226 protein-coding genes, 2 tRNA genes and 1 pseudogene are annotated in these 219,575 nt (G+C 70.7%); 106 read left to right on the forward strand and 123 right to left on the reverse strand.

What is annotated here, in order from left to right:
• Positions 1–122: 122 nt before the first annotated feature.
• Entirely contained in the window at positions 123–986 is an 864-nt protein-coding gene (nth, locus tag OG885_RS20915) for an endonuclease III (protein ID WP_405733833.1), read from the reverse strand.
• Positions 987–1,322: 336 nt separating this feature from the next.
• Between nth and OG885_RS20920 the strand changes: the two genes are divergently transcribed.
• Together OG885_RS20920 and OG885_RS20925 are read left to right on the forward strand one after the other, a co-directional pair.
• Positions 1,323–1,997, forward strand: coding sequence for a Crp/Fnr family transcriptional regulator (locus OG885_RS20920; RefSeq protein ID WP_266824125.1), 675 nt, complete (start codon positions 1,323–1,325; stop codon positions 1,995–1,997).
• A 35-nt stretch (positions 1,998–2,032) separates the two neighbouring features.
• The gene (locus OG885_RS20925) at positions 2,033–2,860 is read left to right on the forward strand and encodes a nucleotidyltransferase domain-containing protein (protein ID WP_405733836.1); all 828 of its coding nucleotides are present in this window, start codon (positions 2,033–2,035) and stop codon (positions 2,858–2,860) included.
• On the opposite strand, the gene OG885_RS20930 is transcribed toward OG885_RS20925, so the two are convergent.
• The 4 genes from OG885_RS20930 to OG885_RS20945 all read right to left on the reverse strand — a co-directional run bounded on the left by OG885_RS20930 (position 2,857) and on the right by OG885_RS20945 (position 5,337).
• Positions 2,857–3,687 (reverse strand): MBL fold metallo-hydrolase, encoded by an 831-nt coding sequence (locus tag OG885_RS20930; RefSeq protein ID WP_405733839.1) that lies wholly within the window; start codon positions 3,685–3,687, stop codon positions 2,857–2,859. The genes OG885_RS20925 and OG885_RS20930 overlap by 4 nt on opposite strands.
• A gap of 72 nt (positions 3,688–3,759) precedes the next feature.
• Positions 3,760–4,629 (reverse strand): NUDIX hydrolase, encoded by an 870-nt coding sequence (locus OG885_RS20935; protein WP_405733842.1) that lies wholly within the window; start codon positions 4,627–4,629, stop codon positions 3,760–3,762.
• An 85-nt stretch (positions 4,630–4,714) separates the two neighbouring features.
• On the reverse strand, positions 4,715–5,182 hold the full coding sequence (locus OG885_RS20940) for a RidA family protein (RefSeq protein ID WP_399952373.1): 468 nt from the start codon (positions 5,180–5,182) through the stop codon (positions 4,715–4,717).
• Entirely contained in the window at positions 5,179–5,337 is a 159-nt protein-coding gene (locus OG885_RS20945) for a DUF4177 domain-containing protein (RefSeq protein ID WP_003967454.1), read from the reverse strand. Before OG885_RS20945 ends, OG885_RS20940 begins: the two co-directional genes overlap by 4 nt.
• 118 nt (positions 5,338–5,455) lie before the next feature.
• Between OG885_RS20945 and OG885_RS20950 the strand changes: the two genes are divergently transcribed.
• Both OG885_RS20950 and OG885_RS20955 read left to right on the forward strand, forming a co-directional pair.
• Positions 5,456–6,433 carry an ArsA family ATPase gene (locus OG885_RS20950; protein WP_405733845.1) on the forward strand — a complete coding sequence of 326 codons (978 nt, stop codon included), beginning with the start codon at positions 5,456–5,458 and terminating at the stop codon, positions 6,431–6,433.
• Complete coding sequence (locus OG885_RS20955) at positions 6,430–7,704, forward strand: ArsA family ATPase (RefSeq protein ID WP_405733848.1); 1,275 nt, start codon at positions 6,430–6,432, stop codon at positions 7,702–7,704. Before OG885_RS20950 ends, OG885_RS20955 begins: the two co-directional genes overlap by 4 nt.
• A 156-nt stretch (positions 7,705–7,860) precedes the next feature.
• Here the strand turns inward: OG885_RS20955 and wblA are convergent, their stop codons facing one another.
• Positions 7,861–8,199 (reverse strand): transcriptional regulator WblA, encoded by a 339-nt coding sequence (gene wblA, locus OG885_RS20960; RefSeq protein WP_362943536.1) that lies wholly within the window; start codon positions 8,197–8,199, stop codon positions 7,861–7,863.
• 474 nt (positions 8,200–8,673) lie between these two features.
• On the opposite strand from wblA, the gene OG885_RS20965 reads away from it, so the two are divergent.
• Positions 8,674–10,950 (forward strand): transglycosylase domain-containing protein, encoded by a 2,277-nt coding sequence (locus tag OG885_RS20965; RefSeq protein WP_405733851.1) that lies wholly within the window; start codon positions 8,674–8,676, stop codon positions 10,948–10,950.
• A gap of 282 nt (positions 10,951–11,232) precedes the next feature.
• On the opposite strand, the gene OG885_RS20970 is transcribed toward OG885_RS20965, so the two are convergent.
• The gene (locus OG885_RS20970) at positions 11,233–11,700 is read right to left on the reverse strand and encodes a GatB/YqeY domain-containing protein (RefSeq protein WP_405733854.1); all 468 of its coding nucleotides are present in this window, start codon (positions 11,698–11,700) and stop codon (positions 11,233–11,235) included.
• Positions 11,701–11,800: 100 nt separating this feature from the next.
• Here OG885_RS20970 and OG885_RS20975 point away from each other — a divergent pair, with 100 nt between their 5' ends.
• The 3 genes from OG885_RS20975 (at position 11,801) to OG885_RS20985 (ending at position 13,871) form a co-directional block, all read left to right on the forward strand.
• Positions 11,801–12,727, forward strand: a complete 927-nt coding sequence (locus OG885_RS20975) for a metallophosphoesterase (RefSeq protein ID WP_405733857.1) — start codon at positions 11,801–11,803, stop codon at positions 12,725–12,727.
• A 233-nt stretch (positions 12,728–12,960) separates the two neighbouring features.
• A complete protein-coding gene (locus OG885_RS20980; RefSeq protein WP_405733859.1) occupies positions 12,961–13,755 on the forward strand; it encodes a Pr6Pr family membrane protein in 795 nt (264 codons plus the stop codon).
• Positions 13,756–13,797: 42 nt separating this feature from the next.
• Positions 13,798–13,871: transfer RNA gene (locus tag OG885_RS20985), tRNA-Pro, on the forward strand.
• A gap of 170 nt (positions 13,872–14,041) precedes the next feature.
• On the opposite strand, the gene OG885_RS20990 is transcribed toward OG885_RS20985, so the two are convergent.
• Positions 14,042–14,911, reverse strand: a complete 870-nt coding sequence (locus tag OG885_RS20990; protein ID WP_405733861.1) for a hypothetical protein — start codon at positions 14,909–14,911, stop codon at positions 14,042–14,044.
• 169 nt (positions 14,912–15,080) lie between these two features.
• On the opposite strand from OG885_RS20990, the gene OG885_RS20995 reads away from it, so the two are divergent.
• Complete coding sequence (locus OG885_RS20995; protein WP_405733863.1) at positions 15,081–16,745, forward strand: PE-PGRS family protein; 1,665 nt, start codon at positions 15,081–15,083, stop codon at positions 16,743–16,745.
• On the opposite strand, the gene OG885_RS21000 is transcribed toward OG885_RS20995, so the two are convergent.
• Entirely contained in the window at positions 16,675–17,517 is an 843-nt protein-coding gene (locus OG885_RS21000) for a PE-PGRS family protein (protein WP_405733865.1), read from the reverse strand. The two genes, OG885_RS20995 and OG885_RS21000, sit on opposite strands and share 71 nt — an antisense overlap.
• 325 nt (positions 17,518–17,842) lie before the next feature.
• Between OG885_RS21000 and OG885_RS21005 the strand changes: the two genes are divergently transcribed.
• On the forward strand, positions 17,843–19,087 hold the full coding sequence (locus OG885_RS21005; protein ID WP_405724815.1) for an IS256 family transposase: 1,245 nt from the start codon (positions 17,843–17,845) through the stop codon (positions 19,085–19,087).
• A gap of 958 nt (positions 19,088–20,045) precedes the next feature.
• Here the strand turns inward: OG885_RS21005 and OG885_RS21010 are convergent.
• Both OG885_RS21010 and OG885_RS21015 read right to left on the reverse strand, forming a co-directional pair.
• A complete protein-coding gene (locus tag OG885_RS21010) occupies positions 20,046–20,999 on the reverse strand; it encodes a DMT family transporter (RefSeq protein ID WP_405733867.1) in 954 nt (317 codons plus the stop codon).
• Positions 20,996–21,610: a TetR/AcrR family transcriptional regulator gene (locus tag OG885_RS21015; RefSeq protein ID WP_405733869.1), complete on the reverse strand. Its 615-nt coding sequence runs from the start codon at positions 21,608–21,610 to the stop codon at positions 20,996–20,998. The genes OG885_RS21010 and OG885_RS21015 overlap by 4 nt, the downstream gene beginning before the upstream one ends.
• 139 nt (positions 21,611–21,749) lie before the next feature.
• On the opposite strand from OG885_RS21015, the gene OG885_RS21020 reads away from it, so the two are divergent.
• The 3 genes from OG885_RS21020 to OG885_RS21030 all read left to right on the forward strand — a co-directional run bounded on the left by OG885_RS21020 (position 21,750) and on the right by OG885_RS21030 (position 23,922).
• Positions 21,750–22,724, forward strand: coding sequence for a formylglycine-generating enzyme family protein (locus OG885_RS21020; RefSeq protein WP_405733871.1), 975 nt, complete (start codon positions 21,750–21,752; stop codon positions 22,722–22,724).
• Positions 22,725–22,846: 122 nt separating this feature from the next.
• Entirely contained in the window at positions 22,847–23,158 is a 312-nt protein-coding gene (locus tag OG885_RS21025) for a zinc-ribbon domain-containing protein (protein WP_405733873.1), read from the forward strand.
• 92 nt (positions 23,159–23,250) lie between these two features.
• Entirely contained in the window at positions 23,251–23,922 is a 672-nt protein-coding gene (locus tag OG885_RS21030) for an O-methyltransferase (protein ID WP_405733875.1), read from the forward strand.
• Here OG885_RS21030 and OG885_RS21035 read toward each other — a convergent pair.
• Positions 23,912–24,712 carry an NAD(P)H-dependent oxidoreductase gene (locus OG885_RS21035; RefSeq protein WP_405733877.1) on the reverse strand — a complete coding sequence of 267 codons (801 nt, stop codon included), beginning with the start codon at positions 24,710–24,712 and terminating at the stop codon, positions 23,912–23,914. The two genes, OG885_RS21030 and OG885_RS21035, sit on opposite strands and share 11 nt — an antisense overlap.
• Positions 24,713–24,837: 125 nt before the next feature.
• Between OG885_RS21035 and OG885_RS21040 the strand changes: the two genes are divergently transcribed.
• Positions 24,838–25,671, forward strand: coding sequence for a helix-turn-helix domain-containing protein (locus tag OG885_RS21040; RefSeq protein WP_405733879.1), 834 nt, complete (start codon positions 24,838–24,840; stop codon positions 25,669–25,671).
• A 53-nt stretch (positions 25,672–25,724) separates the two neighbouring features.
• On the opposite strand, the gene OG885_RS21045 is transcribed toward OG885_RS21040, so the two are convergent.
• Both OG885_RS21045 and OG885_RS21050 read right to left on the reverse strand, forming a co-directional pair.
• Positions 25,725–26,435, reverse strand: a complete 711-nt coding sequence (locus tag OG885_RS21045; protein ID WP_405733881.1) for a TIGR03943 family putative permease subunit — start codon at positions 26,433–26,435, stop codon at positions 25,725–25,727.
• Positions 26,432–27,457 carry a permease gene (locus tag OG885_RS21050; protein ID WP_405733883.1) on the reverse strand — a complete coding sequence of 342 codons (1,026 nt, stop codon included), beginning with the start codon at positions 27,455–27,457 and terminating at the stop codon, positions 26,432–26,434. Before OG885_RS21050 ends, OG885_RS21045 begins: the two co-directional genes overlap by 4 nt.
• A 230-nt stretch (positions 27,458–27,687) precedes the next feature.
• On the opposite strand from OG885_RS21050, the gene OG885_RS21055 reads away from it, so the two are divergent.
• On the forward strand, positions 27,688–29,586 hold the full coding sequence (locus OG885_RS21055; RefSeq protein ID WP_405733885.1) for an NAD-binding protein: 1,899 nt from the start codon (positions 27,688–27,690) through the stop codon (positions 29,584–29,586).
• A 414-nt stretch (positions 29,587–30,000) separates the two neighbouring features.
• On the opposite strand, the gene OG885_RS21060 is transcribed toward OG885_RS21055, so the two are convergent.
• Complete coding sequence (locus OG885_RS21060) at positions 30,001–31,860, reverse strand: prolyl oligopeptidase family serine peptidase (protein ID WP_405733887.1); 1,860 nt, start codon at positions 31,858–31,860, stop codon at positions 30,001–30,003.
• Positions 31,861–32,030: 170 nt separating this feature from the next.
• Between OG885_RS21060 and OG885_RS21065 the strand changes: the two genes are divergently transcribed.
• Positions 32,031–32,816 carry an SURF1 family protein gene (locus OG885_RS21065; protein ID WP_405733888.1) on the forward strand — a complete coding sequence of 262 codons (786 nt, stop codon included), beginning with the start codon at positions 32,031–32,033 and terminating at the stop codon, positions 32,814–32,816.
• A gap of 54 nt (positions 32,817–32,870) precedes the next feature.
• Here the strand turns inward: OG885_RS21065 and OG885_RS21070 are convergent, their stop codons facing one another.
• The 4 genes from OG885_RS21070 to OG885_RS21085 form a co-directional block, all read right to left on the reverse strand.
• Positions 32,871–34,028, reverse strand: coding sequence for a hypothetical protein (locus OG885_RS21070; RefSeq protein WP_405733890.1), 1,158 nt, complete (start codon positions 34,026–34,028; stop codon positions 32,871–32,873).
• A complete protein-coding gene (locus tag OG885_RS21075; protein ID WP_079309383.1) occupies positions 34,025–34,600 on the reverse strand; it encodes a SigE family RNA polymerase sigma factor in 576 nt (191 codons plus the stop codon). The genes OG885_RS21070 and OG885_RS21075 overlap by 4 nt, the downstream gene beginning before the upstream one ends.
• 478 nt (positions 34,601–35,078) lie before the next feature.
• Complete coding sequence (locus OG885_RS21080; RefSeq protein WP_399952442.1) at positions 35,079–36,149, reverse strand: aspartate-semialdehyde dehydrogenase; 1,071 nt, start codon at positions 36,147–36,149, stop codon at positions 35,079–35,081.
• Positions 36,149–37,426, reverse strand: coding sequence for an aspartate kinase (locus tag OG885_RS21085; protein WP_405733892.1), 1,278 nt, complete (start codon positions 37,424–37,426; stop codon positions 36,149–36,151). Before OG885_RS21085 ends, OG885_RS21080 begins: the two co-directional genes overlap by 1 nt.
• Positions 37,427–37,703: 277 nt before the next feature.
• On the opposite strand from OG885_RS21085, the gene OG885_RS21090 reads away from it, so the two are divergent.
• From OG885_RS21090 to OG885_RS21105, 4 genes are read left to right on the forward strand one after another with little or no spacing between them, the layout of a single operon-like run.
• Complete coding sequence (locus OG885_RS21090) at positions 37,704–38,432, forward strand: tRNA-dependent cyclodipeptide synthase (protein WP_405733894.1); 729 nt, start codon at positions 37,704–37,706, stop codon at positions 38,430–38,432.
• Positions 38,422–39,609: a cytochrome P450 gene (locus tag OG885_RS21095; RefSeq protein WP_405733896.1), complete on the forward strand. Its 1,188-nt coding sequence runs from the start codon at positions 38,422–38,424 to the stop codon at positions 39,607–39,609. Before OG885_RS21090 ends, OG885_RS21095 begins: the two co-directional genes overlap by 11 nt.
• Before the next feature lie 60 nt (positions 39,610–39,669).
• Complete coding sequence (locus OG885_RS21100; protein ID WP_405733898.1) at positions 39,670–40,356, forward strand: response regulator transcription factor; 687 nt, start codon at positions 39,670–39,672, stop codon at positions 40,354–40,356.
• Positions 40,353–41,708, forward strand: a complete 1,356-nt coding sequence (locus OG885_RS21105; protein WP_405733900.1) for a sensor histidine kinase — start codon at positions 40,353–40,355, stop codon at positions 41,706–41,708. The genes OG885_RS21100 and OG885_RS21105 overlap by 4 nt, the downstream gene beginning before the upstream one ends.
• On the opposite strand, the gene OG885_RS21110 is transcribed toward OG885_RS21105, so the two are convergent.
• Positions 41,674–42,183, reverse strand: coding sequence for an SgcJ/EcaC family oxidoreductase (locus OG885_RS21110; protein ID WP_405733902.1), 510 nt, complete (start codon positions 42,181–42,183; stop codon positions 41,674–41,676). The two genes, OG885_RS21105 and OG885_RS21110, sit on opposite strands and share 35 nt — an antisense overlap.
• A 166-nt stretch (positions 42,184–42,349) precedes the next feature.
• Positions 42,350–44,542 carry an FxSxx-COOH system tetratricopeptide repeat protein gene (fxsT, locus tag OG885_RS21115; protein WP_405733904.1) on the reverse strand — a complete coding sequence of 731 codons (2,193 nt, stop codon included), beginning with the start codon at positions 44,540–44,542 and terminating at the stop codon, positions 42,350–42,352.
• A 100-nt stretch (positions 44,543–44,642) separates the two neighbouring features.
• Here fxsT (OG885_RS21115) and OG885_RS21120 point away from each other — a divergent pair, with 100 nt between their 5' ends.
• On the forward strand, positions 44,643–45,374 hold the full coding sequence (locus OG885_RS21120; RefSeq protein WP_405733906.1) for a sulfite exporter TauE/SafE family protein: 732 nt from the start codon (positions 44,643–44,645) through the stop codon (positions 45,372–45,374).
• Here OG885_RS21120 and OG885_RS21125 read toward each other — a convergent pair whose 3' ends face one another.
• The 4 genes from OG885_RS21125 to OG885_RS21140 all read right to left on the reverse strand — a co-directional run bounded on the left by OG885_RS21125 (position 45,375) and on the right by OG885_RS21140 (position 48,255).
• Complete coding sequence (locus OG885_RS21125; protein WP_405733908.1) at positions 45,375–45,953, reverse strand: Uma2 family endonuclease; 579 nt, start codon at positions 45,951–45,953, stop codon at positions 45,375–45,377.
• 50 nt (positions 45,954–46,003) lie between these two features.
• A complete protein-coding gene (locus OG885_RS21130; protein ID WP_405733910.1) occupies positions 46,004–47,017 on the reverse strand; it encodes a hypothetical protein in 1,014 nt (337 codons plus the stop codon).
• A 243-nt stretch (positions 47,018–47,260) separates the two neighbouring features.
• A complete protein-coding gene (locus OG885_RS21135) occupies positions 47,261–47,443 on the reverse strand; it encodes a DUF397 domain-containing protein (RefSeq protein WP_405733912.1) in 183 nt (60 codons plus the stop codon).
• Positions 47,440–48,255: a helix-turn-helix domain-containing protein gene (locus tag OG885_RS21140; RefSeq protein ID WP_405733914.1), complete on the reverse strand. Its 816-nt coding sequence runs from the start codon at positions 48,253–48,255 to the stop codon at positions 47,440–47,442. Before OG885_RS21140 ends, OG885_RS21135 begins: the two co-directional genes overlap by 4 nt.
• Before the next feature lie 78 nt (positions 48,256–48,333).
• Here OG885_RS21140 and OG885_RS21145 point away from each other — a divergent pair, with 78 nt between their 5' ends.
• Positions 48,334–48,744, forward strand: coding sequence for a hypothetical protein (locus OG885_RS21145; protein ID WP_405733916.1), 411 nt, complete (start codon positions 48,334–48,336; stop codon positions 48,742–48,744).
• 79 nt (positions 48,745–48,823) lie between these two features.
• On the opposite strand, the gene OG885_RS21150 is transcribed toward OG885_RS21145, so the two are convergent.
• The 3 genes from OG885_RS21150 to OG885_RS21160 form a co-directional block, all read right to left on the reverse strand.
• Positions 48,824–49,486: a DUF5063 domain-containing protein gene (locus OG885_RS21150; protein WP_405733918.1), complete on the reverse strand. Its 663-nt coding sequence runs from the start codon at positions 49,484–49,486 to the stop codon at positions 48,824–48,826.
• Positions 49,479–50,078: a recombination mediator RecR gene (gene recR, locus OG885_RS21155; RefSeq protein WP_329336605.1), complete on the reverse strand. Its 600-nt coding sequence runs from the start codon at positions 50,076–50,078 to the stop codon at positions 49,479–49,481. The genes OG885_RS21150 and recR overlap by 8 nt, the downstream gene beginning before the upstream one ends.
• Before the next feature lie 99 nt (positions 50,079–50,177).
• On the reverse strand, positions 50,178–50,519 hold the full coding sequence (locus tag OG885_RS21160; RefSeq protein ID WP_399952472.1) for a YbaB/EbfC family nucleoid-associated protein: 342 nt from the start codon (positions 50,517–50,519) through the stop codon (positions 50,178–50,180).
• 286 nt (positions 50,520–50,805) lie between these two features.
• Here OG885_RS21160 and OG885_RS21165 point away from each other — a divergent pair, with 286 nt between their 5' ends.
• Complete coding sequence (locus tag OG885_RS21165; protein WP_405733921.1) at positions 50,806–51,555, forward strand: SLATT domain-containing protein; 750 nt, start codon at positions 50,806–50,808, stop codon at positions 51,553–51,555.
• A 31-nt stretch (positions 51,556–51,586) separates the two neighbouring features.
• Here OG885_RS21165 and OG885_RS21170 read toward each other — a convergent pair whose 3' ends face one another.
• The 3 genes from OG885_RS21170 to OG885_RS21180 form a co-directional block, all read right to left on the reverse strand.
• Positions 51,587–51,892: a hypothetical protein gene (locus OG885_RS21170; RefSeq protein ID WP_405733923.1), complete on the reverse strand. Its 306-nt coding sequence runs from the start codon at positions 51,890–51,892 to the stop codon at positions 51,587–51,589.
• Positions 51,893–52,016: 124 nt separating this feature from the next.
• On the reverse strand, positions 52,017–53,972 hold the full coding sequence (locus tag OG885_RS21175) for a protein kinase domain-containing protein (protein ID WP_405733925.1): 1,956 nt from the start codon (positions 53,970–53,972) through the stop codon (positions 52,017–52,019).
• Between the two features lie 152 nt (positions 53,973–54,124).
• The gene (locus tag OG885_RS21180; protein WP_405733927.1) at positions 54,125–54,919 is read right to left on the reverse strand and encodes a hypothetical protein; all 795 of its coding nucleotides are present in this window, start codon (positions 54,917–54,919) and stop codon (positions 54,125–54,127) included.
• A 179-nt stretch (positions 54,920–55,098) separates the two neighbouring features.
• Here OG885_RS21180 and OG885_RS21185 point away from each other — a divergent pair, with 179 nt between their 5' ends.
• The 3 genes from OG885_RS21185 (at position 55,099) to OG885_RS21195 (ending at position 58,043) form a co-directional block, all read left to right on the forward strand.
• The gene (locus OG885_RS21185) at positions 55,099–56,454 is read left to right on the forward strand and encodes an aspartate aminotransferase family protein (protein WP_405733929.1); all 1,356 of its coding nucleotides are present in this window, start codon (positions 55,099–55,101) and stop codon (positions 56,452–56,454) included.
• Between the two features lie 122 nt (positions 56,455–56,576).
• A complete protein-coding gene (locus OG885_RS21190; RefSeq protein ID WP_399952484.1) occupies positions 56,577–57,281 on the forward strand; it encodes a GntR family transcriptional regulator in 705 nt (234 codons plus the stop codon).
• Between the two features lie 111 nt (positions 57,282–57,392).
• Positions 57,393–58,043 (forward strand): hypothetical protein, encoded by a 651-nt coding sequence (locus OG885_RS21195; protein WP_405733931.1) that lies wholly within the window; start codon positions 57,393–57,395, stop codon positions 58,041–58,043.
• Between the two features lie 6 nt (positions 58,044–58,049).
• Here OG885_RS21195 and OG885_RS21200 read toward each other — a convergent pair whose 3' ends face one another.
• A complete protein-coding gene (locus OG885_RS21200; protein ID WP_405733933.1) occupies positions 58,050–58,340 on the reverse strand; it encodes a hypothetical protein in 291 nt (96 codons plus the stop codon).
• Between the two features lie 182 nt (positions 58,341–58,522).
• Between OG885_RS21200 and OG885_RS21205 the strand changes: the two genes are divergently transcribed.
• Together OG885_RS21205 and OG885_RS21210 are read left to right on the forward strand one after the other, a co-directional pair.
• Positions 58,523–59,449, forward strand: coding sequence for an NAD(P)H-binding protein (locus OG885_RS21205; RefSeq protein ID WP_405733935.1), 927 nt, complete (start codon positions 58,523–58,525; stop codon positions 59,447–59,449).
• A gap of 127 nt (positions 59,450–59,576) precedes the next feature.
• Entirely contained in the window at positions 59,577–59,888 is a 312-nt protein-coding gene (locus OG885_RS21210; RefSeq protein WP_405733937.1) for an SCO4225 family membrane protein, read from the forward strand.
• A 9-nt stretch (positions 59,889–59,897) separates the two neighbouring features.
• On the opposite strand, the gene OG885_RS21215 is transcribed toward OG885_RS21210, so the two are convergent.
• From OG885_RS21215 to OG885_RS21235, 5 genes are all read right to left on the reverse strand, one after another.
• A complete protein-coding gene (locus OG885_RS21215) occupies positions 59,898–60,896 on the reverse strand; it encodes a peptidoglycan-binding protein (RefSeq protein ID WP_405733939.1) in 999 nt (332 codons plus the stop codon).
• Position 60,897: 1 nt separating this feature from the next.
• On the reverse strand, positions 60,898–61,068 hold the full coding sequence (locus OG885_RS21220) for a hypothetical protein (RefSeq protein ID WP_405733941.1): 171 nt from the start codon (positions 61,066–61,068) through the stop codon (positions 60,898–60,900).
• Between the two features lie 29 nt (positions 61,069–61,097).
• On the reverse strand, positions 61,098–61,967 hold the full coding sequence (locus OG885_RS21225; protein ID WP_405733943.1) for a helix-turn-helix domain-containing protein: 870 nt from the start codon (positions 61,965–61,967) through the stop codon (positions 61,098–61,100).
• An 81-nt stretch (positions 61,968–62,048) separates the two neighbouring features.
• Positions 62,049–63,845 (reverse strand): bifunctional metallophosphatase/5'-nucleotidase, encoded by a 1,797-nt coding sequence (locus OG885_RS21230; protein WP_405733945.1) that lies wholly within the window; start codon positions 63,843–63,845, stop codon positions 62,049–62,051.
• 152 nt (positions 63,846–63,997) lie between these two features.
• Positions 63,998–65,281, reverse strand: coding sequence for an adenylosuccinate synthase (locus OG885_RS21235; protein WP_399952506.1), 1,284 nt, complete (start codon positions 65,279–65,281; stop codon positions 63,998–64,000).
• 219 nt (positions 65,282–65,500) lie between these two features.
• Between OG885_RS21235 and OG885_RS21240 the strand changes: the two genes are divergently transcribed.
• Positions 65,501–66,358: a diacylglycerol kinase gene (locus OG885_RS21240; protein WP_405733948.1), complete on the forward strand. Its 858-nt coding sequence runs from the start codon at positions 65,501–65,503 to the stop codon at positions 66,356–66,358.
• Between the two features lie 445 nt (positions 66,359–66,803).
• Here the strand turns inward: OG885_RS21240 and OG885_RS21245 are convergent, their stop codons facing one another.
• The gene (locus OG885_RS21245; protein ID WP_405733950.1) at positions 66,804–67,343 is read right to left on the reverse strand and encodes a hemerythrin domain-containing protein; all 540 of its coding nucleotides are present in this window, start codon (positions 67,341–67,343) and stop codon (positions 66,804–66,806) included.
• Between OG885_RS21245 and OG885_RS21250 the strand changes: the two genes are divergently transcribed.
• The gene (locus OG885_RS21250; RefSeq protein ID WP_405733952.1) at positions 67,342–67,677 is read left to right on the forward strand and encodes a DUF6086 family protein; all 336 of its coding nucleotides are present in this window, start codon (positions 67,342–67,344) and stop codon (positions 67,675–67,677) included. The two genes, OG885_RS21245 and OG885_RS21250, sit on opposite strands and share 2 nt — an antisense overlap.
• A gap of 120 nt (positions 67,678–67,797) precedes the next feature.
• A complete protein-coding gene (locus OG885_RS21255; protein WP_405733954.1) occupies positions 67,798–69,306 on the forward strand; it encodes an APC family permease in 1,509 nt (502 codons plus the stop codon).
• Between the two features lie 4 nt (positions 69,307–69,310).
• Here OG885_RS21255 and OG885_RS21260 read toward each other — a convergent pair whose 3' ends face one another.
• Complete coding sequence (locus tag OG885_RS21260) at positions 69,311–69,802, reverse strand: GbsR/MarR family transcriptional regulator (RefSeq protein WP_405733956.1); 492 nt, start codon at positions 69,800–69,802, stop codon at positions 69,311–69,313.
• Between the two features lie 74 nt (positions 69,803–69,876).
• Here OG885_RS21260 and OG885_RS21265 point away from each other — a divergent pair, with 74 nt between their 5' ends.
• The 4 genes from OG885_RS21265 (at position 69,877) to OG885_RS21280 (ending at position 73,235) form a co-directional block, all read left to right on the forward strand.
• Positions 69,877–70,767 carry an ATP-binding cassette domain-containing protein gene (locus OG885_RS21265; protein ID WP_405733958.1) on the forward strand — a complete coding sequence of 297 codons (891 nt, stop codon included), beginning with the start codon at positions 69,877–69,879 and terminating at the stop codon, positions 70,765–70,767.
• Positions 70,767–72,335 carry an ABC transporter permease gene (locus OG885_RS21270; RefSeq protein WP_405733960.1) on the forward strand — a complete coding sequence of 523 codons (1,569 nt, stop codon included), beginning with the start codon at positions 70,767–70,769 and terminating at the stop codon, positions 72,333–72,335. Before OG885_RS21265 ends, OG885_RS21270 begins: the two co-directional genes overlap by 1 nt.
• 40 nt (positions 72,336–72,375) lie before the next feature.
• On the forward strand, positions 72,376–72,594 hold the full coding sequence (locus OG885_RS21275; protein ID WP_405733962.1) for a hypothetical protein: 219 nt from the start codon (positions 72,376–72,378) through the stop codon (positions 72,592–72,594).
• Between the two features lie 101 nt (positions 72,595–72,695).
• Entirely contained in the window at positions 72,696–73,235 is a 540-nt protein-coding gene (locus OG885_RS21280) for a hypothetical protein (protein ID WP_194078413.1), read from the forward strand.
• 19 nt (positions 73,236–73,254) lie between these two features.
• Here the strand turns inward: OG885_RS21280 and OG885_RS21285 are convergent, their stop codons facing one another.
• Complete coding sequence (locus OG885_RS21285; RefSeq protein WP_405733964.1) at positions 73,255–74,460, reverse strand: cytochrome P450; 1,206 nt, start codon at positions 74,458–74,460, stop codon at positions 73,255–73,257.
• A gap of 42 nt (positions 74,461–74,502) precedes the next feature.
• A complete protein-coding gene (locus tag OG885_RS21290; RefSeq protein ID WP_405733966.1) occupies positions 74,503–75,495 on the reverse strand; it encodes an aldo/keto reductase in 993 nt (330 codons plus the stop codon).
• Positions 75,496–75,603: 108 nt separating this feature from the next.
• On the opposite strand from OG885_RS21290, the gene OG885_RS21295 reads away from it, so the two are divergent.
• Positions 75,604–76,194, forward strand: a complete 591-nt coding sequence (locus OG885_RS21295) for a TetR family transcriptional regulator (protein WP_405733968.1) — start codon at positions 75,604–75,606, stop codon at positions 76,192–76,194.
• A gap of 3 nt (positions 76,195–76,197) precedes the next feature.
• On the opposite strand, the gene OG885_RS21300 is transcribed toward OG885_RS21295, so the two are convergent.
• The 3 genes from OG885_RS21300 to OG885_RS21310 are packed head-to-tail and all read right to left on the reverse strand — an operon-like array spanning position 76,198 to position 77,665.
• A complete protein-coding gene (locus tag OG885_RS21300; protein WP_405733970.1) occupies positions 76,198–76,635 on the reverse strand; it encodes a VOC family protein in 438 nt (145 codons plus the stop codon).
• A complete protein-coding gene (locus tag OG885_RS21305) occupies positions 76,614–76,814 on the reverse strand; it encodes a DUF397 domain-containing protein (RefSeq protein WP_405733972.1) in 201 nt (66 codons plus the stop codon). Before OG885_RS21305 ends, OG885_RS21300 begins: the two co-directional genes overlap by 22 nt.
• Positions 76,811–77,665: a helix-turn-helix domain-containing protein gene (locus OG885_RS21310; protein ID WP_405733974.1), complete on the reverse strand. Its 855-nt coding sequence runs from the start codon at positions 77,663–77,665 to the stop codon at positions 76,811–76,813. The genes OG885_RS21305 and OG885_RS21310 overlap by 4 nt, the downstream gene beginning before the upstream one ends.
• Positions 77,666–77,851: 186 nt before the next feature.
• On the opposite strand from OG885_RS21310, the gene OG885_RS21315 reads away from it, so the two are divergent.
• The 4 genes from OG885_RS21315 (at position 77,852) to OG885_RS21330 (ending at position 79,637) form a co-directional block, all read left to right on the forward strand.
• The gene (locus tag OG885_RS21315; RefSeq protein ID WP_405733976.1) at positions 77,852–78,265 is read left to right on the forward strand and encodes an ATP-binding protein; all 414 of its coding nucleotides are present in this window, start codon (positions 77,852–77,854) and stop codon (positions 78,263–78,265) included.
• Positions 78,266–78,355: 90 nt separating this feature from the next.
• On the forward strand, positions 78,356–78,820 hold the full coding sequence (locus OG885_RS21320; protein WP_405733978.1) for an SRPBCC domain-containing protein: 465 nt from the start codon (positions 78,356–78,358) through the stop codon (positions 78,818–78,820).
• The gene (locus OG885_RS21325; RefSeq protein WP_405733980.1) at positions 78,817–79,155 is read left to right on the forward strand and encodes an ArsR/SmtB family transcription factor; all 339 of its coding nucleotides are present in this window, start codon (positions 78,817–78,819) and stop codon (positions 79,153–79,155) included. The genes OG885_RS21320 and OG885_RS21325 overlap by 4 nt, the downstream gene beginning before the upstream one ends.
• Before the next feature lie 41 nt (positions 79,156–79,196).
• Positions 79,197–79,637, forward strand: a complete 441-nt coding sequence (locus tag OG885_RS21330) for an SRPBCC domain-containing protein (RefSeq protein ID WP_405733982.1) — start codon at positions 79,197–79,199, stop codon at positions 79,635–79,637.
• Positions 79,638–79,641: 4 nt separating this feature from the next.
• On the opposite strand, the gene OG885_RS21335 is transcribed toward OG885_RS21330, so the two are convergent.
• The 8 genes from OG885_RS21335 to OG885_RS21370 all read right to left on the reverse strand — a co-directional run bounded on the left by OG885_RS21335 (position 79,642) and on the right by OG885_RS21370 (position 88,011).
• Positions 79,642–80,214 (reverse strand): dihydrofolate reductase family protein, encoded by a 573-nt coding sequence (locus OG885_RS21335; protein WP_405733984.1) that lies wholly within the window; start codon positions 80,212–80,214, stop codon positions 79,642–79,644.
• Positions 80,215–80,340: 126 nt separating this feature from the next.
• Positions 80,341–81,006 (reverse strand): response regulator, encoded by a 666-nt coding sequence (locus OG885_RS21340; RefSeq protein ID WP_399952558.1) that lies wholly within the window; start codon positions 81,004–81,006, stop codon positions 80,341–80,343.
• A complete protein-coding gene (locus OG885_RS21345; protein ID WP_405733986.1) occupies positions 81,003–82,352 on the reverse strand; it encodes a sensor histidine kinase in 1,350 nt (449 codons plus the stop codon). The genes OG885_RS21340 and OG885_RS21345 overlap by 4 nt, the downstream gene beginning before the upstream one ends.
• Positions 82,353–82,544: 192 nt before the next feature.
• Entirely contained in the window at positions 82,545–83,237 is a 693-nt protein-coding gene (locus tag OG885_RS21350) for a response regulator (RefSeq protein ID WP_405733988.1), read from the reverse strand.
• On the reverse strand, positions 83,234–84,637 hold the full coding sequence (locus tag OG885_RS21355; protein ID WP_405733990.1) for a sensor histidine kinase: 1,404 nt from the start codon (positions 84,635–84,637) through the stop codon (positions 83,234–83,236). The genes OG885_RS21350 and OG885_RS21355 overlap by 4 nt, the downstream gene beginning before the upstream one ends.
• On the reverse strand, positions 84,630–85,823 hold the full coding sequence (locus OG885_RS21360) for an acyltransferase (protein ID WP_405733992.1): 1,194 nt from the start codon (positions 85,821–85,823) through the stop codon (positions 84,630–84,632). The genes OG885_RS21355 and OG885_RS21360 overlap by 8 nt, the downstream gene beginning before the upstream one ends.
• On the reverse strand, positions 85,816–86,892 hold the full coding sequence (locus OG885_RS21365) for an alpha/beta hydrolase (protein WP_405733994.1): 1,077 nt from the start codon (positions 86,890–86,892) through the stop codon (positions 85,816–85,818). The genes OG885_RS21360 and OG885_RS21365 overlap by 8 nt, the downstream gene beginning before the upstream one ends.
• 198 nt (positions 86,893–87,090) lie before the next feature.
• Positions 87,091–88,011 (reverse strand): alpha/beta hydrolase, encoded by a 921-nt coding sequence (locus OG885_RS21370; RefSeq protein ID WP_405733996.1) that lies wholly within the window; start codon positions 88,009–88,011, stop codon positions 87,091–87,093.
• A gap of 221 nt (positions 88,012–88,232) precedes the next feature.
• Here OG885_RS21370 and OG885_RS21375 point away from each other — a divergent pair, with 221 nt between their 5' ends.
• Positions 88,233–88,847, forward strand: coding sequence for a TetR/AcrR family transcriptional regulator (locus tag OG885_RS21375; protein WP_405733998.1), 615 nt, complete (start codon positions 88,233–88,235; stop codon positions 88,845–88,847).
• Here OG885_RS21375 and kynU read toward each other — a convergent pair.
• From kynU to OG885_RS21430, 11 genes are all read right to left on the reverse strand, one after another.
• Positions 88,844–90,043 carry a kynureninase gene (gene kynU / locus OG885_RS21380; RefSeq protein ID WP_405734000.1) on the reverse strand — a complete coding sequence of 400 codons (1,200 nt, stop codon included), beginning with the start codon at positions 90,041–90,043 and terminating at the stop codon, positions 88,844–88,846. The two genes, OG885_RS21375 and kynU, sit on opposite strands and share 4 nt — an antisense overlap.
• On the reverse strand, positions 90,036–90,875 hold the full coding sequence (locus OG885_RS21385) for a tryptophan 2,3-dioxygenase family protein (RefSeq protein ID WP_405734002.1): 840 nt from the start codon (positions 90,873–90,875) through the stop codon (positions 90,036–90,038). The genes kynU and OG885_RS21385 overlap by 8 nt, the downstream gene beginning before the upstream one ends.
• Before the next feature lie 158 nt (positions 90,876–91,033).
• Positions 91,034–91,447: a DUF3151 domain-containing protein gene (locus OG885_RS21390; RefSeq protein ID WP_405734004.1), complete on the reverse strand. Its 414-nt coding sequence runs from the start codon at positions 91,445–91,447 to the stop codon at positions 91,034–91,036.
• A 12-nt stretch (positions 91,448–91,459) separates the two neighbouring features.
• Entirely contained in the window at positions 91,460–92,908 is a 1,449-nt protein-coding gene (locus OG885_RS21395) for an MFS transporter (protein WP_405734006.1), read from the reverse strand.
• Positions 92,909–92,974: 66 nt separating this feature from the next.
• On the reverse strand, positions 92,975–93,997 hold the full coding sequence (gene fbaA, locus OG885_RS21400) for a class II fructose-bisphosphate aldolase (protein WP_405734008.1): 1,023 nt from the start codon (positions 93,995–93,997) through the stop codon (positions 92,975–92,977).
• 167 nt (positions 93,998–94,164) lie between these two features.
• Positions 94,165–94,713: an orotate phosphoribosyltransferase gene (pyrE, locus tag OG885_RS21405; RefSeq protein ID WP_405734010.1), complete on the reverse strand. Its 549-nt coding sequence runs from the start codon at positions 94,711–94,713 to the stop codon at positions 94,165–94,167.
• A gap of 10 nt (positions 94,714–94,723) precedes the next feature.
• Positions 94,724–95,512, reverse strand: coding sequence for an aldose 1-epimerase (locus tag OG885_RS21410; RefSeq protein ID WP_405734012.1), 789 nt, complete (start codon positions 95,510–95,512; stop codon positions 94,724–94,726).
• Between the two features lie 57 nt (positions 95,513–95,569).
• Positions 95,570–96,409 (reverse strand): SRPBCC domain-containing protein, encoded by an 840-nt coding sequence (locus OG885_RS21415; protein ID WP_405734014.1) that lies wholly within the window; start codon positions 96,407–96,409, stop codon positions 95,570–95,572.
• Between the two features lie 93 nt (positions 96,410–96,502).
• Positions 96,503–98,146 (reverse strand): polyamine aminopropyltransferase, encoded by a 1,644-nt coding sequence (locus tag OG885_RS21420; protein WP_405734016.1) that lies wholly within the window; start codon positions 98,144–98,146, stop codon positions 96,503–96,505.
• Positions 98,147–98,253: 107 nt separating this feature from the next.
• Positions 98,254–98,772: a DUF2617 family protein gene (locus OG885_RS21425; protein ID WP_405734018.1), complete on the reverse strand. Its 519-nt coding sequence runs from the start codon at positions 98,770–98,772 to the stop codon at positions 98,254–98,256.
• 632 nt (positions 98,773–99,404) lie between these two features.
• Entirely contained in the window at positions 99,405–99,593 is a 189-nt protein-coding gene (locus OG885_RS21430) for a hypothetical protein (protein ID WP_405734020.1), read from the reverse strand.
• Positions 99,594–99,850: 257 nt separating this feature from the next.
• On the opposite strand from OG885_RS21430, the gene OG885_RS21435 reads away from it, so the two are divergent.
• Positions 99,851–101,041 carry a pyridoxal phosphate-dependent aminotransferase gene (locus OG885_RS21435; protein ID WP_405734022.1) on the forward strand — a complete coding sequence of 397 codons (1,191 nt, stop codon included), beginning with the start codon at positions 99,851–99,853 and terminating at the stop codon, positions 101,039–101,041.
• A 71-nt stretch (positions 101,042–101,112) separates the two neighbouring features.
• A complete protein-coding gene (locus OG885_RS21440) occupies positions 101,113–102,303 on the forward strand; it encodes a hypothetical protein (protein ID WP_405734024.1) in 1,191 nt (396 codons plus the stop codon).
• Positions 102,304–102,317: 14 nt separating this feature from the next.
• Here the strand turns inward: OG885_RS21440 and OG885_RS21445 are convergent, their stop codons facing one another.
• On the reverse strand, positions 102,318–102,857 hold the full coding sequence (locus tag OG885_RS21445) for a YbjN domain-containing protein (RefSeq protein WP_399952610.1): 540 nt from the start codon (positions 102,855–102,857) through the stop codon (positions 102,318–102,320).
• 126 nt (positions 102,858–102,983) lie between these two features.
• Positions 102,984–105,581, reverse strand: coding sequence for an ATP-dependent chaperone ClpB (gene clpB, locus OG885_RS21450; RefSeq protein ID WP_405734026.1), 2,598 nt, complete (start codon positions 105,579–105,581; stop codon positions 102,984–102,986).
• 160 nt (positions 105,582–105,741) lie between these two features.
• Here clpB and OG885_RS21455 point away from each other — a divergent pair, with 160 nt between their 5' ends.
• Positions 105,742–106,155 (forward strand): pyridoxamine 5'-phosphate oxidase family protein, encoded by a 414-nt coding sequence (locus OG885_RS21455; protein WP_405734028.1) that lies wholly within the window; start codon positions 105,742–105,744, stop codon positions 106,153–106,155.
• 174 nt (positions 106,156–106,329) lie between these two features.
• Here OG885_RS21455 and OG885_RS21460 read toward each other — a convergent pair whose 3' ends face one another.
• The gene (locus OG885_RS21460) at positions 106,330–106,665 is read right to left on the reverse strand and encodes a hypothetical protein (protein ID WP_329336666.1); all 336 of its coding nucleotides are present in this window, start codon (positions 106,663–106,665) and stop codon (positions 106,330–106,332) included.
• An 8-nt stretch (positions 106,666–106,673) separates the two neighbouring features.
• Positions 106,674–106,895, reverse strand: coding sequence for a hypothetical protein (locus OG885_RS21465; RefSeq protein WP_405734030.1), 222 nt, complete (start codon positions 106,893–106,895; stop codon positions 106,674–106,676).
• Positions 106,896–107,010: 115 nt separating this feature from the next.
• On the opposite strand from OG885_RS21465, the gene OG885_RS21470 reads away from it, so the two are divergent.
• The gene (locus tag OG885_RS21470; RefSeq protein WP_399953759.1) at positions 107,011–108,018 is read left to right on the forward strand and encodes a helix-turn-helix transcriptional regulator; all 1,008 of its coding nucleotides are present in this window, start codon (positions 107,011–107,013) and stop codon (positions 108,016–108,018) included.
• On the forward strand, positions 108,015–108,992 hold the full coding sequence (locus OG885_RS21475) for a helix-turn-helix transcriptional regulator (RefSeq protein ID WP_405734032.1): 978 nt from the start codon (positions 108,015–108,017) through the stop codon (positions 108,990–108,992). Before OG885_RS21470 ends, OG885_RS21475 begins: the two co-directional genes overlap by 4 nt.
• On the opposite strand, the gene OG885_RS21480 is transcribed toward OG885_RS21475, so the two are convergent.
• Positions 108,955–109,995: a LuxR C-terminal-related transcriptional regulator gene (locus OG885_RS21480; protein WP_405734034.1), complete on the reverse strand. Its 1,041-nt coding sequence runs from the start codon at positions 109,993–109,995 to the stop codon at positions 108,955–108,957. The two genes, OG885_RS21475 and OG885_RS21480, sit on opposite strands and share 38 nt — an antisense overlap.
• Before the next feature lie 305 nt (positions 109,996–110,300).
• On the opposite strand from OG885_RS21480, the gene OG885_RS21485 reads away from it, so the two are divergent.
• The 3 genes from OG885_RS21485 to OG885_RS21495 are packed head-to-tail and all read left to right on the forward strand — an operon-like array spanning position 110,301 to position 113,618.
• Positions 110,301–111,845 (forward strand): circularly permuted type 2 ATP-grasp protein, encoded by a 1,545-nt coding sequence (locus OG885_RS21485; protein ID WP_405734036.1) that lies wholly within the window; start codon positions 110,301–110,303, stop codon positions 111,843–111,845.
• Positions 111,842–112,774, forward strand: a complete 933-nt coding sequence (locus OG885_RS21490; protein ID WP_399952626.1) for an alpha-E domain-containing protein — start codon at positions 111,842–111,844, stop codon at positions 112,772–112,774. The genes OG885_RS21485 and OG885_RS21490 overlap by 4 nt, the downstream gene beginning before the upstream one ends.
• Before the next feature lies 1 nt (position 112,775).
• Positions 112,776–113,618: a transglutaminase domain-containing protein gene (locus OG885_RS21495; RefSeq protein ID WP_405734038.1), complete on the forward strand. Its 843-nt coding sequence runs from the start codon at positions 112,776–112,778 to the stop codon at positions 113,616–113,618.
• Between the two features lie 46 nt (positions 113,619–113,664).
• Here OG885_RS21495 and OG885_RS21500 read toward each other — a convergent pair whose 3' ends face one another.
• Positions 113,665–115,026 (reverse strand): hypothetical protein, encoded by a 1,362-nt coding sequence (locus OG885_RS21500; RefSeq protein WP_405734040.1) that lies wholly within the window; start codon positions 115,024–115,026, stop codon positions 113,665–113,667.
• Positions 115,027–115,243: 217 nt separating this feature from the next.
• On the opposite strand from OG885_RS21500, the gene OG885_RS21505 reads away from it, so the two are divergent.
• Positions 115,244–115,792 (forward strand): hypothetical protein, encoded by a 549-nt coding sequence (locus OG885_RS21505; RefSeq protein ID WP_405734042.1) that lies wholly within the window; start codon positions 115,244–115,246, stop codon positions 115,790–115,792.
• On the opposite strand, the gene OG885_RS21510 is transcribed toward OG885_RS21505, so the two are convergent.
• Positions 115,779–116,885 carry a sugar ABC transporter substrate-binding protein gene (locus tag OG885_RS21510; RefSeq protein WP_405742807.1) on the reverse strand — a complete coding sequence of 369 codons (1,107 nt, stop codon included), beginning with the start codon at positions 116,883–116,885 and terminating at the stop codon, positions 115,779–115,781. The genes OG885_RS21505 and OG885_RS21510 overlap by 14 nt on opposite strands.
• Positions 116,886–117,181: 296 nt before the next feature.
• Here OG885_RS21510 and OG885_RS21515 point away from each other — a divergent pair, with 296 nt between their 5' ends.
• Together OG885_RS21515 and OG885_RS21520 are read left to right on the forward strand one after the other, a co-directional pair.
• Positions 117,182–118,888 (forward strand): PA14 domain-containing protein, encoded by a 1,707-nt coding sequence (locus tag OG885_RS21515; protein ID WP_405734044.1) that lies wholly within the window; start codon positions 117,182–117,184, stop codon positions 118,886–118,888.
• On the forward strand, positions 118,885–120,822 hold the full coding sequence (locus OG885_RS21520) for a PA14 domain-containing protein (protein WP_405734046.1): 1,938 nt from the start codon (positions 118,885–118,887) through the stop codon (positions 120,820–120,822). Before OG885_RS21515 ends, OG885_RS21520 begins: the two co-directional genes overlap by 4 nt.
• A 93-nt stretch (positions 120,823–120,915) precedes the next feature.
• On the opposite strand, the gene OG885_RS21525 is transcribed toward OG885_RS21520, so the two are convergent.
• From OG885_RS21525 to OG885_RS21545, 5 genes are all read right to left on the reverse strand, one after another.
• Entirely contained in the window at positions 120,916–121,362 is a 447-nt protein-coding gene (locus OG885_RS21525; RefSeq protein ID WP_079306105.1) for a heat shock protein transcriptional repressor HspR, read from the reverse strand.
• Between the two features lie 5 nt (positions 121,363–121,367).
• Positions 121,368–122,549, reverse strand: coding sequence for a molecular chaperone DnaJ (gene dnaJ / locus OG885_RS21530; RefSeq protein ID WP_405734048.1), 1,182 nt, complete (start codon positions 122,547–122,549; stop codon positions 121,368–121,370).
• Between the two features lie 36 nt (positions 122,550–122,585).
• Entirely contained in the window at positions 122,586–123,236 is a 651-nt protein-coding gene (gene grpE, locus OG885_RS21535; RefSeq protein WP_399952646.1) for a nucleotide exchange factor GrpE, read from the reverse strand.
• Positions 123,233–125,074, reverse strand: a complete 1,842-nt coding sequence (gene dnaK / locus OG885_RS21540; RefSeq protein ID WP_405734051.1) for a molecular chaperone DnaK — start codon at positions 125,072–125,074, stop codon at positions 123,233–123,235. The genes grpE and dnaK overlap by 4 nt, the downstream gene beginning before the upstream one ends.
• Before the next feature lie 94 nt (positions 125,075–125,168).
• Positions 125,169–126,185: an MraY family glycosyltransferase gene (locus tag OG885_RS21545; RefSeq protein WP_405734053.1), complete on the reverse strand. Its 1,017-nt coding sequence runs from the start codon at positions 126,183–126,185 to the stop codon at positions 125,169–125,171.
• Between the two features lie 201 nt (positions 126,186–126,386).
• Here OG885_RS21545 and OG885_RS21550 point away from each other — a divergent pair, with 201 nt between their 5' ends.
• Entirely contained in the window at positions 126,387–128,669 is a 2,283-nt protein-coding gene (locus OG885_RS21550) for a (Fe-S)-binding protein (protein WP_405734055.1), read from the forward strand.
• On the opposite strand, the gene OG885_RS21555 is transcribed toward OG885_RS21550, so the two are convergent.
• From OG885_RS21555 to OG885_RS21565, 3 genes are read right to left on the reverse strand one after another with little or no spacing between them, the layout of a single operon-like run.
• On the reverse strand, positions 128,662–129,477 hold the full coding sequence (locus tag OG885_RS21555) for a DUF817 domain-containing protein (RefSeq protein ID WP_405734057.1): 816 nt from the start codon (positions 129,475–129,477) through the stop codon (positions 128,662–128,664). The genes OG885_RS21550 and OG885_RS21555 overlap by 8 nt on opposite strands.
• A 50-nt stretch (positions 129,478–129,527) precedes the next feature.
• Positions 129,528–130,043, reverse strand: coding sequence for a GNAT family N-acetyltransferase (locus OG885_RS21560; RefSeq protein WP_405734059.1), 516 nt, complete (start codon positions 130,041–130,043; stop codon positions 129,528–129,530).
• A 5-nt stretch (positions 130,044–130,048) separates the two neighbouring features.
• Positions 130,049–131,059, reverse strand: coding sequence for an aminoglycoside phosphotransferase family protein (locus tag OG885_RS21565; protein WP_405734061.1), 1,011 nt, complete (start codon positions 131,057–131,059; stop codon positions 130,049–130,051).
• A gap of 94 nt (positions 131,060–131,153) precedes the next feature.
• On the opposite strand from OG885_RS21565, the gene OG885_RS21570 reads away from it, so the two are divergent.
• The 7 genes from OG885_RS21570 (at position 131,154) to OG885_RS21600 (ending at position 138,839) form a co-directional block, all read left to right on the forward strand.
• Positions 131,154–131,354: a hypothetical protein gene (locus tag OG885_RS21570; protein ID WP_405734063.1), complete on the forward strand. Its 201-nt coding sequence runs from the start codon at positions 131,154–131,156 to the stop codon at positions 131,352–131,354.
• 127 nt (positions 131,355–131,481) lie between these two features.
• On the forward strand, positions 131,482–132,777 hold the full coding sequence (locus tag OG885_RS21575) for an FG-GAP repeat domain-containing protein (RefSeq protein WP_405734065.1): 1,296 nt from the start codon (positions 131,482–131,484) through the stop codon (positions 132,775–132,777).
• A 203-nt stretch (positions 132,778–132,980) separates the two neighbouring features.
• Positions 132,981–134,435 (forward strand): FG-GAP and VCBS repeat-containing protein, encoded by a 1,455-nt coding sequence (locus OG885_RS21580; protein ID WP_405734067.1) that lies wholly within the window; start codon positions 132,981–132,983, stop codon positions 134,433–134,435.
• A gap of 73 nt (positions 134,436–134,508) precedes the next feature.
• Positions 134,509–135,873, forward strand: a complete 1,365-nt coding sequence (locus OG885_RS21585; RefSeq protein ID WP_405734072.1) for an FG-GAP and VCBS repeat-containing protein — start codon at positions 134,509–134,511, stop codon at positions 135,871–135,873.
• A gap of 30 nt (positions 135,874–135,903) precedes the next feature.
• Complete coding sequence (locus OG885_RS21590) at positions 135,904–137,355, forward strand: FG-GAP-like repeat-containing protein (RefSeq protein ID WP_405734074.1); 1,452 nt, start codon at positions 135,904–135,906, stop codon at positions 137,353–137,355.
• Between the two features lie 61 nt (positions 137,356–137,416).
• Entirely contained in the window at positions 137,417–138,424 is a 1,008-nt protein-coding gene (locus OG885_RS21595) for a Yip1 family protein (protein ID WP_405734076.1), read from the forward strand.
• A gap of 193 nt (positions 138,425–138,617) precedes the next feature.
• Positions 138,618–138,839, forward strand: coding sequence for a hypothetical protein (locus OG885_RS21600; RefSeq protein WP_405734078.1), 222 nt, complete (start codon positions 138,618–138,620; stop codon positions 138,837–138,839).
• A 356-nt stretch (positions 138,840–139,195) separates the two neighbouring features.
• Here OG885_RS21600 and OG885_RS21605 read toward each other — a convergent pair whose 3' ends face one another.
• Entirely contained in the window at positions 139,196–139,717 is a 522-nt protein-coding gene (locus OG885_RS21605) for a phosphoribosyltransferase (protein ID WP_405734080.1), read from the reverse strand.
• Positions 139,714–140,289: a dCTP deaminase gene (gene dcd, locus OG885_RS21610; protein ID WP_037735257.1), complete on the reverse strand. Its 576-nt coding sequence runs from the start codon at positions 140,287–140,289 to the stop codon at positions 139,714–139,716. The genes OG885_RS21605 and dcd overlap by 4 nt, the downstream gene beginning before the upstream one ends.
• Positions 140,290–140,804: 515 nt before the next feature.
• Between dcd and OG885_RS21615 the strand changes: the two genes are divergently transcribed.
• A tRNA-Gly gene (locus OG885_RS21615) sits at positions 140,805–140,878 on the forward strand.
• Between the two features lie 333 nt (positions 140,879–141,211).
• On the opposite strand, the gene OG885_RS21620 is transcribed toward OG885_RS21615, so the two are convergent.
• Both OG885_RS21620 and OG885_RS21625 read right to left on the reverse strand, forming a co-directional pair.
• Positions 141,212–141,397, reverse strand: a complete 186-nt coding sequence (locus tag OG885_RS21620) for a hypothetical protein (protein ID WP_405734082.1) — start codon at positions 141,395–141,397, stop codon at positions 141,212–141,214.
• Positions 141,357–141,656, reverse strand: coding sequence for a hypothetical protein (locus tag OG885_RS21625; protein WP_405734084.1), 300 nt, complete (start codon positions 141,654–141,656; stop codon positions 141,357–141,359). The genes OG885_RS21620 and OG885_RS21625 overlap by 41 nt, the downstream gene beginning before the upstream one ends.
• A 59-nt stretch (positions 141,657–141,715) precedes the next feature.
• Between OG885_RS21625 and OG885_RS21630 the strand changes: the two genes are divergently transcribed.
• Positions 141,716–142,450, forward strand: coding sequence for an IclR family transcriptional regulator C-terminal domain-containing protein (locus OG885_RS21630; RefSeq protein WP_405734086.1), 735 nt, complete (start codon positions 141,716–141,718; stop codon positions 142,448–142,450).
• 304 nt (positions 142,451–142,754) lie between these two features.
• On the opposite strand, the gene OG885_RS21635 is transcribed toward OG885_RS21630, so the two are convergent.
• The 3 genes from OG885_RS21635 to OG885_RS21645 are packed head-to-tail and all read right to left on the reverse strand — an operon-like array spanning position 142,755 to position 144,111.
• Positions 142,755–143,198: a PIN domain-containing protein gene (locus tag OG885_RS21635; RefSeq protein ID WP_405734088.1), complete on the reverse strand. Its 444-nt coding sequence runs from the start codon at positions 143,196–143,198 to the stop codon at positions 142,755–142,757.
• Positions 143,195–143,455, reverse strand: a complete 261-nt coding sequence (locus OG885_RS21640) for a CopG family transcriptional regulator (RefSeq protein WP_405734090.1) — start codon at positions 143,453–143,455, stop codon at positions 143,195–143,197. Before OG885_RS21640 ends, OG885_RS21635 begins: the two co-directional genes overlap by 4 nt.
• Before the next feature lie 14 nt (positions 143,456–143,469).
• A complete protein-coding gene (locus OG885_RS21645) occupies positions 143,470–144,111 on the reverse strand; it encodes a hypothetical protein (RefSeq protein WP_405734092.1) in 642 nt (213 codons plus the stop codon).
• 291 nt (positions 144,112–144,402) lie between these two features.
• On the opposite strand from OG885_RS21645, the gene OG885_RS21650 reads away from it, so the two are divergent.
• From OG885_RS21650 to OG885_RS21685, 8 genes are all read left to right on the forward strand, one after another.
• The gene (locus OG885_RS21650; RefSeq protein WP_405734094.1) at positions 144,403–145,569 is read left to right on the forward strand and encodes a sensor histidine kinase; all 1,167 of its coding nucleotides are present in this window, start codon (positions 144,403–144,405) and stop codon (positions 145,567–145,569) included.
• On the forward strand, positions 145,566–146,231 hold the full coding sequence (locus tag OG885_RS21655; protein WP_405734096.1) for a response regulator: 666 nt from the start codon (positions 145,566–145,568) through the stop codon (positions 146,229–146,231). The genes OG885_RS21650 and OG885_RS21655 overlap by 4 nt, the downstream gene beginning before the upstream one ends.
• Positions 146,232–146,355: 124 nt before the next feature.
• Positions 146,356–146,799: a DUF5990 family protein gene (locus OG885_RS21660; protein WP_405734098.1), complete on the forward strand. Its 444-nt coding sequence runs from the start codon at positions 146,356–146,358 to the stop codon at positions 146,797–146,799.
• A gap of 426 nt (positions 146,800–147,225) precedes the next feature.
• On the forward strand, positions 147,226–147,429 hold the full coding sequence (locus OG885_RS21665) for a cold-shock protein (protein WP_093912074.1): 204 nt from the start codon (positions 147,226–147,228) through the stop codon (positions 147,427–147,429).
• A gap of 260 nt (positions 147,430–147,689) precedes the next feature.
• On the forward strand, positions 147,690–149,192 hold the full coding sequence (locus OG885_RS21670; protein WP_405734100.1) for a DEAD/DEAH box helicase: 1,503 nt from the start codon (positions 147,690–147,692) through the stop codon (positions 149,190–149,192).
• A 49-nt stretch (positions 149,193–149,241) separates the two neighbouring features.
• A complete protein-coding gene (locus tag OG885_RS21675; protein WP_405734102.1) occupies positions 149,242–149,589 on the forward strand; it encodes a hypothetical protein in 348 nt (115 codons plus the stop codon).
• A 46-nt stretch (positions 149,590–149,635) separates the two neighbouring features.
• A complete protein-coding gene (locus tag OG885_RS21680) occupies positions 149,636–149,947 on the forward strand; it encodes an SCO5918 family protein (RefSeq protein WP_405734104.1) in 312 nt (103 codons plus the stop codon).
• 565 nt (positions 149,948–150,512) lie between these two features.
• Positions 150,513–150,866, forward strand: coding sequence for a MerR family transcriptional regulator (locus OG885_RS21685; protein WP_405734106.1), 354 nt, complete (start codon positions 150,513–150,515; stop codon positions 150,864–150,866).
• A gap of 248 nt (positions 150,867–151,114) precedes the next feature.
• Here the strand turns inward: OG885_RS21685 and OG885_RS21690 are convergent, their stop codons facing one another.
• The 3 genes from OG885_RS21690 to OG885_RS21700 all read right to left on the reverse strand — a co-directional run bounded on the left by OG885_RS21690 (position 151,115) and on the right by OG885_RS21700 (position 152,499).
• A complete protein-coding gene (locus OG885_RS21690; RefSeq protein ID WP_405734108.1) occupies positions 151,115–151,519 on the reverse strand; it encodes an STAS domain-containing protein in 405 nt (134 codons plus the stop codon).
• A gap of 192 nt (positions 151,520–151,711) precedes the next feature.
• Positions 151,712–151,921: a hypothetical protein gene (locus OG885_RS21695; protein WP_405734110.1), complete on the reverse strand. Its 210-nt coding sequence runs from the start codon at positions 151,919–151,921 to the stop codon at positions 151,712–151,714.
• 5 nt (positions 151,922–151,926) lie between these two features.
• The gene (locus OG885_RS21700) at positions 151,927–152,499 is read right to left on the reverse strand and encodes a DUF5994 family protein (protein ID WP_405734112.1); all 573 of its coding nucleotides are present in this window, start codon (positions 152,497–152,499) and stop codon (positions 151,927–151,929) included.
• A 306-nt stretch (positions 152,500–152,805) separates the two neighbouring features.
• Here OG885_RS21700 and OG885_RS21705 point away from each other — a divergent pair, with 306 nt between their 5' ends.
• From OG885_RS21705 to OG885_RS21715, 3 genes are read left to right on the forward strand one after another with little or no spacing between them, the layout of a single operon-like run.
• Positions 152,806–153,162 carry a PRC-barrel domain-containing protein gene (locus OG885_RS21705; RefSeq protein WP_405734114.1) on the forward strand — a complete coding sequence of 119 codons (357 nt, stop codon included), beginning with the start codon at positions 152,806–152,808 and terminating at the stop codon, positions 153,160–153,162.
• A gap of 52 nt (positions 153,163–153,214) precedes the next feature.
• Positions 153,215–153,385, forward strand: coding sequence for a hypothetical protein (locus tag OG885_RS21710; protein ID WP_405734116.1), 171 nt, complete (start codon positions 153,215–153,217; stop codon positions 153,383–153,385).
• A 24-nt stretch (positions 153,386–153,409) separates the two neighbouring features.
• On the forward strand, positions 153,410–155,158 hold the full coding sequence (locus tag OG885_RS21715) for a SpoIIE family protein phosphatase (protein WP_405734118.1): 1,749 nt from the start codon (positions 153,410–153,412) through the stop codon (positions 155,156–155,158).
• A gap of 31 nt (positions 155,159–155,189) precedes the next feature.
• On the opposite strand, the gene OG885_RS21720 is transcribed toward OG885_RS21715, so the two are convergent.
• The 3 genes from OG885_RS21720 to OG885_RS21730 form a co-directional block, all read right to left on the reverse strand.
• A complete protein-coding gene (locus OG885_RS21720; protein ID WP_405734120.1) occupies positions 155,190–155,870 on the reverse strand; it encodes a hypothetical protein in 681 nt (226 codons plus the stop codon).
• Positions 155,867–156,223 carry an STAS domain-containing protein gene (locus OG885_RS21725; protein ID WP_405734121.1) on the reverse strand — a complete coding sequence of 119 codons (357 nt, stop codon included), beginning with the start codon at positions 156,221–156,223 and terminating at the stop codon, positions 155,867–155,869. The genes OG885_RS21720 and OG885_RS21725 overlap by 4 nt, the downstream gene beginning before the upstream one ends.
• 572 nt (positions 156,224–156,795) lie before the next feature.
• A complete protein-coding gene (locus tag OG885_RS21730) occupies positions 156,796–157,278 on the reverse strand; it encodes a DUF5994 family protein (protein WP_405734122.1) in 483 nt (160 codons plus the stop codon).
• Between the two features lie 169 nt (positions 157,279–157,447).
• Between OG885_RS21730 and OG885_RS21735 the strand changes: the two genes are divergently transcribed.
• The 5 genes from OG885_RS21735 (at position 157,448) to OG885_RS21755 (ending at position 160,252) form a co-directional block, all read left to right on the forward strand.
• Positions 157,448–157,699, forward strand: a complete 252-nt coding sequence (locus tag OG885_RS21735) for a hypothetical protein (protein WP_405734123.1) — start codon at positions 157,448–157,450, stop codon at positions 157,697–157,699.
• Positions 157,700–157,859: 160 nt separating this feature from the next.
• On the forward strand, positions 157,860–158,411 hold the full coding sequence (locus OG885_RS21740) for a DUF5994 family protein (RefSeq protein WP_405734125.1): 552 nt from the start codon (positions 157,860–157,862) through the stop codon (positions 158,409–158,411).
• Between the two features lie 5 nt (positions 158,412–158,416).
• A complete protein-coding gene (locus tag OG885_RS21745; protein ID WP_405734127.1) occupies positions 158,417–158,566 on the forward strand; it encodes a hypothetical protein in 150 nt (49 codons plus the stop codon).
• A gap of 181 nt (positions 158,567–158,747) precedes the next feature.
• The gene (locus OG885_RS21750) at positions 158,748–159,488 is read left to right on the forward strand and encodes an ANTAR domain-containing protein (RefSeq protein WP_405734129.1); all 741 of its coding nucleotides are present in this window, start codon (positions 158,748–158,750) and stop codon (positions 159,486–159,488) included.
• On the forward strand, positions 159,485–160,252 hold the full coding sequence (locus tag OG885_RS21755; protein ID WP_405734130.1) for a GAF domain-containing protein: 768 nt from the start codon (positions 159,485–159,487) through the stop codon (positions 160,250–160,252). Before OG885_RS21750 ends, OG885_RS21755 begins: the two co-directional genes overlap by 4 nt.
• Positions 160,253–160,306: 54 nt before the next feature.
• Here OG885_RS21755 and OG885_RS21760 read toward each other — a convergent pair whose 3' ends face one another.
• A complete protein-coding gene (locus tag OG885_RS21760) occupies positions 160,307–160,723 on the reverse strand; it encodes a DUF5994 family protein (protein WP_405734132.1) in 417 nt (138 codons plus the stop codon).
• A 41-nt stretch (positions 160,724–160,764) separates the two neighbouring features.
• Positions 160,765–161,751: an acyl-CoA desaturase gene (locus tag OG885_RS21765; RefSeq protein ID WP_405734134.1), complete on the reverse strand. Its 987-nt coding sequence runs from the start codon at positions 161,749–161,751 to the stop codon at positions 160,765–160,767.
• Between the two features lie 295 nt (positions 161,752–162,046).
• Here OG885_RS21765 and OG885_RS21770 point away from each other — a divergent pair, with 295 nt between their 5' ends.
• The 3 genes and pseudogenes from OG885_RS21770 to OG885_RS21780 all read left to right on the forward strand — a co-directional run bounded on the left by OG885_RS21770 (position 162,047) and on the right by OG885_RS21780 (position 163,635).
• Positions 162,047–162,400 carry a hypothetical protein gene (locus OG885_RS21770; protein ID WP_405734136.1) on the forward strand — a complete coding sequence of 118 codons (354 nt, stop codon included), beginning with the start codon at positions 162,047–162,049 and terminating at the stop codon, positions 162,398–162,400.
• 463 nt (positions 162,401–162,863) lie between these two features.
• Positions 162,864–163,133: pseudogene (locus OG885_RS21775) on the forward strand (DUF5994 family protein); the annotation flags it as partial.
• A gap of 85 nt (positions 163,134–163,218) precedes the next feature.
• Positions 163,219–163,635, forward strand: a complete 417-nt coding sequence (locus OG885_RS21780; RefSeq protein WP_405734138.1) for an ATP-binding protein — start codon at positions 163,219–163,221, stop codon at positions 163,633–163,635.
• Positions 163,636–163,658: 23 nt separating this feature from the next.
• Here the strand turns inward: OG885_RS21780 and OG885_RS21785 are convergent, their stop codons facing one another.
• The 5 genes from OG885_RS21785 to OG885_RS21805 all read right to left on the reverse strand — a co-directional run bounded on the left by OG885_RS21785 (position 163,659) and on the right by OG885_RS21805 (position 168,184).
• The gene (locus tag OG885_RS21785) at positions 163,659–164,720 is read right to left on the reverse strand and encodes a fatty acid desaturase family protein (RefSeq protein ID WP_405734140.1); all 1,062 of its coding nucleotides are present in this window, start codon (positions 164,718–164,720) and stop codon (positions 163,659–163,661) included.
• Positions 164,721–164,741: 21 nt separating this feature from the next.
• A complete protein-coding gene (locus OG885_RS21790; protein ID WP_405734142.1) occupies positions 164,742–165,869 on the reverse strand; it encodes a ferredoxin reductase in 1,128 nt (375 codons plus the stop codon).
• A 146-nt stretch (positions 165,870–166,015) separates the two neighbouring features.
• On the reverse strand, positions 166,016–166,411 hold the full coding sequence (locus OG885_RS21795) for a DUF5994 family protein (RefSeq protein WP_405734144.1): 396 nt from the start codon (positions 166,409–166,411) through the stop codon (positions 166,016–166,018).
• Positions 166,412–166,653: 242 nt separating this feature from the next.
• Positions 166,654–167,247, reverse strand: coding sequence for a hypothetical protein (locus tag OG885_RS21800; RefSeq protein ID WP_405734146.1), 594 nt, complete (start codon positions 167,245–167,247; stop codon positions 166,654–166,656).
• A 163-nt stretch (positions 167,248–167,410) separates the two neighbouring features.
• Positions 167,411–168,184, reverse strand: coding sequence for a DUF4232 domain-containing protein (locus tag OG885_RS21805; RefSeq protein WP_405734148.1), 774 nt, complete (start codon positions 168,182–168,184; stop codon positions 167,411–167,413).
• Between the two features lie 435 nt (positions 168,185–168,619).
• Between OG885_RS21805 and OG885_RS21810 the strand changes: the two genes are divergently transcribed.
• A complete protein-coding gene (locus OG885_RS21810; protein WP_405734150.1) occupies positions 168,620–169,384 on the forward strand; it encodes a polysaccharide deacetylase family protein in 765 nt (254 codons plus the stop codon).
• Between the two features lie 167 nt (positions 169,385–169,551).
• Positions 169,552–170,553: an NAD-dependent epimerase/dehydratase family protein gene (locus OG885_RS21815; protein WP_405734152.1), complete on the forward strand. Its 1,002-nt coding sequence runs from the start codon at positions 169,552–169,554 to the stop codon at positions 170,551–170,553.
• Between the two features lie 19 nt (positions 170,554–170,572).
• On the opposite strand, the gene OG885_RS21820 is transcribed toward OG885_RS21815, so the two are convergent.
• Positions 170,573–171,688 carry a sensor histidine kinase gene (locus tag OG885_RS21820; RefSeq protein WP_405734154.1) on the reverse strand — a complete coding sequence of 372 codons (1,116 nt, stop codon included), beginning with the start codon at positions 171,686–171,688 and terminating at the stop codon, positions 170,573–170,575.
• 2 nt (positions 171,689–171,690) lie between these two features.
• Positions 171,691–172,398, reverse strand: a complete 708-nt coding sequence (locus tag OG885_RS21825) for a response regulator transcription factor (protein ID WP_405734156.1) — start codon at positions 172,396–172,398, stop codon at positions 171,691–171,693.
• 123 nt (positions 172,399–172,521) lie between these two features.
• Between OG885_RS21825 and OG885_RS21830 the strand changes: the two genes are divergently transcribed.
• From OG885_RS21830 to OG885_RS21840, 3 genes are read left to right on the forward strand one after another with little or no spacing between them, the layout of a single operon-like run.
• Positions 172,522–173,214, forward strand: a complete 693-nt coding sequence (locus OG885_RS21830) for a glycosyltransferase family 2 protein (RefSeq protein ID WP_405734158.1) — start codon at positions 172,522–172,524, stop codon at positions 173,212–173,214.
• On the forward strand, positions 173,211–173,900 hold the full coding sequence (locus OG885_RS21835) for a DUF2064 domain-containing protein (RefSeq protein ID WP_405734160.1): 690 nt from the start codon (positions 173,211–173,213) through the stop codon (positions 173,898–173,900). Before OG885_RS21830 ends, OG885_RS21835 begins: the two co-directional genes overlap by 4 nt.
• On the forward strand, positions 173,897–174,631 hold the full coding sequence (locus tag OG885_RS21840) for a class I SAM-dependent methyltransferase (RefSeq protein ID WP_405734162.1): 735 nt from the start codon (positions 173,897–173,899) through the stop codon (positions 174,629–174,631). The genes OG885_RS21835 and OG885_RS21840 overlap by 4 nt, the downstream gene beginning before the upstream one ends.
• A gap of 316 nt (positions 174,632–174,947) precedes the next feature.
• Here OG885_RS21840 and OG885_RS21845 read toward each other — a convergent pair whose 3' ends face one another.
• Entirely contained in the window at positions 174,948–176,186 is a 1,239-nt protein-coding gene (locus tag OG885_RS21845) for a molybdopterin-dependent oxidoreductase (RefSeq protein ID WP_405734164.1), read from the reverse strand.
• Positions 176,187–176,300: 114 nt separating this feature from the next.
• On the opposite strand from OG885_RS21845, the gene OG885_RS21850 reads away from it, so the two are divergent.
• Positions 176,301–177,623, forward strand: coding sequence for a hypothetical protein (locus OG885_RS21850; RefSeq protein WP_405734166.1), 1,323 nt, complete (start codon positions 176,301–176,303; stop codon positions 177,621–177,623).
• 12 nt (positions 177,624–177,635) lie between these two features.
• Here the strand turns inward: OG885_RS21850 and OG885_RS21855 are convergent, their stop codons facing one another.
• From OG885_RS21855 to OG885_RS21865, 3 genes are all read right to left on the reverse strand, one after another.
• The gene (locus tag OG885_RS21855) at positions 177,636–178,940 is read right to left on the reverse strand and encodes a DUF3500 domain-containing protein (RefSeq protein WP_405734168.1); all 1,305 of its coding nucleotides are present in this window, start codon (positions 178,938–178,940) and stop codon (positions 177,636–177,638) included.
• 67 nt (positions 178,941–179,007) lie between these two features.
• Positions 179,008–179,202: a DUF397 domain-containing protein gene (locus OG885_RS21860; RefSeq protein WP_405734170.1), complete on the reverse strand. Its 195-nt coding sequence runs from the start codon at positions 179,200–179,202 to the stop codon at positions 179,008–179,010.
• The gene (locus OG885_RS21865; RefSeq protein ID WP_405734172.1) at positions 179,162–180,013 is read right to left on the reverse strand and encodes a helix-turn-helix transcriptional regulator; all 852 of its coding nucleotides are present in this window, start codon (positions 180,011–180,013) and stop codon (positions 179,162–179,164) included. The genes OG885_RS21860 and OG885_RS21865 overlap by 41 nt, the downstream gene beginning before the upstream one ends.
• 195 nt (positions 180,014–180,208) lie before the next feature.
• Here OG885_RS21865 and OG885_RS21870 point away from each other — a divergent pair, with 195 nt between their 5' ends.
• The 3 genes from OG885_RS21870 to OG885_RS21880 all read left to right on the forward strand — a co-directional run bounded on the left by OG885_RS21870 (position 180,209) and on the right by OG885_RS21880 (position 183,880).
• Positions 180,209–181,045: a Hint domain-containing protein gene (locus tag OG885_RS21870; RefSeq protein ID WP_405734174.1), complete on the forward strand. Its 837-nt coding sequence runs from the start codon at positions 180,209–180,211 to the stop codon at positions 181,043–181,045.
• Between the two features lie 192 nt (positions 181,046–181,237).
• A complete protein-coding gene (locus OG885_RS21875) occupies positions 181,238–181,780 on the forward strand; it encodes a hypothetical protein (RefSeq protein ID WP_405734176.1) in 543 nt (180 codons plus the stop codon).
• A gap of 162 nt (positions 181,781–181,942) precedes the next feature.
• Positions 181,943–183,880 carry a glycoside hydrolase family 97 catalytic domain-containing protein gene (locus OG885_RS21880; RefSeq protein WP_405734178.1) on the forward strand — a complete coding sequence of 646 codons (1,938 nt, stop codon included), beginning with the start codon at positions 181,943–181,945 and terminating at the stop codon, positions 183,878–183,880.
• A gap of 75 nt (positions 183,881–183,955) precedes the next feature.
• On the opposite strand, the gene OG885_RS21885 is transcribed toward OG885_RS21880, so the two are convergent.
• Positions 183,956–184,717: an inositol monophosphatase family protein gene (locus tag OG885_RS21885; protein WP_405742808.1), complete on the reverse strand. Its 762-nt coding sequence runs from the start codon at positions 184,715–184,717 to the stop codon at positions 183,956–183,958.
• Positions 184,718–184,826: 109 nt separating this feature from the next.
• Positions 184,827–185,492, reverse strand: coding sequence for a ScbR family autoregulator-binding transcription factor (locus tag OG885_RS21890; RefSeq protein ID WP_405734180.1), 666 nt, complete (start codon positions 185,490–185,492; stop codon positions 184,827–184,829).
• 128 nt (positions 185,493–185,620) lie between these two features.
• Here OG885_RS21890 and OG885_RS21895 point away from each other — a divergent pair, with 128 nt between their 5' ends.
• Complete coding sequence (locus OG885_RS21895; protein ID WP_405734182.1) at positions 185,621–186,694, forward strand: ScbA/BarX family gamma-butyrolactone biosynthesis protein; 1,074 nt, start codon at positions 185,621–185,623, stop codon at positions 186,692–186,694.
• Here OG885_RS21895 and OG885_RS21900 read toward each other — a convergent pair.
• A complete protein-coding gene (locus tag OG885_RS21900) occupies positions 186,664–187,209 on the reverse strand; it encodes a TetR family transcriptional regulator (RefSeq protein ID WP_405734184.1) in 546 nt (181 codons plus the stop codon). The genes OG885_RS21895 and OG885_RS21900 overlap by 31 nt on opposite strands.
• A gap of 91 nt (positions 187,210–187,300) precedes the next feature.
• Here OG885_RS21900 and OG885_RS21905 point away from each other — a divergent pair, with 91 nt between their 5' ends.
• Positions 187,301–188,428 (forward strand): acyl-CoA dehydrogenase family protein, encoded by a 1,128-nt coding sequence (locus OG885_RS21905; RefSeq protein WP_405734186.1) that lies wholly within the window; start codon positions 187,301–187,303, stop codon positions 188,426–188,428.
• On the opposite strand, the gene OG885_RS21910 is transcribed toward OG885_RS21905, so the two are convergent.
• The 7 genes from OG885_RS21910 to OG885_RS21940 form a co-directional block, all read right to left on the reverse strand.
• A complete protein-coding gene (locus tag OG885_RS21910) occupies positions 188,359–188,844 on the reverse strand; it encodes a MerR family transcriptional regulator (protein ID WP_405734188.1) in 486 nt (161 codons plus the stop codon). The two genes, OG885_RS21905 and OG885_RS21910, sit on opposite strands and share 70 nt — an antisense overlap.
• Before the next feature lie 32 nt (positions 188,845–188,876).
• Positions 188,877–189,080: an acyl-CoA carboxylase subunit epsilon gene (locus tag OG885_RS21915; protein ID WP_405734190.1), complete on the reverse strand. Its 204-nt coding sequence runs from the start codon at positions 189,078–189,080 to the stop codon at positions 188,877–188,879.
• Positions 189,077–190,669, reverse strand: a complete 1,593-nt coding sequence (locus OG885_RS21920) for an acyl-CoA carboxylase subunit beta (protein ID WP_405734192.1) — start codon at positions 190,667–190,669, stop codon at positions 189,077–189,079. The genes OG885_RS21915 and OG885_RS21920 overlap by 4 nt, the downstream gene beginning before the upstream one ends.
• A 146-nt stretch (positions 190,670–190,815) precedes the next feature.
• On the reverse strand, positions 190,816–192,246 hold the full coding sequence (locus OG885_RS21925) for an MFS transporter (RefSeq protein WP_405734194.1): 1,431 nt from the start codon (positions 192,244–192,246) through the stop codon (positions 190,816–190,818).
• A gap of 591 nt (positions 192,247–192,837) precedes the next feature.
• Positions 192,838–193,068 carry a 4-oxalocrotonate tautomerase family protein gene (locus OG885_RS21930; RefSeq protein WP_405734196.1) on the reverse strand — a complete coding sequence of 77 codons (231 nt, stop codon included), beginning with the start codon at positions 193,066–193,068 and terminating at the stop codon, positions 192,838–192,840.
• Between the two features lie 64 nt (positions 193,069–193,132).
• Positions 193,133–193,921, reverse strand: coding sequence for an SDR family NAD(P)-dependent oxidoreductase (locus OG885_RS21935; RefSeq protein ID WP_405734198.1), 789 nt, complete (start codon positions 193,919–193,921; stop codon positions 193,133–193,135).
• Between the two features lie 241 nt (positions 193,922–194,162).
• Entirely contained in the window at positions 194,163–194,765 is a 603-nt protein-coding gene (locus OG885_RS21940) for a TetR/AcrR family transcriptional regulator (protein ID WP_399952833.1), read from the reverse strand.
• A gap of 203 nt (positions 194,766–194,968) precedes the next feature.
• Here OG885_RS21940 and OG885_RS21945 point away from each other — a divergent pair, with 203 nt between their 5' ends.
• The 5 genes from OG885_RS21945 to OG885_RS21965 all read left to right on the forward strand — a co-directional run bounded on the left by OG885_RS21945 (position 194,969) and on the right by OG885_RS21965 (position 198,944).
• Entirely contained in the window at positions 194,969–195,766 is a 798-nt protein-coding gene (locus tag OG885_RS21945) for an AfsA-related hotdog domain-containing protein (RefSeq protein ID WP_405734201.1), read from the forward strand.
• A gap of 107 nt (positions 195,767–195,873) precedes the next feature.
• Positions 195,874–196,503 (forward strand): hypothetical protein, encoded by a 630-nt coding sequence (locus tag OG885_RS21950; RefSeq protein WP_405734203.1) that lies wholly within the window; start codon positions 195,874–195,876, stop codon positions 196,501–196,503.
• A 104-nt stretch (positions 196,504–196,607) separates the two neighbouring features.
• On the forward strand, positions 196,608–197,516 hold the full coding sequence (locus OG885_RS21955) for a hypothetical protein (RefSeq protein ID WP_405734205.1): 909 nt from the start codon (positions 196,608–196,610) through the stop codon (positions 197,514–197,516).
• 53 nt (positions 197,517–197,569) lie between these two features.
• Positions 197,570–198,664, forward strand: a complete 1,095-nt coding sequence (locus tag OG885_RS21960) for a 3-oxoacyl-ACP synthase III family protein (RefSeq protein WP_405734207.1) — start codon at positions 197,570–197,572, stop codon at positions 198,662–198,664.
• Positions 198,665–198,749: 85 nt separating this feature from the next.
• Complete coding sequence (locus tag OG885_RS21965) at positions 198,750–198,944, forward strand: hypothetical protein (protein ID WP_405734209.1); 195 nt, start codon at positions 198,750–198,752, stop codon at positions 198,942–198,944.
• A 71-nt stretch (positions 198,945–199,015) separates the two neighbouring features.
• Here OG885_RS21965 and OG885_RS21970 read toward each other — a convergent pair whose 3' ends face one another.
• Positions 199,016–199,822 carry an HAD family hydrolase gene (locus tag OG885_RS21970; RefSeq protein WP_405734211.1) on the reverse strand — a complete coding sequence of 269 codons (807 nt, stop codon included), beginning with the start codon at positions 199,820–199,822 and terminating at the stop codon, positions 199,016–199,018.
• 249 nt (positions 199,823–200,071) lie between these two features.
• On the opposite strand from OG885_RS21970, the gene OG885_RS21975 reads away from it, so the two are divergent.
• Positions 200,072–200,287, forward strand: coding sequence for a type II toxin-antitoxin system VapB family antitoxin (locus OG885_RS21975; protein WP_405734213.1), 216 nt, complete (start codon positions 200,072–200,074; stop codon positions 200,285–200,287).
• Positions 200,284–200,706, forward strand: coding sequence for a PIN domain nuclease (locus OG885_RS21980; RefSeq protein ID WP_405734215.1), 423 nt, complete (start codon positions 200,284–200,286; stop codon positions 200,704–200,706). Before OG885_RS21975 ends, OG885_RS21980 begins: the two co-directional genes overlap by 4 nt.
• Positions 200,707–200,730: 24 nt before the next feature.
• Here the strand turns inward: OG885_RS21980 and OG885_RS21985 are convergent, their stop codons facing one another.
• Both OG885_RS21985 and OG885_RS21990 read right to left on the reverse strand, forming a co-directional pair.
• Complete coding sequence (locus OG885_RS21985; RefSeq protein ID WP_405734217.1) at positions 200,731–201,738, reverse strand: phosphotransferase family protein; 1,008 nt, start codon at positions 201,736–201,738, stop codon at positions 200,731–200,733.
• Positions 201,739–201,882: 144 nt separating this feature from the next.
• Positions 201,883–202,923 (reverse strand): saccharopine dehydrogenase NADP-binding domain-containing protein, encoded by a 1,041-nt coding sequence (locus OG885_RS21990; RefSeq protein WP_405734219.1) that lies wholly within the window; start codon positions 202,921–202,923, stop codon positions 201,883–201,885.
• Positions 202,924–203,028: 105 nt separating this feature from the next.
• Here OG885_RS21990 and OG885_RS21995 point away from each other — a divergent pair, with 105 nt between their 5' ends.
• The 5 genes from OG885_RS21995 (at position 203,029) to fxsT (OG885_RS22015) (ending at position 210,314) form a co-directional block, all read left to right on the forward strand.
• Complete coding sequence (locus OG885_RS21995) at positions 203,029–204,012, forward strand: helix-turn-helix domain-containing protein (RefSeq protein WP_405734221.1); 984 nt, start codon at positions 203,029–203,031, stop codon at positions 204,010–204,012.
• Positions 204,009–204,380 (forward strand): antibiotic biosynthesis monooxygenase family protein, encoded by a 372-nt coding sequence (locus tag OG885_RS22000; protein ID WP_405734223.1) that lies wholly within the window; start codon positions 204,009–204,011, stop codon positions 204,378–204,380. Before OG885_RS21995 ends, OG885_RS22000 begins: the two co-directional genes overlap by 4 nt.
• A gap of 263 nt (positions 204,381–204,643) precedes the next feature.
• Complete coding sequence (locus OG885_RS22005; protein WP_405742810.1) at positions 204,644–206,197, forward strand: carbohydrate-binding protein; 1,554 nt, start codon at positions 204,644–204,646, stop codon at positions 206,195–206,197.
• A gap of 68 nt (positions 206,198–206,265) precedes the next feature.
• Entirely contained in the window at positions 206,266–206,877 is a 612-nt protein-coding gene (locus OG885_RS22010; protein ID WP_405734225.1) for a TIR domain-containing protein, read from the forward strand.
• Positions 206,878–206,882: 5 nt separating this feature from the next.
• Positions 206,883–210,314 carry an FxSxx-COOH system tetratricopeptide repeat protein gene (gene fxsT, locus OG885_RS22015; protein ID WP_405734227.1) on the forward strand — a complete coding sequence of 1,144 codons (3,432 nt, stop codon included), beginning with the start codon at positions 206,883–206,885 and terminating at the stop codon, positions 210,312–210,314.
• Between the two features lie 23 nt (positions 210,315–210,337).
• Here fxsT (OG885_RS22015) and OG885_RS22020 read toward each other — a convergent pair whose 3' ends face one another.
• The 3 genes from OG885_RS22020 to OG885_RS22030 form a co-directional block, all read right to left on the reverse strand.
• The gene (locus OG885_RS22020) at positions 210,338–211,513 is read right to left on the reverse strand and encodes an NAD(P)/FAD-dependent oxidoreductase (protein ID WP_405734229.1); all 1,176 of its coding nucleotides are present in this window, start codon (positions 211,511–211,513) and stop codon (positions 210,338–210,340) included.
• A 111-nt stretch (positions 211,514–211,624) separates the two neighbouring features.
• The gene (locus tag OG885_RS22025) at positions 211,625–212,578 is read right to left on the reverse strand and encodes an RNA polymerase sigma-70 factor (RefSeq protein WP_405734231.1); all 954 of its coding nucleotides are present in this window, start codon (positions 212,576–212,578) and stop codon (positions 211,625–211,627) included.
• A gap of 60 nt (positions 212,579–212,638) precedes the next feature.
• Complete coding sequence (locus OG885_RS22030) at positions 212,639–213,766, reverse strand: sugar ABC transporter substrate-binding protein (protein ID WP_405734233.1); 1,128 nt, start codon at positions 213,764–213,766, stop codon at positions 212,639–212,641.
• 226 nt (positions 213,767–213,992) lie between these two features.
• Here OG885_RS22030 and OG885_RS22035 point away from each other — a divergent pair, with 226 nt between their 5' ends.
• On the forward strand, positions 213,993–215,192 hold the full coding sequence (locus OG885_RS22035; protein WP_405734235.1) for a sensor histidine kinase: 1,200 nt from the start codon (positions 213,993–213,995) through the stop codon (positions 215,190–215,192).
• A gap of 22 nt (positions 215,193–215,214) precedes the next feature.
• Here the strand turns inward: OG885_RS22035 and OG885_RS22040 are convergent, their stop codons facing one another.
• A complete protein-coding gene (locus OG885_RS22040) occupies positions 215,215–216,933 on the reverse strand; it encodes a lysyl oxidase family protein (RefSeq protein ID WP_405734237.1) in 1,719 nt (572 codons plus the stop codon).
• 229 nt (positions 216,934–217,162) lie between these two features.
• On the opposite strand from OG885_RS22040, the gene OG885_RS22045 reads away from it, so the two are divergent.
• Positions 217,163–217,585 carry a luciferase family protein gene (locus tag OG885_RS22045; protein WP_405734239.1) on the forward strand — a complete coding sequence of 141 codons (423 nt, stop codon included), beginning with the start codon at positions 217,163–217,165 and terminating at the stop codon, positions 217,583–217,585.
• Here the strand turns inward: OG885_RS22045 and OG885_RS22050 are convergent.
• Together OG885_RS22050 and OG885_RS22055 are read right to left on the reverse strand one after the other, a co-directional pair.
• On the reverse strand, positions 217,518–218,579 hold the full coding sequence (locus OG885_RS22050; RefSeq protein ID WP_405734241.1) for an NAD-dependent epimerase/dehydratase family protein: 1,062 nt from the start codon (positions 218,577–218,579) through the stop codon (positions 217,518–217,520). The genes OG885_RS22045 and OG885_RS22050 overlap by 68 nt on opposite strands.
• Before the next feature lie 18 nt (positions 218,580–218,597).
• Entirely contained in the window at positions 218,598–219,440 is an 843-nt protein-coding gene (locus OG885_RS22055; protein ID WP_405734243.1) for a hypothetical protein, read from the reverse strand.
• Between the last annotated feature and the right edge of the window lie 135 nt (positions 219,441–219,575).

Below are 219,575 nucleotides of genomic sequence, written 5' to 3' on the forward strand. Positions count from 1 at the left end.
GGATCGGCCCTGAGGTCGTCCCTGGGGCCGGCCCCGGGATCGACCCCGAGACTCGCTCCGGGATCGCCCCTGAGGCTGCCACTGGCATCCGCCCCGCGTGCGGGTGCCCGGTCGGCGGCCCGTCATCCGGCCCCCAGCGGCGGTGCCGCCTTGCCGCCCGCGTCCAGGTAGGACTGGGGCGGGTTGAGGCGCTGGCCCGGGAAGCCGCCCTTCTCGTACTTGAGGAGCTTCTTCGCCTTCTCCGGGTCGGTCTCGCCCTCGCCGAACGCCGGGCAGAGCGGGGCGATGGGGCAGGCGCCGCAGGCGGGTTTGCGGGCGTGGCAGATACGGCGGCCGTGCCAGATCACATGGTGGGACAGGTCCGTCCAGTCACTCTTCGGGAACAGCGCGCCGATCGCGGCCTCGATCTTGTCGGGGTCGGTCTCGTCCGTCCATTGCCAGCGTCGCACCAGCCGTTGAAAGTGCGTGTCCACAGTGATGCCGGGTCGTCCGAAAGCGTTGCCGAGCACCACGAACGCGGTCTTGCGGCCCACGCCTGGCAGCTTGACCAGTTCCTCCAGCTTGCCGGGCACCTCGCCGCCGAACTGCTCCACCAGGGCCTTCGACAGCCCTATGACCGACTTGGTCTTGGCCCGGAAGAAGCCGGTCGGCCGCAGGATCTCCTCGACCTCCTCGGGATTGGCGGCGGCCAGATCCTCGGGGGTGGGGTACTTGGCGAAGAGCGCGGGGGTCGTCTGATTGACCCTCAGGTCGGTGGTCTGGGCGGACAGGACCGTGGCGACGACGAGCTGGAAGGGGTTGGTGAAGTCCAGTTCGGGGTGGGCGTACGGATAGACCTCGGCGAGTTCGCGGTTGATACGGCGGGCCCGGCGGACGAGGGCGGTGGCCGACTCGTTCGACTTCGCGGACGGCTTCACGGCGACCTTCTTCGCCGGAACGGCCTTCTTCGCGGCTACCTTCTTGACCGCAACCTTCTTCACCACCACAGACGCCTTCTTTGTCGCTTTTGCCGCTTTCTTTCCGCCACCGGAGTTCTGTTCGCCCACAGCGGAATCCCGACGTACAACCACCCGTCCAGCCCCCTTGGCCTGTGCTCTCACCGGCGATTTGGACACCCGGCCAGCCTAAAGCCCGGCACCGACAATCGCCCCGGACCCAGAAGATCGGCCCCCGATTGGACCCCTGCCGCTTACCTCAGGACATGTGTGCGGCATCCTTGTGACAGATCACACTGTTTGGACCGTCCGGCAAAATGGGGAGCACGGTCCCCTGGTACCAAGGGGGAGAAAGATCCCCTGAGCAGGTCGACAAGGAGAGAACTCGTGGACGACGTCCTCCGGCGCAACCCGCTCTTCGCGGCACTCGACGACGAGCAGTCCGCGGAGCTGCGCGCCTCCATGAGTGAGGTGACGCTCGCCCGTGGCGACTCCCTCTTCCACGAGGGCGACCCCGGCGACCGGCTCTATGTCGTCACCGAAGGCAAGGTCAAGCTCCACCGCACCTCCCCCGACGGCCGCGAGAACATGCTCGCCGTCGTGGGTCCCGGTGAGCTGATCGGCGAACTGTCGTTGTTCGACCCGGGCCCGCGCACGGCCACCGCCACGGCGCTGACCGAGGTCAAGCTGCTCGGCCTCGGCCACGGCGACCTCCAGCCCTGGCTGAACGTCCGCCCCGAGGTCGCCACGGCGCTGCTGCGCGCCGTCGCCCGCCGCCTGCGCAAGACCAACGACCAGATGTCCGACCTGGTCTTCTCGGACGTCCCCGGTCGTGTCGCCCGCGCGCTCCTGGACCTCTCCCGCCGCTTCGGCGTCCAGTCCGAGGAGGGCATCCACGTCGTCCACGACCTCACGCAGGAGGAGCTGGCCCAGCTGGTCGGCGCGTCCCGCGAGACGGTCAACAAGGCCCTCGCCGACTTCGCCCAGCGCGGGTGGCTGCGCCTGGAGGCGCGTGCGGTGATCCTGCTGGACGTGGAGCGGCTGGCCAAGCGTTCACGGTGACCGTTCCGTGGGCTCCGTCCTGATGTAGTTGGCCCATGTCTGAAAAGGTGCCCTCCAGAGGTCTCGACCCACAGGGCTACATCGCGCGCGAGGGCTCCCTCGCGCGCGTGCCGCACGACTTCCGCCCCGTGGTCGCCGCCGCGCGTGATCGTGTCCTCGACCTCTTCGGCGGCCGGCTGCACAGCGCCTACCTGTACGGCTCGATCCCGCGCGGCACCGCGCGCGTGGGGCGCAGCGACCTCGATCTGCTGATCGCCCTGCGCGAGGAGCCCGCACCGGCCGACCGGGACGCCGTACGGGCACTGGGCGAGGCCCTCGACAAGGAGCACCCGGCGATCGACGGCGTCGGAACGCTGCTGTACAGCCGGGCGCGGCTGCTGAGCGAGCTGGAGACCTACGACCTGGGCTGGTTCGTGGCCTGTCTGTGCACCCCGCTGCTCGGCGACGACCTCGCCGAGTTCCTGCCGCGCTACCGGCCCGACTCCCTGCTCGCCCGTGAGACCAACGGGGATCTCGCCCTGCTGCTGCCGCGCTGGCGCGCCCGCATCGAGGCCGCCGACGACAGCGAAACGTCCCTGCGGCCTCTCGTGCGCTTCATGTCCCGCCATCTCGTCCGCACCGGCTTCACCCTCGTCATGCCCCGCTGGAACGGCTGGACCAGCGATCTGCGGGAGATGGCGGAGGTGTTCGGCGCGTACTACCCGGAGCGGGCCGAGCAGCTGCGGGCGGCGGCGGTGCGGGGCCACGAGCCCACGGGTGACCGCGCGGTGCTCGCCTCGTACGTCGACGATCTCGGGCCCTGGCTGGCGGAGGAATACGCGCGCGTGCACGGCGTGAAGGCGCCCCGCCCCGACGGGCCCTAGATGAGCCCGTGTTCGTCCAGGTAGTCCATCTGCGCCCGCACCGACAGCTCGGCGGCCGGCCACAGGGAGCGGTCCACGTCGGCGTAGACGTGGGCGACGACCTGCGACGGCGTCAGGTAGCCGTCCTCGACCGCCGTCTCCACCTGGGCGAGCCGGTGGGCGCGGTGGGCGAGATAGAACTCCACCGCCCCCTGGGCGTCCTCCAGGACGGGACCGTGGCCCGGCAGGACCGTGTGGACGCCATCGTCGACCGCGAGGGACCTCAGGCGGCGCAGGGAGTCCAGATAGTCGCCCAGGCGGCCGTCGGGGTGCGCCACGACCGTCGTACCGCGGCCCAGGATGGTGTCGCCCGTCAGGACGGCCTGATCGGCCGGGAGATGGAAGCACAGGGAGTCGGAGGTGTGGCCGGGGGTGGGTACGACCCTCAGCTCCAGGCCGCCGACGGTGACGACGTCCCCGGCCGCCAGCCCCTCGTCGCCCAGCCGCAGCGCCGGGTCCAGCGCACGCACGCGCGTGCCGGTCAGCTCGGCGAAACGGGCGGCGCCCTCGGCGTGGTCCGGGTGACCGTGCGTCAGCAGGGTGAGCGCGACGCGCCGGCCGGCCTTCTCGGCGACGTCGACGACATGGCGCAGGTGGCTCTCGTCCAGCGGTCCGGGGTCGACCACGACGGCCAGTTCGGAGTCGGGCTCGGCGAGGATCCAGGTGTTCGTGCCGTCCAGCGTCATCGCGGACGCGTTGGGCGCGAGGACGTTCACGGCACGCGGGGTGGCGGGACCGGAGAGGGCCCCGCCGCGTGGCTGGCCGGGAAGGGCTGCTGCGTCCGTCATGCGAGCGCTCCTTGGGGCGGCGTCGACCGTACCGTCATGCGAGGGCTCCGTCTGACGGTGTGGACCGGATCGTCATGCCGAGGCTCCACCGGTCGGGATGTGCTTCGTGAACTCCGCGTGCCCCGGCCAGGACAGCACAATCTCCTCGCCGTCCAGCCTGGCCCGCGCCAGGACCGGCGTCAGGTCGCGGTCGGGCGCCGCCGCGAGCGCCTCGGCGGCGCCGGGGTAGGCGATCAGCTGGCGCAGGGTGGCGATCGTGGGCGGCATCATCAGCAGCTCGCCCTTGTCGTACGAGGCCGCCGCGTCCGCCGGACGGATCCACACCGTGCGGTCCGCCTCCGTGGACGCATTGCGCGTGCGCTGGCCGGCCGGGAGCGCGGCGACGAAGAACCAGGTGTCGAAGCGACGGGACTCGAACTCCGGGGTGATCCAGCGCGTCCACGCCCCGAGCAGGTCCGAGCGCAGGACCAGGCCGCGGCGCTCCAGGAACTCGGCGAAGGACAGGTCCCGCGCCACCAGGGCCGCACGGTCGCTCTCCCAGTCCGCGCCGGTCGTGTCCCCGACCACCGAGTCGGCGGTGGGGCCGGCGAGCAGGACGCCCGCCTCCTCGTACGTCTCGCGGACGGCCGCGCAGACGATCGCCTGGGCCTCCGTCTCGGTCACCGCGAGCCTGCGGGCCCACCACGCGCGCGTGGGGCCCGACCAGCGGATCCCGTGGTCGTCGTCGCGCGGGTCGACGCCGCCGCCCGGATACGCGTACGCGCCTCCGGCGAAGGCCATGGAGGCGCGTCTGCGCAGCATGTGCACGGCGGGGCCGGTGTCGGTGTCCTTCAGGAGCATGACCGTGGCCGCGCGCTTGGGGACGACCGGGGTGAGGGTGCCCTCCGCGAGCGCGCGGATGCGTTCCGGCCAGTCCTGCGGAAACCACTGCCCATTCGCCATGGGCGGAGGCTATCCCGTGGTGCGCGAATGTTCGAGAGGGGCCCTCAGGTGCGGCGATGCCGCTCCAGGGGCCCCAGGAGCCGCTCTACGCCTCCGTGAGCTCCACCTGGACCTCGACCTCCACCGGGGCGTCCAGCGGCAGCACCGCCACGCCCACGGCGCTGCGCGCGTGCACGCCCTTGTCGCCGAGGACCTCGCCGAGCAGCTCGCTCGCGCCGTTGATCACGCCGGGCTGGCCGGTGAAGTCCGCGGCCGAGGCCACGAACCCGACGACCTTCACCACGCGCGCGATCCGGTCCAGGTCACCGGCGACCGACTTGACGGCCGCCAGCGCGTTCAGCGCGCAGACGCGGGCCAGCTCCTTGGCCTCCTCGGCGGTGACCTCCGCGCCGACCTTGCCGGTGACGGGGAGCTTGCCCTCCACCATGGGGAGCTGGCCGGAGGTGTACACGTACACGCCCGAGCGCACGGCCGGCTGGTACGCGGCCAGCGGCGGCACGACCTCGGGCAGCGTCAGACCGAGTTCGGCGAGCTTCGCCTCGACCGCGCTCACGCCTTCTCCCGCTTGAGGTAGGCCACCAGCTGCTCGGGGTTGTTCGGCCCGGGCACGACCTGGACGAGCTCCCAGCCGTCCTCGCCCCAGGTGTCCAGAATCTGCTTCGTGGCGTGTACGAGCAGCGGCACAGTCGCGTATTCCCACTTGGTCATGTGGCCGACTTTAGCCGCTGCCCGCACCCGGCCCCGCGGCCGTGGGCCCCACAGGCTCCGGCCGCCTTATCCACAGCCTGCTGCTTGACGCGCACGCCGAGTGGTTACGCTCGAAGACGTGAGCAGGCTCCAGGTCGTCAGCGGCAAGGGCGGAACCGGTAAGACCACGGTGGCCGCAGCCCTCGCGCTGGCCCTGGCCACCGAGGGGAAGCGCACGCTTCTCGTGGAGGTCGAGGGCCGGCAGGGCATCGCACAGCTCTTCGAAACGGAGGCGTTGCCCTACGAGGAGAGAAAGATCGCGGTCGCACGGGGCGGCGGGGAGGTGTACGCCCTCGCCATCGATCCCGAACTGGCCCTTCTGGACTACCTCCAGATGTTCTACAAACTCGGCGGCGCCGGCCGCGCCCTGAAGAAGCTCGGCGCCATCGACTTCGCGACCACCGTCGCGCCCGGCCTCAGGGACGTGCTCCTGACCGGCAAGGCGTGCGAGGCGGTGCGGCGCAAGGAGAAGTCCGGGCGGTTCGCCTACGACTACGTCGTGATGGACGCGCCGCCCACCGGGCGCATCACGCGCTTTTTGAACGTGAACGACGAGGTAGCGGGCCTCGCCAAGATAGGGCCGATACACAATCAGGCGCAGGCCGTGATGCGGGTGCTGAAGTCGCCGGAGACGGCCGTGCACCTGGTGACGCTCCTTGAGGAGATGCCGGTCCAGGAGACCGCGGACGGCATCGCCGAGCTGCGGGCGGCAAAGCTGCCGGTGGGCCGGGTCATCGTGAACATGGTGCGCCCGGAGGTGTTGGACGCGGCCGAACTGGAACTCGTACGCGGCACGGCTCGTTCCTCCTTCGCGCAGTCGCTGTCCGCCGCGGGGCTCGGCGGGGCGCGGCGCGGCGGGCATGCCGAGCGGCTGGTGGACCCGCTCCTGGCCCAGGCCGAGGAGTACGCCGAGCGGTACACGCTGGAGCACGAACAGCGCGCGGTCCTCGGCGCACTGGACCTCCCGCTGCACGAACTGCCGCTGTTCGCCGAGGGCATGGACCTGGCGGGGTTGTACCAACTGGCCACGGAACTGCGGAAGCAGGGGATGTCATGAGCCCGGACGCCGAGCGGCAGCACCGCCTCTCCCCCGCGCGCGTGCTCGATCTCGACCCCCTGCTGGACGACCCGGCGACCCGCATCGTGGTGTGCTGCGGCTCGGGCGGGGTCGGCAAGACCACGACCGCCGCGGCGCTGGGACTGCGGGCCGCCGAGCGGGGCCGGAAGGTGGTCGTGCTGACCATCGACCCGGCCCGCCGGCTCGCCCAGTCCATGGGCATCGACTCGCTGGACAACACCCCGCGGCGCGTGAAGGGCGTCGAGGGCGACGGCGAACTGCACGCGATGATGCTGGACATGAAGCGCACCTTCGACGAGATCGTCGAGGCGCACGCGGACCCCGAGCGGGCCTCCGCGATTCTCGGCAATCCCTTCTACCAGTCGCTCTCGGCGGGCTTCGCGGGCACGCAGGAGTACATGGCGATGGAGAAGCTGGGGCAGCTGCGGGCGAAGGACGAGTGGGACCTGATCGTCGTCGACACCCCGCCGTCCCGGTCCGCGCTGGACTTCCTGGACGCGCCCAAGCGGCTCGGATCCTTCCTCGACGGCAAGCTGATCCGGGTCCTGCTGGCGCCCGCTAAGGTCGGCGGGCGGGCCGGGATGAAGTTCCTGAACGTCGGGATGTCGATGATGACGGGCGCCCTCGGCAAGCTGCTAGGCGGCCAACTGCTGAAGGACGTCCAGACGTTCGTGGCCGCCATGGACTCCATGTTCGGCGGGTTTCGCACGCGCGCGGACGCGACGTACAAACTGCTCCAGGCGCCCGGCACGGCGTTTTTGGTGGTGGCCGCCCCGGAGCGGGACGCGCTGCGGGAGGCCGCCTACTTCGTGGAGCGCCTCGCGGCCGAGGACATGCCCCTGGCGGGGCTGGTGCTCAACCGGGTCCACGGCAGCGGAGCCGCCCGGCTGTCGGCCGAGCGGGCACTCGCCGCCGCGGAAAATCTTGAAGAGTCCCGCATTGTGGATCAGGAGGCCGGGAAAGCTGGAGTTCGTAACTCTCCCGACACAGACGGCAGTTCAGGTTCCCCCACCTCGGACCAGACCGTCGGACAACTCACCGCGGGCCTGCTCCGGCTGCATGCCGAGCGGATGCGGCTGCTCTCCCGCGAGCAGCGCACGCGCGACCGCTTCACCGCACTCCACCCCGAGGTGGCGGTGGCGGAGGTGGCCGCGCTGCCCGGCGACGTCCACGACCTCGCGGGGCTGCGGGACATCGGGGCACGGCTCGCGGCCGGTCGGCCGGAGCTGCCCGAGAGCACGGAGGAATGACCCGAGGGTGCCCTTGCGGGCCCAGACCCTGACGGGGCCCGACGGGTTGCCGAAGGGCCCGATGAGCGGCCCGGAGGTCCTATGGAGGCCCGAGGGCTCGATGGAGTCCTGGGGACCCGATAGGCGGCCCGAGGGCCCGATGGACGGCCCGGGGGCTCAGCCCACCGCCGCGTAGTTCTCGTACACCTCGTCGTCGTCGAGGGGCAGGATGCCGGCCCCTCGTTCGTACTCCGTGCGCGCGGTCTCAAGGAGCCGGCGCCAGGAAGTGACCGTTGGCCGCCTGCGCAGCAGTGCGCGGCGCTCCCGCTCCGTCATGCCTCCCCACACGCCGAACTCGACGCGGTTGTCGAGCGCATCGGCCAGGCACTCGGTCCGCACCGGGCATCCGGTGCACACCGCCTTGGCCCTGTTCTGCGCTGCTCCTTGAACGAACAGTTCATCCGGATCGGTAGTGCGGCAGGCCGCCTGCGCACTCCAGTCGGTTACCCAGCCCATACCGGCGCCGTCCTCTCCCGAATCGAGGCTCCCCCACGGCGGCAGCGGCATATTCACCGCCGCCAGTTGAGGACGTTACGGAAGGTGGGCACAGCGCAACACCCCCTTCGGGCCCAATCTTGAATGGCCCGAACGGACTATGCGTAAGCGGCAGATCACCCGGGGGAGTGAGCCCGCGACATGCGTGATCATCCCGGCAAAGCGGGACAGTTCTGTTGAGTCACAACGGGCACCAGGTGACACACAAGGCGGATTCGGACACGCCCCCACCAGAAAGTCGGGGAACCTCCGGAACGATTCGGGGTCGCCGGACGTATTGATACGTGGCCGCACTGCTGTGACAGTTGAGAGCAGCTTAGGCCAAGGCCTGCGCGCGTGTCCGGCGAATGAGAAGGTAGGCCCTCTCTTTGCCATGCGCTCGAAACGGCCTGCCGTCTTCGTCGAACGCTCATGAGTACGGATTAGGCTGCCCCCATGTCGAAGAAGCGCTCCGGTGGCGGTCTCTCCCCCACCCAGCAGGCCGCGAAGTTCCTCGGTGTCAGCGTGCTCGCGGGTGCGGTGCTGGCCGGCATCGCCCTGCCCGCCTTCGGCGCGCTCGGACTCGCGGCCAAGGGATCGGTGGAGAGCTTCGACGAGCTCCCGGCCAACCTGAAGACCCCGCCGCTGAGCCAGCGCACCACGATCCTCGACGCCAAGGGCGGCACCATCGCCACGGTCTACTCGCGGGACCGCACGGTGGTCGAGCTCAAGGACATCTCGCCGTACATGCAGAACGCCATCGTCGCGATCGAGGACTCGCGCTTCTACAAGCACGGCGCGGTGGACCTGAAGGGCGTGCTGCGCGCCCTCAACAAGAACGTGCAGAGCAGCGGGGTCGCCGAGGGCGCCTCGACGCTCACCCAGCAGTACGTGAAGAACGTCTTCGTGGAAGAGGCGGGCGACGACCCGACGAAGGTCGCCCAGGCCACCCAGCAGACCATCGGCCGCAAGATCAAGGAGCTGAAGTACGCGATCCAGGTCGAGGAGGAACTCGGCAAGAAGAAGATCCTCGAGAACTACCTGAACATCACGTTCTTCGGCCAGCAGGCGTACGGCGTCGAGGCCGCCGCCCAGCGCTACTTCTCCACGTCCGCCAAGGACCTCACCCTCGCCCAGTCGGCGCTGCTCGCCGGCATCGTCCAGTCGCCGAGCCGGTACGACCCGGTCAACGACGAGGCGGAGGCCACCAAGCGGCGCAATGTCGTGCTGCAGCGCATGGCCGAGGTCGGTGACATCTCGGCGGCGGAGGCCAAGAAGGCGCAGAACGAGAAGCTGGGCCTGAAGGTCAGCAAGCCGAGGAACGGCTGCATCACCGCGGTCGACGACGCCGGGTTCTTCTGTGACTACGTGCGCAACGTCTTCCTCACCGACCCGGTCTTCGGCAAGACCAAGGAGGCCCGGGCCAAGACCTGGAACCAGGGCGGCCTGACCATCCGTACGACGCTCGACCCGCAGGCCCAGGACTCCGTCAAGCAGTCGCTCAAGGACCACGTCTACGAGAGCGACAAGGTGGCCGCCGCGGCGACCCTCGTCGAGCCCGGCACCGGCAAGATCGTGGCGATGGGGCAGTCGAAGCCGTACGGCACCAACGCCAAGCAGCACCAGACCGTGATCAACTACTCGGTCGGCTACGGCATGGGCGGCTCCAACTTCGGCTTCCCGACCGGTTCGACGTTCAAGCCGTTCGTCGCGGCGGCCGCGCTGGAGGAGGGCCGGCCGGCCGACCAGGAGTACTCGTCGCCGTACCAGATGGAGTACCCGAGCCCCGTGCAGACCTGCGACAGCAAGCCGTGGGTCAACACGAGGGGCGAGAAGCTGGAGAACGAGTCGGAGTCGGAGAAGGGCCCCTACCGTCTGCGCAAGGCGATGGAGCTGTCGGTCAACACCTACTTCGTGCAGATGATCTCCGACATCGGCCTGTGTCCCGTGGTCAACATGACCAACAAGCTCCAGGTCGTCCAGGGCAACGGCGACAAGCTGCCCGAGGTGCCCGCCATCGCGCTGGGTTCCAAGGGCATCTCCCCGCTGACGATGGCGACCGCGTACGCCGCCTTCGCCGCCCGCGGCATGTACTGCACGCCGGTCGCCATCGAGTCGATCACGCAGAAGGTCGGCCAGGAGAAGAAGTCCCTGGAGGTGCCCAAGTCGACCTGCTCGCGCGCCATGTCCGAGACGACCGCGGACACCGTCAACCAGCTCCTCAAGGGCGTGGTCGACTCCGGCACCGGCAAGACGGCGGGCCTCTCCGACCGAGACAACGCCGGTAAGACGGGTACGACGGACTCCCGCAAGAACGCCTGGTTCGTCGGCTACACGCCGAACCTCTCGGGCGCCGTCTGGGTGGGCAGCGCCTCCCAGAAGGTCGAGATGAAGAACATCTACATCGGCGGCGAGTACAACTCCCTCGTCTACGGCGGCCAGGTCCCGGGCCCGATCTGGAAGGACGCCATGACCGGCGCCCTCGCCGGCAAGGACGCCCCGAAGTTCAACTTCGTCGACATCCCGGAGGACAACCCGGGCCGCGGTGACGGCGACGGGAACGGAAACGGGAACGGCGATGGCAACGGGGACGGGGACAACGGCGACGGCAACGGCAACACCGGCGGCCAGGGCGACGGCGGTACCGACGGCGGGTCGTTCCCGACGCCCACCTTCTCCATTCCGGAGAACCTGTTCCAGGGCAACAACGGCAATGGCGGGGGCCGCGGGTAGCGGCTAGCGGGTAGTTCCTGTCCGGCGGAGCGAGCGGGCCAGGACACCGGAGGCTGCGGCTTCTGGGGTCCTGGCCTTTTGCTGTCCGGCTCTGCTGGCGTGCTGGCGCGTTGGCGTGCCGGCGCGTTGGCGCGTTGGCGCGTTGGCGCGTTGGCATGAACTGCCGTTGGTGCAGGCCTTGTTGAGGCTTGCTTCTCAGGCGGTGCTTGCTGTGCTTGGCCGCAGTTGGCCGTGGTTGGGCTGTACTCGGGCCGCACTCGGCCCTTGCCTGGGCTGTGTTGCTCAGCCGGCGAGCAGCTTCTTCACCACGGCGGCGACTCGGCCGCCCTCGGCGAGGCCGGCGACCTTCGGGTTCACGATCTTCATGACGGCACCCATGGCCCGCGGCCCCTCGGCGCCCGCCGCCTTCGCCTCCTCGACGGCCTGGGCGACGATGTCGTTCAGCTCGTCGTCGGACAGCTGCTTGGGCAGGTACTCGGAGAGCACCTCGCCCTCCGCCTTCTCCCGCTCGGCGCTCTCGGCCCGACCACCCTGGGCGAACGCGTCCGCCGCCTCGCGGCGCTTCTTCGCCTCCTTGGTGATCACCTTGAGGACCTCGTCGTCGGAGAGCTCACGCTTCTCCTTGCCCGCGACCTCCTCCTTGGTGATCGCGGCGAGGGTCAGCCGGAGCGTCGAGGAGCGGAGCTCGTCGCGCCCCTTGATCGCGGCGTTGAGGTCTGCCTGCAGCTTCGACTTGAGCGTGGTGGTCATGGGTTTGATTGTCGCAGGTGTACGACGAGAGGCGCCCGTGCATTTACGGGACCCCGGCCGACTGGTCAAGTGCGCGCCCGCCATCTGACACGATGGAGGCATGCGCGCGCGATACGGAGTTCCTTTGGGAATGGCGGCGGTTGGCGCCGCCGGACTGCTGTACTCGGCGGGCTTCGAAGCCCGCTCCTTCCGCCTGCGACGGGTGACGGTCCCCGTCCTGCCCGCCGGCATGCGGCCCCTGCGCGTGCTCCAGGTCTCCGACATCCACATGGTCGGCGGCCAGCGCAAGAAGCAGCGCTGGCTGCGCTCGCTGGCCGGGCTGCGTCCGGACTTCGTGATCAACACGGGCGACAACCTGTCGGACCCGGAGGGCGTGCCCGAGGTCCTGGACGCGCTGGGTCCGCTGATGGAGTTCCCGGGGGCGTACGTCTTCGGCTCCAACGACTACTACGGCCCGAAGCCCCGTAACCCCGCCCGCTACCTCCTGGAGAAGGTGAGTGGCCGGCACGGTCTGAACGGCAACCCGCCCGCGGTCGGCGTGGTCCACAACCCGTGGGAGGACCTGCGGGACGGCTTCGACGCGGCGGGCTGGCTCAACCTCACGAACACGCGCGGCACGCTGAAGGTCGAGGGTGTGTCGGTGGAGCTGACGGGACTGGACGACCCGCACATCAAGCGGGACCGGTACGCGGAGGTGGCGGGCGGCCCGTCGTCCTCGGTGGACTTCTCGATGGGCGTGGTGCACGCGCCGTATCTGCGCGTCCTTGACGCGTACGCGGCCGACGCCTACCCGTTGATCCTGGCCGGCCACACGCACGGCGGCCAGCTGTGCATCCCCTTCTACGGCGCCCTGGTCACCAACTGCGACCTCGACACGGACCGGGTGAAGGGCCTGTCGACGCACACGGCGGAGGACAGGACGTCGTACCTGCACGTCTCGGCGGGCTGCGGCACGAACCGCTACACGCCGGTACGGTTCGCGTGCCCGCCGGAGGCGACGCTGTTGACGTTGGTGGGGCGGGAGTAGGGCGGGGTTGTTGCGGGTGGGGTAGCTGGGCGGGCCGGGGGCTGCACGGGCGGGGTGACTGGGCAGGCCGAGCGAGGGACTGCACGGCATGGGCAGGGAGAGCACGGGCGCGGGGACTGGGCGGACGCGGAGACTGGGCGGACGCGGAGTCTGGACGGTCAGGGAAGCTGAGCGGTTAACCCGCACGGCCCGCCCGTATCGCCCCTTTTGTCACCCCTGCTTAGCGTGAGGGCATGACCGCCCCGATACCCAGGGACATCCCGGATCTTCCCGCGATCCCAGGCATGCCCGCGCTGCTGCCCTCCCCCGTCCCCGCCACGGCGGTGGTGGCCCCCGTACGCCGCCCGCTGACCGCCGCGTACCGCCTGCTGGTCGCTCTGACGGCCGCCGCGGCGGTGACGATCGACCTGCTCCTGGGCAGCCCGCCCCGAGTCCTGAGCTACTTCACGATCCAGAGCGCCGTGCTGCTGGCGTTGGTCTCCACGGCGTCGGCCCGCAGGGCCTGGACCGCCCGCCGCCCGCTGCCTGCCGCGCTGACCGGCGCGACGCTGTTGTACGTCCTGCTCACGGGCCTGGTGTACCACCTGCTCCTGGCGGAGACGACTACGCCGTTCTCCATGACGGACACGGCGGCGCCGACGGGCTGGGCGAAGATCACGAACGTGGTCCTGCACACGGCCCTGCCGATCGCGGCGACCCTGGACTGGCTGCTCCTGACGGCCCCCGGCCGCCTACGCCTACGCAACGCGGCGACCTGGCTGGTGTTCCCCCTCGCCTACCTGGCCTTCTCCTTCACCCGAGGCGAGCTGCTCCTGCCCGGAACGCCGGCCCACTACCTCTACCCGTTCCTGGACGTCGACCTCCACGGCTACAAGACCGTCCTCGGCAACGCCCTCCTCCTCGGCCTCTCCTTCTACGCCCTCGCCGTCCTCCTCGTGGCCCTCGACCACATCCGCCCGAACCCCCTCCGCCACCGCACCCACCACCGCGCGAAAACCGGATTTCGTCTCCAGCCACCAGTGGGCTAAAGTAAACGACGTCGCCGCGACAAGCAGGACCTGCAGCGACATCGGGGTGTAGCGCAGCTTGGCAGCGCGCTTCGTTCGGGACGAAGAGGTCGTGGGTTCAAATCCCGCCACCCCGACAGTGAAGTACCAGGTCAGGGGCCTGATCCGCTCAGCGGGTCGGGCCCCTGAGTTGTTTCTGGGCATCTTTTGGGAGCCGTTTGGGAGCCAACCCCGGAATCCGACTCCCAAGGGAGCGCTGGTGACGCTCCTCAGAGGCCCGACGCCTTCGAGCGCAGTCGACTCAGGTTCAAGCGGCCGGCTCCTGCCCCCGGCCGACTTCGTCCGGTGGATCGAGAAGCCTGAAGTCGCAGTCGCCCGGACGACGCCCCAAGCGCTGGACCATCAGAGCTCCGAGAAGTGCGACCCCAGGGCCGCCAACCGGCCCCGCGTCCGTACCGACATAGAAGATGCCGTTCTCATCGGGTTCCCGACCGCCGCGATCGGCACCGACGGCCAGCGCGATGGAGAAGCCGAGGAGGTCGACGCGCAGACCCGCGGGCAGATCGCCGCGGAGGAACACCAGCGGATGAGCCATCCCCTCACCGTCGTACCCGGCGGCGACAACTGCGCCCAGCCCGTCGGGCAGGGGATACATGTCCTCGGGAATGTACTCCACGACGCCCTTGAGGTGGTCGGCGGTGAACTGCTTCAGGTTCTCCCACACCTCGTCGTTGCTCCGCCATCCGTCCTTCGGTGCCCAGTTTCCGGCCTCATACAGAGGCAGAACGTCAGCCGGCACCTCTGGCGGGTCCCCTTGCCCCCAGTCCGAGGCGTCGTCTGGTTCCTTCACAACCACGCCTTGCCCACCTGTATCCGGCCAGAGAGTCAGGAGAGAGGCAGGCCGGTGAATGTAACGGCCGAGCAGCGACCTGATGGCGACCGCCGTCTCCTGCTCGCTCAGGCCGGGCCGCAACAGCACGCAGAGCCGCCCCGAGACGACGGTCAGTGCAGCCTGCATGCCTTGCTGTCCCAGGTCGATCGCGACTGACCGTGCGTTCATCGTGTCCATCAAAACGGACAGCTCCAGCGCCCAGGCCTCATGTGCGCGCATCGTCCCGGGCGCCCAGTCCTGGTCACGACCCTTCTCGGGCACGAGCCCCAGCGCTCGGTTCTGCATGGTGCTCCTTTCCCCTACTCGACTTGGAGCACCCAGTTTTCGCCCGTTTCCAGACTGTGCGCACGTAAAATCATGAAATGCCATTCCGTGCGCGTTCCATCTGCCAGGCTGGTCAGCGTCAGCTCGTCACAAACCGGGGATGAAATCTTCTCATACGGGTTGTGGTGAGGTGAGCACAGACGGTACGACGATCGCCATGCACCGATGGTCTCCGTTAAATGACCGCCAGCTCGCGCTCCTCACCCGCATCAAGGACGGAGCCGACCCCGTCACGTCGGACAGCCCAGAGTTCGCTCTCACCGCCCGCGCGCTCAAGGAGCGGCGTCTGATCACCATGCCCAAGCAGGATGGGAAGTGGCAGGCGGAGATCACTGACGCGGGGCGCTTCTACCTGGAACACGGCCATCACCCGGACCGGCCGGAACCGACGCCGCGCAAACAGCGGTCGGCGGGTTCCGAGCAACCGACACGGCCTGCCCCTCCTCCGCAGAATAAAGACACAGCTCCGTCCACGACGCAGCCGGCGCCGCAACGCACCGCCAAGTCCCCACAGGCGTCGCCGGCGGAAATCGGAGCCGCCTTGATCGCGGAGGTACAGCAGGCTGGGCGGTTCCTTCGGATCCCGAACCCCAGCGACCAGGAGCGAGCCCGCTACCGCAGGGCGTTCGACGCCGCGCGGCAGTGTGCGCCAGACGGGTATCACCTGAAGTACAGCGGGCGGGCAAAGGGGGACTTCTTCCTCGGTCTGCTCAGGGTGACCGGCGAGGACGAGACCGAGTGGAACCGGATCCGGCTGGCGCGCAGCCGTGTGATCACCGATGTCGAGGACGTGATCGCCGCGGTCACGGCGGACCACAGCGCCTTCGAGATCTCGGAGGAGGTCCTCCCCCGGGTACTCTCGCTGCTCCGGCTCCTCGCTGAGCAAGCCCTCGCACGGCACGGCGAGATCGCAGTGTCCAAGAAGCGCAGGCAGCCGAGGCCGCTGCTCACCGTCCACGGCAGGACGTACGAGGTCAGTTTCCGCGAACGGCAGAAGCCGGTCCGGTACGTCCCCAAGCAGCCGGGCCGCCGTACGTACGACTGGCAGCGTGTCACCCCGGCCCAGAAGTTCGAGCCATCCGGCGAACTGGAGCTGCTGGTCAGCCAGCAATCGGGCTACAGCTACGGCTGGAAGAAGGAATGGGCTGACACGGCCAAGAAGCCATTGGAGGAGCAGATCAGTTCAGTCTTCCGGGCGTTGAAGGCGCGCGCGGAGGAGCAGGAGCGGGCTCGGCTGGAACGTGAGGTCGAGCAGCAGCGCCTGCGAGAGGAGCGGGAGCGGCAGGAGGCCGAGCGCCGGCGCCTGGAAGCGGAGCGGGAGGAGCGCGAGCGGCGGGAGTGGGAAGCCGCCGTTAGCGTGGCTTCGATCAAGGCGGTTCACGCGGTACGGGCCGAGCGCTTCGGCACGGCTCTTGAGCAGTGGCAGGCCGCAGGGGAGATCCGGACGTTCTGTGCCGCTCTAGACGAAGCCGCCGCGGCGGCGGAAGACGCCCTCGAAGCCGAGAGACTGCGCGAGTGGTCGGCTTGGGGGAAGACAGAGGCCGACCGGCTCGACCCCACCACGAATGGCAAGGGCCTGGCTTCTCTCAACTTCCATGCGGAGCCGACGAGAGATCAACTACGGCCGTTCCTCGACGGCTGGCACCCACACCGGCCGGAGAAGGAGAAGATGCCCGCTACTCAGCCAGCACCGCCCAAAACGGAGCCAGACCCGTGGCGCGGTCTCATCGACGCACGTCAGGATCAAGGCTGGAGATATGGACGCCAAGGTCGCGCTCAATGGTGGAGGCGATGACGCCGTGGCCGCGATCGCGTAGGGCCTTGACCGCCTTCTCGACCAGCTCCCCGAGCCGTATGACCTCGGCGCGCAGGGCAACCAACTCGTCGTAGCGGTCTGCCTTGTCTTCGCCGCACCACGCCCGGACGGTCCGTAGGACGGCTCCATCCGCGTCCAACTTGCGATCGTCCCGGCGGCCGTAGGAGTACCAGGAGGACTGGGTGCGCTCCTGCTCGATGTCCTGCTGCTTGCGATCCACCTCAGGGAGGATCTCTTCTGCGAGGCGGCCGGCCACCTGACGGGCGACGCGTTCGGTAACCGGCCATCCGGCCAAGCACGAGCCGTCGCTCTTCTCGTAGACCATCGGGTCGGCACGTAGTTCAGCGGTGTCCATGCCGATGACCGGTGCCGCGTCGTCAAGGCGGCCCAGCTCCAGGACTCCTGCATCCGCAACGCCCCTGCGCAGACGCAGCCTGTTCTTCGGCCGGACGAACCCGAGGATCATGCGCGCGGCCTCGAACTCTATGCTCCCCCGCACATGGCGTGACGCCTCGGCCAGTGCCAACTCTCCCCCGTCGTCCGCGCGGAACACGTCGACGTCCGCCCACAGTGTTACGAGAGAGTTCGGATTGACCCACTCCTGCAGACCCGCGTCGTCACCGTCGAGGAACCGCACATGGACCCAGCCGGACCTGCCGGAGCCGCCCACTCGAACGATCTCCACCCGGCGAACCGCGCCACCCAGCTCCTTCGGCCTGGCACGGTATGCCCAGTGCTCACCCATCTCCATGTGCCTATTGAGTCAGGTCAGTTGGCGCCATGACGCGGCATTCGCCGCAATCAACTCAAAGAAATGACTGCGCCAGACTGAACCTGTCCCGCCAGGCGTCGGAAGACGTCTGTGCCCGGTGGCTGGTCACTCTGGTTGCGCGGCTTACACCCCGAGGCTGTAGGACGGATGGCGTCCCATGAAGTGGTGTAGCCGGGCCCGGTCCCGGAACGCGCGGGTGTCTGCCCGGGGCGTGCATCCGTTGACCGTGCATGCTCCCTGAACAAGGGCAGGCCATCGCGCAAGTCTCCCTGGTGAACGGGCAGTTCAACCGGAGGAGCACGCGATGGCCTTGTCCCAGTCTGAGCTGATGCGGCTGCTGGAGTCACTACGTCGGGCAGAGGGAGTTGAAGCAATCAGGGTGGTGTGCGAGCGCATCCTGCAGGAGCTCATCGAGGCCGAGGCCACCGACGCGATCGGTGCCGCCCCTCACGAGCACACCGACAAGCGCACGACCTGGCGCAACGGACACCGCGACCGCCTGCTGACCACCCAGGCCGGCGACCTCGATCTGAAGATCCCGAAGGTGCGGACCGGCTCGTTCTTCCCGTCGCTGCTGGAACGCAGGCGGCGCATCGACCGGGCGCTGTTCGCCGTGGTGATGGAGGCATACGTGCACGGGGTCTCCACCCGCAGCGTGGATGACCTGGTCAAAGCACTCGGTGCGGACAGCGGGATCTCCAAGTCCGAGGTCTCGCGGATCTGCGGTGAGCTGGATGAGGAGCTGACCGCGTTCAAGGAACGGCCGCTGGATCACACCGTCTTCCCCTACGTCTTCCTGGACGCGACCTATTGCAAGGCCAGGGTGAATCACCGGATCGCCTCGCAGGCCGTGGTCATCGCCACCGGGATCTCGGCCACCGGGCACCGAGAGATCCTCGGTGTGATGGTCGGCGACAGCGAGTCGAAGCCGTTCTGGACGAAGTTCCTGCGCTCGCTTCGGGCCCGCGGCCTGGAGAACGTCCAGCTGGTCATCTCCGACAGCCACAGCGGCCTGGTGGCCGCGATCCGCACCGTCTTCCTCGGCGCGGCCTGGCAACGCTGCCGCGTCCACTTCGTCCGCGACGTCTTCGCCGTGATCGAAAAGGGTTCCGGGGAGATGGTCGCGGCCACCATCCGCACTATCTTCGCGCAGACCACAGCCTCGGCCGTCCGCACCCAGCTGGACGTGGTCGCTGACATGCTCGGACGACAGTTCCCGCAGGTCAAGAAGATGCTGCTGGATGCCGCACCGGACATCACGGCGTTCGCGGACTTCCCGCCGGCGCACTGGAAGAAGATCTGGTCGACCAACCCGCTGGAGCGGCTGAACCGGGAGATCAAACGGCGGGCCGACGTCGTCCAGGTCTTTCCCAACCCCGCCGCCCTGGACCGGCTCGCCGCGGCAGTCCTGGCCGAACTCCACGATGAATGGCAGGTCTTCGACCGCCGCTACCTCTCCGAAGCCTCCATGGCCGAACTCTTCACCACCCAGCCCACCTCACCCGAGCCGCAGATCACCCCGCAACCGGAATCGAAACAGCTGCCGTGACTACACCACCCCGCGGGACGTGACCTGCATCCAGGCCAGCCTCCGCGAGGAGTCCCAGCGGCAGGGACACACGGCCGTCGTCATCGATCTGCAGTTCTGCTGGTTCGCGTATCACAATCGCAGTCTGCCAGTCTCCAGGTAGGACTGGGCTGCCCTGACCGGTCCGGCGATCAGCCGCCCAGGAGCATCACCCTCTGTGACACGTAGATCCGTAAGCCTGCTCGCCTAGTCGGCCTCCGCGGACACGGCGCGAAACGCGGACTCAGCGGCCGTTGGCTGAGGTCCCGCTGGGAGCCATCTGGGAGCCAACCCGCTCCCCAAACCCCTTCAGGACCACCTGAGACCACCGCACCCCAACGCCCTGACCAGGCAAAACAGCAAACCAGCCGGTGATGATCACACCCGAACCTCATTCGGGACGAAGAGGTCGTGGGTTCAAATCCCGCCACCCCGACAGCCAAAACAGCACGTGAGGCACCTAGGAACGTTCCTAGGTGCCTCACCTGTTTTCATGTGCGTGACTACCGCTCCGGGGCCGAGCGGCTTGCCGACGACCGTGGAGACGACGAAGCGGAGTTCCTCCAGATGTCACCGGCGGTGAGCCGATCTCATTCCTGATCTTCGAATCGGTTACCGCTATGTGCGGTACGGCCTTCGTGGGCTGACCTTGTGTGCGGTCTCCACCTTCGTAGGTAGCGTGTCGCGCCTACCTTCGGCGTCGGATGTACCAACCGGCCACCAGCGCGATGAGGATGGCAACTACGAAGGCCCACACGGTCGTTGCGCCGTGATAGGTGCGGTAGGCAACCAGAGCGAGCATGTTCAGGCGGATACCCCGGGCGGGTGGCTTCAGGCGACCCGCGTCGACCGCCCACTGCCGAATGCGAGTCGAGGACGCCGCGTGTCTGCGTTCGTCAGGCGGCCGAAGAACGCGAGGTCAGAGGGCCCGGGCCTTGGTTCACAGGGTGTCCAGTGTCGGTGTCGGTGTTGGGTTTGGGGTTTGTTGGGGTGCTGGGTCCGTGGTGGTCAGTACCGCCAGACATGCCACGACCAGGGCTATGCCGGTCCAGGCCAGGGCGGGGAGGTGTTCGTTCAGGAGTAGGACGGCCAGTAGTGCCGCTACCGCCGGTTCCAGGAGGGACAGGGTGGTTGCGGTGCTTGCGGGGATGTGGGTCAGGCCGTGGCCGAAGAGGACGTAGCCGAGGAACATGGGGATCAGGGCCATGTAGGTGCCTACGGCTGCGTTGGGCCAGGAGGTGAGGAGGGGGGCGCCTGTGGTGAGGAGGATCGGGAGGAGTAGGACGCCGCCTGTTCCGAATATCGTGCCCATGGCCGCTGGTGAGGTTATGCCCTTGTTGATCAGGCGGTGGGCCGTCCAGGAGTAGAGGGCGTAGGTGCCGCCCGCTATCAGGCCCAGGCATACGCCCAGCACCGCTCCGGTGGCGGATTCCGTGCCCTGGGATGCGGATGTTGTCTTGGCCGCGCAGAGGAGTGCCGTTCCTGTCAGGCCCAGTGCTGCGCCTGCCATCCAGCGCGGGGTCAGGCGGTGGCCGTCCGCGGTGCGTTCTATCAGGGCCGAGGCGAGGGGGGCCGAGCCGATGGACACCACCGTTCCCGTTGCTACGCCGGCCAGGTGCATGGAGCTGTAGAACGCCAAGGGGTAGGCGGCCACAGCCAGTGCGCCCAGGAGGACGATGCCGGTCTGGGTTCGTAGGCGCTGTCTCTCTCTGCGGATGCTGGTGGCCGCTATCAAAGCTTGCAGTAGTCCGCCTGCTCCCATGGCCACCGCTCCGATCGCCAGCGGGCCCACCTCCGGCGCGAACGTTGCCGCCGTGCCCGTCGTTCCCCACAGCAGCGATGCCAGTAGGACGCACACCGTGCCGGTGAGGTGGTGGCTGCTGGGGGAGCTCACAGGCGGTCCAGCATTTCCGCGGCCATCTCGCGTGCGTGCTGGAGGCGGGTGTCCGCGCCTTCCAGGCCTGCCCTCGCCATCGCTCCCTCCAGCAGGAACGACAGGTGTTCCGCCGTCGCGCGGGTCTGCTCCGGTGCGTGGTCGGGGAGCAGTTCTGTCAGGTGGGTGAACAGGAGTGCTTCAACCTCCTCCTTGTGGCGGCGTACCACCGCCCGGCCCTCGTCGTCCGCGGGCAGCTCCGCCGCGGCGTTCAGCAGGCCGCAGCCTCTGAAGCCGTGCTCGTAGGCGAAGTTGGCGTGGTCCGCGTACGCGTCGAAGACGGCCAGTACGCCGGCCCTCGCGTCCGGGGCTGCCGCCAGGCGGCGGGTGTAGAGGTCCAGCCACTCCTCGTGCCGTGCGTCCAGGTAGGCCCTGACCAGGTCGGCCTTGGAGGAGAAGTTGTTGTAGAGGCTCATCTTCGCCACGCCCGCCTCGGCGGTGATCGCGTCGATGCCCGTCGCCGACACGCCGTCCGCGTAGAAGCGTCGCGCGGCTGCCGCGAGCAGCCGTTCCCTTGCGGCGCCCCGGCGTCTGCGGGGCTTCGGTGTCGCCGTGGTCTCGGGGTCGGTCATGACAGCCCTTCCATTAATTAGGTAGGTCAGTCTACCTAATTAATGGCCTGGTGCTGACCTGGTCGGCCTCTCAGACAGTCCCTGTACGTTCAGCAGCGCCGACCGGGCCCAAAACTGGCCCTCTAGGAGCGGAAACCTTATGAGCGAACCCCAGACAAGTGGGCACTGCTGTATGCCCTCGGTCGCCGGGCAGTCGGTCAGTGGCGTGGGGCGGGTGCGGCCCCAGAGGCAGCACGCCGAGCCGGCAGACCCGGCAGGCGTCCTACTGCCCGGCGGTGAGTTCCTCATGGGCGCCGAGGACCCCGACGGCGTCCCGGGGGACGGGGAGGGGCCGGTTCGGACGGTGCGGGTCGCGTCGTTTCGTATCGATGCGCACGCCGTCAGCAACGCGCGGTTCGCCGCCTTCGTCGCCGACACCGGCTACCGCACCGACGCCGAGCGCCTCGGGTGGTCGTACGTCTTCGCCGGGTTTCTGCCTGCCGCTTTGCGGCGTGGGGCGGCTCGGCCTGAGGCGACTCCCTGGTGGTGTGCGGTGGGTGGGGCCAGTTGGCGGGAGCCCGAGGGGGCCGGCAGTGGGGTGGCGGGACGGGAGAACCATCCCGTGGTCCATGTGTCCTGGTACGACGCCGCCGCCTACGCCGCCTGGGCCGGGAAGCGGCTGCCCACCGAGGCCGAGTGGGAGTACGCGGCCCGGGGCGGGCTGGAGCAGCGGCGTTATCCGTGGGGGGACGAGCTCGATGCGGAGGGCGAACACCCGTACCGGTGCAACATCTGGCGCGGGGTCTTCCCGACCAGGAACACCGCCGCCGACGGCTATCGGGGGACCGCGCCCGTCGACGCCTTCGCGCCCAACGCGTTCGGGCTGTACAACATGTCCGGCAACGTGTGGGAATGGTGCGCCGACTGGTGGGCCGTCGGACATCAGGGCGGGCCCGACCGTCCCCTCGTCGACCCTCAAGGGCCCCCCGACGGCACCCGCAAGGTCATCCGCGGCGGCTCCCACCTGTGCCATGCCTCCTACTGCAACCGCTACCGCGTCGCCGCCCGCACCGCCAACACCCCGGACAGTTCCAGCGGGCACACCGGGTTCCGGTGCGTCGCGCCCGCCCCTTGAGCCAGGGGCCTACTCGCGGTCGTTGCCCTGATGTCCCGCCGAGCCGGCCCGGGTCAATCACGCGAGCCGTAGCCTTGGGCCGCAGGAATCGACCCGATGAGCCCGCTAAGGACGTCCACCCAATGATCATCTTCGGCACCAAGGGATACCTCTACCAGCTCGCGATACTCACGCTGGTCTGCGGCGGCTGCGGCAACCCCGCCGCCCACACCCTCAGGAAGCGCGTCACGAAGTTCACGCTGTTCTTCGTGCCGCTGTTCCCGATCTCGACCAAGTACGCGACGCAGTGCACCTTCTGCGGTACGGAGGTGAAGATCGGCAAGGAGCAGGCCGAGCAGCTCCAGGCGCAGGCGGCGGGCGCCCAGGCCGGACAGGGACAGGGGCAGGGATACGGCCAGGGGTACGGGCAGCCTCAGCAGCCGTATCAGTCCTGAGGAACTCGGTGGTGCGGCGGCTCGCCTCCGAGTAAGTTCCCTAAAGGAACTCACCCGTAAGGAACTCACCCGCATCGAGAGGGAGCCGCCCCGTGTCGCAGCAGCACACCTGGACCGCCGTCGACGACTACTTCAACGAGTTGCTCGTGGCGGAGGACCACGCCCTGCTCGCCGCCGTGGAGGACAGTGCCGCGGCCGGACTCCCGGGGCATCAAGTCGCCGCCAACCAGGGCAAGTTGCTGAACCTGATCGCGCGTGTCCAAGGGGCGCGTTCCGTGCTGGAGATCGGCACTCTCGGCGGTTACAGCACCATCTGGCTGGCCCGTGCTCTGCCCGAGGGCGGGCGGCTGGTGACGCTGGAGGCCGATGAGCGGTGCGCCGAGGTGGCCCGGGCCAATGTGGCGCGGGCCGGGCTCGGGGACGTCGTCGAGCTGCGGCTCGGCAAGGCGCTGGACACGCTGCCCGTGCTGGTGGAGGAGGGCGCGGGGCCCTTCGACCTCGTCTTCGTCGACGCCGACAAGCCCTCCAACCCGGACTATCTGCGGTGGGCGCTCAAGCTCACCCGGCCCGGCAGTGTCATCGTCGGCGACAACGTCGTCCGGGACGGTGCCGTCACCGACCCCGACAGCGACGACCCCCGCGTCCAGGGTGTCCGCCGGTTCACCGAACTCATCGCCGAGGAGCCCCGGTTGACGGCCACGACCGTGCAGACCGTCGGGTCCAAGGGGTACGACGGTTTCACGCTCGCCCTCGTCACCGGCTGAGCCCGGGGGTGGGGACGGGGCGCGTGTGCAGGTCCAGGCCTTCCGTGCCCGGGCGCTCCCGTCCCGGCAGCAGCCTCATGTCGTGGTCGTAGTCGCCGCCCGTGAGGGAACGGAAGGGGACCGGGGTCTCCGTGAACAGGGCGTCCAGGCGGCGTGCGTACGCCTCGCGGGCCGGGGCGTAGCGCTCGGCGGGCATGCGGTCCGTGTCGTACACCGCGAAGGGTTCGAGCGGGGTCATGCCGGTGAACCAGAACAGGCCGTGCTGGAGCGGGTGGAGTACGTCGGTGAGGCGGCCGTGGATGCCCCGGTCCGAGAACGCCGTCTCGCGGGCGCCCAGCGTCACCGAGAGCAGGGCCCGGCGGCCGGCCAGCGCGCTGCCGTTGTCGTCGTACGGCGGCGGGACCTCCGGGCCGTAGCCGAAACCGCTGGTGAACACCCGGTCGATCCAGCCCTTCAGGATCGCCGGGGTGGAGAACCACCACATCGGGAACTGCAGGATCAGCGCGTCCGACCAGCGGATCTTCTCCTGTTCCGCGGCGATGTCCGGCGCCAGGCGGCCGCTCAGAGTGGCCTCTTCGGAGTCGCGCATCACATGCAGACGGCGGTCCTCCTGGGACACGTGGTCCGGGAAGTCGTCGGCGTCGACCGTCGGCTTCCACTTCATCGCGTACAGGTCGCAGAGCCGTACCTCGTGGCCCGCCGCGCGCAGGTGCTCGACGGCGAAGGTGGTCAACGCCGCGTTCAGGGAGCGGGGTTCGGGGTGGGCGCTGACGATCAGGATCCTCTTCATGCCGCAACGGTCTCCCGGCGGCCGACGCGTAGCCAGAACCCTCCTCGACCGGTGGAACGCCAGTCCTGGTACTGCGAGGGCCACTCACCGCCGATGGCTCCACGCCGCCCCGCATACTGGAAGTCATGGACGACGGGATCTACGACAGCCGACGTGCCCTCGGTGGATTTCTGCGCGCCCGTCGTGGGCGCGTCGCCCCGGAGACGGTCGGGCCCGCCGGAGTGAGCAAGCGGCGTCGGGTGCAGGGGCTGCGGCGCGAGGAACTGGCCCAGCTCGCCGGGATCAGCGTGGACTACTACGTCCGTCTCGAACAGGGGCGGGCCACCCAGCCGTCCGTCGAGGTGCTCGACGCCCTGGCCCGTGCGCTCGGCCTCGACGCGGCGGAGCGGCGGCATCTGGACACCCTGGCCGCCGCGCGGCCCGACCCCGTGCCGAGGACCCGGATCGGGCCCGGGCTGCGGCGGGCGATCGACGCGATGCAGGGGCTGCCCGTCTTCGCCACCGACCACCGGCTCGACGTGGTCGCCTGGAACCGGCTCGGTGCCACGCTGATGGGCGGCCTGGACGTGCCCGGCCGCCGCGACGCCAACAACGCCCGGTTCGTCTTCCTCGACCCCGCCGCCCGGGATCTGCACCCCGACTGGGCGGACCGGGCCGCCGAGGCCGTGGGGCAGCTGCGGGTCGCGGTCGGGCGTCATCCCGACGACCGTGAGCTGACCGGTCTCATCGCCGAACTGGCCGACGCCAGCCCGGAGTTCCGGCGGATCTGGGACTCCGGTGAGGTCACCATGTGCGCGGCGGGACGCAAACGGCTCCGCCATCCCGTCGTCGGGCTGCTGGAGCTGGACTTCGAGACCCTGCACGTGCCGGCGGGGCCCGGGGAGTCCGGGCTGGTCCTGCATGTGTTCAGCGCGGCGGAGGACAGCCCGGAGGCCGCCGCCCTGCGGAAACTGGCCTAGGACGCTGGCCTGGCCGGGTCGTCGGCGCCCCGCCGGAACGGGAACCGGCCCGGTCAGTTGTTCCAGGTCTCGTCGTACGGGTCCTTGGGCGTCGCCACCGGGCGGGCCGAGGTGACCTTCAGATACGGGATGGGGCCGTTGTTGACCGGGTCCGTGGTGCGCTCGGGGGTGTAGCCGCCGGTGACCTCCAGCCAGGCGTCCGGTCGCAGCACCGGCGGTATCTTCCCGGTCAGTGCGATCTTGACCGGCTGGGCGTCCGCGGCACAGCAGTTGAGGGCCATGCGGACGAGGTAGGGGCGGCCGGACTTGTCCAGGGCGACGAAGCCGGTGACCTTGATCTCGCGTCCGCGCAGCTCACGGCCGTGGCCGTAGACCGCGCGGCCCGCGTAGTCGGCGACACCGAGGCGCAGCGGGCCGGTGGCGGGCAGGTCCTCGTAGCCGTACGCCTGCTGGAGGGCCGTGCCCGTGCGCATGGCGCTGTAGGAGCCGAGGGCGGGCGGGGCGACGAGGACCAGGGCGAGGAGCGGGAGGATCAGGAGCCAGGAGACCCGGGGCTCGGGGTGGTGGTGGTCGTCGTCGTGAGTGGTGGTCCGGCGTTCGTACCAGAGCGTCGCCAGCGCCGCCGCGATCAGGACCGCGCCGGAGAGCAGGAGCAGCGGGCGCAGGCCCGCCTTGACGTAGCGCAGGTAGAGATCGGTGGAGCCCGCGTGCAGCAGGGTCGCGCCGAGCAGGAACATGACCGCCGACTGTGCGTGCCGGTTCACAGCAGCACCGCCCCCGTCAGCACCGCCACCAGGACGGCCAGGGCGAAGGTGGCGGGCGCGAAGCGGAGCGCGAAGCCGCGGCCGAAGGTGCCCGCCTGCATCGCGAACAGCTTGAGGTCGATCATCGGGCCGACCGTCAGGAACGCCAGCCGCGCGGTCAGCGAGAACTGCGACAGCGACGCCGCCACGAACGCGTCCGCCTCCGAGCAGATCGACAGCAGGACGGCGAGGACGGCGAGGGCCAGCACGGACACCACCGGGTTGCCGGCCGCCGTACGCAGCCACTGCTCCGGTACGACCGCCTTCAGCGTCGCCGCCGCCATCGCACCGACGACGAGGAACCCCCCGGCGTGCGTCACGTCGTGCCGTACCGAACCCCAGAACGCCGCGCCTCTGCCTTGACCGTCGTAGGAGGCACGGGTCGGTGGGCGCAGCCAGTCCGCGCGGCCCAGGCGCAGCCACAGCCAGCCCATCGCGCAGGCCGTCAGCAGGCCCGCGACCAGGCGGGCCAGCACCATCTCCGGGTTCCGCGGGAAGGCGACGGCGGTCGCCGTCAGCACGATCGGGTTGATCGCCGGGGCGGAGAGCAGGAAGGCCAGCGCGGCGGCCGGGGTGACGCCCCGTCGTACCAGCGCCCCGGCCACCGGCACCGACGCGCACTCGCAGCCCGGCAGCACCGCCCCCGCCACCCCGGCGACCGGCACCGCCAGCGCCGGGTTCTTCGGCAGCGCGCGGGCGAAGAACGCCGGCGGCACGAACACCGCGATCGCCGCCGACAGCAGCACGCCGAGCACGAGGAACGGCAGCGCCTGCACGGTGACCGCCACGAACACCGTCATCCAGCTCTGCATCACGGGGGCGGCCAGCGCGCCACGGATCGGGCCCTGGAGCAGCAGGACCAGGAGCAGGAGCATGGTGAGGAGGAGGGGGGAGTTCAGGTGACGGGCCTGTTCATCGCCCTGGGGCGGCGGGGGTGGCGTCGGTTCCGCCGCCGTGGACGGGGCTTCTTCGGTGATCGCCACGGGTGAGGTACCTCCGGTGGTGCGCGCGGGCGCGGGTTTCACGTGGTTTCCCTCCCTTTCAGTACGGCGGTCCCGGCACGGGTGTTCAGCGCGTTCCGATCACTTCTGGAACCACCCGTCTCATTGAGGCAGTCTTTTCCCTCGTGGCGAGCCTTCCGCAGCAGAGTCAGCAAGGTCAGCAGGGTCAACAGAGTCGGCAGGGTGATCGGCAGGGTGACACGGCCGCGCACATGGTGGTGTGCGGGGACGACGGGCTCGCCCACCGGCTGGCCGCCGAGTTGCGGGGTGTGTACGGGGAACAGGTCACCCTCGTTGTCCCGGCGGCCGAGCGGACCGTACGGCCGCCCGTGGTCGGGCGGGCCCGGGCCGCCTCGGCGGCGCTGCTCGACCGGGTGGTGAACGCCGCCGCCGGGCGGACCGGCGGAAGTGAACCCGTCGGTGGCGAACGGCTGGTGGAGGCCGCGGAGGCGACCGAGGCCGTGCTCGCCGACGCGGGCGTGGAGCGGGCCGCCGCGCTGGCGCTCGTGTACGACGACGACGAGACCAACATCCGTGCCGCGCTGACCGCCCGCCGGCTCAACCCGCGGCTGCGGCTCGTACTGCGGTTGTACAACCGGCGGTTGGGCCAGCACATCGAGGAACTCCTCGATCAGGCCGCGACCTTGGCCGCGGGTGACGACAGCGGCGGTGGCTTCGATGCCTCCACGACCGTATTGTCCGACGCCGATACCGCCGCGCCGGCGCTGGTGGCCTCCGCTGTCGCCGGGACCAGCAAGGTCGTACAGACGGACGGGTTGTTGCTGCGGGCGGTGGAGCGGGTGCCGGGGCAGGGGGGTGGGGCGGGGCTTGCCACGTTGGCGCTCCTGTCCGGGACCGGTAATGGTGTCGGAGGCGGTGGCGGTAGCGGTGTCGCCGGGGAGCAGGGGCCCGAGTTGCTGCCGGACGCGGTGGCGGTGCGGGACGCGGTGGGGCGCGGGACGGTGGTGCTGGAGCAGGTGTCGTACGCGGGGCCGTCGCTGCCCGCGGGGCGGGGTGGGGTGGTGCCGCCGTTCGCCTCGTTGTTCTCGCGGCGGTTGCGGTGGTCGCTGGCCGGGCTGGTCGGGTGTGTCGCGGCGCTCGCCGTCGCGCTGTCCGTGGTGACGGGTGAGCATCCGCTGTTCGCGACGTACGAGACGCTGCTCGATCTCTTCGCCATCAACGATCCCGCGCTCGGGGCGCCGATCGGGCGGCAGATCCTGCAACTCCTCGCCGGGCTGGTGGGGTTGCTGCTGCTGCCGGTGCTGCTGGCCGCGGTGCTGGAGGCGCTCGGGACCTTCCGGTCCGCGTCGGCGCTGCGGAAACCTCCTCGGGGGCTGGGTGGGCATGTGGTGCTCCTCGGGCTCGGGAAGATCGGTACGCGGGTGTTGACCCGGTTGCGGGAGCTGGACATTCCTGTGGTGTGTGTCGAGGCGGGGGCCGAGGCGCGGGGATTGGCCACGGCTCGGCGGTTGCGGGTGCCGGTGGTGCTGGGTGATGTGACGCAGGAGGGGGTGCTGGAGGCCGCGAAGATCCATCGGGCGCATGCGTTGCTGGCGGTGACCAGTTCCGATACGACGAATCTCGAGGCCGCGTTGTACGCGCGGTCCGTGCGGCCCGATCTGCGGGTGGTGTTGCGGCTGTACGACGACGACTTCGCGACGGCGGTGTACCGGACGTTGCGGGCGGCGCATCCGCGGGCGTCGACGCGGAGTCGGAGTGTTTCTCATCTGGCCGCGCCCGCGTTCGCCGGGGCGATGATGGGGCGGCAGATTCTGGGGGCGATTCCGGTGGAGCGGCGGGTGTTGCTGTTCGCGGCGCTGGAGGTGGGTGGGCATCCGCAGTTGGAGGGGCGGACTGTGGGGGAGGCGTTTCGGGCGGGGGCGTGGCGGGTGTTGGCGTTGGACACGGCTCCCTCCGGTGCCGGTTCCGGGTCGTCGGAGCCGGCTGTGGAGGGGGCGTACGAGGAGGCGGCGGTGGCTTCGGGGCTGGTGTGGGATCTGCCGGACACGTATGTGCTGAAGGCTGCGGATCGGGTGGTGTTGGCGGCTACGCGGAGGGGGTTGGCGGAGTTGCTGGGCCGGCGGGGGGAGCGGGAGCGGGCGGGGGCGTAGGGGGGTGCGGGCTGCTGGGGGTTGGGCTGGGCGTGTTCAAGGTGCGGCCCGCTGAGGCTGGGCGGGGGGCGTGGTCAAGGTGCGGTCTGCTGGGGCTGGGCGGGGGTGGGTTTTCGCTTGCCCGCGCTGGCGGGGTGCCGCTGCGCCCACCCGTGCCGCCCCAGCGGCACGACTGCCCGCAGCTACGGCGGATGCCCGCAGCTGGGTAGGCAGACTGGCTGGTGCGGCTGCGGGTGGGCGCCGCCCCCGCCGCGCGACTGCCCGCGGCTACCGCGGATACCCGCAGCTCGGGCGGACCGCGGACGCCCGCAGCTGGGTAGGCAGACTGGCTGGTGCGGCTGCTCGGGTGGGTGCCGCCCCTGCCGCGGGACTGCCCGCAGCTACGGCGGAGCGGCGGATGGGCTGTGGCCGTGGCTATGCGGAAGCCTTGTTGCCCAAGTGGCGTTCCGCGAAGTCCAGTTCCAGCCTCACCTGCTTGATGCGCTCGTCCACGACCAGCGAACCGTGGCCCGCGTCGTAGCGGTAGACCTCGTGGGTTGCGCCTCTTGTCTCCAGGCGCTTCACGTAGTTGTCGATCTGGCGGATCGGGCAGCGGGGGTCGTTGACGCCGGCTGAGATGTAGACCGGGGACTTGACCTGGTCGACGTAGGTGAGGGGGGACGAGGCCTCGAAGCGGTCCGGGACTTCCTCCGGGGTGCCGCCGAGGAGCGTGCGGTCCATGGCCTTCAGGGCTTCCATCTCGTCGTGGTACGCCGTGACGTAGTCGGCGACCGGGACCGCGGCGATGCCGAGGGTCCAGGCGTCGGGCTGGGTGCCGAGGCCGAGGAGGGTGAGGTAGCCGCCCCAGGAACCGCCGGTGAGGATGAGACGGGTCGGGTCGGCGAGGCCGGACGTCACCGCCCATTCCCTGACCGCCGCGATGTCCTCCAGCTCGATGAGACCCACCCGGTGCTTGAGGGCGTCCGTCCAGGCGCGGCCGTAGCCGGTCGAGCCGCGGTAGTTGACGCGGACCACCGCGTAGCCGTGGTCCACCCAGGCCGCCGGGCCCGCCGCGAAGGCGTCGCTGTCGTGCCAGGTCGGGCCGCCGTGGATGTCGAAGACCGTGGGCAGGGGGCCGGTCGCGCCGGCCGGCTTCTGGACCAGGGCGTGGATGCGGCCGCCGGGGCCCTCCACCCACACGTCCTCCACCGGTACCGACCCCGGGGACTTCATGCCGGGCGGGTCGAGGACGACCGCACCGGAGGTGGAGCGGACCGTCGAGGGCTCGGCCGCCGAGGACCAGAGGTACTCCACGCTGCCGTCGGGGCGGGCCGTGGCCCCGGAGACCGAACCCGCCGGGGTGGGGATCCTCACCAGGTCGCGGCTCGCCAGGTCGTAGCGGAACAGCTCGCTGCGGGCCTCGAAGCTGTGGGCGATGAGCAGACCCGTGCCGTCCGGGAACCACTCGGCGCTGACGTCACCCGGCAGGTCGAGCGCCAGGTCCGTCTCCTCCCCCGACGCCACGTCCCACACCAGCGGCTCCCAACGCCCCCGGCGCTGATGCCCGATGAGCAGGCGGCTGTCCCCGTCGACCGGCGCGAAGCCGAGGACCTCCAGGCCGAGTTCCTCGGTGCCGCCCTTGGTGTCGTCCAGTTCGGCGACCGGCGTGCCGTCGAGGCGGACCACGCGCAGCGCGGAGTGCATCGCGTCGCCGTGCTCGGTGTGCTCCAGGGCGATCAGCGAGCCGTCGTGGGAGAGGTCGCCGACGCCCGCGGACTCGCGGTGCCGGTAGATCTCCACCGGCGGCTCGGCCGGTGACGCGCCGGTGCGGGCGACGTAGATCGTCGTACCGTCCTCGTCGGTCGAGCGGCCCACCACCGCCGTACGGCCGTCGCGGCCGAGAGCCAGGCCCGCGGGGTAGGAGGCGTCCAGGCCGGGTGCGGCCGGTTCGTCCGGGCCGCCCGTGAAGGGCTGGCGGCGCCAGACGCCGAACTCGTCGCCGTCCTTGTCGTCGAACCACCAGATCCACGCGCCGTCCGGGGTGAGCACGCCGTCCGTCGTGCCGTTCGGCCGGTCGGTGACCTGGCGCTGGGCGCCGGTGGCGCGGTCCCAGGCGTACAGCTCGTACGTCCCCGTCGCGTTCGACACGAACAGGGAGCGGTCCGGGGCGTCCTCCGCCCAGTCCGGCAGGGAGACCCGGGGCGCCCGGAACCGCTTCTCCCACTCCGGCATCGTCTGCTGCCGGTCGCTCTGCTCGTTCTGCTCGGGCGCCGCGGACCCGTTGCTCTCAGTCATGGGCCCATACTGCCCGCCCGCACAGACAAATCACTGGCGGGGTCCTCAGCCTGTGGATAACTTCGCGGTCATGCACCGCTCCGGGCCCGCGCCCGCCGACTCGTCCGAACGGTACTGACGGTGCCGACCCCGCGGGTGGGTGCTTGTGGGCTGACCCGTACCGTTGGGGTGTGTACCGGTTTCTGCTGACGCCCCGTTGGTGGGGGATCAACGTCTTCGTGCTGCTCGCCATCCCCTTCTGTGTGTTCATGGGGTCCTGGCAGCTGAGCCGCTTCGAGGAGCGGATGCAGAGCCACGACCAGGCGACCGCGCAGGCCGCGTCCAACAAGCGGGAGGCCGCGGCCCCGCTGGCCGAGCTGCTGCCCGTGGACCAGGAGACGTCCGGGCGGCAGGCCACCGTGAGCGGGCGGTACGGCACGCAGTTGCTGGTGCCGGGACGGGAGCTGGACGGCAAGCGTGGGTTCTATGTGCTGACGCTGCTGCGCACCGACGGGGGCAAGGCGCTGCCGGTGGTGCGGGGCTGGCTGCCCGGGAACGCCGATCCGGCGAAGGCACCGGCCGCGCCGAAGGGCGAGGTCACCGTCACGGGGGCCTTGCAGGCGTCCGAGCAGCCCGGGGAGAACGGCGTCAGCGCCCAGGGCGGGCTGCCCGCGGGGCAGACCTCGGCGATCAGTGCGGCCTCGCTGGTGAACCTGGTGTCGTACGACCTGTACGACGCGTGGGTCACCCTCGACAAGGCCGATCCGGGGATGAAGGCGGTGCCCGCGAGCGCACCGGCCGACAGCGGGCTGAACCTGAAGGCGTTCCAGAACCTGGGGTACACCGGCGAGTGGTTCGTGTTCGCCGGGTTCGTCGTCTTCATGTGGTTCCGGTTGCTGCGGCGCGAGGTGGAGTTCCTCCGGGACGCGGAGCTGGGTCTTGTGCCCGAGGAGAGCGAGCAGCGAGCGGCTGTTTGACGCCGGTCGGCAGCGCACAGCCCTCCGAACAGCGTCAAAAGCCCCTCGGGCGTCCTACGACGCCGCCAGCACGCCCGTCCAGTAGATCGTCCCCGCACACGCGTTGCTCACCGTCGTGGTGGCCGACGCGACGCCGCCCTCGGCGGAGTTGGTGACCGTGACGCTGCCGTCGGCCGTGCCGCCGTCCTCCGTGACGAGCTGGGTGGTCGTGCCCGTGTCGCCGCCGGTGGAGGTGCCCTCCGTGGTGGTGCCCGTGTCGCCGCTCGGGGTCGGGTCGGGCGACGGGTCGGGGTCGCCGCTGTCGACGGGGCAGGTCTCCGAGGGGACCCAGGCGAACTGGACGTCGTAGGAGGCGCCGGGCTGGAGGACCAGGGAGGCGAGTTCCGTGGACGGGTCGGGGAGTGAGGCCGCGGCGTCGCCGGCGACGTGCCGGACCTGGCCGATCTTCGCCGAGTCCGCTGCTCCCGCCACGACGAAACTGATCGAGCCGGGGCCCGCGACCGTGCAGGCGGCGGTGGAGGTGTTGGTGTAGCGGAAGGTGCCGTAGACCGCCCCGGCGGTGTCGGCGGCACCGGAGGTGCCCGTGGCCGAACCGAGGTCCGTGGCCGTACAGACGGGGACGCCGACCGTACTGGTCGCGGACGGGTCGGTGGCGCCCGCGGAGCCGCCGCCGGCGGTGGAGCCCTTGCCCTCCGCGTCGCCCTTGTGGTCGCCCTTGTCCTTGTCCTCGACCTTGTCGGAGCTGCCCCCGGAGGTGGACTCGCCGCCGTCGGGACCCTTGCCCTGGCTCGCGCCGCCCTGGGCCTGCGAGGAGAGGCCGGCGTTCAGCGGGTCGGCGTTGGAGCCGGTGGCGCCGGAGACATGCAGCAGGGCCGGGACGGCGGTGCCGATGAAGAGCGCCGCGGCGGCCATGCCCACCAGGGCCTGCCGCTTGCGGGCCCGGCGGGCCGGTACCGCGTGCCGCAGGTGGTCCAGGGTGCCGTCGCGCGGCTCGATCTCCTGGACCGCCTGGTGCAGCATGCGGCGCAGTGCCAGCTCGTCCGAGTCGAGCCCGCTGCCGGGGCTCTGGTCGTCGAGGCCGTGGTTCACAGTTCCGTTCCCAGCGTGTGATTGCTTCGGGGTGTCCTGCCCGTCCCCGCCCGGCTCGTGCCAGTCGAAGGGCTGGTGCAGGTGGCGCCGCCCGTCCCGGCCCGCGTCCTGGTCCCCGCTCATGCCGGTGCCTCCATGGCGACGCGGAGCGCGGCGATGCCACGGGAGCCGTACGCCTTCACCGAGCCCAGGGATATCCCGAGCGTCTCGGCGACCTGCGCCTCGGTCATGTCCGCGAAGTAGCGCAGGACGAGGACCTCGCGCTGGCGGCGCTGGAGCCCCTTCATCGCCTTGATGAGGGAGTCTCGCTCCAGCTGGTCGTACGCCCCCTCCTCGGCGCTCGCCATGTCCGGCATCGGCTTGGACAGCAGCTTCAGTCCGAGGATGCGGCGGCGCAGGGCTGAGCGGGAGAGGTTGACGACGGTCTGGCGCAGATACGCGAGCGTCTTGTCGCGGTCACGGACGCGCTTGCGCGCGGAGTGGACGCGGATGAAGGCCTCCTGGACGACGTCCTCGCAGGAGGCGGTGTCGTCGAGGAGGAGGGCGGCGAGACGCAGCAGGGAGCTGTAGTGCGCCCGGTAGGTCTCGGTGAGGTGGTCGACGGTCGTACCGGCCGCCGTCACATCCTCGGCGCCGTCGCGCTGGTTCGGTATGCGGGCGGGCCGCGCTGCGGGCATGGGCGCGATCACCGGCATGCCGCCGGGCGCGCCGGGCATGCGGGGTCGTAGGGCCGCGGGGCGGGGCCGAAGGGCCGTACCGCCACGTGCCGCGCTGAAGTCGAGTACCTCTGCCACGCCTGTTGGACACCGTGACCCCCGTGAGGGTTGTACGTGCCTCGCGTCACTTTTGCGTCGGCCGGTGCGACGCCCTGGGATCCAGCCCCCCGTCTTGTGTCAGGCAGCACTACTGACCGTGCGTCAAGCGCCCTCATGCCTACCCGCTCTTCCCCTATGTCCTGAATGGTTCGGGGCGTCCCCACGCCCCTTGCAGCATCCCCGCGCCCCCGGAAGGGCGTGCGCCCTCTGAAGGGCGTTCGCAAAGACGCTCCCCGCCCTTCGCGCGGTTGCGGAGAGCGGGGAGGAAAATCTTCGGACGACAACGACGTCCACAGCAAGTGGTCCGGACCATCGACCGGCTCACACTTGGTTCACAGATCTTACAAACCCGTCGAGCTCAGCCGCTCTTGAATTCGCCCGCGACCAGCTCGGCGATCTGCGCGGTGTTCAGCGCCGCCCCCTTGCGGAGGTTGTCGCCGCACACGAAGAGTTCGAGGGCGGTCGGGTCGTCAAGGGCCCGGCGCACCCGCCCCACCCAGGTGGGGTCGGTGCCGACGACGTCGGCGGGCGTCGGGAACTCTCCGGCCGCCGGGTTGTCGAACAGCACCACACCCGGCGCGGTGGCGATGATCTCGCGCGCCTTGGCGACGGTGACCTCGCCCTCGAAGCGGGCGTGGACGGTCAGCGAGTGCGTGGTGACCACCGGGACCCGGACACAGGTGACGGCGACGGGCAGTTCGGGCAGGCCGAGGATCTTGCGGGTCTCGTCCCGCACCTTCATCTCCTCCGACGACCAGCCGTCCTCCCGCAGGGACCCGGCCCACGGCACGACGTTCAGCGCGACGGGCTCCGGGAACGGCCCGGTGTTGTCGCCGACGGCCCGCCGTACGTCCCCGGGGTGCGTCCCCAGTTCCGTACCGGCGACCAGCGCGAGCTGCTGGCGCAGCGTCTCGACCCCGGCCCGGCCGGCCCCGCTCACCGCCTGGTACGAGGACACGACCAGCTCGCGCAGCCCGAACTCGGCGTGCAGCGCGCCCAGGGCGACGATCATCGACAGCGTCGTGCAGTTGGGGTTGGCGATGATGCCGCGCGGCCGCACCCGGGCGGTGTGCGGGTTGACCTCGGGGACGACGAGGGGCACCTCCGGGTCCATCCGGAAGGCGCCCGAGTTGTCCACGACGATCGCACCGCGCGCCGCGGCGACCGGCGCCCACTGCGCGGAGACCTCGTCGGGTACGTCGAACATGGCGACGTCGACCCCGTCGAAGGCCTCCTCGGTCAGAGCCACCACCTCGACCTCCTCGCCGCGCACGGCCAGCTTGCGGCCGGCCGAGCGCGGGGAGGCGATCAGGCGGATCTCGCCCCAGATGTCCGCGTGCTGGGACAGGATCTGGAGCATGACGGTGCCGACTGCTCCGGTCGCCCCCACGACCGCGAGCGTCGGCCGCGCCGATCCTGTCCCGGCCATCAGCGTCCCGTGCCTCCGTAGACGACGGCCTCGTCGCTGTCGGAGTCGAGCCCGAAGGCGCTGTGCACGGCGCGGACGGCCTCGTTGACGTCGTCGGCGCGGGTGACGACCGAGATACGGATCTCGGAGGTCGAGATCAGCTCGATGTTCACGCCCGCCTCGGACAGCGCCTCGAAGAAGGTCGCGGTCACACCGGGGTTGGTCTTCATACCGGCGCCGACCAGGGAGATCTTGCCGATCTGGTCGTCGTAGCGCAGCGACTCGAAGCCGATGCCGTCCTTGTGCTTCTCCAGGGCGTCGATGGCCTTGCGGCCCTCGGCCTTGGGGAGCGTGAAGGAGATGTCCGTCAGACCGGTGGAGGCGGCGGACACGTTCTGCACGATCATGTCGATGTTGATCTCGGCGTCGGAGATCGCCCGGAAGATCGTGGCGGCCTCGCCCGGCTTGTCCGGCACGCCGACGACCGTCACCTTGGCCTCGGAGGTGTCGTGCGCGACACCGGAGATGATGGCCTGCTCCACCGGCTTGTCCCCTTGCTTGATCGGCTCACTGCTGACCCACGTGCCCTGAAGTCCGCTGAAGCTGGACCGGACGTGGATCGGGATGTTGTAACGGCGGGCGTACTCCACACAGCGGTGGAGCAGCACCTTGGAACCGGAGGCCGCGAGCTCCAGCATGTCCTCGAAGGCGATCCAGTCGATCTTCTTCGCCTTCTTCACCACGCGCGGGTCGGCGGTGAACACGCCGTCCACGTCGGTGTAGATCTCGCAGACCTCGGCGTCGAGGGCGGCGGCGAGGGCGACGGCGGTGGTGTCGGAGCCACCACGACCCAGGGTCGTGATGTCCTTCTTGTCCTGGCTGACGCCCTGGAAGCCCGCGACGATGGCGATGTTGCCCCGGTCGAGGGACTCCCGGATGCGGCCGGGCGTGACGTCGATGATCCGCGCTTTGTTGTGGACCGAGTCGGTGATGACACCTGCCTGACTACCGGTGAACGACTGGGCCTCGTGGCCCAGGTTCTTGATCGCCATGGCCAGCAGGGCCATGGAGATACGCTCTCCGGCGGTCAGCAGCATGTCGAACTCACGCCCGGCAGGCATCGGGGATACCTGCTCGGCGAGATCGATCAGCTCGTCCGTCGTGTCGCCCATCGCGGAAACGACGACGACCACCTGGTGGCCGTTCTTCTTCGCTTCCACGATCCGCTTGGCGACGCGCTTGATGCCCTCGGCATCGGCTACGGAGGAGCCTCCGTACTTCTGCACGACAAGGCCCACGTGCGCTCCTCGCTCAGTCAGTCTCTATCCGCACATACGCATATGTACTGCGGTCGGCTCAGTCTATCGAGCGTCCGAAATCGACCTTCGTGAAACCACATGGTGAGACCCGGACGCCCAGCACGACCCTGCCCATCCCCACGATGAACACTCGGCAAAGTGGGCCAGGTCACCCGTTGACGCTCTCCGTAGTCGAACGCTAACTTCGCGTCGTCGTCGCCACACCAGGAGCACTCGGCTCCCCCGGGACTAGCGACGCGCGAAGGACTTCCTTCCCTTGACGACTGCGACCGTCTCAGAGATCCAGCACGTCACTCCCGCCGACCTCTTCGAGGTCCGCCCGTTCACCCCGCACTGCGAGGTCATCCGGGCGGCCGGCGACCACGCCGTGATCGGGGTCTCCCCCGGCAACAGCTACTTCTCCGCCCGCCGGGTCCTGGACCTGGCCCGCTGGGCACTGGCCCACTTCGAGCGGGCGGACCTCGTCCACACCGACCTGCATGTGGCCGAGATGTACGAGGCCTCCGGCTATCCGGCCGACGACGCGCGCCGCAAGGCGGTGAAGAACCTGCGCGGGGTGCGCGCGAAGGTTCAGGCCGCGGTAGGGGCGGTGGACCCCGGCGGAACCCGCCTGCGCGCCCACGCCATGTCGGACCTGCGTTCCGTCCCCGCCTACCGCGACCTGCACGCCCACCTCACCGCCCGCCTCACCACCGACGACGAGTTCCGCACGACCTGCGAACAGCTGGTCGGCACCTTCCTCGCCGGCAAGGTGACGGACGTGACCGAGGCCCAACGCCGGGTCTGCATGGCGTACGTCTGCGCCGAGGCCCCGCTCTTCCTGGACACCCCGGCGATCCTGGGCGTCCCGTCCTCCCTGAACTGCTACCACCAGCTCCTGCCGATGGCCGAGCTGCTGTACGCCCCCGGCGCCGGCCTGCGCGCCTCGCGCAACCAGGGCCACGCGATCGTGACGCCCGCCGAGGAGGTGCGCGTTGTCCGCTGACACCCTCATCGACTTCCCGTTCTCCTGGCGCGGCGACCGACTCCCGGCCGAGGTCGAGGAGTTGCGGTTCAGCTCCCCCGTACGCCGGGTCCGCACGATCGCGGGCGACGAGGCCTGGCTCGTCTCCTCCCACGCCCTGTGCACGCAGGTCCTCGAAGACCCCCGCTTCAGCCTCAAGGACACCTCGGCGCCGGGCGTGCCCCGGCAGTACGCGCTGACGATCCCGCCCGAGGTCGTCAACAACATGGGGAACATCACGGGCGCCGGGCTGCGCAAGGCCGTACTGAAGGCCCTGAATCCGAAGTCGCCGGGGCTGGTGGACTGGATGCGGGGGTACGCCGGTGAGCTCGTCGACGGTCTCGTCCGCGAGGGCGCTCCGGTGGATCTGCGGGGCGGGTTCGCCGACCCGTACTCGGCCGGCATGCACTGCCGCATCCTCGGCATCCCGCGGGCGGACGCGCCGCGGCTGATGCGGAGCCTGGACCTCGCGTTCATGAACTCGGCGTGCCCGGTGGCCGGGGCCCGGCTCAACTGGGACCGGGACATCGCGTACATGACCGAGCGGCTGGACGACCCGGTGACGAACGGCCTGATGGCCGAGCTGGCCGCCCTGCGCACCGACCCCGACTACGCCCATCTCACCGACGAGATGCTCGCGACGGTCGGCGTGACGATGTTCGGCGCGGGGGTCGTCTCCACCGCCGGGTTCCTGACCATGGCCCTGGTCTCGCTGCTCCAGCACCGGGAGCTGCGGGCCGAGCTGGTCGCCGACCCCGGGCGCATCCCGGCGGCGGTGGAGGAACTGCTGCGGATCAACCTGTCGATCGGGGACGGACTGCCGCGGCTGGCGCTGGAGGACGTACGACTGGGGGACGTCCAGGTCAGGGCGGGCGAGCTGGTCCTCGTCCTCGTCGAGGGCGCGAACTTCGACCCGGCCGCCTTCCCCGACCCGCACCTCGTCGACCTCACCCGCCCCAACAGCGCCGCGCATCTGTCCTTCGGCGGCGGCCGGCACTACTGCCCGGCGACCGCCCTCGCCCGACGGCACGCCGAGATCGCCCTGGAGGTGCTGCTGGAGCGGATGCCGAGATTCCGCCTCGCGGTGCCGATCGAGCAGCTGGTGTGGCGCACCGGCTTCATGAAGCGCCTCCCGGAGCGCCTCCCGGTCATGTGGTGACCACGCCCTGAGGGCCTCGGTGACCGGCCGTCTTTAAACTTCAAGCACTATGGTTCGCCTGTGCGCGTACTGCTGGTGGAAGACGATGAACCGGTCGCCGAGTCCCTGCGGCGAGGACTGCTGCGTTACGGCTTCGAGGTGGCCTGGGTCACCACGGGCGGCGCCGCCCTGAAGCACGACGAGCCCTATGACGTCGTACTCCTCGATCTCGGTCTGCCCGACACCGACGGCCTCGACGTGTGCAAGGCGCTGCGCGAGCGCGGCAATGTGCCGATCATCGTGATCAGCGCGCGCAGCGACGAGACGGACCGGGTGGTCGGCCTTGAGCTCGGCGCGGACGACTACGTCTCCAAGCCGTTCGGGGTACGGGAGGTCATCGCGCGGATAAGGGCGGTGATGCGGCGGGCTCAGCCGAAGTCGGACGTGGCGGCGGCCGGTCCCGACCGCTACGGCGACCGCCTCACCGTCGACCGCAAGGCGGCCCGCGTACGCCTGGACGGCGAGGAGGTGGCCCTCGCTCCCAAGGAGTACGACCTGCTGGCCTTCCTCACCGAGGAGCCGGGCGCGCTGATGTCGCGCGAGCAGATCATGGAAGCGGTCTGGGACGCGAACTGGTTCGGCCCGACGAAGACCCTCGACGTCCATGTGGCGGCGCTGCGGCGGAAGTTGGCGGGCGCGATCACCATCGAGGCGGTCCGGGGCGTCGGCTTCCGCCTGGAGATCACCCAAGGTGACGCGGCGTCATGAACCGCCAGCTCATCCGGAGTTACATCCTCCTCGTCGCCGTCGCGATCCTGCTGTTCACGGTTCCGGTGGCGTTCACGCTCACGAGCCAACTGCGGGGCGATACCAAGCAGTCCGTCCTGCGCGAGGCGAACACGATGGCGCTGCTGCTGGGCAACGGCGACCGCACCTCGTGCGAGGCACTCGACGAGGTGGCCCAGGCCTACGACAAGAAGACCCCCGGCACCGTCGAGGTGACGCCGACCAGCGACTGCGTCCCCGACCTGCCCGCGCCGTCCTCGGACACGGCACTGGACCGGGCCGTCCACGAGAACGAGGAGACGACCGACTGGGGTTCCGACTTCGTCTGGGGCAAGCATCTGACGGTCACCGTCCCGGCCGAAGGCGACGCCGCCGTACGGATCGTCTACTCGACCTCGGACATGACGACCAGGCTGTGGCAGATCTGGGGATTCCGGGCCGGGCTTGCGGTGCTGGTGCTGGCCGCCGCGGCCGCGATCGGCGCGTACGCCGCCCGCAGGATCACCGCTCCACTCCGTGAACTCAACGCCATGGCCAGCAAGTTCAGCGACGGCGACCTCACCGCGCGCTCGCCGGTGACCGGCCCGCCGGAGACCCAGACGCTGGCCCGCACCCTGAACCAGGGCGCGGAACGCCTGGACACCCTGGTCGCCTCACAACGCATCTTCGTGGCGGACGCGTCCCATCAACTCCGCACTCCCCTCACGGCCTTGCGCCTCTCCCTGGACAACATCGCCGACGGCGTGGACGACGAGTTCGTACGGGAGGACGTGGAGCAGGCGACGGCGGAGGTGGTCCGGATGAGCCGCCTGGTGAACGGACTGCTGGTGCTGGCGCGGGCGGAGGCGAAGGTGACGGCCGCGGAGCCGCTCTCGCTGCGGGACATCATCGAGGAACGGCTGGCGGTGTGGAGGCCGGCCGCCGACGAGCGCGGAGTCACCATCGCGCTTGGGGGGAGTAGTGCCGACGGCCGGCCGTCTGTGCTGGCCAGCCCCGGTCATCTGGACCAGGTGCTGGACAACGTGCTCTCGAACGCCCTGGAGGTGTCGCCGGACGGCCGCACGATCACGGTCTCCTATGAAGTTCGGGGCGACGAGGTGCTGCTGTCCGTCTTGGACCAGGGTCCGGGCATGTCCGACGCGGAGAAGTCCCGCGCCTTCGACCGGTTCTGGCGTGGCCAGGGTCTGACCGGGCGCTCCGGGTCCGGGCTCGGGCTCGCCGTCGTCAAACAGCTGGTGACCGACGACGGCGGGACCGTGACCCTGGGGGATGCGCCCGGGGGTGGGCTGGTGGTGCGGATCAGCCTTCGGGCATCGCCGAGGAGTGGTGGTTGACGATCTTCCACTCACCGCTCCGCTTCTCGTACTCGTAGGTGTAGCGGGCCTCGACGACGCGCTTGGCGCCGGTGTCGGGGTCGGTGAGCGTGAACTCGTAGACGCCGGCGTCGAGGGCGGAGTTCTTGTCGAGGACGTTGATGTGCGTCTCGATCTTCTTGCCGACGGGCTTGTTCTCGAGGAAGTGCTCGAAGTAGTCGACGATGCCGGCGCGGTCGGTACGGACCTTGTTGGAGACGGTCGGCAGCAGTACCGCGTCCTTGGCGTACCGGTCGGCGACGGTCTCGGCGTCGCCGGTGCGCAGGGCGGCGTTCCAGTCGTCGAAGAGGGCGGCGATCTCGGCCTTGGCAGGCTTGTTGCCCTGCTTCGCCTTCTCCGGCCCGGCGACACCGACGCCGGCGGCGAAGGTGCCGACGGCGACGAGGGCACCGGCGGTGACGATGGCTGCACGCTTGGTTATCGGGCGAGGGGTCATCTCATCTCCAGTGCGGGCGAGTTGCTTCGGGGTTGCTTCCTCCGCTCTGTCTGCGGTTTCTGTGGAGGAAGTGACTCCAGACTCGCGTGGCGCTGGTTAGGGGTGGTGCAGGCGTCGTACAAGGGACGTTTAGCGATACCCCAACTCACGGGGCGTCACCGCATGGTCACTTGAGCTGTCGGAGGGCTTCTCGGATGTCACGGGTGAGCCGGTGCTCGCTGCCGTGTACGCGTTCGGCGACGTCCAGCGCGTCCTGGAGCAGGCGGGTGGCTCCCGCCCGGTCACCGGTCACACCCAACGCGACGGCCAGACCATGGCGGATGGCGAGGGTGCGTGGATGGTCGCCGCCCATGACGCGGTTCGCCGCCTCCAGCGCCGCCGTCAGCACGGGTACCGCCTCGTCCGCCCGCCCCACCCACAGATAGAGGTCACCCAGGTCGTGGAGGCCGTTGACCGTTCCCTGATGCTCCGGGCCGACCTGTTCCATCAGCGCGACGACCGCCTCTTCCATCAGCGGCACCGCCTGGTCCGTTTCGCCGGCGGCCTGGTACGCCTGGGCCAGCGTGCATTTCAGATGCGCGGTGCTCGGATGGTCCCGGCCCAGATGCCGCTCACGGTCGTGCAGCGCGCGCCGCAGCAGCCGGATGGCCCGTGCGGGTCTGCCGGCTTGGTAATAGGCGCTTCCCAGAGAGGCCCGCGCCCAGTGGGTGTCGTTGTGATCCGGGCCCAACAACCCCTCGGTGTCGGCCAATACCCGCTTCATCAGCGGGAGCGACCGATCCGTCCGGCCTGCCCGTTGCAGGGCGTTGGCCAGGCTCAGCCTGCTTCTGAGCAGCCTGGGATCGGCGGCGTCGAGATACCGCTCCGCCGCCGCCACCGCTTCCTCGACGCACGGCAGTCCGCGTTCCTCGTCCCCCAGCGACAGATAGGCGTGACCGAGCGAGTTCGATACCGCCCATACCAGTTCCGGCCATTCCTCCGCCTCGGCCGGGAACTGCGCGATGAGGTCCCGGCACCGGGTCAGCAGCCGGATCGCGGTGCGGTCCACTCCCTGGAAGAGAACGAACGCGCCCGCCTCGTGGAGCAGGCGGACCAGTGGCCCCGGCGGCTCCCCCGGCGGTAGCCGCCGCTCCAGCGCCTCGATGTGCGGCAGCAGTGCCCACCACACGGGCCAGACGCCGGACTGTTCCACGTCCTGGGGCAGCGCCCGGTCCAGACAGTCGATCGCCGTACGCCGGGCCGCGGCGATGTCCTCGGCACGCCGGTGCGGATCGTTCTCGTCGGCGGTGCGGCTGACGTCCTGGACGAGCCGGTGCACCGACAGCAGGCCCTCCCCGGGGATCCTGATCATGCTGTGTCTGACCAGTCCGCCCACGGCACGCAGCAGAGCGGGCGGCTCCGCGAGTCCGGCGAGCAGGGCGCGTGGAATGTCGTCGGAGGCGTACCAGGCCAGTACGCGCAGTACGTCGCCTGTCAGCGGCTGGTCCCGCGTGAGCCGGTCGAGGGTGACCCGCCAGGTCCTGCCGATCGCGCGCTGCCCCTCGGCGTAGAGGGTCGCCGGGTAGCGGGCCAGGAGCTCCAGATACTCGCGCGACGAGGTTCCCGACTCCGCGCAGTACGCCGCCGCCTGGTCGACGGCCAGGGGCAAGTGGCCCAGTTCGGCGCATACTTCGGCCGCACCGTCCGTGTCACGCGGGCCTTGTTCGGTGAGGACCCGGATGAACAGGTCCTCCGCCTCCTCCGGCCGCAGGACATCGAGGCGTACGGCCCGGGCCGCGGTGTGCCAGCCTGTCGCCAGCCGGGTGGTGATCAGGAACCGTCCGCCGGGCACCCGGGCCAGCAGGGGCTGGATGTCCTTCGGGTCGGTCACGTCGTCCAGGACGATCAGCCAGCCGTCATGGGACCCCAACCAGCTGAGGGCGCGCTCGCGCAGCGTTTCCTGCTGGAGGACACCGGCGAGCGGGGGCCGCAGGGCGGCGCCGAGAGCGGCCAGGCCCGCGTTGACATCCGCCTCGCTCTCGGCCGTGATCCACCAGACCGGCTCGTACCGGTCCCGTCGCGTCGCCGCCCAGTGCGCGGCGAGGGAGGACTTGCCGACTCCGCCGAGCCCGTGCAGGGCCTGAACGACTGCGTCCCCCGGATCGCTGAATGCGGCGTTCAGCAGCGCGAGTTCGCCTTCCCTGCCGACGAAGTCCCTGACCAGGGGAGGGAGATGGACCAGACCCGGTGGGCACTCCGGCGGGTCGAGAGCGTGGGGCGGCAGGTGGACGACATGGTCCCCCGTCGACACGCTGCCGATGTGCCCGCCGGCCGCGACCGACCGGTATCCCGACGCCGACGCTCCCGTCTGTTCGGTCATGCGGGAATCATGACGGACCGAGGCGTTGATCGTCGCGGTTCTGCGGGAGACGCTGTGAGGCGATCACCGCATTCGATCATCCGAAAAAGAGGGGGCGACCATGTCGAACGGCTGGAGCACCGACCTGCTTCTGGCCGGCATCGTCCTGCTCGGCTCCTCCGTCCAGTGGCTCACCGGCATGGGCTTCGCCCTGGTCGCCGTACCCGCTCTGATCCTGCTGCTCGGGCCGGCGCAGGGGGTGGTGCTGGCCAACTGTGCCTCGGGGGTGATCTGTGTCGTGGGGCTGATGGACGGCTGGCGGCGGGTGCGGCTCGCGGCGATGGTGCCGTTGTGCGTGGCGGCGGCCTGCACGGTGCCTGCGGGTGCCTGGATGACCCACCAACTCCCGGAGCCCGTCCTGTTGTTGGTCATGGGAGGGCTGGTGACCACCGCCGTCCTGCTGGTCATGCGCGGCGCCCGCCTCCCCGCGCTGCGTGGCACGAAAGGGGCCGTGGCCGCCGGGGCGGTCGGCGGGTTCATGAACTCCGCGGCGGGGGTGGGCGGCCCGCCGATATCCCTGTACGCCCTCAACGCGGGGTGGACAGTACGGGAGTTCGTGCCGAACGCGATGTTCTACGGCGTCGTCGTCAACGCCTTCTCCGTGGCGGCGAACGGAGTGCCGGAGTTGAGCGGGCCGAGGTGGGTCGCGGTGGTCGCGGCGATGGGGGCGGGCGGGGTCATCGGCAGGGGCCTCGCCTCCCGCGTTCCGGAGAAGCGGGCCCGCTTGCTCGTGCTGCTGCTGGCACTGACGGGCGGGGTCACGGCGCTGGGCAAGGGGTTGTGGGGGCTGTGATCAGTCGGCGAACTCCTTGAGGGGCTCGGTGTCGAGGGTGATGTCGACGGGTTCCGGCAGCTTGACCCTGGCCCCGAACGGCAGCTTCTCCTGGTGGCGGTACCGGCCCTTCTCGGGCTGATTGAAGACGACGACCGAGCAGTCGTCGCGGTCGATGAGGAGGTATACGGGGATGCCTGCGGCGGCGTAGCCATCGGGTTTGTCGATGCGGTCGCGCTGGTTCGTGTCGGAGTCGTACGAAGTGATCTCGACCGCCATGATCACCCCCGCGCCATCAGACCACTCTCCATGTCCCTTGAGGCTTCGCCTCGGCACCAGGATCGCGTCCGCTCGGGCGCGCCCCTTCCGGTACGACTCTGTCTTGACGCCCCGCTCGGGATAGAGCCGGAGGTCAGGACGCAGCTGCATGCACTGCTCCAGAAGCCACATGTAAATCTCACTGTGGTTGCCATCCGGCACGCCCTTGACCTGGACCTTTCCCTGGATGAACTCCAGCCGCACGGTCTCCGGGGCATGGCGTTCCAGCTCCTCGAACTCCTCGACGGACATCTGCGGCTGCTGCTCGGTCCTGGGGGTCATGGCGTCGCCTCCTCGACTCCATGGTGCCCTGACCGGCGCCTCCCGCACGCTCACCGCAACCCCGCCGCGCGGCGAAGGGCCTCAACCCGCTCCGTGACGTCGATGACCTCGTCGGCGCCCGGCAGACCGCCGCCGTCGCGCGGGGCGGGGAGGAACGTGTCGGGGACGGGGTCCTGGAACACGTACACCGGCCCCTCCGCCTCGACCTCCGCCAGGCATTCACCGCACAGGCCGTTCACGATCTCAGTCGTGCGCTCGTCGGCGTCGCAGAGGCCGCAGGCCATGAGTACACGGGTCACACGGGCGCGGCGGGCGGCTTTCTGCCGGATCTTCGCCTTCTTCGGGGGCATCTTGGTCTCCAGTCGTTTGCGGGCGAATCCGCCCGGGTTGCTGACGTCGGGCGGGAGCCCGTCGGTCAGGGCCTTGGTGATGTCCTGGGGCGTGGCGCCGTGGTCCAGCCACTGAGCGACGAGGTGTTCGAGGTTCCGGCAGTCCTGGTCGGAGAGCGGCATGCGGGGGTCGACGGCCTGTACTTCGGCGAGGGTCTGGTAGGCCACGCTGGGCTCTTCGACAGGCTGCTTTGCGGGCTGCTCGGCGGGGTCGTCCGTCGCCGACGGTTCTTCCTCTACGCGGGCCAGTCCCGGCAGGTGGTCTTCTGTTACGTCCTTGCCGTCCCGGTCCCGCGCGAAATCCGCCCACCACTCCGGTGACCTGGGGGTTCGTGACCAGTACGTGCGCGTCACCCACCGCATCGAGTTGTCCTCGACGGTGATGTGCTCCTTGATCCAGCGCAGGTGGCCAGCGAGGCCGATGCGGCCCATCGCGGTGCGGATCGCTTGCTGGCCGTACATCGGGTGTTCCGCCGCGATCGCCTTGTAGCCCATCGCGTGGCCCTCTTCGAGATGGTCGACGAAGACGGCGATCTCGCGGTCGCGGGGGCTCAGATGTGCGAAGTCCGGGTCGGCGTACGGGTCTTCGTCACCGGCGGGGCGTTTGCCGTAACCCGTTTTGGCCATCGGGTGCGACGGGGAGGGCAGGGCGGGGCTAGGCTGGGCGTAAGCCACGATCGAGTCCTGTTCGATCCGTAGGTCAGGCCCCGGAGCCGGTGTTGGCGCACCGACCGGGGCCGAATTATTTGCTCGTTCGCCGCGAACCTAGAGCGGTTTTACTTTTCGGCGCAAGCTGATCACGGAACGTCACCCTTTCGGGTTACGGCGCCCTAACTCCCGTTCAGACTTGGTGGGTTGGGTTGGATTTCAACCAAACCAAAGACCCAAAAACCATGGGAAGGGCTCGGGGCCCGAGGCTCAAACCCCGGGCTGAACTGCGGAGATGAATGCCGACCAGGCGGGGGCGGGGATGTGGAGCTCGGGGCTGAAGGGGAGCTTGGAGTCTCGGATGTGGATTGCGGTGGCGAACGCGACTTCGACGCAATCGCCGCCCTCGTTGTCGCTGTAGCTCGACTTGAACCACTTCAGCTGGTCACTCACGGCTCATCCACCATCCGCTCGACGTAACGGGCTGACTCAGCGGGGCTGAGGGCCTGCGCGCGGATCATGCTAAGCCGCTCGGCAACGCGGCTGACAACATCTGGGTCAGCCGACAGTTCGCTGGCGAAAGGCCCCTCCGTGAAGGCGTACCGCTCGTGATCGCGGGTCTCCAACAACACCATGGGCCCCATGAGCGCGTCACTGAAGGCACGCTCGAACGGGAGAACCTGCAACGTGACGTTCCTCAGGCACAACACCTCCAGCAGACGGCGCAGTTGCTCGTCGTCCACCTGAGGGCTGCGCAGGACCGCCTCGTAGAGGACGAAGCTCACGGCCACCGGCGGTTTCCGCTTCGTAAGGATGGTCTGCCGCTCCATCCGGGCCGCGATCCGTTCCTCCACCGTCTCCTCGTCCAAGGGCGGAAGGCGATTCTCGATCAGGGCACGGGCGTAGGCGCTCGTCTGCAACAGGCCGGGGATCACCGCGATCTCGTACGACCAGCGACTGATCGCCTCTCGCTCCCGCTCCATGAAGTCCTGCGCCCGCGTAGGGAACTTCTCCCGGTTCAGGAACTCCTTCCCCGCGCTCAGCATCCCCTCCGCGTCGCACATCTCGTCGGCCACATCGAGCACCCGGGCGGTCGGCATCCGTACGCCCTGCTCCATGGCGGCGATTGTGTCCGGGGAGTAGTTGGAGGCGGCGGCCAGCTCGTCCCGGCTCACGCCGGCCTTCGTGCGCCAGCGCTTCATCTGGTTGCCGCTGTAACGCCAAGCGACCGGAACATCGGACTTGTTGCTGTTCTGGCCCGGCACTACGCCCACCCCCGGCTGGTACATCCCATCGTGTAAGACCCGTGTCACTACCGAGCGTAGCCTCGCCGACGCCACCGTGTGACCATGACGAACGCAATCGACGCCCTTGAGTGGATCCCCGCCTCCGGTCATCAGCTCCGTCTCACCGGGGTCCACTTCGACGCCGTACGGATCGAGGGGGTGCGTGGGGAGCGGGTCGCCGCGAGACTCATCGAGGCCACCGACGGTGATGCCGGGCCGGTCGTGTGCGAAGCGCTCGGGTTCCGGTGGATGTACTTCCTGCTCGCGCCCGGCGAAGTACGCGAGCACAGCTGGCCGTTGGGGGTGCAGCGGCTCGGCGGGAGAGGTTCGCGGACGGTCACGTACATCGGGATTCCGGCGCTGGACGGAAACACGTGGCCGCTCAGGTGGTACAGCGAGCCGACGGCTACGGCACCGTTCGTGGAGACGGTGCCCTTGCGGGCGGTGCTGGAGGATGCGGGGCTGTAGATCACGGCGCCCCCGTCCCCGTAAACGCGTGTGGGGCGCAGCGTACTCGCCGCGCCCCACAACGTACGGAAAAAGCCGGTTACTTCGCCGGCCGTACCCCCAGCGGCTCCCCGATCTCCTCCACCATCACCTTCCCGGCCTCGAACTCCAGCGTCTCGTCGCCCATCGCCGCCTGGTCGGTGTCGAGGCCGTCCAGTTCCTCCAGGGGCTGGTTCAGGCGGACGTGGGCCAGGACCGAGTGGAGGGCGCGGAGGGTCGCGGACGCCGTCGTGCCCCAGTTGGAGAAGTAGGAGAACTGCCACCACCACAGCGCCTCGGAGGTGCGGCCCGCGCGGTAGTGGGCCATGCCGTGGCGGAGGTCGGTGATGACGTCCGTGAGGTCGTCGGAGATCCTGGCCGGGACCGGGGACTTGCGCGGCTCGTAGGGGTCGAAGACCTCCGAGTACACGTCGATCGGGTCCAGGAGGCGGGCCAGATTCTCGCGGAGTTCGTCCACGTCGGCGTCCGGGCCTGTGTCGGGCTCGTAGCGCTCGTCCGGCACGATGTCCTCGTGCGCGCCCAGACGGCCGCCCGCCAGCAGGAGCTGGGAGACCTCCAGGAGGAGGAAGGGGACGGCCGAGTCGGGCTCGTCGCCCTTCGCCACCTCGGCCACCGCCACCAGGAAGCTCTCGATCTGGTCGGCGATCTGGACGGCGAAGTCGTCGGGGTTGTGCGCGGTCGCGTGCAGTGTGGCGTCAGACATCTAGGAGTCGTCTCCCCTCGAAGGCGCGGCCGAGGGTCACCTCGTCCGCGTATTCCAGGTCGCCACCCACCGGGAGGCCGCTGGCCAGGCGGGTGACCTTGAGGCCCATGGGCTTGATCATGCGGGCGAGGTAGGTGGCAGTTGCCTCGCCCTCCAGGTTGGGGTCCGTGGCCAGGATCAGTTCCGTGACCGTCCCGTCGGCCAACCTGGCGAGAAGTTCTCGTATACGCAGGTCGTCCGGTCCGACCCCCTCGATCGGGCTGATCGCGCCGCCGAGGACGTGGTACTTGCCCCGGAACTCCCGGGTGCGCTCGATCGCCACCACGTCCTTCGGCTCCTCCACCACACAGATGACGGTGGGGTCGCGGCGGGGGTCACGGCAGATGCCGCACAGCTCCTCCTGTGCCACGTTGCCGCAGGTCGCGCAGAAGCGGACCTTCGCCTTGACCTCCATCAGAGCCTGCGCGAGGCGCCGTACGTCCGTCGGTTCCGCCTGGAGGATGTGGAAGGCGATCCGCTGCGCGCTCTTGGGACCGACGCCGGGCAGCCGCCCCAGTTCGTCGATGAGGTCCTGGACCACGCCTTCGTACAACGGACTGCCGTCCTTCCTGGGGTTCCTTACACGTACGTACCGTAGTTGGCGGACCGCCTTCTTCGAAAGGCAGGCCCGACCTGGAGGTGCGGGCCCGTCCTAGAACGGCAGGCCGGGGATGCCGCCGCCGCCCAGGCCCTGCGCCAGCGGGCCCAGTTTCTGCTGCTGGAGCGTCTGCGCGTTCTCGTTGGCCGCCTGTACGGCCGCCACGATCAGGTCGGCGAGGGTCTCGGTGTCGTCCGGGTCCACGGCCTTCGGGTCGATCTTCAGGGCGCGCAGCTCACCGGAGCCGGTGACCGTCGCCTTCACCAGGCCGCCGCCGGACTGGCCGTCGACCTCGGTCCGCGCCAGTTCCTCCTGTGCGTTCGCCAGGTCCTGCTGCATCTTCTGGGCCTGCTGGAGCAGCTGCTGCATATTGGGCTGGCCACCACCGGGGATCACGATCAGCTCCCGCTCTTAGGTCTGTGTCTGGTGCTCGTCTGGTGCTCGTCTTGTCCTCTGCAATGAGCCTACGTGCTCCGCGCAGCCATCGCCCCAGCACTCTTTCGAGTGAGATGACGTCGAGTCCTATACCTGATCAAGCCCCACTTCCGGGCGGAAAAGAGGTGAAAGCTATCCCTTCGCCACCCATTGGGAGGTAGGAAAGGTCCGGCACGTCGGCATCATGCGTCACACGTGCATTACGCAGCGTGATCGATCGTGGTCGTGGTCGTGGAGGGAGTGCCGGGTGGGTCAGCCGGAGATGCAGCCCGAGGGTCCGCCTCAGGACGGGCGGGGCGAGGGAGCGGCCGGACTGCGGCCGGGCGATCTGACGGGACGCTCCTTCCCGCTCGGCGACTGGGGGGAGCCCGCGCTGCGGCTGGACGAGCTGTACCGGTGGGTGGAGCGCGGGGCGCTCGACACCGCCGCCTGGTATCTCATCGACCGGGTGTGGAAGCGGCGCGGGGCGCGGGCGCTGCGTGCGGGCGCCGCGGCCGGGGCGGTGGCCGGGGCGGCGCTGCCGCTCCTCGACCTCACCGGGGTCGTCGGCGGGGGCGCGCCCTGGGGGTATCTGGCGCTGCTGCTTGCCGGCGCGTGCATGGCCGTCGACCGGTTCTTCGGGGTGACGTCCGGGTGGATAAGGGATGTGGCCACCGCGCAGGCCGTGCAGCGGCGGCTTCAGGTGTTGCAGTTCGACTGGGCCGCCGAGAGTGTGCGGGAGGTGCTCGGTCCCGCGGAGGGCACGGCCGGGGAGGCGGCGGAGCGGTGTCTGGGGGTGCTGCGGCGGTTCTCGGAGGATGTGACCGAGCTGGTCCGGGTGGAGACGGCGGACTGGATGGTGGAGTTCCGGACCGGGCCCGCGCCGCTCGGGATCCAGTCGGCGGTGGCGTCCGTGCCGCGGCAGGACGGGGGTGGGGGGCAGGGGCGGTTCCCGTTGCCGCCGGCGAACGGGGCTCGGCCGAACATGCCTCGGCAGCGTCCGCCTGAGCCCAGGTGACCGGGCGCCTCTTCGCCGCGCCCCCAGGGGGTCACCCGCACAACTCCTCCTGCCGCTCGCACGGAAGGTGGCCGTACTCGCGGATCACGTCCTGACTGGTGGCCTCGTCGAGGTAGGCGAAGAAGGCGGCGGCGAGCGAACCCGGCCGCGGGGCGCGGTGCGTGTAGGCGTACTCGACGCCCCGGTAGGGGTAGCGGTCGGCCTTGACGGACGGAGCGACGCCGTCGAGCGGCACCGTGCGCACCCCCTCGTGGCCCGCCGCGACGGTGAGTTCGCTGTATCCGACGGCCGATCCGCTTGCGGCGCGGCACCCGGCGTTCGTACCAGACCATGACACCGGAGGCGGCGATGCCGAGGACGGCGGCCCCGACGGCGACGAGGTTCTCTGCGCTCAGCCATTCCACCGACGGGACCGTACGAGTGTGCGGCCTCAACTTCCTTACGGCGACGCCGACTTCGGGCTACTGCTTGGTGTACGTCAGCTTCTCCCCGTTGCTCGTGTTCACCCGCTCCAGGGTGCCGTCGGAGCGCAGGATGATCTCGGTGGCCGCGCCCGGGGTGCAGGAGGAGGCGGGCTGTCCGACGGACACCGTGGACGGGCCGATCTCCAACGGGCCGTCGCTGCCGGGGGATTCGGTGAGGGCGGCCTGGAAGACGCAGTGGTAGTCGGGGCCGTCGGCGACGAGGGAGAGGACGGTGTCGCCCACCTCGCCGTCCTGGATGGTGAGTTGGCGGGTGTGCTGTCCCTCGGCGTTGTCGATCGTCGCGGTCCACGTCCCGAGGTAGCCGGCGGGGACCGTGCCGTCGGCCGGGGCCGAGGTGGAGGCCGACGGGGACGGCGAGGGCGAGGGGGCGTCGGTGGTCGGGCCGGGGGTGGTGGGCGCGGTCGCCGTGGGCGTACCTCTGTCGCCTCCGCCCTTGTCGTCCGCGTCACCGGCGTTGCTCATCAGCGCGTAGACCGAACCGCCGGCGCCGAGCGCGACGACCAGCGCGACGGCGACGAGCGCGATCGTGGAGCGGCCGTTGCGGCGCGAGGGGTCGGGCTGGGGGTGCGGTTGCGGCGGGTAGGGGGCGACGCCGGGGCCGTAGGGCGGGGTCGCCCCCGGACCGTACGGCGGGGTCGCGCCGGGGGCGCCGGGGGCACCGGGTGCGCCGCTGTACGGGTTGTACGGCGCCGGGGCTCCCGGCGTCCAGGGCTGCTGCGGGTGGCCGTAGGCGGGAGTGGCCGCGGGCGTCTGAGGGTGATGCTGGGGATACCCGTAGGCGGGGTGGGCGGGCGGTGGGGTCTGCGCATGGCCCGCATGGCCCGCGTAGCCCGCGGGGGCGGCCGGAGTGGGTGGAGTGGGCACAGGCGCCACCTCCCCCTGCTGCCCGACCACCGTCGGCAGATGGTTCAGCGGCGCCCCCGGCTGACGCGGCGAGGGCGGCGCGGAGGCGTCCTCGGCGGCGGCCGGAGCGTGCTCGGGAGGCACCTCACCGGTCGCCCCCTCCCCGCTCTCCGGATCCTCCGTGTCCAGCAACTGCACCGCATGCCGACCGAGTTGGGCCACCAGGGCGCTCGGCAGCCACGGGTCGCGGGAGCGTCCGCCGGACACCGTGTCCTCGGCGCCGGTGCGGTCGAGGACCTGGTCCAGGGTGGGCCGGGCGGCCGGGTCCTTCCGCAGACAGTCCCGGACGAGATCGGCGAGGCCCTCCGGCACCCCCTCCAGGTCGGGTTCCTCCTGGGCGATCCGGAACATCAGGGCGTGCACTCCGCTGCCCCCGGCGCCGAAGGGAAGCGTGCCGGTGGCGGCGTACGCGAGCACGGAGCCGAGGCAGAAGACGTCGCACGCGGGCGTGATCCGGTCGCCCCGCACCTGCTCGGGCGCCATGAAGCCGGGCGAGCCGACCAGGGCGCCGGTCCTGGTCAGGCCGCCGTCGGTCACCGTCTCCAGGGCCCGCGCGATGCCGAAGTCGATGACCCGGGGCCCGTCGATGGTCACCAGCACGTTGGAGGGCTTCAGGTCCCGGTGGATGATCCCGGCCGCGTGGATGTCCTTCAGCGCGTGGGCGAGCCCGGCGGCGAGGATCTTCACCGACCGCTCGGGCAGCGCGCCATGATCATGACCGACGACCTGCTGGAGACTGGGCCCGGCGACGTACCCGGTGGCGAGCCAGGGCACGGCGGCCTCGGTGTCGGCGTCGAGGACGGGCGCGGTCCAGTGGCCGCCGACCTGCCGGGCGGCCTGCACCTCCTGCCGGAACCGGCCCCGGAACTCCTCCTGCTGGGCCAGCTCCTCGCGCACCAGCTTCACGGCGACGGTCCGCCCCCGGTCCGACCGGGCGAGGTACACCTGTCCCATGCCCCCGGCCCCGAGCCGCGCCAGCAGCCGATACGCCCCGATCCGGTGCGGATCCCCGGCCCCCAGCTTCTCCATCGCAGGCCCTCCCCGACGTCCCCCGTTGTGCGCCTGTGCAACAGCCCCACGATAGTGCGGGGGCAGGGGGAGATGAGCGGGCCGGGTTCGACGGTTCCGTAACGGCGCGGTCCGCTTCTGTGACGGGCGGGGCGACCGGCTCGGGCCCGCCGTCAATAGACGTCTCGCGTGGTCCAGTCGACGAGCAGGTCCATATCCACGGTGAACGGCATCTGCAACACCTCACCCGCCGTGCCGGTGAACAGGCCCCAACCGGGCTCCTGCACGATCTCCCAGGTGAGCACCACTTCGATCGCCGAGTACGGCGGAACCGGTACCGCCACGGTGTGCTTCCGGGACAGCTCCGCCCGCGCCGTCACCGAGTAGGACCGCCTGACCTCGTCGCTCAGCGTCCTGCCGAGGGAGGCGAACCCGGCGAAGTTCAGCCCTCCCTGCGTGCCCTGGACCGTGACGTTGTGGTGATCGACCGTGACCGTACGCGCCACGGTCCAGGCGAACTCGTGGGAGCCCGTGACCGTTGCGGCGCTGCCGTTGCGCATGACGTGGCTCTCGGTGCGGGCTGGGTACTTCACGCGTCGCAGCTTCGAAAGCCGCGTCAGCCGGAACTGGCCGGGAGTGCGTGCGGCGGCCGTGGTGGACGAGTTCTGCCGCGCGTTCATCGCCGAGAAGAGGAGGGCCTGCCCCTGACTGGGCGTCATGTTCTCCCGGATGTTCCAGGCCTCCCGGCACCAGCCGCAGGTGAAGGTGTTGGGCTGCGAGTACGTGACGTGGGCACCGCCGGGAGCGAGCCGCATCCGCTCGAAGGTGTTCAGACCGCTGCCGCCGGCGCTGAGGTTCAGCGTGTCGTTGAGCAGGTTGTAGGCGCCGTTCAGAATCGCGGCGCCGCAGTACGGACAGCAGCCGCTGTTCATGTAGCGGCGCATTTCGTCGGTGATCTTTCGCAACATGGCCCGCCCCCCGATGCCACCCACGTCCGGGGGCCGCCACGTGAGGCGCGCCCCTCTCCGAGAGTAGGGACGAACCGCCCCGCCCGCTCCCCTCACGCGACAACCTGTCGCGGAAACCCCCCGTCCACAGACAGGACGCCGATACCGCTTCCGCATCGCGGACATTTACGCTCACGGGCATGACCCCTCAGCCCAACCCCGAGGTCGGCGCCGCCGTGAAGGCCGCGGACCGTGCTCATGTGTTCCACTCCTGGTCCGCGCAGGAGCTCATCGACCCGCTCGCCGTCGCCGGCGCGGAGGGGTCGTACTTCTGGGACTACGACGGCAAGCGGTACCTGGACTTCACCAGTGGCCTCGTCTACACGAACATCGGCTACCAGCATCCGAAGGTCGTCGCCGCGATCCAGGAGCAGGCCGCGACCCTGTCCACGTTCGCGCCCGCGTTCGCGATCGAGGCCCGCTCGGAGGCGGCCCGGCTGATCGCCGAGCGGACGCCCGGCGACCTGGACAAGATCTTCTTCACCAACGGCGGGGCCGACGCCGTGGAGCACGCGGTGCGGATGGCCCGGCTGCACACCGGGCGCCCCAAGGTGCTCTCCGCGTACCGGTCGTACCACGGTGGTACCCAGCAGGCGATCAACCTCACCGGTGACCCGCGCCGCTGGGCCTCCGACAGTGGCTCCGCCGGTGTCGTGCACTTCTGGGCGCCGTACCTCTACCGCTCCCGTTTCTACGCGGAGACCGAGGAGCAGGAGTGTGCCCGGGCGCTGGAGCACCTGGAGACCACGATCGCCTTCGAGGGGCCGGCGACCGTCGCCGCGATCATCCTGGAGACCATCCCCGGCACGGCCGGGATCATGGTGCCGCCGCCCGGCTATCTCGCCGGGGTGCGCGAGATCTGCGACAAGTACGGGATCGTCTTCGTCCTCGACGAGGTCATGGCCGGGTTCGGGCGGACCGGTGAGTGGTTCGCGGCGGATCTGTTCGACGTCGTGCCCGACCTGATGACCTTCGCCAAGGGTGTGAACAGCGGGTACGTCCCGCTCGGCGGTGTCGCCATCTCCGGCGCCATCGCGGAGACCTTCGGGAAGCGGCCGTACCCCGGTGGTCTGACGTACTCCGGGCATCCGCTGGCCTGTGCCGCCGCCGTCGCGACGATCAACGTCATGGCGGAGGAGGGTGTCGTCGAGAACGCCAAGAGCCTGGGGGCGACCGTCGTCGAGCCCGCCCTGCGCGAGCTCGCCGAGCGGCACCCCTCGGTCGGCGAGGTGCGCGGCGTCGGCATGTTCTGGGCGCTGGACCTGGTGAAGAACAAGGAGACCCGCGAGCCGCTGGTGGCGTACAACGCGGCCGGGGAGGCCAACGCCCCGATGGCCGCGTTCGGCGCCGCCGCGAAGAAGCACGGCATCTGGCCGTTCATCAACATGAACCGCACCCATGTGGTGCCGCCGTGCAACGTGTCCGAGTCCGAGCTCAAGGAAGGCCTGTCCGCACTGGACGCGGCGCTCTCCGTGGCGGACGAGTACACGGAGTAGCCGCGGGGGGCGCCCTGAGGGTCGCTGCGCGGGTAACCACGGGAAACCCGAACGCGTAAGGTGGCGTGCTCGTAGACATGTACGTGCACGCCACCCGAACGCCCCCAGGGAGAGGCCCGACCATGCCCGGCAGCAGCGGCAACGGCGCCGTGACCCGCAACACCCTGCGGCAGCAGATCGCCGACGCGCTTCGCGACGAGGTGCTGGGCGGCCGGCTCCAGCCGGGGCAGGAGTTCACGGTCAAGGAGATCGCCGAGCAGTACGGGGTGTCCGCCACCCCGGTGCGCGAGGCGCTCGTCGATCTCGCCGCTCAAGGACTGCTGGAGGCCGACCAGCATCGCGGCTTCCGGGTCCACGAGTACTCGGTCGAGGACTACCGCGGCATCATCGAGGCCCGCAGCCTCGTCATCGACGGCATGTTCCAGGCCCTGGACCGCGGTCACAAGGGCTTTGTGAACGACCCCGACGGCACCCGCGTCCTCGCCGTCCTCACCGGGGTGCGGCGCCGCGGCGAGGAGGCGCAGCGGGCGGCCGCGGCCGGTGACCTCACCGTGCTGATCGGCTATGACCTGCGGTTCTGGCGCGAGTTGAGCTCGGTCTTCGGCAACCCCTACCTCGCCGACTTCCTGCACCGGCTGCGCGTGCAGTCCTGGGTGTGCGCGGTGCAGCATCTGCGCCGGCTGACCGATCTGCGCGGACAGCTGTGGGCCGACCACACCGAGCTGGTCGACGCCCTGGTCCGCCGTGACACCGCCGCCGCCCGGGAGATCGTCGGCGCGTACAACGCGCAGTCCCTCGCCGTCATCGAGCGCCTGGCCGGGGAATGAACGATGCGCACCGGCTTTGGGTATGGGACGTTCACGACTACTCTTCCCTGACCGCTTCGCTACACGGAGCTATGACCGCCGTGCCGCACCGAGCTATCCGAGGAGCCCTCTTTGGCCTGTGACCTGTGGCTGGTACCGCTCGTCGACGTGTTGTGCCACACGCCCGACAACCCGTTCGCCGAGGAACTCGCGCAGTACAACAAGGTGCTGGCCGAGTCCGGCCTGCCGCCGGTGCCGGTGTACCAGTACATGCCGGGCCTGTCCGGCGAGGTCGCCCCGGTGGCCGGCTTCGACTACGACGCCCTGCACTTCCTGCGCCGCGCGTATCTGCTCCAGGTCTGCGGCCTGCCCGTCACGCCGGTCGACGAACTGGGCGGGGACTACGAGCAGTTGCTGGAGATGTTCGAGACGACCGCCCAGCAGTCCCACCTGGTCTGGCACTACGACCACGCGGGCGCGTACGTCCCCGTCGACTTCCCGCACCCGCTGGCCAACGACGAACTCCTCGCGGGCGGCGGCCCCTTGGGTTCCGCGCAGACCCTGCTGCGGGAGCTTCAGCTGGTCGCCCCGTCGATCGGCATAGACCCCGCCAACCCCCCGGCGGCGCCCCAGCCGCCCCGGGGCCCCACGGAGTTGGAGGAGCCGGCGGTCCCCGCGCCGTACGACCCCAGCCCCTTCTCCCGTGAACGGCACGTCTGGCTGGGCCTGCACGCGGCGGCGACCCGGAGCCTGGCACAGGGCTCGATGATCATCTTCAGCTGACGGGAGCTACCGCAGCTGGGACAACCCCTTCTGCAGGTCGTCGGCGTTCATGACCGGAGTCATGGTCAGTTCGGCGTCGAGGTCCATGAAGAAGGGCTCCCCGATCTGTGGCATCTGAGAGCTGTCCTGCATGTCGAAGACCAGGTAACAGGTGCGGACACCGTGGTCGAGCGTGAAGTAGGCGGCCTCGGGCTTGATGTTCCCCATGGCCTCCTGCATGAGCTGGGGCATCTTGCCGCTGCGGATGACCTCGTTGGCCTTCTCGGTGTTCATGGACGCCTTGAGCAGGACGCGCATCGCACTCACCTTCTTCCGTCGGCGGACACGCGCATGTTTACAGCGTAGATGCGTACGCCCCATATGTCCCGTCCCCGCGGGGCCCCTACTCCTCCGGGAGACCCGGGGAAGCCTCCCGGGGTGCGACGCGCGCCGGGCGGTCCGGGAGCACGCTGAAGCCGTACCCGAAGGGAGATACGGCGATGATCCTGGTGACCGGTGCGACAGGACACGTGGGCGGCGAGCTCGTACGACGGCTGGCGGCGTCCGGCGAGCCCGTACGGGCCATGACACGGCGCCCGCGCGAGGCCCGCTTCCCGGCCGGCGTGGAGCCGGTGTACGGCGACGCCGCCGACCCGGCGAGCCTGGCGGCGGCGTTCGCGGGCGCCTCCGCGGCCTTCCTGATGTCGGCCCAGCCGGTGGCCACGGCCCCCGCCCCCACCCACGACCTGGCCCTGGCGGAAGCGGCGCGAGAGGCGGGCGTACGACGCCTGGTGAAGCTGTCGGTGCTGGACGGAGGCGGTACGGGCAGCAACGGAGACGTCGACGGGGGCGGCGACAGCGACGGCGCCGGGGGCGGGGGCGGGGGCACCGACAGCGATCCGATCGTCCGCTGGCACGCGGCGGCGGAGGCGGCGATCGTCGACCGGTTCCCGGCCTGGACGCTCCTGCGCCCCGGCCGCTTCATGTCCAACGCCCTGCAATGGGCGCCCCAGCTCCGCGCCGGCGACGAGGTGGCGATCCCCTTCGCCGACCGCCCGGCGGCGAGCATCGACCCCGCGGACCTGGCGGAGATCGCGGCCCTGGCCCTGACGACCGACGAACACGCGGGCCTGACCTACGAGTTGAGCGGCCCGGAGTCCCTGACCCCGACCGAGGAACTCGCACTCCTCGGCCACGCTCTCTCCCGCCACCTGCGCGTCCGCCCCGTCCCGACCGAGGCGGCCCGCGCGGCCATGGAGCGCTACGGCTTCCCGCCCGACGTCGTCGACGCGATCCTCCACCACACCCTCGACGACGACCGCGGCACGGAGGTCCTCCCGACGGTGGCGAAGGTACTGGGACGACCGGCGCGGACGTTCACGCAGTGGGCGAGGGCGCACGCGGAGGCGTTCCGACCGGGGCGATAGGTAGCCGGATCGACGAACGTGAGTACGGCTACTCAGGCGGCGGTCGGGCCCCGGGCGGCATCGTGGAGATCACCCAGTGAGCACCTGAGAACACCAGAGACACGGACGATCTCCCGGAGGCACTCCCATGAACGGCATCCGCCCCCTCATCCAGGCCCTGCGCACCCCGGTGGCCCTCGGCTACCTGCTGATCGTGGCCGGCGTGGCGGTCTGGGCCGGCGCGGACGCCCTCCTCGTCGACCACGCCGACGCGAGCCTCGCCGCGATCTGGGCGTTCCTGGTCACCGCCCCGACATCCCTGCTGTTCGTGATGCTCCCCGGCCCGCTCGCGTGGACCGGGATCGTGATCGGCGCGGTGGCGCAGGCGGCGGTGCTCGGGGCCGCGTACCGCGGACTGAGCGGCAGGTTCACGCGCCACGCCGGCCCGCGTGGCGCGTGAACCGCACCCTCAGAACGTGCCCGCGTTCAACGCCGTCTGGAGGTGGCGGGTCGTGTCCGCGCCCCACTGGCCGTCGACGCCCGAACCGACCTTCTTCTGGAGGGCCTTGATCGTGTTGGGGCCGATCACGCCGTCCGGTGTCACCTTCAGATAGGACTGGAGCGCCTTCTTGGTGAGCGGGCCGAAGGAGGCGTCGACGGAGAGCTTGGCGCCGTGCTTGTTGAGGGCGCGCTGGAGGGCCGCGGTGGTGGCGGGGCCGAACTCGCCGTCCACCTTCAGCTTTCCGGCGGCCGGCGGACGCGGGGTCGGCTGGGTGGGCTTGGTGCCGCCCTTGAGCGCGGACTTCATGACGGCGGCGGACCGGGGCCCGTACTCGCCGTCGACCGTCAGGCCGTACTTCTTCTGGAAGGCCCGTACCGCGGTGTCGGTGGCCGAGCCGAAGTCGCCGTCCACGACGAGGCCCGACTTCATGACGGTGTTCAGGTTGCTCTGGAGCGTCTTGACCGCCGCGCCCTTGGAGCCCTTGCGCAGGATGCCGTCGGTCGACGGCAGCGGGCTGGCGTCGCCGTAGCTGGGCCGGCCGTAGCCCACCACACAGGCGGAGTTGCGGCTGCGGCGCTGGCACTTGTCGCTGGTGTTGCCCTCGATGGTGGTGATGGTGCCGTTGGAGTGCACCGCCTCCACGACACCGACATGGTCGATGCGGCTGATGCTGCGGCTGCCGTCCCAGTCGAAGAAGACGATGTCCCCGGGGCGGATGCCACCCAGGCCGTAGTGCCAACGGCCGCGCGACTGGAAGTTGTTGGCGTGCGCGACGGTGTACGCGAACTTGCCGCCGACCGCGCTGAGGTTGTCCGAGTGGGCGGCGGCGTAGCTGACCGTCATGTCGCACCACGCGTCGTCGAAGCCGTACCAGTCGGTGACCTTGTTGCTGTTGGAGCCGGGCGGGTACTCCCCGGTGCCGATGAGTGCGCGCATCTGCGCGAGCATCCCCGCTACGGAACCCATCTCAGACCTCCGTGTTCTCGGGGAAGACGGAGATGTCCCCCTTGACGACCTTCTTCGGGTCCTGGCTCACCCCGGACTGGTCCGGGTCGACATCGAACACCCCGGCACCGCCGCGCGGTTCGACGGGCTTCTGGTCGGCGGCCGCGGCCGCCACCGCTTCCTTCTCAGCCATGCGTTCCCCCATGGTTGTGGTTCTGGGACTCACATCTGAGTCTGCTGAGCCACGAGGGACGTGTCGTTGGCGGTACGCGCACTGTTTGTTGGCAGGGAGCGCACCCGGAAAGCCGACGGCGCCACGCCGTACGCGGTGCGGAACGCCCGGCTGAAATCGGCGGGTTGGGCGAACCCCCAGCGGGCCGCGATGAGATGCACCGGCACATGGGCGAGGCGCGCGTCGGCCAGGTCGCGGCGGCAGCGCGCCAGCCGCTGCGCCTTGATCCAGGCGGCCACGGTCAGGCCCTCACGCTGGAAGAGCCGGTGCAGATAGCGGGTCGAGATGTGGTGCGCGGCGGCCACGTCGTCGGGAGTGAGGCGGCCGTCGCCCAGGTGTTCCAGGATGTAGGCCTGGATTCGCGGGAGGTGGGGTGCCGGACGGACCTGCGAGGGCTTCAAGTCCAGTAGCGCACCCGCGAGTTCGAGTACCGCCTGACCCAGCCGCCGTTCCTCCGCGGGCCGGTACGGGGTGGTGTCCCGGGCCAGTCCCGTCAGTAACCCGGCGACCAGCCCGCCCAGCCCTTCCCGGCCGCTGAACGTACGCGCCACACACCGCGCCGGGTCGCCGGGGACGACGGGCAGATGGGCGGTGACGACCGTGTTCCGGGGCGCGGTGAACGCCAGCCGGAACGGCCGTCCCCCGTCCAGCAGCACCAGCTCCCCGCACCCGGTCCGTGCCGTCCGGCCCTCCTGGTCCAGGACGAGCTCCCCGGCCAGGAGCAGCGCCAGATGGTACGGGCCTCCGCCGCCCCCGGCCAGCGACCGGGCCGGGCAGCGCACGGCGGACACCCGCACCCCGCCCAGCTCCCGCACGCTCCCCGGTCTGCCCAGCTCGCCGATCCAGCCTTCCGTATCCATCGGTCCCCCCGAAGCGAATGAGTACGTCTGGTACCAGGGTTACCAAGTCCTCATAAACGTCCGGTGGACGTTGTGTCCCCGTCAGAACACAGGCGTGCCGTCCTGGGTCAGCTTCCAGTTCGTCGCCGCGAAGTCGGCCGGGTCCAGCGTCCCCTTCGCCGTCACGTAGTCGATCATCAGCTGGCGGATCTCGTTGGTGGAGCTGTACGCGATGTCGGCGGTCGCGATGTGCGGGTATCCCGAACCGCCGTTGGCCCGGTAGTTGTTGACGGCGACGACGAAGACCTGGTCGTCGGCGACGGCCGTACCGCCGTAGGTCAGGTTCTTGATCCTCGACCCCTCCGCCGCCGCGATGTCGATCTCGTAGGAGACGCCCGCGGCGGTGTCGTACATGTAGTCCCAGAAGCTGTTGGCGTTGGTGAGCGTGGCGGTGTCCACGGCCGTGCCCGCCGGGACCTGGTGGTAGTACTTCGCCGCGTACTCCAGGTAGTCCCTGAGCTGGGCGCCGGTGAGCTTCTTGCCGTACAGGGTGTTGTCGTAGATGTAGAGCCCGGCGATGTCCTTGATGGTGACGCTGCCGGCCGGGATGTCGGCGGTACGGGAGAAGGGCGCGGCGACGGAGATGAGCGGCAGCGCGGCGTCGGACGCCGACAGGCCCGCCTTGACCGTGTCCAGCTGCACCTGGTGGATGAAGTCCATGATCGGGACGTCCTTCCAGCAGGAGTCCGCGGCGGACAGGTCCTGGGTGCACGTCCCCACGGCCGTGTTGACGTACTTGACCACCAGCTCGTGGTCGGCCTCAAGGAGCTTCCTGATCTCCGGGTCCTCGTCGACGCCCTTCGGGTCGAGGGTCTGCGCGGTCTTCTTGGTGACCTTCCAACGCCCGTGCTCCAGCTCGACCTCGAAGTCGAAGACGCTGAGCCGGTAGCCCCAGCAGTACGGTTCGGAGAGGAGCACCTCCTCGCCCGTCTCCGCGTTCTTCACGGTGTACGACGGGACCTCGACGTGGGTGTGGCCGACGAGGATCGCGTCGATGCCGGGGACCTGCTCGGCGACGAGGTTGGAGGCGTTCTCGACGTACGGGAGCGCGTCACCGTACGACGTCGACCCGTCGAGCCCGGAGTGGTCGGTCAGGAAGACCACGTCACAGCCCAGCGCCCGCAGCCGCGGCACGTACTTCTTCGCCTGCTCGACCAGCCCCGGGAAGACCATCCTCCCGCTCACGTTGTCCTTGTCCCACAGGGCGATGCCGGGGTTGGTGAGTCCGAGGATGCCGACCTTGATGTCCGGCGCGCCCGGCACACGGATCCGCTTCACGGTGTACGGCGGGAAGGCGGGCCTCAGCGTCTTGGCGTCCAGCGCGTTGGCGCCGAGGAGCGGGAAGCGGCACTGCTCCTCGAACTTCCGCAGCACCTCGATGCCGTAGTTGAACTCGTGGTTGCCGAGGGCGGCGGCGTCGTAGCGCATGTGGTTCATGGCGACGGCCATCGGGTGCTTCGGCGCGCCCTTGTCGGTGATGGGCCGCACGCGCGCGAAGTAGTAGGCCAGCGAGGTGCCTTGGATGATGTCACCGGCGTCGACCAGCAGGACCCGGTGCTCGCCCTTGGCCGCGCGCTGCTGCTTGATGAGCGTGGCGACCCGGGCGACCCCGACGGAGTTGCCCTTGGCATCGCTGTAGGCGGCGTCCTTGTAGTAGTCCCAGTCGAAGACATGGCTGTGCAGGTCGGTGGTGCCGAGGACGGAGAACGACCAGGTGCGGGGCGGGTGTTCGGCGGCCTGCGCCTCGCCGGTGGCGAGTGTTCCGGCGACCGCGACGGCCGCTCCGGTGACGGCCGACTTCTGCACGAACTCACGGCGGTTCATGGGCGGGACGGGCATGGAGGACTCCTGGGACGGGAGAGGGAGGAGGGCACAACTACCCGCGTAGATAGTTGCCTTCCGCCACTTCCCGACGGAACCAGGAACACCCCAGAAACAAGCCATGGGCCGGTCAAGGAGTTCCATGACCGGCCCATGGGCGTTGATACGACCTACAGGAACGAGTTGATCTCGATCGTCTCGTCCCGGCCCGGGCCCACGCCGATCGCGGAGATCGGGGCGCCGGACATCTCCTCCAGCGCCTTGACGTAGTTCTGCGCGTTCTTCGGCAGGTCGGAGAAGGACTTCGCCTTGGTGATGTCCTCGGACCAGCCCGGCAGGGTCTCGTAGATCGGCTTCGCGTGGTGGAAGTCGGTCTGGGAGTACGGGAGCTCCTCGACGCGCTTGCCGTCGATCTCGTAGGCCACGCAGACCGGGATCTGCTCCCAGCCGGTGAGGACGTCGAGCTTGGTGAGGAAGAAGTCCGTGAGGCCGTTCACGCGGGTCGCGTAGCGGGCGATCACCGCGTCGAACCAGCCGCAGCGCCGGTCACGACCCGTGGTCACACCACGCTCGCCACCGATCCTGCGCAGCGCCTCGCCGTCCTCGTCGAACAGCTCGGTCGGGAACGGACCCGAGCCGACACGGGTCGTGTACGCCTTCAGGATGCCGATGACCCGGCTGATCTTCGTGGGTCCGACACCGGCACCGGTGCAGGCGCCGCCCGCGGTGGGGTTGCTGGACGTCACGAAGGGGTACGTGCCGTGGTCGATGTCGAGGAGCGTGCCCTGGCCGCCCTCGAAGAGGACGACCTTGTCGGCCTCCAGCGCCTGGTTCAGGACCAGGACCGTGTCCGCGACGTACGGCTTCAGCCGGTCCGCGTAGGACAGCAGCTCCTCGACGACCTGGCCGACCTCGATGGCACGCCGGTTGAAGACCTTGGTCAGCAGCTGGTTCTTGCCGTCGAGCGCCGCCTCGACCTTCTGGGTGAGGATCGACTCGTCGTACAGGTCCTGGATCCGGATCCCGACGCGGTTGATCTTGTCGGCGTACGTCGGACCGATGCCGCGCCCGGTCGTGCCGATCTTCCGCTTCCCGAGGAAGCGTTCCGTCACCTTGTCGACGGTCACGTTGTACGACGTGATGAGGTGGGCATTACCGCTGATCAGGAGCTTGGACGTGTCGACGCCTCGCTCGTTCAGCCCGTTCAGCTCGGAGAACAGGACCGACGGGTCGACGACGACACCGTTGCCGATGACCGGAGTGCAATCCGGGGACAGGATTCCGGAAGGGAGCAGGTGCAGGGCATACTTCTGGTCGCCCACGACTACCGTGTGGCCGGCGTTGTTGCCGCCCTGGTAGCGCACCACATAGTCAACGGATCCGCCTAGCAGGTCCGTCGCCTTTCCCTTGCCTTCGTCACCCCACTGAGCACCGAGCAGCACAAGTGCGGGCACGCGCGTACACCCCTTCCGGGCGGGGCATGTCCAAGGCCAGGGGCGTACGCGGCACGGCCTTGTGCCTCGTACACCGGCGACCTTCTTCGGCCACCGTCGGCCGTGGTCGGCCGCGAACCCGTCGGACCCGGATGCCCCGGAATAGACGAAGCCCCTGGCGCAATAGCGCAAGGGGCTCTTGCACAAAGATGCTACCCGAGGAAGCGAGGCAGGACCGAGGTGGCGACTTCAGCGACTTCCGATCAGCTGCTGGTGGTCATCGATCCGGTCGCCCGGAGGACCGACGGCGAGTCCGTCCGCATCGCGAAAGACGTGCTCAGCGCGGGTGCGACCACCAAGGTCTGTATGCCGGAGGGCCCCGAGGAGTTCGCCCGCGCACTGGCCCGCAGGGGCTCCAGACGCCCCGTGGTGGTCGGTGACGACCGGGCGCTGATGCGCGCGGTGTCCCTGTTGCACCGGCAGCGGGAGCTGGCCGGATGTGCGCTGTCCTTCGTGCCGGTGGGTGGCTCACTCTCGGTGGCCCGCTCACTCGGCGTGCCGACGGGTGCGGTGGCCGCCGCGCGGACGGTCCTGGACGGGGTGGAACGCCGCCTGGACCTGCTCGTCGACGACAGCGACGGGGTGGTGCTGGGCGCGCTGCGCATCCCTGCGCTGTACGCGCCGGCGTCGCCGGAGGAGGTGGCGCAGGTGTCGTCGATGGGCACCCGCCCCTGGCTGCGGACCTGCCAGTCCCTCGTCCGCACCCTGGTCCCGGCCCGCCCCACCCGCGACCCCGCGCCGCCCGCGCCCGGCCCCTCCCGGCTCCGGGTGGAGGTGGACGGGGTGACGCTGGTCGACCTGGGCCAGCCCGTCGAGGCGGTGTCGGTGACACCGGGCGACGCGGGCCTCGCCGAGGTCGAGGTACGCCCGGCGTCGGTGGGCGCGGAGGCCTCCCCACTCCGGGCCAGCGGCCGCACGGTGACGGTCACCGGCACAGACTTCCGCTACCGCGCCGACGCGGGCGTGGCGGGCCCGGTACGACGCCGGACCTGGACGGTGTGGGAGGGAGCACTGGGGTTGACGCTGCCGGGCCGATGACGGGCCCGATCCATCGGGAGGGCCGGTGCGGTGCCGGGGGGACGGCGCGCGTTGCGAGGCGTCCGGCGGGGGCGGCATGGCGTTGCGAAGCGTCCGGCGGGGGCGGCATGGCGTTGCGAGGTGTCTGAGGGCGAGGTCGGCACGCGGGACTCGCAGCGCGGGTCCATCAGGCGTCCGGCAGGAAGCGGCCGGGGTTCATCCCGCGGGGCGGGTTGGCATCGAGCCGGAGACTTCCGCCACCGCACCGACGCGGGCGTGGCCGGTCCGAACCCGATTCATCGGGCGTCCGGTGCGGGGAGGGCAGCGTGCGTTTCGAGGCGTTCGGCGGGAGGCGGGCCCCTGATCATCCCGCGGGCGGGTTCACCCGGCGTCCAGCCCGAGGCGGGCGGCGGTCGCCCCGCGGCGCCCGTCCATCAAGCGCCTCCCCCCTCAAGCGCCTCCCCCCTCAAGCGCCCCCTCCATCAAGCCCCGGCATGCCATGTGCCTTCCGCCAAGCCTCCATCGACGTGTTCCACTCCTCCCCCGACAGGGCCGTCAGTGATGCCGGGAACAGGCCGTCCTCCTCCTTGGTGATGTGGTGGTGCAGTTCCTGGACGGTTGTCGTCAGGGTGCGTACGTCGGCCGGGTCGGTGAGGTCCAGGGTCGGGAGCAGCGCGGCCAGCTCGCGGTGCTCGGTGACGAGGGCGTCGATGTAGTCGGCGTACTCCGGGTCGGCCCGCATCACCGCGAACAGGCCGTTCTCCTCGCCCCGCCAGTGGCTGTCCAGCTCGGTGGCCATCGTGTCGACCAGTTCCCGCGCCCGCCCGCTCTCCCCGCGCTCCAGCGCCCGCAGGGCGTCCCCGGCGGCGTCGGTGACCCGTTCGTGCTCGGCGATGAACTCCTTGATCAACGGGATCTCGCGGCACCCGCAGTAGTGGCACATGGGGTTGTTGTTACCGTGCCGGTCCGTCGACCACACCCGAGACAGCGGAGACACCGCAGCCATGAGCCAGTACTTCGACCTCGGCGCCGAGACCCTGTGGAACCCCTCCAACGGGGCCGCCCGCCTCTTCCTGCGCCATGTGCGGCTCTACGAGGAGGAGCTGGGCGTTCCCTCGGGGTTCGGGCCGATGGAGAACGACGAGTGCACGATCGACCGGGACGCCTTCGCGGCGTACGTGAGTGCCCTCCTCGACCTGCACAGCCGCACCCGGCACACCGTCGTCGACGCCCTCTCGGCGGGGTTCGTCGCCACGGTGCTGGTGCTCGCAGGCCGCGCCCGCATCGCCGTGGAGCTGAACGAACAGGCGGTGGCCATGAGCCGCGCCATGCCCCACTGACGGCCACCAAGATCTCCACCCAAAGGTCTGGTGACAAATATTTAACCGGTACGACCCCTTGAGCGACCCCTCCGCCGTACAGCATGCTCCTGCATCAGGGCACGGCGGAAAGGATCGCTCATGGCACTGCAGGAGGACGTCACCCCCGAGGCGGCGACAGGGGGCGACGGCACCGTCCATCGGCTCAAACCCAACGCCGTAGGCCTGCTGGGCGTGGTCTTCATGGCCGTCGCGACCGCCGCCCCGATCACCGCGATGACCGGCAACGTGCCCTTCATGGTGTCCGCCGGCAACGGCATCGGCGCCCCCGCGAGCTACCTCGTCGCAATGGTCGTACTGGCAATCTTTTCCGTCGGCTTCACATCGATGGCGAAGCACATCACCTCCACCGGCGCCTTCTACGGCTTCATCTCCTACGGCCTCGGACGCACCGTGGGCCTCGCCTCCGGGCTGCTCGCCACGTTCGCGTACGTCGTCTTCGAGCCGGCCCTGATCGGCATCTTCTCGACCTTCGCGACCGAGACGCTGAAGGACCAGACGGGCGCCGACGTCCCCTGGTGGGCGTTCGCCGTGCTGATGCTGGCGATCAACGCGACCGGCACCTGGTTCGGCATCTCGGTCGCCGAGAAGCTGCTGGTGGTGCTGCTGGCCACCGAGGTCACGATCCTCGCCGCGATGGCGATCTCCGTCGCGCTGCACGGCGGCGGCCCGGACGGCTTCGGCCTCGACCCGGTCAACCCGGTCAACGCCTTCCAGGGCACCTCCGCCGGGCTCGGTCTCTTCTTCGCCTTCTGGTCCTGGGTCGGCTTCGAGTCGACGGCGATGTACGGCGAGGAGTCCCGCAATCCGAAGAAGATCATCCCCAAGGCGACGATGATCTCGGTGCTCGGCGTCGGCGTCTTCTACGTCCTCGTCTCCTGGATGGCTATCTCGGGCACGGGTGAGGCGAACGCCGTGAAGGTCGCCACCGCCAACCCCCTCCAGCTCTTCTTCGGCCCCACCGAGCGGTACGTCGGCCACTGGGCGGTCGTCGTCATGCAGTGGCTGATGATCTCCGGCTCGCTGGCCTGCGGCATGGCCTTCCACAACTGCGCCGCCCGCTACATGTACGCGCTGGGCCGCGAGGGCGTCCTGCCGTCCCTGAAGAACACCGTCGGCCGCACCCACGCCCGGCACGGCTCCCCGCACATCGCGGGCCTGGTCCAGACGATCGTCACCGCCCTGCTCCTGCTGGCGTTCGCGGCGGCGGGCAAGGACCCCTACACCGGTACGTACGTCCTGCTCGCGATCCTCGGCACCATGGCGATCCTGGTCGTGCAGGCAGTCTGCTCCTTCGCGGTGCTGGTCTACTTCCGCCGCCATCACCCCGAGAGCCGGCACTGGTTCCGCACCCTCACCGCCCCGCTCGTCGGCGGTGTCGCGATGCTCGCCGTGGTGGCGCTGCTGGTCTCCAACATGGGCGCGGCGGCCGGTACGGAGTCCGGCTCACTGGTGCTGAAGGCGACCCCGTGGCTGGTGGCGCTGGTGGCGGCGACGGGGCTCGGGTACGCGCAGTATCTGAAGCGCCGGGACCCGGCCCGGTACCAGCTCCTCGGCCGGACGGTCCTGGAGGAGACGCGGGAGAGGTGACCGGCTACCGGTCGCCGAAGAGCCGGGCGCGGTGGGCCCGCCACCGTTCCATCATCTGGGCCACGTCCTTCTCGATGAACTCGAAGAACGCGAGGGTCTCGGCCAGTCTGTGCCCCGCCGGAGTCTCGGCGCCCAGGCTGGCCACGCCCTCGCGCAGCGCGTCCTCCCAGCGCTTGATGATCGCCTCGCGGTTGGTGAGCGCCTGGTACCACTGGTCGGAGTGGACCCGGTACCGCTCCCGCCGCGAGCCGGGCTCCCGCTCGCGCGACAGCATGTGCACCTGCGACAGATAGCGCACGGCTCCGGACACGGCCGCCGGGCTGATCTGAAGCTGCTCGCTCAGCTGGGCCGAGGTGAGGGCCCCGCTGTCGGAGGCGAGCAGCGCGGCGAACACCCGGGCCGGCATCCGCGCCAGCCCCGCCTCGACGAGCTGCGCCGCGAAGCGCTCCACGAACCGAGAGACCGCCTCCGGGTCCCGCCCCACCGCGTCCATCATGGTCACCACCCTATCCGGGCTTCATACGCTTCCTTAACTTCACAAATTTCTGAAAGAAGCGTACGTTCAAAATCATGACGAAGGCAATCAGCGTCTCGGGGCTCCACAAGGCGTTCGGCAGGACGCACGCACTCGACGGACTCGACCTGGACGTCGAGGTCGGCGAGGTGCACGGCTTCCTCGGCCCGAACGGCGCCGGCAAGTCCACCACCATCCGCGTCCTGCTCGGCCTCCTGCGCGCCGACTCCGGCGCCGCCCAGGTCCTGGGCCGCGACCCCTGGGCGGACGCGGTCGAGCTGCACCGCCGGATCGCCTACGTCCCCGGCGACGTGACGCTGTGGCGCAACCTGTCCGGCGGCGAGGTCATCGACCTCATGGGGCGCCTCCGCGGCGGCCTAGACACCAAGCGGCGCGCCGACCTGATCGACCGCTTCGAACTCGACCCCACCAAGAAGGGCCGCACCTACTCCAAGGGCAACCGCCAGAAGGTCGCCCTGGTGGCGGCCTTCGCCTCGGACGTGGACCTGCTGATCCTCGACGAGCCGACCTCGGGCCTCGACCCCCTCATGGAGGAGGTCTTCCAGCGCTGCGTCGAGGAAGAGCGCGACCGGGGCCGTACGGTCCTTCTCTCCTCCCACATCCTCAGCGAGGTCGAGGAGTTGTGCGACCGCGTCAGCATCATCCGCAACGGCCGTACGGTCGAGACCGGCTCCCTCGCCGACCTGCGCCATCTGACCCGCACCAGCGTCGCGGCCGAACTGGCCGGCGCCCCCAACGGGTTGGCGTCGCTCCCCGGCGTCCACGACCTCGACATCCAGGGCAACCGGGTCCGCCTCCAGGTCGACACCGACAAACTCGACGCCGTACTGCGGCAGTTGAGCGAGTCCGGCGTGCGCTCGCTGACCTCGACACCGCCCACCCTGGAGGAGCTGTTCCTGCGCCACTACCAGGAGGCGGCGTCGTGATGACCTCCCTCGCGGGCACGGGCGTGCTCCTCCGCTTCTCCCTGCGCCGCGACCGGCTGCTGATCCCCGCCTGGGTCGCGGTGAACACGCTGATGGTCCTCTCCATGCCGAGCAGCATCGAGTCGCTGTACGGCACGGCCGCCGAACGCGCCGACCTGGTCCACCAGGTGGAGACCAACGCGTCCTTCCGGGCCCTGATCGGCCCGGTCTTCGACACGTCGACCGGCGCGCTGACGGCCTGGCGCGTGGGGGTCTACGCGGGCCTGCTGGCGGCCGTCATGAGCCTCCTGATCGTCGTACGGCACACCCGGGACGAGGAGGAGAGCGGGCGGCAGGAGCTGGTGGCGTCCGGCATGGTGGGCCGGCGGGCGGCGCTGACGGCGGCGCTGCTGACGGCGGGCGTCGCGAACACGGTCCTCGCGCTGCTGGTGACGGCGGGCCTGGCCGGTCAGGGAGCGGTGGGCGCCCTGGCGCTCGGCCTCGGGGTGGCCGCGGTCGGCATGCTCTTCGCCACGATGGCGGCGATCGTCGCCCAGCTCACCGAGAGCGCGCGGCTGGCACGGGGCCTGACGTCGGGGGTGCTCGGCGTGGCGTTCGTGCTGCGCGCGGCCGGCGACTCGGCGTCGGACGACGGCAGTTCGGCACTGACCTGGCTCTCCCCGCTGGGCTGGCTGGAGAACCTGCGCCCGTACGCGGACGAACGCTGGTGGGTGCTCCTGCTGTTCACCGCGGCGATCGGCGGACAGGCCTTGGTGGCCTACGCGTTGGCGGGCCGCCGGGATGTCGGAATGAGCTTCTTCCCGACCCGCCCGGGCCCCGCCACCGGCCGGCTGTCCACCGCGGGCGCCCTGGCCTGGCGACTGCAACGCGGGAGCGTCTACGGCTGGAGCCTCGCCTTCTTCGTCGTGGGCGTGGTCTACGGCGGTCTGACGGACGGCGTGGCGGACCTGGTCGGCGACAACGAGAACGCGCGCGAGATCTTCGAGCGGATGGGCGGCCAGTCCGGCCTGGAGGACGCGTTCCTGGCGTCGATGATCGGGATGATGGGCCTGATCGCGGCGCTGTACATCGTGGGCGGCGTGCTGCGCCTGCACGGCGAGGAGACCTCGGGCCGCGCGGAGCCGGTCCTGGCGAACGCGGTGAGCCGACTGGGCTGGGCCGCCGGTCATCTGGTCGTCGCCTTCGGCGGGGCGGTGCTGCTCATGCTGCTGACGGGACTCGGCTTCGCCGTGGGCTACGGCAAGGAGGTGGGCCCGATCCTGGGCGCGTGCCTGGTCCAGGTGCCCGCGGTGTGGGTGATCGGCGGCCTGGCGGTCGCCCTGTACGGGCTACTGCCGAGGGCGGCGATGGCGGCCTGGGGTGTCGCCGGTGTCGTCCTGCTCATCGGCTGGGTGGGCCCGGCGCTTGACACACCGCAGGCGGTACTGGACCTGTCCCCCTTCGGCCATCTGCCCAAGTTGCCGGGCGGGGAGATGAGTTGGGGGCCGGTGGTGCTGTTGACGGGCATCGCGGTGGCGCTGCTCGCGGCCGGCCTGGCGGGGTTGCGGCGCCGGGACCTGACCACCTGACACGGAACCTCCGCGCGGCCTGCGCGCGTCCGTCCTGAACATGGGACAACGCGCACAGGCCGCGGCAGGCTGCCTGACCGCCGCCACCGGGGCCGGCCTGGGGCTGGCGGTGTGGGCCGTCGACGTACGGCCCCGACTCTGGCGCTTCGAACAGAGCCCGGACTGGAGCGTGCTCTACGCCGAGCTGCCGCTCGCGATCCTCGGCGGAACCGCCGCCGCGCTGGTGGTCTGGGCCCTGGCCCGACGGATCGGACGGTGACGGCGACTCCGTGCACGCTGCAACCATCTGGCGTCCGAACGAGTCTTCCCCCTTGCTGCTCGTCGCGGACGCGGGAGCCGCGTCGTACGAAGGGATGCCAGATGGCACGACAGAGGGCGGAGCGCGGTACCCCGGAGGGCGAGAGACAGCGGCGGATGCGCCGGGCCGCCGTGTCCGGCGGTGTCACGGCCGTCTGCCTCGGTGGCGGGGCCATCGCCCTCGACGGGTTCTCAGGCGCCGCCCCTTGGTGGCTCGTCGCACCGCTGACCGTCCTGTGCGGCGTCTTCGCCGGCTGGGCGGGGGCGAGGACGGGCCGTGAGAACGCCCTCCGCGCCGAGACGCTCGCGCCAGGCGAGAAACTGCTCAGCACCTACACCGTGCGGCCGCCCTTCACACCCGGGCGAGCCCCCACCCCCTACGAGAACCCGCCCTTCCAGCTGCTGCTGACCTCCCGGCACCTGCAGCTCTGGGAGCACGCCAACCTCCTGTGGGCGTACCCCTGGCCAGAGCTGCGCCTGACCGCCGACGGGCCCCGTCTGAAGATCTACCACCAGGGCCAGGAGGCCGGCTTCATGCTCCTCGAACCCCCGGGCTCGGTCCACGAGGTCCTGCTCGCGGGCCGTCGCCTCGGGGCGTCGTGAGAGAGGCCGGCCCCCTGGGCTACTCCACCTCCACCCGGAGCCCTTCCAGCCCCCTGATGACGAAGTTCGGCTTCCGCTCGGGCTCGGCGGCCAGGGTGAGGGTCGGGGCCTTCTCCAGCAGGGCCGTCATCGAGGCGGCCAGTTCGATACGGGCCAGCGGGGCGCCGATGCAGTAGTGGATGCCGGCGCTGAAGGAGATGTGCGGGTTGTCCGGGCGAGTGAGGTCGAGGCGCTCGGGGTCCTGGAACACCGCCGGGTCGTGGTTGGCGGAGCCGAAGAGCATGGCGATCTCCGCACCCCTGGGGATCGTCGTGCCGTCGATCTCGATGTCGTCCAGCACCCAGCGCTCGAAGAGCTGGAGCGGGGTGTCGTAGCGCATCAACTCCTCGATCGCGGACGGGATCAGGGAGTGGTCCGCGCGGAGGGCCGCGAGCTGGTCCGGGTTGCGGAACAACGCGTACCAGCCGTTGACGGTGGCGTTGACCGTCGCCTCGTGCCCGGCGTTCAGCAGCAGCACGCAGGTCGAGATCATCTCCTGCTCGGTGAGCCGGTCGCCCTCGTCATGGGCCGCGATGAGACCGGAGATGAGGTCGTCGCCGGGTTCGTCGCGTCGTACGGCGATGAGCCCGCGCAGATACTCCGAGAACTCGACGGAGGCGCGGACCGCCTTCGCCGCCACGTCCTCCGGAGGGTTCAGCTCGTACATCCCGCAGATGTCCGCCGACCAGGGCCGCAGCGGGCCGCGGTCGGCCTCCGGGATGCCCAGCATCTCGGCGATGACCGCGACGGGCAGCGGTTCGGCGACGTCGCCGAGCAGATCGCCGCCGCCCTTCCGCACCAGCCCGTCCACCAGTTCCCCGGCGAGCCGGGCCACGTACGGCTTCAGGCGCTCCACCGTCCGGGGCGTGAACGCCTTCGACACCAGCCGCCGGATGCGGGTGTGGTCCGGCGGCTCCAGGTCGAGCATGCCGTGGTCGTTGAGGGTGTGGAACGGCTCGTGCTCGGCGGGCGGCGGGGTGCGGCCGAAGTCCTCGTGCGAGAACCGGTGTTGATACGTCCGCCCCAGCCGCCGGTCCCGCAGCAGTGCCGACACGTCGGCGTGCTGCGGGACCAGCCACTGGTTGGTGGGCTCGTAGTACTGGACGCGGCCCTTGGCGCGCAGGTCGGCATAGGCGGGGTACGGGTCGGCCAGAAATGCCGGGTCCCACGGGTCGAAGGCTGCCATGAACGGACGCTAGCCCGACCCTCCCCCTCCTGACCAGGGGTGTCAGACCCAGACCGGGACGTGTTCCGCGGCGTAGCGGGCACCGAAACCGCCGTGGGGGAGGATCTCGGCGATCGCTTCGAGGTCGGCGCCGGTCAGCGTGAGGTCCGCCGCGGCCGCGTTCTCCTCGATGCGCCGCACGCTGCGGGTGCCCGGGATCGGCACGATGTGCTCGCCGCGGGTGAGGAGCCAGGCGAGTGCCAGCTGGGAGACGGTGGCGTCCTTGGCCGCGGCGAGGGCGGCGAGGCGCTCGACGGCTGTCACGTTCTTCTCGAAGTTGCCGGGCTGCCAGCGCGGGTCGCCGCGGCGCATGTCGGTCGTGTCGTACTCACCGGCGGGCTTGGCCGTGCCGGTGATGAAGCCGCGGCCCAGCGGGGAGTACGGGACGAAACCGATGCCGAGTTCGTCGAGGACCGGGAAGAGCCGCTCGACGTCCCGCTCGAAGAGGCTGTACTCGGTCTGGAGCACCGACACCGGCTGTACGGCGTGGGCGCGGCGGATGGTCTGCGGACCTGCCTCGCTGAGCCCGAAGTACTTCACCTTGCCCGCGTCGATCAGCTCCTTGACCGTCCCGGCGACCTCCTCGATCGGCACGTCCGGGTCGACGCGGTGCTGGTAGAAGACGTCGATGTGATCCACGCCGAGGTAGCGCAGGCTGTTGTCGGCGACCTTGCGGATGTTGTCGGGGCGGCTGTTGAGCCCGAAGCCCTTGGACATGTCCGACAGGTCCGAGAGATCGAAGCCGAACTTCGTGGCCAGCACGACCTCGTCCCGGAAGCCCTTGACCGCCTTGCCGACCAGGATCTCGTTGGAGCCCGTGCCCCAGCCGTAGAGCTCGGCGGTGTCGATGAAGGTGACGCCCAGCTCGTGGGCGCGCTGGATCGCGGCGACGCCTTCCTGCTCGTCGCCGGGCCCGTAGGCCATGGTCAGACCCATCGAGCCGTAGCCGAGCGCCGAGACGGTGAGGCCCTGGCCGCCGAGTGTCCTCTGCTGCATGACGTACTCCTGCCCATCAAGTCAAACCAAAATGTTTGCTTTGATCGACTGTACGCCCGGAGGGTGGCCCTCGCCAAACAGAACGTTTTGGCTGGGTAACCTCGACGCATGACCTCTTCGACGACCCCGGACTCGACCCGCGACCGCATCGTCACCGCGGCGCGGGCCGAGTTCGCCCGGTACGGGATCGCCGGCGCCCGCATCACCCGTATCGCCAAGGCCGCGAAGACCAGCACGGAACGCCTCTACGCGTACTTCCGCAGCAAGGAAGAGCTCTACGGCTTCGTCGCCGGACGGGAACTGGCCGCGGTCTCCGAAGCGACCCGCTTGGACCCGACCAACCTCCCCGAATACGCCGGCCGCGTGCACGACTACTTCATCCAGCACCCCGACCGCTACCGGCTCGTGAGCTGGGGCCGCCTGGAACTCGCCGGTGACACCGCAGACGACCCCGCGATGAGGGAGACCATCCGCCGCAAGACCGAGCAGATCCGCAAGGCACAGGAGGCCGGCCAACTGGACCCCTCCTGGGAGCCCATCGACATCCTCGTCTTCCTCAACCAGATCGCCTCGGCCTGGGCGGGCCAGCTCGACCTGGTGGACGCGGTCGCGGACCAGGTCCGCGACCGGTCCCTGACGGCACGCCGGGCCGCGGTGGTGCGGGCGGTGGAACGGCTGTTCCCGGCGACGGGGTCGTAGCGGTCAGGGGCGGCCGAAGTCGGGCAGCGTGACCGTCCCGTCCTCCGCGAGGGGGAAGCCAGGGTTGTGGGCGATCTCCCAGGCGTGTCCGTCGGGGTCGGTGAAGGCGGCGGAGTAGAAGCCGATCTCGTTGAGGTTGGCGAGCTTGGTGACGGTGCCGCCGGCGGCTTGCGCGGCGGTGAGGAGTTCGTCGACCTCGGCGTCGCTGCGGACGTTGTGCGCGAGGACGATGCCGCCGAAGGCGGGCGGTTCCTTGTCCGCCTCCAGACCGCAGTCGGCGGCGAGCTTGTCCCGGCCCCAGAGGACCAGCCCGAGACCGCCGGCCTGGAAGAATACGGTCTCCTGAACCTCCTGGCCCTGCCAGCCGAGCGCTTCGTAGAAGGCTTTGCTGCGGGCCAGGTCGGAGACGCCGAGGGTGATCAGGGTGACTCGCTGTTCCATGGGGGGACTTCTTCCTTCAGGTGGTTGATGAGAGCCGTGAAGGAGGGGAGGGGGAAGGAGAGGGTGGCTCGGGTGGGGGTTTTTGAGTCGCGGAGCAGTACGCGGGTGGGGGTGGTGGCTATCTCGACGCAGGCGTCCCCCGCGCCTCCGCCGGAGTAGCTGGACTTTCGCCAGTTCACGACAGCTCCTTCGCCAGGCGGTAGATGAAGTCACGCGACGCAACGGGGTCCAGCGCCGCTGTCTGCACTCTACGGAAGAGGGTTCTGAGGTGCTCCAGCTGTGGCTGCGCATCGATGTGCCTCGCGCCGGTAGGAGCATCACGTAGGGCTGTGTCCAACTGGCGCACCGGGCCGCCGATGTACAGCATTGAGGCTCCCGCGCCCGCGAAGCCTTCTCGCTCCACAGGGATGACACGCACTACCGCTTGACCTGCGTCGATCTTGTCGAGGATGAAGCGGAGTTGCGCGAGTGATGCCCGGCGGTCAGACACATGCACGCGCAGAGCGAACTCGTGGACGATCGTCTCGTACGGAACCGGAGTATCTCGCTCGATCACAGCTTTGCGTTTCATCCGGTGCTCAACCCGGAGTGCCACATCATCCTCGGAGTGGCCCGGGTTCGTGTAGGCGAACACCGAGCGGGCGTAGTCGGCCGTCTGAAGCAGGCCCGGAACGTAGTACGTCACCACTTCGCGCAGGTACGCCGCGTGGTACTCGATCTCTGCCGTGTCCAGGAACACTGGATCGAGGACCCCCCGGTACTGCTCCCACCAACCCCGGGTCCGGTCGACCGCGATTGCCACGAGCGCTTCGATCAACGCCTCGTCCGTGCAGCCGTAGACGGCAGCAAGGCGACGCACTCGCTCCTCACTCGCACCAGCAAGGCCCGCCTCCACCACACTCATCTGGGCCGAAGTCGAATTCAGCAGCTCGGCGACCTCGCGAGCCTTCAGTCCAGCAGCCTCCCGTAGACGACGCAGCTCGGCACCGAGTCGCACCTGACGTGCCGTGGGTTGACTCCTCGGCGCCATTCGCTCTCCTCAACTGCCGTGCCGTCTTGCCACGTTCGGGTGTCAGATTACGACATCCGCTTGCGCCAGCAAAAATTTATGCAATACCGTCAGTGATGCAAAGCACACCGTGCGGAAGTGCACCGCGACCACCCTGCGGCACCGCCACCGCACCCAACTCCCCACCCCCTGAACGGAGTTATCCGCATGCCCGAAACCACCGCCGACCCCTGGGAGTACTCCCTCTACATCCCCAACGACCCCAGAGCCGTCACCGTAAGTCGCCGCACCCTCCGCCTCATCCTGACCATGCACGGCCTCATCACCCTCGTCGACGCCGCGGAGCTGCTCGCCGCCGAGCTGGTCTCCAACGCCGTTCTCCACACGGACGGCCCCGCCGCCCTCCGCCTCCGCTGGCGGGACGGCGTCCTGCGCATCGGGGCCTGGGACGCCGACCCCGAACCCCCGGACCCTCCCCAGAAGTTGACCGGCGACCTGGACGCCGAATCCAGCCGCAGCCTCGCCCTCGTCGCCGCCACCTCCGACCTCTGGGGCTGGCAGCCGCTGTCCAGATTCGGCAACCGCGGCAAGTACGTGTGGTGCGAGCTGGCGACGGCGTAAGCGCGACACGCAACCGATGGTTGCACGTAATCACCTCCCGGGCTTACAGTGATACGCAACCAAAGGTTGCGAAAGGGCCGGGTGGGAGACATGGAGTACGGCAGCATCGAGCGGGAGATCCACATCGACGCCACGCCCGAGGTGGTCTACGAGGTCGTCAGCAGACCCGAGCATCTGAGGGAGTGGTGGCCGGACGAGGCCGAGCTCAAGCCCGTGCCCGGAGCCATCGGCGTCATCTCGTTCGGGGACAGGAACGCGCCGGACGCCAAGGTCGAATCCCTCACCGTCGTGGACGCCGATCCGCCCCGGCGGTTCTCCTTCCGGTGGGTGTACGACGAGGGCGAGGCCGCGACACCGACCAACTCCCTGCTGGTGACCTTCGAACTGACCGCGTCCGGCTCCGGCACGCTGCTGCGCTTCAGCGAAGCCGGCTTCCGGGAACGGGGCTGGGAGGCGGCCGTGCTCGAGAACGCCTACCGCGAGCACGCCACCGGCTGGGACCACTTCCTGCCGCGCCTCGTCACCTACGTGAACCGGCTGGTGTCCACGCCGTGAGCGTCACCGTCGACGACGAGCTGTGGTCCGCCGTCGGAGACCCGACCCGGCGCCGGATGGTCGACCTGATGCTGGCCGACGGCTTCGGCACGGCGACCTCGCTGAGCGAGCGGCTGCCGGTCACACGCCAGGCGGTCGCCAAACACCTCGGCGTACTCCACCGGGTCGGGCTCGTCCACGCCACCCCGTCCGGACGCGAGCGCCGATACGAGGTGGATGAGGAGCAACTCGCCCGTGCCACAGCCCAATTGGCCTCGGTCGGGGCGAGCTGGGACGCGCGGCTGCACCGCATCAAGCGCATCGCCGAGGCGATCCAGCGCGACCGGGAGCACTGACCCCGGCCATCAGGAACACCACATCAGAGAGAGGTATCGAGATGCCCGACATCCTGCACAGGATCGGAATCACCTCATCCCCCGACGCCGTCTACACGGCCCTGACCACCGTCGAGGGGCTCGCGAACTGGTGGACGCAGGACACGGAGGGCGACCCCGGAGTCGGGGGAGTCATCCGGTTCCGTTTCGTACCCGGCGGGTTCGACATGAAGGTCCTGGAGACTCAGCCCACCGAGCGCTTGCTCTGGGAGGTCGTCGACGGCCCCGAGGAATGGATCGGCACCCAAATCCGCTTCGACCTCAAGCAGGAGGACGACTTCACCATCGTGCTGTTCCGGCACGAGGGCTGGAAGGAGCCGGTGGAGTTCATGTACCACTGCAGTACCAAGTGGGCGACCTACCTGATGAGCCTGAAGAAGCTGATCGAGACCGGCAAGGGCGAGCCCTCGCCGCACGACGTCCAGATCAGCAACTGGCACTAGCGACTCAGCGGACCACGTCGAAGACGTTCTTCTGCAGGCCGTTCGCATACGCCTCGTGCTCGACCAGCTTCAGCTGCTGCTTGTCCTTGTCCGTGGTGGAGAAGAGACGCTTGCCGGCGCCGAGGAGGACCGGGAAGACCAGGAGGTGGTAGCGGTCGATGAGGTCGGCGTCCGCGAGGGACCGGTTCAGGGTGGCGCTGCCGTGGATGATGATCGGGCCGCCCTCGGTCTTCTTCAGCTCGGCGACCTCGTCGAGGGAGCGCAGGATCGTCGTGTCGCCCCAGTTCGAGACGAGGTCGTCCTCGGTGAGGGTCGTCGAGACCACGTACTTCGGCATCACCTTGTAGTCGGCGAACTCCTCCATGCCGGGCCACACCGGGCTGAACGCCTCGTAGCTGGTCCGGCCCAGCATCATCGCACTCGCCTCCTTCTGCTCGCGGCCCTTGATCTCGAACGCCTCGGGGAGGAACTCGATGTCCTTGAAGGTCCAGCCGGAGTTCCGGTAACCGGGCTCGCCGCCCGGGGCCTCCACTACGCCGTCGAGCGAGATGAAGGCGGTGCTGATGAGGGTGCGCATGTCGGTTCCTCCGTCGTCTGTCTGTGAGTTTGTTTGTGTGGTGTTCAGCTGTGATCTACGACCGCTGATCATGGAGAAACTCATCGGCTGACGCCCACCCTATTTTTTCCGGACCCCCTACGCCCCCTATCCCGGCGTCACCAAGCGCGCCTCGTACGCGAACACCGCCGCCTGCGTCCGGTCCCGCAGCCCCAGCTTCACCAGCACCCGGCTGACATGCGTCTTGATCGTCGACTCCGCCACCACCAGCCTCCCCGCGATCTCCGCGTTCGACAGGCCCTGCGCGATCAGGACCAGGACCTCCGTCTCGCGTTCGGTCAGATCGCCGTAGGCCGCGTGGGCGGAGGGCATCAGCCGGGGGGCGTCGGAGAGCTTCGAGAACTCCGTGATCAGGCGTTTGGTCACGGAGGGCGCCAGCAGGGCCTCCCCCGAGGCCACCACCCGCACCCCGTCGGCCAGTTGGCGGGCCGAGGCGTCCTTCAGGAGGAAGCCCGAGGCTCCTGCCTTCAGGGCCTGGTAGACGTATTCGTCGAGGTCGAACGTGGTCAGGACGAGGACCTTCGCCGCACCGTCCGCCGCCACGATCTCGCGCGTCGCCTCGATGCCGTTCAGCTCCGGCATCCGGATGTCCATCAGGACCACGTCCGGGCCCAGTTCACGGACCTTCGCCACCGCCTCACGGCCGTTGACGGCCTCGCCGACGACCTCGATGTCCGGCATCGCGTTGAGGAGCACCGAGAAGCCCTCGCGCACCATCATCTGGTCGTCCGCGATCAGTACGCGGATGGTCATGCGTCACCCTCGCTCGTACTCGTACTCGTACTCGGCACCGGCAGGTACACCGCCACCTCGTAACCCCCCTCGTCCGTCGCGCCCGCCGTCATCTCGCCGTTCAGCATCGAGACGCGCTCCCGCATCCCCGTGATCCCATGGCCGGCGCCGGGCGACGGCTTCAGCAGGGCCCCGGCGGGTGGCGCGCCGTTGACTATCCGCAGGCCCAGGCCGCCGAGGACGTAACCGATCTCCACCTGCGCGGTCGCGCCCGGCGCATGCCGCAGCGTGTTGCTCAGCGCCTCCTGGACTATGCGGTACGCCGACAGCTCCACCCCCTGCGGCAGCTCTCGCACCGCCCCGGTCACCGTCTTCTGTACGGACAGACCCGTGTCCCGCACATTGGCCAACAGTCCGTCGAGGTCGGCGAGCGTGGGCTGCGGGGCGTCCGGGGCCTCGTAGTCCTCGGCGCGCACCACGCCCAGCACCCGGCGCAGTTCGGTGAGCGCCGCCACCGCGTTCTCGCGGATCGTCGCGAAGGCGCGCTCCAGCTCCGGCGGCGGGTTCTCCACCCGGTAGGGGGCCGCCTCGGCCTGGATGGCGACGACCGACATGTGGTGCGCCACCACGTCGTGCAGCTCGCGGGCGATCGTCGAACGCTCCTCCAGCAGGGTGCGCTTGGAGCGCTCGTGCGCCGTGACGGTCTGCTGGGCGGTCACCTCCTGGCGGGCCTCGCGGCGGGTGTGCCACACGGCGACGACCAGCAGGACCAGCGCGGAGAGGACCAGCATGGGGGCCGTGTCGTCGCCGTAGTAGTAGACCGGGCCGAGGATCACGTCCGCCACGAAGCCGTACGCCGCGGTGACGGCCCACATGTACGCCGCCGTACGCGGCTTGGTGCGTATCGCCACGACCGTCAGCACCGTGAGGTGACAGGCGAAGCTGGCCGGCAGCCAGGGGTAGCCGTCCATGTAGCTGCCGAAGACCTGGCTGACCGGGGTGGCCGCCATCGACAGCCAGAACGCCGCGGTCGGCCGGAGCATGGTCAGCAGGATCGGAAGCACGGCGAGTGGAGCGAGCAACGGGGCCACGCTGGTGTCGACCGTCGCCAAGAGCAGCGTGATCAGGGCTGCCGCGGAGATCACGGCATGGGGTGTCCAGGCCGCGTACCCGCCCAGGGAGCCGGGCAGCCGCCGGGTCAGCGGGCCGTCGACCCGCATCCGGGGCAGCGGGCGGTAGGCGAAGGCGTCATGGAAGAGGTCCTGCCGGAGCCCGCGCAGGGCGCTCGCGGCCAGCCGGTACTCCGGGCTGCGCGGCTTGGCCCCGTCCCCCGCCGGCGGTGTCTGCATGTGGGTCGTCTCGGTCACATACAGAACCGTAGGCCGAGGCCCGGGTCGCGGTCGTCACCAGTGAGAGGGGTCCTTCGGCATCCGTCTCAGGTACTACGGGTCCTGCGCGGACCTACGGGTCCTGCGCGGACCACGGGCCCACAGGCCCATGGGGCCACCGTCCTCGACGGTCCACCCGGTTCAACAGCCGGACGTTCAACAGCCGGACATTCAATAGCCGGACGGCCGCACCAGCCCCGACTCGTACGCGAACACCGCCGCCTGCGTGCGGTCCCGCAGCCCCAGCTTCACCAGGATGCGGCCCACATGCGTCTTCACCGTCTGCTCCGCCACCACCAGCCGCTGCGCGATCTCCGCGTTCGACAGGCCCTGCGCGATCAGCGCGAGCACCTCCGTCTCCCGCTCGGTCAGATCGCCGACCCGATCCTTCAGGGGCGCCCGGGGGCGATGGTCGAGGCGGGAGAACTCGGTGATCAGGCGCCGGGTGATGCCGGGCGCGAGCAGCGCGTCGCCGGCCGCCACCACCCGTACCGCCTCGGCGAGCTGGTCGGCGGACGCGTCCTTCAGCAGAAAGCCGGAGGCGCCCGCACGCAGCGCCTCGTACACGTACTCGTCGAGATCGAAGGTCGTCAGCACCAGCACTCTGATCTGCGGCGTCGCCTCGGTGATACGGCGGGTGGCCTCGATCCCGCCGAGCTCCGGCATCCGGATGTCCATCAGCACGACGTCCGGGGCGAGCTCGGCGACCTTCGCCACCGCGTCCAGACCGTCGACGGCCTGCCCCACCACGTCGATGTCCGGCTGGGTGTTGAGCAGCACGGTGAAGCCCTGCCGGACCATCTGCTGGTCGTCGGCGATCAGTACACGGATGGGGCTGACAGGGCTGATGGGGCTGCTCGTCATACGGAGCCGTCCTTGGAGTCGGGGGCGGTGTGGGGGGCGGTGCCAGGGGCTGGGGCTTCGGCCCACGGGGGTGAGGTCGGCAGGTACGCGGCCACCTCGAAGCCGCCGTCGGGCGCCGGCCCGGCGCGCAGGGTGCCGCCGAGCATCGCCGCCCGCTCGCGCATGCCGAGCAGACCGTGCCCGGCGCCACGGGAGAACGGGGCGGCGCGGGTGGACGGCGAGTTGGTGATCCGCACGTCCACGCCGTGCCGATGGTGGACGAGCCGGACCGTGGCCGTAGCGCCGGGCGCGTGGCGCAGGACGTTGCTCAGCGCCTCCTGCACGATCCGGTACGCCGACAGCTCCACGCCCGGCGGCCGCGGCAGCCGCTCGCCGACCACGTCGACCCGGACGGTCAGTCCGGCCGCCCGGGTGTTCTCCACCAGCGCGTCGAGCCGGTCGAGGGTGGGCTGCGGGGTGTGCGGGGCGGTTCCGGTGCCGCTGTCGCCGCCAGGGCCGTCGGCCGGGTCCGCGGTGTCGGGGTGCTCCGAGCGCAACACCCCCAGCACGCGGCGCAGTTCGGTCAGCGCCTCCAGCGCGTTCTCCCGGATGCCCTCCAGGTTCTCCTTGAGCTCGTCGGACGGGTTCTCGACCAGGTGCGGGGCGACCTGGGCCTGTATGGAGATCACGGACATGTGGTGGGCCACCACGTCGTGCAGCTCGCGGGCGATACGACTGCGCTCCTCCAGCAGCGTGCGCCGGGCCCGCTCCTCCGCGGTGAGCGAGGTCTGCTCGACGAGCTGCGCCTTGGCCTCCCGACGGCCGCGCAGGGCGGCGCCGAGCAGTACGACGATCCCGGAGAGGACGACCGCGATCACGCCGGTGGGCGTGTAGTCCGGGCCGCCCCACAGCCCTTGCAGGACATAGGTGACGAGCGCGGTCAGCGCCAGCGCCTCCACGGCGGCCCGGGTACGGACGCGCAGGGAGAGCAGCAGGAGCACGAGCAGATGGGCGACGATCCCGGCCGCCGTCCAGGGCCAGGTGAAGCCCCCCGCCGGGCCGCCGAGCTTGCCGTGCACGGCCAGGGCTCCCACCATGGTGGCCGCCATGGACAGCCACCACCCCGCGACCGGCCGCCACATCGCGAGGACCACCGCGCCGCCCTGGGCGAGTCCGATGAGGAACGCCCAGGAGGACCGCAGCGATCCTTGGTCCCCGAGCTGGGCGACGGCGCCGAGCGTGACGCCGAACGCGGCCAGGCACAGCAGCCCGTGCGGCAGCCAGCGCATCCAGACCGACGGCGGCAGCGGATCCACGCGGACCGTGCCCAGGTCGTCGCGCAGTGCGCGCAGCCAGCGCAGCGCCCAGCCCCTGGCCACGTGCTGGATCCCCGTTTCCGTCACGCGCCCCACCCTAGACACCGTGCACCTCCACGGACCTCGTCCTTTCGGTCGGCCGATGCCTGCGCACGACCCGCGGGGCCCCGCCTCGGCGACCGCCCTGCTCGTAGGAGCGGAACGCCGTCCAGCAGACGGCGAGGGCCAGGGCGAACACCGGCAGCCAGGCCAGGCGGGCCGCGACCCAGCCGAGGCCGTCGGGGACGGTGTGCAGGCCCGGGAGGCGCCCCGCGAGGAGGCCGGTGGCCGTGGTCGCCATCAGTGCCGTCTGATGCCAGAGGAAGACCGTCATCGCGGAGAGGTTCACCAGGGCGACCGCCGCCCAGGCCGCGGGGCGACGCATCGCCCCGCGCAGCCGGTCGCGCAGCAGCAGCGCCAGACCGCACTGGGCCAGACCGAAGGTGACCGCGGCCAGCGTCGGCGGGTTCAGGTTGGACACCGCGGCGCCGGGGACACCGACCATCGACGCCGGATAGCCGGCCCACGCGACGAGTGCCGCCGTCGCCACCGCACCGCCCGCCACCAGGACCCAGCCCGCCCGGCGCCGCTCCAGCTCACCGCGCGTCCAGGCCGCGCCGAGCGTGTACGGCACCAGCCAGCCCGCGGCCACGTTGACCCAGCCCAGCCAGGCCGGGCCGCCGAGGCCGAAGCGGATCAGGTCGACATGGAGGACGACGGCGAGCGGCCACAACGGGCTCAGCCGGGTCAGCAGCGGCGTCGCCGCCGTCAGCGCGGCGAACACCACGAGAAACCACATGGGCGACAGCGCCAGTTTGACGAGGGTGTGGACCGTGCCGAACTCCGCGCCCGTCAGGAGCAGTCCGGCCGCCGCCACCGTCCACAGGGTGAGGACGGCCGCGACCGGTTTGAACAGCCGGGACAGCCGGGCGGTCAGCCATGCGCCGTACGTCGTCCCGCGGGCCCGCGCGGAGGTGTAGCTCCGGGTCGCCACATGACCGCCCACCAGGAAGAACACGGCGAGGGTCTGGAACGCCCAGGAGATCGGGGCGAGCCACGGCATGTGTTGCAACGGGCTCGCGGTGTGCAGGGCACCGCCGTCCGCCACGAGGGCGGTCACCAGCCAGTGGCCCAGGACCACACCGAGGATGGCGAAGGCCCGCAGGGCGTCCACCGCCCTGTCCCGGTCGACGGGCGTCGCCGCGTCCAGACGGGCGGCGCCCTCGCCTATGTACTTCCGGAGTTCACGCATGGGTGACCTCCGAGGTCCTGCCCAGGACGATCCGGGCCAGGTTCGTCAGGGAGACCGAGCCGGGGTCGAAGTAGTCGCTGTGGCCGCCGTCGCCCGCCGCGAAGCGGTTCGCGCCGAAGGACGGGGACATGGGGTCGGTGCCGAAGCCGACAGTCGTGCCGAACAGGTCCGTCTTGATGTGCGGTACCTCCGCCACCCAGTCGTCGCTGCCGCGGCCGACCCAGACGCGGGCGCGGGCATGCAGGGCCGCGGCGGTGTCCTCGCCGGTACCAGGGCTGCCGAGCAGCACGAGGTCGGTCGCGTCCAGGTGGGACGCGGCGCGGGCGCAGACGACCGAGCCGTAGGAGTGGCAGAGGAGGGAGACGGTCGGGGTCGGGCCGACGATTCCTCGGAGTTGGCGTATGAACTGCCTTAGGTGGGGGGCGGCTTGGTCGGCTCTGCCGGTGGTCGTGACCGTCGTGCTGATGGTGTCCGGGGTCTTGTAGCCGAGCCAGGTGATGACCGCTGTGCGGGGCTCTGTGTGGTGCAGCTCGCCGCGGAGGGCGGTCGCGTCGGCGCGGAAGCGGGCGTAGGTGTCGAGGGAGGTGTCGGAGCCGGGGACCAGGACGGCGATGTGCTCGGCGTGGGCCAAGTCGCCGAAGACCTCGGTGGCTTGGCCTTCGCCTCGGCCGTCGAAGTGGAGGAGGTGGTGGGTGGGGGTGGCCAGGGCTCGGTCGGCCGTGGCTCGGTGGGTGTCGCCGTGGGCGGCGGCCATGCGGGAGGCTTCGGCGGCGTTTTCTCTGTTCGCCGCGTAGGCCTTGTCCAGGGTGGACACCGTCAGGTGGGGCAGCGTGGCTGGAGCCGGAGCCGGTATCTCCGGGCGGGCCGCGGCGGAGAGGGGAAGTACTACGGCGGCCGTGATGAGGGTGGCGAGGGTCGCTCGGCGCCGTGTGTGGGTGCGGCGGGGTGGGGATGCGGGTGGGGGCGTTTCGCTTGCCCGCGCTTGCGGGGTGCCTCCCCCAGAGGGGGGACCCCCAGCGCCCACCCGTGCCGCCCCAGCGGCACGACTGCCCGCAGGCTGCGCTGACATACGGTTGATCGAAAACCCCATGTCCGTCTCCCCCTCCCAGTCCGCCCGTCCATCGGGCCTCTCTGAGTGGGAAATTACGGATCCGGACACCTCGTCCGCGTCCCGCCGGGGAGCTCACATCCGCCGTAGCTCTCAGGTATTACGGGTATGAAAGGGGCCCGACCTCAAAGCCCCCTCACCACACCCCCCAACAACCCCTCACCACGCCAACTGCGCAATCTCCTCCGCCACCACCGCACACGCATCCGCCGCCGGATCGATCAGCGGGAAGTGGCCGACCTCCTCCAGCAACGTCACCCCCACCACCTCCCCCGCCTTCGCCGCCGCGTCCGCGTACGCGTCGGCGACCGCCTGCGGCACCACGTCGTCCGTACGCCCCTGCACCAGCGTCGTCGCGATCCCCGTCGGCAGCAGCAGCGCCGGGTCGGCATACGGCTGCCGTGTCGCGAAGTGCTCGTCGCCGCCCAGGAGTTGCAGCGAGGCACCCCCGCACACGCCCAGCTTCTCCGCCGTCGTGAAGTCGGCGATGGGGGCCAGCGCCACCACGCCCCGCAGGGGTGGGGGCCGGTCCACGCGCCAGCCGGAATCAGCCGGCAGCACGTGCCGCGCCGCGGCCCACAGCGCCAGGTGCCCGCCCGCGGAGTGCCCGGTGACCACCGTGCGGCGCGGGTCGGCCTGCGGAAGAGCCGCTCGTACCAGCGCGGGCAACGCGTCCATCGCCGCCGCCACGTCGTCGAACGTGTCCGGCCAGCGCCCGGCGACCGGTCCGGACGCGTTCCGCCCCCCGGAGGCGTCCTGGCCCCCGGACGCGTCCTGCCCCGGCAACAACGCCCCCCGCCGGTACTCCACGTTGGCCACCGCGAACCCCCGCCGTGCCAGATAGTCGGCGAACGGCGTGATGTGCCGTCGGTCGTACGGCGCCCGCCACGCGCCACCGTGCAACACGACCACCAGCGGAGCGAGCACGCCCGCCGGGATCTCACCCTTCGGAGCGTAGAAGTCGATCACCTGGTCGGGGTGGTCGCCGTACGCGGAACTGACGTCGGGGTCGACGGGCGGGTGGGAGAACGCCGACTCCTCCTCGGCGGCGGCCCGGGCTGCTGCGGAGTCGTCGGGCATGCTCCAACCTCTCAGCGATAAAACGCATTTGGACGAGAATTCGACTGTAGGCGGGGACGGTATCAGGCCCGTGACGTGCGCGGACACACGCATGTCACGCTCGGTGAGGGTTAAACGGTTCTGCTGTTTCGTTACGCTGAGCCCGTCGAAGCCCGCGTCAAAGCCCGCGTCGAAGCCCGTCCCGTACGACAGCCCCCACAACCGTCCCCATGGAGGCCGATATGTCCGCCGAACCCGGCACCGTACGTCCCGGAGGGCGTACCGCCCGTGTCCGCGCGGCCGTGCTCCAGGCGGCCGGTGACGTCCTCGCCGAGCACGGGTTCGCGCATCTCGACCTGGCCGACGTGGCCCGCCGAGCCGAGGTCGGCAAGACCACCGTCTACCGGCGCTGGGGCTCGGTGACCGGTCTGGTCGCCGACCTCCTCGCCGACATGGCCGAGCAGTCGCTGCCGCGCGAGGAGACCGGCACCGTGCTGGGCGACCTCCGCGCCAACGCCCGTCTCGTACAGCGAACCCTCGCCGACCCCCGCCAAGGCGCCCTGTTCCGCGCGGTGATCGCCGCCGCGACCTGCGACGAACGCACGGCACAGGCCCTACGACGGTTCTACGACATCCGGGTCGCCGAGTGGGCGCCCTGTGTCCAGCAGGGGGTCGAGCGTGGGGAGTTGCCGCCGGGGACGGACGCCGAGGACGTCGTACGAGCCGTGTCCGCACCGCTCTACTACGCGCTGCTGACCACCGGAACGGCCCCGACCCCCGCCGCCGCCGAACGCGCGGCACAAGCCGCTCACGCCGCCGCGACAGCAGGGGTCTACACGGGCCGCAAAGAGGACTAAGTCCTGCTCAGCACATCCCCCAACACCCGTGCCGCCCGCTCCACTTCACCGAAGCCGACGTACAACGGCGTGAATCCGAACCGCAGCACGTCCGGGTGCCGGAAGTCGCCGACCACGCCCCGCGCGATCAGCTCCTTCATGACCTCCCCGGCGTCGTCGCACCGCAACGCGACCTGGCTGCCGCGCTCCGCGTGGGCCACCGGCGTCACCGACTCCACGCGTCCCACGGGCGCATACGCGGCCACGCACTCCAGGAAGAAGTCGGTCAGGGCAAGGGACTTGGCCCGTACCGCCTCGATGGAGACGCCCTCCCAGACCTCAAGTGCCGCCTCCAGGGCCAGCATCGAGAGAATGTCCGGCGTACCGACCCGGCCGCGCACCGCGCCCGCCGCCGGTTCGTACGCGGGCCGCATACCGAAGGGCTCCGCGTGCGAGTTCCAACCGGGCAGCGGGGAGTCGAAGCGGTCCTGGAGGCCGTGCCGGACGTACAGGTACGCCGGTGAACCCGGGCCGCCGTTCAGGTACTTGTAGGTGCAGCCGACCGCCAGGTCGACCCCGTGCTCGTCCAGCCCGACCGGCAGCGCGCCCGCGCTGTGGCACAGGTCCCAGACCGCCACCGCCCCCGCCTCTCGCACGGCGGCGGTCAGCGACGGCAGGTCGTGCAGCCGGCCCGTGCGGTAGTCGACGTGGTTCAGCAGCACGGCCGCCGTACGCTCGCCCAGCACCCCGGGCACCTCGGCCGGTGTCACCGGGATCAGCGTGCACCCGGTCATCCGCGCCGCCGACTCGGCGATGTAGCCGTCCGTGGGGAAGGTCGTGGCATCGACGACGATCTCGTCCCGGCCGGAACCAGGCCCGCCCGCGATCCGCACCGCCGCCACAAGCGCCTTGAAAACATTGACACTTGTGGAGTCGCCGACCACGATCTGCCCGGCCGCCGCCCCCACCAGCGGAGCGATCCGGTCACCGATCCGCTCGGGCGCCGTCCACCAGCCGCTCTCGTCCCAGGACCGGATCCGCAGCTCGCCCCACTGGCGCCGTACGACGTCCTCCACGCGCCCCGGGACGGCGGCCGGGAGCGCGCCCAGCGAGTTGCCGTCCAGGTACACGACCTCGTCGAGCACGAACTTCCCGCGCACGTCCGCCAGTTCATCACCGGCGTCGAGCTTCTCCGCCCGCATCGCGAACTCAGACATACGACCGCGCCGTCCACAGCTCGGGGAACACGTTCTTCTGCGCCCGCTTCTCCAGCCACGCCACCCCGGCGGAGCCGCCCGTGCCCGTCTTGGCGCCCATCGCGCGCCGGGTGGCCACCAGATGGTCGTTGCGCCAGCGCCACACCAGCTCGGCGACGTCCGTCAACGCCTCGCCCAGTCGGGCGAGTTCAGCGTTGCCGTCACCGGCGTAGAGGGCGGTCCAGACGGACTCGACCTCCGCCGACGGCTCGTACCGCAGCGACACGTCACGCGTCAGCACGGCGGCCGGGATCGCGTGCCCGCGGCGCGCCAGCAGCCGCAGCACCTCGTCGTACAGGCTCGGCTCGTGCAGCGCCTTCTCCAGCTCGGCGTGCACCCGCGGGGCGCCCCGGTGCGGCACGAGCATGGACGCCGACTTCTCGCCGAGCAGGAACTCCATCCGCCGGTACATCGCCGACTGGAAGCCGGAGCCCTCGCCGAGCGCGGCCCGGTAGGAGTTGAACTGGGCCGGGGTGAGCTGGCCGAGCGGCCGCCAGGAGGCGTTCAGCGCCTCCAGCTCCCGTACGGAACGCTTCAGCGCGTCGACCGCGACGGGCACGTCGTCGGAGCGCAGCGCCCGGGCCGCGGTCTCCCACTCATGGACGATGACCGTGAACCACAGCTCCATCACCTGGGTCGTGACCAGGAAGACCATCTCTCCGGGATCGTCGGAGAGGGTGTGCTGGAGGTGGGTGAGCACGTCCGCCTTGACGTAGTCCTCGTACGGCGTCGTGCCTTCGAAGTCGAGATGCGGGGTCTCGGGCTCCTGCGTTTCATGAGCCTCGTGGGACATCGCTGTCTCCTGTTGTGTACTCCGGGTAGCGGTCCGCCCCTGCCGTTACCGACACGGGGGCCCCGGTCCCCAAACGAATCCTCAGCCGTCACCCCCGAGGTGCGCAAGGCCCGACCGGATCACAGATCACAGCCGGGCCCGCACCGAAACAGAAGGCTCTAGCCCAGCGTCTGCGCCGCCGTCGGCGAGGAGTCCTTCAGGAACTGCGAGCAGCGCTCGTACTCCTCCTGCTCCCCGATGGCACCCGCGGCGCGGGCGAGGGCGTGCAGGGCGCGCAGGAAGCCGCGGTTCGGCTCGTGCTCCCAGGGGACCGGGCCGTGGCCCTTCCAGCCGCTGCGGCGCAGCGCGTCCAGACCGCGGTGGTAGCCCGTACGGGCGTAGGCGTACGACTCCACGACGCTGCCCCGCTCGAACGCCTCGTCGGCCAGCTGGGCCCAGGCCAGCGAGGAGGTGGGGTACTTCGCGGCGACGTCCGCGGGGGCCGTGCCGTTCGCCAGGAGCTCGCGGGGCTCCGGGTCGTCGGGGAGGTGGGTCGGGGGCGGGCCCCCGAGGAGGTTCTCGTGAATCGACATGGGTCCAGTCTCCTACGCCAGCTTCCCCCGCGTCCGCTGCCCCTCCAGCGGCGGAGCCGTGACGGAACCGTGGTGCAGGCACTCCGGCCGGGTGCAGTCCGGCGGCAGCCGCCGGACCGTCGTGAACGCCACCGCCGCCCCCACGATCAGCACCCCCGCGCACACCACCATCGCCCGCCCGAACGCGTCGTCGAAGGCGGCCGGGGTGCGGTACGCCTCCTCGCCCATCCCGGCGATTAGCGGGAGCGCGGCGACCGCGATGAGGCCGGCCGCGCGGGCCGCCGCGTTGTTGATGCCGCTGGCCAGGCCCGCCCGGGCCACGTCCACGGAGGCGAGGACGGTCGCGGTGAGCGGGGCGACCAGGGTGACCATGCCGAGGCCGAGGACGAGGAGGGCGGGGAGGACGTCGGCGAAGTAGTTCGCGTCCGGCCCGACCCGGAGCATGAGCAGCATGCCGAGCGCGCACAGCAGCGGTCCGACCGTGAGCGGGATGCGCGGACCGATCCGGTCGGCCAGCTCACCCGACCTGGCCGAGAACAGCAGCATCATCGCCGTCGTCGGCAGCAGGGCCGTACCGGCGCCGAGGGCCGAGTAACCGGCGACGACCTGGAGCTGGAGCGCGGCCAGGAAGAAGAAGCCGCCGAAGGCCGCGTAGACGCAGAGGGTGACCAGGTTGACGGCGGTGAACTGCCTCGACGCGAAGATCCCGAGCGGCATCATCGGGTCGGGGCGCCGCTTCTCGACGTACACGAAGGCGACACCGGCGACCACGCCGAGCACCGCCGTGATCCAGTCCTCCTCGATCAGCGCGTACGTCACCAGCGCCAGCGCGAGCGCCCCCAGCAGGGCGCCCAGCACGTCGAAGCCGGCGTGCTTGCGGCCGTCGCCGGACTCGGGGACATGCCGTAGGGCGATGGGGGCGCACAGCAGCGCGACCGGGACGTTCAGCAGGAACACCCAGCGCCAGCCGGGCCCGTCCACCAGCCAGCCGCCCAGGAACGGCCCCACGGCCGCCCCGATGCCGCCGAAGCCGGACCACAGACCGACCGCCCGCCCCCGGTCGTCGGGATGGAAGGAGGCCTGGATGAGGGCCAGGGAGCCGGGCGTGAGGAGCGCGCCACCCACGCCTTGCAGCGCCCGCGCCCCGATGAGCACCCCGGCGTTCGGCGCGAGCCCGCACAGCAGGGAAGCCGCGGCGAACCACACCACACCCACGACGAAGACCTTGCGCCGCCCGTACCGGTCCCCCAGCGAGCCGCCGAGCAGGATCAGCCCGGCCAGCGTCAGCATGTACGCGTTGATCGTCCACTGGAGTGCGGCGAGGTCGGCGTCGAGATCCTCGCCGATACGGGGAAGCGCCACGTTGACGACGGTCGAGTCCAGCATCGCCATGCTGGAGCCGAGCACGGTGGTGAGCAGGATCCACTTGCCCTGCGATGAGGCCAGCCGGACATCGGGCATGAGCCCAGTAAACAGTGAGCCCGGCGCCGAAGCACCGGGCTCACTGCACGAGACGTACTACGGGGGTTACTTGATCTTCGTACCCGTCGAACGAAGGTCGGCGCAGGCCTGCGTCACGCGCGCGGCCATGCTGCCCTCGGCGAGCTTGCCCCAGGTGCGCGGGTCGTAGGTCTTCTTGTTGCCGACCTCGCCGTCGATCTTCAGGACGCCGTCGTAGTTCTGGAACATGTGGGCCGCCACCGGACGCGTGAACGCGTACTGGGTGTCGGTGTCGATGTTCATCTTGACGACGCCGTTGTCCAGCGCGGTCGCGATCTCCTCGGCGGTGGAGCCGGAGCCGCCGTGGAAGACGAAGTCGAACGGAGAGGTCTTGCCGTACTTGGCGCCGACACCCTCGTTGAGGTCCTTCAGCAGCTCGGGACGCAGGACGACGTTGCCCGGCTTGTAGACGCCGTGCACGTTGCCGAAGGACGCGGCGAGCAGGTAGCGGCCCTTCTCACCGAGGCCGAGGGCCTCAGCCGTACGAAGCGCGTCATCGACGGTCGTGTACAGGGAGTCGTTGATCTCGTGCGAGACACCGTCCTCCTCGCCGCCGGTCGGGGTGATCTCGACCTCAAGGATGATCTTCGCCGCGGCGGTGCGGGCCAGCAGCTCCTGCGCGATCGCCAGGTTGTCGGCGAGGGTCTCGGCCGAGCCGTCCCACATGTGCGACTGGAAGAGCGGGTTCTCACCGCGGGCGACGCGCTCCTCGGAGACCGCGATCAGCGGACGTACGTACCCGTCGAGCTTGTCCTTCGGGCAGTGGTCCGTGTGCAGCGCGACGGTGATGTCGTACTTCTTGGCGACGATGTGCGCGAACTCGGCCAGGGCTACGGCGCCGGTGACCATGTCCTTGTTGTGCTGACCGCCCAGGAACTCGGCGCCACCGGTCGAGATCTGGATGATGCCGTCACTCTCGGCCTCGGCGAAGCCGCGCAGTGCCGCGTGCAGGGTCTGCGTCGAGGTGACGTTGATGGCCGGGTAGGCGAACTTGCCTGCCTTCGCCCGGTCGAGCATCTCGTTGTAGACCTCGGGGGTTGCGATGGGCATCTGTCCGCTCCTTGGAGTGTGCGGGTTGGCGTACTACGTGCTTACGGCCCTGACCTAGACCTTGGTGTGGGGGTTGCGACGTCATCGTCGGGCCCCATCTTTCCAGACGAACCGGGATGCTCGGAGCGGCCGTAAGTCCCGGTTGCCGGACCTTTCCAGTGCCCTTTTCAGTCCAGGCCCAACTCGTCCTTGGAGAAGGCGAAGCGGTACGGCACCCCGGCGCCCTGTTCGATCTTCTCGGCGGCGCCCGTGGCCCGGTCGACGATCGTGGCGACGGCCACGACCTCGGCGCCCGCCTCCCGCACGGCCTCCACGGCGGTCAGTGGAGAACCGCCGGTGGTGGAGGTGTCCTCCACGACGATGACGCGCCGGCCCGCGATATCCGGGCCCTCGACGCGGCGCTGGAGACCGTGCGCCTTGGCGGCCTTGCGGACGACGAAGGCGTCGAGCTTCTGCCCGCGCGCGGCGGCGGCGTGCAGCATCGCGGCGGCGACCGGGTCGGCGCCCATCGTCAGCCCGCCCACCGCGTCGAACTCCAGGTCGGCGGTCAGGTCGAGCAGCACCTGCCCGACCAGCGGGGCCGCCTCCCCGTCCAGGGTGACGCGTCGCAGGTCGACGTAGTAGTCCGCCTCCAGACCCGACGACAGGGTCACCTTGCCGTGCACCACGGCCTTGTCCTTGATCTGCTGCAGCAGCGTGCCGCGTACGTCCGTCATGCCGCCCAGCTTAGAGGCGCCGCCAGCTCCAGGTGGTGGCGGCTTCGAGCGGCTCCAGGGGCGTGACCAGGCGCGGCAGCGTGTTCAGGCCGTTGGGCGGCCCGGTCTGCGGCTCCACGCACACGGCCTCGGCCTGCTCGTCGTAGACCACGACCCACTCCTCGCGGGAGGCCACCTTCAGCTCCAGCTGCCCCGGCCAGGTCAGGGTCACGTCGACGCCGCCGGGCATGCCGAAGCAGTCGTCCCAGGGTCCGGGCTTCGGGTCGATACGCCGCCCGGTCGGCAGGTGGTCGTCCCCGCGCTCCTCCTGCCACCCGGCCTCGAAGGCCACCCGCACGTCCTCGCCGCCGAGGTTGCGGTGGAACCACGGGTGCCAGCCGATCTGGGCGGGGAAGGAGGTGTCGTACGTCTCCACGGACATGGTCAGCGTGACGGAGTCGGGCGTCAGGGCGACGGCCTGGGTGACCCGGCCGGAATAGGGCCACGGCTCGACCAGGTCGTACGTGATGACGGCCTCGTCGGCCGAGGTGCGCGCGACGCGCCAGGCGCCGTCGCGGGTGGTGCCGTGGATGGCGTGCGGCGGGGAGTTCAGCGGCAGCTGGTGCAGGGTGGCGCCGTTGCGGAACTGGCCGTCCCTGGTCCGCCCGCACCAGGGCACCATCGGGAAGCAGCCGAATCGGTCGCCCTGCCGCAGCAGTTCGACCCCGTCGACGCGCAGCCCGCCGATCCGTCCGCCGTTGCCCGGCAGTACGGTCACCTCCGCGTCACCCGCGGTCAGCGTGATGGGTTCGTTACTCACGGGACGACCCTACTGGGGCGATCAAGAGGGCGATCGCGCCACCACCCCGGCGGCCCGTCAGTGCCGCTTGCGCAGCACCCGCCCCACCACGATCGCCGACGCCAGCACCACGGCCGCGGCGGGCGCGGCCCATCGCAGCGCCGGGTTCGGGGCGATGGTCTGCGGTGCGGGGACGGGCGCGTACCGGCCGCGCGGCGGTGCGTGATCCACCTCCTCCGCGCTCCGCCCGATCATCGTCCGCCGCGCGTGCGCGGCTTCGGCGGGGAGGTCGCGGGGGGTGGTGAAGTCCTGGTCGGGGGTGGGGACTTGGGAGGGGGCGGGGGGCTCGGGAGTCTCAGGGGCCTCGGGCTCGTCCGACTCTTCGGGGGGCTCGGGTGCTTCCGGTACCTCGGGCACCACGGGTGCCTCAGGCACTTCGGACGCCTCAGCGGCCTCAGTTGCCTCGGTGCTCTCACCGGCCTCGGAAGCCGGCCCCCGTGCCGCGTTCCCCAGGTTCTCCGCGAAACGGTTCAGCAACCGGCTCACGGCCGAGGTCACCGCGTCCTCGGGCAGCTCCGTGATCCGCCCGTCCGCCGACGCGGTCCCCGTGAAGGTGAGGGTGGTTCCGCCCTCGGCCTCCGTCGGCCGCAGCACCAGCGTGAGCGTCACCGCACCGCTGCCGCGCGCCTCCACGGCGTCGCCCTCGATGCCGTACGTCCCGTCGTCCCGTACGGAGATCCGGGCGGACCCCCGATAGGTGATGGTGTGACCCCCGACGCGTACCTTCAGCCGCCCGGTGACGGGCTCGGCGCCGGCGTCCTGTTGGAGCCCGGGAACGGCCCGGGCGACCCGTAGGGGATCGGCCAGTGCCTCCCTGAGCCGCTCGGCCGGAACCGGAACGAACACCTCATGCTCCATGGTCCGCGAGCCTACCCAGAGGACCGCCGAGTGCACCCCCGTTGGTCGAAAGTGACCGCGCGTCGAGCGGACACCCACTCCTCGGCGGGCCCGTCAGTAGCGCGGATGCACCAATGTCGACACCGTCGGCCCGGCCCCCGGCGCGCGCATCCGCTCCGCCGCCCTTCCGTCGGCGTCCAGGTCCTGCTGGGTCAGGGTCTTCAGGGGCGGCTCATGGGGGTCGAGGCGCAGGGGTGGGCGGTGGTTCGGGGCGGCGAGGACGAAGCCCCAGTCGCGGGGGGCGCGGCTGGCGGCCGTGGTGCGGTCGGGGCCTGCCGCGAAGCCCTCGTCACGGCCGCCGACGCGGTAGGGGGCGGTGTGGAGGCCCGCCGCGCGGATGGTCGCCTCGACCGTCCAGAAGACGCGGGGACGGGAGGAGACCGGGCCGGCGTGCACCACGAGGCGTCCGTCGGGGGCGAGGGCGCGGTGGGCGAGGCCGTAGAACTCCTGGGAGTAGAGCTTGGTGCTGGCGGTGATGCCCGGGTCGGGCAGATCGGCGATCACCACGTCGTACGCCGCCGGGCGCACCCCGCGCAGCCAGCCGAAGGCGTCGCCGGTGGTGACATGGACGCGCGGGTCGGCGTAGGCGTGGCCGTTGAGGGCGGCGAGGGCGGGGTCCGTGCGGGCCAGCCGGACCACTCCGGCGTCGAGTTCGACGACGTCGACCCGGCGTACGTCGGGGTGGCGCAGCACCTCGCGGGCCGCGAGTCCGTCGCCGCCGCCGAGGATGAGCACGCGGGTGTGCGGGCCGTTCATCGCGGGGTGGACGAGCGCCTCGTGGTAGTGGCGTTCGTCGCGGCCGCTGACGCGGAGGCGGCCGTCGAGGAAGAGGTCGAGGGGGCGGCCGTCAGTGCCGCCGGTGAGGACGACCTCCTGGACGTCGGTCTGGAGGGCCACGCGGACGTCGTCGCCGTAGACGGCGTGGCGCGCGGCGCGTTCGAAGTCGTCGACGAGGACGGCGGCCGCGGCGAGGATGCCGAGCACGGCGAGGTTGGCGATCACCAGCAGCCAGCGGGCCCGGCGGGTGAGGTCGCGGCGGAACAGGCCGAGGACGAGGGCGCCGCCGACGATCGCGTTGACGGTGCCGGTGATCAGGGCGCCGGTCAGCTGGCCGAGCAGGGGGAGGAGCAGGAACGGGAAGGCGAGGCCGCCGACGAGGCCGCCGACGTAGTCCGCCGCGAAGAGGTCGGCGACCGCGCCGCCCGCGTCCTGGCGGCGGATGCGCTGGATCAGCTCCATCAGCAGGGGGACCTCGGCGCCGATGAGGAGGCCGATCGCGAGGGAGAACGCGACGAGGAGGCAGCGCGGTCCGTGGGCCCACAGGCCGCCCCAGTCGCCGGTCCAGGCGAAGACGGCGTACAGCGCCATCGCACTGCACCCGCCGACGAGGGCGAGCGCGGCCTCGATCGCGCCGAAGCCGGCCGCGGCGTGCCGGCGCAGCCGCTTGGCGAGGAGTGAGCCGACGCCCATCGCGAAGACCATCACGGACAGCACGACGGAGGCCTGGGTGACGGAGTCGCCGATCAAGTACGAGGCGAGGGCGACCAGTTCGAGTTCGTACACCAGTCCGCACGCGGCGCAGACGAAGACACCCGCCAGGACGAGGAACCGCCCGACCGCGGGCCGCACGGGAAGCCGCACGGGACCCGCCCAGGGCGGCGGGGCGCCGGGCGGGGCGGGCGCGTGCGGTTCGATCACGTTGCGACGGTACGTCACTGAAACGGCACGCTTCGTCACCCACACGTGTGGAACTCACGCGCAGCGGGCCGACGGGGGTTTGCGCGGCCGACGGGGCGACTCAACCGCTAGAGCGCGGCGGGGACCTTGACGCCGACCCGGGTCCGGGTGGCGACCAACTGGCCGTCCTGCGGGTACGCGTGCCAGGTGCGCCAGAGGACCTGCCCCTCGTGGTGCTGGGCGAGGAGGGCCGTGAACGCGTGCGGGCTGCCGGGGAAGACGCCCGCGAGGCCGTGCGGATGGTCGGAGACCAGGGCCAGCAACTCCTGGGCGCGGCCCGCGAACTGGCCCGGGGAGAGGAACTCCACGCGGGCCGCGAACTCGTACTCCCAGTCGCCGACCCGCTTGGCGACGCCGAGCGGCAGGGGTGTGCTGCTGCCCGAGATGCACGCCACCGTCTCCGAACAGATGCCCCGCTCCTCCTCCAGGAGCACTTGGTGGGACGCGCCGAGGAGTCTCAACTGGAGCTTTGTCCCGGTCAGTTCCAGGTCGAGCGTGGCCAGCGCCGGAAGCGGCTCGCGTCCCAGGGCCCAGGCGAGGTCGGCCGCGCGCGTGTCGGTGTAGGAGGTGTTCAGGGTCGTGAGCATGGATCGGCTCCGCAAGCACGCAAAGAAAGGGCGGTGTGGGGGGGGCGCCGGCGCACCCGGGTCGACACCGGCGGGGATTCGGCCCGGTCGGCCCGGTCGGGATGTCACAGCTGAAGTGTCCGGAGGACGGCCGAGGGCCCGCGTTGGTGATTTAGAGGGAATCATGAACTGTGGCGCCGCCACAGCGTTTTTACCCAACTTCGTGGCGTTTCCATCCCTCAGAGGGCCCCACAGTTCAACTGTTCAACTACGGCGCACGCCGGGCCCGCCAGGGCGTACGCCGGGGCATCCGCGCCCCGGGCGCGAAAAGCCGGGCCCCAGTGCCTCCTGGGCCCGGCTCGTCCGGACGCGACAGGAGCTCAGCTGCCCCGTGTCAGCTGCCTCCCCCGCATCCGCCCCCACCCCCGCCTCCGCAGGACGACCCGCCGCCACACGACGAGCCGCCGCTGTCCCCGCCTCCGCCTCCGTCCGCCCAGCTGTTGCCGCTGGTGTCACCGCCGCCACCGGCGCTCCCGAAGCTGTACGAGCGTCGGCCACCCTTTCGGTTCCGGCGGACCGCCCATCTGATCAACCACAGGATCAGAGCCCAGTACAGGGCCACCAGGATGATGACGAGAGCCGTGATCACGGCGTCACCCCCCTTCCGTCCCCCCGAGGTCCCGGCCGCTCAGCTGCCGCCGCCGCAACCACCGCCGCCCCCGCAGGACGACCCGCCGCCACACGACGAGCCACCCCCACAGGACGAGGAGGAGGAACCACAGGAGGAGGACGAGGACGAGCCGCACGACGAACCGCCGCTGCTCGACCCCCCGTCGGCCCACCAGCTGCTGCCGGCGCTGCCGCCGCGCCGACCCGCCCGCACCCCGTGCGAGCTCCCACTGGTCGCCCTCGCGATGATCAGGACGACGAACCCGATGAGCACCACTGCCAGGATGATGCCGAGAACCATGGCGCCACCCTCCTTCCATGTCACCCGAGACGACCCCCCGTGGGCGCCTCGGGTCCTGCGTGCGAGGGAGATGCCCCGGCGTCTCATCAGCCAAAGCAGAGTTGAGGAAGTCCAGAGCTTGGGCGCAGGATGACCGGCATGACCTCCACCGCACGCCCGCACCTCAACCGCCGGCTCGCCGAGTTCGGGACGACGATCTTCGCCGAGATGTCCGCGCTCGCCGTGCAGACCGGCTCGATCAACCTCGGCCAGGGTTTCCCCGACACGGACGGCCCCGAGGAGATCCGGGAGGCGGCCGTGCGGGCGCTGCGTGACGGGCGCGGCAACCAGTACCCGCCGGGTCCCGGCGTCCCGGAGCTGCGCACCGCGATCGCCGCGCACCAGCAGCGGCGGTACGAACTGTCGTACGACCCCGATACGGAGGTCCTGGTGACGGCGGGCGCCACGGAGGCGATCGCCGCCGCGCTGCTGGCGCTGTTGGAGCCCGGCGACGAGGTCATCGCCTTCGAGCCGTACTACGACTCCTACGCGGCCTGCATCGCCATGGCGGGCGGCACCCGCGTCCCGGTCACCCTGCGCCCGGACGGCGACAGCTTCCGCCTCGACCTCGACGAGCTGCGCGCGGCCGTGACGGACAAGACCCGGCTGCTGCTGATCAACACACCGCACAACCCCACCGGCACGGTCCTCACCCGCGAGGAGCTCACCGCGATCGCCGAGCTGGCGGTCGAGCGGGACCTCCTGGTCGTCACCGACGAGGTGTACGAACACCTGGTCTTCGACGACGCCGAGCACATCCCGCTCGCGACCTTCCCCGGCATGCGCGACCGTACGGTCACGATCGGCTCGGCCGGCAAGACCTTCTCCTTCACCGGCTGGAAGGTCGGCTGGGTGACCGGCTCGCCTTCGCTGGTCAGCGCGGTGCGGTCGGCGAAGCAGTTCCTGACGTACGTCGCCTCCGGCCCCTTCCAGTACGCCGTCGCCGAGGCGCTCGCGCTGCCGGACAGCTACTTCGAGGCGTTCCGCGCGGACATGCGCGCCAAGCGCGACCTGCTGGCGGCGGGACTGACGGAGGCCGGCTTCGGGGTGTTCCGCACCTCCGGCACCTACTTCATCACCACCGACATCCGCCCCCTCGGAGAGACCGACGGTTTCGCCTTCTGCCGCGCGCTGCCGGAACGGGCCGGTGTCGTCGCCATCCCCAATGCGGTCTTCTACGACCACCGGGAGGCGGGCGCCCCGTTCGTGCGGTTCGCGTTCTGCAAGCAGACGGGGGTGCTGGAGGAGGCCGCGAAGCGGCTGAAGGCGCTGGCGGGCTGACACCGGCCCGGCGAGCAGACACTGGGCGCATGATGCTCGCTTATGCCTGACTTCTTATGCAATGTGCTGATGTGACCCATGCCAGCACGCTCGCGCCGCCCACCGTCACACAGCCCGGCACCGCCGAACGCACCAGGTCGCGCCACCCCCTCGCGGTGGCGCTCGGCCTGTTCGCCCTCGCGCGGCTCACCGGTCTGGCCGTGCTCGCCGCGACCGCCTGGGCCACCGGCCACCATCCGCTCACCCTGCTCGGCCGATCGTGGGACTCCCGCTGGTATCTGGACATCGCCGCGCACGGCTACGGCCACACCCTCCACCTGCGCCCCGGCGTCGTCTACAGCGACCTCGCCTTCTTCCCGCTCTACCCGGCGCTGGTGCGCGCCGTGACCGAGGCCAGCCCGCTGGGCGGCGCCGCGGCGGGCCTGCTGGTCTCCTGGACGGCGGCCGCGGCGGCGGCCTGCGGCATCTACGCGATCGGCGCCCGGCTGCACGGCCGGGCGGTGGGCACCGCCCTCGTACTCCTGTGGGCCCTGCTGCCGCATTCGGTCGTGCTGTCGATGGCGTACACGGAACCCGTGCTGACCGCGTTCGCCGCCTGGTCGCTGTACGCCGTGCTCAGCCGCCGCTGGCTGTGGGCGGGCACCCTGGCCGCGCTCGCCGGGCTCTCCCGGCCGAACGGGTTCGCGGTGGCGGCGGCGGTGCTGGCGACGGCGGCGTACGAGATCTTCCAGACCGTCCGGCGGCGCGGAAAAGTTACCCACAGCCTGTGGACGGGCGCGGCGCTCGCCCCGCTCGGCTGGCCGGCCTACGTCCTCTGGGTCGGCCACCGCAGGGGCGACCTGCTCGGCGGCTACTTCGCGGTGCAGCGCGGCTGGGGCTCCACCTTCGACTTCGGCCGCGGCTCGCTGCGCTTCGCCCGCCACGTCGTCCTCCAGGGCGACCGGCTGGTCTTCCCGATGACCCTGCTGATCGTCGCCGCGGCGGCCCTTCTGTACGCCCTGCTCCTCCTGGACCGCCCCCCGCTCCCCCTCGCCCTCTACACCGCCGTACTCCTGCTCATCGCCCTCGGCGGCTCCGGCTTCTTCGAGTCCAAGCCCCGCTTCCTGCTCCCCGCGTTCCCGCTGCTGCTCCCGCTCGCCCGGGCCCTGGTCCGCACGGCGAGAGCCCGGCCCTGGCACGCGGTCGCGGTGACCGGTGCCCTGGCCGGGCTCTCGTTCGCCTACGGGGCGTATCTGGTCGTACTGGCGGATACGCCGCTGTAGCGGATCTTCAGGTCCTACTCGTCGCCGTCGGCGTCACCCTCGGGCTGCTCGGCGTCGTTGATCTCCTGCTCCAGGCCCAGCTGCTCCACGAGCCACTTGTCGAACTCGATCGCGGCCCGCACCCAGCTGACCGTCGACGACACGAAGTGCTCCAGGCTCACACCGGTGCCGATCAGCATCTGCGCCTCACCGATGAGGCGGACGGTGCCGTCGTCGTGCGTGTGCGTGTAGACCTTGGGCCACAGGGTGCGCCGGTTCCAGTCGTCGATGGACTCGAGCAGCTGCGGCTTCTCGTCGATCTTGTGGGGCCGGTCGTAGAACGTCCGGACGGAGAAGACCTGCTGGTCCCCCTCACCCCGGAACATGAAATACGTACGGAACTGCTCCCACGGCGCCGCGAGGTCACCCTCTTCGTCAACGACGTACTTCAGCTCCATCTGCTCCAGGAGCTGCTTCACGAGGTCCTGATCCGGGACGACGGGGCCCGCCGGTCCTTGGGGCTGCGGCTCGGGCTGGCCCCCGAAGTTCGGAATCGAGGACGGGTCGATGCTCACCGTGTTTTTCCCTTCGTACGGATTCCGCCATCCTCCCCCATGCGGGGAGGGGCGTGGCAACCCCCGGCGGGGCCTGTCAGCCGTGGGCTGACTTGATCCGGTCGCCGGGGGTCCGGGTACCCCCGGTCAGAGCGTCTTGCCCGTGGTCGGGCCGACGATCAGGCCGTTTTCGAAGGTGTCGACGCGGACCGTGTCGCCGTCCTTGATCTCGCCGGCCAGGATCTCCTTGGCGAGGCGGTCGCCGATGGCGGTCTGGACCAGGCGGCGCAGGGGGCGGGCGCCGTAGGCCGGGTCGTTGCCCTCGTCGGCGAGCCAGGTCAGGGCCTCGTCGGTGATCTCCAGGGTGAGGCGGCGTTCGGCCAGACGGGCCGCCAGCCGGTCGATCTGGAGACGGGCGATACGGCTCAGCTCGTCCTTGGACAGGGCCGAGAAGACGACCAGGTCGTCGAGGCGGTTGAGGAACTCCGGCTTGAAGGCGGTGCGGACCACCTCCAGGACCTGTTCCTTCTTCTCCTGCTCGGTGGTGATCGGGTCGACCAGGAACTGGCTGCCCAGGTTGGAGGTCAGGACGAGGATCGTGTTGCGGAAGTCGACCGTGCGGCCCTGGCCGTCGGTGAGGCGTCCGTCGTCCAGGACCTGGAGCAGGATGTCGAAGACCTCGGGGTGGGCCTTCTCGACCTCGTCCAGCAGCACCACGCTGTAGGGGCGGCGCCGGACCGCCTCCGTGAGCTGGCCGCCCTCCTCGTAGCCGACGTAGCCGGGGGGCGCGCCCACGAGGCGGGCGACGCTGTGCTTCTCGCCGTACTCCGACATGTCGATGCGGATCATGGCGCGTTCGTCGTCGAAGAGGAAGTCGGCCAGGGCCTTGGCCAGTTCGGTCTTGCCGACGCCCGTGGGGCCGAGGAAGAGGAAGGAGCCGGTGGGGCGGTCGGGGTCGGCGATGCCGGCGCGGGTGCGGCGTACGGCGTCGGAGACCGCCTGGACCGCCTCCGCCTGGCCGATGAGGCGGCGGCCCAACTCCTCCTCCATGCGCAGGAGTTTCTGGGTCTCGCCCTCCAGGAGACGGCCGGCCGGGATGCCGGTCCAGGCGGCGACGACGTCGGCGATGTCGTCGGAGCCGACCTCCTCCTTGACCATGGTGTCCTTCGCGGCCTCCTCCTCGGCCTGCGAGGCTTCCGCCAAGTCCCGTTCCAGCGTGGGGATCTCGCCGTACAGCAGCTTGCTGGCGGTGTCGAAGTCGCCGTCGCGCTGGGCGCGTTCGGCCTGGCCGCGCAACTCGTCCAGCTTCTCCTTGAGTTCGCCTACGCGGTTGAGGGACTGCTTCTCCTTCTCCCAGCGGGCGGTCAGCCCGCGCAGCTCCTCCTCCTTGTCGGCGAGGTCGCGGCGCAGCTTATCCAGGCGTTCGCGGGAGGCCGGGTCGGTCTCCTTCTCCAGGGCCAGCTCCTCCATCTTCAACCGGTCGACGGAGCGCTGGAGTTCGTCGATCTCGACGGGGGAGGAGTCGATCTCCATGCGGAGCCGGGAGGCGGACTCGTCGACGAGGTCGATGGCCTTGTCGGGGAGGAAGCGGGAGGTGATGTAGCGGTCGGAGAGGGTCGCGGCGGCGACCAGCGCGCTGTCGGCGATCTGGACCTTGTGGTGGGCCTCGTAGCGCCCCTTGAGTCCGCGCAGGATGGCGATGGTGTCCTCGACGGTCGGCTCGGCGACCAGCACCTGCTGGAAGCGGCGTTCCAGCGCCGGGTCCTTCTCGATCCGCTCGCGGTACTCGTCGAGGGTGGTGGCGCCGACCATGCGCAGCTCACCGCGGGCGAGCATCGGCTTGAGCATGTTGCCCGCGTCCATGGCAGAGTCACCGCCGGCGCCGGCGCCCACGACGGTGTGCAGCTCGTCGATGAAGGTGATGATCTGGCCGTCGGAGTCCTTGATCTCGGCGAGGACGGTCTTGAGCCGCTCCTCGAACTCGCCGCGGTACTTCGCGCCGGCGACCATGGCGCCGAGGTCGAGGGCGACGAGGCGCTTGTTCTTCAGCGACTCGGGCACGTCCCCCTTCACGATCCGCTGGGCGAGCCCCTCGACGACGGCGGTCTTGCCGACGCCGGGCTCGCCGATGAGGACGGGGTTGTTCTTGGTGCGGCGGGACAGCACCTGCACCACCCGGCGGATCTCCTGGTCCCGTCCGATGACGGGGTCGAGCTTCCCCTCGCGGGCGGCGGCCGTGAAGTCGGTGCCGAACTTCTCGAGGGCCTTGTAGGAACCCTCGGGATCGGGCGTGGTCACCCTTCTCCCTCCCCTCGCCTTCTGGAAGGCGTCCTGCAACTTCCTGGCGTCGGCCCCCTGGGAGGAGAGTACGTCCCCGGCCTGGCCGCCCTTGGCGGCGGTGCCGATGAGGAGGTGCTCCGTGGAGAGGTACTCGTCGCCGAGGTCCTTGGCGCGGGCGGCGGCGTCGCTGACGACGGCGAGCAGCTCGCGGTTGGGCTGCGGGGGCGCGACGGTGGAGCCGGTCACGCTGGGCAGACCGGCGAGGATCTTCTCGGCTCCGGCGCGCACGGCGGCGAGGTCGGCCTCGACGGCGGCCAGCAGATCGACGATGTTCTCGTTGTCCTGCCCCTGGAGCAGGGCGAGCAGCAGATGGGCGGGGGTGAGGTCGGCGTGCCCCTCGGCGGCGGCGCGCTTCTCGGCCGCGTTGATCGCGTCCCGGCTCCGGTTGGTCAGCTCGGCGTCCACGTTCTCGTGCTCCTCCTCGATGTCGATGACCCGGGTGTTGGTGACTCTCCTTGGACTGACTCAGTCAACGTACACAAAGTTGAGTCTATTCCACTCAAGGTGCGGTCCGGGAGGGGGTCGGGGACCGGGTTCCCCTCCTGTCGGGGTTAAGTTCCGGGACATGGCGACGTACACCCTGGACCCCGGCGCACCGGACCCGCTCTATCTCAGCTTCTGGCGGGAGCGGCACCTGTGCACCCTGACGACCCTGCGCCCGGACGGCAGCCCGCATGTGGTGCCGGTCGGAGTGACCTACGACCCGGAGGCCCGGCTGGCCCGGGTGATCACGAACAAGGCGAGTGCGAAGGCCGGGCACGTCCGGGCGGCGGGGACGGACGGCGCCCTGGTCGCGGTGTGCCAGGTGGCGGGGCGGCGGTGGGCCACGCTGGAGGGGCGGGCGTACGTCCGCACGGAGCCGGAGCGGGTGGCGGAGGCTGAGCGGCGGTACGCGGAGCGCTATGAGCGGGTGCCGTCGCCGAATCCGTCCCGCGTGGTGATCGAGATCGAGCTGACGCGGGCACTCGGGCGCGGTTGAGCGGCCGCATGTTTCTGCCGTGACTGATGATTTTCAGCCACGGCCGGAGGGTGCGGGAAAGGGCGGATACCCGGAAATGTCCCCGAAAACACAGCGGCGTCACCGTGTTCAGGTCACGGTGACGCCGCTGCGGGGGGAAGCACCTGAGCGATCTGTTACGACGGGGGAATCGCGTCAGGCACTGCGGGGGGTGGCTGAGATGGTCCGTTGGGTGGGGGTTTCGGAATCCACCAGCCGATGGTCTCGTTGGTCGAGGTTCACAAAGATCATTCCGTACCGGATGGCACACCGCACAGGCTGCGGCGCCCCCCGAGGCCGCCGCAGACACCGGTACGCCCGCACGTCCTCGTCGTCGTCGCGGGTGACGACGACCGGCTCGCCGAAGACGGTCACCATCAACGAGTCACCGGAGTGGGGGATCGCGGTGACCAGGTCGATGAAGTGCCATCCGGAGCGATAGGCCGTGGCCATTTCACGACGGAAGGAGCGGTCGTCGGGTGGCGTGGTCATGATTTCGCCTACCAGCCCACGTCCTGCGCGCCGTTGGCGTTCGCCACGACGATCCAACCGACGTCCGGGGAGGAGGCACGGATGTCCCAACCGACGTCACCCGGCGAACTCGCCGCCGCGCTGTTGTCGGCACTCCAGCCGACGTCGCCGAGAGGACCGGCCGCACCCAGGGCCAGCGTCAGAGCAACGACGGCACCGGCAAGCACCGAGCGAAGCATTCTCTTATTCATGGTCGGCTTCGTCCTCACTTGATGGCTTCCTCTCCCCCGCGAAACAAGACGATGGCTCATTCAGGCACGTCAATGCCACACAAGAGATGCATCATGTTCCTGCACGTTCAGGACCCTGGGGGGTGGAGATTTGCCAATAAACCGCACAAAACCGACACATCCTCACGGCATCACTGACCTATGCCCCGAAGGATCGCGCCTCTACGCAAGCGCACTCAGCTCCGGACGCATCTCCCGCGGGGAGGTGGAACCGGCGCCTTGCTTGCTCGAATTCGCGCTGCTCCATCCCGACCCGGACGATCCCGGTTGGCTGCGTCCCGTGCCGCCCTCCGTCGTGCTCGCGCAGCAACTCCAGCCGCTCGAGCGCGAGATCCAGGACCGCCGGCGGCTCACCCTCGACCTCACCGACACCTTCCAGCCGTTCCTCGCGATCAGCGCCCAGAAGCCCGCGACCACTCATGCCATCACGGTCCTGGAGGGTATCGACCGCATCCACTCCGCGCTCGACGTGGCGATAGCCGAGGCCCGCACCGAGGTCCTGACGGTCCAGCCGGGCGGCAGTCGGCCGGAACACATCCTGAGCCAGGCGCTCAAGCGCAGCAAGCCGCTGATCGAGCGCGGCATCGCCATGCGCACCCTGTACCAGCACACGGTCCGGCACAGCCAGAGCACCTTCGCGTACATGGACAAGATGGCCGGCGCCAAGGTCGAGATACGCACCCTCGAAGAACTCATCGAGCGGCTCATCATCTGCGACTCGACGGTCGCGTTCATCCCCGCCCAGGACGACCGGCAGGTCGCCCTGGAACTGCGCCACCCCGGCCTGGTCCAGTACCTCATCAAGGTCTTCGAGCAGCTGTGGCAGCGGGCGACACCACTCATGGAGGAAGTCCCGTACGAGGCGACCCCCGAGGGCATCTCCGGAGTGCAGCGCACCATCGCCAAGCTGCTCATCGACGGCCATGTCGACGAGGCCATCGCCCGCCGGCTCGGCATGAACGTCCGCACCTGCCGGGCCCACATCGCCAAGCTGGCGGCGGCCCTCGGCAGCGGCAGCCGCGCCCAGCTCGGCTTTCTCATCGCCGAGTCCGGGATCCTCAAACAGGAGGAGACGGAGCAGTGAGTGCGGCGCCGCATCCGGCGCACGTCGCGGGAACCCTGTGCGCCGCCGGAACCGAGGTGTACGAGCAGGCGCTGCGCGAGGGGTACGTACGCGGCGCCGACGCCGAGCGGGCCCCCTGTCTGCTGGAGTTCGGGCTGCTGCACGCCGCCGCGACGGACCCGGACCGGCTGGAGCCGGTCGCCCCGGCCGTCGCCCTCCACCGGCTGCTGCGCAGCTCCGAGGAGCGGATCGCGGACGAGCGCCGACGTGAGGAACAGCTGGCGGAGCTCTTCGAACCGCTGATGCGGATCGACGGGCCCCGGACCGCGACCGATCCGTCGGCGGTCAGCATCCTCACCGGCTTCGCCCAGATCAACCAGGCCATCTCCGACGCCATGGCCGAGGCCTCGGTGGAGCTGCTCGCCATCCAGCCCTACAACGGCAACACGGCCGCGACCCGGCTGGCCGCCGCCCTGGACCGGGACCAGGCGCTGCTCGACCGCGGTGGCCGTATCCGGGCCCTCTACCAGCACACCCTGCGCCACTCCCCCGCCGTCATCGCCCGCTACGAGCGGCTGCGCGGGGACGCCGAGGCCCGTTCGCTCGACGAGGTCACCGACCGGCTCATCATCGTGGACCGTACCGTCGCGTTCATCCCGGCCAGCACGGACCGGACGCTCGCCCTGGAGATCCGCGTCCCCGCCATGGTCGACTACTTCGCCACCACGTTCGACCGCCTCTGGCGCCTGGCCACCCCCATGCACCCCCGGGCGGTCCAGCAGCCCACCCTCAACGGCGTCACCCCGCGCCAGCGCGCCATCGCCGCGCTCCTCATCGAGGGCCACACCGACGCCGTCATCGCCGAGCGCCTCGGCCTCAACATCCGCACCGCCCGTGAGCACATCGCCAAGCTCGCCGCGACCCTCGGCAGTGAGAGCCGGGCTCAGCTCGGGTATCTCATCGGACGGTCCGGGATTCTTGATCAGGGATCGTGAGGGCGGCGGGACCGGCGACGGTACGGGCCGAGTTGTCCAGGCCCACCTGCGCGATACGGACGCCGAGTTGGGTGCGGCTGGCGGCGCCCAGGGTCTCCGACAGCCGCGCGATGTGCGCCCGGCAGGTGCGGACGCTTATGCCCAGCCGTTCCGCGATCACCGCGTCCTGATGGCCCTCCGCCAGCAGCGTCGCGATGGACTGCTCGCGGTGCGAGATGCCCTCGATGCCGGTGTCGGGGAGGGGAGCGGTCAACGGGATCGCCAGGCGCCACAGGCGCTCGAAGACCGTGGCCAGGAAGCCCACCAGCGCCGGGTGACGCAGTTCGAGCGCCAGGGTGCGGTCCGCGTTGGCCGGGATGAACGCCACCGTGCGGTCGAAGAGGATGAGGCGGTCGATGACCTCGTCCAGGGTGCGGGCCTCCACCGCCTCGCCCATCAGCTCCAGGTAGTTCAGCAGACCCTGGCCGTGGCGGGCCACGTGCGTGTACAGGTCGCGCATACGGACGCCCCGGCCGCGTAGCGCCAGCGCCCGGTGCAGACCCTCCGTCAGTTCGTGCTCGGGCCGGATGCCGCCCGGCTGGACCGTCAGCACCTCCGTGGTGCACGCCTGGGTCGCCTCGTCCATCGCCGCCTGGATGCGGGACAGACCGTCCAGGACCCGCAGCGCCGTCCCCTCCGCGCCGCCCGCGCCCAACTGCGGGCCAAGACCCGCGTACCACTCGAACGCCGCCACCGCCGAGCCCATCCGCCGCTGGCTCGCGCTCACCTCGTCGTAGACGCCGCGCAGGAGCCGGGTCATGACCTCCTGCGGGGACGTCGGGACCAGCCAGTCCATGTCGTCCGGGTCGGGGTGCAGAAGCGCCAGCTCCAGCAGGCACGGCACCGGCTCCGCGTCCACGCGCGGTACCCGGCCCCGCCGTACGGCCCGGGAATACACGCGATCCCCGGCCTCGCACAGTCGGTCAGCACCGTGGGGATGCTCCTCCGTCCCGTGCCCGGCCATCGCCCAGCCCACCCCCGCATCCAGCCTCTTGTGCCCGGCATGCGCGCGCTCGTGACACGGACACACCCCTACGGGTCCGCAACTATGCGCGGAGCAGACCTGCTCCGCAACACGGCTCGGCCCGGTGTGACCGAGGGAAACCACTGATTTACCCCACTATCGTCGTGCCTCCGCCCGCCGCCTTGCAACAAGCTGATGGTCCCCCTCCGTACCCGCCGCGTACCCACCGGAATCCGTTTCTCCGCGTGAACCGCCCGAAATCCACCGGTGATCACCGCGTTACGCAGCGCATCTAACGTCCCCTCATGGCGGACATATTTGACGCGTACGCGTTGGCCGACGCGTGGGACGAGATGTTTGTGCGGCCGGGTGAGGTCAGGACCGCCTATGAGCCGGTCCTGTCGGCACTTCAGCCGATCGAGCCCAGTGAACTGCGCTTCCGGGCCGACCAGATGGCCCGGGCGTTCACCGACCGGGGCGTGACCTACGCCTTCGCGGGCGAGGAGCGGCCGTGGCCGCTGGACCTCGTACCGAGGATCCTCGACGCGCTGGAGTGGGATCTCGTCCAGCGCGGCGTGGGACAGCGTGTACGGGCCCTGGAGGCCTATCTCGCCGACGCCTACGGGCACTGCCGGGCCTTCGAGGACGGGGTCGTGCCCTGGCGGCTGCTGCTCAACTCCCCGCACTTCCATCGCGTCGCCCACGGGGTCGAACCACCGGGCGGCGTCCGCATCCACGTCGCCGGCATCGACCTCGTACGGGACGAGGCCGGGGACTTCCGGGTCCTGGAGGACAACGTCCGCGTCCCCAGCGGCGTCTCGTACGTCATCGAGAACCGGCGGGCCATGACCCGGATCTTCCCCTCCCTCTTCGCCGAGCAGCACGTGCTCCCGGTCGACGGCTACGCGCAGAAGCTGCTCGCCGCGCTGCGCAGAGCCGCGCCGGACGGCACCGAGGACCCACGGGTCGTCGTCCTCACCCCCGGACCCAGCAACGCCGCCTACTTCGAACACGCGCTGCTGGCCCGGCTGATGGGCGTACAGCTCGTCGAGGGGCACGACCTGGTGTGCCGGGCCAACCGGGTGTGGATGCGGACCACGCGCGGCGAGATGCCGGTCCATGTCGTATACCGGCGGCTCGACGACGACTTCCTCGACCCGCTGCACTTCCGGCCCGACTCGGTCATCGGCTGCCCGGGCATCATGAGCGCCGCGACGGCCGGAAACGTCACCCTCGCCAACGCCGTCGGCAACGGCATCGCCGACGACAAGCTGCTCTACACCTACGTCCCCGACCTCATCCGCTACTACCTCTCCGAGGAACCGATCCTCCCCAACGTGGAGTCCTTCCGGCCCGACGAACCCGGGCAGCTCGACGCCGTCCTCGACCAGATCGACCAGCTCGTCATCAAGCCGGTGGACGGGGCCGGCGGCCAGGGCATCGTCATCGGGCCGAAAGCCGACGCCAGAACGCTGGAGCGGACCAGACGGGCCGTCGCCGCCGACCCCCGCGGCTTCATCGCCCAGCGGCCCGTCGCCCTGTCCACCTCGCCCACCCTCGCCGGTGAGCGGATGGCACCGCGCCACATCGACCTCAGACCCTTCGCCGTCAACGACGGCAACGAGGTCTGGGTCCTGCCCGGCGGCCTCACCCGCGTCGCCCTCCAGGAGGGCAACCTCATCGTCAACTCCAGCCAGGGCGGCGGCTCCAAGGACACCTGGGTGCTCGCCGAGGGACCGGCCGAGGAGCCGGGGGCACCGGCCCCGGACACCCTGCCCGCCGTGGCACCCCGCCAGCTCGGTCCCGACGGCAACCCCGCCTTCGTGGAGGAAGGGGCGCAGCAGCAGTGAGCGACGTGATCCTCTCCCGGATAGCCGAGGCGCTGACCTGGACCGGCCGCTATGTCGAGCGGGCGGACGCCACCGGGCGCATCCTCGACGCCTACCTCCACCGCACGCTGGAGGACCCCTGGCGCGACGAGGACGCGGCCTGCCGGTCGCTGTACGCGATCCTCGGCGTCGACGCGGGCCCCGAGCGCGTCGACATGCAACAGGTCCTCGACCAGCTCGCCTTCGACTCCCGCTCCACCTGCTCCATCGAGGGCGCGCTCGGGGCTGCCCGGCTCAACGCGCGCAGCGCCCGAGAGGCCGTCTCCTCCGAGATGTGGGAGTGCCTCAACTCCACCTGGCACGCCCTCGCCGACCAGCGCCGCGCGGCCCGCCGTACCGGCCCCTACGCCTATCTGGAGCTCGTACGGGCCCGTGCCGCGCTGTTCTTCGGGCTCGCCGACTCCACCATGAGCCGGGACGACAGCTGGCGTTTCGTGGTGCTCGGACGGAGCCTGGAGCGGGTGGACATGACCGTACGGCTGCTTTCGGTACGGGTGTTGGACGCCGCGCACGCGCCGGACTGGACGACGCTGCTGAGCGCGTCCGGCGCCGACGAGGCGTACGCGCGCGTGCACAGCGGTTTCGGCGACAGTGCGCGGGTGGCCGAATTCCTGCTCCTGGACCGGGATTTCCCGCGCTCGGCGCTGCACGCGCTGACCACGGCGGAGGAATGCCTCAGCGCGCTCGGCCGCCCCCGCCAGGACCCCGCGCGCCGCCCCATCGGCCGACTGCGCACCCGCCTCGAATACCTCGACTCGCCCGCCCTGACCGATCAACTTCCGGCTCTGCTCGGGGACTTGCAGCAGGCCTGCATGGCCTCGGCGGAGGCGGTGGCGGAGCGGTTCTTCCCCTACCAGGGGCCCGTGATCTGGGCCCAGGAAGGAGCCTGACGTGGCCCGTCGTCTCCGTATCAAGCACGTCACGCGGGTGTCGTACGCCCAGCCCGCGGCCTCCTCCCACAACGAGGTCCGCATGACCCCGCTGACCCTGCCCGGCCAGACCACCCTGGACGCCCGGGTGACCGTCAGCCCGGCGACCGCGACCTGGTCGTACTGGGACTACTGGGGCACCCAGGTCACCGGTTTCGACCTCCTCGACCCGCACGCCGACCTCACCATCACCGCCTCCAGCCTGGTCGAGACGGCCCCGCCGGAGCCGCTGCCCGAGCCACCGGACTGGACGGAACTGGCGGAACGTACGACGAGTTCACGCCTGTTGGAGTTCGCGGGCCCGACCGCCCGTACGACCGTCCCCGCGAAGCTCCTCAAGAAGGCGCGCAAGGCGGCCGCCGGCCTGGACCCGCACGCGACGGCCGCCGCGGTCTCCGCCCTGGTCGCCGACCGGGTCGCCTATCTCCCCGGCGCCACCGGGGTGAACACCTCGGCCACCGAGGCCTGGGAGCAGGGCGCGGGCGTCTGCCAGGACATCGCCCACCTCACCATCGCCCTGCTGCGGGGCCTGGGCCTGCCGACCCGGTACGTCTCCGGCTACCTCCACCCCGAGCGGGAGGCGGAGCTGCACCGGCCGGTCGCGGGGCAGAGCCACGCCTGGGTCGAGTACTGGGCGGGCGACTGGTGCGGCTACGACCCGACGAACCGGACGCGCGCCGACGAGTCCCACGTGGTCGTGGGACGGGGCCGGGACTACGACGACGTCACCCCGCACAAGGGCATCTACCGAGGCGTACCCGGCGGACCGCCGGAGGTGACGGTGGAGTTCACGCGGGTGGTGTGAGGCCCCTGGGGGACGGGCTCCAGCCTCTCCGGCTCCGGCCCCTCCACTACGCCGGCGCGAACGCGAAGAACCCGTCCTCCGTGGCCAGATACCCGTACCCGCTCGCCGCGTCCACCGCCGGAATGCTTCCCTCCGGCAAATCCTTCGCCAGCACCTTCCGGGTCTGGGTGTCCACGGCGAGCGTCTTGTGCGTGCTCACCCCGTCGAAGGTCTCGCCGTACAGCACCTCGCCGTTGCCGGAGAAGCGGACCGGGTCCAGCGCGGTCTCGCCGTCCTCCTGGGCCCACAGCCGGGTGCCGTCGGCGGTCTTCCACACGCTCGTGCCCTCGAAGCCGGTCTCGAACTCGCCCTTGTCCTCGGCCGCCAGCTCGCCGTCGGCGGACCAGACGACGTACTCGGGGCCCTCGTAGGAGGCGGTGAGGGCGCCGCTCGCCAGGTCGTACCAGGCGTAGACCTGGGTGGTGGGGCTCAGGCCGACGCTCTTCTTCCAGGCGACGAGAGCCTTGCCGTCGCTGACGCGGACGATCCGGATCGTACGGTCCTCCGGCCGGCCCTCGTCGTCCAGGGCGACGCCCTTCGGGACCTCCGCGTCGGCCGACGACCAGACCCGCTTGCCGGTGGCGAGGTCGTTGAGCGTGACGTCGGAGGGGTCGTAGTCGTACTTCCCGGCGGCCTCGAAGCCCGGGTAGTAGCCGTCCGCCACCACCGGGGCGTAGGTCTGGTCGCCGCTCGCGACACCCGTCTCCGGGTCGAAGTCGCACTCGGCGTCGTCGTCGCCGTTGCAGGGGACCGTCCGGACGGCACCGGCGCCGATCGGGGCCAGGCGCACGACGCCGTCCTCGGCCGAGACCACGTAACCGCCGACCACGTGCCCGAAGGCGTAGCCGGACGTCTCGCCCAGCTTCGCGCCGGCGGTGGAGTAGAACGTCGCCGAGGTGGTCGTCTCCTCCTGGGTCAGGCCGTCGGACTCCTTCGTGGCGGACGTGCCGACGGCGACCGCCGGTACGCCGTCCTTCCAGGTGACGCCCTCGACCGACTCGGCGGTCACGGCGAGCGTCCCGCGCACCGCGCCCGTCCTGGCGTCACGGAACTCCAGCGTCAGCTTCTCCGGCTCGTCGGAGGCGTACAGCACGGTGTTGACGTCGGCGGGCTCGCCGTCCACCGAGGCGTCGGTGAGATAGGCGCCGCTCGCGTCCCGGGCGAACAGCAGGACCCCGCCGAGGTCGAGGACGCCGGGCGCGGTGCCGTCGGTGTCGAGGCTCCAGGCGGCCCGGGCGCCGTATCCGGGGAGCGCGGCGCCCTGATACGCCGGGCCCTTCTCGGCCGGCTTCGCGGCCCCGGTGGGGGTACCGCCCGCCGCCTTGGGGTCGTCGTCACCACCCCCGCCACAGCCCGTCAGCAGAGCCATGGACACAGCCGTGGTCAGCAGGTACGTCCGTGCCCTCGTGCGATTCCGCGCCACCATGCGGTTCCCCCGTGCGATTCCCTGTGATCGAGACATGACAGCGGGCGATCCTAGACCAGTTCTTGATCTTGCGTTGACCCGGACCGGCCTCCGGGCGGGTCACGGGCCACATGACCCCAGAACGTTCACTTCTTCCCGTCGGCGGCGCACAATCGCCCCTATGCCGACAGCGCGCCCGCTCCGCCTCCTGGCACTGCCTCTGACCGCCCTGCTCCTCACCGCCGGCTGCGGTGGCGACGGCGACGAGCCCGGTACCGGCGCGGCCCAGCGGCCCCACAAGGACGGGCACCTCACCTTCACCCTGCTGTCCCTGCGCTGCGGGATCACGGGGGTGACGGGGTCCCACGCGGACGCTCCGCCGGAGGGACAGTTCTGCGCCGCACGGCTGAGGGTCGAGAACATCGACCCGAACTACCACACCTACGAGTCGGCCCGGCAGCGCGTCGCGGGCGTCACCGGCGACCGGGCCAGGCCCGACTCCTTCGCGATGGCGGTGCGCCGCCAGTCGGAGACGGTACGGCTGGGCGGGCACACCCTCATGGAGGTCGAGCTCTGGTACGACGTCCCGAAGGACGCGAAGGTCACCGGTCTGAAGGTGTCCGGCGACAACGACCCGACCAGCTTCACCAGCACCAAGCCCGTCGGGCGGGCGCCGGACGGGGTGTTCCTCCCCATGGCGCCCGCCCGACCGAGCGTCAGTTCAACTTGATCGCGGCGCAGGCCGAGGCGATCTTGGCGGTGCAGATCTGCTTGACGGTGTAGATGCCGTCGGCGACGACCGTGCGCTTGATGTTGGACTGCGTCAGCGCGGACACCGACACCAGCTGGGCCGGGATCTCCTTGTCCGTGGGGCTGTCGACGCGGTCCTGGGTGAGCGAGTCGAACAGGATGTCCTTGCCCTGGACCTTCGCCACGGCCATCTCGGCGGCGGCCTCGGCCTCCAGCGGGTAGGACTTGTAGACGCTCATGTACTGCTCGCCGGTGACGATGCGCTGCACGGCGTCCAGTTCGGCGTCCTGACCGGTGATGGGCGGCAGGTCGGTCATGCCGGCCTCCTCCATCGCCTCGATGGCGGCGCCGGCCATGGCGTCGTTGGCGGAGTAGACGGCGGCGATGTTGTCCTTGCCGATCGAGGCGATCGCGGCGGCCATGTCCTTCTTCGCGGTGGCCGGCTTCCAGCCGTCGACGTCGTACTTCGCGGAGATCGTCACCTTGCCGTTGAGCTCGGAGAGCGCGCCCGCCTTGAACTGCCCGGCGTTCGGGTCGGAGGGCGAGCCGTTGAGCATCACGATCTTGTCGGAGGTGTCGAGGCCCGAGCCCAGCGACTCGATGAGCGTGCGGCCCTGTACCTCGCCGACGAGTTCGTTGTCGAAGGAGACGTACGCGTCGATGGGGCCCTCGGCGAGCCGGTCGTAGGCGATGACCGGGATACCGGCGGCCTTGGCCTTCTTCACCGTCGGGGCGATGGCGTGCGAGTCCACGGCGTCCAGCAGGATGACGTCGACCTTGTCGTCGATCATCTTCTGCATCTGGGTCGCCTGCTTCTTGGCGTCCGCCTCGCCGTTGGCGTAGACGGTCTGGCCCAACTTCTTCGTGAGCTCCGAGACTTTCTTCTGGATGATCGGATAGTCGAAGTTCTCGTAGCGCGTGTTGGTCGTCTCCGGCATCAGCACGCCCACGGTGACGTCGTTGCCCTTGGTCGGACTCGCGTCCGCGCTGTCCCCCGACACCCCCAGGGCCCCGCAGGCGGTCAGCGACAGGGCCATCGAGGACGCGGCCGTGCAAAGGGCGATACGACGCATTGCGGTGCTCACTTCTGGTGCCTTCCGGACGCGGGCGCAGCATTGCGACCCAGATGACTGAAAAGCCAACGCGGCGACGCCCCCCAGCGTCAAGCAGAACCACTTAACGAGTGCGCAACGCCACTCTCCGTCTGTCTTGTGAAGACATCGCGCAACCGCCCCCAAACACCCTTTACGGACCCTCCATTCAAGCGGAGCCCCGGCGGAGGCAAAGATCCGTACAACCAACTCCATTCCTCGCGAGTCGTGATCACGACGGCTGCAGTCGGCCGTTCCCCATCCGTGCAGAGGATCGAATGAACCCAGCCAGACGTACGACGATCACGTCCGCCGCCGTGCTCGCCGTCACCGGCGGTCTGCTCACCACAGCCACCGCCCCCGCGTCCGCCGCCACGACCTGCGCGTCCCCGGTCTTCAAACGGCAGTTCTTCGCGAACACGACGTTTTCCGGCACCGCGAAGAAAACGGACTGCGACAGCGCGATCGACCAGAGCTGGACCGGCGCCCCCGTCTCCGGCCTGCCGTCCAACAACTTCGGCGTCCGCTGGTCCGTCACAAGGGACTTCGGCTCCGGCGGGCCCTTCGCCCTCGCCGCCTCCGGGCTCGACGGGATACGGGTCTACGTCGACGGCGTCCGCAAGATCGACCTGTGGAAGAACACCTCCACGACCGTGTCGAAGACCGTGAACGTCACCGTCCCGTCCGGCAAGCACACCCTGCGCGTCGACTACGTCAACTGGACCGGCGGCGCCAAGGTCAAGTTCACGTACACCCCGCGGACATCGGCGACCGTCGACACGGTCAAGCCCCTTGCTCCGACCGGCACTTCGGTGGCGTACGACGCGGCGACCGGCAAGGCGAGGCTGAGCTGGTCCGGCAACAAGGAGATGGACCTCGCGGGCTACCGCGTCTACCGCCGCCTGAAGGGCGCCTCCTTCGGCAGCGCCCCGCTCGCGACGACGACCTCGACGACACACACGGACGCCACCCTGCCGGTGACCGGTGCGGCGTACTACTACGAGGTCCGCGCCTACGACAAGGCGGGCAACGAGTCGACGGGGACGGCGGACCAGCTCGTCACCACCGCCGACCGCACCGCCCCCGCCGCGCCCACCGGACTCGACACCGAGTCCGGGCAGAAGGGCCTGCGGGTCAGCTGGAGCGCGGTCGACGGCGCGGCGTCCTACCGGGTGTACCGGTCGACGTCCGCGGCCGGGACGTACACCCGCGTCGGCAGCACCACCGAGGTCTCCTACCTGGACACCTCAGCCGCGGAGGAGAGCACCTACTACTACCGGGTGACCTCCCTCGACGCCGCCGGCAACGAGTCCGCGCGGTCCGCCGCCGTCAGCGACACCCGCCTGGACCTGAACCCGCCGTCCGCCGTCACCGGGCTGACGGCCACGCCGACCGAGTACGGCTTCGCGCTCAGCTGGGACGCCAACCCGACGCCCGATCTGCATCGTTATGTCGTCTACGCCGGTTCCCTCATCGGCGACGAGGAGGAGCAGGTCTGCTCCGTCCACGAGGTGGAGTGGCTGTCGGCCGACACCACGTCGTACGACTACGCGACCCTTCCGGACGGCGAGGAGCGCTGCATGTTCATCGACTCCGTCGACGACAACTGGAACTCCCACTTCGACTGGACCCGTTCGCCGAACATCGTGACGGCGACCGAGCGTGACACGACGCCGACCACGGCTACACCGGAAGGCTCGCCGCTCCACCTCGACGCCTCCCCGGCGGAGGGCGACGAGGGCAACCTGCTGGAGTGGAGCGGGCTCGGCGAGAGCGCTCCGGAGGCGGCGGGCGGCTACCGCATCTACCGCTGGAACCCGGCCACCTCGGCCTACGAGAAGATCGCCGAAGCCGACCCTGGTGCCTTCCAGTTCTTCGACACCGGCCTCGCGCGCGGCACCACGTCGTACTACTGGGTCACCGCCGTAGCCGCGGACGGCACGGAGTCCCTGCCCGCCGGCGACTGGGCGGTGACCGCCCCGTGAGCCGCACCGCACACTTCGCCGCGACCGCCGCGGTCCTCGCCACGGCGAGCACCCTGCTCACCGTGGCGCCCGCCTCCGCCGCGACCACCTGCAACTCCCCGGTCTTCAAGCGGCAGTTCTTCGCGAACACGACGTTTTCCGGGACCCCGAAGAAAACGGACTGCGACAGCGCGATCGACCAGAGCTGGACCGGTGCCCCCGTCTCCGGCCTGCCGTCGAACAACTTCGGTGTCCGCTGGTCGGTGACGAGGGACTTCGGCTCCGGCGGGCCCTTCGCCCTCGCCGCCTCCGGGCTCGACGGGATACGGGTCTACGTCGACGGCGTCCGCAAGATCGACCTGTGGAAGAACACCTCCACCACGGTCTCCAAGTCCGTCAACCTCACCATCCCCTCCGGCAAACACACCCTCCGCGTCGACTACGTCAACTGGACCGGCAGCGCGAAGGTCAAGTTCGCCTACACGCCCCGCACCTCCGCCACGGTCGACAAGGTCAAACCCCTTGTCCCGACCGGCACTTCGGTCGCGTACGACTCCGCGACCGGCAAGGCCAAGCTGAGCTGGGCGAAGAACAAGGAGATGGACCTCGCCGGGTACAAGGTCTACCGGCGGCTCAAGGGCACGGCCTTCGGCGGCAGCCCGCTCGCGACGACCACCGCCACCTCGTACACCGACATCCCGCCGGCGACCGGAGCGACGTACTACTACGAGGTCCGCGCGTACGACAAGGCGGGCAACGTCTCCACCGGCACCGCCGATCAGCCGGTCGGCACCCCCGACCGCACCGCCCCCGACGCGCCCACCGGGCTGTACGCGAAGGTGGGCCCGGGTGCGGTGACGCTCGCCTGGGACACGAACGGTGTCACGGACACGTACCGCGTGTACCGGGCGACCGCGCCCCAGGGGCCGTTCACGCGGATCGCCGACGGGCTCGACAGCGCCTGGTACCGGGACACCGGGGCCGATCTGACCGGGCGGCTGTACTACCGCGTCACCGCGGTGGACCCGGTCGGCAACGAGTCCGCGCCGTCCGTCGTCGCCGACACCGGCGAGCCGGACACGACCCCGCCCGCCCAGGTCACCGACGTGACGGTGGAGGGCACCACGGCGGGCAACGCGGTGCGCTGGCAGACCTCGTCCGACGACCGTCACGTCAACCACTACGAGGTGTGGGCGGCGCCCGAGGGCGCGTCCGACCCCGACGGACCGGAGACCGTCTTCGGCCTCTCGTTCAACGACCAGCGGGCGGCGGCCGGAGTCCCGCTCACCTACCGCGTCCAGGCCGTCGACGACTACGGCAACCTCGCCCCCGTCTCCGCCCCGGTCACCGCGACCCGCCCGGCCCCCGGCGCCGTGGCGGTCCCGACCGGCGTCGAGGGCACGCCCCTCGACAGCGCCACCGAGCTCACCTGGGTCTCGGTGCCCGACGCCACCGGCTACCGGGTCTACCGGCGCACCGACCGGAACGCCGCCTGGACCCGGCTCGGGGACCGTCCCACCACCGCGCTGCGTTACTCCGACAGCGAGGCACCGGGCGTCTCCGCCTACTACTACGTGGCCGCCCTCGACGCCGAGGGCCGCGAGTCGGCACCGTCCGAGTCCGTCCAGGTATGGCGCGAGACCCCGGCCACGCCGACGGCTCCCGTCGCGCCGACGATCACGCTGTCCGCCCCGTACAAGGAGTGCACGACCAACGACTGCGCGCCCCACGGCGGCACCGGCGTCCCGCTCACGGTGACGCTGAAGCACGATCGGCTGCTGTCCGGGTACACGTACCGCTTCTACGGGCCGTCCAACAGCGGGTACTTGACCACCGACGGTTCGACGATCACCTGGACGCCGTCCGGGCCGGGCCTCTACACCTTCGAGGTGCGCGCGATCGACTACTACGGCCGCAGCGGCCCGTTCACCAGCGTGCGCTTCATGGTCGGGTGAGGAGCACCCTCCAGGCGTCGGACGACCGGCACAGAAGCGGGCCCGGAGAATTTCTCCGGGCCCGCTTTCACACGCCTGTGCGTCCGGTCGTGTCTAGTCCTTGGCCTTCTTCGGCCGCCACACCACCAGCGCGCTGGTCTGCTGCACCTCCTGGTACGGCACCAGGTCGCGTCGGTACGACGCGTGCACCGCGGCCTCCCGCTGGCGCATCGTGGCGGCGGCGCCCTCCAGCGCCGCCTCCATCTCCGCGACACGGGACTGCAGGGCCGCGACCTGGTTCTCCAGCTCGATGATGCGCTTGATGCCGGCCAGGTTGATGCCCTCGTCCTGCGACAACTGCTGCACGGTGCGCAGCAGTTCGATGTCGCGGGCCGAGTAGCGGCGGCCCCGGCCCGCGGTGCGGTCCGGGGAGACCAGGCCGAGGCGGTCGTACTGGCGAAGGGTCTGCGGGTGCAGGCCGGAGAGCTGGGCCGCCACCGAGATGACGTAGACCGGGGTTTCCTCGGTCAGTTCGTACGGGTTGCGTCGACGGCCGTCCATCTCTGTCATGCTCCCTTCGCGGCCTGGAACAGCTCCGCCCGCGGATCCTCGTCCGCGGTCGCCTCGCGATACGCCTCCAGCGCTTCACGAGCCTTCCCCGTCACGTCCTTGGGGACACTCACCTCGACGGTGACCAGAAGGTCGCCGCGGGTGCCGTCCTTGCGGACCGCGCCCTTGCCGCGGGCGCGCATGGTGCGGCCGTTGGGCGTGCCGGGCGGGAGCTTGAGGGTGACGGGCGGGCCGCCCAGGGTGGGGACCCGGACCTCGCCGCCGAGGGCCGCCTCCGCGAACGTCACCGGGACGGTGACCGTGAGGTTGTCCTCCTTGCGGCCGAAGACCGGGTGCGCGTCCACGTGGACGGTGACGTACAGGTCGCCCGCGGGGCCGCCCCGTTCACCCGGCGCTCCCTTGCCGCGCAGGCGGATGCGCTGGTTGTCCGTCACCCCGGCGGGGATGCGGACCTGCATGGTGCGCGAGGACTTGGCGCGACCGCTGCCCTTGCAGTCCATGCAGGGGTGCTCGGCGATCAGACCGCGGCCCTTGCAGTCGGGGCAGGGGTCGGTGAGCGAGAAGCCGCCGCCCGAACCCCGCGCCACCTGGCCGGTGCCGACGCAGGTCGGGCACACACGCGGTGTGCCGTTCTTGTCGCCGGTGCCCGAACAGGCCTTGCAGGGGGACTGCGAGGACATCCGCAGCGGGACCGTGGCCCCCTCGATGGCTTCGGTGAAGCTCAGCGTGACCTCGGTGTCGATGTCCTGCCCGCGCCGCGGCTGCACCCGGGTGCCCCCGGTGCCGCCGCGGTTGAACAGGCCGCCGAACACGTCGCCGATCCCGCCGCCGAAGCCGCCTGAACCCTGGCCGCCGCCCTGGGCGCCGCCTCCGAAGAGGTCGCCCAGGTCGAAGTTGAAGGAGCCGCCGCCCGCGCCCGGCCCCGGCCTGAAGCCGCCGTTGCCGAAGAGGGCGCGAGCCTCGTCGTACTCCTTGCGCTTCTTGGGGTCACCGAGGATGTCGTTCGCCTCGGAGATCTCCTTGAAGCGCTCCTCCGCCTTGACGTTGCCCTTGTTGGCGTCCGGGTGGAACTCGCGGGCGAGTTTCCGGTACGCCTTCTTGATCTCGGCCTCGGTGGCGTCCTTGGGGACGCCGAGGACCTTGTAGTAGTCCTTCTCGATGAAGTCCTTGGTGCTCATCCCCGACGCCCCTCCTCTCGATCAGTCCAGGTGACTTCAGCCCTCTTCAGAGCTGTTGTCCTTCTCCTCGGTCTCGGCGTCTTCGGCCTTGACCGTCTGCGCGCCCGGCTGCGGTTCGGCGACGGCCACCCGCGCGGGGCGGATGGTGCGCTCGCCGATGCGATACCCCGGCTGGAGGATCGCCACGCAGGTCGTCTCGGTGACGTCCGGCGCGTAACTGTGCATCAGGGCCTCGTGGATCGTCGGGTCGAAGGGCTCGCCCTCCTTGCCGAACTGCTGCAGACCCATCTTCGCCGCGACGGTCTCCAGCGACTCACCGACGGACTTGAAGCCGCCGACGAACTCGCCGTGGTCCCGGGCGCGGCCGATGTCGTCGAGCACGGGCAGGAGTTCGGTCAGGAGGTTCGCGACGGCGATCTCCTTGACCGTGATCCGGTCCCGCTCCACGCGGCGGCGGTAGTTCTGGAACTCGGCCTGGAGCCGCTGGAGGTCCGTGGTGCGCTCTTCGAGCGCCTTGCGGGACTGGTCCAGCTGGGCGGTCAGACCGGCGATCTGTGCGGTTGCGTCCCCGGCCGGGGCCGCCCCCTCGCCGTTCGACGAGGGTGCGGCCTTCGACTCGGCGTCGTCAGGGGTGGCGCCGGAGGGGACGTCGGGCTTCTCCTCGAAGCCCGGGGTCTCCTCCGTCACGCGGCACCGTCCTTACGGTCCTCGTCGACGATCTCGGCGTCGACGACGTCGTCGTCGGCCTTCGGGGCCTCGGCACCGGCCTCGCCGCCCGCGGCCTGCGCGGCGCCCGCGTCCGCGTACATGGCCTGGCCGACCTTCTGCGAGACCGCGGCGACCTTCTCGGTGGCGGTGCGGATCTCGGCGGTGTCCTCGCCCTTGAGCGCGGCCTTCAGCTCCTCGACGGCGGCCTCGACCTCGGTCTTGACCTCGCCGGGGACCTTGTCCTCGTTGTCCTTGAGGAACTTCTCCGTCTGGTAGACGAGCTGCTCGCCCTGGTTGCGGGTCTCGGCGGCCTCGCGGCGGGCGTGGTCCTCCTCCGCGTACTTCTCGGCCTCCTGGCGCATCCGGTCGACCTCGTCCTTCGGCAGCGAGGAGCCGCCGGTGACGGTCATCTTCTGCTCCTTGCCCGTGCCGAGGTCCTTCGCGGTCACGTGCATGATGCCGTTGGCGTCGATGTCGAAGGCGACCTCGATCTGCGGGACACCGCGCGGGGCCGGCGGCAGACCGGTCAGCTCGAACATCCCGAGCTTCTTGTTGTACGCCGCGATCTCGCGCTCGCCCTGGTAGACCTGGATCTGCACCGACGGCTGGTTGTCCTCGGCCGTCGTGAAGATCTCCGAACGCTTCGTCGGGATCGTCGTGTTGCGCTCGATCAGCTTGGTCATGATGCCGCCCTTGGTCTCGATGCCGAGGGACAGCGGGGTCACGTCAAGGAGCAGGACGTCCTTGACCTCACCCTTGAGGACACCGGCCTGGAGGGCGGCGCCGATGGCGACGACCTCGTCCGGGTTGACGCCCTTGTTGGCCTCGTTGCCACCGGTCAGCTCCTTGACGAGCTCGGCGACGGCGGGCATACGGGTGGAGCCACCGACCAGGACGACGTGGTCGATCTCGTTGATCGAGATGCCGGCGTCCTTGATGACGTTGTGGAACGGCGTCTTGCAGCGCTCCAGGAGGTCCGCGGTCAGCTGCTGGAACTGGGCGCGGGTGAGCTTCTCGTCGAGGTGCAGGGGGCCCTCGGCGGAGGCGGTGATGTAGGGCAGGTTGATCGAGGTCTCGGTGGACGAGGACAGCTCGATCTTCGCCTTCTCGGCGGCCTCGCGCAGACGCTGGAGCGCCATCTTGTCCTTGGCGAGGTCCACGCCGTGACCGGACTTGAACTGCTGCACCAGGTAGTCGACGACGCGCTGGTCCCAGTCGTCACCACCGAGGTGGTTGTCACCGTTGGTGGCCTTCACCTCGACGACGCCGTCGCCGATCTCCAGGAGGGACACGTCGAAGGTGCCGCCACCGAGGTCGAAGACGAGGATCGTCTGGTCGTCCTTGTCGAGGCCGTACGCGAGCGCGGCCGCGGTGGGCTCGTTGACGATACGGAGGACGTTGAGACCGGCGATCTCACCGGCTTCCTTCGTCGCCTGGCGCTCGGAGTCGTTGAAGTACGCCGGGACGGTGATGACCGCGTCGGTCACCTTCTCGCCCAGGTACGCCTCGGCGTCCCGCTTCAGCTTCTGGAGGATGAACGCCGAGATCTGCTGCGGGTTGAAGGGCTTCCCGTCCAGCTCGATCTTCCAGTCGGTGCCCATGTGGCGCTTCACGGAACGGATGGTCCGGTCCACGTTGGTGACCGCCTGGCGCTTGGCGACCTCGCCGACCAGCACCTCGCCGTTCTTCGCGAAGGCGACGACGGACGGCGTGGTCCTGGCACCCTCGGCGTTGGTGATGACGGTGGGCTCGCCGCCTTCGAGAACGCTGACGACGGAGTTAGTCGTGCCCAGGTCGATGCCGACCGCACGTGCCATGGTTGATTCCTCCAGCTGACTTGAGTGGAACGGACTCAAGTGTGCATGACGCACGCGTTTGGTGCAACAGACCTGAGTCTGTGACGCTCAACTCTTATCCGTTCCTTACACGCAAGGGCCCTCTGACCTGCGGCGATGCCTGCGCCGGTACCGGTCGAGAAGCGCCGGAGGACTTCACCCGCAGCAGCGCGAGGACGACGACCAGGGCGCCCGCGGCCACCCACAGCGACCCCGTCGCCCCGACCCACCCGAGGTGCTCCAGCACTCCGACGAGCACCCCCGCGAAGGCCCCGAGGCCGAGCAGCACGACCGTCCCCTGCGGGGTGAGCCCCAGCCTGCGCAGCCGGTGCGCGAGATGGTCCGGGCCGCGCCGGCCGGCCAGCCGGCGGGCGACGACGACCAGAAGGACGTCGGCGACGGCCACCGCGTTGAGCGCGAACAGCACGCCCGCGCTGGAGGCCGCCTCGTGCCCGGTGCGCGCCACCACGCCGGCCGCGGCGAGCACGAACCCGGCGAACAGCGCCCCGCCCGAGCCGAGCCCCACGCGCGCGGGAGGCCAGTTGTGCATCAGGAACCCGGTCAGCGCGGCGGCCAGCACGCTCAGCAGCACCGCGAGGCCGTCCATCACCTCGGCCGCCGCACAGGCCCCCACCCCGAAGGCGGCGACGACCCCGACGGTCCCGGCCAGTCCGTCGGCGTGGTCGAGTGCCCGGAACCCCAGCGCCACACACGCGATCCAGCCCACGGCGAGCATCCCGCCGACGACGCCGGTCTCCTCGTAGGGCACCACACAGGCCGCCGCCACGGCCGTACCCACGAAGAGCACGCGCGGGCGGACCCGCCACAGATCGGCGACGAGGCCGAGGGCGGCGACGGCGGCGGCCGCGACGAGCAGTTCGCCGCCGCCCGGGGGCGCGATGCCGGTCCGCTCCCCGGTGACGACGACCGCGCAGGTCGTGAGCACCACCGCGACACCCCCGGACAGCGGCACCTTGCGCTGCTGCCGGCGCCGGTCGGTCAGACCCAGGCGCAGGGCGGGGGCGCGCAGCAGCGCGGTGAGTACCGCGGTCAGCAGCAGGGCGGTGGTGGCGGCAGCGATCCCATAGAGCACGAGTCTTAAAGTAGTCACGAATGTACCAATTTGGTACGAATAACACGTTCAGACTTTCCACCGGCTCTTAAGGCAACCCTCAGCGACACAGATCACCGCAGTGCTGGCTACAGTGCGAACGAGGATGCGGGTACCCTCAAGAGAACTGCATAAGTTACCGCTTAGTAATCTCGCCCCGCCCAGGCCCGAGGAGCCCCCGACATGCAACTCGCAGCGATCATCGTGTCGCTGGTCCTGACCGTGGTCGGCGCCGCACTCTTCGCACGCGTCATCGCGCAGTTCGTCCGCTTCTTCATGCTCGGACAGCCACTGCCGGCCGGTGCCCGGACCGACAACCCGTACCAGCGCAGCGTGACCCTGGTGAAGGAGTTCCTGGGCCACACCCGGATGAACCGCTGGGGCGTCGTGGGCGTCGCCCACTGGTTCGTGGCGATCGGCTTCCTGACCCTGATCCCGGTGCTCGGCCAGGCCCTCGGCCAGCTCTTCCAGGCCGACTTCCAGCTGCCGGTCATCGGCGGCTGGCTGCCCTGGGAGATGTACGTCGAGTTCATCACCGTGATGACGGGCCTCGGCATCGCCACGCTCATCGTCATCCGGCTGCTGAACCTGCCCTCGCGCCCGGGCCGCAAGTCCCGTTTCGCGGGCTCCAAGGCCTGGCAGGCGTACTTCGTCGAGTACGTCATCCTGACCATCGGCGCCGTGATCTACGTGCTGCGCGGCCTGGAGGGCTCGCTGCACCACGTCGACCACTACGAGGCCGCGTACTTCGCCTCGTACCCCCTGGTCGCCGCCCTGCGCGACCTCGACGTCTCCACGCTGCAGAACCTGACCTACCTGTTCGCGGGCATCAAGGTCAGCGTCTCCTTCATCTGGATGATCGTCGTCTCGGTCAACGCCAACATGAGCGTCGCCTGGCACCGCTTCCTCGCCTTCCCGAACATCTGGTTCAAGCGCGAGGGCGACGGCGGTACCGCGCTCGGCGCGCTCCAGCCGATGACGTCGGGCGGCAAGCCGATCGACTTCACCGACCCCGGTGACGACGACGTCTTCGGCGTCTCCCAGGTCGAGCAGTTCTCCTGGAAGGGCCTGCTGGACTTCTCCACCTGCACCGAGTGCGGCCGCTGCCAGTCGCAGTGCCCCGCCTGGAACACCGGCAAGCCGCTCTCCCCCAAGCTCCTCGTCATGGCGCTGCGCGACCACTCGCACGCCAAGGCGCCCTACCTGCTCGCGGGTGGCGGCAAGACCATGGAGGGCGAGGAGAAGGCGTCGGAGGAGCAGCTGGCCGGTGTGCCGGCGGCGGCTCTGGCGGAGGCCGAGCGCCCGCTGATCGGCACCCTCGAAGAGAACGGCGTCATCGACCCGGACGTCCTGTGGTCCTGCACCACCTGCGGCGCCTGCGTCGAGCAGTGCCCGGTCGACATCGAGCACGTCGACCACATCGTCGACATGCGCCGCTACCAGGTGATGATCGAGTCCGCGTTCCCGTCCGAGGCGGGCACGATGCTCAAGAACCTGGAGAAGAAGGGCAACCCCTGGGGCCTGGCCAAGAAGCAGCGCCTGGAGTGGACGAAGGAAGTCGACTTCGAGGTGCCGGTCGTCGGCAAGGACATCGAGGACCTCTCCGAGGTCGAGTACCTGTACTGGGTCGGCTGCGCCGGCGCCCTGGAGGACCGCGCCAAGAAGACCACCAAGGCCTTCGCGGAACTCCTGCACATGGCGGGCGTCAAGTTCGCCATCATGGGCGGCGACGAGAAGTGCACCGGCGACTCCGCCCGCCGTCTCGGCAACGAGCCCCTGTTCCAGGAGCTCGGCATGGAGAACGTGGCCGCGCTGAACATGGCGTTCGGTGAGTCCCTCAACGAGGAGGGAGAGGTGGACGAGAGCACCAAGAAGCCGAAGTCCTCGAAGAAGATCGTCGCCACCTGCCCGCACTGCCTCAACACCATCGGCAACGAGTACCCGCAGCTCGGCGGCGACTACGAGGTCATCCACCACACCCAGCTGCTCCAGCACCTGGTGGACGAGGGCAAGCTGGTCCCGGTCACCCCGGTCGAGGGCATCATCACCTACCACGACCCCTGCTACCTGGGCCGGCACAACAAGATCTACACGCCGCCGCGCGAGATCATCGCGAACGTCCCGGGCCTCAGGAACGAGGAGATGCACCGCCACAAGGAGCGCGGCTTCTGCTGTGGCGCCGGTGGCGCGCGGATGTGGATGGAGGAGCGGATCGGCAAGCGCATCAACAACGAGCGCGTCGACGAGGCTCTGTCGTTGAACCCCGACATCGTCTCCACCGCCTGCCCGTTCTGCCTGGTCATGCTCACCGACTCGGTGAACGGCAAGAAGAACGAGGGCAAGGCCAAGGAGTCCATCACCGTCGTCGACGTGGCCCAGCTGCTGCTGGAGTCGGTCAAGACCCCGGTGGACCCCGAGGACGCCGCGGAGACCGAGAGCGAGCCGGAGCCCGAGCCGGTCAAGTAGCAGTAGTCGTATTCGATACGGCCGTACGACGCCCCCTGTCCGAGGTTTCGGCAGGGGGCGTCGCCGTCTGCGCACGCGTCCCGCAGATGACGAAGGTGACGCTGATCAGCAGCGCCCAGGACACCCACTTGCCGATCGCGACCGGCTGCCAGCCGTCCAGCTGGTCGGGGTAGGTCCAGGCGCCGAGATACGTCGCCATGTTCTCGGCCACCCAGAGGAAGAAGCCGATCAGCGTGAAGGACAGCGCGAGCGGCATCCGGTGGCGGTGGGCGCCGATCGTGTAGTGCACCCAGGTGCCGGCGGTCACCGCGAGCAGCAACGCGGCGAGGGGCCAGCGCAGGTCGGGGATCCAGTGGTGGCTCAGGAAGTTGGCGTAGAGCAGGACGGCGAGCGCGGCGGTGGCGCGGGGCCGGTAGCCGGTCAGGGACAGCCGCATCAGCCGCCAGGAACGGCAGACGTAGCTGCCGACCGCCGCGTACATGAAACCGCCGTACAACGGCACTCCGGCGAGCTTGGCCAGGCCCGGCTCGGGATAGCTCCACGAGCCGACGTGCACCTTCACCACCTCGAAGGCGAGCCCCAGCACATGGCAGAACGCGACCACGGCCACCTCCCGCCGTGTCTCCCACCCCAGCAGGAAGCCCACGCCGGTCAGCAGGACGCCGTACGCCAGCAGCAGGTCGTAGCGGGCCACCGGCAGCGGCGGGAGCAGTGTGGAGGCCGCCATACCACCGAGCAGGGCGACGGCGAAGGCACAGCAGCGGGCCTGGAGCCAGGTGAAGCGGGCGAGTTGGCGGAGGAGACGCATGGTGCTGTAGATCGCCGGCGGGGCGCGGACGGTTGCAGCGGTGCCGCGTTCTACATGGGCAGCGAGTGCAGACGTGCGGGGCCCGGCGGCCATACGGCGCCGTCGGCGAGCGGTGTCCACATCGTGCGCAGCGGATGGTCCACGACGACTCCGCCCGGCTGCTCCACCCGCATCCCGTCCGCCGACTCCCGCCAGCCGAGGCGCCGGTAGAGCGGCACCCGGTCCGGCCGACAGAACAGGAGCCCGAACTCCACGCCGGTGCCCCGGGCGTGGGCCACGGCGGCGTCCACGACCAGCCGCGCCAGCCCGTGTCCCCGCAGGTCCGGCGCGACGACGACGCCACCGAGACCCGCCACCGGGAACCGGCGCTGGCCGACCGACACCGTGGCGTCCACCAGCCCGGCGTGCGCCACGAGCCGCCCCTGATGCCGGACGCCGAAGTGGACGTCCTTGTCCCGGGACCGCACGCCGAACGCGGCGACCTCGAAGGGGTCGTCGAGGCCGCCGGTGATCTCGTCGAGGTCGGCCTTGCTGTACTGAGGGAGCCGGATGACCGCGTATGCCATGAAGATCATCGTCGCGCATCGGGCGTGGGGGTGGAGCACAGCCCCCTCAGCCACTCCGCGCACGCCGCCTCCCCCGCCGGAAGGCTCGCGCCCGGGAAGAGGCGGGTCCAGGCACGGGTCGGGGCGAGGGCGCCCAGGCGGGTCGCGAGGGTCAGGGCGCGGCGCAGTTCCGGCAGCGTACGGCCGTCTTCCGTCCAGGGTTCCAGGTAGGCGTCGCGCAGCCCGGGGAGGGCCTCGGGGCCGTACCGTTCGCGGACTCGGCGGGCCGGGACGGTGAAGCTGCAGAAGGGGTGGGAGATATGGGCGTCGCCCCAGTCGAAGAAGGTGAAGCGGCCGGGGGCGGGGCGGAAGAGCTGGCCGTCGTGCAGGTCGCAGTGGTCGAGGGAGTCGGGGACGCCGGTGGCGGCGAGTTCCGCGCACCAGTCGAGGAGGCGGGGGCGCAGGGCGTGCAGACGGGCCCGGTCCGCCGGGTCCAGCGCGGTGTTCCGCGCCAGGGCGGTGTCGAAGATGCCGGGGAGAGCGGCGGCGCGCGCGTCCGGTACGCCGAGCCGGTCCATCTCGGCGACGTACGGGATCAGCGCCCGCTGCATCCGCGCGTACTGCCGCAGCGCCCCCTCCCACGCCCGGACGTCGGCGTCGCCGCGCTCCAGCACATCCCGGAAGAGATCACCGCCGTGGGGCAGCAGCGCCCAGCCGCGCCCGGCGTCGACGGCGAGCGGCTCCAGTACGTGCTCGGGCACCCAGCCGGCCAGCGCGGCGGTGAGCGCGCCCTCGAAGGCGCTGCCGGGCGGATTGGCCTTGAACCAGACGTCGGCGCCGTCCCGCACCGCGATGCGCACGAGGACCGACCACGGCCGCAGCCGCACACCCCACCGCCCCGCCGGCCGCAGCCCGCGCGCCGCGAGCCGCGCCTGCGCCCAGCCGAGCGCTGTTTCCCGCCACTCCTCCTGTTCCCAGGGGGTCACGGTGTCCTGGTAGCTCCCACGGTCCACGACCGTCGACGTCTCGTGCCGCACCGGCCCATCCGAACATCCCCGGCGCCCCTTCCACCAGCGGTTTCCGTACGAGAAGATCACCGGGACCGTAGGCATGCGTGAGGTGGGGGAAAACATGGGGCTCGTCGTGCTGCTGGGCATCCTGGCGTTGGTGATCTTCGGGTGCGTGTGTGTGGTGTGGGCCGCGCGCGGCGGGCCGCGATGGGTGCGGGGCGTGGCCTGGGTGACGACCGGGCTGGGTGAGGTCGTGGTGGCCCTGGCGAAGAGCAGCAAGGGGAAGAGCCGCTCCAACTCCAGTAGTGACGATGGCGACTGAGTGACGACGGCGACTGGAGTGACGATGGCGACTGAGTGACGATGGCGACTGAGCCGACCCCTTAACCCCACCGTCGAACACGTGCATCATTGCGAGGTCGTTGTCGATGATGCTGACGAGGTGAGCGGTGCGCGTGCGAGGAGCCGGGACGGGGACGGCCGTGCTGTGCGGTGTGCTGCTGCTCGCCTCCTGCGGACCCCACCAGAACGCCGGCAGCGGGGACGGCCCGAGCGGCGCCCCCGTGCGGGCCAACAGCGCGCCCGCACTGCTGCCGGTGCCACGCGGTGACGGCAGCAAGGTCGCGGACGACTTCAACGGCGACGGCCACCGCGACCTCGTCCTGAACGACCTCGTCAAGGCGGAGAGCCACACCGACGACCCCGGCATCGGCATCGTCTACGGCAGTGCGCGCGGACTCCGGGCGGGGGCGCGGCAGTTGGTGAGCGCGAAGAAGCAGGCGGTGGCCACCAAGGGCCAACTCCCCGCCGTCTTCGACGCGGAGGCCAGCTGCGACCTCGACAAGGACGGGTTCACCGACCTCGTCGTCTCCACCGACCCGCCCTTCGACGGGCAGGGGCAGCCCCCGGTCCCGTTGCAGGTGCTGTTCGGCTCGCCCTCCGGGCTGACCGGCAGGGCCGTCAAGCTCGCCGTCCCCGCAAAGGCCCGCGCGGGCAACGACTGGGCGGACCAGCCGGTGTGCGGGGACTTCGACGGGGACGACGCCGAGGATCTCGTCCTGCACGCCTCCGGCGGCCAACTCACCTACCTGCGAGGCCCGTTCAGCAGAAAGGGTGCCCCGCGCAAGGCCGGTGCGCCGATCCAGTCGCCGGGGCAGGTACCGGTCGGCCCCGCCGCCGACGTGAACCTCGACGGATACGACGACCTGGTCGTCCGTACCGCCGAGGGCACCGCCACCTCCGCCGTCGTCCTCGGCGGCCCCACCGGCCCGACCCGCACCGGCGCCACCCTGCCCACCGGAGTCGACGTGGCCCTCGGCCGCTTCGGCAAGGGCAGGGCGTGGGACGCGGCGGTCGGCGCGATGGGCGGCACCGCCCTGCGCTACGACCTGCCCACCGCCGTCCGCGGCACCCTCGCCTCCCCCGGCTCGATGCTCGCCGCCGCCGACTTCGACGGGGACGGACTGAGCGAACTCGTCTCCAGCGGCTCGCGGGTGAAGGTCTTCAGGGGCGCTGCGAAGGGGCTGTCCGCGGCGGCCATGGTCACCGTCGAGCCGAAAGCCGTCGGCACCACCCGGGTCGTCGGCATCGGCGACTTCGACGGCGACGGGCGGGCGGACCTCGCGCTGCGCACCTACCGGGGCGAGACGAAGGACAGCGTCACCGTGTACTCCGGGGCGAAGAAGGGGCTGGTGGCGGCGGAGCCGACGGTCACCTTCTCGACGGCGGCGTTCCTCGCCTCCTGACCGCGAGCACCAGACGCCTCACCTCGCACAAACATTTACCGAACTCACGTACAACCCTTGCCCACCGGCAGAGGTCTCCTGATCGCCGACCGTGCTGTGCACCCGAGATGAGCCGAGAAGAGCTCCCGGAGAACACGTGCGGTCCGCCCCCATCGACTGTGGGCGCCCGCCAGGCGCCCCCCGCATGCCGCAGGAGAACCCGCATGCACCAGCGTCATCTGCGACTCGCCCTCGCGACGGCCACGGCCGTCGCGCTGACAGGCGGTCTGCTGACGTTCTCGGCCGTGACCGCGACGGCCGCCGACTCCACCACCGTCCCGCAGGCCGACTTCAACAACGACGGCATCGGGGACACCGCCTTCTCGGCCGACGGCGCCTACGTCGGCGGCAAGAAGAACGCCGGTCAGCTCGTCGTCCTCTACGGCACCCGCTCCGGGGTGTCGTCCGCGCAGCGCTCCGTCATCAGCCAGAACACCACCGGCACCCCGGGCACGGCGGAGACGGGCGACGGCTTCGGCGTCGACAGTGCCTACGCCGACTTCAACGGCGACGGCTACGACGACCTCGCCGTCGGCTCCCCGGGCGAGGACGTCGGCGACGACACCGACGGCGGCAGCCTGGCCGTCCTGTGGGGCTCGGCGTCCGGCATCACCGGCAAGGGCGTCACCATCCCCGACCCGGCGCCCGGCAAGCACGACCGCTGGGGCAAGACGCTCGCCGCCGGCGACTTCGACGGCGACGGCAAGGCCGACCTGGCCGTCGGCAGCACCGGCGCCGCGGTCTACGTCTTCAAGGACGGCATCTCCGGCGACGGCACCGCGGGCGGCCAGTACACCGTCACACCCCCGATCGCGAGCCACACCGGGGCCGGCGCGCTGCACCTGACCGCGGGTGACGTGACCGGCGACGGCCGCACGGACCTCGTCGTCGACGGCTACGAGACCACGTCCGAGCGAGGCTGGAACCGCAACTACTACTTCCCCGGAGTCTCCGGCGGCCTGTCCGACGGCCGCGTCAAGGAACTCAAGTCGGGCATCGTCAGCGGGATCGGCGACATCAACCACGACGGCTACGGCGACATCGTGACCGGCGCCTCCTGGAACGGCGAACCGAACTCCGCCACCGGCGGCAAGATCTGGATCACCTACGGCACGGCCGACGGCCCCGGCACCGTCAAGGGCATCACCCAGGACACCGGCAGCGTCCCCGGCACCTCCGAGAAGGACGACTACTTCGGCTGGGACCTCGACCTCGGCGACATCAACGGCGACGGCTTCCAGGACCTCGTCATCGGCGCCCCCGGTGAGAACATCGGCGCCATCACCGACGCCGGCATGGTCACCGTCCTCTACGGCACGGCCTCCGGCCTCAACACCGCCTCCGGCGCCCAGTCCTTCGCCCAGTCCACCGCGGGCGTCCCCGGCGAGGACGAGACGAACGACGCGTTCGGCGCCGACGCCAAGCTCGACGACGTCAACGGCGACGGCAAGGCGGACCTGCTCGTGGGGTCGTACGAGAACGACGGCAACGGCGCGGTCCTTTACCTCCCCTCCAACGGCACGAAGCTCACCACGGCCGGCTCCCGCACCGTCTCCCCGAGCGCGGTCGGCGTCTCCACGACGGGCGTCCCGGCGTTCGGCGCCAACTTCGCGGACTGACGTCCACCGACTGACGTCCACCGGGAGAGCCCACCTCCCTCGTACCTCCGCTGACCCTCACAGGGAGCACCCCATGCGCAGAAGCACCGCGTCCGCCCTGACCGCCACCCTCCTCGCCACCGGCCTCACCCCGCTGTTCCTCGCCGCCCCGGCCTCCGCCGCCGTCGCCAAGCACTACGACGACTTCAACGGCGACGGCTACCGCGACCTGGCGTACAGCCACTACTACAGCGGCATCTCCGGCGACGACGGCTGGACCGGCGGCGCCGTCAACATCGTCTACGGCAAGGCGAGCGGCCTCGACACCTCGCACACCCAGGTCGTCCACCAGGACAGCCCCGGCATCCCCGGCACCGGCGAGGAGGACGACTACTTCGGCGGGTCGCTCACCAGCGCCGACCTCAACAAGGACGGCTACGCCGACCTGATCGTCGGCAACGACAGCGAGCACGTGGGCAGCGCGGAGTACCGCGGGACGGTCACCATCGTCTGGGGCTCCCGCACCGGCCTGTCCGGCGGTACCAGCCTCGCCCCGAGGTCGGGCGCGAGCGGCTCCCAGTCCCACTTCGGCAGCGCGCTCGCCGGCGGCGACTTCAACGGCGACGGCTCGCCCGACCTCGCGGTGATCGGCGGCGAGGAGACATGGCTGTACCGGGGCCCGTTCACCAAGTCCGGCACGACGGGCAGCGTCAGCAAGATCGACAAGGTGGACCAGGGCTGGTACTCCAACGGCCTCGCCGCCGGCAGGGTCAACGGTGACGGCAAGACCGACCTGGTCGTCCTCGGCACGCAGTTCATCAACAACAAGCCCACCAGCCGCATCTGGTACCTCAAGGGCGCCTCGTCCGGCCTGACCTCGGGCGCCTCCAAGACGTACGCCAGCGAGCCGTGGGGCGCCGCGATCGGCGACTTCGACAAGAACGGGTACGGCGACATCGCGGTCGGCCTGCCCGACAACAACGACGGCAAGGGCATCGTCAGCGTCTGGCGCGGCACGTCCTCGGGGCCGAGCGGCTCGATGACGTACAACCAGGCCTCCTCCGGCGTCTCCGGCAGCCCCGAGGCGGGCGACAACTTCGGCTACTCCGTCTCGGCCGGCGACACCAACGGCGACGGCTACGCGGACCTCGCGGTCGGTGTGCCCTTCGAGGACGTGGACGGCAAGGAGGACCAGGGCGGCGTCACCGTCTTCCGCGGCGGCTCGGGCGGCCTGACCGGCACCCGCTCCACCTGGATCCCGCAGACGGTCATCGGCCCGGCCGACTCCTACGCCTCCTTCGGTGCCCCGGTCCGGCTGCGCGACCTGAACCGCGACGGCAAGGCCGACCTGACGGTGGGCGCCAACGGCGACGCCCTGTTCATGCCCGGCACCGGCACCACGCCGAGCGCGACGGGCTCCTTCCACCTGCCGGAGTTCGGCGGCGGCTTCCTCGACTGACGCACCTCCCCCTCTTACTGGAGCACCTCTATGCGCCCCCTCAGAACCGCGCTCGCGACGGCCACCGCCGCCGCCCTCACCGGCGGTCTGCTCACCCTCACGGCCGCCACGACCGCGTCCGGGGCCCCCTCCGGCCTCGCCGGCGACTTCAACGGCGACGGCTACCGCGACGTGGCCGTCGCCGCGCCCATCGCCAAGGTGAGCGGCAAGACCGGCGCGGGCTACGTCGCCGTCGTCTACGGCACCAAGAGCGGCCTCGACACCAGCAAGCGCCAGATCATCAGCCAGGCCACGGACGGCATCCCGGGCACCCCGGAGGCATCCGACTACTTCGGCGACCGCCTCACCTCGGGCGACTTCGACGGGGACGGCTACACGGACCTCGTCGTCGGCGTGCACGGCGAGCGGATCGGCTCCACCGACTCCTTCGGCGCGCTGACCGTGCTGTGGGGCGGCGCGACCGGCATCAAGTCCGGCACCGACATCTCCTCCCCGCTGCCGGAGTACCGCAACGAACTGGGCTGGGTCCTCGCGGCCGGCGACTTCGACGGCGACGGCCACACCGACCTCGCGGCCGGCAACAACTCCACGCCGGCCCTGAACATCTTCAAGGGCCCCATCTCCCGCACCGGCAAGGCGAGTTCGCTGGTCGGGATCGACACCGTCGACCAGACCACGATCTACCCCGACGGCCTGATCGCGGGCGAGGTCAACGGCGACGGGAAGACGGACCTGCTGGTCATGGGCCAGGAGGAGACCAGCACCGGCGACTACCGCACCCGCAGCGTCCTCTACACCGGCGACGCCACCACCACCGTCAAGGCCGGCAAGAAGCTCGCGGGCGGCTACGCGGGCGTCATCGCCGACGTCGACAAGGACGGCTACGGCGACCTCGTCACCGGCAACTTCATGGAGAAGTCCACGTCCGAGCCGAACGGCGGCCTGGGCGGCGCGGTGACGGTGACATACGGCGCGGCCACCGGCGTCTCGTCCCGCACCCCGGTGAAGTTCACCCAGGACTCGGCGGGCGTGCCGGGCACGGCCGAGAAGAACGACTTCTTCGGCTGGAGCCTCTCCGCCGGGGACGTGAACGGCGACGGTTACGCCGACATCGCGGTCGGCGCCGAGCAGGAGAGCATCGGCTCGGCGAAGAACGCGGGCACGGTCACCCTCCTGCGCGGCTCGTCCACGGGCCTGACCGGCACCGGTTCGAAGTCCTTCTCCCAGAACACCACGAACGTCCCCGGCACGGCCGAGTCCTACGACCACTTCGGCTCCGCGGTCCAGCTCACGGACATCGACAACAACGGCCGCACCGAACTGGTCGCCTCCGCCTCCGGCGAGAACAGCAGCGACGGCGCGGTCTGGTTCCTCAAGTCCACGACGTCCGGCATCACCGCCACGGGTTCGAAGTCCTTCAGCGGCCCGACCCTGGGCGGCCCGACGGGCGACGCGTACTTCGGCGACGTCCTGGAGGGCTGACGTCCTGGAGGGCTGAGGCGACAGGAACCTCGCGGTACCCCTCGGGGATCCCCCGTAAGGGATGTCACAGCTCGGCAGCAAAGCCGGGTCCGAACCCTCGGGCCCGGCACGTCACTCTCCGGGAGCAGGTACGTTCGAAGGCGTGGCTGGATTCAGGATCGGACGCGGCCGGGACAACGGCGCTCCTCATACGCGACCGCAACAACCTCCGTACGGGCAGCAGGCCCCGCAGGGACCGTCGTACGGCGGCTACCCCGCGCCGCCGCAGCCGTACCCAGGGCAGCAGCAGGGGTACGGCGGCGGTCACCAGGGCGGTGGCTACGACGAGCCGGAGTACTTCGGCGACGGCGGCTACGGCCACCAGGGCGGCCAAGGAGGGCATGGGGGCCAGGGCGGCCAGGGCCACGACCCGTACGCGGCGAACAACCCCGGTCACACCCAGGCCTTCTCCGTCGGGGAGGACCCGTACAACCAGGGCGGTACGTACCGCGCCGGCTCCACGCCCCCGCCCCCCGCGGGCCCCGTCGGCCCCCGCCTGCACTGGAAGGCGCTGCTGAGGGGCATCCTCACGGCCCCCAACCAGACCTTCCTCCAGATGCGCGACTACACGATGTGGGGCCCCGCCCTCATCGTGACCTTCCTCTACGGCCTCCTGGCCGTCTTCGGCTTCGACGGCGCCCGCGAGGAGGCGATCAACGCCACCCTCTCCAACGCGGTCCCGATCGTCCTGACGACCGCGGTCGCGATGGTCCTGTCGTCCTTCGTCCTGGGCGTGGTCACCCACACCCTGGCCCGCCAGCTCGGCGGCGACGGCGCCTGGCAGCCCACGGTCGGCCTCTCCATGCTGATCATGTCCCTGACGGACGCGCCCCGCCTGGTCTTCGCCATGTTCTTCGGCGGCGACGCGACCTTCGTCCAGGCCCTCGGCTGGGCCACCTGGGTGGCGGCCGGTGCCCTGCTGACCCTGATGGTCTCCAAGTCCCACGACCTGCCGTGGCCGAAGGCGCTCGGCGCGTCCGCGATCCAGCTGATCGCCCTGCTGTCGATCGTGAAGCTGGGGACGTTCTAGGGGTCCAGGCGGGCCATCACCGCATCGAAGACCTCGGTGTACGCCGGGCGGTCTGCGGGCGGTGGCGGCCGGTGGACGATTTTTGTCCTACCGGCTCACAAAGCAGCAGGTCAGCGGCGTGGCACGGCGGTTCTCGTCGTGATCTGTGCCGATGGCCACAGCGAGCGGGGTGCGCGGAGGCGCATACTGAGCCATGACAAAGCCTGCGGCATCGAAGCGTCATCTGCCTACCAGCCCCTTCCGGGCCCCGGTCACACCGGCCACCAAGCACTTCGCCGAGGGCGACCGGGTCAGCCACGACATGTACGGTCTCGGGCGGGTGATCGGCGTCGAGGACGGCATCGCGGCGCTCGTGGACTTCGGCGCAACCCAGATGCGGATCCTGAGCCCGTACACCAAGATGACCAAGCTGTAGGACTGCTGTGCCCGGTCGCGGCACACCGGGCCCCGTCCGGGGCCTGTAACGAAAGGCAGACTTCCCATCGACGCAACGTCGCTGTTCTCCGCCGTGGAAGGGCAACCCCGCCGTTCGACGGCACCCTCGCCGCCTCCGACGACGAGCCCCTTCCAGGCACCGGACTTCGGAGCGGACGAGCTCTCCTGGTCCGAGCCCGAGGACACACAGGAGCCCGCCCCGGTTCCGACTTCGGTCCCGGCCAGGCGTAAGGCACGGCCCAGGGCCGCGTAGCGGCTGTCGTGCAGACCATGATCCGCAGCAGGAGAGCCCCTTGACTGATCGTCAAGGGGCTCTCCTGCTGCGGATCGGACCGCTCAGACCGCTTCCTTGTTCTCCTTGGGCGCCTCGCCCGCCTTCGCCACCGGAGGCAGCACGCTCCACGGGAAGTTGATCCAGTCGTCGGTCCGCTTCCACACGTACTCGCACTTCACCAGCGACTGCGACTTCTCGTAGATCACGGCGCTGCGCACCTCGGCGACGGCGTCGAGGCAGAAGTCACGGACCAGCTTGAGCGTCTTGCCGGTGTCGGCGACGTCGTCGGTGATCAGGACCTTCTTGTCGGAGAAGTCGATCGTGTTGGGGACGGGGGCCAGCATGACCGGCATCTCCAGCGTCGTCCCCACCCCCGTGTAGAACTCGACGTTGACCAGATGGATGTTCTTGCAGCCGAGGGCGTACGCCAGCCCGCCCGCGACGAACACCCCGCCCCGGGCGATGGAGAGCACGATGTCCGGCTCGTACCCGTCGTCGGCGATGGTCTGCGCGAGCTCACGGACGGCGGTGCCGAACGCCTCGTAGGTCAGGTTCTCCCGCACGCCCGCGCCGCCCTCGCTCATACCTGGGTCCGGTGGAAGTTGAGGAAGGAACGGGAGGCGGTGGGCCCGCGCTGCCCCTGGTACCGGGAGCCGTACCGCTCGCTGCCGTACGGGAACTCGGCCGGCGAGGACAGCCGGAACATGCACAGCTGGCCGATCTTCATGCCGGGCCACAGCTTGATGGGGAGGGTGGCGAGGTTCGACAGCTCAAGGGTGACGTGACCGCTGAACCCCGGGTCGATGAACCCGGCGGTGGAGTGCGTGACGAGCCCGAGCCGCCCGAGCGACGACTTGCCCTCAAGCCGCGAGGCGAGGTCGTCAGGGAGGGTGATGACCTCGTACGTGCTGGCGAGCACGAACTCCCCGGGGTGGAGGATGAACGGCTCGTCCCCCTCCGGCTCCACCAGCCGCGTCAGATCGGCCTGCTCCACGGAGGGGTCGATGTGCGGGTACCGGTGGTTCTCGAACACCCGGAAGAAGCGGTCCAGCCGCACGTCGACGCTCGACGGCTGCACCATGGATTCGTCATAGGGATCGATCCGCACGCGCCCGGCATCGATCTCGGCCCGGATGTCCTTGTCTGAGAGAAGCACGTCCCGAGGATACGCAAGGCGCGCGGACCGATTCGCATCGGAGGCCGCGCGCCGCTGTGACTGCGTACTGCCGCTTCTACTGCCGCTGCTTCTCCAGGGCCACCGGTACGACGCTACGGAGCCGAGCACACCGTGGGCATCGGACCAGCCGGCCGGGGCCGAGCCGCTCGGCCTGCTGCATCGGGAACGAAGCGGTGCTGAACACGTGCCCATCGGCACAGCGGACGACGGTGCTTTCCATCAAGTCCTGTAGTCCCTTCCCCAAGAGCCCCGTCCGACTGCTGCTCGCCGGACGACAAATGCCACATTACGGGATGGAAGGAACGACTCTCCAGGCGGCACTCCGGCCACTCCCGGACCCTCTCCCACCCCTCCACCGTACGCCCCAACTCCGGCCCCCCGCAGCCCTGTCACCGCCCTGAAACGCACTCAGACCCCACGGGCTTCAGCGCCGGGGGTCTGACATGAGGTACAGTGACGAGGCATTACGACACCGGTCTCAACCGGCGTCTTACGCGGGTGTAGTTTAATGGTAGAACATCAGCTTCCCAAGCTGAGAGCGCGAGTTCGATTCTCGTCACCCGCTCCATTTGAAACCCCGGGCCAGCCGCCTGGGGTTTGTGTTTTGCCATCGACTATCCGGCGTTTTTCACCAGGCGTGAAACCAAAGGTTCAATCTCGGTAGGCCACCGCGGCCTCGCTGCCGGACTGATCACGTCGTGGACAACGCGCGGAAGCTCCGCGTCGAAGTGCAGTGGCGATGGTCGGCGTTGATGACGTCGATGTCGTGCTGCGCCACATAGCGGCCGAGATGCTGTCGCGGTCCCGCCGTTTTCGCCTGGACATCCATGACCGCACAGGTGCTGGTCGCCGCAGGCGCCCCCGGCAGGACCCGTGCGTCGTGCCGGGGGCGCTCTCGGTCTCAGGAGCGCGCAGCGGCCTCCACGCCTACCGCTCCTGCGCGTCCTGCCGGGCGCCCGCGTCGTGCGAGGGGCACGAGGGTGATCGCGGCGGCGCCGAGGACGGCGGTCACGGCGAACGTGGTGAAGCCGAGGCCGGTGGCACGTTCACCGGGCGCGTAGATCCGGGCGGTGGCGGCGTACACCATCACCTGGGCACCAGATCGCGGAGACCTTCACCGGACCGAACTTGTCGGCGGTGCGGCCCGCGATGAGCATGCCGACGATGCCACCGGCGTTGATCACCATGAGGAAGGTGATGGAGGAGGAGAGCGAGTAGCCGGAGGCCCGCGTCAGCTCGGGCAGCCAGGTGGAGACGCCGTAGACCAGCAGGACACACCGCGAAGAGCCTCGCCGACGCGGTGCTGCCGAGGCTGCGGGAGGAGGCGGCCGGACTGTCGGCAGCACAGACCGCCGCCCCTGGACCGTCCGGCACGAGCGATGACCCGCGGCAGCGGGCAGCGGACGTGGCGCGCGACGCCAAGCACGAGCTCGGCTCCGGATTTCTGCAGTCCCTGGCCCGCGGCCTGGCCGTCTTGCGTGCGCTGGAGGACGCACGCGACGCGGGCCTGCCGGTCACCGCCATCGCCCAGTCGACCGGGCTGCCGCGGACCACGGTCCACCGCTGCCTGCTCACGCTGCTGAACGAGGGCTACGCGGCCCGCGCCGGCCACCTCTTCCGCCCTCTCCCCCGCGTCCTGGAACTCGGCTACGCCAGCCTCTCCGCCCTGACCTTCTCCGACATCGTCCAGCCGCACCTGCGTGACCTCGTCACCCGCGTCAAGGAGTCCGCGTCGGTGACGGTCCTGGACGGCACGGACATCCTGTACGTGGCGCGCGTGCCGATCGCCCGCGTCATGAGCGTCGACATCACCGTCGGCACCCGCTTCCCGGCGTACGCCACCGCCATGGGGCGGGTCCTGCTCGCAGGGCTCCCCGAGCGCGAGCGGGAGCATCTGCTGGCCGCCGACGGCCACGCGCTGATCGACCAGGAGCTGGAGGAGGGCCTGCGCTCGGTGGCCGTCCCCCTCCGGAACGCTCACGGCCGCGTCATCGCCGCCCTGAACGTGGCCCAGCACTCGGGCGAGGCCCCCCTCACCGAGACCGGCGACGCGCTACTCCCCGCCCTGCGGCGGACCGCCGCCGCCATCGAGGCCGACCTGGCCACCGCGGCGCGCTTTCACACCCTGCGCGTGCCGTAGCGCGACCGGCGACGATCCTTCGACGACCAGGAGAACTGGACCGAGCGGGCCGTCCCGATCCCCGGCGAACTCACCGACGACCTCTGCGCCCGCGCAGCCTGCCGATGTACGGCGGCGACACCTCTTCCGGACGCCGCCCTGGCGCAGCTCCGAGCAGCGGTGCACACGACGACCGCCTGCGCGGCGCTGACCCCAAGCCGTCGACCGCATGCCGCTGCTCTTGTCCTCGTCACCGCACGGCGCCGCGCCCACAACGTGCCCTTCAGAGCCTGTCCTCAGTGACAGCGACCGGCGCTTTCCTGATTCAGAGTGGCAGATCGTCGGGCAGCACCCGGAATGCCTTGTGGCGACCGAGCGGCCGTACGGCTCGGAAGTCACGTCGGTCGAGGGTGAGGATCGCGTCGGTGTCGTAGTCCGCGGCCAGCGCCACGTTCACCGCGTCGGCGAGGTCGAGATCCAGAGTGCCGTAGCGGACGCGGACGGACTGGGCTGCGCCCAGGTGGTCCTCCGTGATCTCGGGCAGGACGACCCGGCCCCGGCTCATCCAGCGGCGGAGGTCGTCGACCGCGCTGACGGCGGCCTCTCGCCCGAGCTCGCGCGTGGCCACGTGGTCGAGTTCCGCCAGCAGGAGGGGGGACATGACCAGGAGCCCGGCGGACATGATCGCCTCGTTGGCCGCTCCGTGCTCCGGGTGCGTCGAGTCGAGAGCGGCCAGGAGGCCGGATGTGTCCGCGATGACGATGATCACGCTGCAGTTCCGGGGTCCGTCTCGCGCCGGACCGCGTCGGCGACCGTGTCACGAACCTCGGCCTTGGACCGGGTGCGTCCCGGCCCCTCGAACGTCCGCGAGAACAGCGGTTCGTCCCACACGCGGTTGGCCATGGCGGCGAGATGGATGCCCTGGCGGATGATCTCGGCCTCGCTTATGCCGCGGCGCTTGGCCGCCTCCTTGATGATCGCCAGGTCATCGGGGTCAGCGTAGACGTTCGTGCGCTTCATGGACATGTACCAAGGGTAGGTCATGTACCAACATGATGTATGCCCGTTACCCGGTTCGGGTCAGTGGTGTGCTCCACGTCTGGGACCGTGCGCCACAGTGCGGCGGAGAGCCAGATCAGGATGCCGCCGACCAGGACGTGCAGCGCGCTGGTGAGCGGGGAGTCGGGCAGCGCGGTCAGGAACGCGAAGAGCGGCACGACCACGGCGTACCCCCACGACGGGACCCTCGGGAAGACCCGGGCGCGGATCATGGCCGCCCCGAACAGGGCGCTGCCCACGGCGAAGACGGCCGCGGAACCGATGAGTGCGGGGACAGTGGGGCCGGTCAGGGTCTCGTCGATGATGTCCTCGTCCAAGTAGAAGAGCACCAGGTTCGACGCGAACGCGGCACCGCCGAACAGGCCGAGGCCGATGAGGTTCACGGTGGCGGCGCTTGTCCCGAGGCGCCCGGTGGCCGGGCCCTGGCGCCGATGCAGTGCGGTGAGCAGCGGCAGGGCGAACGCGGGGGCGAGGGCGAGCGGGACGCTGGTCGCCGAGGTCTCTCCGGTGAACGCCTCGACCAGGCCGGGCAGGGCGATCAGCAGGCCGGCCAGCACGCCGCACAGGGCGCCGGCGCGCAGTGTCGACGAGGTGAGTGTCGATGAGGTGACGGATGAGGGCATGGGGCTGCTCCGGTTGCTCGGACGGTGGGTGGTTGCTCGGACGGTTGACTGCCGGTTCGAACGGTGAGTGCCTGCTCGGACAGCGGGCCCGGGTCGCAACCGTAGGAGGCGGCCGGACGGCGTCGGGAGGTGAAGGACGTCGTGCACCGACGGCCGGAAGTCACCGCCCTACGGCGACTGCGGGCCGTTCGGCACATGCCGTCGGGCTCGATCCGGCCGTGATGTGCCCGCCGGTGTCCCGTGGCGGTCGTGGTCGGCCTAGCCTGGCGGCAACGGGGTGAGGGGGTCCGCATGGCGGCGTATGTGCCCGTGCGGTGGGTGTCGCCGCTGCTGTACGGCGTCGTACTGGTGGGTGGTCTGTACTCCGCGGCGGCCGGCCTGGACGACAGCCCCGGGCCGGCGGGGTGGCGGACGGCCGGCTTCGTCACCGGGATCGGTGCGCTGTTCGCCCTGGAGACGGTCGGCCGCCGTCGGCCCGCTGCCCGGGTGCCGCTGCTGCTGGCCCGCTGCACCCTGATCGGAGCGGTGGTGCTGCTGGACGCCTCGGGGCTGTCCCAAGTGCTGTTCGTGCTGGTGCCGTTCACCGCTTACTTCGCTTTCGGCCGGACAACCGCGCTGGCGCTGGGCACGCTGTGTCTGGCCGGATTGCTCACCACGTACCTGCTGACCTCGCCCCGCTGGTACCGCGAACAGGAGCACGTGGCCGACCTGTTGATGCTCTGCGTCGGGCTGGTGCTGGCGATCTCGATGGCGGCGGTGGCCGTCGGCGAGCAGCGCGCACGGCTCGAACTGGAGGCGTATGCGGCGCGGGTCGCCGAATTGTCCGCCGCCACCGAGCGCAACCGGCTGGCGCGGGACATCCATGACAGCCTCGGTCACCATCTCACCGCGATGTCCGTGCAGTTGGAGATGGCCTCGGACTTCCAGCGCCTGGACCCCGACGCGGCCCGGCGGGCACTGGACGAGGCACGGCGATCGGTGCGGCTCGCGCTGGGCGACGTACGGCAGTCGGTGCGCGCTCTGCGGGACGGGGCGACGCGCCCCACGCTGTCGGCGGCGCTCGCCGCGCTGGCGCAGGACGGTGCGGCGCGGCCGCGGGTCACCGTCGAGGTGCGCGGCGACGAGGACGGTTACGGCGTGGCCGAGCTGACCGCGCTGTACCGGGCCGCGCAGGAGGCCGTGACGAACGCGCGCCGCCATGCGCGGGCCTCACAGGTGACGGTTGTGGTCCGGTTGGCCGGGGGCGCCGCACGGCTGGAGGTGACGGACGACGGTCGCGGCTTCGCACCGGCCGCGGCCACCGCCGGGTTCGGGCTGCTCGGCATGCGGGAGCGGGTACATCTGGTGGCGGGGAGCCTCGATGTCGACAGCAGCCCGGGCGCCGGCACCCGGGTGACGGTGACGGTCCCGCGCGGGACGACGGCGAAGTCCTCGGTGGACGGGGAGGCAGTGTCATGAACGACGAGGAGCCTGAGCAGGCGGCGCCCGTGCGGGTCCTGGTGGTGGACGACCAGCGGCTCATCCGGGACGGCATCGCCTCTCTGCTGTCCATCCGGCCGGGCATCGAGGTCGTCGGCACCGCCGTGGACGGCCGGGATGCCGTGGCGAAGACTCTGGAAACGGAGCCGGACGTCGTGCTCATGGATGTCCGGATGCCGCAGATGGACGGTGTCGAGGCGGTCGCCGTCCTGCGCGACCGGGCGCCTGAGTGCCGGGTCGTGATGCTGACGACGTTCGACGACGAGGAGTACGTCGTGCAGGCGCTGCGGGCCGGCGCGCGCGGCTATCTCCTCAAGGATCTGCCGGCCGAGGCACTCGCCCACGCGGTCCGCCTGGCGCACGCGGGCGTCACCCAGCTGGACTCGTCGGTCGCCCGCCGTCTGACCGTCTTCCTGCCTCATCCCGAACCAGCCGCCGAGGCTCCCGCCGTCTCCCTCAGTCCGCGCGAGACGGACATCCTGCGGCTCGTGGCACACGGGCACACCAACAGGGAGATCGCCGTGCGGCTGTACCTCAGCGAGGGCACGGTCAAGAACCACGTCTCCCGCATCCTCAAACGCCTCGCTCTGCGCGACCGCACCCAGGCAGCGCTCCGTGCCCGGGACCTCGGCCTGCTGTGACCCTTGGCCGTCGCCGGCCGGACGGCCCTGCCATTGCCCATACACCCAGGTCAGAAGCCCTACAGTGCTGCAAGCGCCGTCGCGTACACAACTCACCGCCGACGATGGCGGGATGATGGCCGCCATGCGCATCCGCATCGACGCCGTCGACCTGCCCGGGCTCACCCGCCCCGCCCACGGGAACATCCACATCGCCGTGCAACGCCGGGACCGTCCGGCCGAACTCCTGGAGCCACAGCCCGGCGACGCACCGTCGGCGACCTGGACCCTGGAGTGCACCACGAGTTCCTCGCCGACCGGCACCGAGGTCAAGGGGCCCTACGTGCAGGACCGGCTGGGCCGACGGTTCATCTACCTGTCGTGGGGCACGGTCGACGAGGCGGGCATCTTCACGATGTTCCGCCGCGCCAAGCTCATGCTCGACGTCATCCCCGCCGACGTACTCGCCACCGCCGCACGCGACGGGCTGCTGGTCGGACGGCTCGGCCTGACCGACGCGCAGGGCGGGCCCCTGTGCGGACGCGTCGAGCCGCCGCACATCACCTGGACCGCCGCACGCGCCGGCTGAGAGCGAGGCGGCACGCCTGTGGCCGTCGGCGTCGTACCCCTTCTGGCCGATGTGACCTTCATCGCGGGAGTGGTGTCTCGGCGGGGTGGCCGGTGCCCCATCCGCTGGTGACGACAGCAGCAGCGCACGGCTCATCCCCGGAGGTCATGGCGCTGTGGCCGGAAGCACTCGGCAGGACCACTGCATCCGCGCGGATCAATATCTGTATCCGCGAAGTGAGAAATAGGTGCGGCGCACGGCGAGTATTCCTCGATCACTGATCGCGGTGGAATTATTTGCCCGCGCAGGCCGATCGCGGCGTGCTAATGTCGATCTCAGTTGCAGGTGTGGTTGCCAGAAGGTTTATTTTCCGACGGGTTAATCAGCACGGCGACGCGGAATCCGCACAGGGCGAATTCCGTACCTCGTCTCCGAAGGAGAAATGACATGGCTACTGGCACCGTGAAGTGGTTCAACGCGGAAAAGGGCTTCGGCTTCATCGAGCAGGACGGCGGCGGCGCTGACGTCTTCGCCCACTACTCGAACATCGCCACCCAGGGCTTCCGCGAGCTGCAGGAAGGCCAGAAGGTGTCCTTCGACATCGGTCAGGGCCAGAAGGGCCCGACGGCCGAGAACATCGTTCCTGCCTGACACCAGCAGCAACGCATACTTCGCAGCTGGGGCCCGCACCTTGGGGTGCGGGCCCCAGCTCGCTGCATTTCAGGGCGCATGACGGAATGCCTCACAGCATCGCCGCATCACCGCATCATCGAACGGTGATGCGATTACCCCCGTCGATCCGAATCGGCGCCCCTCATCTCCGGCCCGTTCTCGCGATTCTCTGCGCCGTTCATCTTGCTGCGGAATCTCCTTGCTACGTGCCCACGTGCTCACATCGAGGAAGGTTCCGCTTGAACCGCGCACGCACCGCACCCACGACCCGCACAACCCGCGCCTCCGACCGCTCGCGGGGGTCTGCCGCCCAGCGCTCGGGAGCGTCACGGCGTTCCAACGGCTACGAGCGTCGGCCGGCCGCACGCCAGGGCGAGTTCGCGCTGCCGAAGACGATCACGCCCGCACTGCCCGCCGTCGAGTCGTTCGCCGACCTCGCCCTGCCGGCCCCGCTGCTGGCCGCACTCGGGCACGAAGGCGTGACCGTGCCGTTCCCCATCCAGGGAGCGACCCTGCCGAACTCCCTCGCCGGACGTGACGTGCTCGGCCGCGGCCGTACCGGATCGGGCAAGACCCTCGCTTTCGGTCTCGCGCTGCTGGCCCGTACGGCGGGCCGGCGCGCGGAGTCACGGCAGCCGCTCGCCTTGGTCCTCGTCCCCACCCGCGAGCTGGCCCAGCAAGTGACCGACGCGCTCACCCCGTACGCCCGCTCCGTGCGGCTGCGGATCGCGACCGTGGTCGGCGGAATGTCCATCGGCAGGCAGGCCGGGGCGCTGCGGGCCGGGGCAGAGGTCGTCGTCGCGACGCCGGGTCGGCTCAAGGACCTCATCGGCCGTGGCGACTGCCGGCTGGACGACGTCGCCATCACCGTCCTCGACGAGGCCGACCAGATGGCCGACATGGGCTTCATGCCGCAGGTCACCGCCCTGCTCGATCAGGTACGGCCCGAAGGACAGCGGATGCTCTTCTCCGCCACCCTGGACCGCAACGTCGACCTGCTCGTCCGCCGCTACCTGAGCGACCCGGTGGTCCACTCCGTCGACCCCTCCGCGGGAGCGGTCACCACGATGGAGCACCACGTACTCCATGTGCACGAGGCGGACAAGCACCGGACGACCACCGAGATCGCGGCACGGGACGGCCAGGTGATCATGTTCCTGGACACCAAGCACGCCGTGGACCGGCTCACCCAGCACCTGCTGAACAGCGGCGTCCGCGCCGCGGCCCTGCACGGCGGCAAGTCCCAGCCCCAGCGCACCCGGACCCTCGCCCAGTTCAAGACCGGACATGTGACGGTACTGGTGGCGACGAACGTCGCCGCCCGCGGCATCCACGTCGACCATCTCGACCTGGTCGTCAACGTCGATCCGCCCACCGACCACAAGGACTACCTGCACCGCGGCGGCCGCACCGCCCGCGCCGGCGAGTCCGGCAGCGTCGTCACCCTCGTCACCCCCGGCCAGCGCCGCGCCATGAGCCGGCTGATGGCTTCGGCCGCCATCACCCCCCAGATCACCCCGGTGCGTTCGGGTGAGGCGGAACTGAGCCGTATCACCGGGGCCCAGGCCCCTTCCGGAATTCCCGTCGTCATCACCGCCCCCGCCGCGGAGCGCCCCCGCCGCGCCGGGTCGTCCGCGGCTTCCTCGCCCCGAGGCCGCCGCGCCCGTCCCGCCCAGGGACACGCCACCGGACGAGCGGGGCGACGCAGGACGCAGCGGCCCGCCCTCGACCCGGCTGCCTAGAGGCATCGATCAGAAGCTCACCCATCCCCGAACCCCCGAGGAGACAGCTTTGACACCGGTACAGACACGGCGGCAACGAACGGCTCTCTCCCCCTGGAGCGCGGTCGACGACATGGACGCGGCCGGGCCCCGGGTCCGGGACGACATGACCGTCGAGGTCGCCCTGGCCGTCATGGCCGGTGCCGGTGTCGAGTACCTCCTCCTGTGCGACGGGGACGACGCGTGCACGGGCTCGATCACCAGGGCCGAACTCGCCGCTCACCGCCGCAGTTCCACGTACACGGACCGGCTCCGTCTACGGGACGTCCTCGACGGACCGTTCGCCTCGCCCGCCCCTCGGCCCGTCGCCGTCGGGGAACACGGGCGGGCCCCGGGCGTCCTCGCCCTCTCCCGCTGATCCGCCTCACCCGGTCAGCCCGTACTCCTTCTCCCTGTGAGGCATCATGCGCTGTGTCATCGCCCGGTACCCGTTCGATCTGACCAAGAGCGGAGTGCTGGCCTCGATGAGGGGCGTCACGCCCGAGATCGTCACGGGTGAGTCCGTGACCATCGGCCGCCGCCGCTACCCCGTCAAGCAGGTGGGCCAGGTCATCACCCGACAGGACCGCCGCGACTTCACCGGCGGCGAAGTCATCCGGGCCATGACCCGCCTCGGCTTCACCTGCCATGCCCACCCCGACGCCGCGCCCGTGCGTGTCCTGACTCCGCTCCAGACCGCGTCGACCCTGCTCGGCGCCGCCTCCATGGACGTATGAGGCCAGGCGGCCAAGCCGCCACCAGGATCCCCCGTGAGGGCCCTGCCGACATCTGTCGGCAGGGCCCTCACTGCCGTCTCGCCGTCCGTTCTCCGCGACTGGACCGCCGGCCGCAACGGCCTGCGTCACCCGTTGTCGCAGGTGGCAGGGTATCTGTTCCCCCGAAGAGCCGAAATCTACTCTTGTGAGAGTAGACATTGGGCCCCGGCGCGGTTAGCCTTCTTCTCGTAGACACCGGTCAAGCGAAACCCGGCAGACACGAACTGGCGGGTGGCAGTAGCGCAGTACCAGTTCACCAAGCAGTTGGTTCAGCGAAAGGACGGAGGACACAGACGCCATCAGGATCGCCCGGCCCGGGGAGCACCCGGCCGGGTACCGCAAGACCCCGGATTGGAAGGTGGTCCCCGGTCACGCAGCCGCGATCCCCGCACCCCCCTCTACAGGGCTGGTAGCGGAAACAGAAGGTCGGCACAGCAGTAGGGCCGACAGATGGTGTTGAATTTCCTTCGGGGCCCTGGTGCCGTACGGCACCAGGGCCCCTCGACGCGTTGCGCAACGAGGTGACATGACAGCAGATATCCCCCTCAGTGATCGTCTGGAAGACGATGACTACCCCGCATACACCATGGGGCGGGCCGCCGAGATGCTCGGCACCACCCCGGCTTTCCTCCGAGCCATCGGTGAGGCCCGGCTGATCACTCCGCTTCGTTCGGAGGGCGGACACCGCCGGTACTCCCGCTACCAACTGCGGATCGCCGCGCGCGCCCGCGAGCTCGTCGACAGGGGCACCCCGATCGAGGCCGCGTGCCGCATCGTCATCCTTGAGGACCAGCTCGAGGAAGCTCAGCGCATCAACGCCGAGTACCGGAGCCGTGCCAAGCGCGAGGCGCCCGACAGCTCCCTCCCCGGTGCCGGCTGATCACGTGGGCGCGTGCCGGTCGGCTCGAACGCCGCGGCCGGTGAACCCGGTGTTCAGTTGGCCTGAATGACCCGCCTCGTCATGACGCCCAGGGCCTTGGACCGGCCCCGGACCTCGTCTCCCGGCCCCTCCGACACGACGATGTTCGTCGTGTGATGAGCGCTCGCATGGCCGTCTCGCTGTCCTGCCGGCCCAGCAGGGTCGTGCGCACGGCCGACGGGGTCACTCCGTCATAGGACACCAGCAGCTCACCCCCTGAGCAGTCGTGAGGCGGGGATGACGGCTTCGACCGGCCGCGGTGCGGCGGCGGTACGGCGGCTGTCCCCGGCCATGACGTGCGGTCCGTGGAGCAGGAAGCCGGAGCCGGTGATCTCGATGGCGCGGGCCATGACCGACGGCGGACGGTGCAGCCGGAGGGCCGTTCCGGCATAGGTGGCCTGCCGGAACGCCGCGAGGAAGACGTTGAGTCCACTGACGTCGCAGAAGGTGACCTCCACGAGATCGACGTCGACGGTGCGGATGCCGTCGCGCACGCATCCGGTCAGCGTGGCGCGTACGAGCGAGACGGTGGCCAGGTCGATCTCTCCCGCGAAGGTGATCAGGGTGCGGTCGCCGTGGTCGTCTCGGTGGACGTGCAGCTGGGGGAGCAGCATGGCTCCTCGATTCGGGGAGTCGGGACGAGTCTCGGGGGACGGGACACGCGAAGACCCCGGCCTGCGATGAGTGGTGCTGCGGCCGGGGTCACGAGCTGCGGTGTAGCGGTATGTGTCGGTCGGTCCGTGGTTCGGATCAGCCCGTTCGTTCGTTCGGTGACGGAGGGGAGTGAGTGCCGGAGGGGCGGGAGTTCACCCGGCCCTCTTACGGATGCGGCGCCGGGGGCGAAGCCCCCGCTTCCGCCGTCCCGACGATCCCGGCGGTCCCGCGACCGGCATTCCGGAGCGGCCGTAGTGGAAGGTGGCGATGCGGTCGCCGTGCAGTGCGTCGAGCCGGTGGATGAGGAACGCCCCGAGGGCGACGATCGCGACGAGCACCAGCGCGGTCACCAACGTCTCCATGGTGCTCACCAGCTGCCTGTCGTCCGTACGGCCGGTTCACGGGCCGTATGTCCGCCTTCGGTGTCCCAGACCGCCTGCACGGCCCGGTCCGCCTCGGACACCACTCGTCGGCGCGCCGCCTCCTCCATCAGCCGGCTCGCGGTCGACGTGCCCAGTGGGTCGCTCGCGGCGGCCATCAGCCAGGCGGCCGAGACGGGGTCCGTACGCGGCGGGATCACGAGGAGGTTCCAGCGGCCGACGTGGTACGAGAGCAACAGCAGTTCGTTCGGGTCCTGTTCGGCCAGGAACCAGCCCACCTTCACCACATGCCCGGCGACGGGCACCTTGCGCGGGACGACCGGCCAGTGGGTGGGATTCACCGTGACGCGGGTGATCCGCCCCCACAGCGGGTCCAACACGGCGGTCAGAGAGGGGAGTTCCGCCGGCAGGTCGCGGGAGCGGGGCCACCAGGCGCCGTCCAGCAGCGCCGGTGCGGAACCAGGGGGAGCCAGCGACAGGCGAAGTGACGAGGACGAGGACCGGTCTTCGGCTTCGTTTTCGTGTGCGGCTGCCGTCGGGAGGGAAATGGTCGCAGTCATGACGCGGACCCTGCCCCGGGCCGGCCGCGAACCGGCCCGGCATATTCGATCGCCGAAAACGACACGAGCAAGGAAGCCGGTGCGCGAAATATCCTCGGTAATTCCAGGGTACTCCTCGAAGAGGTCCTACGGACCGGACAACCGGCCAAGGAACGACTTCACACGCACCCGTGTTCCGACACAGCCCCGTGGGTCCACCCGTGGGTTCCATCCCATGACGACGGCGGGATGTTTCGGCCATACGATGACAAGTAGGTCGGCCCGGCCGTCGTACCACCGATGGAGCGCGCAGACAGGGAGCAGGGCATGATCCGTGCAGCCGACATCCGTGAGTGGCGCAACCTTGCCGTGGTCGACCCGAAACAGCGCAAGATCGGCATGCTCGAAGGGGTCTACGTGGACACGGCCAGCGACGAACCGGCCATGGCCACCGTCCGTACCGGGCTGCCCACCCGCCACCGCCTGGTCTTCGTCCCCCTCGACGACGTGATCCTCGGGCCCGGCTACGTCAGGGTCTCCTACGACAGGGGACGGGTGCGGAAGGCCCCCTCGATCGGTACGGACGACGTGCTGCCGGCCGAACAGGAGGAAGAGATCTTCCGGCACTACGGCATGAAGTACCAGCCGGGAGCAGGGGGCGAACGTCAGCTCGCCCGCCGCTGACCACAAGCGCCCCACCCGCCGCACCCGCCGCACGGAGGAAGTGATCACGTTGATGGCGCTGTTTCTTCTGTTCGTCCTCGTGGCCGTAGCGCTGGGAATCATCGGTACGGCAGCCGACGGCCTGGGCTATCTCCTGGCCATCGGTATCGCGATCTTCGTCGCCGACCTGGTCTTCTTGGCGGTACGGCTGTCCCGGCGCACCAGACGGCGCCCCGTCCGCTGACGGCCGCCACGACTGGAGGGCGGCATGGTGGAGGACGCGGGAGGTGACGGGTCGTCGTGGCCCGCGGCCGGGCCGGGTTTCTGGCCGGAGGTCATCGAGCAGCTGGGCACCGCCCTGTTGGTGTTGGATCCGACCGGCCGGATCCTCGCCGTCAACCCGGCCGCCGAACGGCTGCTGGACCGGACCTCCCGGGCGATGCGCGGGAGGGACGCCCACGAACTGCTGCACCGGAACACCGACGGCGGCACGCTCCTACGGGAGCAGTGCCCTCTGCTCCGGTCACTGGCCGAGGGGGTCGCCGCACAAGGGGAGGGCAGCTACCTGCGCGGTGACGGTCGGCTGGTCACGATCTCCTGGTCCGCCTCCCCCCTGGCGGCCGGCGGCTCCCTCAAGGGCATGGCGGTGCTCTTCACCGACGTCACGGGTGACCATGGCGCACGCCGTGAACGGGCCGCGTACACCAGCGCGTTGGAGGACCTCAACGAGCGGCTGACGCTGGTCGCGGAGATCACCGACGTACTGGGGCAGACCCTGGAGACCGACGAGGCCCTGGCCCGGCTGGGCCGGCTGCTGGTCCCCCGTCTCGCCGACTGGGCGGCGGTGGACCTCCGGGCCGGTTCCGGGCAGGTCCATCGGGTGACGGTGACGGGTCCGGCAGGCCGGGACGCCGTGCTGGAGGGCGGGCGCGAGCGCCTTCCCGAGGCGACGGAGGGAGACCGTTCGCCGCTGGTCCAGGTGCTGAACGGCGGTGCTCCCGTGCTGCGGCAGGAGGAGGCGCCGACCTATCCGCCGCAACGGGAGAAAGCGCGGACGGCGGCCCCGGCCGGCTCCCCGCTCGCCGCCCTCCACGACGACTTCCTGCGCACCGTGCGAGCGACGTCGGTCATCACGGTGCCGCTGGGCGCCAGACGGCAGATCACCGGCGCGCTGACGCTGGTGCGCACCGATCCGGCGCACCCCTTCGGCCCCGCCGACCTGGACGTGGTGAGCGACATCGGCCGCCGGGTCGGCCTGGTCCTCGACAACGCCCGCCGGTACGGCCGCCAGCGCGCCGTCGCCGAGGCGATGCAGCGCAACCTGCTCGCCCCGCTGCCCCAGCCGGGCCGCCTGCAGCTGGCCGCCCGCTACCAGCCCGCTCCGGTCGGCTCCCAGGTCGGCGGCGACTGGTACGACGCCTTCGAGCTGAAGGACGGCGCGCTCGCGCTGGTCATCGGGGACGTCGTGGGCCACGACCTGACCGCGGCGGCCGGGATGGCCCAACTCCACGGCATCCTGCGGTCCCTGGCCTGGGACCGGGCCGAACCGCCCGGTGCCGTCGTCGACCGCCTCGACGACGCCATGCCCGCCATCACCACCGTGTCGATGGCCACCCTCGTCCTCGCCCGCGTCGAGGGCGACCCGCACACCGGTCCCTGGACCCTGCGGTGGACCAGCGCCGGGCATCCGCCGCCCCTGCTCCTGGCCCCCGGCGGACAGGCGCAGTACCTCGAAGCCGGACAGGGACTCCTGCTCGGCGTTCCCCCGGGCGCGGGCTCGACCAGGCCCGACGCCACGCTGCCGCTGCCCCCGGGCGCCACCCTCCTCCTCTACACCGACGGCCTGATCGAGATCCCCGGCAGCGACCTCGAATCCGGCCTGGTCCGGCTGCGCCGCCACGCCCTCGCGCTCGCCGACGCGCCGCTGGACACCCTGTGCGATCAGCTGCTCGCGCGTATGCCGCCCGGCAGTACGGACGATGTGGCCCTCTTGGCGCTGCGGCTGCCGGCGCCGTGACAGCCCCGGCCGTCGACCGCGTCGGTGGTTGTCAGTAGGGCCGTTGGGTGCGGCTTTCGTGTGCGAGGCCGTCCGGGCGGGTGGCCGTGCGTGGGCCGGTGGGGAGGATCAGGGCCCGCAGCAGGACGGGGTCCGACGGGCGCAGGGCCGTGGGATCCGGTGGCCGGCGGAGCGAGCCGACGTCCTGCCATCCCCACGACAGGAAGGCGTCGCAGGTCGTGGCGTCGGTCTCGGCGACCAGGGTCGCCCCGAGCGAGGCATGGTGGTCGGCGAGCAGCCGCTCCTGGAGCCTGCGGGCGAGTTCCCGGTCCGCCGTATGGGGGTGTACGACGATCTCGGTGACGGCGAAGACGTGCCCGGACGCGGTGAGTTGTTCGACGCGCTGCGGAAGGATCCCGTCGAATCCGCGCCACCAAGTCCCCTGGCGCGGAACGGGGAAGCCGTAGACGCATCCGGCGAAGGTCGTGTCCTCCGCGAGCAGCAGAGAGAAGCCGAGCCGGCGGACGGCGCTCGCGAGCCGACCGAGAAACGCCTCTCGGCCCCGGTACTCCTGGCCCGGCTGGGCCCGGGTGGACTCCACGTACAGGTCGGCCAGCTCCTCCCGCACGGTCTCGGCCTGCCAGCGGTTCAGCCGGCGCAGGCGTAACGCGTGGGCGGGAGTCCGGGTGCCGGTCTCGCCCCGAGGCTCCTCCGGGGAGAGCGGGGCGGTCACGAGCCACCGCCCTGGTGGGTCGATGACCGGGCGGCGTGGGGCCCGTCGAGCAGGAAGCCGGTGCCGCTGACCTCGATCATGCGGGCCACGGCCGGTGGCGGGTAGTGCAGTTGGAGGGCCGTACCGGCTTCGCCGGCGAGCCGGGATGCGTCGAGGAAGGCGCTGAGTCCATCGGCGTCGCAGCGGGTGACCGCCGTGAGGTCGACATCGACGGTGCGGATGCCGTCGCGCACGCAGGTGGCCAGCGCGGCGCTCACGAGCGGGGCGGTGGCCAGGTCGATCTCTCCCGCGAGGGTGATCAGCGTGTGGGTGGTGCGGTCGTGCCGGTAGACGGCCAGCGGGGGAAGGAACATGGCTACTCCGTTTCTCCGTTCGGAGGTGCTGTCGGAGCGGCCGGGGTCCCGGGCTGCGGGGTGCGGGCTGTGGGGTTGCGCGGTGAGCCTGGCAGTGCGTCAAGTGGTCGTCCTACCGGCTGATGCGGCAGCCCTGCGGTCACGAACGGGATCCGTGGCCCAACGGCCGGATCGCGGGGCGCGTATCCGTCTTCGGAGTCCCGGGCCTCTCCCACGGCCGGGTCGGTCTCGTACACCGTCCGCAGGCTCGCGGCCTCTTCCATCAACCGGCTCGCGGTCGACGTGCCCATCGAGTCGCTCACGGCGTCCATCAGCCAGGCGGCCGGGACGGATACCCCGTGCGGGGCGGCGGAGGACGAGGAGGAGATGGGCGCAGTCATGACGCGGACCCTGCCCCGGGCCGGCCGCGAACCGGCCCGGCATATTCGATCGCCGAAAACGACACGAGCAAGGAAGCCTGTGCGCGAAATATCCTCGGTGATTTCAGCCTACTCCGCGGACCCGACGAACGGACCGGACGAACGGAGCCGGACGAACGGACCGGGGGCGACGGTCGTCCCCTACGGCCGTTCTCAAGTCGGGGGCGCGGTGCGTCCGGTCCCCGTGTCGATGAGGATCTGTTCGGCCCGCGTCGCGCTGTCGGCGCGGACGGCCTCGGTCATGGCGGCGCGTGCGGCCTCGGGGGTCGCGTGCGGCGGAATCACGAGGAGGGAGAAGAGATCCTGCTCGCCCCGGGTGACGAGGACGGTGTCGTCACCGACCGGAGAGGAGTCGATGTGGACGACACGGCCGTCGACGGTCATCCGCGTCGGCAGCCGCTCCCAGGCGTCGGCGTCCAGGCCGACGCGGGTGATGGGTCCGAGGTACTCGGTCAGTGCGGTGATCAGGGCCGGAAGTTCGGCGGTGACGTCGCGAGAGCGAGGCCACCATGCCCCGTCCAGCAATCCCTGCCGGTCGTGTGTCGTCTCCAGCCGCACCACAGCCGTCCCGGGCCGCACGGTGTCGTGCACGGCGTCCGGCAGAAGCCGGGTCATACGAGAGCCGGAGTCTGACATCGTTCTCGCCTGCCTGCCCGGAACATGGAAACCGTACGGCTTCCTCGTTTCACGGTACTCCGGTGTTTCACTGTGTCCCCACCCGTGGCACATGCCCGGAGTACAGTGAAAGATCCATTCCGTCCCGTGCCAGGACATCGAACCCGGGCCATTGAACTCCGAGGTCGCCATGCAGCCCACGGAAACACCCTCGGACGGACATGCCGAAGTCCGTATCGTCGCCGCCTCCCCCGAGGTCGCCCGCCGGGTCGCGGAGGTGCTCCGCCACTGCTTCGCCGCCACCGAACAACGCAGTTACCCCGCGTCCGCCGACGGCGGAACCCGCCTGCAGCTCACCGTGGACACCACGCGCGCGGCCGAACCCGCACGGACGTGGCTGGAGACCAGCCGGTCCACGGAGCAGGCCCGTCGCCGCACGTGAGACGGCCGCCCTCGAACGGTCCGCCCGGACCCGTCGAGGAGTAGCGTGAACACATCGGGAGCATTTCGCGCACCGGCCCCGACGCCGGTGTCGTTCCCGGTGAGTGACAACACCGGGCGGCTGCCTCCCGCAGAGGTCCGGAGACAGGTTCGTTTACGCGATGTCAGCGATGTCAGCGCTCCCCACCTCCCCGCTCCCCACCTCACCGCACATCCCGACAGCGCGCCTCACGCTGAAGTCCGAGAGCCTTTCCGTCGGGCCCACCGACCTGGACGGCGCCTGGTGGCCCCGGTCCCGCGATCTGTCGATCGAGCTCCCCGCCCTGGCGGACGTACTGGACCCGCTGTGGGGACGGATCACCCGGATCGCGGTCAACCCCCGCAACTGGCCGGTCATCCCGCCCAGGATCTACGTCAACGGCCATGTGGTGCGGGTCGGTTGGTTCACCACGGAGCTGGATCCGCACGCGATCCTGCTGATGTCCTTCACCGCGGGCTCCTGGAACCTCCTGGTCGTCCCCCCGGAGACCGGCGCCCCCTCGGCCGACCGGCTGATGGCCGCCGCGGGCGCGGACACCGGCCCCCCGATCACCGCGAGCGCGCTCATGGCGGCGGAACGAGCCCGCCGGGGGCACCCGGAGGCCGGCCTGGACGGCAGCGGCGGCGCCCTCCCGGCACCTGTCCCGGGTCACCGGCTCGCCACGGGGGCCTGACCGCCGTGGGCACCGCCCTGTCCGTGAGCGCCCTGCTGATCCTGGTCGTCGCCGCGACCCGCCTGGTCCACCGGTTCGAGGCGCGGCAGAACGTGGGTGCGTGGAGCCGGTTCCGTCGGCAGGCCGCACCGGAGAACGACAGCAGCAGCACCTAGGGGTCAACCAGGTGCTGCAGAGGCCCTGCGCACGGCGAAAGCCACCCCTGCTCGGAGGGATGGGCCGCAGGTGCCCGCATCCCGATCTGCGGTACGGCGACGGCCCGGGATACGTGATGTACTGCGGTGTCCGGGCGGCGCCCCGCCCCTCGGAACCCCGCCCGCGGCGGAACGGAGCACGGTGATCAGCGAGGGCATGGCCGAGGTCCTGCGGTCGCTCCGCCTGAGTGGGGTGAACGGCGCCGCGCAGGCCTCCGTGCTGGCCCTGGGCGCCGAGGGCGTCGCGCTGACCCTGCTCGCGGGCGTGAACCGGCTCGCCGAACCTCTGTGGTGCCATCCGGAGCTCAGCGCACAGTTCGAGGAACTCCAGTTCACGCTGGGCGAGGGTCCGGGACACGAAGCTCTCCGTATCGGCTCGCCGGTGCTGGAACCTGACCTGGCGCGGGTCCGCCCCGACCGGTGGCCGGCGCTGCTGCCGGCCGCGCGGGAGATGGGGGTGCGCGGGGTGTGCTGCTTCCCGCTGGGCATCGGGGCGATCCGTGTCGGCGTCCTGACCGTGCTGTGCGACCCGGACCGGCCGCCGGGCGATCAGCAGTACCGGGACGCCGCCGCCCTGGCCGCCGCGCTGACCGCGGCCTGTCTGGGCGAGGAGCTGGCCCGGGAGCGGGGCGAGAAACTTCCCTGGTCCGGCATGGACGTACCGCAGGCCTCGCCCTTGCACCGCGCGGCCGTGCACCAGGCCACCGGCATGGTCAGTGTCCAGCTGGACGTGTCCATGGAGATCGCCCTCCTGCGCCTGCGGGCCCATGCCTACGCCAGCGAGCGCGCCCTCGGCGACGTGGCGCAGGACGTGGTGGCCCGCAGGCTCCGATTCGACGACGATAAGAGCGGGCCGACTTCGCCCGACGGTGGAAAGGGATGATCGGCATGGCCCGCGAACAACGTCTGGCCGAGATCTTCGTGGAGGTCGCGGACTCCCTCGTCGAGGACTTCGACGTCATCGACCTCCTGCACCGGCTCTCCACCCGCTGCGTCGAACTGCTCGACGTGTCGGCAGCCGGCATCCTGCTCGCGGACGCGCACGGTGAGCTGCAGATCATCGCCGCCTCCGACGAGCACACCCGCCTGCTGGAACTCTTCGCGCTCCAGCACGACCAGGGCCCGTGCGTCGAGTGCTACCGCTCCGGCGCCCAGCGCACCAACATCGACCTGACCCGCCCGGAGACGATCGTGGGCTGGCCGAACTTCACCGCACGGGCCCGCGAGACGGGGTACGTGACCACCCACGCCATCCCCCTGCGTCTGCGCAGCCGCGTCGTCGGCGCGCTCAACCTCTTCCAGACCACACCGCACCGCCTGGGCGCCGACGACATCGCCCTCGCCCAGGCCCTGGCCGACGTGGCCACCATCGCGATCCTCCAGCAGCGCACGCTGGAGCAGTCGCACGTCGAGAACAGCCAGCTGGAGACCGCGCTCACCAGCCGCATCCTGATCGAGCAGGTCAAGGGCGTCCTGGCGGAGCGCTGGAGCACCTCCGTCGACCATGCCTTCCAGGTGTTCCGGTCCTACGCCCGGGCCCGCCGCCTGCGCCTGACGGACCTCGCCACGCGGATCATCTCGGGCGACTTCGACACCGCGGACATCCCCGCTCCGGAACCGGAGCAGCCCGCGGACGACCGGAGCTGAGCGGGGCCGGCCGGGCCTGACCGGGGCCGGCCGGCTCCTCCGCCCCGGTGCAGGTCAGCCGTGGGACGCGGCTCCGCCGAGGTCGCCGGCCGCGCCCGCCATGAGCGGCTCCGCGGCCTCCTCGGCCGTGTCCGGGGGCACGACCAGCAGGTCCCAGCGGCCCCGTCCGGGGGCGAGCAGGACGACGGTGTGCGGGGCGGACGCCGTCAGGTTCCTGCGCAGCCGTACGACCTGGTTGGAGACGAGCATCCGGCCGGGCACCTCGGACCACGCCGCCCCGTTGACGGTGACGCTGTTGACATGACCCCACGCGCGCGGCAACCCGGCCAGCAGGCGCGGGAGCTCCACGAGGAGGTCGTAGGAGCGCGGCCACCACGCCCCGTCGATGGGCCGGGGCATGACGCCGTGGGGCGCCAGGCGCAGTCGCAGGAGGGGATGGGAGGGAAGCGGGGGCTGCAGTGCGGTGGTCATGATGCTCCTGCCAACTGCGGTGTCCGGATGGGTGGTTGACGTCAGGCGCGGCGGGCCGCGACGCGCTCCGGGGTCGGCCAGCGCACGTCGTGCACCCAGCCGAGGCGTTCGAAGAGGCGGATGACGGCGGCCGACAGGTCGATCTGGCCGCGGTCGACGCCGTGCCGGGCGCTGGTGGGGTCGGCGTGGTGGAGGTTGTGCCAGCTCTCGCCGAAGGAGAGCAGGGCGAGCGGCCACAGGTTGGTGGCCCGGTCGTGGCGCCGGGTGTGGAACGGGCGCTCACCGATCAGATGGCAGAGGGAGTTGACGCTCCAGGTGACGTGGTGGAGCAGCGCTATACGGGCAAGTCCCGCCCACAGCAGGGCCGTTACGCCGTACAGCCAGGATCCTCCGATCGCCCAGCCCGCCGCGAACGGCAGGGCGAGGGTGAGCAGGCACAGCCACGGGAAGGCGCGGGAGACGGCGAGGATGTCGCGGTCGGCCAGCAGGTCGGGGGCGTAACGCTCGGGCGGCGTACGGTCGTTGCGGAACAGCCAGCCGACGTGGGCGTGCAGCGCTCCGCGCAACTGGCCGCGCAGATGCGTGCCGTAGCGGTACGGGGAGTGCGGGTCGCCGGGCCGGTCGGTGAAGGCGTGGTGGCGGCGGTGGGTGGCGACCCAGCCGATGACATCTCCCTGGAAGCTCATCGAACCGGCCACCGCGAGCGCGATCCGCACGGGTCGGTTCGCCCGGTAGCCGCCGTGGGTGAGACCGCGGTGGAACCCGACCGTGACGCCGAGGCCCGTGACCGCATAGAAGACGACGGCGAGCAGGATGTCGGCGGGGTGGATCAGGCTGCCCCACAGCAGCCAGCCGACGAGGCCGAGGGCCACGAACGGCAGGATGACGATCACCGCCGTCACGGCCACGTACAGGCGCTCCGCGCCCTCGCGGGCGGGTGCCGGGCCGTCCGGCGGGAAGGGGGAGGTGCCGTCGTAGGCCGGCCGCGGAGGGGCCGTGGCCGTGGGCAGGATGGGGCTGAGGGACATGGGGAGGGGCTCCTAGACCTGAGCGAGGGCCGCTGGGACGGAGGTGCGGCCGGGGTCACGGGCTGCCCCTGAAGGGTGGGTGGTGTGCTGGAGAGGACCTGTCCGGTGGGCACGAGACACCCTCGTTCTCCCCACCGTACTCCTCTCGGGGCCGGGAACACCGGGCCGTCACCGATCGGCACCCTCCCGCGGCGCGCTGCCCTCGGCCCCGCGTTGACACGGCCCGTCGCCGGACGTTGACTGGCAGCACGGCGCAGGCGCTGCCCCGGACACGACGGAAGCGGTACACACGAAGATGTACGACCAGACACGCGCCCAACAGCCCGCCGACCAGCCCCCGGGCCATGCCGGCCGCCGCACCACGGGCCCTGAGCCGCTGCTCCCGCCGGACGCGCGGGACGCGCGGGACGAGATCGTCCGGCGTCTGGGCCACGCCGTGAACACCTTCACGGACGCCCCGCGCGAGGCGCTCGACGAGGCCGAGAGCGCCTTCGACGAAGCCGCCGCGCAGCTGGCGAACGCCCTCGCGGAACAGCGCCGGGCCCTGCGCGAGGGCTGGGAGGGCCGGGACCCGGAGACGGACTCCACCGAACTCCGGCTCGCGCTCAGGCAGTACCGGGAGATCACTCAGCGGCTGCTGCGCACGTAGGCGACCTCGAAGACCGCGGCGACCGCGGGCAAGGACTCGACGGCCGCCGTCTGCGCCTGTGAACGCGGACGGCGGCCGTCGGTGGCTCCCGTGCGCGTCCGCTTCCCCCCTCTCGGGCGCGCGTTCGGGAGCCGGGTGCCCCGCATCGGACCGTACGACGGCATGCGGGAGCACCGCGCAGGTCTCGCGACGAGGGGAAGGCAAGAGGCAGCCAACTGCTCTGCGTGGAGGGCGAAACGGTCCTTGCCCGGGGTCATGGGGCACGGGCAGCTGTCAGCTGCCGAACGGTGTGCGTTCCTGCGGATCCGCACGGGCGACCGAACATCACCACCCTATGTGCGCTTCCCTCGCGTGAGAACCCCCCGGACACTCCGGGGAGTAGCGTGGACGGCACCGGCAGTTCTCCGTACGCCGGCTCCTCGCCGGAGTCGTTCCCGGCGCACCACGGCACCGGTCCGCCGCACGGCGGTCCGGGGACAGGGACCAGGCACCGTACGACATCCCCGTCGCCGGTCACACGGTGAAGGCCGCCTGGCTCGCCTCCGGGTTCGACCCGCACGCCATCCGGTTGTTCTCCTACGGCGTCGGCCACTGGGACCTGCTGGTCGTGCCGCCCGGGACCGAGGCGTCCGCGGCCGGGCGGATGATGGCGGCGGCCGACCCCACGCTTCGCTGCACCGCGACCGCGCTCCTGGGGGACCGGGCGGAAAGCGAGTCGGTGACAGGCGCCTGACCGGTTCCTGGTTGGCGATCAGCCGTACCGGGCATCGCAGAGGGACAGGCCCGGTCGGGCAGCCCAGGAGGGGAAGTGATCCGCCATGCGTACGCATCGGCGTACCCATCGGCATTCCGAACGGGTCCAGTACCTGCTCCCCGACGAAGCCCAATCGGCGGGCCAGGCGCGGAGGTTGACCTCCCGGTTCCTCGCCATGTCCCGCCCCGGGACCGCCGGGATCGACGCCGAGCACATCGCCGACGCCGCGCTCGTCGTCTCCGAACTGGTCACCAACGCCACCCGGCACGGCGGCGCCTGCCGGCTGAGTCTGCGGGTGTCCGGGACCCGGGTGACCGTCGAGGTGTACGACGGCAGCCCGGGCCGGCCCCAAGTACGACCGCTGACGGCCTTGGGCGAGAGCGGCCGGGGTCTCGCCATGGTGCGCTGCCTGGCGGAACGCCTTGAGGTGGACCGGATCGGCCGGGGTGGCAACCGGGTGCGCGCGGTCCTTGCCATCTGACGCCCGCCGGGGCTGCCGGGGGCCTACGGCAGTGCGTGGCGCAGCACCCGGCCCCACATCGACGCGTACTGCCGCCACAACGGGCCGGTGACGTACGGCAGTCCGTGCTGCTCGCAGAGCTCCCGCAGCTGGGGCGCGACCTCGGCGTAGCGGTTGCTGGGCAGGTCGGGGAAGGCGTGGTGCTCGATCTGGTGGCTGAGGTTGCCGGTGAGGACGTGGAAGAGGAAGCCGCCCTCGATGTTCGCCGAGCCCTGGATCTGGCGGAGATACCACTCGCCCCGGGTCTCGCCCTCGATCTCGTCCTCGGTGAACGTCCGTACGTCACCGGGGAAGTGGCCGCAGAAGATGATGGTGTGGGCCCAGACGTTGCGCAGGGCGTTCGCCGTCAGGTTGCCGAGGAGACAGGGCACGGCGGAGGGGCCGGCGAGCAGCGGGAAGAGGAGGTAGTCCTTGGCGAGCTGCCCGACCCCCTTGCGGGCCAGGTCGGCGAGGTCGCCGAGGAAGGACCGCACGCTCTTGCGGCCGGCCGTGACCGCGTCCGCCTCCAGGTCGTACAGGGCGATGCCCCATTCGAAGATCGGCGCGATCAGGGCGGCGTAGAGCGGTTGGAGCAGGTGGACCGGGTGCCAGGGCTGGTCGGGGCTCATCCGCAGGATGGTGTAGCCGAGGTCGCGGTCGCGTCCGACGACGTTGGTGTACGTGTGGTGGAGGTGGTTGTGGGTGCGCTTCCAGGCGTCGGCGGGGGTGGCGAAGTCCCATTCCCAGGTGGTCGAGTGGATCGCCGGGTCGCCCATCCAGTCCCACTGGCCGTGCAGGATGTTGTGGCCCAGCTCCATGTTCTCCAGCACCTTGGCGGTCGTGAGCATCGCGGTGCCGGCCAGCCAGGCGGGCGGCAGGAGGGAGACGGTGAGCGCGAGGCGGCCGCCGGTCTCCAGGGAGCGCTGCACGGTGAGGACGGTGTGGAGGTAGCGGGCGTCGGAGGCGCCGCGCGCCGCGACGACCTCGGACCGGATGCGGTCGAGTTCACGTCCCAGTTCGTCGCTGGTGGTGCCGACTTGCCTCTCGGACAGGGCACTTGCGGTCATGAGGGGCCTCCTCTGGAGGTCCTAGACGTCGAGGACGAGCGGACCCGCGGCGCCGTTGACGCAGGTCTGAATCAACTCGCCGGGTTCCCCCCGCAGTTCGCCGGTACGCAGATCGCGGACATGTCCGTCGAGAAGGGGGACGAGACAGCTGTGGCAGATGCCCATGCGGCAGCCGTACGGCAGTGTCACGCCCGCCCGCTCACCGGCCACCAGCAGCGGGCCGGACGCGGGCGCGTCGGTCTCGACGCCGCTGCGGTCGAAGCGGACGCGCCCTGCGGTGGGCATGTCCTGCACGGGCGTCAGCCGGAACCGCTCCGTGCGCAGCCGTACGATCACGCCCGCGGCGGCCCACTGCCGTTCGGCCGCCTCAAGCAGCCCCGCCGGGCCGCACACCCATGCCTCCCGCCGCCGCCAGTCGGGACAGAGCGCCGCGATGCGCTCCGGGGTGAGCCGGCCGTCCGCGCGCGTGTACGTCAGCCGGAACCGTAGCCAGGGCGACCGTGCGGCCAGCTCACTCAACTCGGCTCGGAAGAGGCACTGTTCAGGGTCGGGGGCGCTGTGCAGGAGGACGACGTCGCCGGGTGGCCGGTGCCCTCGCGCGAGCGTGCGGAGGATGCCCGCCACGGGGGTGATCCCGCTGCCCGCCGTCACGAACAGCAGCCGCTCGGGTGGTGTTTCGGGCAGCACGAACTCCCCCTGGGCCGGGCCGAGTCGCAGCACGGTGCCGGGTGGGGTGCGGTGCACGAGATGCGGGGAGACCCGGCCACGGGGGTCCGCTTTGACGGTGATGGTCAGCGCGGGGTCGCCGGGCCGTGCGGTGATCGAGTACGTGCGCCAGTGCCGTACGCCGTCGATCTCCACGCCCACCGGCAGATACTGCCCGGCCCGGTGCCCGGCCCAGCCGCGCCCCGGCCGGATCGTCAGCGTGGCCGCGGCCGGGCCCTCGGCGCGCACGGCGACGACGCGGCCCGCGGGGTGCCGGGCGGAGAGCAGCGGGTCGAGCAGGGCGAGGTAGTCGTCGGGGGTGACGGGGCTGGTCAGCGGGGAGACCAGCCAGGACGCGGCGGAGAGGACACGGCCTCCGGTGCGGCCGGTCCACCATCCGGTGAACCGGTCCACGACGGGTGACGGCAGCGGGGAGCTCGGCATGGGCGACGGGTGCCCCTTCTCCTGGATGCAGTCCTGGATGCAGTCCTGGATGCAGTCCTGATGAGGTCCTGATGAGGTCCTGACCGGTCACTGGCGGAGCTGTTCCCGCGATACGCGAGCGGCCCGTGATGTGCGGCGCGGCCGGGTCAGTGGCCGTAGGCCGCCACGGCTGCCATGAGGTACTCGGCGTCCTCCGGGGCCAGTTCGGGGGGCACCACCAGCAGGTCCCGTCGGCCGTGGTCGGGTTCGAACAGGCCGACGGTGTGGCGGCTGCGCCAGACGGACTCCCTGCGCAGCCGGACGACGTGGTGGCCGGCGAGGATCCGCCCCGGCGCATCGCCCCACATCTGGGTGTTCACCGTGACGGTGACGATCTTTCCCCATTCCGGGGGCAAGGCGCTGATCAGCGGCGGGAGTTCGGTGAGCAGATGGTGGGAGCGGGGCCACCATGCGCCGTCGACGCGCAGGGAGACCGCGCCACGTGGCGCGAGCCGCAGTCGGGCCGTGGGGAGGGAGGACGGGGGCTGAAGGACGGCGGCCATCGAGGCACTCCTGTCTGGGACAGGGCCGGGTGGCCGTGCCCGGGTGTCCGCGGCTGGCCGCGGGACGAGAGGGGACGGACCGGTGGCCGACGTGCCCTCGCCTCCCCACCGTAACCCCGGCCGCCGGGAAGGGCGCCGGGGCCGACGAGCCCGATGTTCCCGGGCTTCGTACGTCGACCCGTGTTCCGCGAACTCCCCCGCACGACCAGGCCGTTGCGGCGGGGGGCGAGGTCCGCCCGGTGTCAGGGGTGGAGGATCAGGGCCCGGCGCAGGACGGGCAGGTGTGCTCCGGGGCCGGCCGGGACGCAGCGCCAGCCCCAGGAGCGCAGGGTCTCCAGCATCCTGATGTCGCCGCGGCGCACGAGCGTGACGCCGAGGGCCGCGTCGTTGTCGTGCAGCAGCTGCATCTGCAGGCGCCGGGCGAGGTTCCAGTCGCGGCCCTGGTACCGCCGACACGCCTCGGGCGGGACGACGATCTCGGGGATGGCGAAGAGCCGCCCGGCCGCCGCGAGCTGGAACAGCCCCGGAGGCAGATACGCGCCGAGCCCCTCCCCCGGCCCGCCGTCGACCCGTACGGGGAATCCGTAGGCCAGTCCGGTGGGGTCGGTGTTCCCGGCGAGCATCAGGGCGAAGCCGGGCCGTCGTACCGCGTCCGCCAGGCGCCGCAGGAAGCGGGCGCGGGCCGCCTCGCCGGCGTCCCAGCTGCGCGCGTACACATCGCCCAGCTCCTCCAGACGGTCGTCGATCTGGCACCGGGTCAGCGGGCGCAGCACCGCCCCTGCCCGGGGTGAGGCGCCCCGTTCCCTGCTCGGCGGATCCAGCACGTGCACGGCCATGACGCGATCCCTGCTCCGGGCCGGACGCTTCCGCCCCGGCATCGTCGCTCACCGGGGACGGCACCGGCTACGGGGCCGGCGCGCGCGAGATCCTCGGTCCTTCCACGGTACTCCGGGGGCCACGACACCCCGTGCACGCGCCGGGCCGCCCCGTGATCGGCCGTCACCAGTTGACGGCGTCGCTCATCTCCTGCTGCCAGTACGTGACCTTGATCGAGTCGTCGATGTGGACGCCCTTGGCGGGCAGCGACGGGTGGGCGGAGGAGCCGACGCTCTCGCTCATGGAGCGGCCGTAGAAGTAGACGGTCAGGGACTTCACGGTGCGGCCGTTCGAGGCGCTGCCGTCGGCGGCGGACAGGCTCACGGCCGCGTATCCGGACTGGCCCGGCTCCAGGGTGACGACGGCCTGCGGCTGCGAGTCCTCGATGACCGGCGGCTCGGACTGGGCGTCGGCGAACTGGACGCTCGGGTAGCCGTAGAGGAAGCAGGGCTTGCCTCCGGTGTTGGTCACCGTGAGCAGCATGTGGTTCACGGGACGGCTCAGCGGGGCCGCGACCGTCCTGGTGTTGGACCCCTCGCAGGTGACCGGCGTGGCGGAGGAGCCGCCGGGGGCCTTCGAAGCGGAGGCGTTGGACCCGCCGGTGGTGGACCCGCCCGAGGACTTGCCGCCGGAGGAGCCGGCGGAGCCCGAGGAGCCGGAGGAGCCGCTGGACCCCGTCGACCCTGCCGACCCCGTGGAGCCCGTCGAGCCCGTGGAGTCGGAGCCCGCGCTCGGGGAGGAGGCCGCGCCCGGCGAGGGGCTCGTGGAGGTGGCCGCCGGCGCGCCCTCGTCGTGAGCGCCCGTTCCGTCGTTGCAGGCGGTCAGGGAGAGCGCCGCGAGAACGGCGGTCGCGGCGGCTGCCACGAGACGGGTGCGGGAGGTACGGAGGTCGGACATGTCGCTGGGCCCCTTCGAGGTTCGGGTGGCTGTGCTGACCGGGTGGTGACCGGACGACCGAAGCTTGTGAGGTGATCCGTCCCAGCCGCCATGTCCAGCGGGGTTTTCGGGACGCTGGAACGCCGGAACGCGCTCTGAGCAGGGAGAACGCGGTTGCCCTGGAAGGGCGGACGGGACGCGGGACGCTCCGGCGGCACCATCGACAACGGGTTCTGGGGCGGGGCCTGTGCGACGTAGGCGGGCGGGAACGCCATGGCGACCACTACGCCCGTCTGTTCAAGGAGGCGGGCCTCCCCTCCTCGACCGCACCCCGCTGCGGTTGTCCGAGAACTCCCCCGGAATTGTCCGTGATCGGTAACGGACGCAGCCCGGGGCCGTGGTTCCTCGTCCTGCCATGCGAAGGTCGGCGAGTAACTGCGGGAGAGTGGGGCGGACATGGCGCGGCACGGTGCTGGGCGGGGCTGGTACGGCAAGGTCATCGGGGCGGCGCTCGGAGTGACGATCCTGGCCACCGGCGCCTCGATGTGGACCGCGCAGGCCGGTGCCGTGGGCTCACCGAAGGCGAGCGCGTCCGCCGAGCCGGCCGCCGTGAAGCCGGTGGACGTGACCATCGTGCACGCCTCCGACAAGGGGGCGCGCGGCGTCAACATCACCATCGACGACGGCCCCGACCCCGTGTGGACCCCGCAGGTCCTCGACGTGCTCGCGGAGTACGGGGTGAAGGCCACGTTCTGCATGGTGGGGACGCAGGCGCAGGCCCACCCAGAGCTGGTGAAGCAGGTCGTCGCGGCCGGGCACCGGCTGTGCGACCACTCGGTGTCGCACGACACCACCATGGACAAGAAGTCCCAGGCCTACCAGTCCCAGCAGATCCTCGACGCCGAACGCATGATCACCGAGGCGTCCGGCGGCGTACGCCCCATGTACTACCGCGCCCCCGGCGGCGCATTCACCCCGTACAGCCGCAAGCTCGCCGCGTCCCGGGGCATGCGCCCGCTCGGCTGGAACGTGGACACCAAGGACTTCGAGCGGCCCGGCACCGCCGCCATCGTCACCACCGTCCAGCAGGAGATCGCCAACGGCCCCACCCTCCTCTTCCACGACGCCGGCGGCGACCGCTCCCAGACCGTGGAGGCCCTGCGCCAGGTCCTGCCCTGGCTGAAGGAGCAGGGGTACAGCTTCGGTTTCCCGGTGCGCTGACGCCTGGACCGCCCGGATAAGCTCACCGCCCTGATCCGCTCGCCGGTGGCGCCGACACCCGCTGGCTGGGGGACGCCCGGGAAGGCTGACCCGGCCGCTCCTTACGGAGTCATGACGTCCCCGCGCGCTCCCCTCCCTCCGCGCGGGTGCGGACCTAGCGTGGCGGTATGCGTGTACTGGTCACCGGCGGTGCCGGGTTCATCGGGTCCCAGGTTGTCGCGGCGTTGCGGGCGCACGGGCACGAGGCGGTCGTGTACGACGTCCGGGTCGATCCGGGTGCCGATGTGCGGGATCCCGAAGGCGTCCGGCGGGCGTTGCGCGGTGTCGACGCCGTCTGTCATCAGGCCGCCATGGTGGGGCTCGGCAACGGGGTCGCCGATGCCGCGGACTACGTCTCCCACAACGACCTCGGCACCGCCGTACTGCTCGCCGCCATGGCGGAGGCGGGGGTGCGGCGGCTGGTGCTGGCCGGGTCGATGGTCGTGTACGGGGAGGGGCGGTACGAGTGTCCCCGGCACGGGGTGGTGCGGCCCGGCCCGCGGGCCGTCGACGACCTCGACGCGGGACGGTTCGAGCCGCTGTGCCCGATGTGCGGGGCCGACCTCGTGCCCGGGCTCGTCGGTGAGGACGCGCCCGTCGATCCACGGAACGTGTACGCCACCACCAAGCTCGCCCAGGAGCATCTGGCCGCCGCGTGGGCCCGGTGCACCGGTGGGTCGGCAGTCGCGCTGCGCTATCACAACGTGTACGGGCCGGGGATGCCACGGGATACGCCGTACGCCGGCGTCGCCTCCTTCTTCCGGTCCGCGCTGGCGCGCGGCGAGGCGCCTCGGGTGTTCGAGGACGGGCTCCAGCGGCGGGACTTCGTGCAGGTGCGGGACGTTGCCTCGGCCAACCTCGCCGCCCTGGAGGCGAGTTCGGCACCCGGCGCGCTCGTCGCGTACAACACCGGCAGCGGGGAGCCGCACACCGTCGGCGAGATGGCCCGCGCGCTCGCCGACGCCTGTGGCGGGCCCGCGCCGGTCGTCACCGGGGAGTACCGGCTGGGGGACGTACGGCACATCACCGCCGACTCGGCGCGGCTGCGGGGCGCGTTGGGGTGGAAGGCGGAGGTCGGGTTCGAGGAAGGCATGGCGGAGTTCGCGCGGGCCGGGATGAGAAACGTATAGGACCGTGGTGCTGTCCGCTTCAGGAAGCGGCAGCGGGCAGCACCACCTCGAAGCGGCAGCCGCCCGGGATGTTGCGTACGGTCGCCTGCCCCTGGTGGGCCTCCACGATCCCGCGGACGATGGCGAGGCCCAGGCCCGCGCCCGCCGGAGGGGTACGGGCGTGGCTGCCGCGCCAGCCGGTGTCGAAGACGCGGGGCAGGTCCTCCTCGGGGATGCCGCCGCAGCCGTCCGTGACCGAGAGGACGACCGCGCCGTCGGGCCCCCGCTCGGCGGCCACCGCCACCGTCCCGTCGGCCGGGGTCCGGCGGATGGCGTTGACCAGCAGATTGCCCAGCACCCGGCTCATCTCCTTGCCGTCCACCTCCACCGGCACCGGCTCGACACGGCCGCCCTCCAGCCGTACGCCCAGCTCCCGGGCGAGCGGGTCGGCGCCCGCGAGCGCGTCGCCGACCAGGTCGTAGAGGGAGACACGGGTGTACGACAGCGGGAGCGTGCCCGCGTGGATGCGGGAGAGCTCGAAGAGGTCGCCGACCATGTCGTTGAGGCGTTCGACCTCGGTGCGGATCTGGCGGAGATAGCGGTCGGGGTCGGCGGCGACGCCGTCCTCCAGCGCCTCCGACATGGCGCGCAGTCCGGCCAGCGGGGTGCGCAGATCGTGCGAGATCCAGGCGACCAGTTCACGCCGGGAGGTCTCCAACGCCCGCTCCCGCTCCCGGGATTCGGCGAGCTTGGCACTGGTGGCCGCCAACTCGCGGCTCAAGGATTCGAGTTCGGCCGTGGCAGGAACCTCGGGCGCGGCGAAGTTCCCTCCGTCTCCGAACGAGCGGGCCGCCACGGCGAGTTCGCGGCTGCGGGCGACGACCCAGCGGCCCAGCAGGAGCGCGGTGGCCAGGGAGACGACGGCCGCCATCGCCACGACCGTCGTGACGACGGTCAGATCGTGCGGGGACAGGAACATCGCCCAGGCAACGGCGAGGGTCCCCGCCAGCATCGCGACCACGCCGACGGCGGCGACGACCGCCATGGACGCGGTCAGCGAGCGGCGCCGGACCACGCGGAGCACGGCCGCTCCGGCGAGGCCCGTGGCGGCGGCGCCGACGAAGGCGTACACGGCGATGAGGAGGGTGTCGCGCACGCTCACTCACCGCCCGGTTCGAAGCGGTAACCCACGCCCCACACCGTCTGGATCAGACGGGGCCGGGCCGGGTCGTCCTCAACCTTGCCGCGCAGCCGGCGGACATGGACGGTGACGGTCGACAGGTCGCCGAAGTCCCAGCCCCACACCTCACGCATCAGATCCTCGCGGCTGAACGCCCTCCCGGGATGCCGGAGGAAGAAGGCGAGCAGGTCGAACTCACGGAGAGTGAGGGCGAGTTCGGTGCCGTCCTTGACCGCCCGGCGGGCCCCGGGGTCCAGGGCCAGACCGGCCGCGCCCAGCCGCTGCCCCCCACCGGCCGGCCTGCTGCGGCGCAGCACCGACTCCACCCGCAGGACCAGCTCACGGGGGCTGAAGGGCTTGGTGACGTAGTCGTCGGCGCCGACCTCCAGGCCCAGGATGCGATCGTCCTCGTCGCCCCGGGCGGTGAGCATGATGACCGGCACCGGCCCGTGGCCGCGCATCCGGCGGCACACCTCCAGGCCGTCCATGCCGGGCAGCATCAGGTCCAGGACGACCAGGTCGGGCCAGTGGGCGGCGGCCCGGGTCAGGGCCGTGGGCCCGTCGTCGGCCCGGTCGACGAGGTATCCCGCGCGGTCCAGATACCCGGTGACGACCTCGGCGACGGTCGGATCGTCGTCGACGACGAGGATCCGGGAGGGACCACCGTCCGCATTCGGCTGCTGCATGCCTCCAGCCTGGCACCGGGAATCCTCCGGCGCTGCGCCCGAGTGGCCCTCCGGCGGGCGACGTCCGCGTTTCGTAAGGACCGGGAGTCCGGTATGACCGATTCGCGTTCGTAGGGTGAAACCGTGACGACGACACCTTCCGACGTCGACGTGGTGCTCCCCTGCCTGAACGAGGCCGAGGCCCTGCCCTGGGTGCTGGGCCGGATTCCGGCGGGCTGGCGCGCCCTCGTCGTCGACAACGGTTCCACCGACGGCTCCGCCGACCTCGCCCGCACGCTCGGCGCGACCGTCGTGCACGAGCCGCGCCGCGGCTTCGGCGCCGCCTGCCACGCGGGGCTGACCGCCGCCACCGCCGAGGTGGTCTGCTTCTGCGACTGCGACGCCTCCCTGGACCCCGGGCTCCTGGCCCCCTTCGTCCGCGAAGTGCAGGACGGCCAGGCGGACCTGGTCCTCGGCCGACGCCGTCCGCAGGCCCGCGGCGCCTGGCCCGCGCACGCCCGCGCCGGCAACCTCGCCCTCGCCCGCATGCTGCGCCGCCGCACCGGACTGCGCCTGCACGACCTCGGCCCCCTGCGCGCCGCCCGCCGCGAGCCCCTGCTGGCCCTCGGCCTCACCGACCGGCGCAGCGGCTACCCCCTCCAGATGGTGGTCCGCGCGGCCGACGCGGGCTGGCGGATCACCGAGCACGACGTGCCGTACCTTCCCCGCACCGGCGCCTCGAAGGTGACCGGCACCTGGCGCGGGACCTGGCAGGCGGTACGGGACATGAGCCGCGTCCTGGCCGAGCCGCCGACCGCCGGGAGGGCCGTACGGTGACCACGCTCCTCGTCATCGCCAAGGAACCGGTGCCGGGCCGGGTGAAGACCCGGCTGACCCCGCCGTTCACCCCCGAGCAGGCGGCGGCCCTTGCGGAGGCGTCCCTCACGGACACCCTGCACACGGTCGCGGCGACCCCGGCCGACCGTAGGGTGCTGGTCCTCGCCGGGGAGCCCGGCCCCTGGCTGCCGCCCGGCTTCGACGTCGTACGACAGTGCGCGGGCGGCCTCGACGAACGCCTCGCGGACGCCTTCGCCCACTGCACGGGCCCGACGCTCCTCCTCGGCATGGACACTCCGCAGGTGACGCCGGAGCTGCTGACCGTGGACTTCGCGGACTGCGAGGCGTATTTCGGCCCGGCGGAGGACGGGGGTTTCTGGGCGCTGGGGTTGGCGGAGCCCGATCCGGGGCTGCTGCGGGGGGTGCCCATGTCGACTCCGACGACGGGCGCGGTGCAGAGGGGGAGGCTGATGGCGGCGGGGTTGCGGGTACGGGATCTGCCGCGGCTGCGGGACGTGGACACGGCGGAGGATGCGGAGGCGGTGGCGGAGCTGGTGCCGAGGGGCACATTCGCGGCACAACTGGCTAGCTTCTCGGCGGGCGGCGGGCGCAACGACCTAGGGGCGCGGGGAACCGCGCGACCAGCCCCCACCCACCCGCACCCGACCACGAACCCCATCCGATGACCGCCCTCGCCTGGGCCACAGCCGACCCCTACGCACAAGCCCTCCGCACCGGCCAAGGCCCCCTCTTCCTCCGCCGCACCGACGGCTGGCTCCTCCCCCTGGAAGTGGAACGCTGGTGCGCCCGAGCCGACGCGGTCGACCGCGCCGTACTGGACCACTGCGAGGGCACGGTCCTGGACGTCGGCTGCGGCCCGGGACGGCTGGTGGCCGAGCTGGCCGCCCGAGCCCTTCCCTCCCTGGGGATCGACGTCAGCGAGGCCGCCGTGGCCCACACCGTCCGCCTCGGCGGCCAGGCCCTGCGCCGCTCGGTCTTCGAGCCGCTCCCCGGCGAGGGCCGCTGGGGCACCGTCCTGCTGATGGACGGCAACGTGGGCATCGGCGGCGACCCCCACACCCTGCTGACCCGAGTGGCCCAACTTCTCAAACCGCACGGCCTGTTGATCGTCGAAACGGCCCCCGTGGACGTCGACGAACGCGTCCACGTCCACCTCACCGACGCCCGCACCACCACCGGCGCCCCCTTCCCCTGGGCCCGCCTCGGCACCCCGGCGTTGCTGCGGTACGCACACGGCTGGAAAAAGGAAGGTCAGTGGTCGGCCGGCGGACGCACCTTCGTCGCCCTGCGCACCCGCACCGCCAGCAGCAGCGCCGAACCGCCGAACAGAACGGCCGTGATCAGCAGCCAGCGCCCCAGGAAGCCGTCCGGCGACAGTCCCGTGCCGGACCGGTAGCGCCGGTCCACCATGCCGCTGATCAGCGGGAACCAGACGAGCAGCAGCAGCCCGGACAGGGCCGCCGGTACGCGTACGTACATCGTCCACTCCCGGCGACCGGCCGCGCCGAGCCCCCGCACGACCGCCCGGTCCGCGACCGCGTACAGCGGCAGCAGCACGAGGTCGTGCAGCAGTGCCGCCCCCACCAGCCACAGCGCCACGCCGAACCAGTCGTCGGCGAGCAGCCGCACGCCCGCGTAGGCGGCGAGCGCGAACGAGCAGGCGAGCAGGAGGAGTTGGAGGGGATTTCCGACAGCAATCCTCGGTCGGCGCATCACAGGTCTCCGAACGTCAGCCGGGCCACCCACTTGGTGTTCAGCACACCTGGTGCGGCGGGCACGATGACGCGTGCCGGGTGGCCGTGGTCGGGGGACAGTTCCTCGCCGTTGACGTACAGGGCGAGGAGGGAGCGCGGGTCGGCGACCTGGTTGGCACGCAGGGCCGCGCGGCGGAACGCGCCGTGGCGTTGCAGCGACTCCACGAACACGTCCGGCACGTCATCGGCCTCATACCCGACCAGCGCCGCGAGGTCGCGCAGCCGTACCCCGCGCCACCACTGGTCCGAGGTCGACCAGCCCTCCACGCAGGCGATGGGCAACGCGGAGCTGTGCAGAGGGAGTTGGAGCAGATCAGCGCGGCTCAGCCGGACCGTGCCGGAGCGGCCGGTGACGACAAGGCGCCAGGCCTCCGCGCTGGTCTCGGCCGCGTCGATCCCGGCGTACGCGGCGGTCTTGTTGATCTGGAAGCCGTTCGGGCCGCTACCGGGGTCGGGACCGCCGTGCGGGGCGAGGAGGGCGGTGCGGCGCAGCGGGCCGTCGACGGTCTGCCCGACGGTCGTGGCGAACAGCAGCAGCGAGCCGCCCCCGACGAACCACAGCGCACCCCGCCGGGAGACGGTCGGGGCGGCGGGGCGCGGGGTCACCAGGTCGCTGTCCGGCTGCTCCCGCAGGTGCCGCAAGGCCCGTACCGCCGTGGGGAGTTTGAGGAGCGCGTGGGCGATGAAGGCGGCGAAGAAGACCCAGGCGCCGTAGAAGTGCAGGGGATAGAAGGAGCCGGGGAAGACGTAGTCGAGCTGGACGTTGAGGACGCCCGTCACGAACTCGAACAGGCCGCCGCCGACCAGGAGGAGCAGCGAGATCCGCTCCGCCGCGTGGGCGAGCGAGCGGGCCGGCGGCAGGGTGAACAGCCTGGGGACGACGGACCAGAGCTTGGCGAGCAGCACGGGGATGAGAGTGATCCCGAGCGTCACGTGTACGCCCTGGTTCAGCCGGTACAGCCAGTGCGGGTCGGTCGGCCAGGCGAAGAGATAGAAGCCGAGGAGGCCCTTGTCCGGGGTCTTGTCGTTCACCGGGGACAGGTCGGGGTTGTAGGCGGCGTACGAGACCAGTCCCGTCACGAACAGCACGGTGATGCCGACGAGCAGGACGAGACCCAGCACCGAGGTGAACCAGGGGCCGCGCAGGGGGCTGCGCCAGAAACCGGGGGTGGAAGGAAGCCGCGGATCGTCTCGCATGGGGCGACCGTAGGCCCGGACCACCCCAAGAAAGGGTGCGCGACCCATGACGAAACGCTGACGTCCGGCCTGCCAGACGACTCAGGGGCCGCCACCCGGCCTAGCGTTCCCGGCGTGACCCGTTCCCTCCGCCGTGACCTGTACGCCGCCGGGGCCGCGGCCCTGCTGGTGACCGCAGCCGTCCTGGTAGGCCGCCCCCGCACCCGCACCCTGCTGGTGAACTGGCCCCCGCTGCTGGCCTCCTGGGACCCGCACGTCGGCCCCGGCACCCCGGCCGCCGTCCTCCTCGCGGTCGCGACCGTCGCCTACGGTCCCGCCCTCGCCATCCGCCTCCCCTGGCGGACCCTGCTCCCGCTCGCCTGGGCCACGTCGCTCGCATGGATCCTCTCCCTCGCCCTGATCGACGGCTGGCACCGGGGCATCGCCCGCCGTCTGACCACCCGCTACGAATACCTCCAGGTCATCGACCGCTTCGACGACATCCCGGCCACCCTGCGCACCTTCACCGACCACATCCTTCTCACCTCCCCCGACCACTGGCCCGCCCACATCGCGGGCCATCCGCCCGCCGCCACCCTCACCTTCGTCCTCCTCGACCGGCTCGGGCTGCGGGGCGGCGGCTGGGCCGGGATGTGGTGCATCGTGGTCGGCGCGACGGCCTGCGTGGCGGTACTCGTCACCGTCCGCGCCCTGGCCGACGAGACGCTCGCCCGCCGCGCGGCCCCCTTCCTGGTCCTGGCCCCGGCGGCGGTGTGGATGGGCACGTCGGCGGACGCGTACTTCGCGGCGGTGGCGGCCTGGGCGGTGGCGCTGCTGGCGCTGGCGGTCACACGGGGGTCTTTGTGGTGCGCGGGTGCGTCCGGCCTCCTCCTCGGCCTGACCTGCTATCTCTCCTACGGCCTCACACTCGTCGCCCTGATCGCGGCGACGGTCCTCGCCCTCGCCCGCCCCGGCATCCGGGCCCGCCCCGCCCTGCTGATCCCCCTGCTCGCCGGACTGGCCGTCGTCCCGGCGCTGTTCACGCTCGCCGGGTTCGACTGGTGGGAGGCGTACCGCCTGCTCGTCACCCGCTACCGCCAGGGCGCGGGCGGCATCCGCCCCTACGGCTACTGGGTGTGGGCCAACCTGGCCTGCACGGTCCTGATCACCGGCCTGGCGACGGCGGCGGCACTGCGCAGGACCGGTGCGGTGCTGGTACGACGGGAGGGCGGCACCCACTCCGGAACGCGTCTCGCGCTCCTGGTGACCGCCGCCCTCAGCGCCTTGCTCATCGCCGATCTGTCGGGCATGAGCAAGGCGGAGACGGAACGCATCTGGCTGCCGTTCGCGGTGTGGCTGCTCCCGGCGTGCGCGTTCCTGACCCGGCCGCGTGCGTGGCTGCTCGCGCAGGCGGTACTGGCCTTGCTGCTCAACCACCTGCTACGCACCGGATGGTGACTGCTCGCCGGTTCAGTGGTCGGTCTCCAGGTGGAGCTTGAGGAGGTCCACTCCGTAGTCGTTGCCGTTGGGGGTGCGGATGATGGTGTGGATGTGCTGCTGGGTGGGGGTGCCGTTGGGGCCGCCCGAGCTGGTGTCGCCGTCCTCGTGGTAGGCGAGCGGGGACTCGGCGTCGTACTCGATCAGGACGACCGGGGAGTGCACGCGGTAGTAGAACGCCGAGTCGTCCTCGGACTCGCCGATCCAGTAGAAGTACGTGTCGTCGAGGTGCTTCTCGATGTCCCGCAGCCAGACCCGGGAGTGCCCCTCGTCGATGGTGCCGGTGTACACCTCGACGAGATCGAGGAGCAGCTTCTGCTGCCTGCGGTTCAGCTCCGAGGCCTTGAGGCCCTTGTACGGCAGGACCGCGTTGTCGTTGCCCGCGCCGACGGTGAGGTTGGTGCCGGTCTTCGTCTCGGTGCCGGGGGCGGCGGTGGCGAGCTGGGTGGCGTCCAGCGAGCGCAGCAGCTTCAGACCGGCGGCGGTCTCCTCGCGGAACAGGTGGTAGTCGACACCGTCGTACGTGATCTTCGTGGGCTCGGAGCCGCGGAAGGTCGGCGTCGCGACGACCTGATCGCCCAGGACGAAGTAGTTGACGACCAGGTGATGGCCCTCGAACTGGAAGCCCCAGGGGTCGGTCGCCGACGGGGTGCCCATGATCGTGAACCAGTAGGCGTCGTAGTTCAGCGCCTTGGTGGTGTCGCCGCTGGACTCGCCGAGGTAGTGGTTGAGCTTGCGGATCTGAGTGGCGTTCTCCAGTCCGCGGGCGGACAGCGCCGCCTTCAGCAGCTTGATCGCGAGCTTGTACTGCTTCTCGGTCATGTCACGCAGGGCGAGACCGTCGCGGTCGTTGGAGTCGACGTTCGTCCAGTCGAGCCACTGGTCGGCGTCGATGTCGAAGAGAGTGGCCGACTTCTGGTCGTCGGTGAGGGAGTTGACGAAAGCTGCGCCCGCGCGCACCACCGGCGTGGTCGAGACGCCGGTGCGGTGGATCGCGTACAGGTCGTCGATGACCGTGCCGTCGGTGGTGACGCCGACGAAGTCGTCGTAGGCGATGGTCTGCCCGAAGCCACCGCCTGCCGGCGGCCCGGACGGGGTGGCGCTCGCGGTGGCGTCAGCCGTGGAGGTCGTCTCGGCGCCGGCCTGGGTGGCGGCGTAGCCGCCCATGACGGCGACGGCGGAGACGCCGCCGGCGAGGAGGGCCTTGTTCATGAACCAGCGGCGCGAGCGGTGCTGTGCGGGGGTGCGGGGCTTGTGTCCGTGCGATGAGTTGACCATGGCGGTGACGATTACGTTGACACTTAAAGCCAACGTGGCAGGGACCTGTGGATCGCCTGGGAGTGGCCTACCTCAGCGAGTTCACGAACGCGGTGAAAGTGGCGGGGGCGACGCGGAGATGGCCTCGGGCCGGGTCCTTGGAGTCGCGGATGGCGATGTGGGTGGTGGGGGTGGGGGCGGCAATTTCGAGGCAGTCACCGCTGGTGCCGCTGTACGACGACTTACGCCACGGTGCTCCGGTCAGGTCCTGGTTGGTGCCCATAGCGTTCCTCCATGACGCGGCCGATCAGTTCCGCCGAGTCCTCCGGGGAGAGGGCGCAGGCTTGCAAGCGAGCGTAACTGACCGAACGCTCCCTGATCACTTGCGGGTTGGCCGTCATATACCCCTGGTTGTAGCCGTCGGCGTAGAAGAGGTCCGGGTCGCGGTCGAAGCGCAGCAGGTTGAATGAGCCCATCATCCCGGGGTGTTGACCGACCGCGAACGGCAGCACCTGGATCTGGACCCACGGGTTCTTCGCGAAGTGCAACAGGTAGTCCAGTTGCTCCCGCATGACCTCGGAGCCACCGACCTGCTGATGCAGCACCGTCTCCGACAGCACCACCCACAACGGGGGCGGCACTTCCCGCCTCAGAATGCGTTGCCGCTCAAGCCTCGCCGCCACCTGTTCATCCACCTCGTCCGGGTGCCCAACACTCAGCAGAACCCGGGCGTACTCCTCCGTCTGCAACAGCCCGTACACCACCTGACACTGAAACGTGGAGATGTACGTGGCCTTCGCCTCCATCGCCGCATACGGCTGGAACCAGCTCGGCAGTTGGCTCTGCAGAACGAGCCCCACCAACCCCGAGAAGAACCCCTCCGTCCCCAGCGCCGCATCCACCCGTTCGCTGAACTCCCGCGTCGGCACCTTCTGCGCGCACTCGATCTGGCCGACCAGCGACCCCGTGCAGAAGATGATCGACCCCAGCTCGCTCAAGGTCAGCCCCGCGCTCTCGCGGCGGCGGCGCAGCTCGTAGCCGTAGTAGTCCAGCGGGGACGCGCTGGGATCCAGGTCTCGGCGGACGTTCGCCATGGGCGGTCACCCCTCGCACACTCGACTCATAGCCGAGAGTAACCGTCCGACTCCCCTCTGGTTACGGGAATCACCTAACCCGTCACGCCTCCCCCTGGAGCGAAGCGGCGTTCGCTCATCGAATGTGTGACCTGCGAGGGCCTTGGTCGTTTGATGCGATGGAAGACTTTTCATTTTGGGGGGGCTGGCGGAAATATGCCCATGCCGGTGAACTGTGTTCATCCAGACACCTTGATCCTTTGTGCCGATCTGACCTGGCGGCGGGCCGCTGACCTGCAAGTCGGCGACGAGATCGTGTCCTTCGACCAAGAGACCGTGAGAGTGGGCAACGCGAACGGCGGACGGCGGTATCGCCGCGGCTTGGTCACCCACAACGAGCCGGGCGTCAAGGACTCATACCGCATCACCACCACCGAGGGCGCTGTCACAGCCTCGGCTGACCACCCCTGGCTGGTGCGTCTGCCCTACGTGACCCGCGGTTCTCGACTCGCTTGGGTAACCAGCAAGAATCTCGATCCGCTCCGACATCGCAATGTCAGCCTCGGCCGCCCATGGGAGCCCGAGAACACCCGCGTTGCCGGATGGCTGGCAGGGGTGCTGGACGCCGATGGCCACGCCTTCGCAGGAGGCCGCCACGGCTCATGGGTCGGCTTCGGGCAGGTTGACGGAGCGGTCCTGGACCTCTTCCTGGCGGAGTGCGACCGCCGCGGATGGCCGACCAAGGTGATTCGCCGCGACTACATCAAGCGCAGAGCAAAACCTCTCGCGGCGAACCCCAAGGCCTTCACCGACGTCCGGGTCAACGGTGGGATGTGGGCCTCCTGTCGGCTGCTCGGCACCCTGCGCCCCGAGCGACTGCTGCCAATTGCCGCGCGGATGTGGGAAGGCTCAGTCGTCGGCAAGACGACGGGCGACACAGCCGCTCTTCACGTGGAGCACGCGGGTCCCCAGCCCATTGCTTCGCTGGCCACGGACACGCACACCTACATCGCCGACGGACTCCTCTGCCATGACACGCACGTCGTCCCGTGATCCCGCGGTGAAACCTCGCGTACCTCCCGTGAAGAATCGGATCACCGGCTACTTTGGCAACTCCCGCTGCTCATCACCCAGTTACGATCAAGCTCGCTGCATGACGACGCGCGCAGGGCGGTCACGCCCGAGGTACTCCCCCACACCTCCTGTGCAGCGAGTGAACCGCACATGCACCAAGAAAGGCTCACCATGCGCAAGCTGAAGCGCGCCACGTCCGCCGCGGTTGTCGTCGCCGCGCTCGCGGGCACCACGGCGATCACGGCCGCCACTCCGGCCGCGGCCGCCGACTACAAGTGCACCACCAGCAAGAAGTCGGTCGACGACCCGTCGTACTCGGGTCCGTGGGCCGACAACTGGGACTTCACCGTCAAGGTGTGCGCCAAGCGGTCCGGCTCCACGGTCTACAGCTACGCCAAGATCAGCTGGGACGGCCCGGCGTACGGCCAGGTCGACGACTCCACGATCTTCGACTCGGCCTACTTCAAGGTCCAGATCAAGAAGTCGCAGTCCGGCACGGACCCGGTGAAGAAGTCGAAGAACTTCTACGGCATCGAGGCCAAGCTGGAGAACAGCGACTCCAACGGCAACTACAACAACTCGTACACCACGGGCACGATCAGCTACCAGATCGGCTCCAGCAAGGGTCTGGGCGACGGGGAGCTGCACCTCGACTGGGACAGCGACGGCGGCGGCGACCAGAAGCACCTGTTCAGCGCCTCGCCGGTGGTCTGACCCGGCCGCCTGAACCTTCCGGGACCCGGTCCGTCGCTGCAGAGACGGACCGGGTTTCCGTCGTCCGCAATCTTGACCCCCGCCTCTCCCGGCCCGTACGTTCGCGTCTCGGAAAACGGTTACTACCCAAATTCTGCTCCGCGAAGGAGAGGTTCCTCCACGATGAGAGCTTCAGGAGAGCCGGGGTCGCCGTCCCGCCGGGGAGTACTCAAGGGCGCGGCGGTCACGGCCGGGACGGCGATGGCGGGGCTGGGCGGCACCGCACACGCGGCGGGCCCCCGCGACTGCTCCACCACGGCCCGCATGGGCGGCACCGCCATCACCCTGTCCGTGGTCGACGGGGCACTGCGCTGGTCCGCGACCCGCGACGGCAGGACGGTCGTCGACACCTCGGCGCTGGGCCTGACCCTGGCCGACGGCACGGTGCTCGGCAACGATGTCACCCTGCTCGACGACGGCCGCGGCACGGTCGTGCACCGCACCTGGTCCCCCGTCTACGGCCGCAACGCCACCGTCACCGACCACTACCAGGAGCGGCGCTTGCGGCTGCGGGACGCGGCGACGGGCATCCCCTTCGGCGTCCAGATCCGCGCGTACAAGTCGGGCGTGGCCCTGCGGTACGTGCTGTTCGGAACCGGAACGGCCGTCATAGCCGACGAGTTGACGACGTTCGCCTTCCCGGCGGGCACCACCGTCTACAGCGCCCGCGACGAGGACGCGTACGTCCCCGTGCCCCCCGGCTCCATCCCGGTCACCGGCACCTCGACCACCGACAACGGCCCCCTCACCGACCTCCCCCTGACCGCGACGCTCTCCGAAGGCCTCATCGCCTGCGTCTGCGAGTCGGCGCGCCTCACCTACCCCCGGCTGATGCTGAGTTCGGTTCCCGATGCGCCGAACACGGTCTCCGCCTTCCTCATGGAGCACACGGCCCGCGGCACCGGCGAGGTCGAGACGGCCTCCACGGTCCCCACCCCCTTCGCCACACCCTGGCGGGCGGTCGTGATCGGCGCCACGCACGCCGAACTCGTCGACAACGCCGAGCTGATCCTCAACCTGGCCCCGCCGAACGTCCTCCCCGACACCTCCTGGATCAGGCCCGGCAAGGTCTTCCGCTGCGAACTCACCACCGCCGCAGGGCTCGCGGGCGTCGACTTCGCGGTGGCCCGGGGCATCGACCACATCGAGTACGACGCCGGCTGGTACGGCCCCGAGTTCACCACGGTCGACGCGACGACCCCGATCGCCGCGATCGACATGCCCTCGGTGATCTCGTACGCCACGAGCCACGGCATCGGCGTCTTCCTCTACGTCAACCGCCTGGCCCTGACCGACGCGGACGCGCTCTTCGCCCTCTACAAGGGCTGGGGCGTCACGGGCATCAAGCTCGGCTTCATCAACGACGGCACCCAGTCGATGACCGACCGGATCACCGCGTGGGCCCGTACGGCCGCCGAGCACGAACTGCTGATCGACATGCACGACGACGTCCGCCCGTCCGGCCTGGAACGGACGTACCCCAACTACCTGAGCCTGGAGGGCGTGCGCGGCAACGAACAGTTCCCGACCGCCACCCACAACGTGACACTGCCCTTCGCCCGCAACATCGGCGGCCCGCTCGACTACACCATCTGCTACGGCCAGTCCCGCAACAAGACGACCAACGCCCACCAGATGGCGATGGCGGCGGTGTACTACCAGCCCCTCAACTTCCTTTTCTGGTACGACAAGCCGTCGAAGTACGCGACCCCCGCGAACTGGCCGGGCCTGCCGTGGTTCCACGCGATTCCGACCACGTGGGACGAGAGCAGGGCGCTGGCCGGGCAGATCGGCGAGTACGTGGCGGTGGCCCGCCGCAGCGGCACCACCTGGTACCTGGGCGCGATGACGAACGAGACGGCGAGGACGCTGTCGCTTCCGCTGACGTTCCTGGCGCCGGACACGACCTACACGGCGACGGTCTACGCGGACGGCACGCCGGGTACCAGCCCGTTCCGTACGCCGGTCGTGGTGAGCACCCTGTCTGTCACTTCGGCGAACACGCTGGTGGCGGCTCTGGCCGAGGCGGGCGGACAGGCCGTCATTCTGACGCCCAACTGACGATCCTCGTAGCTCCGGTGGGTTGCGGGGCTCGGGGCGGGCTGGCGGGCGCACAGCGCATGCTTGGGGCGGCTCTCAGGGCGTCGCGCTCGCATGTCTGCGCCACACCTCCACCGCCTCCTCCGCCGCTCCCGGCGCCGCCAGCAGCAACGGTTCGCCGTAGGAGGGGAGTTCGGGCAGTGCGACGGCGCCTGCCTCGCGTGCGATCAGGAGGGACGGAAGTCCGTCGACGTGATGGAACGAGCCGATCCCGGCCGCCGTCGCCCTGCCCGCCGCCACCTGCGCGAGGGAAAGGGCCGTGGAGCCCATCACGCGGACCGTGCAGTGGCGGTCGGCAAGGTCGGCCAGCAGCGCGTCCATGCCGGGCCAGTGGGCGTGGGCCGCCCACTCGGTGAGGAAGACATGGCCGGTGAGGGTGGTGTGGCCGGCCGCGTGGACCGGGGCGCCGTTGAGGCGGGCGCCCCGTCCTCTGATCGCCGTGAACGTCTCGCGCCGCCACGGGTCCGCCACCACGCCCAGCAGCGGGGTGCCGTCGGGGGCGGCCAGGCCGAGGGAGAGCGAGCACCAGCCGATGCCGTGGGCGTAGTTGGTCGTGCCGTCGACCGGGTCGATCACCCAGTGCGGGGCGTCGGGGGCGCCCTCGGTCACGCCGTACTCCTCGCCCACGATCCCGTGCTCCGGGAAGGCCGCGGCGAGCGCCTGGCGCAGGTGTGCCTCCACGGCCTCGTCGGTGTCGGTGACGATGTCGGCGGGGCCCTCCTTCTCCCGTATGGCGTCGGGGCGGGGGCGGCGGATCACCTCGGCCGCCCAGGCCGCCAGTTCCGTCGCCACGGCCATCGCCCGGTCCAGGTCCACCGCCCGGTCCGGCTCCGGGTCACGCCACTCCCACACGGGCCCTCACCTCGTCTTCCCTCGCCGCCCCGCGCTTTCCCTCACCGTCCCCCGGTCAGGTCCTCGCCGCCACCGGGACCACCGCCCTGAGGATCTCTTGCACCCGCTCGGCAATGTCCGCACGGTCGTTGAGGACCCAGGAGATGTGCTGGGCGCCGAAGAAGGCGGAGACCAGGACGCGGGCGGTGGCCTCGGGCGAGGTGCCGGCGGGGAGCTGGCCCGCCTGCTGGGCCTGGCGGAGCCAGACGGTGAGGGACTCGGTGTAGCCGAGGTAGGGCATGGGCATCTCGGCGCCGATCAGGGAGCGCTCGATCTGGAGGCGGGCGCCGGCCTGGACCATCGTCTCGTCGCGGAAGGCGCGCGCGGTGCGTTCCAGCAGCTCGGTCACCGCCTGGAGCGGGGAGAGCTCGGCCTCCTCCACTTCCTGCCCGATGACGCCGAGGCGGTGGTAGAACTCCTCGGCGCAGGCCTGGGCGAGGGCCTCCTTGTTGGCGTAGTGGAAGTAGACCGCGCCCTTGGTCACCCCGGCGAGTGCGGCCACGTCCTGCACGGTCACCGCGGGGAAGCCCTGGGTGGCGAAGGCCTCCGCCGCCGCGTCGAGCACCTGCCCGCGGGTGCGCACGGCCCGCTCCTGCTTGAGGCCCGTGTCCCGGTGCCGGGGGGCGGTGTCCCGGGCGGGCCGGGACCTGGCTGCGCTGCGTTCCACGGCCATGCTGTCCATCCTCTGGCGTTCCTTGAAATATACCTTCGGGAATGTATTGTAAGTGGCGGCTCGACCGGCGCCAGTCCTGTGCGGATGTTGTGCCGGTGTTGCTGTCTGCGTGAATACATTCACTGGGGGTTCAGACCATGCATCAGCCTGTCGTCACACCTGTCTCCACGCCCATACGCGCCACGGCCGGCTCGACCGCGGTACGAGCGGAAGTCAACGCTCCGCAGCTCCGCTGGATGCAGCCGGTCCCGCGCCACATGGTGCACCGCGCCGCCATCGCCGAGGTCTTCCTCACCGACGCCGTCCGCACCGGCGAGCACTCCTTCCTGGTCGCCGCCCAGTGGCCGCGCGACCACGCGCTCTACTCGCCGGGCAGCGACGGCACCAGCGACCCGCTGCTCTTCATGGAGACGATCCGCCAGGCCCTGGTCTACCTCGCGCACGCCTACTACGAGGTGCCGCTCACCCATCGCTTCATCGGCTTCGGCTCGGAGTTCGAGATCACCGACCCGGCCGCCCTGCGCATCGGCGGCGAACCGGCCCCGGTGGTCCTGGAGGCGCGGTGGGTGTGGGTCGGCAACCGTCCGCCGCACCGATTCGGCATGCGGCTCGAAGTCGTCCTCACGGTCGGCGGCCGGACCTGCGGGCGCGGCGCGCTGCATGTCGTCGCCGTGGACGACAAGCGGTACGCGATGCTGCGCGGCCGGGGCGCCAAGCCGCGCGGCGTCGCCGTGACCGGCCCGGCCCCGCGCAAGCTGGAGCGGGTGCACCCGGCCGCGGTCGGCCGGCTGCGCGCCAAGGACAGCGTGCTGGTGCGCGAACGCACCGACGGCCCCTGGCAGTTGCTGGTCGACGTCGAGCACCCGATCTTCTTCGACCACCCCAGCGACCATGTCCCGCTCATGGTCACCCTGGAGGGCTTCCGCCAGCTCGGCCATCTGCTGCTGCACCCCGGCGACATGGCGCGGGGCGCCGGGCACACCCTGCTCGGCATGGAGGCGGACTGCCTGGCCTTCGGCGAACTCGACGCCCCCATCGACCTGGTGGTCCGTGAGCGCGCGCCGGACACCGGCTCCGGGCGGACCCGGGTCACCCTGGACGCCGTACAGAACGGCACCGCGCTCGCCACCTGCCGCACCCTGTGGGGCACCCAGGCGGCGGACGGTGCCGCTCACCTGGATCACCGGGTGCCCGTTTCCTCTACGGCCTGAGAGCCGTCCACCGCGTCCCACAGCCCCCGCACCCGCTCGGCCAGTCCACGCCGTTCCGGATCGGGGGCCGTGTAGTACGCGCCCACCAGGATCACCACGGCGAGATCGGCCAGCGACTCCGCGGACAGCGCCCGCAAGTCGGCCGGGAGCCGCGGTGGTTCGGGCGCCGACTGGGCCTCGTCCATCACCAGGCGCAGCGCCGCGTTGAACCGTACGTCCGACTCCACGCGCTCCGCGAGGGCGCAGCACAGGGCGCGCAACTGCTCGTTCGCCGGGAGGCCCGCGTCCTTGTGCCGGGCGAGGAGTTCGTCGACGACCTGGTCGAGGTGCTCGGTGAGCGCCCGCGCCAGCTGCTCCTTGGAGGCGAAGTGGGCGTACAGGGCGCCCTTGGTCAGCCCCGTGCGGGCCGCCACATGCTGGAGGTTGGCGCGCGGATACCCGTGCCGGACAAACTCGGCCGCGGCGGCGTCGAGCACCAGTTCATGGGTGCGCAGTGAGCGCGCCTGTTTCGCCATCGCGAGTCCCTTCGGACGGGTGCGTCAAACAATACCTTCTTGAACGCACTTTTTTTACCTGATCCTGACAGAGATGACTAGGAGCAGTCACATGCCCCCCACCTCCGCCACCGCCACAGTCGCCGAACACGCCCAAGACGCCGACCACGAGGGCCGGTTGGCACCCGAGGTCGTCGCCGCGCTCACCTCCACCGGGCTGGCCCGGCACTTCGTGCCCCGCCGATGGGGCGGCACGGAAGGGACGTTCACCGCGCTGCTCCACGAGGTCGCCGCGCTGGGCGAGGCCTGCACGTCGGCCTCCTGGGTGGCCCTGCTGTGGGCCGCGCACGGCCGGTTCGCCGCGCTGCTGCCCGAGGAGGGCCGCCGGGAGCTGTGGGGCGCCTCCCCCGACGTACGGATATCGGCGGCCCTGATGCCGCCGTCCGGGCACGCCGAACCGACCGCCGGCGGCTCGCGGTTGACCGGCACGTGGGGCTGCGTCAGCGGCGTCGACAGCGCGGAGTGGGTGCTGGTGGCCGCGCCCGCGGCGGACGGCGAGGCACGGGTGTTCGCCGTGCCGGCCGCCGCCGTCGACGTCCTGGACACCTGGGACGCCACGGGGCTGCGCGGCACCGGCAGCCACACCGTGGTCGTACGGGACGCCTTTGTCCCGCATCATCTCTCCTTTCCGATGGCCGAGTTGATGCGCGGCGGCAACGAGCCCGGCCTGTCCCGCTGCCATTCGGCCCCCGCCCAGCTGGCGGGCGGGCTGATGTTCTGCGCGCCCGCGCTGGGCGCGGCCCGCCGGGCGCTGGCGGTGTGGTCCGCGTGGGCGGCGGCGAAGGCCCCCGGCGGCGGGCGCCCCCACCACGACAGCGCGGCGGTGCGCGAGACGCTCGCGGTGACCTCGGCCCACATCGACGCGGCCGGTCTGCTGCTGGAGCGGGCCGCGCGCCGCGCCGACACCGAGCCCGTCACCCCGGCCCTGGTCACCGGCAACCAGCGGGACGCGGCCGTGGCCGCCGGCCTCCTCGCCGACGCCGTGGACCGCCTCTTCCGCACCGGCGGCGCCCACATCCGCGACGCGTCCGGCGAACTCACCCGCCTGTGGCGGGACGTCCACACGGTCGCCTCACACGGTGTGCTCCGCCTGGAGCCGGTGGCGGCGGCCTACGCCTCCACCGCGCTGGGCGCGGACACGCCGGCGGCCCGCACGAGCACCGCCTCCCGCTCCGCGTAGAACCCGATCTTCCAGTCGAGGTACCGGAGCGTGGCGGCGTACTCCGCCGCCCGTGGCCGCAGCAACTCCCGGTGCCGCTCCAGCAGTTCCCGGCGGGCGGCGATGGTCGGGTCGCCCGCCCGGTACAGCTCGACGTAGTGGTTCATGTCGGCCGGTGACATCCCGGTGCTGCGCAGATGGTTGAGGAACTCCAGCCAGCGCAGATGGATCGGGCTGTAGGCGCGCACCCCGTACGGGTCCTCCTCGGCGCCCTCGATGAGCCCCTGCCGCTCGTACCAGCCGAGGGTGTCGGCGTCGAGGCCGCTGATCCGGACGACCTCCTCCAGGGAGTAGGTCTCGGCGTGGGTGGTGACGTAGGCGGTGGGGCGCTTGCGGTCGTAGGCCGCGTACTCGGTCGTGGTGTCGCGCACGGACATGGTGATCCTTCTCTGGGGAGGGTCGGACGGCTTCAGTGGCGCCAGGACGCGGCGGTGCGGTGCGTGGTCAGGGCGGGGCGGTGCCAGGTGGGTGCGGCGGACCGGGCGAGCACGGGCTCCTGAGCGGCGGGCGCCCGCCGGGCCAGTTCCAGCAGTACGGCGGTGGCGGCGGCGAGTTCCTCGGGCGACGGGTCGCCGCGCACCACCCTGAACAAGGGCCCCTCGGTGCCGCTCATACCGGCTGGTTCCCGTGTTTGCGGGAGGGCAGGTCGGCGTGCTTGGCCCGCAGCATGGCGAGCGAGCGCACCAGCACGGATCGGGTGTCGCGAGGATCGATGACGTCGTCCACCAGCCCCCGCTCGGCGGCGTAATAGGGGTGCATGAGCTCGGACTTGTACTCCTTGACACGCCGCTCGCGCACCGCCTCCGGATCGTCCGCGGCGGCGATCTCCCGCCGGAAGACGACATTGGCGGCGCCCTCGGCCCCCATCACGGCGATCTCGTTGGTGGGCCAGGCGAGGGCGAGGTCGGCGCCGATGGACCGGGAGTCCATGACGATGTAGGCGCCGCCGTACGCCTTGCGCAGCACCAGCGAGATACGCGGGACGGTGGCGTTGCAGTACGCGTACAGCAGCTTGGCCCCGTGCCGGATGATCCCGGCGTGCTCCTGCCCGACGCCCGGCAGGAACCCGGGTACGTCCACGAGCGTGACCAGCGGGATGTTGAAGGCGTCGCAGAACTGCACGAACCGCGCGCCCTTTTCCGAGGCGGCGATGTCCAACACCCCGGCGGTGGCGGCGGGTTGGTTGGCGACGACGCCGACGACATGGCCGTCGAGCCGGGCGAGCGCGCACACCAGGTTGGCGGCCCAGGTGGGCTGCACCTCGAAGAAGTCGCCGTCGTCGACGACCTCCTCGATGACCCGGTGGATGTCGTACGCCTGGTTCGGCTCGGCCGGCACCAGGTCGAGCAGGGCCTCGCAGCGCCGCTCGGGGTCGTCCGACGGCGCCTCGTAGGGCGGGAGTTCGCGGTTGTTGGCCGGCAGCAGGGACAGCAGATGCCGTACGTCCTGAAGACAGCTCGCCTCGTCGTCGTAGGCCGCGGCGGCGACACCGGAGACATCGGCGTGCACGTCGGCACCGCCGAGGCCGTTCTGGCTGACCTTCTCGCCGGTGACGGCCTGGACGACGTCGGGGCCGGTGATGAACATCTGGGAGATGCCGCGGACCATGAAGACGAAGTCGGTGAGGGCCGGCGAGTAGGCGGCGCCGCCGGCGCAGGGCCCGAGCATCACGCTGATCTGCGGCAGGACGCCGGAGGCGGCGACGTTGCGGGTGAAGATCCCGCCGTATCCGGCGAGAGCGCTGACGCCCTCCTGGATCCGGGCGCCGGCCCCGTCGTTGAGGCTGACCAGCGGCGCCCCGGCGGCCAGCGCGAGGTCCATCACCTTGTGGATCTTCGTGGCGTGGGCCTCGCCGAGGGCGCCGCCGAAGATACGGAAGTCATGGGCGTAGACGAAGACGGTCCGGCCGTCCACGGTGCCCCAGCCGGTGACGACACCGTCGGTGTAGGGCCGCCGGGCCTCCAGGCCGAACCCGGTGGCGCGGTGCCGCCGCAACGCCTCGATCTCGGTGAACGACCCCGGGTCCAGGAGCAGTTCGATGCGCTCACGAGCGGTGAGCTTGCCCCGCGCGTGCTGCTGGTCGCTCGCGCCGGGGGCGGGGCCCTCGTGCGCGAGCTCGCGTATGAGCTGGAGTTCGGCGAGGCGGGTGCGGGTGGTGTCCGGTGGGGGCTGGGGAAGGGTGCGTTCTTCCATCACGGTCATGGGTCCATCCTGCCCTCTTTAAATTCCTTCGTGAAGGTATTTTATCTTCTGTTTAAGAAAACGGGACGGAGGAAACGCCAGTTCCCCACACCCCAAGGGGCGCGGGGAACTGCGCGACCAGCCACAACGAGCCGGCAGCCAAAGTCTTACTCGCCACCCTTCTTGCTGCCCCGAGGCAGCAGCACCGCCGTCCCCACGGCCGTGCCCAGCAGCATCACCACACACGCCACGAAGCTCGTGTCGAAGCCCCGCTGGAAGTGCCCCGTGTCCGCGATCAGCGCGCCGAAGGCCGCCACCGCGATGCAACTGCCCACCTGGCGGAAGGTGTTGAGCACCGCCGCCGCCGTACCCGCCCGGTCGCCGTCGATGTTCTCCAGGATGGCCGCCGTGAGGGAGGGCACCGCGAGTCCGCCGCCCAGGCCGATCGGGACGAGGAGCAGCACGGGGATCCAGTACGACGTGGAGGAGGTGACCGTCAGCATCAGCAGCGAGCCCGCCGTCATCACCAGCTGGCCGATCGTCATCGGCACCCAAGCACCCTTGCGGGCCGCGAGCTTGACGCCCGCCATGTTGACGACGGAGATCAGCGCGCACATCGGGATGAACATCGCGCCGGTGCTGACCGGGGAGGCGCCGCGCACCTGCTGGAAGTACATGCCGAGCAGGAAGATCGCGCCGTAGAAGACCGCGTTGATGGTGAAGCCGGCCGCGAGGCAGACGAGGACCGTGCGGTTCTTGAAGATGCTCAGCGGCACCATCGGCTGCTCGCGCCGCGACTGCGTCGCCACGAACACCGCGATCGCCACGGCGGCCAGCGCCAGCGTGCCCAGCACGTCCACGCTCCCCCAGCCCGCACGGCCGCCCTCGATCACGGCGTACGTCAGACCGGCCAGGGACGCCACCACCGACAGCTGCCCGACCAGGTCGACCGGGGCCGCCCGGCGCGGCGAGGGGGCGATACGGGTCAGCAGGGCGAGCCCGAGGGCGCCGACCGGGAGGTTCAGGTAGAACACCGCGCGCCAGCTCAGCCCACTGGTGAGCATGCCGCCGATGACCGGCCCGACCGCCACGGCCACCGAACCGGCCGCCGTCCAGATCGCGATGGCCCGCGCCCGCTTGCCGGGGTCGGTGTAGGTCTGCCGGATCAGCGCGAGCGAGGCCGGCACCATGAGCGCCGCCGCACCGCCCTGCACCATCCGGGCGCCGATCAGCGTGCCCAGGTTGGGGGCGACACCGCAGGCCAGGGAGGCGACGGTGAAGGAGGCCAGACCCCAGGCGTAGGCGCGGCTGGCACCGATCCGGTCCGAGAAGGTACCGGCCGACAGCATGAACGCCGCGAACATCAGGGTGTAGCCGTCGACGATCCACTGCAGGTCGGCCATGGTTCCGCCGAGGCTGTGGGAGATGGCCGGGAGGGCCACGTTGACGACCGAGCCGTCGAGGGAGATGACGAAGAAGGCGAGCAGGGCCGCCGCGAGGACGGTGGTGGGGGAACTGGACCGGGGGGCGGCAGGCGGCGCACCGGCCGATGCGGCAGCACGCCGCTCGGTCCGCGCGGGCCGGGTCAGGATGGCCATGGGATCTCTCCTTGGAGGAAGGGGTGGGGGGAGGCGAGGGCGGGAGCTAGTGGGGGCGGCCACCGACGAGGGTCGGGGGCCGGTCAGATGTCGACCGGCGAGGGGCGGGGGCGGGTCGGGCGTTCACCCGCGAGGGTGTGGGGTTTGCGGGGCCGGTCAGGCGCTGACGGGCGAGTGGCAGGGGGCCGGGGGCCGGACAGGCGCTGACGGGCGAGTGGCAGGGGGCCGGGGGCCGGACAGGCAGCCACCGGCGCGAACCGGAAGACCGTCAGCCGCCCACCGGCTGGGGGCCAGGGGCCAGACAGGCACCCACCGGCGGGGGCCGGGGGCCGGACAGGCAGCCACCGGCGCGAACCGGAAGACCGTCAGGCATCCACCGGCTGGGGGCCGGGGGCCAGACAGGCACCCACCGGCGACCCTGCGGGGGCCGCCAGGCATCCACCGGCGGGAACCGGAAGACCGTCAGCCGCCCACCGGCTGGGGGCCAGGGGCCAGACAGGCACCCACCGGCGACCCTGCGGGGGCCGCCAGGCATCCACCGGCGGGAACCGGAAGGCCGTCAGGCATCCACCAGCGCAAACGGGAACGTCGTCAGGCGTCCACCGGTGCGGTGCGGCGGCGGCTCAGGTCGGCGAACTCCGGGTTCGTGCCGAGCACTCCGCCCTCGCCCCAGCGGTTCTGCGGGATCTCCTGGATGAAGACGGTGATCTTGTCGAGGGGCGCCCCGATCACCCGGTGCACGGTCGCGGTGAGCTCCTCGATCAGCTCCTGGCACTTCTCGTCGGTCTGGTTCGGCCAGGTGGTCATGGAGAGGATGGGCATGACGAAGCTCCTTGTGGCGCGGGTGGGTTGAGGGTCGAGCTGAAGGAGAGGGCGGCGCGGCGGGCTACAGGCCGGCCGAGGCTCCGCCGTCGAGGGTGAGGGCGGCGCCGGTGAGGTGCCGGGCGGCGGGCGAGAGGAGGAAGGCCGCGAGGCGGGCCACGTCCTCCGGGTCGGCCAGTCTGCCGAGCGGGGTCTGGGCGGCGACCTGGGCGGTGACCTGGTCGGCGGTGGCGCCGGTGCGGTCGCCGATCGCCTTGGCGATCTCGTCCCACAGGGGGGTGCGGACGGCACCGGGGTCGAGGACGTTGACCCGGACGCCCTGGCGCCCGAGGTCCTTGGAGACGGCCTTGGCGAAGGCCGCGACGGCGGCGTTGACCGCGCTGTTCACCGGGAAGAGCGGGTCGGGGTCCTTGCGGAAGACACCGCTGACCAGGACGACCGAGCCACCGTCGCCCTCGGCCAGCGGACCGGCGAGCGCCCGGGTGAGCCGTACGGCCCCCATCAGCTTGCCGTTGAACGTGGCCTGCCACATCGCGTCGTCGGCTTCGGCGAGCGGGGCGAGGGGGCCGTCGCCGGCGGTGTGCACGAGGCCGTCCACCCGGCCGAGCTCGGCGACCAGGACGGCGACGGTGGCGTCGACCGAGGCGGTGGAGTTGATGTCGGTCTCGTACGTCACGAGCCGCCCCGCACCGCCCGTGCGGGCGTCGATCTCCTGCCGGGTCCGTTCCAGACGGGCCGCGTCCCGGCCGAGCAGGACGACGGTGGCGTCCGACCGGGCCAGTTCCTCGACCACGGCCGAGCCCATGCCGCCGGTGGCGCCGCTGACGACGATGACGGGCGTGGTGCTGTTCACGGGGACCTCGGTTTCCGGGCTCGCGCCCCTGATTGACGGTGCGTCGGATATCACCGGCGGCCCCCGACTGAGCGGGTCCGGCCTGGTGATGAAGAAGGTAGCCCGGTTCAGGAGAGCGCGCAACCATCTAGTTGGTTTTTAAGAACCAACCAGATGGTTATGCCCCGCCGACCAGCAGAAAGGGAGCCCGGGAAAATCCCGGACTCCCTTGCCGTACGGCCGACTTACGAGGCGGCGCCGCTCAGACCGACCCCTGGAGCACGTTGTCGATGATCGAGTGCCCGTGCGCCACCACGCTCGCCCGCAGCAGAGCCCACCCGCTCTCCGTGTCCCCGTCCGGGCCCAGCATCAGCCGGCGCTGCTGCGGCACGATGAACGGCCAGGACGCGATGCCGATCAGGGCGATGAGCACGCGGGCGGCGGTCGCGGGGTCGTCGACACCGAGGGCGAGGCTGAGCGCGGCCGTCTTGTGGACGTAGTACGTCTCGCGCTCCTTCTCGTCCGGGATCGGCTTGTCCCGGTAGTGCAGACCCTCCCAGGCCAGCAGCCGCACCAGGTCGGACTGGCGGTGGTAGTCGAAGACCTCGCCCACATAGGAGCGCAGCCCCTCCTCCGTGACGGGGATGGGGACGGCGTCCGACATATGGGCGTAGACCTTGGTCATCACGGCCGCGAACAGGGCTTCCTTGTTGCCGAAGTAGGCATAGATCCGCTGCTTGTTGACGCCGGAGCGCTCTGCGATGCGGTCCACGCGCGCACCCGCGAGCCCGTGCTCGGAGAACTCCGCCTCGGCGGCTTCCAGAAGCTTGGCGCGGGTCGCCTGCGCCTTGGGTGTCTCAGCCATGGGAACAGCGTAGTCCACGACACAACCAACTGGATGGTTCAGAAAAACCAACTAGATGGTTGCACCCTCGCCCGCACTCCTCTACGGTCTTTCACATCGGCCCCGCCACCCCGGGAATCCCCAGGAGATCCGGTGCGGAAGAGGCGGCAGGCCCGTATGACTCCGATGCTCCTCCCTCGTCAAGGACACTCAAGGAGACACCCATGTCAGCCACAGCCTCCCTCCGGACCCTGCTCCTCGTCGGTGACCGTTTCGCCGGATTCGCCGCCCAGCAGGACGTCCTCACCGTCAGCCAGTTCATCGAGGAGATGCGCCTCGGGGTGTACTCCTGGGACAGCCGGCCGGTCCGGGTGCGCGCCGGTCAGGGCGTCACCGCCGAGGACGCGGACCTGGTCCGGGACGCGGCCCTGCTGCTCGGCCTGGGCGACCGCCTCGACCTCGACTTCCGCCCGCCGGCCCTGGCCGGCCGCGGCGAGGCCCACAAACACCGAAGCGACAACACCCTGATAGCCGACCTCAGGCGGGACGGGGCGGACCTCTTCTCCGCCACCCTGCGGGTCCACAACGACAACGAACTGCTCATCGACCACCAGACCGGCGAGCACGTCCAGGGCATGGTCGCCGTCGAGGCGGCCCGGCAGATGTTCCTCGCGGTCAGCGAGCGCTACCACGCCGCCCGCTACCTGGACCGCTCGTACTACTACGTCATCGAGTCGATGAACACGACCTTCGAGAACTTCCTCTTCCCGGTCGACGCCACCGTCGTCTACCACTCGCTGCGCGCCGAGCTCGACAACCCGGACCGGCTCTCCTTCACCGCGGAGATCTCCCTCCACCAGGCCGACCGCCGCGCCTCCATCACCACCGTCACCTACACGGCCTTCGACGCCCCGGTCATCGAGGCCAAGGAGCACCGCCGGGGCCAGTTCGCCGTGGAGCACACGCTGCGCAACGCGCGGCAGACGATCACGCCGGCGGAGCCGGTGCTGGCCACCGTCTGAGCAGCTCCCACCTCCGCAACTCCCGTCGTACACACACCCGTACACACGCACATCACGCACTCACTCGCTCGCTCACTGACTCACTCACTCACTCAAGGAGAACCGTCATGTCCGCTTCCGCCGCCCTCATCACCGCCACCGAGCTGTTCGCCAAGCCGGAGCAGATCGACACAGTCGCCGAGGCCTGGCAGGCCCACAACGACGCGTCCGGCTTCGAGGGACGCATCCTCTACCGCGGCCTGGAGAGCAACTCCGTCCTCGAACTCGCCTCGCTGGACCGCGGGTTCGAGCAGATGGAGGAGCTGCGCGCCGACTGGTGGAAGCTGTGGGAGGCCGTCGGCCCGCTGGGCGAGGGTGACTTCCGCCGCCAGTTCCTGCAGTTCGTCGAGGCGCCCAAGCCGGCCGCCGGCGCGCTGCCCGACACGCACTACGTGCAGATGCGGCACGTCGAGGTCGTGCCGCGGGTCTACCGGCAGTACCGCGCCTGGCGCGAGGAGACCATCTTCGACGTCGTGCGCACCACGGACGAGGTCAAGAGCTTCCAGGCCTTCCACTCGCTGGCCAGCACCGAGCCCGGCGTGATGTTCGTGTCTGGCTTCGACGCCGACCCGGCGAAGTACATGGAGGCGTTCACCTCCCCCCGCTACCAGCAGATCGTCCGCGAGGCGGGCGACACCTACATCACCGGAGGCGACAACGGCCTGTACACCCGCATCTACGAGCGCGTCACCGCCTGACCCGCTTCTCCCCTCCCCCTCCCCACGGCCGGCCGCGAAACCCCTGTGCACCACAGCGAGGCGTTACGCGGCCGGCCGTTCCCACCGGCGAAGGAGTACCCGCCATGACCATCGCACCCGAGGCCGCGACCCCTGTCGTGGCGGCCCAGCCCACCTCGGCCCCCATGACCCGCACCTACGACCTGAGCGTCACCACCCAGGGCCCCCTCTACCCGCCGAGCGAGATCGTGGACGAGAACGGCGACTTCGTCGTCATCGGCCGCGTCAACCGACCCGGCGCGGACGGCTCCACCGTCTCCACGTGGGGCGGCGCGGTGGTCTCGCCGGACAGCCCGCTGCCCCCGCTCGGCCAGAACCTGCCGTACGACATCGTCCGCGAGCTCGACCTCACCGACCCGACCGGGCCCGACGCCCAGGTCCAGCTGTTCACGCTCCCCCTCCCCCTTCCCTGCAACAACTACCCGATGCTGTTCGCCCCGGAGCAGCGCCCCGACGCGCACGACGTGCGCCGCCCGAGCTATCCGCTGCACGGGGCGCCCATCCCGGACCTGCGCGAGGAGGACGGCCCGAAGCTGCGTGAGCCGATCACGCTGGGCCAATGGACCAAGGCACGAGGCCAGTTGGAGGTGCATGTGCCGGCGCACGGGCGCGGCGCCGACTTCTCCTTCGCCTTCACGGGCCTGATCCCCGACAGCCTCTACACGGTCATGTCGCTGCGCGAGCACGACCTCGACCCGGCGGGCCCGACCCGCCCCGGCCCGCTCGGCGTGCCGAACGCGTTCATCAGCGACAGCAACGGCATGGCCCACTACCGGGCGAGCCTCCCCAACCCCTTCCCGGCACCGGGCACCCCCGGCGCGAACCGGGTGATCAACGTGGTCGTGCTGTGGATGAGCTACCAGCAGAACTACGGCGGTGCCATCGGCCACTTCGGCCTCGGCGGCGACATCCACGCGCAGCTCAAGCTCCAGGGCCCGAGCTTCGGGGAGTTCACGACGCGGTCCGCGAACTGACCGTAGGCAGTCCTCCGTTACGACTTCCGTCCGTTACGACATCAGGAGTGACCATGACCGACCCCGGCTCCTCCATCGGCATCATCGCCACCGGCTCCTACCTCCCCGCCACCGTCGCCCACAACGACGAGGTCGGCGCGGCGGCCGGTGTGACCGCCGAGTGGATCGAACGCAAGACCGGCATACGACGACGACACCGCGCCGCCCCGCACGAGGCCACGTCGGACCTCGCGGCGCAGGCGGCCCGACGGGCCCTGTTCCAGGCGGGCCTGACTGCGGATCAGATCTCGTACGTCGTCGTCGCCACCTCCACCCCGGACCACCCCCAGCCCGCCACCGCCGCCATCGTCACCGACCTCATCGGGGCGCGCCGGGCCGCCGCGTTCGACGTCAACTCGGTGTGCAGCGGCTTCATGTTCGCGCTGACGGCGGCGGACCGCATGCTGCGCGCCGAGCCGGGAACCGCGTCGGGGCAGGGGCCGTACGCCCTGGTCATCGGCGCGGACATCTACTCGCGCATCCTGGATCCGGCCGACCGCAAGACGGCCATCCTGTTCGGCGACGGCGCGGGGGCCGTCGTCCTCGGACCCGTACCGGCCGCGACCGGAGGCATCACCACCAGTCTGACGACCCGTGGCGACCAGCACCGGCTGATCAGCGTGCCGGCGGGCGGCAGCAGGCGGCCGGCGTCGGAGCAGACGGTGGCGGAGGGCGCGCACTGGTTCACGATGGACGGGCGCGGGGTGCGCGGTTTCGTGCACGACAACCTGCCGGGCGCGATCCATGAGTTGCTCGCGAAGGCGGCCGTACCCGCCCGCTCCGTACGGCACTTCGTCCCGCACCAGGCCAACGGCGTGATGCTGGCGGAGGTGTGGCCCGCGCTCGGCCTGGACACCGCCCGGATGCACCTCGCCCTCGCCCACCACGGCAACACCGGCGCCGCGTCCGTCCCGATCACCCTGGACGTGGCCCACCGCCGCGGCCTGTTCACCGAGGGCGACCTGACGGTCCTGTCGGCCTTCGGGGGCGGTATGTCGGTCGGCTCGGCCCTGTTCCGCTGGGCCCCGACGGCCCACGCCCGCCCGGCGAGGGAGCGGACGGAGACGCGGGTGCCGCTGCGCGAGCCGGTGCTGGCGGGGGCGAGGTAGCGGACGGACAGCCGAGCGAGCCATCAGCACCACGACGGAGAAACCCCACGCGTGCGCAGACCACCAACGGCCTTCAGGAGAACCCATGATCACCATGCCGACCACGACCCCCCGTCGCTCCCTGCACGTCCTGGCGAACGGCACTTTGGCCTCGGTGCAGCGCGGCGGCACCTGGTACCTGCTGAACACCGGGCCCGAGGCGAAGCGCCCCGTCCTCCACCTGGCGGGCGACGCCGACGACGCGGAGCTGGAGCCGCACATCTGCCGGAGCATCGACTGACCCGGCGGATGCGACACGGGGAGGGGCGGAGGCCACCACGGCCTCCGCCCCTCCTCTGTCCGTGCGCGCGCTCAGCCCAGCGGCAGCGCGCACTCCCCGGTGCAGCCCTCGGACTGTTCGTCGCGGCCCATGGACCAGCAGGCGAGCGCACACCCGGAGACGGCGACCGCGGCCCGGTCCGCACGCCGGGCGAGATAACCGCGTACGACGGGGTCGTCGCCGACGCCACGGGGGTGGCCGACGCAGTCGAGGAGGGGGAAGTCGGAGGGATGGTCGCCGTAGGCGAAGCAGTCGCGCGGGTTGACGCCCGGGTGCTCGGCGAGCAGCCGCAGGGCCGCCGCCCGCTTGCCCTCGCCGATCACGGGCTCGGGCAGCTCGCCGGTGTAGCGGCCGTCGCGCACGACGGGCGAGGAGCACAGGACGTGCCGGGCGCCGACGTACTCGGCGACGGGGTCGAGGCAGGGCGCGAAGGAGCCGGAGACGAGCACGATGTCGGCGCCGGCCGCGCGGTGCCGGGCCAGTTCGGCGACGGTGGAGCCGATGAAGAAGCCGGGTGCGGAAGCGGCGAGGGAGAACCACTCCCTCCCCAGGACGGCCATCTCCTCGGCGCTCTCACCTGCGTAGGAGCGGTAGTAGGCCCGGTTGACGTCCTCGCGGGGCACCCCGGCGGCGGACCGCCCCTTGAGGTCGGCCTCGACGAGCCGGTACCGCAGCTCGCCCTCCTCCCCGAACCTCCGCACGAGCTGGAAGCGCAGGAACTCGAACATGCTCTTGCAGTCGATGAGCGTCTCGTCGACGTCACAGAAGACGAGGTAGGCCGGCCGGTACGCCGTCTCGACCCGTATCTCGCCGCTGCCTATACCCGCGACCACCGTCATTCCCGGACCCCTCCCGTTGCCAAAAACATTCCTTCGCGAAGGTATCACTCGCGGAGGGGCCTTGTCAGGAACTTCGATCGCCCCGAAGAACCGCCACACCTGCGAAAGACCTCGACGACCGCACACCTCAAGCCACCACTCAGCTTCGAGGGCACCACTTGACGGGCGATGGAGTCCCGCAAGGGGAGGCCCGTTGCACAAGCGCGTATATCATCGATGGTGCCGTTGATATCAAAGGAGGTGCCTTCGATGAGCCGGACCGTGATCGACCTCGACGACCAGCTGCTCGCGGACGTGGCCAAAGCCCTCGGCACGAGCACCAAGAAGGAGACAGTCAACACAGCGCTGCGCGAGGTGCTGGAGAGCCGCCGACGCGCACTCGCCCTGGCCCGCCTGCGGGCCGCGGCAGCGGACGGCTCCTTCGACCTGTCCCTCTTCGAGGACAAGGAAAACTACCGCCGGTGAACGCCGCGCAGTTCCTGATCGACACCAGCGCACTCGCCCGTCTGCTGCGCGGCGACGCCGAACAGTACGGATGGGACCAGGCGGCCGCAGCCGGACTCCTCGCCACCTGCCCCATCACCGAACTGGAGTTCTTCTACAGCGCACGGTCCGCCGCCGACCGGACACGCGGCATCGAGGACATACGGCTCCTCTTCGGCTGGGTACCTGTCGACGATCGCGCCTACGACCGCGCCTCGCAGGTCCAGGAAGCCCTCACTCAGCGCGGGCAGCACCGCAGCGCCGGCCCCGTCGACCTGGTGGTGGCCGCCACGGCCGAACTGCAGGGGCTGACCCTCCTGCACTGCGACCGGGACTTCGAGTGCATCGCCGGCGTCACCGGCCAGGCACTGCAGTGGTACGGCCCACCAGCCGGCAAGTGAGCCGGGAATCCGCGTGCACCACCACTACCCCAACCCCCGCACCCGCCCCACCGCCTCCGCCAAATACCCCCGGCTCCAAGCCACATGGCCGGTGTCGTCCGTGGCGCGGGGGCCGTCCTCCACGACCAGGATCAGGCCCAGGTAGAGCTGGTAGAGGGCGAGGCGGTGGTGGAGGGCCGGGGTGAAGTCGTGGGTCGGGGTGACGTCGAGGGTGCCGCCGGCTGCCACGTAGCCGGCGACCACGTCGCTCCTCGGGCCCGCGTCGCCGCCGAAGGCCAGGGAGATCAGTTCGGCCGCCGGGTCGCCCCAGAAGGCGCGTTCGTGGTCGATGAGGCCGGTGATACGAGGGGAGGGGCCGTCGGTGACGAAGACGTTGCCGGGCCACAGGTCGAAGTGGACCAGGTGGGGGACGGTGACCTCGTCGAGGGCGTAGGCGCCCTCGGCCACCAGTTTGCGGATCGTGTCCGGCTCTTCGGGCAGGGCCGCGTTCCAGTGCGCCGCGTCCTCCAGCAGCGCCTCCACCATCAGCGTGAACGCCGTCCGCCAGTCCGGCGCCGACAGGCCCGACTCCGGTGCCGGGTAGCCGAAGCGGCCGTCCGACGCGGTGATGGTGTTGAAGTGGGCGGTCAGCGCGCCCAGTTCACGGCGTAGGGTGCCTTCCACCGTCGAAGGGAGGGCGGTGGACACCTTGTCCCAGGGCGTGCCCTCCAGGAGGGAGACCATGAGGAACTCGTCGTCCGCGTAGAGGAGTTCGGGGCCGGGAACGCGGCGCTCGGCCGGGAGTTCGGCCAGGCGCCGGTACACCATCGCCTCCGTCGCCATGATGCCGCGCTCGTAGCGCAGCACCGGGACCTCCGGCAGCGGGGCGAGCTTCACGATCGCGGGGCGGCCGTCGTCCAGACGGACCCGGTAGGCCGTGTTGTAGCAGCCGTCGGTCAGTTCGGTCTCCACCCGGCAGCCCGTACCCGCCGAGGCCCGCAGCAGGGCGTCGAGCTCGGCCGGGGACAGGCGGCGCTTGGTCTGACTGTGCATGAGCACTCACACTTTCCACGAAGGCGCGCTTTCGGACAGCGGAGGGGCGGGCTAGGACCAGCTGCCTGGGAGCGCTCCCAAGATGCCTACCGGTCACCCCGACGTCAAGGGTGACCGGCCTGCGCATCCCAACTTGCCTGACCGTTACGGCAGTTCCACCGCCACGTGGTCCGCCAGCGTCCCCAGGAAGTCCGCCGCGTCGAACATCTCCCCGGCCGACACCACCCCCGCCCGCACCTTCGTCCGCCCCGAGAGCACCCGCTCCGTCGCCTCCACCACCAGCGGCGCCGTCACGGCGTAGATGTCCCGGCCCCGCGCCACGGCCCGCCGCTCCGCCCCGCCCGACCGCACCACCACGTCCACGAGGAAGGTCTGCGCCGACAGGCCGTCCGCCCGCCCCTCTTCCCCCACCGGCGCCGGAGTCTCCGGCGACGCCAGGTCCCGGGCCGCCTCGACCGTCATGTACGTCCGCACCTCGGGAATCGCCAGATGCCGGGGGACGGTCACCACGTCGGCCATCGTGAACTCCCCGATGACCTCCCGCGCCCCCAGCGGCTCCGGAAACGTCCAGGTCAGTACCGGAGCCGCGTCGTCCCGGTACTCCAGCCGCCCCCCGCTGAACCGCACCCGCCGCCCGTCCCGCCGCCCCCGCGAGACCTCGCCCGCGATCCGCGTCCCCGGCGTCGGGTGCCAGCTGTTCAGGCCGTACGCGACATGCGCCTCGTCGGCCGCCGTCCACTGCCCCATCGCGGCCGTGGCCAGCAGGTCGCCGAGCCCGCCGTAGAAGGCCATCGCCGGAACGACCGGCACGCCCGCCGCACGGGCACGGTCCGCGAAGGCGGCGAACGTGTCGACGTTGGCCTCGATCTCCGCCGCCACGTCCAGATACGGGATCCCGGCCCGCAGCGCCGCCTCGATCACCGGCGCGGCGGTCGTCGCGAACGGCCCCGCGCAGTTGATCACGGCCGCGGCACCGGCCAGCGCACGGTCCAGTGAGACCGGGTCGTCGACCGACGCGGGACGCGCCTCCACGTCGTACTCGACCCCTACGACCTTCAGTTTCTCCGCGTCGCGGCCGGAGAGGACCGGCACGAATCCGCGTGCCGCCAACTCCGCCACCACGAAGCGCCCGGTGTGCCCGTACGCCCCGAACACCGCGACCTTCTGACCGGCTCCCGCTCCCATGACGTCCCCCAGTTTCTGCCCGGCTGATCCGTTGACCACCATCCTGGGCGCCGACCTCGCTCCACCGTGAGTGTCCGGAACGACATGCCCCGTACAATTACGGACATGGCCCCTACCGTCGCCCTCGCCGTCACCGACGGCATGCTCCACTTCGAACTCTCCCTGGCGTACGAGGTGTTCGGCGCCGTACCGGACGGGGTGACCGTCCCCTGGTACGAGGTGAGCGTCTGCGGCTCGGCCCCGGTCCGGGTCGGCCGGTTCCGGCTCGAACCCGACCACGGTCTACAGCGGCTGCGGGACGCGGACACCGTGATCGTGCCGGGCTGGGCGGACGTCGACGTGGACCCGCCGGCCGAGCTGGTCGACGCGGTGCGCGCCGCGCATGAGGCGGGGGCGCGGGTGGCGTCCCTGTGCACGGGCGCGTTCGTGCTGGCCGCGGCCGGGCTGCTGGACGGCCGACGCGCGACCACGCACTGGGCGCACACCGACGAACTGGCCGCCCGCCATCCCGAGGTGGAGGTCGACCCGGACGTCCTCTACGTCGACAACGGCACCGTCCTGACCTCCGCCGGGAAGGCCGCCGCGATGGACCTGTGCCTGCATCTCGTACGACAGGACCACGGATCGTCGGTCGCCAACGCCGCCGCCCGCCGACTGGTCGTACCCCCGCACCGGGCCGGCGGGCAGGCGCAGTTCGTCGCCGCGCCGGTCCCCGCCCGCGACGACCATCCGCTCGCCGCGCTGCTGCCCTGGGTGATCGAACGCCTCGGCGAACCGCTGACGGTGGAGGACCTGGCCCGCCGGGCGGGGATGAGCTCACGCCATCTCACCCGCCACTTCCGGGCCGCGACCGGCACCACCCCGCTCCAGTGGCTGCTGACCCAGCGCATCCGCCGCGCCCAGGAGCTGCTGGAGACCACCGACGACGGCGTCGACACGATCGCGACCGCCACCGGCATGGGCACCGCCACCACCCTGCGCCGCCACTTCCACCGCACGGTCGGCGTCCCGCCGGACACCTACCGCCGTACGTTCCGTGCCCGGCCCGCCGCGGCTCAGGAGCCCCCTGCGGCGACAATGGCTCCATGAGCATCGTCAAGATCAACGCACTCACTGTCCCGGCGGAACAGCGCGAGGTACTGGAGAAGCGGTTCGCCGCGCGGGCCGGTTCCGTGGAGGGTTCGGACGGCTTCGAGTGGTTCGAGCTGCTGCGGCCCGTCGAGGGCACCGACACCTACCTCGTGTACACGCGCTGGCGCAGCGAGGAGGACTTCGAGAAGTGGAGGGCCGGGATGGCCCAGGCCTCCCACGGCGGCACCGGCACCGGCACCGGCACCGGCACCGGCACCGGCACCGGCACCGAGGGTGGCGAGCGGCCCAAGCCCGCCGCGACCGGGGCGACGCTGTGGTCCTTCGAGGTGGTGCAGCAGGCGGCGCCCAAGGCCACGGAGAGCTGACCCCCAGCCCTCTCGCGAGTTCATGGTCATGAACGGCAATCACGTACACGTCTATTGACGCGTACACAGCAGGCCCTTACGGTCCGGAGAAAGCGCTTTCCCCTCTCTGGAAGAGGTGCGGCACAACGCGGCGTGTTCCTTCGCGTTCATTCACACGAACGCGAACACGGCACGCCACGTTGCCACACCCAACCCGCAACAGAAAGGGCACGGCCCCCATGACCAAGCTCTCCGGTCCCCGCACGAGACGCATCACCGCCTCCATGGCCACCACCGTCGGCCTGCTCGCCGGCACCCTGGTCGCCCTCTCCGGTACCACGGCGAACGCCGCCACCACCCGCTACGAGGCCGAGACCTCGCCGGCCGTGTGCACCGGCGCCGTCGAGACCGAGTGGACCGGCTACTCCGGCTCCGGATACTGCAACGGCAACAACGCGTCCGGCGCCTACAACCAGTTCACCGTCACCGCCTCCGCCGCGGGCACCGCGACCGTCAGCGTCCGGTTCGCCAACGGCACCACCACGGCCCGCGCCACGGACGTGGTCGTGAACGGCTCGACCTCCGCCTCGGCCTCCTTCGAGGGCACCGGCGCGTGGACGACCTGGGCGACCAAGACGTTCACCGTGCCGGTGAACGCGGGCAGCAACACCATCCGCCTCAACCCGACCAGCGCGGGCGGTCTGGCGAACATCGACTACATCGACGTGGAGACCTCGGGCACCACCACCCCGCCCTCCTCCAGCGCCCTGTACGTCTCGCCCACCGGCACGGACAGCGCGGCCGGCACGGCGAGCGCCCCGACCACCCTCACCTCCGCGATCAGCCGCATCACCTCCGGCGGCACGATCTACATGCGCGGCGGTACGTACAACTACTCGTCCACCGTGACGATCCCGGCCGGCAGCAACGGCACGTCCAGCGCTCGCACCCTTCTGTCCGCCTACCCGGGCGAGACTCCGGTCCTCAACTTCTCGGCGCAGAGCGAGAGTTCGTCGAACCGGGGCATCCAGCTCAACGCCAACTACTGGCGGCTCTACGGCCTCGTCGTCGAGCGGGCGGGCGACAACGGCATCTACGTCGGCGGCAGCAACAACGTCGTCGAGCGCACGGTGACCCGCTACAACCGTGACACGGGCCTCCAGTTGGGCCGCATCGCCTCCTCCACGCCGAGCAGCGAGTGGCCGTCCAACAACCTCATCCTCAGCGCCGAGTCGCACGACAACGCCGACTCCGACGGCGAGGACGCGGACGGCTTCGCGGCGAAGCTGACGACGGGCACGGGCAACGTCTTCCGGTACGCCGTCTCGCACAACAACATCGACGACGGCTGGGACCTGTACACCAAGACGGACACCGGTGCGATCGGCCCGGTGACCATCGAATACTCGCTGTCGTACGGCAACGGGACCCTGAGCGACGGCTCCCAGGCCGGCAACGGTGACCGCAACGGCTACAAGCTCGGCGGCGACTCCATCGCGGTCAACCACGTCGTCCAGCACAGCATCGCCTACGGCAACGGGCATCACGGGTTCACGTACAACAGCAACCCCGGCAAGATGACCATCACGAGCAACGTGTCCGTCGCCAACACGGAACGCAACTTCAACTTCGAGACCGGTACGTCGGTCTTCCGCTCCAACACCTCCTGCAACAGCGGTGCGAACGACCGGTACGTCGGTGACGCCGACAGCTCCAACCAGTTCTGGTCCGGCACCAACGGCTCCCGCTGCTCCTCGTACGCGGGCGCCCTCGGCTGGTCGTTCGCCTCGAACGGCAGCCTGGTGGTGACGTTCGGCGGGGTGCAGGTCACCCTCTAGGCGGGCTTGCTTCCCTCCAGGGCAGGAAGGTCAGGACGTAACTGACCTTCCTGCCCTAGATTTGCGCCGTGCGGCACGCCGGAGGGGGCACGGTGGACTACGACTACGACGTCTTCATCAGTTACAGCCATCGCGGACATGTGCGGGACTGGGTGAAGAACCACTTCAGCCGCGAACTCCAGCTGTATCTGGAGGACTTGCTCCCCAACGACCCCCGTATCTTCGTCGACTTCGAGATACCCGCGGGCTCGGCGTGGCCGGAACGGCTGGAGCAGGCGCTGCTGCGCAGTCGCTGCCTGGTGGCGATCTGGTCGCCGCCGTACTTCCGTTCGGAGTGGTGCATGGCGGAGTGGAAGAGCATGCAGCGCCGGCAGGAGTCGCTGTCGGCGGCGAACGGCCAGGCGCCGACTCTGGTGTACCCGATCAACTTCATGGACGGCGACCACTTCCCCGAAGAGGCGCAGAAGATCCAGCAGTACAAGGAGCTCACCAAGTACGGCTACGACGGGCCCCAGTTCCGGGACACGCCCGCCTATCTCGGGTTCCAGGACCGGATGCGTACGGTCGCCGAGGAGGTCGCGGCCTGTCTCGCATGCGCGCCCGCGTGGCAGGAGGGCTGGCCGATCGTCCGCCCGGCGGCCCACGCTGAGTCCTCGCAGAACTCCGTCCCGAGGCTGTGATGACCATGACCATGCCCCAGGGCCGGATCGCGACGTTCTACTCCTACAAGGGCGGTGTGGGTCGCAGCTTCCTGCTCTCCAACTCCGCCGTACTGCTGGCCCAGTGGGGCTACCGGGTCCTGTGCGTCGACTGGGACCTGGAGGCCCCCGGCCTGCACTACTACTTCCGCCCCTTCATGTCCGTCCCCCAGAGCGGGCTGACGGACATGGTGCTGCGGGTGCGGGAGGGGGAACGGGTGGGGGCGCTCGACGACGTCACGCAGGTCACCCTGCCCGGCGGAGCGACCCTCGACCTCATCCCCGCGGGGGGTGTCGGGGACGACTACGTGGCGAAGGTGCAGAGCATCGACTGGGACGCGCTGTACCGGGAGCGCGACTTCGGCAACGTGCTGGAGGAGTGGCGAGAGCGCTGGATCGACTCGTACGACGTCGTCTTCGTGGACAGCCGGACGGGGATCTCGGACTCAGGCGGCATCTGCACGTCACAGTTGCCGCACATCCTCGCCTTCGCCTTCACCGCGAACCAGCAGAACGTCGACGGTGTGCTGGACGTGGTGCGGCGCGCGGCCGTCGCCCGCAACGGACTTCCCTACGACCGCTCGCGCCTCCTGACCCTGCCCCTGCTCTGCCGCTTCGACATGAGCGAGGAGTACGAGCGGGCCGCGGAGTGGCGTGACAGGCTGCGCGGCGACCTGAAGTCCAGCTACGACGCCTGGGTACCGGACGGATCCCCCGTCGAGCGGGTCCTCGACAACTGCACGGTGCCCTACTCGGCGTACTGGTCCTTCGGCGAGGACCTCCCGGTGATCACGGAGGACTTCCGCAACCCGCAGCTGATCAGCCACAGCATCGCCTCCATCGCCGCGCTGATCGCCCGCAACCTGGAGGACGCGCGGCTGTTCACGGAGAGCCGGGACGCGTATGTGGACGCGGCGGTGCGGACGGGGCGGCGTGGAGGGCATTACCAGTTCGACTTGTTCATCAGCGGCACGTCGAAGACGGAGGACGCGACCAGACACCTCGCGCAACTACTGGCGGCCGAGAGCTTGTCCGTCTTCTCCAGCATCGGAGAATCACCGGAGAGACATCGCCCGATCATCGACACCTGCCGCCATCTCGTCCTGATGGCTCGCGACTCCGTGGACCCCTGGCACCGGGACGAGCTGAACTACTTTCTGCGCCAGACGTTGGACGAGCAGTCGGATCGCACGGTGTTTCCCGTGGTGGGGTCGTCGCGGGTACGGCGGGAGCTGCCGTCCCTGGTCCAGTCTCTGCCGAGCTACGACCTTGCCGAGGACGGGCTGGCGGAGGTCGCCGGAGCGATCGCGGCACGGGTGCGGTCGGATGTCGTCGACGTCAGTTCCGGCGCGTCTTCGCAGTCGGAGCGAGGCCGCGCATTCATCCTTCACGCGCGCGAGGATCAGGCGTGGGCGGAGTGGGTGGCATGGAACTTGCGGGAGGCGGGGTACGAAATCGACCAGGACTGGCCCGGGCGGACGGGAGAGAGCCTGGTCGCCACTCTCATGGCCCTTCCTGATCAGTACAGGGTCGTGTCCTTGTACGGCGCGAGCGCATACGTGGCCGACGATTTGGCGGGACTGCTCCAGGTTCCGGAGAAGTTCGTTCCGATGCGCATCGCGGAAACCGAGATGCCGCCGGCCTTGCAACGGCACGGGTTCACCGACTTGTTCGGAGTAGACGAGCAGGGGGCACGGGATGCGCTGTTGCGGGCGGTCGCCAACCCCGGTGCCGCGCCATTGACTCCCCCCGCGTTCCCCGCGGCGGGCAGAGCGGAGACTCGGGCACCGGAAGACGGGCCGAGCGTGTGGAACGTGCCCACGCGTCACGCCGACTTCGTCGGGCGCGGTGAGCTGATGCTGGAGATCAGGAACAGGCTGGTCGACGGTCCCGCTGCCGCGCCGCTGGTGCTGACCGGACCGTGCGGGGTCGGCAAGACCCGGTTGGCCATCGAGTACGCGCATTGGTTCAGGGGCAAGTACGATCTGGTCTGGTACCTGCCCGGGGTCGGCCGTTCGTTCCTGGCCGAACTCGCGGTGGCCATCGGCTGCGCTCAGCCGGACAGCCCCCCGGGTGACGCGGTGCAGGCTCTCCACCAGGAGCTACGGAGCCGGTCGCGATGGCTGTTGATCTTCGACAGCGTCGAGAACCCGGCCGAACTCATCGATCTCCTGCCGAGCGGCAACGGACATGTGCTGATCACCTCCCGCAACCCCCACTGGCGCCAGACCGCCACCACGGTCGACGTCGATGTCCTGTCTCGACCGGACGCGGTCGCCCTGCTGACCTCGCGCAGCCGCGACCTGACCGAAGCGGACGCGGCGCGCCTGGCCGACGCGTTGGATGATCTGCCGCTCGCCCTGGTCCAGGCCGCGGACGCTCTGTATGTCTTCCCTCCGGACCAGTACCTGCAACTGCTGCAAGAGCGTGCCGCGGACGCGCTCCACGACGACGGGCCGCCCGACTACCCGGGGTCCCTGACCTCCCAGCTGACGAAGAGCATGGGCAGACTGGCCGAGGAGAGTTCCGAAGCCGCCCATCTGCTACAGGCGTGCGTCCTGCTCGCTCCCGCGCCCCTGCCGCTCAGCCCGGCCGCCCTGGGGATCAGCCCCCATGCCTTCCGGCAACTTCTCATGCTGATGGAACGGGTCGGGCTGGCCCGGGTGTCCGGCGGCAGCATCCACATGCCCCGGCTGACCCAGGCCGTTCTGCGCGACCAGCTCACCCCCGAGCAGCACAGCCGAGCCGCCGCCACGGCCAGCAACCTGCTGACCGCGCCGACCGACGAGCTGCGGCGGGCGGAACTCCTGCCCCATCTGCTCGTCATCGCCCCGCGCGACCTCACCACGGACGACGCCCGCTACGCGGCGCTCAAGGCCTGTCGGGTCCTGGTGGACCAGGAGCATTTCGGTCAGGCAGGGCGCAGGCTCTACCACTTGTACATGGCCTGGCAGCAGGAGCTGGGCGAGGACTCCGTGGTCACCTTGGCGGCGGCCGCCTGTCTCGCCTACGCCGTCGCCGGCACGGGCAACCACGAAGAGGCACGCCGCTTGGACGCGGAGGCCCACGATCTGCTGCGACGCAAGGTGGGCGACGACCACCCCGACACGCTGCACACCGCCAACAACCTCGCCATCGACCTCGCGGACCTCGGCCGGACCGACGAAGCCGTCGCCCTCGGCGAGGACACCCTTGCCCGCCGACGCCGGACGCTCGGCGACGACCACACCGACACGCTGCGCACCGCCGGCAATCTCGCCATCGACCTCGCGGACCTGGGCCGGACCGAGGACGCCGACGCCCTCCTTGCGGACACCCTCCACCGTCAGCATCGTCTGCTCGGTGAGGACCATCCCGACACCCAGCGCACCGTTGAGCGACGCAAGTGGCGCAGCTTTCCCAGGCGGCTCGAATCCTGACCCCGCCACCCACTCCGCCTTCCTCACACGGCAACAGCCTCAACCGCCCGCAGCGTCACCTTCCTGCGTCGCACCGGGTACATCACCGGCTTGGCCACGCCCCAGTACGCCCCCTTGCAGATGAACTCCTTGTAGCGGGCCGCCCCGCGCCCCGCCCATGCGCGGTCCGTCACCGTGTCGTCGGCCTTGACCATCTGGATGAGGCCCTGCTTGCGGCCGAGGCTGATGCACTGGTGGAAGTAGCGGATCGGCGCCTTGGGGACCTTGACGTCGGCGAGGCGGGCGGCGATCGCGTCGGCGGCCTGCCAGGCGGCCGGTGTGGCCGAGGCGCAGGACATGCGCAGCGGCTTGTCGCCGGGGCCCATCGCGTACGCGGCGTCGCCGACGGCGTACACGTCGGGGTGCGAGACCGAGCGCATGGTGTCGTCCACGACGATCCGGCCGGTGCCGGTGACCTCCAGGGAGGTCGCGGCGGCGATGGGGTGGACTCCGAAGCCGGCGGTCCAGACGGTGACGGCGGCGGGGATCGGGGCCGTGGTCGCCGTACGTACCGCTCCGTCGTCCACGGCGGTCACCGTCGTGTGGTCGTGGACGGTGATGTTCAGGTCCGCGGCGACCTTGCGGACATGGGCCCGGCCCTTGGGGGACAGCCAGTCGCCGAGACCGCCGCGGGCGACGAGGGCGACGTCGAGGTCGGGCCGCGTCTCGGCGAGTTCCGTGGCGAGTTCGAGGCCGGTGAGGCCGGCGCCGACGACGACCACGGGGGCACCGGCGGTCAGTTCGGTGAGGCGGTCGCGCAGCCGGAGGGCGCCGGGGCGGCTCGCGATCTGGTGGGCGTGCTCGGTGACACCGGGGACGCCCTGGTCGGCCCAGCGGCTGCCGAGGGCGTAGACGAGGGTGTCGTAGGGGAGGCGTTCCTCGGTCGTGCCGTCGACGGTGACCGTCTTCGCGTCCACGTCGACCGACGTGACCCGGCCGATGCGGAGTTCGACGCCCGTGTTCTTGAACAGGTCCGCGAGCGGGCGGGGCGTGAGGTCCTGGCCGGTGGCCAGCTGGTGCATGCGGACGCGTTCGACGAAGTCGGGCTCGGCGTTGACGAGGGTGATCCGGACGTCGCCCTGGCGCAGCCGGCGGGCGATGCGCCCGGCGGTGATCGCTCCGGCGTAGCCGGCTCCGAGGACGACGATGTGGTGCTTCATGGTTCGGGCTCCTGTCCGGTTCGGGTTCGGGCTCGCACCTTGAACCGGACAGGGACTTGATTCCTGACAGAGGAGGGATGTGAGCTGCGTCACAGCAGCTCCCCAGTCTGCTCAGAACGCCAGGAACAGCGGCTTTCCGTGGTCGACGGCCGCCCACTGCTCGGTCGCCCGCGTCAGCTTGTCGGGATTGACCTGGTTGCGGACCGCGACGATGCCCTCGGCCGTGACCTCCAGGCACATGATCCCCACGACCCGGCCGTCCACGACCGCGACGGCGGCGGGCTCGCCGTTCGCCGTCCAGGCGTACATCTCGGCCCGGCCGCCCGCGTAGTCCCGCTTGACCTGGGCGGGCTTGAACAGGCCCCGCAGGAACTTCGCGACCGACAGGGCGCCCGCGAACGGGGTGGTGCGGGCCGGGATCTTCCCGCCGCCGTCGCCGACGCTCATCGCGTCGTCGGTGAGCAGGCGCACGAGAGAGCTGGTGTCGCCGCTGGTCGCGGCGGCGAGGAACTCCTCGACGATCTGGCGGGCGGCGGCCTCGTCGGTCTCCGCGCGGGCCCTGCGCGCCTTGTCGTCCGCGACGTGCTGCTTGGCGCGGTGGTAGATCTGCTGGCAGGCGGACTCGGTGAGGTCGAGGATCTCGGCGATCTCACGGTGCGGGTAGTCGAAGGCCTCGCGCAGCACGTACACCGCGCGCTCGTTCGGCGAGAGCCGCTCCATCAGGGTGAGCACGGCGTACGACACCGACTCGCGCTGTTCGGCCGTGTCGGCGGGGCCGAGCATGGGGTCGCCGCCGAGGAGGGGTTCGGGCAGCCACTGGCCGACGTAGGTCTCACGGCGGGCTCGGGCGGAGGTCAGTTCGTTGAGGCAGAGGTTGGTGAGGACCTTGGTCAGCCAGGCCTCGGGCACCTCGATCCGCCCGGTGTCGGCGGCCTGCCACCGCAGGTACGTCTCCTGTACGGCGTCCTCGGCCTCCCCGACCGAGCCGAGCAGCCGGTAGGCCAGAGCCTGCAGGCGATACCTGGAGGCCTCGAAACGATCGACGTCCGTCACGCTCAGAGACATACCCCCGACCCTAAGCGGCCGCTGACGATCAGACCAGCGGCCACCGCCGCCCACCCCGCCCTACTCCAGCCCGATCGCCGCGCAGTCCGTCGCGTACTCCGGTGTGCAGATGTCCTTGACCGTGTAGACGCCGTCCTTGATCACCGTGGTCCTGATGTTGTCCTTGGTCAGGGCGACCACCGGGACCAGCATCGAGGGGATGTCGTCCTGGGTGGGGCTGTCCACGGTGTCCTGGGTGAGGGAGTCGAACATGATGTCCTGCTCCTGGATCTTGGCGACGGCGATCTCCGCGGCGTTGTTGGCCTCCTCCAGGAAGGACTTGTAGACCGTCATGTACTGCTCGCCCGCGACGATCCGCTGCACCGCCGGCAGGTCGGCGTCCTGGCCGGTGACCGGCGGGAGCGTGGTCGCGCCTGCCTTCTTCAGCGCGTCGATCGCCGCGCCCGCCATGCCGTCGTTCGCCGAGTAGACCGCGGCGATGTTGTTCAGGCCGACCGCCGCGATCGCCTTCTCCATGTCCGCCTCGGCGACCTTCGGGAGCCACTCCTGGACGTCGTAGGACTTGGCGATGGAGACCTTGTTCTGGAGGACGCCGAGCGCACCCTGCTTGAAGCGGGCCGTGTTGGGGTCGGCGGGTGAGCCGTTCAGCATGACGATCTTGCTGGTCTCGGCCTCGGTGCCGAGCGCCTCCATGATGGCGCGGCCCTGCACCTCGCCGACCAGCTCGTTGTCGTGGGATATGTACGCGTCGACCGGGCCCTCGGCGAGACGGTCGTAGGCGATGACATGGATGCCCGCCTCCTTCGCCTTGCGCACGTCCGGCGCGATCGCCTTGGCGTCGACCGCGTCCACCAGGATCGCGTCGACGCGCGCGGCGATCATCTGGTCGAACTGCGTGCTCTGGCGCTTCGCGCTCGCCTCGGCGTTGGCGTAGCGGACCTTGCCCTTGCCGTGGGTGAGGTCGGCGACGCGGGCCTTGATGAGGGGGTAGTCGAACTTCTCGAAACGCTTGGTCTCCTTGTCCGGCAGGAGCAGCCCCACCGTGAGGTCCTCCCGCTTCTCCGGGCGCTGCGTGCTGTCGCCGCCGTCCGCGGCGTCGACGACCCCGCACGAGGTGAGCAGGAGGACGGAACCGACGGCCAGCGCGAGACGTGCGGCGGCGGTTCTGTGGGGGGTGGGAGCGTTCACTTCAAAAGGGCCTTCCGAGCGATGGCGCGACAGGGCGGCCGGTTCACTTCACGGCAACACCAGCCCTGCGGGATCCGAGCCTCTCGCGCAGGTGCGCCGCCCACAGGAGTCCGGTACCGAATCTCCCCCACGCGTCACGCCTTGTTTCACAACTCCCGTCGGCCCCACCCGTCCCTCGGCCGTTCGGCCGAGGTCGCGGACGGCGCCGCCGCCTAACGTGAGCCGTATGAAGTCCCCTTCCCTCCGGGGCGTGGGGCGAGGTGCCTGCGTCGGCGCGCTGCTCGTGCTGGCGGTCGTCGACGTGCTGTCCTCGGGCAGCGCGGGCTTCGGCGCACTGCGCCCGGCGCTGGTCCTCGCCGTCGGTCTGGCCGCCGTACTGTGGCCGCCCGCGCGTCGCCCCGCCTGGCTCACCCCGCCGCTGCGCACGGCCGTGCCCGCGCTCGCCTCGCTCCTCTACACGGCGACGGCGTACGCCACCCACCGCACCGGCGTCTTCGGTCCGGGCGAGACCGCCGTGCTGCTGTGCCTGCTGTTCATCGCCGTACGGCACTGTCCGCCCCGCTGGGCCGTGGTGTGCGGGCTGCTGGACGCGGCGGCGCTGCTCACCACACCCGCCCGGTACTACGGCTCGCTCACCGAGAAGGAGGCGCCGGGCTATCTGCTGGTCGGCGCGCTTCTCGCCGCGCTCGTCGCCTCGCTCGCCGCGTATCTGCGGTCCCTGGACTACCGCAGGACCGTCGCCGTCGCCGACACCCGTCGCGAGGAACGCCTCGCCATCGCGGCCGACCTGCACGACTTCGTCGCCCACCATGTGACCGGCATCCTCGTGCAGACCCAGATGGCCCGCATGATGGCCGCCACGCAGCCGCAGGCCCTGGACCCGGTCCTCGCCGGTATCGAGGGCGCCGCGACCGAGGCGCTCGCCTCCATGCGCCGCACGGTCGGGGTGCTGCGGGACGCCACGGGCGGGGCGGCGGACCACCGGCCCGTCGGCGACCTCGCCGGCATCGCCGAGCTGACCTCGCGTTTCGCGAACCCCGGCCGAAGCCACGGTCAGAACCCCGACCAGAGTCCCGGTCAGGGGCCCGGTCAGACCGTCACCCTGCGCTCCGACGTCCCGGCCGACCTGCCGCACGAGGTGCAGGCGGCGGCCTTCCGGGTGGTGCAGGAGGCGCTGACGAACGTACGCCGGCACGCGGCCGACGCGACCCGGGTGGACGTACGGCTGCGTCTCGACGGCGGGCGGCTGGTGGTGTCCGTGGCCGACGACGGGCGCGGCGGCACCCAGCTCCCGGACGCCGCGCACGGCGGCGGATTCGGGCTCGTCGGTCTGAAGGAGCGGGTCACGGCGCTGGGCGGTGAGCTGGCGGCGGGACCTCGCGAAGGGCACGGCTGGGAGATCAGAGCGGTGTTCCCACCGCCCTGATCCCCTCAGCCCCATCGAACTGTCAGGGCGCGTTGATCAGGTCGACCGGCGGGACCTGGACCGTGCGGGCGCCCGGCGTACCGCCGAGAACCACCTTGCGCAGGGCGACGTTGTTCTTCAGGTTCGTCTCCTGGAGGCGCTTCTCCGGGTTGGCGATGACCTCGATGTAGTACGTGCCGTTCGGCAGGTCCGTCACGTCGAAGGACTGGCCGGGACGGTACTGGGTGTAGGTGTCGCCGGAGCCGACGTCAAGGACCTCACGGACCGAGATGGAGTTCTGCTGGCCGCAGGCCGTCGACAGATCGGTGTTGTACGGCTTGAAGTTGGCGTTCTTCACCGTGTAGTCGATCGCGTCGGTGTTGGCGAGGCAGAACGCCTCCTTGCCGCTCTTGACGATGTCCTGCTTGTCCGCGCTCAGCAGCCGGTAGCTGGCGAAGTCGGTGAAGTGCCAGTGCTCGTGGCCGACGCGCGGGTCCCACTCCATGGTGCCGGTGGGCGCGTAGCCGATCTGCTTGCCCTTGGCGTCGTAGAAGTACTGGTACGCGTCCATCAGATCGGCGCCCGGCTTGCGGAAGCCGTCGACGACGAGCGGCGCCGGTCCCGCGTTCCAGACGTTGGCGCTGAACGCCAGGTAGTCCTTGCCCGCCACGTCGCCGTCCTCGCCGTCGGTGATGGCGATGTCCCAGGCCGGCAGCGAACGCAGGTCCGGCTTGGGCACGTTCGACGCCACGCCCGCCCGGCCGGTGGGCCGCTTGCTGTTGGGCTTGAGCGCGGGCGCGATCCGGGAGCCGTCGGTGTGCCCGGCGCCGTCGCCCAGGTGGTGGGCCAGGCCCCGGTCCTCCAGGGCGTGCGACAGGGCGCCCGGCGTGGGCTCGTCGGCGCCGCGCGGGCCGTAGTGGTGGGCCATGGAGTGACCCGCCATGCCGGACATACCGGCCATGTCGTGGCCGCCGTGCTGGGCGCTCATGCCGCGGCCCGCACCCCCGCCTCCGCCGCCGTCGCTGATCTGGCGGACGGTCACCTTGATGGTCCGCTGGTCGTTCGGGATGCCGAAGGCGTCCCGGTACTTCTTGGCGACGGACACCTTGGCCGTGTACTCACCGGCCGGCAGGTCGACCGGCTTGTCGTAGTCGACGGTGGAGGAGTTGGCCGCCCAGCCCTTCTCGACACCCCACACCGAGCCCAGGGTGAACGGGTTGGTGGGGCAGCTCTCCGGGTAGTGCGAGGTCGCCGGGGCGTCCGGACGGAGCCGGCCCGAGGCGTTGTTCGGGCAGAACGTGCCCTTGGGCTTCGACACCTCCTGGCCCTGCGCGTTCTTGATGGACACCTCCAGGAAGCCGGGCAGCCCGGAGAAGTCCTTCACCAGCCCCGCGGGCAGGGCCTTGCTCCCGATCTTCTTGCCCTTCGCGTCACGCAGGATCTGCTGCGCGACCACCGGGTCCTTGTACGACTTGCGCTTCACCTGGAACTCCAGCGGCGCGTTGTCGACGGTGACATACGTCCCGAGGTCGAGGTAGACCCCGGGTTCCCCCTCCCACCGGTCGAGCGTCACGGCGTTCGACGCGGCGATCAGCTTCAGCTTCGGCTTGCCGGGTGTGGCGGCCTGCGCCGCGCCGGCGCCGGGAGCGGCCCCGGCACCGGTGACGACGACGGTGAGCGCGGCCGCGGCCGCGAGCGCCACGCGTCGGGCGCGGCTGCGTTGGTACTGACTGGTCATCGGTTCCTCGTCTGCGAGTGCCATGGTCAGTGGCATCGGACTGGACAGCCCACCGGCCGGCCACTGCTACGGGCGCACCCCAACGCGCCTGGGCCGGTTCTGTGAGCAACCTGTGAGACCGGTAAATGGTGTGTCGAGGTTGCCTGTTGAACCGAAAGGAACGTCACTTTTCCTCCGAAGGAGGGACCTCACGCCCCGGTTACGTTTCGCTCAACCCCTGGTTGCGACGCGGTGAGCGGGCGACGATGGGTGCATGACGCTGGCCGAGCGCGCCCTGGAGCGCCTGCGAGTCTGGCCCGACCTCCTTACGGGGCAGGCCAGTTGCGGTACCGGAAGCGCCCTGCGCGCCGGCCGCAGCGAGATCGTGCACTTCCACTCCGCCCACGACGTGGATCTGCATCTCACCGACCGGGCGCTCGACCGCTTCGCCGCCGACCTCTCGGAGTCGACGGCCATCCGGCTGGTCCCGGGTTCCCGCTGGGTCACCGTCCACCTCGACTGCGACACGGACGTCGATCTGCTGATGAGCCTGGTCAGCATGGCCCTCAAGGCCCATCAGGCGCCGCAGGCCGACACGGCGGACGTGTGCAACTTCCACCGGGTGACGGTCATCCCGTCGGCGTCCGCCAGGCCCGGTGGTGGTCGAGGATCGTCTCCTCGAACGGGCGGTAGGTGACGCCGAGTTCGTCGCGGCTGCGGTGGTTGTCGACGCGGAAGCGGATGCCGAGGTGCTTGCGGATGTAGTCCTGGGACAGCCCGAAGGCGGGGCCCAGGAGACGAACCGGCCAGTGCGGCAGACGGGTTCGGGGCAGCCGGAGGTCGCGGGGGCGGTGGGCGCGCAGGACGCGGGCCATGTCGTGGAAGGAACTCATGGTCTCCGCCGCGAGGATGTACCGGCCGTGCGCGTCCTCGTGCTCCGCCGCCGCGATGTGCGCGTCGGCGACGTCCCGCACGTCGACCGTGGTGAAGCTGAAGTCCGGGGCGCCGTAGAAGAAGTAGCCCTTGAACAGCTCCTCCAGGAGGAAGAGGCTGCCGGACTCGGAGGCGGGGGTGAGGGAGGGGCCGAGGATCAGCCCGGGGTTGAGCGCCACCATCCGCCAGCGGTCCTGCGCTTTCGCCGCCGCCCAGGCCGCCTGTTCGGCGACGGTCTTGGCGTAGTGGTACGGGTTGTTCTCCACCGTGCTGGTGGTGTTGACGTACTCCTCCGTGAGGACCTGGTCCTTCATCGTCTCCAGTACGTCGATGTAGTCGCCGAAGATCGCGCCGACGGTGGACGTGAACACCAGGCGGCGGACGGTCGGGGTGCGTTCGATCGACCCGATGACATTGCGGGTGCCGAGCAGCGCGGGCTCGACGACGTCCCGCCGGCCGTCCTTGATCTTCTCCGGCATGAGGAACGGGGAGGCGACGTGGAAGACGGTGGCGCAGCCCCGCGCCGCCTCGTCGAAGGAGCCCTCGACGAGCAGGTCCGCCGCGAACAGGTCGAGCCTGCCCGGGAATCGGTCCCGCAGGGCGAGAAGGGGCCTGGTCTTCGGTGAGGGGGCGGTGGCACGGACCGTGGTGCGGACCTGGTGGCCGCGCTCCAGGAGCCGTTTCACCAGATGACTGCCGACGAATCCGCTGCCGCCGGTCACCAGGACCGGCGCCGCCGGTCTGTCCACGTCGCCCACCCGCGCTCCTCGTGCCGGTCAGAGTCCGTAACGGCTCTTCAGATGGCGCCAGAAGTCACGCAGCATCCACTTGTCGAAGTCCGTGATCTGCGTGGCCGATCCGGCGTTCATGAGGAAACAGCACTGGCCGGTCGGCGTCCAGTCGTAGAAGTCGTCCAGACCGAAGGTATGGCCGACCTCGTGGAGATAGATGTGGATGTTCTCCTGGGCCAGGGCGCCGGTGAAGTACTCCTGTCCGACGCGCTGTCCCCAGTCACCGCCGGCGCCGCCCTGGAAGCCCTTGGTCAGCCACAGGGACTGGTCGTAGTGGCGGGTGACTCCGCCGGGACACCTGGAGTAGTTGCCGTCCTGGTGGAAGAAGCGTCCGCAGTCGGGGGCGCACTGCGGGGCGCCCGCGCTGTCGAGGTTGCCGGCGTAGACGTCGACGGAGTTGTCCGTCCACTGGAGCGTGGAGCGGTTCTTCACCGCCCAGCCGACGATGTTGACCGGGACGCTCGCGTACGGCCAGGCGTTGGTGCCGGTGCCGTCGTCGAGCATGGCCGCCATCCACTTGCCCCACTGCTTCTTCAGGGCGGCGTGGATCTGGTCGCGCAGCGCGGTGCTGACGGGGGCGTCCGACTCCCAGCGGACGCAGTAGTTGATGCTGCCCTTGTTGGCCATGACCTGGTCCCAGCCGTAGTTCTTGAAGCCGTAGAGGTCGGGATAGGTCGACGAGACGTGGTTCCAGACCTCGTTGAGGGGCTGGACCAGGTTCGAGGGCGGGTTCCAGTTGTCCGCCGACTGGGCGGGGGCGGCCGTCGTGAAGGCCGCCGCGAGCACGGCGGTGAGGATGGCGACCAGTCGTGCGACGCGGATGCGCATGGAGGTGAACTCCCTTCGTGGGGTCGGGATTTCACCTGTCAGTCGGCGCCGGGACGGGACAGGTTGCCGTCCTGGCGTTCACACCGTTCACATCCGGGCGATGCACGGTCCGCGTCCGGCGCGCCACAGGCCGTC

Source organism: Streptomyces sp. NBC_00028, from assembly GCF_045041065.1.
In the GTDB taxonomy this organism is placed as follows: Bacteria; Actinomycetota; Actinomycetes; order Streptomycetales; family Streptomycetaceae; genus Streptomyces.

What these genes read in the sequence shown, in the direction of transcription:
- OG885_RS21985 (WP_405734217.1), bottom strand. Translation starts at nt 201,738, where the DNA reads ATGCACAGTCAGACCAAGCGCCGCCTGTCCCCGGCCGAGCTCGACGCC.
- OG885_RS21080 (WP_399952442.1), bottom strand. Translation starts at nt 36,149, where the DNA reads ATGGCCGGGACAGGATCGGCGCGGCCGACGCTCGCGGTCGTGGGGGCG.
- OG885_RS21755 (WP_405734130.1), top strand. Translation starts at nt 159,485, where the DNA reads ATGATCGGCATGGCCCGCGAACAACGTCTGGCCGAGATCTTCGTGGAG.
- OG885_RS21580 (WP_405734067.1), top strand. Translation starts at nt 132,981, where the DNA reads ATGCACCAGCGTCATCTGCGACTCGCCCTCGCGACGGCCACGGCCGTC.
- OG885_RS21785 (WP_405734140.1), bottom strand. Translation starts at nt 164,720, where the DNA reads ATGACCGCAAGTGCCCTGTCCGAGAGGCAAGTCGGCACCACCAGCGAC.
- OG885_RS21645 (WP_405734092.1), bottom strand. Translation starts at nt 144,111, where the DNA reads ATGCCCTCATCCGTCACCTCATCGACACTCACCTCGTCGACACTGCGC.
- OG885_RS21415 (WP_405734014.1), bottom strand. Translation starts at nt 96,409, where the DNA reads ATGGAGCATGAGGTGTTCGTTCCGGTTCCGGCCGAGCGGCTCAGGGAG.
- OG885_RS20970 (WP_405733854.1), bottom strand. Translation starts at nt 11,700, where the DNA reads ATGACCACCACGCTCAAGTCGAAGCTGCAGGCAGACCTCAACGCCGCG.
- OG885_RS21685 (WP_405734106.1), top strand. Translation starts at nt 150,513, where the DNA reads ATGACAGCAGATATCCCCCTCAGTGATCGTCTGGAAGACGATGACTAC.
- OG885_RS21525 (WP_079306105.1), bottom strand. Translation starts at nt 121,362, where the DNA reads ATGGACGGCCGTCGACGCAACCCGTACGAACTGACCGAGGAAACCCCG.
- OG885_RS21950 (WP_405734203.1), top strand. Translation starts at nt 195,874, where the DNA reads ATGTCCGCTTCCGCCGCCCTCATCACCGCCACCGAGCTGTTCGCCAAG.
- fbaA (WP_405734008.1), bottom strand. Translation starts at nt 93,997, where the DNA reads ATGCCCATCGCAACCCCCGAGGTCTACAACGAGATGCTCGACCGGGCG.
- OG885_RS21295 (WP_405733968.1), top strand. Translation starts at nt 75,604, where the DNA reads ATGACCTCTTCGACGACCCCGGACTCGACCCGCGACCGCATCGTCACC.
- OG885_RS21460 (WP_329336666.1), bottom strand. Translation starts at nt 106,665, where the DNA reads ATGACCACGCCACCCGACGACCGCTCCTTCCGTCGTGAAATGGCCACG.
- OG885_RS21940 (WP_399952833.1), bottom strand. Translation starts at nt 194,765, where the DNA reads ATGGCTGAGACACCCAAGGCGCAGGCGACCCGCGCCAAGCTTCTGGAA.
- OG885_RS21555 (WP_405734057.1), bottom strand. Translation starts at nt 129,477, where the DNA reads ATGCGTCTCCTCCGCCAACTCGCCCGCTTCACCTGGCTCCAGGCCCGC.
- OG885_RS21485 (WP_405734036.1), top strand. Translation starts at nt 110,301, where the DNA reads ATGGCGGACATATTTGACGCGTACGCGTTGGCCGACGCGTGGGACGAG.
- OG885_RS21020 (WP_405733871.1), top strand. Translation starts at nt 21,750, where the DNA reads ATGAGCGAACCCCAGACAAGTGGGCACTGCTGTATGCCCTCGGTCGCC.
- OG885_RS21570 (WP_405734063.1), top strand. Translation starts at nt 131,154, where the DNA reads ATGGGGCTCGTCGTGCTGCTGGGCATCCTGGCGTTGGTGATCTTCGGG.
- OG885_RS22020 (WP_405734229.1), bottom strand. Translation starts at nt 211,513, where the DNA reads ATGAAGCACCACATCGTCGTCCTCGGAGCCGGCTACGCCGGAGCGATC.
- OG885_RS21700 (WP_405734112.1), bottom strand. Translation starts at nt 152,499, where the DNA reads ATGACTGCGACCATTTCCCTCCCGACGGCAGCCGCACACGAAAACGAA.
- OG885_RS21905 (WP_405734186.1), top strand. Translation starts at nt 187,301, where the DNA reads ATGCCCCCCACCTCCGCCACCGCCACAGTCGCCGAACACGCCCAAGAC.
- fxsT (WP_405734227.1), top strand. Translation starts at nt 206,883, where the DNA reads ATGACCATGCCCCAGGGCCGGATCGCGACGTTCTACTCCTACAAGGGC.
- OG885_RS21715 (WP_405734118.1), top strand. Translation starts at nt 153,410, where the DNA reads ATGGTGGAGGACGCGGGAGGTGACGGGTCGTCGTGGCCCGCGGCCGGG.
- OG885_RS22055 (WP_405734243.1), bottom strand. Translation starts at nt 219,440, where the DNA reads ATGCGCATCCGCGTCGCACGACTGGTCGCCATCCTCACCGCCGTGCTC.
- OG885_RS21770 (WP_405734136.1), top strand. Translation starts at nt 162,047, where the DNA reads ATGTACGACCAGACACGCGCCCAACAGCCCGCCGACCAGCCCCCGGGC.
- OG885_RS21765 (WP_405734134.1), bottom strand. Translation starts at nt 161,751, where the DNA reads ATGTCCCTCAGCCCCATCCTGCCCACGGCCACGGCCCCTCCGCGGCCG.
- OG885_RS21365 (WP_405733994.1), bottom strand. Translation starts at nt 86,892, where the DNA reads ATGTCAGCGCAGCCTGCGGGCAGTCGTGCCGCTGGGGCGGCACGGGTG.
- OG885_RS21175 (WP_405733925.1), bottom strand. Translation starts at nt 53,972, where the DNA reads ATGGAGAAGCTGGGGGCCGGGGATCCGCACCGGATCGGGGCGTATCGG.
- OG885_RS20965 (WP_405733851.1), top strand. Translation starts at nt 8,674, where the DNA reads ATGTCGAAGAAGCGCTCCGGTGGCGGTCTCTCCCCCACCCAGCAGGCC.
- OG885_RS21425 (WP_405734018.1), bottom strand. Translation starts at nt 98,772, where the DNA reads ATGCTCACGACCCTGAACACCTCCTACACCGACACGCGCGCGGCCGAC.
- OG885_RS21870 (WP_405734174.1), top strand. Translation starts at nt 180,209, where the DNA reads ATGCCCATGCCGGTGAACTGTGTTCATCCAGACACCTTGATCCTTTGT.
- OG885_RS22045 (WP_405734239.1), top strand. Translation starts at nt 217,163, where the DNA reads ATGACGCTGGCCGAGCGCGCCCTGGAGCGCCTGCGAGTCTGGCCCGAC.
- OG885_RS21695 (WP_405734110.1), bottom strand. Translation starts at nt 151,921, where the DNA reads ATGGAGACGTTGGTGACCGCGCTGGTGCTCGTCGCGATCGTCGCCCTC.
- OG885_RS21150 (WP_405733918.1), bottom strand. Translation starts at nt 49,486, where the DNA reads ATGTCTGACGCCACACTGCACGCGACCGCGCACAACCCCGACGACTTC.
- OG885_RS21760 (WP_405734132.1), bottom strand. Translation starts at nt 160,723, where the DNA reads ATGACCACCGCACTGCAGCCCCCGCTTCCCTCCCATCCCCTCCTGCGA.
- OG885_RS21780 (WP_405734138.1), top strand. Translation starts at nt 163,219, where the DNA reads ATGCGTACGCATCGGCGTACCCATCGGCATTCCGAACGGGTCCAGTAC.
- OG885_RS21255 (WP_405733954.1), top strand. Translation starts at nt 67,798, where the DNA reads ATGGCACTGCAGGAGGACGTCACCCCCGAGGCGGCGACAGGGGGCGAC.
- OG885_RS21340 (WP_399952558.1), bottom strand. Translation starts at nt 81,006, where the DNA reads ATGACCATCCGCGTACTGATCGCGGACGACCAGATGATGGTGCGCGAG.
- OG885_RS22025 (WP_405734231.1), bottom strand. Translation starts at nt 212,578, where the DNA reads ATGTCTCTGAGCGTGACGGACGTCGATCGTTTCGAGGCCTCCAGGTAT.
- OG885_RS21680 (WP_405734104.1), top strand. Translation starts at nt 149,636, where the DNA reads ATGCGCTGTGTCATCGCCCGGTACCCGTTCGATCTGACCAAGAGCGGA.
- OG885_RS21640 (WP_405734090.1), bottom strand. Translation starts at nt 143,455, where the DNA reads ATGTCCATGAAGCGCACGAACGTCTACGCTGACCCCGATGACCTGGCG.
- kynU (WP_405734000.1), bottom strand. Translation starts at nt 90,043, where the DNA reads ATGTCTGAGTTCGCGATGCGGGCGGAGAAGCTCGACGCCGGTGATGAA.
- OG885_RS21075 (WP_079309383.1), bottom strand. Translation starts at nt 34,600, where the DNA reads ATGCCGGTGATCGCGCCCATGCCCGCAGCGCGGCCCGCCCGCATACCG.
- OG885_RS21895 (WP_405734182.1), top strand. Translation starts at nt 185,621, where the DNA reads ATGCATCAGCCTGTCGTCACACCTGTCTCCACGCCCATACGCGCCACG.
- OG885_RS21385 (WP_405734002.1), bottom strand. Translation starts at nt 90,875, where the DNA reads ATGTCCCACGAGGCTCATGAAACGCAGGAGCCCGAGACCCCGCATCTC.
- OG885_RS21800 (WP_405734146.1), bottom strand. Translation starts at nt 167,247, where the DNA reads ATGGCCGTGCACGTGCTGGATCCGCCGAGCAGGGAACGGGGCGCCTCA.
- OG885_RS21600 (WP_405734078.1), top strand. Translation starts at nt 138,618, where the DNA reads ATGACAAAGCCTGCGGCATCGAAGCGTCATCTGCCTACCAGCCCCTTC.
- OG885_RS21025 (WP_405733873.1), top strand. Translation starts at nt 22,847, where the DNA reads ATGATCATCTTCGGCACCAAGGGATACCTCTACCAGCTCGCGATACTC.
- OG885_RS21945 (WP_405734201.1), top strand. Translation starts at nt 194,969, where the DNA reads ATGTCAGCCACAGCCTCCCTCCGGACCCTGCTCCTCGTCGGTGACCGT.
- OG885_RS21880 (WP_405734178.1), top strand. Translation starts at nt 181,943, where the DNA reads ATGAGAGCTTCAGGAGAGCCGGGGTCGCCGTCCCGCCGGGGAGTACTC.
- wblA (WP_362943536.1), bottom strand. Translation starts at nt 8,199, where the DNA reads ATGGGCTGGGTAACCGACTGGAGTGCGCAGGCGGCCTGCCGCACTACC.
- OG885_RS20945 (WP_003967454.1), bottom strand. Translation starts at nt 5,337, where the DNA reads ATGACCAAGTGGGAATACGCGACTGTGCCGCTGCTCGTACACGCCACG.
- OG885_RS21465 (WP_405734030.1), bottom strand. Translation starts at nt 106,895, where the DNA reads ATGAATAAGAGAATGCTTCGCTCGGTGCTTGCCGGTGCCGTCGTTGCT.
- OG885_RS21105 (WP_405733900.1), top strand. Translation starts at nt 40,353, where the DNA reads ATGAACCGCCAGCTCATCCGGAGTTACATCCTCCTCGTCGCCGTCGCG.
- OG885_RS21500 (WP_405734040.1), bottom strand. Translation starts at nt 115,026, where the DNA reads ATGGCTCTGCTGACGGGCTGTGGCGGGGGTGGTGACGACGACCCCAAG.
- OG885_RS21550 (WP_405734055.1), top strand. Translation starts at nt 126,387, where the DNA reads ATGCAACTCGCAGCGATCATCGTGTCGCTGGTCCTGACCGTGGTCGGC.
- OG885_RS20925 (WP_405733836.1), top strand. Translation starts at nt 2,033, where the DNA reads ATGTCTGAAAAGGTGCCCTCCAGAGGTCTCGACCCACAGGGCTACATC.
- OG885_RS21845 (WP_405734164.1), bottom strand. Translation starts at nt 176,186, where the DNA reads ATGCGAGACGATCCGCGGCTTCCTTCCACCCCCGGTTTCTGGCGCAGC.
- OG885_RS21815 (WP_405734152.1), top strand. Translation starts at nt 169,552, where the DNA reads ATGCGTGTACTGGTCACCGGCGGTGCCGGGTTCATCGGGTCCCAGGTT.
- OG885_RS21180 (WP_405733927.1), bottom strand. Translation starts at nt 54,919, where the DNA reads ATGTTGCGAAAGATCACCGACGAAATGCGCCGCTACATGAACAGCGGC.
- OG885_RS21035 (WP_405733877.1), bottom strand. Translation starts at nt 24,712, where the DNA reads ATGAAGAGGATCCTGATCGTCAGCGCCCACCCCGAACCCCGCTCCCTG.
- OG885_RS21910 (WP_405734188.1), bottom strand. Translation starts at nt 188,844, where the DNA reads ATGTCCGTGCGCGACACCACGACCGAGTACGCGGCCTACGACCGCAAG.
- OG885_RS21995 (WP_405734221.1), top strand. Translation starts at nt 203,029, where the DNA reads ATGGCCCCTACCGTCGCCCTCGCCGTCACCGACGGCATGCTCCACTTC.
- OG885_RS21990 (WP_405734219.1), bottom strand. Translation starts at nt 202,923, where the DNA reads ATGGGAGCGGGAGCCGGTCAGAAGGTCGCGGTGTTCGGGGCGTACGGG.
- OG885_RS21285 (WP_405733964.1), bottom strand. Translation starts at nt 74,460, where the DNA reads ATGGCAGCCTTCGACCCGTGGGACCCGGCATTTCTGGCCGACCCGTAC.
- OG885_RS21280 (WP_194078413.1), top strand. Translation starts at nt 72,696, where the DNA reads ATGGCACGACAGAGGGCGGAGCGCGGTACCCCGGAGGGCGAGAGACAG.
- OG885_RS21055 (WP_405733885.1), top strand. Translation starts at nt 27,688, where the DNA reads ATGGTGGTGTGCGGGGACGACGGGCTCGCCCACCGGCTGGCCGCCGAG.
- OG885_RS21740 (WP_405734125.1), top strand. Translation starts at nt 157,860, where the DNA reads ATGTCAGCGATGTCAGCGCTCCCCACCTCCCCGCTCCCCACCTCACCG.
- OG885_RS21705 (WP_405734114.1), top strand. Translation starts at nt 152,806, where the DNA reads ATGATCCGTGCAGCCGACATCCGTGAGTGGCGCAACCTTGCCGTGGTC.
- OG885_RS21515 (WP_405734044.1), top strand. Translation starts at nt 117,182, where the DNA reads ATGAACCCAGCCAGACGTACGACGATCACGTCCGCCGCCGTGCTCGCC.
- OG885_RS21330 (WP_405733982.1), top strand. Translation starts at nt 79,197, where the DNA reads ATGCCCGACATCCTGCACAGGATCGGAATCACCTCATCCCCCGACGCC.
- OG885_RS21660 (WP_405734098.1), top strand. Translation starts at nt 146,356, where the DNA reads ATGCGCATCCGCATCGACGCCGTCGACCTGCCCGGGCTCACCCGCCCC.
- OG885_RS21455 (WP_405734028.1), top strand. Translation starts at nt 105,742, where the DNA reads ATGGCGACGTACACCCTGGACCCCGGCGCACCGGACCCGCTCTATCTC.
- OG885_RS21370 (WP_405733996.1), bottom strand. Translation starts at nt 88,011, where the DNA reads ATGCCCGACGACTCCGCAGCAGCCCGGGCCGCCGCCGAGGAGGAGTCG.
- OG885_RS21965 (WP_405734209.1), top strand. Translation starts at nt 198,750, where the DNA reads ATGATCACCATGCCGACCACGACCCCCCGTCGCTCCCTGCACGTCCTG.
- OG885_RS21505 (WP_405734042.1), top strand. Translation starts at nt 115,244, where the DNA reads ATGCCGACAGCGCGCCCGCTCCGCCTCCTGGCACTGCCTCTGACCGCC.
- OG885_RS21790 (WP_405734142.1), bottom strand. Translation starts at nt 165,869, where the DNA reads ATGCCGAGCTCCCCGCTGCCGTCACCCGTCGTGGACCGGTTCACCGGA.
- OG885_RS21350 (WP_405733988.1), bottom strand. Translation starts at nt 83,237, where the DNA reads ATGACGAGCAGCCCCATCAGCCCTGTCAGCCCCATCCGTGTACTGATC.
- OG885_RS21650 (WP_405734094.1), top strand. Translation starts at nt 144,403, where the DNA reads ATGGCGGCGTATGTGCCCGTGCGGTGGGTGTCGCCGCTGCTGTACGGC.
- OG885_RS21840 (WP_405734162.1), top strand. Translation starts at nt 173,897, where the DNA reads ATGACCGCCCTCGCCTGGGCCACAGCCGACCCCTACGCACAAGCCCTC.
- OG885_RS21795 (WP_405734144.1), bottom strand. Translation starts at nt 166,411, where the DNA reads ATGGCCGCCGTCCTTCAGCCCCCGTCCTCCCTCCCCACGGCCCGACTG.
- OG885_RS21595 (WP_405734076.1), top strand. Translation starts at nt 137,417, where the DNA reads ATGTCACAGCTCGGCAGCAAAGCCGGGTCCGAACCCTCGGGCCCGGCA.
- OG885_RS21205 (WP_405733935.1), top strand. Translation starts at nt 58,523, where the DNA reads ATGATCCTGGTGACCGGTGCGACAGGACACGTGGGCGGCGAGCTCGTA.
- OG885_RS21960 (WP_405734207.1), top strand. Translation starts at nt 197,570, where the DNA reads ATGACCGACCCCGGCTCCTCCATCGGCATCATCGCCACCGGCTCCTAC.
- OG885_RS21005 (WP_405724815.1), top strand. Translation starts at nt 17,843, where the DNA reads ATGGCCTTGTCCCAGTCTGAGCTGATGCGGCTGCTGGAGTCACTACGT.
- OG885_RS21585 (WP_405734072.1), top strand. Translation starts at nt 134,509, where the DNA reads ATGCGCAGAAGCACCGCGTCCGCCCTGACCGCCACCCTCCTCGCCACC.
- dnaK (WP_405734051.1), bottom strand. Translation starts at nt 125,074, where the DNA reads ATGGCACGTGCGGTCGGCATCGACCTGGGCACGACTAACTCCGTCGTC.
- pyrE (WP_405734010.1), bottom strand. Translation starts at nt 94,713, where the DNA reads ATGACGGACGTACGCGGCACGCTGCTGCAGCAGATCAAGGACAAGGCC.
- OG885_RS21915 (WP_405734190.1), bottom strand. Translation starts at nt 189,080, where the DNA reads ATGAGCGGCACCGAGGGGCCCTTGTTCAGGGTGGTGCGCGGCGACCCG.
- OG885_RS20980 (WP_405733859.1), top strand. Translation starts at nt 12,961, where the DNA reads ATGACCGCCCCGATACCCAGGGACATCCCGGATCTTCCCGCGATCCCA.
- OG885_RS21725 (WP_405734121.1), bottom strand. Translation starts at nt 156,223, where the DNA reads ATGTTCCTTCCCCCGCTGGCCGTCTACCGGCACGACCGCACCACCCAC.
- OG885_RS20935 (WP_405733842.1), bottom strand. Translation starts at nt 4,629, where the DNA reads ATGGCGAATGGGCAGTGGTTTCCGCAGGACTGGCCGGAACGCATCCGC.
- OG885_RS21315 (WP_405733976.1), top strand. Translation starts at nt 77,852, where the DNA reads ATGCCCGAAACCACCGCCGACCCCTGGGAGTACTCCCTCTACATCCCC.
- OG885_RS21730 (WP_405734122.1), bottom strand. Translation starts at nt 157,278, where the DNA reads ATGTCAGACTCCGGCTCTCGTATGACCCGGCTTCTGCCGGACGCCGTG.
- OG885_RS21040 (WP_405733879.1), top strand. Translation starts at nt 24,838, where the DNA reads ATGGACGACGGGATCTACGACAGCCGACGTGCCCTCGGTGGATTTCTG.
- OG885_RS21275 (WP_405733962.1), top strand. Translation starts at nt 72,376, where the DNA reads ATGGGACAACGCGCACAGGCCGCGGCAGGCTGCCTGACCGCCGCCACC.
- OG885_RS20990 (WP_405733861.1), bottom strand. Translation starts at nt 14,911, where the DNA reads ATGCAGAACCGAGCGCTGGGGCTCGTGCCCGAGAAGGGTCGTGACCAG.
- OG885_RS21435 (WP_405734022.1), top strand. Translation starts at nt 99,851, where the DNA reads ATGACCGGCATGACCTCCACCGCACGCCCGCACCTCAACCGCCGGCTC.
- OG885_RS21590 (WP_405734074.1), top strand. Translation starts at nt 135,904, where the DNA reads ATGCGCCCCCTCAGAACCGCGCTCGCGACGGCCACCGCCGCCGCCCTC.
- OG885_RS21250 (WP_405733952.1), top strand. Translation starts at nt 67,342, where the DNA reads ATGAGCCAGTACTTCGACCTCGGCGCCGAGACCCTGTGGAACCCCTCC.
- OG885_RS22035 (WP_405734235.1), top strand. Translation starts at nt 213,993, where the DNA reads ATGAAGTCCCCTTCCCTCCGGGGCGTGGGGCGAGGTGCCTGCGTCGGC.
- OG885_RS21390 (WP_405734004.1), bottom strand. Translation starts at nt 91,447, where the DNA reads ATGTCGATTCACGAGAACCTCCTCGGGGGCCCGCCCCCGACCCACCTC.
- OG885_RS20930 (WP_405733839.1), bottom strand. Translation starts at nt 3,687, where the DNA reads ATGACGGACGCAGCAGCCCTTCCCGGCCAGCCACGCGGCGGGGCCCTC.
- OG885_RS21375 (WP_405733998.1), top strand. Translation starts at nt 88,233, where the DNA reads ATGTCCGCCGAACCCGGCACCGTACGTCCCGGAGGGCGTACCGCCCGT.
- OG885_RS21890 (WP_405734180.1), bottom strand. Translation starts at nt 185,492, where the DNA reads ATGGACAGCATGGCCGTGGAACGCAGCGCAGCCAGGTCCCGGCCCGCC.
- OG885_RS21015 (WP_405733869.1), bottom strand. Translation starts at nt 21,610, where the DNA reads ATGACCGACCCCGAGACCACGGCGACACCGAAGCCCCGCAGACGCCGG.
- OG885_RS21975 (WP_405734213.1), top strand. Translation starts at nt 200,072, where the DNA reads ATGAGCCGGACCGTGATCGACCTCGACGACCAGCTGCTCGCGGACGTG.
- OG885_RS21335 (WP_405733984.1), bottom strand. Translation starts at nt 80,214, where the DNA reads ATGCGCACCCTCATCAGCACCGCCTTCATCTCGCTCGACGGCGTAGTG.
- OG885_RS21920 (WP_405734192.1), bottom strand. Translation starts at nt 190,669, where the DNA reads ATGACCGTGATGGAAGAACGCACCCTTCCCCAGCCCCCACCGGACACC.
- OG885_RS20955 (WP_405733848.1), top strand. Translation starts at nt 6,430, where the DNA reads ATGAGCCCGGACGCCGAGCGGCAGCACCGCCTCTCCCCCGCGCGCGTG.
- fxsT (WP_405733904.1), bottom strand. Translation starts at nt 44,542, where the DNA reads ATGACCGAACAGACGGGAGCGTCGGCGTCGGGATACCGGTCGGTCGCG.
- OG885_RS21230 (WP_405733945.1), bottom strand. Translation starts at nt 63,845, where the DNA reads ATGCCCGTCCCGCCCATGAACCGCCGTGAGTTCGTGCAGAAGTCGGCC.
- OG885_RS21930 (WP_405734196.1), bottom strand. Translation starts at nt 193,068, where the DNA reads ATGCCCATCCTCTCCATGACCACCTGGCCGAACCAGACCGACGAGAAG.
- OG885_RS21060 (WP_405733887.1), bottom strand. Translation starts at nt 31,860, where the DNA reads ATGACTGAGAGCAACGGGTCCGCGGCGCCCGAGCAGAACGAGCAGAGC.
- OG885_RS21970 (WP_405734211.1), bottom strand. Translation starts at nt 199,822, where the DNA reads ATGACGGTGGTCGCGGGTATAGGCAGCGGCGAGATACGGGTCGAGACG.
- OG885_RS21185 (WP_405733929.1), top strand. Translation starts at nt 55,099, where the DNA reads ATGACCCCTCAGCCCAACCCCGAGGTCGGCGCCGCCGTGAAGGCCGCG.
- OG885_RS21360 (WP_405733992.1), bottom strand. Translation starts at nt 85,823, where the DNA reads ATGCGTGAACTCCGGAAGTACATAGGCGAGGGCGCCGCCCGTCTGGAC.
- OG885_RS21655 (WP_405734096.1), top strand. Translation starts at nt 145,566, where the DNA reads ATGAACGACGAGGAGCCTGAGCAGGCGGCGCCCGTGCGGGTCCTGGTG.
- OG885_RS21200 (WP_405733933.1), bottom strand. Translation starts at nt 58,340, where the DNA reads ATGCGCGTCCTGCTCAAGGCGTCCATGAACACCGAGAAGGCCAACGAG.
- OG885_RS20975 (WP_405733857.1), top strand. Translation starts at nt 11,801, where the DNA reads ATGCGCGCGCGATACGGAGTTCCTTTGGGAATGGCGGCGGTTGGCGCC.
- OG885_RS21000 (WP_405733865.1), bottom strand. Translation starts at nt 17,517, where the DNA reads ATGGAGATGGGTGAGCACTGGGCATACCGTGCCAGGCCGAAGGAGCTG.
- OG885_RS21735 (WP_405734123.1), top strand. Translation starts at nt 157,448, where the DNA reads ATGCAGCCCACGGAAACACCCTCGGACGGACATGCCGAAGTCCGTATC.
- OG885_RS21215 (WP_405733939.1), bottom strand. Translation starts at nt 60,896, where the DNA reads ATGGGTTCCGTAGCGGGGATGCTCGCGCAGATGCGCGCACTCATCGGC.
- OG885_RS21070 (WP_405733890.1), bottom strand. Translation starts at nt 34,028, where the DNA reads ATGAGCGGGGACCAGGACGCGGGCCGGGACGGGCGGCGCCACCTGCAC.
- OG885_RS22040 (WP_405734237.1), bottom strand. Translation starts at nt 216,933, where the DNA reads ATGGCACTCGCAGACGAGGAACCGATGACCAGTCAGTACCAACGCAGC.
- OG885_RS22000 (WP_405734223.1), top strand. Translation starts at nt 204,009, where the DNA reads ATGAGCATCGTCAAGATCAACGCACTCACTGTCCCGGCGGAACAGCGC.
- OG885_RS21225 (WP_405733943.1), bottom strand. Translation starts at nt 61,967, where the DNA reads ATGGATACGGAAGGCTGGATCGGCGAGCTGGGCAGACCGGGGAGCGTG.
- OG885_RS21860 (WP_405734170.1), bottom strand. Translation starts at nt 179,202, where the DNA reads ATGGGCACCAACCAGGACCTGACCGGAGCACCGTGGCGTAAGTCGTCG.
- OG885_RS21310 (WP_405733974.1), bottom strand. Translation starts at nt 77,665, where the DNA reads ATGGCGCCGAGGAGTCAACCCACGGCACGTCAGGTGCGACTCGGTGCC.
- OG885_RS21885 (WP_405742808.1), bottom strand. Translation starts at nt 184,717, where the DNA reads ATGGCCGTGGCGACGGAACTGGCGGCCTGGGCGGCCGAGGTGATCCGC.
- OG885_RS21710 (WP_405734116.1), top strand. Translation starts at nt 153,215, where the DNA reads ATGGCGCTGTTTCTTCTGTTCGTCCTCGTGGCCGTAGCGCTGGGAATC.
- OG885_RS21510 (WP_405742807.1), bottom strand. Translation starts at nt 116,885, where the DNA reads ATGCGTCGTATCGCCCTTTGCACGGCCGCGTCCTCGATGGCCCTGTCG.
- OG885_RS21220 (WP_405733941.1), bottom strand. Translation starts at nt 61,068, where the DNA reads ATGGCTGAGAAGGAAGCGGTGGCGGCCGCGGCCGCCGACCAGAAGCCC.
- OG885_RS21120 (WP_405733906.1), top strand. Translation starts at nt 44,643, where the DNA reads ATGTCGAACGGCTGGAGCACCGACCTGCTTCTGGCCGGCATCGTCCTG.
- OG885_RS21265 (WP_405733958.1), top strand. Translation starts at nt 69,877, where the DNA reads ATGACGAAGGCAATCAGCGTCTCGGGGCTCCACAAGGCGTTCGGCAGG.
- OG885_RS21690 (WP_405734108.1), bottom strand. Translation starts at nt 151,519, where the DNA reads ATGCTGCTCCCCCAGCTGCACGTCCACCGAGACGACCACGGCGACCGC.
- OG885_RS21620 (WP_405734082.1), bottom strand. Translation starts at nt 141,397, where the DNA reads ATGGTGTACGCCGCCACCGCCCGGATCTACGCGCCCGGTGAACGTGCC.
- OG885_RS21245 (WP_405733950.1), bottom strand. Translation starts at nt 67,343, where the DNA reads ATGGCTGCGGTGTCTCCGCTGTCTCGGGTGTGGTCGACGGACCGGCAC.
- OG885_RS21805 (WP_405734148.1), bottom strand. Translation starts at nt 168,184, where the DNA reads ATGTCCGACCTCCGTACCTCCCGCACCCGTCTCGTGGCAGCCGCCGCG.
- OG885_RS21125 (WP_405733908.1), bottom strand. Translation starts at nt 45,953, where the DNA reads ATGACCCCCAGGACCGAGCAGCAGCCGCAGATGTCCGTCGAGGAGTTC.
- OG885_RS21210 (WP_405733937.1), top strand. Translation starts at nt 59,577, where the DNA reads ATGAACGGCATCCGCCCCCTCATCCAGGCCCTGCGCACCCCGGTGGCC.
- OG885_RS21270 (WP_405733960.1), top strand. Translation starts at nt 70,767, where the DNA reads ATGACCTCCCTCGCGGGCACGGGCGTGCTCCTCCGCTTCTCCCTGCGC.
- OG885_RS21300 (WP_405733970.1), bottom strand. Translation starts at nt 76,635, where the DNA reads ATGGAACAGCGAGTCACCCTGATCACCCTCGGCGTCTCCGACCTGGCC.
- OG885_RS21875 (WP_405734176.1), top strand. Translation starts at nt 181,238, where the DNA reads ATGCGCAAGCTGAAGCGCGCCACGTCCGCCGCGGTTGTCGTCGCCGCG.
- OG885_RS21290 (WP_405733966.1), bottom strand. Translation starts at nt 75,495, where the DNA reads ATGCAGCAGAGGACACTCGGCGGCCAGGGCCTCACCGTCTCGGCGCTC.
- OG885_RS21320 (WP_405733978.1), top strand. Translation starts at nt 78,356, where the DNA reads ATGGAGTACGGCAGCATCGAGCGGGAGATCCACATCGACGCCACGCCC.
- dnaJ (WP_405734048.1), bottom strand. Translation starts at nt 122,549, where the DNA reads ATGAGCACCAAGGACTTCATCGAGAAGGACTACTACAAGGTCCTCGGC.
- OG885_RS21865 (WP_405734172.1), bottom strand. Translation starts at nt 180,013, where the DNA reads ATGGCGAACGTCCGCCGAGACCTGGATCCCAGCGCGTCCCCGCTGGAC.
- OG885_RS21605 (WP_405734080.1), bottom strand. Translation starts at nt 139,717, where the DNA reads ATGAGCGAGGGCGGCGCGGGCGTGCGGGAGAACCTGACCTACGAGGCG.
- OG885_RS21480 (WP_405734034.1), bottom strand. Translation starts at nt 109,995, where the DNA reads ATGGCCGGGCACGGGACGGAGGAGCATCCCCACGGTGCTGACCGACTG.
- OG885_RS21395 (WP_405734006.1), bottom strand. Translation starts at nt 92,908, where the DNA reads ATGCCCGATGTCCGGCTGGCCTCATCGCAGGGCAAGTGGATCCTGCTC.
- OG885_RS21190 (WP_399952484.1), top strand. Translation starts at nt 56,577, where the DNA reads ATGCCCGGCAGCAGCGGCAACGGCGCCGTGACCCGCAACACCCTGCGG.
- OG885_RS21260 (WP_405733956.1), bottom strand. Translation starts at nt 69,802, where the DNA reads ATGATGGACGCGGTGGGGCGGGACCCGGAGGCGGTCTCTCGGTTCGTG.
- OG885_RS22005 (WP_405742810.1), top strand. Translation starts at nt 204,644, where the DNA reads ATGGCCACCACCGTCGGCCTGCTCGCCGGCACCCTGGTCGCCCTCTCC.
- OG885_RS21825 (WP_405734156.1), bottom strand. Translation starts at nt 172,398, where the DNA reads ATGCAGCAGCCGAATGCGGACGGTGGTCCCTCCCGGATCCTCGTCGTC.
- OG885_RS21955 (WP_405734205.1), top strand. Translation starts at nt 196,608, where the DNA reads ATGACCATCGCACCCGAGGCCGCGACCCCTGTCGTGGCGGCCCAGCCC.
- OG885_RS21900 (WP_405734184.1), bottom strand. Translation starts at nt 187,209, where the DNA reads ATGGCGAAACAGGCGCGCTCACTGCGCACCCATGAACTGGTGCTCGAC.
- OG885_RS21665 (WP_093912074.1), top strand. Translation starts at nt 147,226, where the DNA reads ATGGCTACTGGCACCGTGAAGTGGTTCAACGCGGAAAAGGGCTTCGGC.
- OG885_RS21810 (WP_405734150.1), top strand. Translation starts at nt 168,620, where the DNA reads ATGGCGCGGCACGGTGCTGGGCGGGGCTGGTACGGCAAGGTCATCGGG.
- OG885_RS21855 (WP_405734168.1), bottom strand. Translation starts at nt 178,940, where the DNA reads ATGGTCAACTCATCGCACGGACACAAGCCCCGCACCCCCGCACAGCAC.
- OG885_RS21110 (WP_405733902.1), bottom strand. Translation starts at nt 42,183, where the DNA reads ATGACCCCTCGCCCGATAACCAAGCGTGCAGCCATCGTCACCGCCGGT.
- OG885_RS21560 (WP_405734059.1), bottom strand. Translation starts at nt 130,043, where the DNA reads ATGGCATACGCGGTCATCCGGCTCCCTCAGTACAGCAAGGCCGACCTC.
- OG885_RS21925 (WP_405734194.1), bottom strand. Translation starts at nt 192,246, where the DNA reads ATGGCCATCCTGACCCGGCCCGCGCGGACCGAGCGGCGTGCTGCCGCA.